Consider the following 222505-nt stretch of genomic DNA (forward strand, 5'->3'; position numbering starts at 1 on the left):
GATGGCTTCGTACACGCGGTCGCGAGCCATCTTGACTGAATCGCCCAGGGCCGTGACGCACAGCACGCGGCCGCCGGTGGTCTTGGTGTCTTCACCATCCAGTTCGGTGGCGGCATGGAAGACCATGCAGTCTTCGGCGTCGGCGGGCAGGCCGCGGATGACGTCGCCCGTGCGCGGTGTGTTGGGGTAATTGTGCGAAGCCAGCACCACGCCCAGGGCGGTGCGGCGGTCCCAGACGATGTCGGCCTGGTTCAGCGTGCCGTCCACCGCGTGCTCAAGCGCATCCAAAAGGTCGCTCTTGACGCGCATCATGATGGGCTGCGTTTCCGGGTCGCCCATGCGGCAGTTGAATTCCAGCGTCTTGATTTCGCGGTCGGGGTCGTCGCCCGGGGCGATCATCAGGCCAGCGTACAGAAAGCCGGTGTAGGGGATGCCGTCGCGCGTCATGCCCTGCACGGTCGGCAGGATGATTTCGCGCATGATGCGGTGGTGCAGTTCGGGCGTGACGATCGGCGCGGGCGAATACGCGCCCATGCCGCCGGTGTTCGGACCCTGGTCGCCGTCTTGCAGGCGCTTGTGGTCTTGGCTGGTGGCCAGCGCCAGCACGTTGCGGCCGTCGCACATGACGATGAAGCTGGCTTCTTCGCCCACCAGGCATTCTTCGATGACGACACGAGCGCCCGCGGCGCCCATCGAGCCGTCGCCCAGCATGGCGTCAACGGCGGCATGAGCTTCTTCCAGCGTGGCCGCAACCACGACGCCCTTGCCGGCCGCCAGGCCGTCAGCCTTGATGACGATGGGGGCGCCTTCCTGGTCAATATAGGCGTGCGCCTGTGCCGGGTCGGTGAAGGTGGCGTAGCGCGCGGTGGGGATGTTGTGCCGGACCATGAAGGCCTTGGCGTAGTCCTTCGAGCTTTCCAGTTGCGCGGCGGCCTTGGTGGGGCCAAAGATTTTCAGCCCGCGCGCGCGGAACACGTCCACCACGCCCGAGGCCAGCGGCGCTTCCGGCCCAACGACCGTCAGGGCGATTCCTTCGCGCTGGACGAAATCGGCCAGCTCCTCGGCATTGGTGAGCGCGATGTTTTCCATCTGCTCGGCCCGTTGCGTGCCGCCGTTACCCGGGGCGACAAACACCTTGTGTACGCGCGGGGAGCGGGCCAGCCGCCAGGCGAGGGCATGTTCGCGGCCGCCCGAGCCAATTACCAGGAGTTTCATGTTGCGTGATTCTGAAGGTTGCCACTCTAGCCCGTGGAGAAGGCGACGGACCCGGGACAGCCCGGGGCCGATTCATATTCCAGCGCGCTGGCGGACGGGCCGTCAACGTGCTGGAACCGTGGGATTTACTGCGCTTCGTCGAAAATGACGGTGGTATAGACTTCCTGCACGTCGTCCAGGCCTTCCAGGGCGTCGAGCAGTTTCTGCATCTTGATGGCGTCTTCGCCAGCCAGTTCGGTTTCGTTCAGTGCCTTCATGACGATGCCGTCAACTTCGGCTTTCAAACCGGCTTCGTCGAACGCCTTGCGCACGGCGGCGTAGTCGGCCGGCGCGCAAACGACTTCGATCACGCCTTCTTCGTCGGTCGTTACGTCTTCGGCGCCGGCGTCGAGCGCGGCTTCCATGACTTTGTCTTCAGCGGTGCCAGGCGCGAATACGAACTGGCCGCAATGCTTGAACATGAAGGCCACCGAACCTTCCTGGCCCAGGTTGCCGCCGTTCTTGGCGAAGGCGTGGCGGACTTCCGCCACGGTGCGGGTGCGGTTGTCGGTCATGCAGTCAACGATGACCGCCGCGCCGCCGATGCCGTAGCCTTCGTAGCGGACTTCCTCGTAGGCGTCGCCGTCGGCGCCGCCCGCGCCACGCTGGATGGCGCGCTGGATGTTGTCCTTGGGCATGTTGGCGTCGGTGGCCTTGTCCCAGGCCATGCGCAAGCGCGGATTGCTGTCCGGGTCGGGGCCGCCGGCGCGCGCCGCCACGGTGATTTCACGAATGATCTTGGTCCAAAGCTTCCCGCGCTTGGCGTCTTGACGCCCTTTGCGGTGCTGGATATTGGCCCATTTGCTGTGTCCGGCCATGGCTTCCCAGGAGAAATTGTCTGCAAAAAAAGGCATTTTACCGTGCCGGCGGCCATAGCGCCCCGGCCTGGCCCCGCCTGTGTCGATATTGCCACGCGCACAAGGCCCACGGCAGGCTCTACACTTGGGCATTCTTTTGGCTTCCTGGTCCGGAGCGTTGCCCCATGCCCAATCCCATCGTCATTGCCAAGAACGCGCAGACCGAACTGGCCCTGTTACCCGCCTTGGCCAACCGGCACGGTTGCATTACCGGGGCCACGGGCACCGGCAAGACCGTCACCCTGCAAGTGCTGGCCGAATCGTTTTCACGCATCGGCACACCGGTGTTCATGGCCGACGTGAAGGGCGACCTGACCGGGATATCGCAAGCAGGGGTGGCAAGCCCCAAGCTGGCCGAGCGGCTGAAAAGCCTGGGCCTGCCCGAGCCGGTCTGGGGCGCCAGCCCCGTTACGCTTTGGGACGTGTTCGGTGAGCAGGGTTTGCCCGTGCGGGCCACCATTACCGATATGGGGCCGCTGCTGCTGTCGCGCATTCTTGAACTGAACGACACGCAGGAAGGGGTGCTGACGCTGGTATTCAAGGTGGCCGACGATGAAGGCCAACTGTTGCTTGACCTGAAAGACCTGCGCGCCATGCTGCAAAACGTGGCGGACCGTTCGGCCGAGCTCAAGACCCGCTACGGCAATGTGTCCTCCGCCAGCGTGGGCGCCATCCAGCGCGGCTTGCTGGCGCTGGAATCGCAGGGCGCCGAACAGTTCTTTGGCGAACCCATGCTGGACGTGGCCGACCTGATGCGCACCGATGCCCAGGGGCGCGGCATGGTCAACGTGCTGGCCGCCGACAAGCTGATGCAGGCGCCCCGGCTGTACGCGATTTTCCTGCTGTGGCTCCTGGCCGACCTGTACGAAAAGCTGCCCGAGGTGGGCGACATGGACCAGCCCAAGCTGGTTTTCTTTTTCGATGAAGCGCACCTGCTGTTCAACGACGCACCGGCCGCGCTGCTGAACAAGATCGAGCAGGTGGTGCGGCTGGTGCGGTCCAAGGGCGTGGGCGTTTATTTCGTGACCCAGAATCCGCTGGACATTCCCGACACCGTGTTGGGGCAACTGGGTAACCGCGTTCAGCATGCCTTGCGCGCTTTTACCCCGCGCGACCAGAAGGCCGTCAAGACCGCCGCGCAGACGATGCGCCCGAACCCAGGCCTGGACATCGAAGCGGCCATTACCGAGCTGGGGGTGGGCGAGGCGCTGATTTCCTTGCTGGACGCCAAGGGCCGCCCCATGCCGACGGAACGTGCCTACGTGATGCCGCCGGCCAGCCGCATCGGCCCGGCGACGGACGCCGAGCGCCAGCTGTTGCGCCAGGGCAGCCCGATGGCCGCCAAGTACGAAAAGGCGATCGACCGGGAATCCGCTTACGAAAGCCTGGCTGGTCGCGCCGCCGTGCCTGCAGATTCCCCCAGCGGCAAGCAGGCGGAACCCAAAGACGAGGCGCCCGCTGAATCTTCCGACGGCGGTTTGATGGGCCGCTTGAACGACGTGCTCTTCGGATCGACCGGCCCTCGCGGGGGCAAGCGCGACGGCGTCGTTCAAACCATGGCCAAAAGCACGGCCCGTTCCATTGCGCGTGAATTGACGCGCGGCATTCTGGGATCGCTGCTGGGCTCAAAAACCCGCCGCTGACGCCACCTGTCCACTGGCAGGACGCTACCCTTCGTTTTGTAACGGGGGGTGTTGCGTCGCGCCCGTTTATGCCTATGATTCTGGGCGGTCTATCAAAGGAAACCTTAAGGACAAACGTGGTGGCTAAGAAACACAAGATTGCGGTGATTCCAGGGGACGGTATCGGCAAAGAGGTCGTGCCGGAAGGGCTGAAAGTGCTGGACGCCGTGGCGACGCGCTTCGGCATCGAATTCCAGTGGGATCATTTCGACTGGAGCTGCGACTATTACGCGCAGCACGGCAAGATGATGCCGGACGACTGGAAGGCGCAAATCGGGCAACACGAAGCGATTTTCTTCGGCTCGATCGGCTGGCCCGCCACGGTGCCAGACCACGAGGCGCTGTGGGGCTCGCTGTTCAAGTTCCGTCGCGAATTTGATCAGTACATCAATTTGCGACCGGTTCGCCTGATGCCTGGCGTGCCGTCGCCGCTGGCCGACCGCAAGCCCGGCGACATTGATTTCTTCATCGTCCGTGAAAACACCGAAGGCGAATACTCCAATAGTGGCGGCCGCCTGTTCGAAGGCACCGATCGCGAAGTGGTCATTCAGGAAAGCGTGTTCACGCGCATTGGCGCGGAGCGTGTGCTGAAGTTTGCATTCGAGCTGGCCCAAAAACGCGGCAAGCACCTGACTGCCGCCACCAAGTCCAACGGCATCTCGATTTCGATGCCCTGGTGGGACGAGCGTGTTGCTGAAATGGCCGGGAACTATCCGGACGTGCGCTGGGACAAATACCATATCGATATCTTGTGCGCGCACTTCGTGCAGCATCCGGATTGGTTCGATGTGGTGGTGGCTTCCAATCTTTTCGGCGACATTCTTTCCGATCTGGGGCCGGCGTGCACGGGCACGATTGGCATTGCGCCGTCGGCCAACCTGAACCCCGAACGCAAGTTCCCGTCGCTGTTCGAGCCGGTGCACGGTTCGGCGCCGGATATCTATGGCAAAGGCATCGCCAACCCGATCGGACAGATCTGGAGCGGCGCATTGATGCTTGATTTTCTGGGTTACCCCGAGGCCTCGGCTGCCGTGGTGAAAGCGATTGAAACCGTGTTGGCGGATGGGCCGCGCACGCGGGACATGAAGGGAAGCGCATCGACCGTTGAGGTGGGGGACGCAATTGCGTCGCTGATCGCGGCCGGCTAAGCGCATTTAGCGGGGGTCGGCCGTTCAGGCAAGTTGATGGAACATTCAATGTCTTCTACCGCCACCGCCCACGTGGGCAGTGGGCGGGCCGACCGCTTAGTGCGCAAGCTGTTCCGATTGCTGCGTGCGCGCACGCAGCGGCACAACCAGCATTTGTGGCCGTTCGTGCGGATCTGGCGAGACCGCACGGGCGCCATCAGCGGCTTTCGCGCCTTTGGCCGGTCGCTGCCCTTGACCCCGCTGGCCCAAGGCTACGACCGCGCCGATGACACGGTGCATCTGATTCTCAGCGGCCCGTCGGTTGCGCAGATTCCCTACGATCAGTTGGATATTCGCGTGGCGATGGGCGTGAATGGCGCTATCGCGCTCGCGCGCAAGTTCGATCTGCCATTCAAGTACTACTGCATCATCGACCAGAATTTTGTGCGGGAACGCATTGAACTGGTCCGTGAGATCGTTGGCCGCGACCTGACCCTCTACGTGTTTCCGGAAGTGCTGCGCTACATCATGCAAGGCATCCCGCAAGATCAGATCCGCTGCCGCATCTGCATTGTTGAACTGATTTCCGAACGCGCTTATCAGCGCAGTGTGGCGCCGGCGGTGCTCAAGCGGATTGCCGCGGCCACGCCTGAAGTGCAATTGCTGGATGCCAAGCAGGGCCTGGGTTACAGCTTTGACGCGTCGCTGGGCGTGTTTGATGCTGACACGGTGGCTTATGCGGCCTTGCAGGTGTTGATGTCCGGGGGCGCACGGCAGGTGTATGTGCACGGACTGGACCTTACCGTTGCGAACGGGCTGCGGTTTTACGACGAAGGCGACCGGCCTCAGAGCAGCCGCCTGGCGCGAAAATTCACGCATCTGATCGAACCGTCTTTCCGCTTTGCGGCCCAGCAATGGCGGGCGCGCGGCGTGTCGGTGTTCAACCTGTCTCCCGTCAGCGCGTTATCGGCCGACATCATCGAGCGGCTTGATTGGCGGGCCTTCGTGAAAAAGGACGCGCATAGCGCGTCCTGATTCACGGCATCAGTGCGCGCCTGCCGCGGCCTCGGCTGCACCACCGCCGCCCGATTTGCCAGAGCGGGGCCGCGCGAACCAGACCAGGCCCGTCAGCATCAGGAAGATGATGGCTGAGGCATAGAACACATCCACCGCCGACATCGTGAACGCTTGCGTGTTGATCAGCCCGTCGACCATGCTTAATGCTTGCTGATGCGACATGCTCAGACCGTTCTGCAGGGCGTTCATTGTGTGGTCAAACGCTTGCTGGCCGGGCTTGGCGGCCTCGGTCAGTTGCGAGTGGTGCAGGGTGGCGCGGTTTTCCCACAGCGTCGTGGCGATCGAGGTGCCGAACGCGCCCGCTGTCAGCCGCAGGAAGTTCGACAACCCGGACGCGGCGGGAATGCGCCACGGTTCGATGCTGGACAGGGTGATGGACGTCAGCGGCACGAAGAACGCCGCCATGGCAGCGCCCTGGATGATGGTCGGCAACATGAGCGTGCGCACGTCGGTCTGGGTGTTGAAGCCCGCCCGCATGAAGCACACCAGCGCGAAGATCAGGAACGCCACGGTCACGATCTGGCGCGGGTCGCGCGTGGCCAGCATCTTGCCCACGATGGGGGTCAACAAGATGGCCAGCAAGCCCACCGGTGCTGTCACCAGGCCGGCGTAGGTGGCGGTGTAGCCCATATTGCTTTGCAGCCACAACGGCAGCAGCACCACATTGCCGAAGAACACGCCGTAGGCCACGGCCAGCGTCAGCGCGCCGACGGTGAAGTTGCGTTCCTTGAACAGGCGCAGGTCCACCACGGGATGGGCATCGGTCAGTTCCCAGATCAAAAAGAACACGAAGGCCACGAAAGCGGTTGCCGCCAGCGCAATGATGGTGGGGCTGGCGAACCAGTCCAGTTCCTTGCCCTTGTCCAACATGATCTGCAAGGCGCCAACCCACACCACCAGCAGCACCAGGCCCAGCTTGTCGATGGGCAGCTTGCGGGTCATGGATTCGCGCTTGCCGTAGATGCGCCAGCTGATCCAGGCGGCCAAGAGGCCCACCGGCACATTGATGTAGAAGATCCAGGGCCAGGTGTAGTTGTCTGAAATCCAGCCGCCCAGCAAGGGCCCAGCCACGGGCGCGACCAGCGTGGTCATGGACCAGACGGCCAGCGCCATGCCCGCCTTGGACTTCGGGAAGCTGGCAAGCATCAACGTTTGCGACAGCGGGATCATCGGGCCGGCCACCGCGCCCTGCAAAACACGAAACGCGATCAGCGCTTCCAGCGATGGCGCAAAGCCGCACAGCCACGAAGCCAGTACGAACAGCAGCGTGGAAATCAGGAACAGGCGAACTTGGCCGAAGCGCTGCGTGAGCCAGCCGGTCAGCGGTACCGTGATGGCATTGGCCACCGCGAACGACGTGATGACCCAGGTGCCTTGGCTGGTGCTGACGCCCAGGTCACCCGAGATGGTGGGGATGGACACGTTCGCGATCGACGTATCCAGCACGTTCATGAACACCGCCGTGGACAGCGCGATGGACCCGATGATGCGGGCTGCGCCTTCCAGCGGCGGGTGGGTGCCCGGCGGCTGGGCGGGTTCAACGGGGGGCGCGCCAGCGCCCACGGGCTGGGCGGTCGTGCTCATGATGCGAGGTTGTCCTCGATGATCTTCTTGATCATGGCGTCGACATCATCGTGCGCCGGTTCGAAGGCACGCGTGGACCAGGCCGGCTCGCTGCGCACGGCTTGTGTCAGCGCTTCGCCGTCCTGCGGGCCCACATCCACTTCCACGTCCATCGACAGGCCGACGCGCAGGGGGTGCGACTTCAGGTCTTCGGGGTCAAGCAGGATACGCACGGGCACGCGCTGCACCACCTTGATCCAGTTGCCCGTGGCGTTCTGGGCGGGCAAGAGCGCGAAGGCGCTGCCAGTCCCGGCGTCCAGCCCGGCGACCTTACCGTGGTAAACGACCGAGCTGCCGTACAGGTCGGCCACCATCTTGACCGGTTGGCCGATGCGCATCTTGCGCAGTTGGCCTTCCTTGAAGTTGGCTTCCACCCAGACCTGGTCCAGCGGCACGACCGTCATCAGCGCGTTGCCCGGCGCCACGCGCTGGCCGACCTGCACGCTGCGCCGCGCGATCACACCGCCCACCGGCGCGGGCAGCACGGTACGTGATTGGGCCAACCAGGCGTTGCGCAGGCCAGCGGCGGCCTGAAGCACGTCGGGGTGGTTGGCAACGGTGGTGCCCTGCGTCAGCGCCTGGTTGGTCACCAGTTTGGCTTGCGACGCGGCCAAGGCGGCGCGGGCTTGGGCCAGGCCGGATCGTGCCGACTTCAGCGCGGCTTCCGCGTGCAGGATCTCTTCACCGCTGACACCACCGGACTTGGCCAGTTGTTGACGGCGGCTGACGTCGCTTTGCGCGCGGGTCAGTTCGGCCTGCGCGCGCAGAATGTCGGCACGGCGCAGATCCACATCAGCGGCCAGCGCATCGTTCTGAACGTAATAGGTGCGGACCTGGCGCACCATCTGGGCCAGCCTGGCCTGCGCTTGTTGCAGCGCCACGTCGGTGTCCGCGGGGTCCAGGCGCACCAGCGGCTGGCCAGCCGCGACGGTCTCGGTATCGTCGGCCTCGATGGCCACGACGGTGCCGGGCACCTGCGGCGTAATTTGCACCAGGTTGCCGTGAACGTAGGCGTCGTCGGTGCTTTCGAAATGGGCGCCGAATAGCGCCCACCAGATGCCGTAGGCGATGGCGATGAGAATGAAGACGCCGGTCGCGAGCAGCAAAAGGCGTTTGCGGGCGGGGTTGGCGGTGGGGGTGGCAGCGTTCATGACGTCTGAATCCGGGGATCGTTCAATGAATGGGGGTCGGTGCGGCGGCGGACTGCGCGGTTTGCGCGGTGTCCGTCTGTGGCGGCGGCGTGTAGCCGCCGCCCAGCGCGTTGGCCAGGTTGGCATCAAGCTGATAGGCGCGGATACGCAAATCGGTATCCAGGCGGGCCTGGGTCAACACGCCGGTTTGCGCGATAAGCACGGTGATGTAGTTGCCCAGACCGGCCTTGTAGCGGTTTACGGCCAGCTCGTAGGCGGCTTCGATGGCGGTGCGGGCCTGGCGCTGTTGGGCGCGCTCCTGCTCCAGCAGGCGCAGGCCGTCCAGCGCGTCGGCCACCTGATGCACGGCGTCCAGCACGGTCTGGTTGTAGTCCGACACGGCCAGATCGGCGTCGGCGCGGCGCCCGGCCAGATTGGCATTCAGTTCGCCGCCATGGAAGATGGGCAACGTGACGGCCGGCCCAAAGCCCGCCGTGCGGGCCGCGGCACCCAGCAGGTTGCCCGTGCCCAATGCCTGGAAGCCGGCAAACGCGGTCAGGTTGACGTTGGGGTAGAACTCCGCTTTGGCGGTGTCGATGGCGCTGCGCGCGGCTTCGGCGCGCCAGCGCGAGGCCACGACGTCGGGGCGATGGCCCAGCAGATCCAGCGGAATGGCCGTGGGCACAACGCCCGCGGGCGCGGTCAGGTCCACGGCCACCAGCGACTGGCCGCGTTGCGGGCCGGCGCCTGCCAGCGCCGCGACCTGATTGCGCAACTGCGCCAGCGTCGTTTCCGCCTGCGTCAATTCCACCTGGCCGGCAGCCAGCGACGATTCCGCCTGCTTCACTTCCACCTGCGTATCCAGGCCGGCGCTGTAACGGCCTTGCGTCAAGGACAAGACATCGGCGCGTTGCGCGATCACCCGCTTGAGCACATCGCGCTGCGCGAAGGCGTTCTGCAGATTCAGGTAGGCGCGTACGGTGGCGCTGGCCAGCATGTTGCGCGCGGCTTGCGCGTCGGCGGTGGCGGCCTCGCGTTCCGACACGGCCGATTTCAGGCGCGAACGGTTCTTGCCCCAGAAGTCCAGCTCATAGCTGAAGTCCAGCGCCAGCCGGTTATCGCTGACGACGCTGCCACCGAGCGGTGCCGGGTAGATGTAGTCGGACGACAAATGTTCGCGGGTCAGTGAGTAATCGGCGTCCACGCGGGGCAGAAGCGGGGCGCGGGCTGTGCTGACGGCGGCATTGGCCTTGGCCAGGCGCGCTTGCGCCGCGCTCATCGACGGGTTGTTGGCCAGCGCTTCGTCCATCAGGGCGTTGAGCTGCGGGTCGCCGTAGCGTTGCCACCACTGCGTGTTGGGCCAGGCGGTGTCGTGGCCGGTCAAGCCCAACTTGGCCGCATCCAGCGCTACAACGGGTTCGGGCCCGGGTTCCATCAGTGCGCAACCGCTCAGGGCAAGCACCAATACGGTAGAAAGAAGGCGTTTCATCCTGACTGTTTGCTGAAAGTAATTGATTGATCTGTATTTGCCTAGGCAAATATTATGCCAAATAAAACCCCAGGCGCATGGGGCGTAGCTAAAACGGGGGCAGCGTCGTCAGCGCTCGGGCGCCGTGCCCGATGCTGAGCCGTTGGCGATCATGCGGCGCAGGAAGTGCATGAGCTGGGTGACTTCGTCGGCAGAAAAACCACGCAGATGGTGATTCAGCGCCCGGGCGATGGTAGGAGGAATTTCACGGGCCTTGGCTTCGCCCAATTCGGTCAGTTCGATCTTCACGACGCGGCGGTCTTCTTGGCTGCGACTGCGGCGCAGCAGGCCTTTGGCCTCAAGACGGTCAAGCGCCCGAGTCATGGCGCCGGTGTCCATGTCATTCAGGCGGGCGAGTTCGGCGGGGGTGTCGGCGCGGCCAAGAAAGACCATGGCCAGCGGGCGCCATTGCATGGCGGTAAGGTCCAACGGCGCCATCTCCTGATCCAGCATCCGGGTCAGGGAGTGATAGACCAGTTTGACGAGATAGCCCGCGTTCTCTTCCCCCATGCAACGGTGGTCGTTGCGGTAGTGGACGGGGTTGTCGGCGGCGGGCGGGGGAGTTTCGGCATTCATGGGCCGAATTTTACTGCCTAGTCAGTTATTGTCAAGGCTGTGATTTTGCCACCGCTTCTACATCGACCGCGCCTTTGCGCAGGCCCGACCAGACAATCGCCGCGACGATCAGCGCGGCGCCGGCAATCATGCGAGGCGTCGGTTCCTGGCTGAACAGCACCCATGCGAAGGCGATGGCGTACACCGGTTCCAGGGCAATCACCAAGCCGGCGCTGCGGGCGTTCAGACGGGTCAAACTGGACACGAACAGATAGTGCGACAGGCCCGTGCAGAAGATGCCCAGCAAGGCCAGCCAGAACCAGTCCAGCGCGGGCAGGGCGGGCAATTGGCCAACGGCGAACGGCACCATTACCAGCGCCACCACCACGTTTTGCCAGCACGCCACCTGCATCGGGTCCATGCCGGAGGCCGAACGCCGGTTGCTCAAGGCCAGCAGGGCGAAGGTCAGCCCGGACAGCAGGCCCCACGCCAGGCCAATGGTGCCCTGGTCAGCCAGATCGAAAGACGGCGTCACCAGGATAAGGCCAGCGGTGACCAGACCCAGCAACATCCATTCGGCGGCGCGAATGCGCTCTCGGAAGAGCAGGCCTTCGAACAGCGTGATGAATGCGGGGAAGCTGGCGAAACCCAGCGTGGCGATGGCGATGCCGCCCACCTTGACCGATATGAAGAACGTGACCCAGTGCGCCGCCAGCAAGGCGCCGGCAAGCACCAGCACGAATAGCTGGGCGGGCGTCAGCACGCCCAACAGCGGCTTGCGGCGCATGCGGGCAAAAATGCCCAGCGAGATCACCGCGAAAACGGCCCGGCCCAGCGTGATGACGGCGGCGCTGGCTTGTATCAACTCCCCGAAAACGCCGGTCAGGCCGAACAGCACGGCCGCAATATGGATGTAGGTCAGAGCGCGATGTCGGGTCATGCCGGAGGGTGTCGATGCCAAAAAGCGATGTTTAAGCGTGCAAAGAGCGTTGCACTGAATCTAAAATCATCGCATGAATCGTATCGCCAAGCTTTTGCCATCCTCTCTTCCGTCCGGCCGCGCGGCCGGAATCCTGATGGCAATGCTGGGCGCGGTGCTGTTTTCGGCCAAGGCGATTGTGGTCAAGTTCACCTACCGATACGGCATCGACGCGGTCACGCTGATCGCCTTTCGCATGCTGTTTGCGATGCCCTTCTTCGCGGCGGTGGCCTGGCATCAGTCACGCCGCGCCGCGCGCGGCGAGATCGTGACGATGACCGCCAAAGAGCGCGTCCAGGTCATCGTGCTGGGACTGCTGGGTTACTACCTGTCCAGCTTCCTGGACTTCCTGGGCCTGCGCTACATCACCGCAAGCCTGGAACGGTTGATTCTGTTCCTGTCGCCATCCCTTGTCGTGCTGCTGTCCGCGTTCTGGTTCAAGCGCCCCATCGAACGCCGGCAATGGCTGGCCATGGTGCTGTCGTATGCCGGTGTGGTGCTGGTGTTTGCCCACGACCTGTCCTTTGGTGGCGGGAGCGAGGTGCTGTTAGGGTCTTTGTTCGTTTTTGGCTCGGCGGCAAGCTATTCTGTTTACCTGATTTGTTCCGGCGAACTGATCAAGCGGGTGGGCCCGACGCGGTTGGTAGCCTACGCCATGCTGGTTTCATGCGTGGCCTGCATCATCCAGTTTTTCTTGATCCACCCGCCGTCAATGCTGCTTCAGCCGGCGGGTGTGTACGGGTATTCGGTGATCCACGCCACGTTGAACACCGTGGTGCCGGTCTTCATGCTGATGTGGGCGGTGTCGCTGATCGGTGCGCCCACGGCATCATTGCTGGGCATGGTGGGGCCGGTGTCCGTGCTGTTTCTGGCGTCGTGGTTCCTGAACGAGCCCATTACCTTGTGGCAGTTGGCGGGAACCGCGCTGGTGTTGACCGGTGTGTTCGCCTTGATGGGCGGCGGCGCCGGCAGGCCGGTATCCGACGCAAAGCGCGCGGCCGATTCGCCGTCGCGTTAAAGCCTGGTTTTCCCGATTTATTCGCATCATTTCCATTGAAAGGAGGCCAGCATGGCCAGCAATCTCGTCAAGGCAATTCGTATCGAGCAGCACGGTGGTCCCGAAGTCCTGAAGCTGGTTGACGTGGAAGTTCCGCCGCCCGCCGCCAATGAAGTCACGATTGAGCAGCACGCCGCTGGCCTGAATTTCATCGATATCTATTTCCGCACGGGCTTGTACCCGCATCCGCTGCCGCACGGCCTGGGTTTCGAAGCCGCGGGCGTGGTCACGGCCGTGGGCGCCGACGTCAAGCACCTGAAAAAAGGCGACCGTGTCGCCTATGGCCAAAGCCCCATCGGCGCCTACGCCAAGGCGCGCAACGTGCCGGCCAATCAAGTGGTCACCGTGCCCAAGGGGATTGGTTTTGACGAGGCCGCCGCGCTGATGCTCAAGGGCCTGACGGTGCAGTACCTGTTCCGCCAGACCTATCGCCTGCAAGGCGGTGAGACCATTCTGTTCCATGCGGCCGCGGGCGGTGTGGGCCTGATCGCCTGCCAATGGGCCAAGGCGCTTGGCGTGAAGCTGATCGGCACCGTGTCCAGCCCGGAAAAGGCCGAACTGGCGCGTGCCAACGGCGCTTGGGAAACCATCGATTACTCGCGCGAAAACGTGGTTGAGCGCGTGCTGGAACTGACCAAGGGCAAGAAAGTGCCGGTGGTCTACGACGGCGTGGGCAAGGACACCTGGGAAACCTCGCTGGACTGCATCGAGCCGCGCGGCCTGATGGTCAGCTTTGGCAATGCGTCCGGCCCCGTGGCCGGCGTCAACCTGGCCGTGCTGAACCAGAAGGGCAGCCTGTACGTCACGCGCCCGTCGCTGGGCGTGCATGTGAACACCCTGGAAAAGCTGCAAGCCGCCTCCAAGGAAGTCTTTGACCTGGTCCTGAAGAAGAAGATCAAGGTCCGCATCGACCAGCGCTACAGCCTGGAACAGGCCGGCGAAGCGCAGACCGCGCTGGCATCGCGCAAGACCACCGGCGCCACGGTGTTGATGCTGGACTGATCCACCGCATCTGGCGCGCAGCTCCAAGCGGGCGCGCGACGGGCCGGGCAGGACGCGCAATGCGTGGTCTGCCCGGCCTTTTCATTGGCGTGTCCCCGTGCGCAGAATGACAAATCCCCATGCACGGCCCGACAAGCCAGCGATAAAGCCCGTTGCTATTCTGGCTCCACACTTTTCGTGGGAGCTTTCAGATGTCTTCAGCAAGCGCAGGTGCCACGGTCGACCGTCCGGAACTGGCCGCCATCCGGGAATTCATGCTGATAGACGGCAAGCCGGTGCACGAAGGGCAGGGCCAGCCGATCCCGGTGTACGACCCGGCCACGGGCCGCGTCATTGCTCATCAACCCGATGCGGGCCCCGCCCAGGTGGACTTGGCCGTGCAGGCCGCGCGGCGCGCTTTTGAGTCCGGGCCGTGGCGCGACACGCTGCCCGCCGGCCGTGAACGCCTGCTGCTCAAGCTGGCTGACTTGCTGGAACAGCACGGCACCGAACTGGCCCGGTTGGAAACTCTGAACAACGGCAAACTGCTGGGTATTGCGCAGGGCCTGGAAGTGGGAGCGGGCGCGCAATGGCTGCGCTACATGGCCGGGTGGGCCACGAAGATCACGGGCGATACCTTGTCGCTGTCGATTCCTTTCCCGCCTGGCGTCCAATACAGCGCCTATACGCTAGCGCAACCCGTGGGCGTGGTGGGCGCCATCATCCCGTGGAACTTCCCGTTGCTGATGGCGGTGTGGAAGATCGCACCCGCGCTGGCAGCCGGCTGCACGGTGGTGCTCAAGCCCGCCGAGGAAACCCCCTTGACCGCCTTGCGGCTGGCAGAGCTCGTGCTTGAAGCAGGCTTTCCGCCCGGCGTTGTCAACGTCATCACCGGGCGTGGCGAAACGGCCGGCGCCGCGTTGGTGGCGCATCCGGGCATCGACAAGATCGCCTTCACCGGCTCTACCGAAGTGGGCAAGCTGATCGGGCGGGCCGCCATGGACGACATGAAGCGGGTGTCGCTGGAACTGGGCGGCAAGTCTCCCGTTATCGTGCTGGACGACTGCGACGTCGACCGCGCCGTGCAAGGCGCCGCCGCGGCCATTTTCTTCAACCAGGGGCAGGTGTGCACGGCGGGCTCGCGTCTGTATGTGCAACGCGGCCTTTACGACAAGGTCGTGCAGGGCTTGGCCGACGTGGCCGCCGGCATGAGCTTGGGGTCCGGTTTCGACCCGGCCACGCAGATCGGCCCGCTGATCTCGGCGCGGCATCAGCAGCGCGTCATGGACTACATCGGCATCGGCCGTGCCGAAGGGGGGCGCGTGTTGACGGGGGGCGTGGCCGGCGACGGCGAAGGCTACTTCGTGCGGCCTACGGTGTTTGCGGATGTGCCGCAACAAGCCCGCATCGCGCAGGAAGAAATTTTCGGACCCGTCGTCGTCGCGCAGCCCTTCGACGGCCTGGACGATGCCGTGCGTCTGGCCAACGACAGCGCCTTCGGCCTGGGCGCCAGCATCTGGAGCAACGACCTGACGCGCGTTCAACGCCTGATCCCGCGCATTGACGCGGGCACCGTCTGGGTCAACACCCACAACATGCTGGATCCGAACATGCCGTTTGGCGGCTTCAAGCAATCTGGCGTCGGCCGCGAACATGGTCGGGCCGTGCTTGAGATGTATCTAGAGAAGAAGTCTGTTTGCATCGCGTATTAGCACGGCGGACAGCGCAGACCAAGCCGGGGCATACCGGCGGCGGCGCGTTCGCGACAACCAAGGGGAAGTGGATGGCAGGCAAGACATACGGCCGCGCCCGGGTGGGCGCAGCGCTGGCGCTGGCAGGGGCGGGTGCATTACAGCCGGCTTGGGCGGGTGACCCCAGCGCGCGCGACTGGATCCCGGCGCCGGTGGGCACCAATATCGTGGCGGGCTATCTGGCCGGCCTGCGCTCGTCCGGCTTGTACTCGCAGGGCAAGCGGGTCGACGATGCGTCCGTGGACGTCAACGCGCTGGTCTACCGTCAGATGCACTACCGTGATTTCTACGGCAAGACGGTGCAACTGGAATTCATCGTGCCCATGTACCGCACGTCGCTGGACCTGCCGGGCGTGCCTGGCGATCATCAAACCGGCATTGGCGATGTGACGCTGGGCTCGGCAATCTGGCTCCACAACAACGAGCAGACCAAGACCTGGTTCGCCTGGGAGCCCTTCATCGTGGCGCCGGTGGGCCGCTACGACGGTTCGCGGCCCGATGTGTCGCCCGGCAAGAATCGATGGTCAACCATCCAGGACTTTTCATTCGTCAAAGGGGTGGGCGAATCCACCTATCTGGAAGCGATCGCCGAAGTTGAAATCTATGGCCGCAACACCGACTGGTACGGCCAGACCTTGAAGAAAGACCCATCGTTCCGCTTCTTCGCGCTGGCCTCGACCAACCTTACCCCGGACACCTATACGGGCATCCGCTACCGCTACGAGACGGGCGGGCGCGAAACCGCATCCGGGGAAACGGTGGCAACCCGGGCCCGCAATCACCAGGTGGCGCTTGAACTCACGCACCAGATCAACGACGCCAACCAGATTCAAATGCAGTACATCCACGACCTGAAGGTCGAGAACGGGCCGCGCATGCGTGGCGTGCAATTGCGCTACGTCTACGCGTTCTAGGGAATCGGATCACATGACACCAGGAGAATATCGATGATTGCGCGTCGAGCCAGATCACGAGCGTTGCGGGCAGGCCGCTGGGCGCTGTGCGCCGCCTTGGCCAGCGCCTCGGGCCTAGCCTGGGCGGACTTGCCCATAGAGGAACTCAAGGGTGGCACCCGCTTGCCCCCGGCCACGGCGCACCGGCTGTACGTCATGGACGCGGCCTTCAACCACCTGGTCGACAGCCGGGTCAACATCTATGACGGCGATACCGGAAAATTCCTGGGGCTGGTGCCGACTTCGTTCAACGGCCACATGACGGTGTCGTCCGACGGCCGCGACATCTATGTCATGACGACCTATTACGAGCGGCTCAATCGCGGCAAGCGCACCGACGTCATCGAAGCCTGGGACGCCGAAACCTTGACGCCCAAGTACGAGGTGCCCATTCCGCAAAAGCGCGCGCAAGCGCTGAATTACCGCAACTACCTGCGCCAAAGCACCGACGGTGAATTGTTGTTCGTGCAGAACGCCACGCCCGCTACCTCGGTCACCGTGGTGGACGTGAAGACCCGCCAGTTCGCCGACGAGATCACGGCCGCGGCCGGGTGCTGGAGCGTCATTCCGCTGCCTTCGCGCCCGCGCAGTTTCACCACGATATGCGGCGATGGCGCGCTGCTGACCATCGACCTGGACGCGGCCGGCAAGCCCGCCGCCCAGCACCGCAGCCAGCCGATGTTCGACCTGGAAAAAGACCCCATCTTCACGCACACCGAGAACCTGGGCGACACCTTCTATTTCGTGTCCTACAACGGCAACGTTTACACCGCCGACTTCAGCGGCAAGGAAGTCAGTTTCGGCAAGCCATGGTCGCTGCTGGACGCCTCCGGCAAGGACCAGGGCTGGCGGCCGGGCGGCTACAACCTGCTGGCCGTCAACCGCGCGCTGAAGCGGCTGTACGTGGGCATGCATCCGAACGGCGCGGAAGGCACGCATAAAACACCCGCCGCCGAGATCTGGGTCTATGACCTGGAATCGCGCAAGCGCGTGGCGCGCGTACCGGGCAAAGGCGCGCTGTCGATGTCGGTATCGCAGGACGACAAGCCGCGCCTGTTCACCATTGACGGCGGCAACGTCAGCGTCTTTGACGCCGCGCCGGCCGCACCGGTATTCAAGACCACCATCCAGGCAGCAGGCGAAACCGCGCTGCAGGTCGAGCCGCAGCCATTCAAGGGGGCGCCATGAACGACCCCGTTTTGTTCTATGGCGCAAGCGCCGCGCTGGCCTGCGTGCTGCTGTTGGGCGCGCTGGAAAAAATGAAGGATATGACGGCGTTCTCGGCTGCGGTGTCGGCCTACGACATCCTGCCGTCAAGCTGGGGCGGCATGTTCGCGCGCGGCTACGTGCTGGCTGAGTTGGCGGCGGGTGTGTTGCTGCTGATACCCGGGCAGCAAGCCGCGGGCGCTCTGTTGGCGTTGGGGGTGCTGGCCGTGGCGACGTCGGCGCTTGCATACAACCTGGCGCGCGGGCATCGCGATATTGATTGCGGTTGCGGCGGGCCGGCTTCGCGCGCAGCGGGCGGCGCGCAAGTGGGCTTGTCCTGGTGGCTGGTGCTGCGCAACGGCGTCCTGGCGCTATGGGCAATGCCAGCCCTTGCGTCCCTGGCGGGGCAAGCGCGCAGCCTGCAATGGGCGGATGCCGCCGCCGTGTTCGGCCTGGCAATGACCGCCGTGGGCCTGTACTTCACCGCCAATCACTTGTTGGCCTCGCATCTCAAGCTGCGGAATCTTTGAAGGAGTTTCATATGGATGCCTTGATCATTTCCAATTTCCTGCTGTGGGGCGTGGTGCTGTGCCTGGTGCTGGTCATCCTGGCGCTGTCCCGGCAGATCGGCGTGTTGTACGAGCGGGTGGCGCCGATGGGCGCGTTGACCATGGACAAGGGCCCCGCCGTGGGCGAGGCCGCGCCGCGTTTCGCCTTGCCCGACCTGCTTGGGCGCCGCATCACGATCGGTGAACGTGGCCAGCACAGTCAGTTGCTGTTTTTCCTGTCGCCAACCTGCCCGGTGTGCAAAAAGCTGCTGCCTATCTTGAAGTCGGTCGCCAATACCGAAAGCGCGTGGTTGCGCATCGTGTTGGCCAGTGACGGCGAGATGCCCGATCATCTGGCGTTCTATAAGCAGGCCGGTTTGGAGCGCTTTCCGTACTTGTTGTCCACCGAGCTGGGCATGAAGTTCCAGATCAGCAAGCTGCCCTATGCGGTGCTGCTGGACGAAACGGGCACCTTGCGCGCCAAGGGCCTGATCAATTCCCGCGAGCAGTTGGAAAGCCTGTTCACGGCCAAGGAACTGGGCGTGGCGTCGGTGCAGGACTTCCTGGCCGCAAGCACGCTGGACGAGACCCGGATTTCCCGCAAGGAGAGCGGCAATGCACTGGCTGGATAAACTTGGAGAGCGCGCCACGCGCTCGGTTGCGCACGCCACGTCGCGGCGCAGCGTGCTGAACCGCATCGGCAAACTGTTGGTCGGCACGGCCTTCCTGGTGCCGGTGCTGCCGGTGGCGCGGTCGGCGCCCGCGGCCGGCAAGAAGCCGCAAATGGACGACACGGCTTGCGACTACTGGCGCTACTGCGCGGTGGACGGCTTTTTGTGTTCGTGCTGCGGTGGCAGCATGACGTCGTGCCCGCCCGGCACTTCGCCGTCGGCCGTATCGTGGGTGGGCACATGCCACAACCCCTTGGACGGCAAGGACTATCTCATCAGCTACAACGATTGCTGCGGCAAGACGGCGTGCGGCAAGTGCATGTGCGCGGCGGCCGAACGTGAACGTCCGGGCTATCAGATGTTCCTGCACAACGACGTGAACTGGTGCATGTCCAATGAATCGTCGATCTTCCACTGCACCACATCGGTGATCGTGGGCTTGGCCAAACCCCAGGCGAAGGCGCCGGCCAAACCATGAGGCCAGGTGGCAAACGGCGAATGACGGGACGTCGGCGGCCCTGGGCCGCTGGGGTCGCGGGGGTTGCAGTCCTGCTGCTGGTTGCGGGGCAGGCGGTAGCAGCGGACGATGCGTCCACGACCGCCCGCTTGCGGCAGGCCGTGCGCGCTGACTACGTCCTGCAATGCGCAGGATGCCATCGGGTGGACGGGCGGGGCAGCAACCCGCATGGCATTCCGGATTTTCGCCAGTCCGTGGGCGCGTTCGTGCATTTGCCCGAGGGCCGCGAATACCTGATCCGCGTGCCGGGCGCCGCCCATTCGCAGCTCAGCAATGCCGAGCTGGCGGCCGTGCTGAACTGGGTGCTGACGGAGTTCAGCGCCGCGCAATTGCCGGCCGATTTTGCGCCCTATACCGAAGCCGAAGTGGCGGTGGCGCGCCCGCGGCGGTACGACGACGTGGTGCCGGTGCGCCATGATCTGGCCAACAAACTGTCGTCCATGGGCTTCAGCTTGTCTGCATATTCTTACGGCAGCGACAGAAAACCCTAGCCCGGCAAGAACTTAGGGGTTGTCACGGATATTCCCTGCCCAAGCGCGGTGCTAGAAAGAGGCAGCATTCCATTCAACGCTGTAGCTGTGCCGCAGGGCTTGCCGTTCAAGGCACAAAAGGCACGCCGTTTCGAGACGCCGGAGTCGCCATGTCATCATCGCTTTTGCACAGTCCGCCCAGGCATTTCCTGGACTGCGCCAGTTGGCAGGAAAGCATCAGCAGCACCTTTGTGCCCTTGGAAGTGTCGGCGGTGTTTCCGTCGCGCTTCCGCAATAGTGTGGCGGTGGACGCTTTGGGCTGGATGCACGTCAGCGAACTGCGCAGCAGCGCGCAGCGCGTGCGGCGCAGCAAGCTGCTGGCGGGGCGGTCCGAAGAAGCTGGCTACAAGGTCACGCTGCAACTGGCTGGCCGAAGCGAAATTCGCCAATCCAACCGCACGGCCTTGCTGATGCCGGGCGAATGGAGCATCTACGACACCACACGCCCCTATGAAGTCGATGTAGATGACGGCGCGCATTTTCTGGTGATGCAGGTGCCGGGCAAGCATGCCGAAACCTGGCAACCGCATATGCAAAACGCCGTGGCGCGCAGCTTCAGTGCGCGGCAGGGTTGTGGCCGCATGGCCATGGACCTGTTGCGCGTGGCCTTGGGCGAGCATGCCCATTTGTCGGAAAGCGCCGCGCGCGACGCGGCCAATGCCGTGCTGCAGATGATGGGGCTGGATATCAGCGAACGGGCGGGAGGCATGGCCGAGCAGGATCAGGCCGGTTTGAAGCATGCGCAGTTGCGCCGGGTGCAGCAGCATATTCTTGAAAACCTGCACGATCCGGCCCTGTCGCCGGCGTCCGCGGCGGCGGCATTCCGGATGTCGCGCCGCTACCTGTACAACCTGTTCGCGCTGGCCTCCACCACGCCCGCTGACTTCATTCTTGGCGCCCGGCTGGAACGCTGTCGCGACGTGTTGCGCGATACGACGCAGGCGGCGCGGCAAATTGGTGATATTGCCTACCGCTATGGGTTTTCAGACGCGGCGCGATTCAGTCATGCATTTCGCAAGCGCTTCGGGGCATCGCCATCCGAATACCGGCGCCAGGAGCGCTAGGGCTCCAAGCTTTGCGGTCCCGCCTGACAAGGACGCAAACGCAGCGCTGTGATCAGAGCTGCTCTTCGTTGATGAGGTCTTCCTTGCCGTAGAACTTCACACCGATGTGGATGCGGTCGCGGCCTTGCGCGCGGCGGTGGCGGTTGGTGTCGCGCAGCGAATAGACGCAGCCGCAATATTCCTGCTGGTAGAAGTTTTCGCGCTTGCTGATTTCGATCATGCGGGCCGAACCGCCGCCTTTGCGCCAGTTGTAGGTCCAGTAGATCAGGTCATCGTAGCGGGCCGCCGCGCGTTCGCCGCAGCCGTTGATCTGGTTCATGTCTTTCCAGCGCGAGATGCCGAGCGAGCTGGTGATGGTGTCAAAACCGTGCTCGTGCGCGTACAGCGCGGTGCGCTCAAAGCGCATGTCAAAGCAGGCGGTGCAGCGCTCGCCGCGTTCGGGGGCGTCTTCCATGCCCTTGATGCGGTCGAACCAGTTGTCCATGTCGTAGTCGGCGTCGATGAACTCGATGCCGTGCTGTTCGGCGAAGCGGATGTTTTCCTGCTTGCGGATCTCGTACTCTTTGACCGGATGAATGTTCGGGTTGTAGAAGTAGATCGCGTAGTCGATGCCGGAAGCCGTCATGGCTTCCATGACCTCGCCGGAACAGGGCGCGCAGCACGAGTGCATCAGCACCTTGCGGCGGCCGGCGGGAAGGTCAAGCTTGGGGCGGACGAGTTCGGACATGGCTGGCGTGCGGTAAAAAAGGCGGAAAACTCCTTATTTTACCGCGAGTTGGGGGGGGCGCCGGGCCGGGCCTTGGCGCTGCCCCTTGGTTCTTTCCTAGCTCTTTTCCGTAGCACCGCTACCGAGCACCGCTTCCCAGAGTTCACGCACGGCCGCGCGTTCGGCCCCTAGTTGTTCCGGCCCCACCCGCGCCTTTTCCACGCCCTGCATGCGCATTTCGTGCTGCACGCGGCGCAAGCTGCGGTAGGCGTCGGCGGCGCGTGCGGCCAGTTCGGGCGCAATCAAGCCGGCTTCGCCCGCCAGCCGCAGCAAGGTGATGTTGCCCAGGTTTTTCACGAACACGGGGTGCGTGGCCGCATAGCAAAGCACCAGGTACTGCGTCACGAATTCCACATCGACCATGCCGCCACGGTCATGCTTCAGATCGAACTGCTGGCTGGTGTTGGGATGGCCGGCGTTGATCTTTTCGCGCATGGCCAGCACCTCGTCCCGCAACGCGGCGGGGTCACGGGGCTGCACCAGAATCGCTTCGCGGATCTGCTCGAAGCGGGCGCCCACCTGGGCATCGCCCGCGGCGTGGCGGGCGCGTGTCAGCGCCTGGTGTTCCCAGGCCCAGGCATGCTTGTGCTGATACTGCTCGAAGGCCTCGACCGAAACGGCCAGCAGGCCGGCGTCGCCGTCCGGTCGCAGGCGCAGATCCACTTCGTACAGCCGGCCCGACGAAGTCATGGTGGACAGCCAGGACGTCATGCGGCGGCCGAGCTTGGCGTAAACCTCGGCGGCATCTTCACGCGGATCGTCAAACAGGAACACCAGATCCAGGTCGGACGCATAGCCCAGTTCCTTGCCGCCCAGCTTGCCGTAGGCGATGACGGCAAAGCGCGGCGGGGCGCCTTCCACCTTGTTCACCAGCGGCCAGGCGCGGTGAATGGTTTCGGTCAGCAGCAGGTCGGCCAGCGCCGACAACTGGTCGGCCAGCTTCTCCACCGTGAGCTCGCCTTCCAGATCCTGCGCCAGCAGTTGAAAGCTGGCTTGGCGTTGCACGTCGCGCATCAGGTTCATCTGCCGTTCGACGTCGGGGACGCCATCGGGCAGGCGGCAAGCGTCCAGGTCGGCGCTGAGTTGGCGCGCGATCTGCGCAAAGTCCAGCGGTTCGAACAGCGTGCGCCAGTCGATCAGGCTGTCCAGCAGCAGCGGATGCTGCGTCAGGTACTGGGCGGCCCAGGGGCTGGCCGCCACCATCCGCGCCACGCGCGCCAGCGTGTCGGGGTATTCGGCCAGCAGCGCCAGATAGGCGCTGCGCTGGACAATTTTCTCGATCAGGTCAAACAGGCGCACTGCCGCATTCAGCGGCGCCGAGGTCTGCCGAGCCGCGCGCAAGGCGGCCGGCAGCAGGGCTTCCATGCGGCGGCGGCTGCTCTCGGGCAGGCTGCGTACCCGATGGCTGCCCAGCAGCGTTTCGGTACGCCGAAGCAGGTCTTGGGCCTCGTCGCCGAAGGCCTGCCGGATCTGTTCGGCAAGCTCGCATTCGCTGCCCGGCTCTTCGGTGTCGTTGGTCGCTTCGGCCGACGTGCCGGTGTCTTCCGCGTCGCCCATGCCGACCATGCGGAAGACGTTGCGGAAGGTCTGCGACACGAACTTGCGGTGCGCGGCCAGCGTGCTTTCAAAGTCGTCCGGGCTCATGCCCAGCGCGGCGGCCAGTGCGGCGCGCTGCGCGGGGTCGCCCGGCAGCAGGTGGGTTTGCTCGTCTTCGCGATACTGCAAGGCATGTTCGGTGCGGCGCAGGTAGCGGTAGGCCTCTTCAAGACGCCGCGCGTCTTCCTCGGGCACCAGGCCCGCCAGGCGCTCGGCATGCAGGGCTTCCAGCAGGCCGCGCTTTTGCAGGGCGGGCATGCGGCCACCGCGGATCAATTGGGCAAGCTGCACCACGAATTCGATTTCGCGGATGCCGCCGTCGCCCAGCTTGATGTTGTTGGCGCTATCGATGCCGTTGCGCGCCATGGCGCGGCGCTGCCAGTCCTGACGGATGCGTTCACGCAGCGCGCGCAAAGCGGCCAGCGCATCGAAGTCGAAGTATTTTCGATAGACGAACGGCACGCGCAGGCTTTCCAGTTGGCGAGCCTGCGCGGCGCTGTCGCTGCCTTCAAACGCCTGCGCGGGCATCAGGCGGGCCTTCAGCCAGGCATAGCGTTCCCATTCGCGCCCCTGGCCGATCAGGTAGTGCTCAAGCGCGTCCAGGCTCCAGGCGAGCGGGCCCGCGTCGCCGTCGGGGCGCAGTCGCAGGTCGGTGCGGAATACCTGGCCATTGGCGTCCACTTCCGAAATCACCGGCATCATGCGCCGCGTCAGCCGGCCGTAGAACTCGTGATGGCTGATGCGGCGCGGGCCGTCCGTTTCGCCTTCTTCGCCATACAGCATGATGAGGTCGATGTCGGAAGACACGTTCAGCTCGCAGCCGCCCAGCTTGCCCATGCCGACAATCAGCATCTCTTGCGGCTTGCCGGTGGCGGGGTCGCGCGGCACGCCGTGCACCGCGGCCAGCTCGGCGGCCACGCTGCGGTAGGCTTGCGCCACCGCGATGTCGGCCAGCGTGGTCATTGCGCCCACCACTTCTTCAAGGTCGGCCTGGCCGGACAGGTCGCGCACGATCAGTACGCTGAACACGCGTTCGCGCAATTTGCGCAACACCATCCGGCAGGTGTCCAGCGGCAGGGTGGACGGCGCGTCGGGCCCGGCCAGTTCAGATTGCCATTGGGCCATCCTGGCGGCGGTGACGGGCTGTTGCACGGCATCCGCCAGCCACGCGGCCAGGTCGGGATGGGCGTCCAGGCGGCGGCGCAAGTGGCCGGACCAGGCAAGAGCGGGGGCAAGCAAAGAGGGCGTGGACATGGTGTTGGGACGGCAGACGGATGAGCGCGTTTCAGGTATAAGTGGGGACGATACCGCAAGACATATTCTCCTGCCCACCGATCCGTGTCTGTTTCAAAAAAAGCCCCCACGCCGCGCGCGCGACGCGTGATCCGCTGCCTATTCTGGGCCGTGTTGATCGTCTATTGCGTGGCGGCTGCGGGGTTCTTGGGCGTGCGCTACTGGGTGCTGCCTCGCGTGGGCGAATGGCGCCCTCAAATTGAAGCGTACGCCAGCGAGGCCTTGGGCGCTCGCGTCACCATCGGCGGCATCCAGGCCAACTGGCAAGGCCTGAATCCACGCTTGGATCTCACCGCTGTGCAGGTCGTCGACCACGACGACGCAACGCCCGTGCTGTCCCTGCCTTCCGTTTCCGCTGTGCTGGCCTGGCGCAGCGTGCTGACGCTATCGCCAAGACTGGTGCGTTTGCAGGTCGAAAAGCCCGAGCTGACCTTGCGGCGCGATGCCGCGAACCACCTGTGGGTGGCGGGGCAGAATATCGACTTGAACGCCAAGGACCATCAGTCCGATCTGGATCACCCGGCCTTGCAATGGTTGGTGCGGCAGCGCGAACTGCTGATCAACGATGCAACGATCGTCTGGCAAGACGACCTGCGCCGGGCTCCTCCGCTGCCACTGACCGGCGTTGATTTCTTGATGCGCAATGGCAGCTTGTCGCACCGTTTTGTGTTGCGGGCGTCGGCCGGCGAGGCCCTGGCTCGCAAGGTGGAATTGCGCGGGGAATTCAACCGCGGCCTGTTCGCCGCCAATGCCGCCAACCCGGCAAACTGGAGCGGCCAGCTCTATACGGAACTGGACGATGTCGAACCGCAGTCCTGGGCGCCTTGGGTCCAGGCGCCTGTGATTGCGGGACGGATCGCCGGTCGGGCCTGGCTGCAACTGGATCGCGGCAAGTTCACCGTGCTGACGGCTGATGTTGCCGTGCGAGGCGTGGACTGGGTGGCGTCCAAGGACGGGCCGGCCGTACAAGGCGCGTCGGCGCAATTTCGCGTGCAGGGGCTGCCGGGCGACTTTGTTCAACTTGATGGGGTGCCGCTGGCGCGCAGTGTCGGCGCTGCGGACCTGTCGATCAAGGGGGCGGTGCAACAGTTGCGGGTAACGCTGCCTGGCGTGTTCCAGGAACCGACCCTGGCCGCGCGCGAACTATCCGTGGATGCGCAGGTAAAGGGGCCGGACGCGGATCATTGGTTTGTCGACGTTGCGCAAGCGCATGTCGTGAACGATGACCTGGACGTGCGCGTGCAGGGGCAATGGAAGCCGGAAGGCAAAACCGCGGCGGGTAGTGTCGATATGCGCGGCACGATGGTGCGCGGCGCCATGCCGGCCATCCATCGATATCTGCCGCTTGAGGTGAATGCCGACGCGCGCGAATGGCTGGCGGTTGGGTTGCCGGCGGGGGAAATGCGTTCGGCTGCCATCACGCTCAGGGGAGACCTGGATGACTTTCCCTACGCCGCGCCGGATGCCAGCGGCGAATTCGTCATTGCCGGCGCATATGCGGGCGCCAAGGTCGACTACGCGCCGCCGGGTTCGCACCACAAAGGCTGGCCCGTGCTCGAGAACCTGTCGGGCAATTTCCGCATTGACAAGGTAAGTCTGACGCTGGACAGCGCGGGTGGCGCGACCACACAGACCGGGCCGGGACAGGTGGTGAATCTTGGCGCGATGACGGCCACGATCCCGAACATGGATGATGGTGCCGAACTGCTGCTGGACGGTGAGACCGCCGGCCCCGTTTCCGCGTATCTCGCCATGGCGGCCAATTCCCCCCTGGGCGGCTTGTTGGACGGCGCGCTGGATGAGGCGCGCGGCACCGGCGACTGGCGCGTGCCGATAAAGCTGAAAGTGCCGCTGTTGAACACCGACAATACCGAAGTGCAGGGCCACATCCTGTTCGAGGACAACAGCTTTACGTTCATGCCGGAAATGCCGCTGCTCACAGGCCTGCATGGCGACCTGGAGTTCTCTGAAAAAGGGGTGCGCACCAAGGAGATCCGTGGGCAGTTCCTGGGCGGGCCGGTCAAGATCTTCGGCACTTTGGCGAAAAATTCGGACGTGCTGCAATTCGAGGGGGCGCTGACGGGGGACGGCTTGTCGCAACTGAGCAATACGCCTTCCATGTCGCGATTTTCCGGCAAGACGGGCTACAAGGGCCGGCTGGGTTACCAGAAGGGCGGTTCGGTTGATATTTCCATGGAAACCGATCTGGCGGGCCTGGCGATCGACATGCCGGCGCCAGTGGGCAAGGCCGCCTCGTCGGCGCGTATGTTGAAGCTGCAGTGGGGTAAAGCGGAGGATCGCGGTGCAAAAGACCGGCGCTGGCTGACGGCCAGCCTGGGCGAAGACGTCAATGCGCTGTTTGAGCGGGACGCGGGCGGTGGCGCATCGTACTTCGCTCGTGGCGCGCTGGGCATTGGCCGACCTGCCAGTTTGCCGGATCGGGGGCTTAGCCTGAACGCCAGCCTGCCCGAGCTGGATATGGACACTTGGGAAACGGTGGTGGACGGCTTCGAGGCGCCGGCGGGCAAGGGCGGGGGCCGGAAAGCCGCGGCCAAGCCGGTCTTTCCCGAGCCGGAGCGCATCAGCCTTGCCACCGGCATCTTACGCGCAAGCGGTTACACCTTGAACGACCTGACGCTGTATGCAATGCGCCCGGGGCCGTCGCAATGGCGGGTGGACATCCAGTCGCGTCAGGCCGCGGGGTCGTTGGAATGGCGGGAAGCGTCCGGGGCGATCGCGGGCCAGATTACTGCCCGGATGAAGCACCTGTCGTTTGGGGGCGAGGGCGATACCAACGAGGCCGACAAGGCCCTGGCGTCTGGCAATGACCTGTCGGATATCCCCGCCATCGACCTGCAGGCCAAGGAATTCCTGTTGTACGGCAAGAATGTAGGCGAGCTTCAGGTGGTGGGCACGAACCTTGCGCGTGGCCGGCAATGGCGGCTGGACAAGCTGACCATCACCAACGACGCGGCCACTTTGAACGCCGTGGGAAGCTGGCGTCTGGAAGGGCCGGACCGTGGCTTGAGCGTGGACACGAACGCCAGCTTCTCGGATCTGGGCAAGTTCATGACGCGAATCGGCTTCGATGGCGTGGTGTCCGGAGGCTCGGGTACGGCCCAAGGCAAGGCAACCTGGCGCAACCTGCCATGGACCCACAATATTGCGGACATTGGCGGTGAGGTTACCGTCAGCCTGGACAAGGGCCGCTTCATGCACGTGAATTCCCGCACGGCACGCCTGCTGGAACTGCTGTCGCTGCAATCACTGCAACGGCTGGCGCGGCTGGACGTCAACCCCACCAATCTGCTGCGGGACGGCTTTCCGTTCGACACCATTCGGGGCCACGTGAAGATGGCGGACGGCAACATGTCTACCGAGGGCTACAAGATCAACGGACCCGTGGCAACCATCGTCTTGGCGGGCGGGGTCAACCTTATCCGCGAACGTTGGGACCTGAAGGCCGTGGTGATTCCAAACCTGGACGCCAGCGGCGCAGCCATGGTGACGGCGCTGGCGGTGAACCCGCTGATCGGCCTGGGCGCATTTGTCACGCAATGGTTGTTGAAACAGCCGTTGGCGCGCGCCATGACCATGGAATATTCCGTGACGGGTAACTGGGACGATCCGCAGATCGAGCCAATTGAGACCTCGGGCAAGGGCGAGGGCGCCGGCCCGGGCACCGACGCTGGCAAAGAGCCGCCCAAGCATACGCCGCGTCCCGCCAACGCCCCGGCTCGCAGCCGCATACCGGAGTTTATCGAGCACTGATGTCGTACTTGCGGCCGCCATGCTCCGGTAGCCCTCAAAAAAATAAACCGCCCGTAGGCGGTTTATTTTTGACGCGAAGCCAGGTTACTTCTTCTTCATCATGTCGAAGAATTCGGCATTGGTCTTGGTGGCGCGCATCTTGTCCAGGATGAACTCCATGGATTGCACTTCGTCCATGTCGTGGATGAACTTGCGCAGCACCCAGACCTTTTGCAGCAGGTCGGGAGCAATCAGCAGTTCTTCGCGGCGGGTGCCCGACTTGTTCAGGTTGATGGACGGGTAGACGCGCTTTTCAGCCAGGCGACGCTCAAGGTGGACTTCGGAGTTGCCCGTGCCCTTGAATTCTTCGTAGATGACTTCGTCCATGCGGCTGCCGGTTTCGATCAGCGCCGTACCCAGGATGGTCAGTGAACCGCCTTCTTCCAGGTTGCGGGCCGCGCCGAAGAAGCGCTTGGGGCGTTGCAGGGCGTTGGCGTCCACACCGCCGGTCAGCACCTTGCCGGAGGCCGGCACCACGGTGTTGTAGGCGCGGGCCAGACGGGTGATCGAGTCCAGCAGGATCACGACGTCTTTCTTCATTTCGACCAGGCGCTTGGCCTTTTCGATGACCATTTCAGCCACTTGCACGTGGCGGGTAGCGGGTTCGTCGAAGGTCGACGCCACCACTTCACCGCGCACCGTGCGCTGCATTTCGGTCACTTCTTCCGGGCGCTCGTCCACCAGCAGGACAATCATGACGGCGTCGGGGTAGTTGGTGGTGATGGCATGCGCAATGTGCTGCATCATCACCGTCTTGCCGGACTTGGGGCTGGCGACGATCAAACCGCGCTGGCCCATGCCGATGGGGGCGAACACATCCAGGATGCGGCCCGTCAGGTTCTCTTCGCTCTTGATGTCGCGTTCCAGACGCATCGTGCGGTTCGGGTGCAGCGGCGTCAGGTTTTCGAACATGATGCGATGCTTGATCGCTTCGGGCGCCACGCCGTTGACCTTGTCCACCTTGACCAATGCAAAGTAGCGTTCGCCGTCCTTCGGCGTGCGCACTTCACCTTCGATGGAATCGCCGGTGTGCAGGTTGAAACGGCGGATCTGCGAGGGCGAGATGTAGATGTCGTCCGTGCTGGCCAGATACGAGGTCTCGGGCGAGCGCAGGAAACCGAAGCCGTCAGGCAGGACTTCCAGGACACCGTCGCCAAAGATCTGCTCGCCTTGCTTGGCGCGCCGTTTCATGATGGCGAACATCAGCTCCTGCTTGCGCAGGCGGTTGGCGTTCTCGATTTCCAGGCCAGCGGCCATTTCGAGCAGCTGCGAGACATGCAGCGCCTTCAGTTCATTGAGGTGCATCGCGGTGAATGTGGGGGAAAAGTAAAGGAGGGTTCTGGCGGCGCGCCACGGACGGGCTCGCGCGGTATTGAATGAGCGCCGCCTCCGGGGCGGCGCCTTTCACAGCACGCAGTTTACAACGCGCCGTCCAGGAATGCGGTGAGTTGCGACTTCGACAGCGCGCCAACTTTGGTGGCGGCGGCTTGGCCGTCTTTAAAGAGCATAAGGGTGGGAATGCCGCGGATGCCGTACTTGGTGGCGGTACCCTGGTTTTCGTCCACGTTCAGCTTCGCGATCGTCAGGCGACCCGCGTACTCGGTGGCGACTTCTTCCAGGATGGGGGCAATCATCTTGCAGGGGCCACACCAGGCAGCCCAGTAGTCCACCAGCACCGGCTGGCCGGATTTCAACACATCGGCATCGAAGCTTGCGTCACTGACGTTCTTGATTTGGTCGCTCATGATGGTGATTCTCGGTTCGGCAGCAAAAGGCGCGTAAAGAGACGCGCCTTGCCGTTGTTCTTGTATGTGGAATGGATTAAAGCATACCACTGTCAATAACAACAGGCATACCACTGTTAATAACAACAGGGTTTGCTGGTTTTGTGTAGGATGTTGCGGCGCAGTCATTGTGATCCGGGTCATTCTGCCCTGACGCGCTGGCTGTGACTGTCATCATCCTACCGAATTCGGAACTGGTCAGGTCGTGCGCAACCCACCGGGAGCCGCGCGGAATCTAGGCTTATCCGTAAAATGTCGGTTTTTTTCCACAGATGTTGGGGATAACTTGGCCACTCCACGTTACACCGAGGCGTCCATTCGCGTCCTGAAGGGGCTGGAGCCCGTGCGGCAGCGCCCGGGCATGTACACCCGCACCGAAAACCCCCTGCACGTTGTGCAGGAGGTCATTGATAACGCCGCAGACGAGGCCTTGGCCGGCTACGGCAAACAGATCCAGGTCACGCTGCATATTGATGGCAGCGTGTCCGTTGAGGATGATGGCCGCGGCATCCCCGTCGGCCTTCATCCCGAAGAAGGCGCGCCCGTCGTCGAACTGGTCTTCACCCGCCTGCACGCGGGCGGCAAGTTCGACAAGGCGGGCGGCGGCGCCTATGCATTCTCGGGCGGCCTGCACGGGGTGGGCGTTTCCGTCACCAATGCGCTAGCGACCCGGCTTGAAGTCGTGGTCTGGCGCGACGGCGCGGTCAACCGCCTGGTGTTCAAGGGCGGCGATGTTGCCGAACCCTTGGCCCCGTACGACCAGGGCGGCCGCAAGAAGTCCGGCACCCGTGTGCGCGTCTGGCCCGACGCCAAATATTTCGATAGCCCCAACATCCCCTTGGGCGAACTGACCCATCTCTTGCGCAGCAAGGCCGTGCTGTTGCCGGGCGTGAAAGTCACGCTGGTCAATGAAAAAAGCGGCGACACCAAGACCTGGCAATACGAAGACGGCCTGCGCGGTTACCTGGCCGAGGCGCTGACCGGCGCCGAACTCATGGTGCCGTTCTTCGAAGGCCAGCAGTATGCCGGGGCTGATCACGAGAACTTCGCCGAAGGCGAGGGCGCGCAGTGGGTGGTGGCCTGGACCGAGGACGGCAATGCCGTGCGCGAGTCCTACGTGAACCTGATCCCGACGCCAGCCGGCGGCACGCATGAATCCGGCTTGCGCGAAGGCCTGTTCGGCGCGGTGAAGGGCTTTGCCGAACTGCACAGCCTGTTGCCCAAGGGCGTGAAGCTGCTGCCCGAAGACGTGTTCGCCCGCGCCAGTTTCGTCTTGTCCGCCAAAGTGCTGGACCCGCAGTTCCAGGGCCAGATCAAGGAACGCTTGAACAGCCGCGACGCCGTGCGCCTGGTGGGCGGTTTTTCCAAGAGCGCGCTGGACCTCTGGCTGCACAGTAACGTTGAATACGGCAAGAAGCTGGCTGAACTGGCCATCCGCCAGGCGCAGGCGCGCCAGCGCTCGGCCCAGAAGGTTGAAAAGCGCAAGAGTTCCGGCGTGGCGGTGTTGCCGGGCAAGCTGACCGATTGCGAATCCAGCGACGCCAGCCGCACTGAAGTGTTTTTGGTTGAGGGCGATTCCGCTGGCGGCTCCGCCAAGATGGGGCGCGACAAGGAATTCCAGGCCATCCTGCCCCTGCGCGGCAAGGTGCTGAATTCGTGGGAAGTGGACCGTGACCGGCTCTTTGCCAACAACGAAATTCACGACATCTCGGTGGCCATCGGCGTGGACCCCCACGGCCCGAACGACACGCCCGACCTGTCCGGCCTGCGCTACGGCCGCATCTGCATCCTGTCTGACGCTGACGTCGACGGCTCGCACATCCAGGTCCTGCTGCTGACCCTGTTCTACAAGCACTTTCCCAAGCTGGTTGAAGCCGGCAACGTGTACGTGGCCAAGCCGCCGCTGTTCCGCCTGGATGTGCCCGCCCAGGGCAAGCGCCCGGCCAGGAAGATCTATTGCCTGGACGAAGGCGAACTTGAAGCCGCGCAGGACAAGTTGCGCAAGGAAGGCGTGCGCGAAGGCGCCTGGGCGGTCAGCCGCTTCAAGGGCCTGGGCGAAATGAATCCGGAACAGCTCTGGGAAACCACCATGAATCCGGACACGCGCCGCCTGCTGCCCGTGGGCTACGGGGATCAGACCCCGGAAGACACCACCCGCATGTTCGACATGCTGATGGGCAAGGGCGAGTCTTCGCAGCGCCGCGCCTGGATCGAGGAAAAGGGCAACCTGGCCGAGCTGGACATCTGATGACGTCCACCGTGCCCGACCCCGCCTCCGCCCGCATGACCGTCGACATGACCGCCGACGACTACGCCGAGTTCGCTGCCTACGTGTACCGGCGGCCCGAGCTGCGCCGCCGTCGTTACCGGTCGCACCTGCGCTTTGGCATCCTGATGATCGTGGCGCTCTTCGCCTACCTGGTCTGGCAGACCTGGGACGGCAAGGGGCCCAACTGGTCCCAGATGCTGCCCGTGTACTTCCAAGGGCTGGCGGTGGGCCTGGGCATTCTGGTGCTGTTGGCGCTGGCCTATGAGTTCGCGCTGCCGCCGCTGGTCCGAATGAACACGCGCCGCATGCTGAACAAGCAGCCCGACGATCTGTTCCTGGGCCGGCATCAACTGGACTTCGGGCCCGAGGGCATTCTGGATACCACCACCCGCGCCTCCGGGCGCATGGAGTGGTCGGATATCCGGCGCGTCGAGGAGACCCCGCAGCACCTCTACGTCATTCTGGGCACCTTGCAGGGCGTGATCATTCCCAAGCGCGGCCAGGACGCCGCCACGCTGGCCGCGGTGCGCGAGCAATTGCGCACGCACGTCGCCGACACCCAGCTAGCCCCGTCCGCGTGAAGGCGCATTGACGCCGTTTCGATGAAATTGTCTACCTGAATACAACATGACCGACAGCAATCAACCCGGCCTGTTCGACCCCACCCCGCCCGATGGCGACGGCGATGCCAATGCCGCCATCACGCTGGCGCGCTACGCGGAACAGGCTTACCTGGACTACGCGGTCTCCGTCGTGCGCGGCCGTGCCTTGCCCGACGTGGGTGACGGGCAAAAGCCCGTGCAACGCCGCATCCTGTTCGCCATGCAGGCGATGGGGCTGGCCGCTGGCGCCAAGCCGGTGAAGTCCGCGCGCGTCGTGGGCGACGTGCTGGGTAAATACCACCCGCACGGCGACCAGGCTGCCTACGACGCCATGGTCCGCATGGCGCAGGACTTTTCGCTGCGCTATCCGCTGATCGATGGCCAGGGCAACTTCGGTTCGCGCGACGGCGACAACGCCGCCGCCATGCGATACACCGAAGCGCGCCTGACGCCCATTGCCAAGCTGCTGCTGGATGAGCTGGACGAAGGCACGGTCGATTTCGTGCCCAACTATGACGGCAGCCAGGAAGAGCCGCAGATGCTGCCCGCGCGCTTGCCGGTGATGCTGCTGAACGGCGCTTCCGGCATTGCGGTCGGCATGGCTACCGAGATTCCGTCGCACAACCTGCGTGAAGTGGCGCAAGCCTGCGTGGCGCTGATCAAGCAGCCGCAACTGCCGGACGCCGAACTGCACGCCATGATCCCGGGGCCGGACTTTGCCGGCGGTGGCCAGATCATCACGCCCGCAGCCGACATTGCGCAAATCTACGGCGGTGGCCGTGGCTCGCTGAAGGTGCGCGCGCGTTGGACGTTCGAAGAAATGGCGCGCGGCCAATGGCAACTGGTGATCACGGAACTGCCGCCGGGCACCTCGGGCCAGAAGGTGCTGGAAGAGATCGAGGAAATCACCAACCCCAAGATCAAGTCCGGCAAGAAGAGCCTGACGCCCGAACAAACTCAGGCCAAGGCGGTGATGCTGAACCTGCTGGACGCCGTACGCGACGAATCCGGCAAGGATGCGGCCGTGCGCCTGGTGTTTGAACCGAAGACCTCGCGCGTGGACCGTGACGAATTCGTCAACACGCTGCTGGCCCAGACCAGCATGGAAAGCAGCTCGTCGATCAACCTGGTGTGCATCGGCACCGACGGCCGTCCGCGCCAGAAGGGCCTGCGCGACATCCTGGTCGAATGGGTGGCGTTCCGCACCAATACCGTCGTGCGCCGCACGCGCTTCCGGCTGGACAAGGTCACCGACCGCATTCATGTGCTGGAAGGCCGCATGCTGGTCTACCTGAACGTCGATGAAGTCATCCAGACCATCCGCGAATCCGACGAGCCGCGCGCCGCGCTGATGGAACGCTTCAAGCTGTCCGAGCGCCAGGCGGAAGACATTCTGGAAATGCGCTTGCGCCAGTTGGCCCGTCTTGAAGGCTTCAAGATCGAGCAGGAACTGGCCGACAAGCGCAAGGATCAGATTTCGCTGCAGGAACTGCTGGACAATCCGACGACGCTCAAGCGCCTGCTGATCAAGGAAATCGAGGCCGACGCCAAGCAGTACGGCGACGACCGCCGCACCCTGATCGAAACGGCCGAACGCGCCGTGCTGGAAACCAAGGTGCTGGACGAACCGGTCACCGTGATCGTCTCGCAAAAGGGCTGGCTGCGCGCCCGCCAGGGCCATGGCCACGACGCTGCGCAATTCACCTTCAAGCAGGGCGATGACCTGTACGGCGCCTTCGAATGCCGCACCACCGACACCCTGATCGCCATGGGCGACAACGGCCGGGTGTATTCGGTGCCTGTCGCCGGGCTGCCGTCCGCGCGCGGCGATGGCCAGCCGGTTACGACCATGATCGATCTGGAATCGGGCACGCGCATCGTGCATACCATCGCGGCATCGCCAGACTCCCGCTGGCTGTTGGCTACGCGCGGCGGCTACGGCTTTGCGGCCAAGCTGTCCGACATGGTCAGCCGCCAACGCGCTGGCAAGCAGTTCATCACACTGGAAGCTGGCGACGAAATGCTGCGCCCGGTGCCGCTGTTCGTGGGCGCCACGCAACTGGCCTTGCTGTCGGCTAAGGGCAAGTTCCTGGTGTTCGGCCTGGATGAATGCAAGTCCTTGTCGGGTGGCGGCCGCGGCACCATCCTGATGGGCCTGGATGCGTCCGACAAGCTGGATCAAACGGTGCCGATCGGCGCACGCGGCCTGCGCGCCACGGGCATTTACCGCAACAAGCTCACCGAGGACATCCTGGCGGGTGACGCCTTGGCGCCCTATGTGGGCAAGCGCGCGCGCAAGGGCCGTCAACTGGATGTGCGACCCAAGCAGCCGGTGCTGTCGCCGGTATTGGGGTAGGGCAGGCGCGGGGGGGCGCGGCGAAGCCTCGCCCCTCTTGCTAAAAGGCTTCCACGTCATGGACATATCCACGCACCCAGGGCTCGCGCCGCCCTCATCGGGGCGCCTGGCGCATGTGGACGCGCTGCGCGGCTTTGCGCTCTTTGGCATCCTGATCGTGAATATCGGCGTGTTCTCGTCGCCGTTCTATGGCGCGGGCGTGGCCGACCCCGTCTATTCGCGTCCGTTGGATCTGGGCGTGCGCTGGCTTATCGCTTGGCTCTTCGAGACCAAGTTCTACCTGCTGTTCTCGTTTCTGTTCGGGTACAGCTTCACCTTGCAGATGGCGGCGGCCGAGCGCGGCCAAGTCGCCTTTGCGCCGCGATTCCTGCGTCGCCTGGCCGGGCTGGCCGTGTTGGGCTTGGCGCACGCCGTGCTGTTCTACCAGGGCGACATTCTGGTGACCTATGCGCTGCTGGGACTGGGCTTGCTGGGATGCCGGTCCATGGCGCCGCAACGCGCATTGCATGTGGCGTTGTGGCTGATCGTGCTGACGGCGTCGGTGTGGGCGCTGCTGGGTTGGCTCAGCTTCCTGGACCCCGTGCCAGCGGGCTATCTGGCGCAATACAAGGCGCAGGCGCTGGCGGCCATCGAGGCCTATCGCGGCGACATCGGCACTACGATCGCGCAGCACATCCATGAACTGACCACCTCCGTCTGGTTCATGGTCTTGTTCGTGCAAGGCCCGTTCGTCTTTGCCATGTTCCTGGTCGGCTACGCGCTGGGCCGGCGCAATGCGTTGGCGGACCCCTGGGCGCGGCCGGGCGTGTTGTGGCTGGTGTGTGCGCTGGGCCTGCTACCCGGCCTGGCCGGATCGGCGCTGTACGCTACGTCGTCCCTGCCATTTGCCGGCGCGGCCTGGGAGCTGCCCGGGCTGGCCGCTGACCTCTTGACGGCGCCGTTGCTCAGCATGTCGTATGCGGCTCTTTTCTTGCTGGCGCTGCGCACGCGGGTGCTTGGGCGCGCGTTGATGTGGATGGCGCCCGCCGGGCGGATGGCGCTAAGCAACTACCTGATGCAGTCCGTCATCTGCGCCTTTCTGTTCACCGGCTGGGGCCTGCGCCTGTTCGCATCGGTGTCGCCCCTGGCGACCGTCGGCATCGCGGTGGCGATCTTCGCGGCGCAGTTGCCATGGTCCGCATGGTGGTTGCGGCACCATGCCTACGGGCCGGTGGAATGGTTGCTGCGCGCGCTGACCATCGGGGCCTTGCCGCCCTGGCGGCGGACCCCCGCAGGCTGATAACAAGGCCAGCCGTGACCACACGCGCAGGCTGATCGCACAGGCAGCTTGATCACACCGCACGGGCGCGCAAGCGGCCCACCGCCGCGCCGCCATCGCGCCGGCGCTGCCGCATCCACAGGGCCGCCAGCAACAACACCGCCGGCAGGTAGACCCAGTAATCCGACCAGCGCCGCGGGTTCGGCGCCTTCACTTCGACGACGTCCCAGCCTTGTTCCCAGCCGGAACGTTGAGTGCGGCTGCCAAAGCGCACGCCGCCAATCTGGGTTTGGTCGCCCAGGCTCATCAGCGTCAGCCCGGCTTCCGCCAGACGGCGGCGGCCCGCGTCGGGCGCGTCGGCCCCTGTCTTCAGAGCGGGCAACGCCACCGCGACCGTCTTGGTCAGTTCATCGCCCTCCAGATTGATGCCGCGCAGTACCACGGTCAGGCGGCCGTTGTCGGGCATGGCGGCGGCAATCGCCTGCATCTCGGTGGCCGGGCGGCTTTCGTACTGCGGCGCGAAGTGGTCCATGAACCAGTCGGGGCGGAACAGCATGAAGGTGACCAGCAGCAGCACGCCCACTTCGGCCCACGTGCAGCGCGTGCGGAACCACCGCATGGTGGCCGCGGCGAACGTCAGCGACGCCAAGGTGGCGCCTGCCACCACCAGCGCCAGTTCCCAGCCGTAGTTGACGTCGATCAACAGTAGCGCGGGGTTGAACACGAACATGAACGGCAGGATGGCGGTGCGCGCGGCGTAGGTCACGCCCTGGATGCCGGTCTTGATCGGGTCTTCGCCAGAGATGGCCGCGGCGGCAAAGGTTGCCAAGCCCACGGGTGGGGTGATGTCGGCCATGATGCCGTAATAGAACACGAACATGTGCACGGCAATCAGCGGGATCACCAGGCCGCTTTGAGCGCCCAACTCCACCACGACGGGCGCCATCAGCGTTGCCATCAGGATGTAGTTGGCCGTGGTGGGCATGCCCAGCCCCAACACCAGGCAGACCAGCGCGGTGAAGACCAGCATCAACAGCACATTGCCCATCGACACCAGCTCCACGAAGGCAGTCATGCGCAGGCCCAGGCCGGTCAACGTGATGGCGCCCACGATCAGGCCGGCGGTGCCGCAGGCAATCGCGATGCCGATCATGTTGCGCGCGCCGTCCTGCAGGCCGCCGATGGCGTCGTGCCAACCTTGCCGCCAAGCAGGAGCCGCGTCCTGTTTGCGGAACCGGGCGATCAGCGGCCGTTGCGTGACCATCTGGAACAGCATGGCCATGGCGGCCCAAAAGGCCGATAGCCCGGCGGACAGCTCTTCCACGCTCAGGCACCACACAAGAATGCCGATGGGGATCAGGAAATACAGCCCCGCGCGTACCGTGGGCCAGGGCTGCGGGCGCACGGGGTGATTGATGTCGATGTCTTGCGGCAGGTCGGGATGGGCGGCAGCAATGCGCAGCAGCCACACGTACAGCGCTGCCAGCAGCGCCAGCAACACCCAGATGGCGGCCGCGCCCGTCACGGCCTGTACGCCGGTACCTATCCAGTAAGCCGCGCCCATCACCAGCAGCGTGCCGCTGATGCCCATGCCCCAGCCCGCCAGCTTTTGCAGCGGTGTGCGCGACGGGCCTGCCGCCATCATGGGCTGGATGCCCAGCTTCAGCGCTTCCAGATGGACGATGTAGAACAGCGCAATGTACGAAATCGACGCGGGCAAAAGGGCGTGGCGGATGATGTCGGTGTACGGAATTCCCACGTACTCGATCATCAGGAACGCCGCCGCGCCCATCACGGGCGGCATGATCTGGCCGTTGACCGAAGACGCCGTCTCAATCGCGCCCGCCCGCACGCCGCCGTATCCGGCCTTCTTCATGAGCGGAATGGTGAAGATGCCGCCGGTGACCACATTGGCCACCGACGATGCGGACACCAGCCCGTTCACGGCCGAGGACATCACCGCCACCTTGGCCGGCCCGCCGCGCAGGTGGCCCAGCAGCGCGAACGAGACCTGCATCATGTAGTTGCCCGCGCCGCACTTGTCCAGCAACGAACCGAGCAGCACGAAGATGAAGATGTAGGACACGGATACGCCCAGCGCCACGCCATACACGCCTTCTGTGGTCAGCCACATGTGTGACATCAGGCGTTCCAGCGACGCCCCTCGGTGCGCCAGCACGTCGGGCAGCCAGGGGCCGGCCAGCGCGTAGGCCACGAACACCAGGCCCAGCACGGTCATGGGCAGGCCAAGCGCGCGGCGCGTCACTTCCAGCAGCAGCGCCAGGCCCACGACGGCGGTGCCCACGTCCATGGGCGTGGGCTGGCCGGGGCGGCCCGCCAGTTCGTTATAGAAAACATAGAGATAGCTGCCGCAAAAGCCAGCCGCCAAGGCCAGCACCCAGTCAAACCAGGGCATGCGGTCACGCGGTGAGCGTTTGCGGGCCGGGTAGGCCAGATACCCCAGGAACATGGCCACGCCCAGATGCAGGGCGCGCGCTTCGGTGTCGTTGAAGATGCCCCAGTTGAACGAGAAAGGCAGCGGCGATGCGTACCAGAGCTGGAAGAACGACCACGCCAGCGCGCCCGCGGCCAACGTGGCGCCGGCGATCCCGCCCGCGTTGCGGCCGCCGCGGTCGACATCAGCGACAAGCTGTTCCAGGTCTGGGGCCGACGTGTGCGGCGCTTTGGTCATGAATTTCCCCTACGTGTCATGGCGCGCGTCGCCTGGGCGGCGCGCGCTGATTCCCGGCGCGCGGCCATCGCACGCCGGCAAGGCCTTGAAGTGGGCCTGTCATCAAGCAGGCTGCTTCTTAAAGCAGCCCTTTTTCCTTGAAGTACTTTTCAGCGCCCGGATGCAAGGGGGCCGACAAGCCGTTCTTCACCATGTCGGCGGGCTTCAGGTTGGCGAATGCCGGATGCAGTTTCTTGAAGTCGTCGAAGTTGTCGAACACCGCCTTGACCACGGTGTAGACGGTGGCATTCGGCACGTCGGCCGACGTCACAAACGTGGCGGTTACGCCGTACGTCTTGGTCTCGTTGGGGTTGTTCGGATACAGGCCGCCCGGAATGGTGGCGTAGGCGTAGTAGGGGTACTTCTTGACCAGCGTGTCCACCGCCGGGCCGGTCAGTGACACCAGTTTCGCGCCGCAACTGGTGGTGGGGTCCTGGATGTTTGCCGAAGGGTGGCCGACGCCGTAGAAGAAGCCGTCGATCTTGCCATCGCAAACCGCCGAGCCGTGCTCGTCCGGGCGCAATTCCGACGCCAGCGCAAAGTCCTTCATCGTCCAGCCCATCGTGGCCAGCAGTTCTTCCATCGACGCGCGCGTGCCAGAGCCCGGGTTGCCGACGTTGAAGCGCTTGCCCTTCAGGTCTTCAAAGGTCTTGATGTTCGCGTCCTTGCGCGTCACGACCGTGAACGGTTCGGGGTGGATCGAAAATACCGAGCGCAGCTTGGTGAACGGGCCCGCCTGCTTGAACTGCCCTTCGCCGTTGTAGGCATTGAAGCCGACGTCGGACTGCACGACGCCCAGATCCAGTTCGCCGGCCTTGATGGTGTTGGCGTTGAAGACCGATCCCCCGGTGGATTCAACCGAACAACGGATGCCATGCGAGGCCCGGTCCTTGTTCACCAGGCGGCAGATGGCGCCGCCCGCGGCGTAGTAGACGCCCGTGACGCCTCCCGTGCCGATACTGACGAACTTCTGTTGGGCGGCGGCGGGTGCCGGCGCCGTGGACAGCAAAGCCGTGGCAAGGCCCGCCGCGGCGAGCGTCCAGGCGTTGCGATGGCCCAATGGGTGTTTGACGGACGTGGTCATGCAAACTCCTTATGGGGTTTTTCCCCGTGAATTACCGGTCTTGGCCGGCGGTTAATGTGCCCCGCGCGCTTGTCCGATGGCGGCGTCGATGGCGCCTGCCAGGCGTTGCGTCAATTGATCAAGTTCGTCGTCGGAAATGATGAAGGGCGGCGCCAGCAGTACGTGGTCGCCCTGGCGGCCATCAATGGTGCCGCCCATCGGGTAGACCATCAGGCCCTGCGCCATGGCTTCGCGCTTGATGCGCGCATGCAGCGTCAGGGCCGGGTCGAAGGTCTGCTTGGTGGCCCGGTCCTGCACCAGCTCGATACCCATGAACAGCCCGCGTCCGCGGATGTCGCCCACATGCGGGTGCGCGCCCAGCGTTTGTTCCAGCCGCTGCCGCAAGCCCGCGCCTTGCTCGCGCACGCGCTCCAGCAGCTTGTCGCGGCGTATCACGTCCTGCACGGCAAGCGAGGCGGCGCAGGCAATGGCGTGGCCCAGGTAGGTGTGGCCGTGCTGAAAGAAGCCGCTGCCCTGCTGCATGGCGTCCACGATGCGCCGCTGCGCCATGACGGCGCCAATGGGCTGATAGCCGCCGCCCAGGCCTTTGGCGATGGTGATCAGGTCGGGCACGATGCCTTCTTGCTCTACCGCGTAGAGCGTGCCGGTGCGCCCCATGCCGCACATCACTTCGTCGGCGATCAGCAGCACCCCATGGCGGTCGCAGATTTCCCGCACGCGCCGGAAGTAACCCGGAACCGCCGTGACGGCGCCGGACGTCGCACCCACCACCGGTTCGGCCACGAAGGCCATCACGGTGTCCGGGCCGAGCCTTTCAAAGGTTTCCTCCAGTTCAAGCGCCAGGCGCTCGCCGTACTGTTCAGCGCTTTCACCGGCTTGCTGATCGCGATAGGCATAGCAGGGTGAGACGTGTTCGACGTCGATCAGCAAAGGCGCGAATTGCGCCCGACGCCAGGCGTTGCCGCCCACCGCCAGCGCGCCCAGCGTGTTGCCGTGGTAGCTCTGGCGGCGCGCCACGATATGGCGGCGCTGTGCTTGGCCGATTTCAACGAAGTACTGGCGCGCCATCTTCAAGGCGGCCTCGACCGCTTCGGATCCGCCCGACACGAAATATGCGTGCGAGATGCCTGCCGGCGCATCGGCCACCAAGCGCTCGGCCAGGCGTTCGGCGACCTCGGTCGTGAAGAAGCTGGTGTGGGCATAGGCCAGCGCGTCAATCTGGGCATGCATGGCGGCCTGGACGTCGGGATGGTTGTGTCCCAGGCAGGACACCGCCGCGCCGCCTGAGCCGTCAAGGTAGGCGCGACCGGCGCTGTCGTGGACCCACACGCCCTGGCCGCGTACGGCGACAGGCGGGGTCTGGCGTAGGGAGCGATGCAGGACGTGTGTGTGGCTCATGGGAATTCCGAGATGCGTGAAGGGACGTTAGGGCAAGGCAAGCGTGGTCAGGCGGGCCGCCGCGAGGCCGGCGCACTCCAATAGACCTTGTCGGCGTGCAGGCGCTCTTCGACTTCGGTCAGGCGGTTCAGTACGTCGGCGCCGCCACGGGCGGTCAGGCGGGCAATCAGGTGCTCGGCCAGGCCCAAGAGGCCGGCGGTGGTATGGAAGAACGAGCCGGGGCCCTGGCGCGCGGGCTGGGCTCGGACGCCGTCGCGGTCAGGAGGGGCGAACCGCAGCGTGTGGCGGGCTTCCACCGCCAAGGGCGACAGCGGGTCGTCGGTCAGCGCAATCAGCGCGACGCCGCGCTTCGCGGCCTGGCGGGCCAGTTGCACGGTGACGGTGGGGTAGGGGGCTTGGGAAATGACGATCAGCGCGTCGCCAGCGTCCAGGTTGTCGGCCTGCTCGGCGGGCGCCCCGCCCAAGCCATCAATCAGCACGCTGTTGCGGCGTACCAGTTGGTAGGCATAGCGCATCTGGAAGGCAATCCCAAACGCCGAACGGGTCCCCAGGAAACCGACCTGGCGCGCGTTCAGCAGGGTCTGGACCGCTGCATCAAATGCCGCGGCCGGATTCAGCGCGCACACCGAACTCACGGCCTGTATCTGGTAGTCCGTCAACACGTCATGGCCGGGAGCGGTGGGGTTGCTGGCGGGGACGCCCGCGGCAGCCTGTAAGGCGGCAGCTCGGTCTCGCAGACCGGGTTTGCCCTGACTCTGGCCGGCAAGGGCTTGTTGAAAAGGCTGACGAAATGCTTCATAGCTGGCATAGCCCAAGGCCCGCGCCAGCCGCAACATGGTCGCGGGCGCCACGCCCAGCGCCTGCGCCTGCCGCCGCATGGACCATAGGCCGACCTCTGCGGGATGCGCCACCACCCAATGGGCCGCGCGTTGCAATTCCGGGGGCAGATCCTCCAGCTTTTCTTGCAGAGTCGGGATCAGGTGGGAAGGCAGGGACATGGGGCGCATCGCCAAGCAAAAAACAAATGATATCTCTGAATATTTTTATAAAACATATGTTTTTTATTGGGAGTTTCCACTAGGGGTGGAGCGCGACGCCAAGCCCTTGATGCAACGGCATTAAGTCCAGTAATCCTGCTGCCATCTTCTGCAATTACGTGTTCATTTATTTACATCAGGCCTCCGATTTTTGTTTGACTCGAATAGATTGGGCGCATATGATTCGTGTAGAAATGAATTTGACCGAACCCTTTTCTTCCATGACCAACCCCGTGAACACTGATTCCACCCAGCAGTACGATCTGCGCATTTTGCGAGCCCTGCGCCGTATTACGCGATCGATCGCACTGCACTCGCGTCAGTTGTCCGCGGTCAGCCATATCACCGCGCCGCAGTTGATGTGCTTGCGCACGGTGATGGCCAACGGCCCGATGACGGCCACGGCCATCAGCCGCGAAATGCACGTGAGCCCCAGCACGGTGGTCGGCATTCTGGATCGTCTGGAAGACAAGGGTTTGATCCGCCGTGAACGCGGCCGCGAAGATCGCCGCATTGTTTTCGTCACCGCTACCGACGCGGGACGCGAACTGGCGCAAGGCGCACCATCGCCTTTGCAGAAACATTTGGCCGACGCATTGAACGCGTTGCCCGAACTTGAACAGGCCACCATCACGCTGTCGCTGGAACGCATCGTGGCGCTGATGGAGCAAGAGGGCCAGGCAGTCGCCGCGGAACCGCTCGGCGATGTTTCGTCGCCCATCCTAGAAGTGCCCACGGGCGGGGCACCCCCAGAATCAGGAATCGTTGCATGAAGAAAAACGAACTGGATACACCTACTCTCTCAAGTGCCGTGGCGCCGGCGGTTCGCGCGCAGACCCATACGATGCGTCTGCCCACCCGCAAAGACGGCGCCGCCATTCACCACCTCATTTCCGAGTGCCCGCCACTCGACCTGAATTCCCTCTACGCCTACTTGCTCCTTGGTGAGCATTTCAGCGACACCTGCGTCCTTGCCGAAAGTGCCGGCGGACGTATCGACGGTTTTATCTCCGCTTACGTGATCCCGACCCGACCCGACGTGTTGTTCGTCTGGCAGGTTGCGGTGCACGCCCGCGCACGCGGCCATCGCTTGGGCCGCGCCATGCTTCGCGAACTCCTGCAACGCAAGGGGCTCGAGCATGTTCGATATCTTGAAACCACAGTGGGGCCTGACAACCAGGCATCGCGCCGCAGCTTTACCGGCCTGGCCGGCGAACTGGGCGCTCACGTTTCCGAGCAGCCGTTCTTCGACCGGCAATTGTTTGGCGGCGCGGACCATGACGACGAGATGTTGTTGAGGATAGGCCCGTTCGCATTGCCCGCCCCTTAGGGCGAGCAACCCCAGCGGACTTATCGAAATACCGGGATGGCAGTACCTATCCGAATGCGTTTAATGCATCCGGAGGGATCGTGCCGTCTATTCAACTTATTAGATGAAAAGGGAGGATTACTCATGGACTTGAAGATCTTTGACCGGATGGAATCAGAGGTGCGGGGCTACATTCGGTCGTTCCCCGTGATATTCAGCCAGGCCAGAGGCTCGACGCTGATCGATGAGGAAGGCACCGAGTACATCGACTTCTTCAGCGGCGCCGGCACGCTGAACTATGGCCACAACAATCCTGTTCTCAAGGAAAAGCTGCTGGAGTATGTGCAGGCGGACGGCGTCGTCCACGGCCTGGACATGGCGACCAGCGCGAAGAAGCGTTTCCTGGAGACGGTGGATCGCGTGCTGCTCAAGCCGCGCAACTGGCAATACACGCTGCAATTCACCGGCCCCACCGGCACCAATGCCGTGGAAGCCGCGCTGAAGATCGCGCGCCAGGTCAAGGGCCGTTCCAACGTAATTTCGTTCACGCACGGCTTTCACGGCGTCAGCGGCGGTTCGTTGGCGGTGACCGCCAACATGAAGTTCCGCGAGGCCTCGGGCTATGCGCTGGGCAACACCACGTTCATGCCTTATGACGGCTACTTCGGCCCTGACGTGGACACCATGGCGTACCTGGAGCGCATGCTGGAAGATCCCAGCAGCGGCATGGACAAGCCGGCCGCCGTCATCGTGGAAACGGTGCAGGGCGAAGGTGGCGTCAACGTCGCGACGCTGCGCTGGCTGAAAGAGCTGGAAAAGCTGTGCAAACGCCACGACATGCTGCTGATCGTGGATGACATTCAGGTGGGCTGCGGCCGTACTGGCACGTTCTTCAGCTTCGAGGCCGCCGGCATCCGCCCGGACATCATCACGCTGTCGAAGTCGCTGTCGGGCTTTGGCCTGCCGATGTCGCTGGTACTGATGAAGCCCGAGCTGGATATCTGGAAGCCGGGCGCCCACAGCGGTACGTTCCGCGGCAACAACCTGGCGTTCGTCACGGCGACGCAGGCGCTGGAAACCTATTGGGCCAACACCGCCTTCACCGCCGACATCCAGCGCAAAGAGCGCCTGGTGCGCGACTGGCTGGAAAACCTGGTCCACAGCTATCCCAACGCCGGCCTGTCGGTGCGCGGCCGCGGCCTGATCCAGGGCTTGGTGTGCAACACCACCCCCGCGCTGGCCAACCGCATCGCGCAGCAGGCGTTCAAGAAGGGCGTCGTCATCGAGACCTCGGGCGCGCATGACGAAGTGCTCAAGCTGCTGCCGGCGCTGACGATCGAGGAAGAACTGTTGAGCAAGGGCCTGGACGTCATCGAAGCCAGCGTGGCTGAAGCGCTGAGCGAAGAAGGGCAGTCTGCCCGCATTCTGAAATTTGGAGGAAAACGTCAATGATCGTACGTAATGTCAAAGATGTCATCGGCACTGCCGACGAAGTCCGCACCGATACCTGGGTCAGCCGCCGCGTGCTGCTGAAGAAGGACGGCATGGGTTTTTCCTTCCACGAGACCACCATTTTCCCGGGCGGCCGCACTCACATTCACTACAAGAACCATCTTGAAGCGGTGTGGTGCATTGAAGGCGACGGCTCGATCGAAACCATTGCCGATGGCAAGAAGTACGACCTGGGCCCCGGCGTGGTCTACGCCCTGAACGAAAACGACGAGCACTGGCTGTGCGGTGGCAAAGAGCCGCTGCGCGTCATCTGCGTCTTCAATCCGCCGCTGACCGGCCAGGAAGTGCATGACAAAGAAGGCGTCTACGCCTTGCCTGACGCCGAAGCCAAAGCGGCTTGATAACAAGGAGGTTCGCATGATCTCACCTGCAAAGGATCCGTACGCCTCGCGTACGGACCGAGGTTCCGCCATCATCGCCCGCCAGGATCCGGTGGTTTACGAAGACGGCAAATACGCTGACGCCTTGTCCGGCGAACAAGTTGGGCAATACGAGCGCGACGGCTTCCTCTTGCTGGAAAACCTCTTCTCGGAAGAGGAAGTCCGTGCGTTGTCCACCGAGGTCGAACGCATGACGCGCGACCCGTCGATCATCCGGCGTGAGGAGTCCATCACCGAACCGGGCAGCAATGCCGTGCGTTCGATTTTCATGGTCCATGTGTTGAACCCCGTGCTGTCGCGCCTGGTGCGCGACCCGCGGCTGGTCAACGTGGCGCGCCAGATCCTCGGGTCCGAGGTGTACATCCACCAATCGCGCGCCAACATGAAGCCGGGCTTCAAGGGTAAGGAGTTCTATTGGCATTCGGACTTCGAAACGTGGCACGTCGAGGACGGCATGCCTTCCATGCGCGCGTTGAGTTGCTCGGTGCTGCTGACCGACAACAACGAGTGCAACGGCCCCTTGATGTTGGTGCCGGGTTCGCATCGCCAGTTCATCTCGTGCGTGGGTGAAACGCCCAATGAGCACTACAAGCAATCGCTGAAAAAGCAGGAATATGGGGTCCCTGACCCGGTCAGCCTGCAATTGCTGGTAGAGCAGGGCGGCATCCGCTCGATGACGGCCAAGGCGGGTTCCGTGGTGTTTTTCGACTGCAACACCATGCACGGCTCGAACAGCAACATCTCGCCGTGGCCGCGGGCCAATGTCTTCATGGTCTACAACAGCATGGAGAACACCCTGAACCCGCCCAAGTACGGCCTGACGCCGCGCCCCGAGCATATTGCGACGCGCAAGGGGTTCAAGGCGGTCACGCCGCTGGATACCTTGAAGCTGGTGGGCGGTTAAGCCCCGCCGCGTTCAGCCCAACGCCGTGCATTGACGGGCTGAACACGCCACACCGAAACCCGGGCCTTGCCCGGGTTTTTTCATGGCCGTCGGGCAGGCGAAAAATCGGCCGATGAAGGCCGGGCTCTCTGCTATTCTTGCGCGGATTCCCCTTACGCCCAACCGATGCCGCCATGTCCGCCCGTATCCTGAGCTTGCATATCTACCCGATCAAATCCTGCGCCGGCATCGACCTGGCGGAGTCGCCCATCGACCGGGCCGGCCTGGCGCATGACCGCCGCTGGATGCTGATCGGCGCCGACGGTCAGTTCATGACGCAACGTCAGTGGCCGGCGATGGCCCTGATTCGCACGGCGCTGACCTCCAGCGCGCTGCGTGTCAGCGCGCCCGGCATGTCCGATCTGGACGTGCCTTTGGATGGGTCGGGTTTGGAACCCGGCGCCCAAACCGTGGCGGTCTGGAGCGACACCATTTCTGCCCAGCAAGAAAGTGCCGAGGTCGGGAAATGGTTTTCCGAATTCCTAAAAACGCCGTGCCGGCTCCTCAAGGTGGACCGCGCCGCCGCGCGCAACGCCAAGCCCGACTGGGTCTCGCGCTGGGTAGACGCGCATCCCGACCTGGCCGACGCTTTCGTGGGCGAACACCATTTCGGCTTTGCGGACGGCTTCCCGTTGTTGATCGCCAATCAGGCGTCGCTGGATGACCTGAACGCGCGTCTGCAAGCCAAGGGCGTGGCGCCGGTGCCCATGGACCGTTTCCGCCCCAACATCGTTGTGGGGGGCGAATGGGAACCGTTCGAGGAAGACCATACGGCCATGATCACGGCGGCTGGCGTCAGGATGGCTTTCGTCAAACCATGCACCCGCTGCTCGATTCCGGATATTGACCAGCGCACCGCGCAGCAGCACGACGAGCCCGGGCGTACGTTGGCGGGCTATCGCAATCTTGAAATCGGGGTGGTGTTTGGCCAGAACGCCATTCTGGATGCGCCGGCTGGCGGGCGCCTGAAGGTGGGCGACGCGGTCGAGATCGAACTGGATTTCTGACCGGTCGCCGGGCTGGGGGTGGGTCTGAAGCCGGTTAGGCCGAAGACAGCTTCAAGCCTATCAAGCCCAGCACGATCAACGCCACGCTGACGATACGCATCCAACTGGTGGATTCGCCGAACAGCACGATACCGGCCACAAAAGCGCCCACGGTGCCTATGCCCACCCATACGGCATAGGCGGTGCCCAGCGGCAGGGTTTTCATGGCCACGGCCAGTAGCCAGACGCTGATGGCCATGCCGCCCGCGGTAATCAGGGATGGCCAGAGGCGGGTGAAGCCATGGGTGTATTTCAGGCCCACGGCCCAGACGATTTCGAACAGGCCCGCGAGCACCAGGATGATCCAGGTCATTGACGACTCCTCTTGTTGCGCTGCCGGCATTGCACCGGCAATAAGGGGTCGTCCCCGGATAAAAAACACCGGTCGTTTGACCGTGCGCGGCAACGGGCCGTCCCGCTGCGGCAAAAATTATAGAATACCGGCTTCCAACGGCAAAACCGGATGCCGGGTATCACCTTAGCTACACGTCGCGGACCGGACCGCGATCCAGGAAATTTTCATCATGCAACGCATCATGCTGCGGGCAAAGCTACACCGCGTCACGGTCACCGAAGCCGACCTTCATTACGAAGGCTCTTGCGGCATCGACGAAGACCTGCTGGACGCTGCCGGCATGCGCGAGTTCGAACGCATCGAACTCTACAACGTCACCAACGGCGAACGTTTCGACACCTACATCATCAAGGCGGCCCGCGGCAGCGGCGCCATCTCATTGAACGGCGCCGCGGCGCGCCGGGCGCAGGTGGGTGATCTGTTGATCATCTGCACCTACGGCCCGATGTCCGAAGAAGATTCCGCTACCCACAAGCCGCAAGTGGTGTTGGTGGACGACGCGAATCGCGTCAAGGAAATACGCAAGTTTCCGGCCTGACGCCGGCCCGAGCGCAGCGTCATCCTGGCCCAGCCGGCTGGCGTTCCCGTCAACTCTGAACCGTTTCATCATGAGCTTCCAGGTCATCATCCAACCCAGCAAGCATCAATTCCCGGTCGAGCCCGGCCAGACCGTGCTAGACGGCGCCTTGGCGGCGGGCATCGTGCTGCCCTATAGCTGTCGCAACGGCGCGTGCTCCACCTGCAAGGGCAAAGTGGTGTCCGGGGAGTTCGACGCGGGGCAATATCCGGCCCAGATCCTGTCGCCGGAAGAACTGGCCGACGGCTACACGCTGTTTTGCCAGGCGCGTCCGGAATCGGACATGGTGGTTGAGTCCACCGAAGTCCGCCTGGCCAGCGACATCCAGATCCGCAAGCTGCCATCGCGCGTGCAGACGCTGGAGCGCGTGGCTCCGGACGTTACGGTGATCAAGCTGCAACTGCCGGCTTCCGAACAGTTCCGTTATTACGCGGGGCAGTACATCGAGGTCATTCTCAAGGATGGCCGCCGCCGCAGCTATTCCATGGCCGGCGCGCCGCATACCGGCAGCCCGCTGGAACTGCATATCCGGCACATGCCGGGTGGCTTGTTCACCGACCACGTGTTCGGCGCCGGCGAAACGCAGATGAAAGAACGCGAGATCCTGCGGCTGGAAGGGCCGTTCGGCTCTTTCTTCCTGCGCGAAGACAGCAACAAACCTATCGTGTTGCTGGCCAGCGGCACGGGTTTCGCGCCGGTGAAGGCCATCGTCGAACACATGATCCACAAGAACATCAGTCGTCCGGTCACGCTGTATTGGGGCGGCCGTCGCCCGCAAGACCTGTACATGGACGCGCTGGCGCAGTCCTGGTCCGGCTTGTTGCCGAACTTCAGCTATGTGCCGGTCGTGTCCAACGCCGTGCCGGAAGACGGCTGGACCGGTCGCACCGGCTTTGTCCACGAAGCCGTCATGCACGACATCGCTGACTTGTCCGGCCATCAGGTCTATGCCTGCGGCACGCCGTTGATGGTGGATGCCGCCCGCCGCGAATTCAGCGTGCAGAATGGCCTGCCGCCGGAAGAGTTCTACGCGGATGCATTCACGTCCGAGGCCGACCTGGCGAAAGCCGCGTCGTAACCAGACGGCACGAGCCACGGGGGGCGAATTCACAGGCTGAAAAGCTTGGTGACTTCCGCCCCTTTTTTATACGTAGGCGTAGGCAAATCGGCAGGGTAAACTGCCTTGGCAGCGGCTTGCCAAGGGGGCGGACATCGGGTCCGTGGCCGATTTGGCACGCAAGGAGCAATGCGGGCATGAAAGTAGCGGTATTGGGTAGCGGCATCATCGGAATCTCCAGCGCCTGGTGGCTGACTCAGGCCGGCCACGACGTCGTGGTCATTGATCGCTGCACCGGTCCCGCCCAGGAAACCAGCCTGGCCAACGGCGCGCAGATTTCGGTGTCCTATGCCGAACCCTGGGCCAATCCCCAAGCCCCGTTCAAACTGCTCAAATGGATGTTCCAGGACAATGCGCCGCTGCTGTTCCGGCCGCAGCTTGACTGGCGCCAATGGATGTGGGGGCTTTCCTTCCTGCGCGAATGCCTGCCGAGCCGCCTGGCGCCGAACATCCGCGCCATGGTCCGCATGGCCGAATACAGCCGGGCCACCCTGCGCAGCATGCGCGCAGAAATGGGTATCGAATACGACCACCTTGAGCGCGGCATCCTGAATTTCTATCGCGATCCCCACGAATTCGAAACCTCGCAACGGGCCGCTGGCCTGATGCGTGATTTCGGCGTTGAACGCCGCGTGGTCACGGCTGACGAAGTCATTGCCATCGAGCCGGCGCTGGCCCCGCACAGGAAAACCATCGTCGGCGGCGACTACACGCCCGAAGACGAAAGCGGCGACGTCCATTTGTTCACGGTCGCGCTGGCCGAGCGTTGCGCCCAGGCGGGCGTTGAATTCCGCTACAGTACGCGGGTCACCCGCTTGCTGACCCAGGGCGGCGCGGTGCAAGGCATTGAAATCATTGAACCTGATGGCCGCTATGGCGCTGTCTCCGCCGACGCCTACGTCGTGGCGATGGGCAGTTTCAGCCCCAATCTGCTGCGGCCCTTGGGCATCCCCTGCAACGTCTACCCGGCCAAGGGCTATTCGGCGACGTTTCCGGTCATCAAGCCGGAAGCCGCGCCCATGGTCAGCCTGACGGACAGCAGCCACAAAATCGTGTTCTCGCGCTTGGGCGACCGCCTGCGCATGGCAGGTACCGCAGAGCTGTCGGGATATTCCCGCGGCTTGAATACCGGCCGCTGCGAGGCCCTGACCCATCTGGCGCAAGAACTCTTTCCTGACGCGCTCGATTTCGATCGCGTCAGCTATTGGTCGGGCCTGCGCCCGTCCACACCTTCAAATGTGCCCATCATCGGCCGGACCCGCATCCCCAATTTGTATATCAATACGGGACACGGTACGCTCGGCTGGACGATGGGTGTTGGCTCAGGCCGGGCTTTGGCCGATCTGCTCAGCGGACGGCGGCCAGAACCGGAATTCCCTTTTCTTGGTCTGTGAACCTATGAAGAATCTGCAATTGGCGGGCGTTGCCCGCGCGATGTTCGCCAGCCGGCGTGCATGGGTATTCGGCGCCGCCATGGCGCTGGCGGGCGTGGCGCATGCCGCTCCCGTGGAAATCCAGGTCTGGCACGCCCTGTCGGACGCCAACAAGGCCGAGTTCGAAAAGCTGGCCAAGCAATACAACAAAGAGCAGGACCAAGTCAGCGTCAAGCTTCGTGGTTTCAAATCGCAAGATGCCTTGAATCTCGAAGCCGTATCGGCCGTCAAGGCCAAGAAGGCGCCGAATCTGCTGCAACTGACCGACAACCATTCACCGGAAGTCGTGGCGCAGCACAAGGCCATTCTGCCGATGTACGAACTGCTGGCCAAATACCCCATCAAGGACTTGAATTGGTTCGTGCCGGGCACCAGCAGCTTCACGCGCGACAGCAAGGGCCGCCTGCTGGCATTCCCCTGGATGGCCGAAGTGCCGGTGATGTTCTACAACACCGCTTCCTACAAAAAGGCCGGGCTGGACCCGAACAAGCCCGCCCGCACCTGGAGCGAGCTGCAAGCCGAACTGCTGAAGCTGCGCGACGTGGCCGACATCGACTGCCCCTACGCGTCGAGCGACCAGGTCACCGTGCACCTGGAGAACCTGGCCCCCATCAACGGCCAGCAGTTCACCAGCAACAACAATGGCCTGGACGCCATCACGAAGAAAAGCGCCGCGCCCGCGATGCAGTTCGACACGCTTTACATGCGCCATATTTCGTTGATGGTCAGCTGGAAGCGTTCGCTGCTGTTCATGGCGCACACCGGCGACGCTTCGGCCGACAAACTCTTCGCCAAGGGCGAGTGCGCCGTGCTGACTGCGAATTCCGGTGCGTTCGGCACGTTCGTGAACACCAAGTCGCTGTCGTTCGGCGTGGCGCCGCTGCCTTACTACGACCAGGCCACCAAGTCCGCCGGCCAGCCGTTTGTCAGCGGTTCGGCGCTGTGGGCGCTTGAAGGCCACCCGCAAGCCCAGGAGAAGGCCACCGCCCAGTTCCTCGCGTGGTTGTCCAAGCCGGTCGTCGCCGCTGAATGGCATCAACGCACGGGCTTCCTGCCGCTGACCGAAGCCGCGTTCCGCGCGTCCGACGTGTCGTTCTACAAGAGCATCCCGGGCGCACAGTCCGTGATCGCTTCGATGAGCAACCGTCCGGCCAGCAACAGCCGCGGCTTCCGCATGGCGAACTACACGCGCATCGAGCCAGTGTTGAATCAACAACTGAACGACGCTTTCGAAGGCAAGGTTCCGCCCGTGGCGGCCTTGAACAATGCCGCCTCGCAAGCACGCAGCATCGCCGCGCAGCGCTGATCTACCGCAGTGAATGGCAGCGGATACGCTGCCGGCCGCGCCCCTCGAAACCCGCTCCGGAAGGATCGGGTTTTTTTTCGTCCGTGCCCAGGCTCGTCGAGGGGGATCAATTCATCCATGCGTACATGCCAGTCTGGCGGCGCACCCGGCCGTCGTCCACCATGCCGTTCATGCGTACCGCTTCCGGTGCGCCTTTTGCTTGCGGTGAGGCATGGTTAGAATCTTCTTCCTGGCGGCAGGCCTGTCCTGCCTGGGGGCTTGCACTAGCTGGCCCGCCAATGGTGGCGCGGGTTCCGCTTGGCAAACCAGCGGGTCCGCCACACGCGGCTTCCGTTTTGATTGGCGCTTGTCGGGCGAACCGGCGGTGGCGCCCATGCAGGTCTTTGACGATGGCAAAGAGGTCTGGCTGCAATTCGCGCCGGGCCAGGCCTTGCCCGCGATATTCGGCCTGCGTGAAGGGCTTGAGCATCCGCTGCCGTATACCCGGCGCGAGCCTTACGCGGTGGTCGCGGGTTCATGGAGCGCACTGCGGTTTCGTGGGGGCAGGTTATCGGCCCGCGCTGAACGTGATGTTGACGCGTCCGTCATTCCCCCTGCATCTGCATCTGCATCTGAGTCTGCATCTGCATCAGCCTCCGCGCTGCCCGATGCCACGCCTTCGGTGGCCATCCCGCCGTCGGGCGTAGGCGAATTGGCTACCCGTGGGCCCTTGGGCAGCGCCGGTGGCGCCCCGGCAAGAGCGGCAACCGCCGAGGTTGATACGGCCGTTGACGGGGTTCCGACGCACACCGCGCCTGCCATGGCCGCTTCCGTGCCGCCGCTTTCCGGAGACGCCAGCGCACCGGCCCGCTTCTATCGCGCCGCGCCTCCCGACACCACCTTGCGCGCCGTGTTGGCGCGCTGGGCCGGCGATTCCGGTTGGACGTTTTATCCGCAGCACTGGGCCGTGGACGTTGATATCCCCCTGTCCGCTTCGGCTGAATTTTCCGGGGACTTCAAATCCGCCGTCCGTGAATTGCTTAGTGCAACTGAACTTGGCGATAAGCCCTTGCAGCCGTGTTTCTACGGGAACCAGGTGCTACGCGTGGTGCCCCTGGCCCAATCGTGTTCTCGCGCGGTCGTCATGCAAGGAGGTGGGGCATGAGCATTTTTCGCATGATCTGCGTTGTCGCAACCGGGGCGCTGGCGGGCTGTGTGGCGTCTCAACAAGCTGCGGATCTGAACCGCGCGGCGAAGGATCGTCTTGCCGTCGTCTCGGGCCGTCATCAAGCGTTTGCCGATGCGCTGTCCGACCGTCAGGCGCGCATTGCCGCGCAGGACGTGGCCGCGCCCTGGGTGGCCGGCGCGCCGCAGCCTTTGGCTCGCGAAGTGTCGTTGCCGTCCGCCTTGCGCGAAAACGTGCCGACCACGCTGATGCTCGCCGACGAAACCGACCTGTTTGCGCTCGCACAGCGCTTGGGCGCCGCCACCGGTATTCCAGTGCGCGTGCAACCGGAAGCCTTGCTTTCCATTGAACAGTTTCTGCCGCGCCTGGCCGTCACCGGAGGTCTGTCCCTGCCCGCACCCAACCGTATGGAGGTCCAAGACGGCCCTCTGCCGCTTGCCGACTTGCTCGACGCGCTTGCCGCGCGCTTCTCGGTGCATTGGCGGTATGTGCGCAACGCGCTGGAATTCTATCGAACCGAAACCCGGGTGTTCGATGTGCGTGCGCTGTCGCTTGCCAGCGCGGTCAATGTGAGGTTGGGCCGATCGGGCAGCGAAGACGGCGAGGGCTTTGAAAGCACTTCCAGCACCACCTTGTCGGCCAAGGAGCACAACGCCCTGGCGGTCCTGCGCGCAAGCATCGTGCCGTTTCTGACCCGTTCGGGCTTGGTCGCCGACGCCGTGGACGGGGCATCTTCAATTGTTGTCACCGATACGCCCGAAGCGCTGGAGCGCGTGGCGCACTTCCTGGAGCGCGAGAACAAGGCCATGACTCGCCGCGTGCGTCTCGTCTTCGAGGAAATCACCGTCATCGTCAAACAATCAGCGTCGGGCGGCCTGGACTGGAATGCGCTTTACGCCGCGGCGGGTTCGTCGGCGCGCTATGTCGTACCTGCCGCGGCCGCCTTGGGCGCGGGCACGCTGGAAGCCTCGGTAGGCAGGGGCCCGCTGCAAGGGTCGCAAGCCATTGTTTCCGCGCTCAGCACCATGGGCGCGATCGTTCGGCACAGCAAGGTCCCTGTGCTGACGTTGAACCGGCGGCCGGTCACCCACGCGGTCCGCACCACGTTCTCGTACATCGATCGTGTGCAAAGCACCGCCGTGCCAGGCACAACGTCGGGCGGCGCCAACGGATCGCTGCCCGCCGTGTCCATTACCCAGAAAGAAGAGACCGTGGGCTCGTTCCTGACGCTTGTGCCGGACATCCAGCAAGACGGCCAGATCTTGCTGTCTGTCGCTTACGACAACGCGGTCGCGCAACCCTTGAAAACCATCACCTTCGGCGAGCGCGGCAACCAGGTCCAGGTGCAGCAGATCACGATTGATGGCAATGGCACGGTGCAGCAGATTGAACTGCGTCCAGGGCAGCCCGTCATCCTGTCCGGCTTCGACCGCAGCACTGATCAACACAACCGTCAGCGTCTGGCGCCCGGCATGCCCCTGCTCGCGGGAGGGCAGGACAGCGCGGCGCAAGAGCGCGAGACCACATTGATGCTGGTGACGGCCCAGGTTGAAGAAGGGTTTTGAGGCGCCATGAAACGAGCTCCGGTTCCCTTCCTGTTTGAATGTCCCGGCACCAGCCACCAATTGGCGTTCGGCCTGCGGTGGTTGGCGCTGATCGGTTCCGACGTCCCAGCGTTGGCGCGCGCCCGCGGTCGCCGGCTTCGGGCCACGCATTTCATCGTGGGTGGATCACCCGCCACCATGGCGGGCTTTGGCCGCTTGCGTTCAACGTGGCGCAAGGGGCGGGGCAAAGGGGCGCGGCATCAGGGCAGTGCGCATATCCAGGCGGCGGCGCAACTTTATGCATTGTTGTATCCGTTGGGTGGGCATTGCCTGATCCACCTTCCTGGCGGTCGCTATTGGTTGGCCGCGGCACAAGATGGTGTGGTGCTGTCGCAGGCGGACCGCATATTCAATTCGCTGGATGATGCGGTGCAGGCCCAGGCGCGGCTACGTGAGCAGCGCCCAAACCTGGCTGAACACGATGCTGATGCGATATGGGCCGCATTATTGCGTGCCGTGAATCCAGGTGCTCGCATGGTGCCCCTGGCGTCACGCTGGGCGGGGGTGCCGTTTGCCCTGCGTCTGTTCCTGGTGTGCGTGGCGGTGTCGGCCCTTGCGCCACCGCTATGGCGCGCTGTGTCGTCCTACGCGCTTTCTGAGCAACGGGCCTCGCGGGCCGAAAAGAGCGTGCCGGCGGGTCAGCAAAACCCTTATCAATCGATGCTCGGCACCATGGCTGCACACGAGCCTCTTGAAGTTTCGCGGCTGCTGCGCAGTGTGGGCGAACTCCCGGTTCAGGTGGAGGGCTGGGCGCTGCGCCGGGCGCAATGTGATGCCCAAGCCAATGGGTGGCACTGCGCGGCGGTCTACGTGCGCGCACATCCCCAAGCCACGAACCGTCGGTTGCATGCCCGCCTTCCGGCAGGGTGGCGGGTGTCCTTCAAGCCATTGGACGAAGCCACCTTGACCTGGCGCGTTGAGTCACCGCCTGTCCCCTTGACCCGCTTGATGTTGCCCAGTGCATTGCATGTCGACACCGAGCTTGTCGCCCTATTGCAGCGCTTGCGGCCCGCCTTTTCGTCCGTGACCTTGGCGCCCGCCATTGCCTTGCCAACCCCCGCGTCTGCCAATGCGGACACCACTCATGATGCGCTGACGGGTCCACTGCCCGTCTTGAGGCGGCGTGCATTGCGCCTGCAAGGCCCTTTGCGATCGCTCGCGCTGTTGCCCGCAGCCATCGCGCCGGCGCGTTGGTCGCGCCTGGTGGTTGATGTGCAGTCCCAACACCGGCCCACCTTGGCTGCCAGCACGCTGGTCGCCGAGCTTCAAGGAGATTTGTATGAACAGGATTAGGCGCGCCGTTGTCCGTGGCCCGCGCACTGCGGTCTGCCTGGCCGTGACCTTGTCCGTGTGCGCGGTGACGCACGCGCGGGCTTCACCACCTGTTGAAGACGCACAGGCGTGGCCAGAAGTGGAAACGGTGCGCACCTTGCTGCGGGCCGACGCCGCCGCCGCGCTGGCGGATTGCAATGTGCCGGGGATATGTCGGCCCGGCGCGGAACCTGCGGACCCGGAAGAGCGCGCGTCACCGCAGCAGGACGACATCCGCGTGGCGGCCATTTTTGGGTCTACACGGCGGCTCAACGTTGACGTCCTCGTCAATGGCGCGTTGCTGCGCTATCGGGCGGGCCATGGCGCGCCCGTGGCAGGCGCGGTGTCGGCTGGCGCGTACCGATTGCTTGCCGTGGAGGGCGCTTGCGTGCATCTGCGTCGCGACAAACTCCACCGTACCGCGTGCCTTGATGCGGGCAGGGCCTACCCATGACCCCGCCGACCACGGCGCCGGTGCCGCCTGCCTTGCACACCGCCGACGATATTGCCGGTTTGAATCCGCCTTTTGCGCGGGCGCTGGCACGTGAATTCGACCTGGCCTCCTTGGCGGGCAGGCTCTGTCCGGTCATGCTGGACAACGGCGATGCGGCCATTTTTGCCGTCAAGGAATATGTACAGGGCGACGCTGTCGACGAACTGCAGCGCATGGTGATTGCGGCGGGATACCGCTTGGCTGATCCCGCGCGCTATGCGCTGCCCGCGCCCTTGTTGCTGATGATCGCACGCGGGCAATTGACGGCGGCTGGACTGGACCGGCGTGGCGCCGCCGCGCAGGCCGAACGTAGTTCCGGCTTGGCGGCCTTGTTTCTGGATATCGTCCGCTGGGGTGTCCAGCAAGGCGCCAGCGACGTGCATATCAATGTGAATCGACGGCAAGAGGTCTGCGACATCCGCTACACGATCAATGGCGATTACGTCGGCACGCAGCGGTTTGCGGGGCTGTCCAACGAGACCTTGCTGGAGGTGCTTGCGGTGGCATGGATGGACGTGCGCGGCGGCAACGGCGCCGTATTTGATCCCACGATCGAACAGCAAGGCCGCATCGCCTTTACCGTTGATGGCGTTCCTGTGGTTCTGCGGTGGGCGTCGTTGGCAACCGACGCCGGGCCGGCGGTCTGCCTGCGCATCCTGCGTCTGGACGCCACCGCCGACGGCAACCTGCAAGCGTTGGGATATACGTCCCAGCAATTCTCAACCCTGCTGCGTGCCCGCGACCGCGATGGAGGCGCCATTGTGCTGGCCGGGGTGGTGGGGTCAGGCAAATCCACCACCATCGCAAGCCTGATGCGCGGCATTGATCCGACGCGCAAGGTCATCACGCTGGAAGATCCGGTGGAATACATCATTGCCAATGCGTTGCAGAACACCTTGGGCAGCGCGCTGGCTGAATCCGCCTGGCCCGCGTTCGATGCCAAGCTCAAGACGATCAAGCGATCCGCAATGAACGATCTGCTGATCGGCGAAATCCGCGATGTCAACACCGGCCGCGCATTCATGGACCTTGCCAGTTCGGGCGTCAGCCTGTACGCCACCACGCACGCGGGGGCGGCGGCCATGATTCCCGAACGTCTTGCCTCCGACGCCATCGGCGTGTCTCGGGACTTTCTGGCAACGCCTGGCATTCTCAAGCTGCTGGTCTATCAAACCCTGTTGCCGCGCTTATGCACCAGCTGCGCCTTGCCGATAGACAGCCTGTGGCGGGGGCGCGAAGCGGCGACCTTGTCCGAAGGCGCACCGGATTGGCGGGCATGGACAGAAGGCATCTTGAACGCGTATCAGCTGGATGGCTCAGCGCTACGGGTCAGAAATGCGGCGGGGTGCCCGCAATGCCGGCGTGCGCAGCTACCGGAATTGAACGGTACGGCAGGCCGTTGCGTGGCCGCCGAAATGATCGAACCCGAACGCACGGAAGGCTTTCTGGATCGTGTGCGCGCACGCGATAACCACGGCTTGAGCCAAGCGGCGAAGCAGTCTGGATCGGACGGCGGGGCCTGGCGTGAATCGGCCCAACAGGGCTCGCGGGCGCTGCACCACGCATTGCACAAGGTCAGCATTGGTGATGTGGACCCGCGTGCGCTGTTGCGCCGCTTCGATCTACCGTTGACGCCAAGTGAGGTCCAGGCGCCTGACGCGCGTCAGGGTATCGCCAGGGGGCGCTCATGAGCAAGCCGATGCCACCGACACGCTTGGGGTCGAGAACGGCGTTTGAGGCCATTTCGACACGGCTCGACGCCTTGCGCTTTCGTCCGCTGCGTGCAGACTATTTCGGGTATCTGGCTGACCTTATTGAAGGGACGCAAGGACGAAAGAGCCTGCGCGACATCTTCGAGGACGACGCGCGACGCTACGGGCCAGGAACGGTTCGGGGCCGCCTGTCGCGCCATTGGGCGGCCGCGTACCAGGAAGAGGGCGGGGACCTGGGCGTGGCGTGGTGGGGCACGGTGCCGCCGGCTGAATGCCAACTGCTCAGTTGCGTGCAGGAGGAAGGCGGTGATCTTGCCGTCGCGCTGCGAGATTTGGCAGGCGCCGTCCGGCTGGCGGGGCAGGCGTGGCTGGCGGTCATGTCCGCCGCAGCGGCGGGCCTGGTGGCGGCAGCGGTTGCGTTCGCCTTGCTTTGCGCCATCCCGTACTTCAGTGCGCCCCGGTTGCGGGCGGTCTTTCAGATGGTGCCGCCCGAAGACTATGGGCGCCTGACGCGCAATCTCTTCCGACTGGCCCAGGCCCTGGATCAATGGTTATTGCTCTGGCTTGTGCTTAGCCTGGGCGTTGCCGTTCTAAGCCTGTGGTCGCTACCGAACCTCACGGGGGGCTTGCGCTCCGTGCTGGATCGTTGGCTTCTGTGGCGCTTGTATCGCGATTTTCAGGCGATCCGCTTCTTGTGCCTGTTGTCGGTGCTGGTCAGGCAACGAGGCGCGGCGGACACCCGGCTTCGTCGCGCGCTGTCTGTGCAGGCCCGGGGGGCGCCGCCTTGGATGCATGCCCATCTGCAAGCCATGTTGGAGCACGTCGATGCGGGCGAAAGCGGCCCGGAAATATTCGCCACCGGCCTGCTGGATCAAGAAACGTGGTGGTACATGGCCGACATGATGGACGCGCTGGGGCTGGAAGCCGGCTTGGCGCGCGTGCGCCAGCGTGTCGAACTGCGTCTGCTCGCGCGCGTGCGCCAACACGCGTCCGCGTTGCGCTGGTCGCTTCTGATCGTGTCGCTGGCGACGGTCTTGGGCATCACCCTTTGGCACTACGGCGTCATCGACGAATTGCGTCACGCCCTGACCAATTTCTATGCAAGTCAGTAGTACTTCATGCGCGCGCTTTCGGGTTCCGCCCGTACGCGATTGCGCTATCAACCCACGGAGGCAGTGATGCAGCATGTAAGGAATATTCAACCGGGCGCCAGACGCCAGCAGGGATTCTCCTTGATGGAGGTGTCTATCGTGACCGCCATCGTCTTGTTGATTGCGATCGTCGGTATTCCGGCAATCGGTTCATATGTCATTGAAAACAAGGTGCCGAAGGTCGGCGAGGAGATCCAGCGGTTCATTGCCAGCATGAAGATCAATGCCCAGGGAGGTGGCGTCACCCCCTATTTGGGGCTGGACACAGGCGCAATGGCGAATGCGTTGCGAGATTCAAGCGTACTGGCTATTCAGGGCAGTGGCGCATCGGCGCGGGTCGTGCACGGCCTGGGGGGCAGCGGCACGGGGCGCAACGGCGTCGTGGAAGTGGCCGCGGCCGCAGCAGGTGGAGGAGGGCTTGGATCCGCGTTCGTTGTCACCTTGACGAACGTCAGCCACGCCGCCTGTCCGGCGTTGGCCTCCGTGTTGCAGCGGGTCTCGGACGTCATTTCCATCGGCGGCGGTGCCGGTGAGACGGTCGTGAAGGATGCGCTGGCGACGCCCGGGATCCCGTACCGCGCCGCGTCGGCGCAGGTGCAATGCAGCCAGGGCGAGGTCAACACTTTCGCGTTCACGGCAAGATGACGCCGGCCATCGTTGTTGGAAAAATGGCACCGCGCGGGCCCGCGCGTCCGCGCCAACGCGGCTTTTCGTTGATGGGGCTGGCGTTGACGCTGGCGCTGACATCCATGATTGCCATCTGGGCGTCAAGCCGGCTGGTCCAACGTATTGAGGACGCGGCGGCCCGTTCAACGGGGGTTTGGCTGACGCAGGTCAGGCAGGCGGCGGCGAGCGTGCTTGGGCAACACTTCGCCGCACTGGCCAAGGGAGAGCCCCCGCAGGGCGAAGCCGGCGTGTCACTGTTTGTGGATCCCTATGCACCCACGGTTGCCGAATTGCGCGCATCGGCCCACCTGCCGGCCGATTTTCCGGAGCGCGCGGCGATGGGGTTCACGGCGCAGATCAACATCGCCAAGAGCGAAGCCTGCCCGGGCGAGCGATGCCGGATCGACGCGTTGGTCTATAGCGTCAAACCTGTGCTGAAGGCCGGGACGCATGCCCCCGACTTGATCGGCATTGCCGCCGTCATTGACGCAGCCCAGGGGTATGGCGGAGCTGTGTGGCCGGAAGCGCCGGGCCGCGTTCGAGGCGCCGCCTTCAGCTTTCCGAATCCCTTGGCGGCGGGCGCTCCCACGCTTGCGCCGGGCACCGTGGCGCTTTGGGCTGGTGCCGGGGCGCAGACCGAGACCGATCGCCCGCCAGCCATGCCGGACCTGAGCGCCTACGTCAAGATCGGCGACGTGCGCGATCCCAGGTTGGGTGGCGCGCTGACGGTCGCTTCGTCCATCAGCGCGGGCGCTTACCTTGCCGTGGGCGCGCGAGCCGTGGCGCGCCAGCCTTGCTCTGTGGCGACCGGCACGATCGCGTCTTCGCACGATGGCGAGTTGCTGACCTGCCAATTTGGCCTCTGGCAACGCGCCAGTAGTGGGTTTGGCGGCGCCTATAGCTCCAACTATCCCCATGGGTGCAGGCATTACTCCGGCATTTCCACCGCAAACCCTGTGACTGGTCAGTGCTCTTGCCCCCCCGGCTTTGCGGCCGTGATTGTCTCCGCGGGCGGAAAATGGACCGAAACCGAGGGGTGGACCACGGGGTACGTCTGCGTCAGGTAAGGCGTCATCAGGCACCTTTTCCGCGCTTTCGCGCTAAGCCTCTATAATCAAAGATTCGCCTAAATCTGCGTCATCCACGATGAAATCCTCCGAGATTCGCCGCCAGTTTCTGCAATTCTTCAAGTCGAAGGGGCACACCATTGTTCCGTCGTCCTCGCTCGTTCCCGGCAACGACCCGACCCTGCTTTTCACGAATTCGGGCATGGTCCAGTTCAAGGACGTGTTCACGGGCAAGGAATCGCGGTCGTACACGCGCGCCACGTCATCGCAGCGCAGCGTGCGCGCGGGTGGCAAGCACAACGACCTGGAGAACGTGGGCTATACCGCCCGCCACCATACGTTCTTCGAAATGCTGGGCAACTTCAGCTTTGGCGACTACTTCAAGCGTGACGCCATCCAGTACGCCTGGGAACTGCTGACGCAGGTCTACAAGCTGCCGGCCGAGAAGCTCTGGGTCACCGTGTACCAGGAAGACGACGAAGCCTACGACATCTGGGCCAAGGAAGTGGGCGTGCCCACCGAGCGCATCATCCGTATCGGCGACAACAAAGGCGCGCGCTACGCTTCCGACAACTTCTGGCAAATGGCCGACACCGGCCCCTGCGGCCCGTGCTCGGAAATCTTCTTCGATCACGGCCCCGAGATCTGGGGCGGCCCACCGGGATCGCCCGAAGAAGATGGCGACCGCTTCATCGAGATCTGGAACCTGGTCTTCATGCAGTTCGAGCGCGACGCCGAAGGCAACATGCCGCGTCTGCCGCGCCCCTGTGTCGATACCGGCATGGGGCTGGAACGCATCGCCGCGGTCTTGCAGGGCGTGCATTCCAATTACGAAATCGATCTGTTCCAGAAGCTGATCCATGCCGCCGCCCGTGAAACTGGCGTCAAGGACCTGGAAAACAATTCGCTCAAGGTCATTGCGGACCACATCCGCGCCTGCTCGTTCCTGATTGTCGACGGCGTCATCCCCAGCAATGAAGGCCGCGGCTACGTGCTGCGTCGCATCGTGCGCCGCGCCTTGCGCCATGGCTACAAGCTGGGCCAGACCAAGCCGTTCTTCCATCGCCTGGTGCCGGATCTGGTTGCCGAAATGGGCGAGGCCTACCCGGAACTGGCATCCATGGCCGACCGTGTTGCTCAGGTGCTCAAGCAGGAAGAAGAGCGTTTCGGTGAAACGCTTGAACACGGCATGCGCATCCTGGACACGGCCTTGGCCAATGTGCCCAAGGGCGGCGTGCTGGACGGCACGACGCTGTTCACGCTGTATGACACCTACGGTTTCCCCGTGGACCTCACCGCCGACATCTGCCGCGAACGCGAAGTGGAAGTCGATATGGCGGGCTTCGAGGTGTCGATGGAGCGGCAGCGCGATCAAGCCCGCGCCGCCGGCAAGTTCAAGATGGCCGAAGGCTTGAGCTACGAAGGCGCCGATACGCGCTTCGAAGGCTACGAAAAGCTGGAGCTCGACAACGTCAAGGTCACGGCCTTGTACGTGGACGGCACGCAGGTTCAGGAAGTGAAAGCCGGCCAGAACGCCGTCGTCGTGCTGGACGCCACCCCGTTCTACGCAGAGTCGGGCGGTCAGGTCGGCGACACCGGTCTGCTGGAAGCGGATGGCGTGCGATTCGCCGTCGCCGACACCCTCAAGATCCAGGGCGGTGTTTTTGGTCACCATGGCGTGCTGGAATCGGGCTCGCTGTCGGTCGGCACCACGCTGCTGGCGCGTGTGGATGCGGTGCGCCGCGCGCGTACGGTTCGCAACCACTCGGCTACCCACCTGATGCACAAGGCATTGCGCCAAGTCTTGGGCGCGCATGTGCAGCAGCGCGGTTCGCTGGTCGATGCCGACAAGACCCGTTTCGACTTCGCTCAGGATTCACCGCTGACCGCCGAGCAGATTGCGCGCGTCGAGGCGATCGTCAACGCTGAAGTGCTGGCCAATCAGCCCACCGTGGCCCAGGTCATGGCTTACGACGACGCCGTCAAGGGCGGCGCCATGGCGCTGTTTGGCGAAAAATACGGCGACACGGTGCGGGTGCTGGACATCGGCTTTTCGCGCGAACTCTGCGGCGGTACGCACGTCAGCCGCACGGGTGACATTGGCCTGTTCAAGATCGTGTCCGAAGGCGGCGTTGCCGCGGGCGTGCGCCGTATTGAAGCCATCACCGGCGACAACGCGCTGGCCTGGGTGCAGAACCAGAACGCCTTGCTGACCCAGATTGCCGGCATGCTGCGCAGCACGCCGGCCGATGTGCCGGCGCGTATCGCGCAGGCGCAAGACCAGATCAAGGCGCTTGAAAAAGAGCTGGAACAGTCCCGCAACAAGCTGGCCGCCAGCGCCGGCAACGACCTGGCCACCAGCGCCGCGGTGGACGTCAAGGGCATCAAGGTCCTGGCCGCCAGCATTGGCGACGTGGATCCCAAGGCGCTGCGCGGTATGGTCGACAACCTGAAAGACCGCCTGAAACCGGCCGTCGTGTTGCTGGCCACCGGTTCGGCGGACGGCAAGATCAGCGTGGTGGGCGGCGTTACCGCCGACCTGACCGATCGCATCAAGGCGGGTGATCTGGTGGGTTTTGTCGCCAGCCAGGTGGGCGGCAAGGGCGGTGGCCGCCCCGACATGGCCATGGGCGGCGGTACGGACCTGGCTGCCTTGCCGGCAGCCATCGCGGGCGTGCAGAAGTGGGTTGACGAGCGTCTCTGATGAGCGAGGTGCAAACCGGGGGCGATGCTGGCACACAGGCGCCGGCCTTCCAACAGGAAGTCGATGCCAGTGGCCTGACGTGCCCGCTGCCGATCTTGCGCGCCAAGAAGGCCCTGGCGCAGATGGCAAGCGGCGAGGTGTTGCGCGTCGTCACCACCGACCGCAACGCCATTCGCGACTTTCAAGCCTTTGCCCGCCAGACCGGCAATGCACTCGTCGCGCAGGAAGAGGCTGAAGGCCGCGGCGTGCATTATCTGCGCCGACGCTGATGTCTTTTGCCGGGTAGCGCCCGCCGTCAGTGGGCGCGTTATCCGGTACGCATCCGCAAAAGGCCCGCTTATATCAAGCGGGCCTTTTTTTGCCCAAGCAGCGGGCTTACTTGTGAATGGCGGCGACCACTGCCTGGGTGATCGTGAAATCCACCAGATCCCCTTCCTTGAGCTGTTGCAAGCGTGCTTGCAAGGCGGGGTCCTTGACCTGGATCGTGCGCATACCGCCCTGCGGCCCCTTCAAGGTGACCAGGTTGGCGCTCTTGTTGATGTGCCAGATTTCGGCGGTGATGGTGGTTTGGCGGCCCATTGCGCCGCCCGGCTTGGCGCCCGGGGCGCTGCGCGTCGCCGCCGTTTCGGTCTTGACCTCTGGGGCGCCCGAGCCCGCGGGGCGTACATCCACGCCGACGGATTCGTAGTAATCCAAGGTCAGCATGTCGCCGGGCTTGATCTGCTGGAAATTGCGGACGTCGGGGCCAGCGACGACCTCGACCGTATTGCCGTTGGCGCCTTGCAAGGTGATGGCGCGCGTGGTCGGGTCCACGGCGGTGACCTTGCCTGTGGCGGTGGTCATTGCCGCGCCGACGATGCGGGCGGAGGCCGCAGTGGGCAGCGCCAGCGCACCCAGTAACAGGCCCGTCAAGGCCAGGCGTGCAACGGGTTTGAAGACGGATGTCGGGTTCTTCATGGTGTGGCACCCTCCAAGAGAGGAAGTGTTGGGGAAAAAACACGAACGAACAGGCGTAGCAATGCCGGGGGATGAAATCCGTCGTCAGGGTGAAGGCTGAAAAACAGGGGGGATGCCGTGCCGAAGAGGCACAGCGAAAGGGCGACAAGCGTGGGGTCTGGCGTAGGACGACATAAATCCGATCTCTCCAACCGGGCTATTTCTTCAAACGCACTAAAGACGAATCGCAGGAAAATGCGGGTGAAAGCGTCGGCAGGCGGCTACACTTTGGCCTGCGGCGGGCTTCGGCCCGTTTTGTAGAATACCCGCATGCGGTGTTTTACGATACAAATTGCGCCGCCCCGAACTGATTCAGCACCTGCATTTGCCAGCCGGCTTGTTTAAGTGCTAGAATTTCCCGTTTTTCACAACTAATTCAAGGGATTACCTATGGTGGTGATTCGCCTGGCCCGCGGTGGGTCCAAGAAGCGTCCGTTTTACAACCTGGTGGCCACCGATTCGCGTAACCGTCGCGACGGCCGCTTCATCGAGCGCGTGGGTTTCTACAACCCCGTCGCTAGCGAAGGCACGGAAAACCTGCGCATTGCGCTGGATCGTGTGCAGTACTGGACTGGCAATGGCGCCCAACTGTCGCCCGCCGTCGAACGTCTGGTCAAGGACTACTCGGCCAAGGTTTCCGCCGCGGCTTAATTGCCTGCGTCGTAGCCAAGCCGTTAGTTCAGCTGTAAAAAGCTACCATTCTTAGCTGTTTCATAACTATCAAGAGCGCGATACATGTCTGATGCCGCAACCTCTAACGCGGCGCCTACGGATTTGATCGAGCTGGGCCGCATCACTGCAGCCTACGGTGTGAAAGGCTGGGTTAAGGTGCAGCCTCATTCGGCCAATGCCGAAGTGCTGCTCTCAGCATCTCAATGGTGGTTGACTCGCCCTGTGCCTGAATTGGCGCGGGGCGCTGTCGCGTCTGCGCCTGTCGCAATCAAGGTGTTGCAAGCTCGCTCCCAAGGCGCCACGGTGGTGGCTCAATTGGCGGGTATTGCCGACCGCGATCAGGCTGAAGCCTTGCGGGGCTACTCCGTACAGGCCCCGCGCGGTTCTTTTCCCGCGCCGGAAGAAGACGAATACTACTGGGTCGACCTCATCGGCTGCGCGCTGTATACCAGCGCCAACGGTGATCCCGCGCTGATTGGCGTGGTGGACGAAGTCCTTGATAACGGCGCTCATGCCGTCTTGAAGGTCTTGTGCCAGAAAGTTGGAGCCGAAGGGCCCGAACCCATTCTGAACGCCAAGGGCCGACCCGCCGAAATGCTTGTTCCGTTCGTACGCGCGCACATCCACGCCGTCGATCTGGCTGCTCGCCGCATTGACAGCGACTGGCCGGCGGATCTTTGATGCGATTCGACGTCATTACGCTCTTTCCCGAAATGTTCGGGGTGGTGCGCGATCTGGGTGTCACCGGCCGGGCTCATACCCAGGGCCGGTGGTCTCTGCATGCGTGGAATCCCCGCGATTTCACGCAGGACGTCCATCGCACGGTAGACGATCGCCCTTATGGCGGTGGTCCGGGAATGGTGATGATGGCCGCACCGCTCGAGGCGGCCGTCAATGCCGCCCAGCAAGCGCGTGCCGCGCAAGGCCTGGGGCCTGCCCCCGTGGCATTGCTGGCGCCGGTGGGTCAGCGTTATGACCAGGCTGGCGCTGAATCCCTGGCAGCGGGCGACGGAATCATTCTGATCTGTGGCCGCTACGAAGGCGTGGACCAACGGTTCATTGAACGTTGCGTCACGCATGAAATTTCGCTGGGCGACTTTGTGTTGTCCGGCGGGGAAATCGCCGCGCTTGCGGTGATAGACGCCGCGGTGCGCCTCCTGCCCGGCGTGCTGAACGACGGCGACTCAGCCTTGCAGGACTCGTTCAACGACACCTTGTCCGGTTTGCTGGACAGCCCACACTACACGCGCCCCGAAGTCTATGAAGGCGAGTCCGTGCCTGCGCCGCTCTTGAGCGGCCACCATGCCAATATCGCCCGCTGGCGGCGTGAACGTTCGCTGGCCCTGACGGCGGCGCGCCGCCCCGAGCTGATTGAATCCGCTCGGGTCAAGGGGTGGCTGAACAAGGCGGATGAGCGCTATCTGGCTGAATTGGCCGGCACTTACGACCCCGCTTCCGACGCGCCCAAGCGCCGTCGCAAGCCTGCGTCAAAATCCCCCGCGCAATCCCCCGCGCAATCCCCCAAGACGCCCGACGCGTCCTGATCCTTTCCGTTCTTCAAACTTTTCATGACCGCTAGGGATGTTCCTAGGTTGTGAGTGTTTCGCATGCTCCTTAGTATTGAAAATTACATATAAATGAAATTTTCATATGAGCAGATCCGACTCGGCCACCCCACGGTCAGCCCATTCCGTCCTTGAGCATCGCGCCTCGCTGTCGCCGGCAAGGGCGGCTTCGGTGGCGGGCCGGCCGGAATCCGCCGTGGACATGTGGCTGGGCCAGCAACTGCGGCAGTTGCGCAAGCAGCAAGGTCGATCGCTTGCCGACGTGGCGCGGGCCTGCGGAATGTCCCTTGGACTGCTCAGCCAGATCGAGCGCGGGCTGAGTTCCGCTTCGGTCAAGGTGCTGCACCTGCTGGCGCGCGAATTCCAGGTATCGGTGAATTCGCTGCTGCGCAATGCCGAACATACTCAGGGCGAAGACGGTGGCCGCGTCGCGCGCGCAGGCACCCATCGCTTCATTGATCTCAGCGAAAAAGGCATCAGCAAAGAGATGTACACGCCGCCCGCCTGCAGCAGCATGGATCTGTGCCGCGCCACCATTGAACCAGGCGGTTCCACTGGCAACGAGCTTTTTGTGACGGGGCAGGGCGAGCAGATCGGTGTGGTGCTCAAGGGTTCGCTTGAATTATGGGTGGGCGACCGCGTGATGCTGCTGAATGAAGGCGACAGTTTTTGCTATGCCAGCAGCACTCCGCGGCGCTGGCGCAATCCCGGGTCGCAGACGACCGAGGTCATCTGGGCCATTTCCAACATCACTCAACCCGCGGGGGACGACACGCAACAAGCGCCGTAAGCGCGCAGCATCCACATCGGCGCGATGACTCTGGGGATTGTCGCGCCACCGGACACGCCACGCGTTGCCCGGACTTCTTTGCCACGATGAGGAAATGTCATGAAATTCAAGACTTTGGTTGTCTCTGTATTTGCAGCATTGTCCATGGCCGCGGGCGCGCAAGCCCAAACGGTGTTGAAAGTGGGGTCCACACCCACCGGTAGTCCCTTCACTTTTCTGAACACCAAGACCAATAGCATCGAAGGCGTGATGGTCGACATCGTCAAGGCCGTTGGTAAAGAGGCGGGCTTTGAGGTGCAGATCGAGCCCATGGCGTTTTCCGCATTGATCGGATCGCTGACCTCAAAGCGTATCGACATCGTGTCAGCTGCGATGTTCATCACCCCTCAACGCCAGCAGATTGTGAGCTTTTCCGAGCCCGTCTACCGCTACGGAGAGGGCTTGATGGTGTTGAAGAGCGACAACAAGGAATACAAGTCGTTCGCCGACATGAAAGGCATGACGGTCGGTGTGCAGGTGGGCACGGCTTTTGTCGAACCCGTTCAGAAGAGCGGCGTGTTCAAGGAAGTGAAGCTGTATGACAACCCGCCCGACATGATGCGCGACGCCAATGCCGGCCGCATCCAGGGTGGTTTCATGGACTACCCGATTGCCGCGTACATCCTGACGCAGGGTAACCATCCCAACCTGAAGATGGCGCAGTCTTACCAGCCGACCGTGATGGGTAGCCTGGGGCTGGCCACGCGCAAGGAAGACACGGCGCTGCTGGACCGCATCAATAAAGCGCTGGCCAAGCTCAAGGCGGACGGCACCATCGATGCCATCCTGAAGAAGTGGGGCCTGTCCGGCTCGTGATGCTGGGCTGATCACAAGCAAGCGTTTTTGCAACGGCCAGGCCGGCGCGTCTCCGCGCGTCGGCGGGCGGGACGCCTCCTGCGTGCCCGCGGGCGGTCTAGTCGGGGTGGGGTAGTTCATGACGGAATTCTTCAACGACGCGGCAGAGTACATGCCGATATTGCTGGAAGGCGCCAAGCTGACGATCCTGGTCACGCTGGGCTCGCTTGTGCTGTCAACGTTGCTGGGCTTGGTGTGGGCGCTGATGCGCGTCTCGGGAAATAAATTCCTGTCCAAGTTCAGTGCCGGTGTGATCAATCTGCTGCGCGGTATCCCTATCATCGTGCTGCTGTTCTATATCTATTTTGTGATGCCCGACATGGGGGTGTCTCTGACCGCGGTGCAGGCCGCCATCATCGGCCTGGGCGTGGCGTACTCCGCCTATCAGGCCGAGAATTTCCGCGCCGGCATCCAGGCGATTGACCGTGGCCAGATCGAAGCCGCGATGGCCATGGGCATGAGCTGGAGCATGACGATGCGGCGCGTGGTCTTGCCGCAGGCCGTCAAGATCGTGTTGCCGCCTTACGGCAACATCATGATCATGATGCTCAAGGACTCGTCGCAGGCGTCCACAATCACAGTGGCCGAGCTGGCCCTGCAAGGCAAGCTGATTGCGGTGTCTACCTTCAAGAACGCCACCGTGTTCTCTTTGGTGGCGCTGATGTACCTGGTGATGTGCGTGCCCTTGATCTTGCTGGTGCGCCACCTGGAAAAACGGAGCACCACCAAATGATCGAACTTCGCGGAGTCCGCAAGAGCTTCGGCTCGCTGGAGGTGTTGAAAGGGATTGATGCCGACGTCAGCAAAGGCGAGGTGGTCTGCGTGATCGGTCCTTCCGGTTCGGGAAAATCCACGATCCTGCGCTGCATCAATGGGCTTGAACGCTACAACGCCGGGCACATCACCGTGGACGGAGAGTTGGTCGATGCCGACGCGCCGTCCATCGTGTCCATCCGCACGCAAGTGGCCATGGTGTTTCAGCGCTTCAATTTGTTCCCGCATCGCACGGCGCTGGAAAACGTCATTGAAGGGCCGATCTTCGTGAAGAAAGAGCCGCGTGCGCAAGTGCTTGAGCGTGGCCGCGAACTGCTGGCCAGTGTGGGTTTGGCGGACAAGGCCGATGCGCATCCGAACCAGTTGTCCGGCGGTCAGCAGCAGCGTGTGGCCATCGCGCGGGCGCTGGCCATGCAGCCCAAGGCCATCTTGTTCGACGAACCCACTTCCGCGCTGGATCCCGAGTTGGTTGGCGATGTGCTGGGCGTCATGCGCAAGCTGGCCGAAGCGGGCATGACGATGGTTGTCGTGACGCATGAAATGAGTTTCGCGCGCGAGGTTGCCGACCGCGTCATGTTCTTTGACGGCGGGGTCATGGTCGAGCAGGGCGCCGCCCGCGAATTGCTGAATCATCCGCAGCATCCCCGGACGCAGGACTTCCTGCACCGCGTGCTGCATCCCATGTAAGGAACCGTCATGCAGCAAGCGCCGTTTCCCCTTTCCCCGTCCCTGTGGGCAGCGACCGCGGCGCCACCGCCGGCGACCGAGCCGCTGGGCGCGTCAAAGCAGGCCGACGTGTTGGTCATCGGTGGCGGTTATGCCGGTTTGAGCACCGCCCTGCACCTGGCCGAACGGGGCGTGAAGACCGTCGTGCTGGAGGCGCGCGAGATCGGTTTTGGTGGCTCGGGCCGCAATGGCGGTCAGGTGATTCCCGGGCTGAAATACGATCCGGACGACTTGGTCGCCATGTTCGGCCCTGATAAGGGCGAACGGCTATTGCGCTTTGCCGGCAGCACGGCAGATTCGGTGTTCAACCTGATCGACCGCCACGCCATGGACGTGCCGCACATGCGCAAAGGCTGGATCCAGGGCGCGCATACCGCCGAAGCCTTGCGCATTGCGCACGGGCGCGCGGCGCAATGGGCGCGCCACGGTGTGGACGCGCAGCCACTGGATGGCGATCAGGTTGCGCGCTTACTGGGCACGGACCGCTATCTGGGGGGCTGGGTCGACAATCGCGCGGGGGCTGTGCAGCCACTGAGCTACGTGCGCGGCCTGGCGCGCGCCGCCTTGAACGCGGGTGCCCTGATCCACACGGAAACGCCGGTCACTGGCCTGAAGCGTGATGGCGGCAAGTGGATGGCGTCCACCGCACGCGGCGCAAGCGTGACGGCGGATCGCGTTGTGATGTGCACGAACGCTTATGGCGGCGACCTGTTGCCAGGGCTCAAGACGTCCATCATTGACGCCAACACCTTTCAGGTTGCCACGGCGCCGCTACCGGAATCGGTGCGCGCGGGCATCTTTCCCGAAGGCCACGTCACATCGGACACGCGCAATCTGCTGCTGTACTTCCGGCTGGACCATCAGGGCCGCCTGTTGATGGGCGGACGCGGGCCGTTTCGCGAACCCAAGGGGCCGCAAGATTGGGCGCACCTGGAACGCGTGATGCTCAAGATGTTCCCGCAGGTGGCCGGCACGCCGTTCGAATATCGCTGGTGCGGCCGCGTCGCCATTACGCGCGACTACCTGCCACATTTGCACGAGCCGCAGCCGGGCTTGCTGGTGGACATTGGTTGCCAGGGGCGCGGCGTGGGGCTGCAGACGAGCATGGGGCGCGCCATGGCGGAATATGTGGCCACGGGTGATGCCGCCGCGTTACCGGTGCCCTTGTCGCCGGTGGTGCCGTTTCCGCTTTACGGCTTGCGCCGGCTGTATGTGAATGCGGTTGTCACGTGGTATCGCATGACGGACGGCGGCGTGTAGGCGTCAGGCCGTTAACGTCGGTCAGATAAAAAAACACCCCGGAGCATGAGCGTTCCGGGGTGTTTGGCTTCTGCACGTTCCGCAGCGGCTTATTCGCCCAGCTTGGCGCGCTGTTCGCGCACTTTTTGCAGGGTTTCGCCAAACTGCGCCATGCGCGCCTTCTCCTGTTCAACAACCGCCGCCGGGGCGCGCTCGACAAAGCTGGCGTTCGACAGCTTGCCGTTGGCCTTGGCGATTTCGCCCTCCAGGCGCGCGATTTCCTTGTCCAGGCGGATGCGTTCGGCGGCCACGTCGATCTCAACGTGCAGCATCAGGCGGCTGGCGCCCACCACTTGAACCGGCGCGCCGGCATCCGGCAAGACGTCCAGCACATCGACCTGGCTCAGCTTGGCCAGCGCGGCCAGGTAGGGCGCGTTGCGCTTGAGCGTGGGGGCGTCGCCCTGGGCGCACAACGGCACCTTCTGGGCGGGCGACAGATTCATTTCGCCGCGTAGTGCGCGCACGGCTTCAACCTGCGCCTTCAGTTCGGCTACGTCCGCTTCGGCGGCGGCATCCACAGCGGCCGGATTGGCCTGCGGATACGGCTGCACGCTGACGCTGTCGGCCACGCCTTCCTTGCGCTTGCCCGCCACCACCGACACCTTCTGCCACAGCTCTTCGGTGATGAACGGAATGATGGGGTGGGCCAGGCGCAGCACGCATTCCAGCACGCGGATCAGCGTGCGGCGCGTACCCAGTTGCTGGGCCGGCGTGCCGGTCTGGATCTGCACCTTGGCCAGTTCCAGATACCAATCGCAGTATTCGTCCCAGACGTAGCGGTACAGGGCGTTGGCGATGTTGTCGAAGCGGTAGTCGGCAAAGCCGCGCGCCACGTCGGCTTCCAGCGTTTGCATCTGGCTGATGATCCAGCGGTCTACGAACGAGGTTTCGCCCGCGTCCGAACCGGTCAGGTCATGGCCTTCGGTGTTCATCAGCACGAAGCGCGTGGCGTTCCACAGCTTGTTGCAGAAGTTGCGGTAGCCCTCGCAGCGCTTCAGGTCGAAGTTGATGTTGCGGCCCAGGGTGGCGTAGGCCGCCATCGTGAAGCGCAGTGCATCGGTGCCGAACGCCGGGATGCCATCGGGGTACTGGCGGCGCGTGACCTTTTCGATGTTGCCGGCTTGCTTGGGGTTCATCAGGCCGTAGGTGCGCTTGGCGACCAGGCCGTCCAGGTCGATACCGTCGATCAGGTCGACCGGGTCCAGCGTGTTGCCCTTGGACTTGCTCATCTTCTGGCCGTCGGCATCGCGGATCAGGCCGTGCACGTAGACGTGCTTGAACGGGATCTGGCCGGTCATGTGCGTGGTCAGCATGACCATGCGCGCGACCCAGAAGAAGATGATGTCAAAGCCCGTCACCAGCACGCTGGAGGGCAGATAGCGTTGCAGGTCCGGCGTGTTGTCAGGCCAGCCCAGCGTGGTGAAGGGCACGAGACCCGACGAGAACCAGGTGTCCAGCACGTCCGGATCCCGCGTGAGATCGCCCGTGACGCCGGCTGCGCGGGCTTGCTCGATGGCGCCCGCTTCGTCATGTGCCACGAAAACCTGGCCGTCTTCCGAATACCAGGCCGGGATTTGATGGCCCCACCACAGTTGGCGCGAAATGCACCAGTCCTGGATGTTGTTCAGCCACTGGTTGTAGATGGTGGTCCAGTTGTCGGGGTAGAACTTGATACGGCCATCGGCCACCACTTCCAGCGCCACTTCGGTGATGCTCTTGCCCGGGTTCAGTGTGCCTTCCGGCGCGGGCTTGCTCATGGCCACGAACCATTGGTCGGTCAGCATGGGTTCCAGGACGACGCCGGTGCGGTCGCCCTTGGGCTGCATCATCTTGTGCGATTCGACCTTGACCAGATAGCCTTCGGCGTCCAGTTGGGCAACGACCGCCTTGCGGGCTTCGTAGCGTTCCAGACCCTGGAACTGCTTGGGGCCGTTCTCGTTGATGTGCGCGTCCAGCGTGAAGATCACGATCAGGGGCAGATCGTGGCGCATCGCGCAGGCGTAGTCGTTGAAATCGTGCGCACCGGTGATCTTGACGCAGCCCGTGCCGAATTCAGGGTCGACGAAGTCGTCGGCGATGATCGGGATGTTGCGGTCGCACAGCGGCAGTTCGACTTCCTTGCCAACCAGATGCTGATAGCGCGGGTCTTCGGGGTGCACGCACAGTGCACCGTCGGCCAGCATTGTTTCCGGGCGGGTCGTGGCGATGGTCATGCCACGCAAGGTGACGGTCTGGCCGTCTTTGTCGACGATGGTCTGCGGGCCGTCCACGAAGGGATAGAGGATGTGCCACATATGGCCCTCGGTCTCTTCGGACTGCACTTCCAGGTCGGACACGGCGGTCAGCAGCTTCGGGTCCCAGTTGACCAGGCGCTTGCCGCGGTAGATCAGGCCCTGTTTATGCAGGCGCACGAAAGTCTCGACCACGCCGCGCGACATGCGCTCGTCCATGGTGAAGTATTCGCGCGGCCAGTCGGCCGACGCGCCCAGGCGACGCACCTGCTCGGTGATGGCGTTGCCCGACTTTTCCTTCCATTCCCAGACCTTTTCCACGAATTTTTCGCGGCCGAGGTCATGACGGGAAACCTTCTGGGCGTCCAGCTGTCTTTCAACAACGATCTGGGTCGCGATGCCGGCGTGGTCGGTGCCCGGGATGAATACGGTGTCGTCGCCCGACATGCGGCGGTAGCGAACCAGGCCGTCCATGATGGTCTGGTTGAAGGCGTGGCCCATGTGCAGGGTGCCCGTCACGTTGGGCGGCGGGAATTGAATAACGTAGGGCTGGTTTTCTGTCCCTGTTTTTACGTGCTGGCCCGCCGTGAAGTATCCGCGCTTGTCCCATTCGGCATACCAGCGCGATTCCAATTCGGAGGGTTCGAAGCTCTTGGAGAGTTCCGGGGTGTCGCTCGCGGGATTCGCGGCGTTCGGGGGAGCAGCTTGAGTCATTACAGGGTTCCGGCAGACAGGGCGCCCGGCGTAGGGATACGGGCAGCAAACCGCTCATTTTAAGATGTAATGCGGTCTTCTCAGCGTGTTAGAATACCGGGTTACTGTAAACCTTTTAGAAGTCCCTGAATTCATTGAGGATTCCTTCAGAAATGTGCGCTTGAAAGCCCACGTTTCGGTATCCTCGACAAGAATCATGGGCACGTCCGATCGGTGGCCAGTGTCGAATCCCTGCCTTGGCAAGCGGTTCAGGCCGGCCCGGAATGTTCAACGGAATCGTTCAAACACGCCGGACCGCCTGCGCGCCCATCGCGCGATGACACTTCAAGGGTGACACCGACAAGTGCAGAGCCACGCCAGGCAATTCATCAGAAACCAGTCAGAAATCAGCTTTCGGAGTTCCTAATGTCCATCCAACGCACCCTCTCGATCATCAAGCCCGACGCCGTCGCCAAGAACGTCATCGGCCAGATCGTCGGCCGCTTCGAGCAAGCCGGCCTGAAGGTCATCGCTGCCCGCCTGGCGCAACTGTCGCGCGCCGATGCCGAGCGTTTCTACGCCGTGCACAAGGAACGCCCCTTCTTCAAGGACCTGGTCGACTTCATGATCTCGGGCCCGGTGTTCGTGCAAGTGCTGGAAGGTGAAGACGCCATCCAGAAGAACCGCGACCTGATGGGCGCCACGGACCCGAAGAAGGCCGAAGCCGGCACCATCCGCGCCGACTTCGCCGACAGCATCGACGCCAACGCCGTGCACGGCTCGGACGCTCCGGAAACGGCTGCCGTTGAAGTTGCTTTCTTCTTCCCCGAAATCAACATCCACAGCCGTTGATTTTCGCGTAAGCACTGAATTAGTTTTTTAGCGTTACCCAGGTCATGGAATCCGTCGAACGAATCAATCTGCTGGGGCTGGATGGCTCCGCCCTGTCCGAACTTGTCGGGCAGTGGGGCGGCAAGCCGTTTCGCGCCCGTCAGTTGCAGCGCTGGATGCACCAGCGCGGCGCCGATTCGTTCGACGCCATGACCGATCTGGCTCGCGAATTCCGCAGCCAGCTCGCGTCCAACTGCCGCATCGAGGCCTTGCCCGTCAATATCGAGCAGCGCTCGACCGACGGCACCCGCAAGTGGCTGTTCGACGTGGGGCAGGGCAATGCCATCGAAACCGTCTTCATTCCCGAAGATGATCGCGGCACCCTTTGTATTTCCAGCCAAGCCGGCTGCGTGGTCAATTGCCGCTTTTGCTCAACCGGGCATCAGGGCTTTAACCGCAACCTGAAAACCAGCGAAATCATCGGCCAGTTGTGGTGGGCCAAGCGCGTGCTGGAAGCCGATATCGGCACCGCCCGCCTGGCGAACGCCAAGGCTACCGAAGACACGCGCGTCGTCAGCAACGTGGTGATGATGGGCATGGGCGAGCCCCTGCTCAATTACGATCAGGTGCTGCCGGCCCTGCGCCTGATGCTGGACGACAACGCCTACGGCCTGTCGCGCCGCCGTGTCACGGTGTCCACGTCGGGCGTGGTGCCCATGATGGACCGCCTGTCGCAAGACTGTCCGGTGGCGCTGGCAGTGTCGCTGCACGCGCCCAACGATGCGCTGCGCGACGAACTCGTGCCGCTGAACAAGAAGTACCCGCTGAAAGAGTTGCTGGCGGCCTGCGAGCGCTATCTGGCGTTTGCCCCGCGCGACTTCATCACTTTTGAATACTGCATGCTGGACGGCATCAACGATACCGACCAGCACGCCAAGGAACTGATCCAAATTGCACGCCAGTTGCGTTGCAAGCTCAATCTGATTCCGTTCAACCCCTTCCCAGAGTCGGGCCTGAAGCGTTCCAACTCCGCCCGCGTGAAGGTGTTTGCGCAGCGGCTGATGGACGCCGGCATCATCACGACCGTGCGCAAGACCCGGGGCGACGACATCGATGCGGCTTGTGGTCAACTGGCCGGAGAAGTGCGCGACCGCACTCGGATTACCGAGCGCAACGCCGCACAGCGCCAGACCATACCAATTAAACAGGTGCATGCATGACGCAGGATGTTGCTTCTGCAGTTTCTGAAACGCCCGCCGGCGATGCTGGCAATATTGGCTCGGCATTGCGCTCGCTGCGCCAGGCCAAGGGCTGGTCGCTGGACGAGGTTTCCAGCCGCATCAAGTTTTCCCCGAAGCAGATCGAAGCTCTAGAAAACGAAGCGTGGGCTGACTTGCCCACGGGCGTTTCCCTGCGTGGCCTGGTCCGTAACTATGCGCGCCTGCTGGGTGCTGATTCCCAAGCCATCGTCGATTCGCTTGACCCCAAGGCCCGCGTTACCGGCCCTGTCAAGCTGAGTCCGGGCGCGCTGCATTCGGCGCACTCCATTCCCCAGTCCAGCGCTGATGACGACCGTTCGTCGTCCACCTCTTGGGGCTGGTTGATCGCCATTGTCCTGGTGCTGGCCGCCGGCGTGGCATATGCCTTCTGGCAAGGCTGGTTGCCGCAGCATTGGCTGCCGTTCGACTGGCTGCCCAAGCCCACCAAGTAAACCGGTTCCACCGATGCAAGATTCCTCTCTGCCTTGCCACGATGCGCCGCCTCCCTCTGTCGGGGCCGCCATGCGCCGCGCCACCCGCTCCGTAGCGGTGAAGTGGGGCGATCGCGTTGTCATGGTTGGGGGCGACGCCCCGGTCGTGGTGCAGTCCATGACCAACACCGATACCGCCGACCCCATCGCCACGGCGATCCAGGTCAAGGAGCTGGCGCTGGCCGGCTCCGAGCTGGTCCGTATCACCGTCAACACGCCCGAGGCGGCCCGCGAAGTGGTCGCCATCCGCGAACAGCTTGATCGCATGGGCGTGAACGTGCCGTTGGTGGGCGATTTCCACTACAACGGCCACAAACTGCTGACGCAGTTTCCGGAGTGCGCACAGGCGCTGTCCAAGTACCGGATCAACCCCGGCAACATGGGCGGCGGCAAGCGGCGCGACGACAACTTTGCACAGATGATCGAAGTGGCTTGCCGTTACGACAAGCCCGTGCGCATCGGCGTGAACTGGGGCAGCCTGGACCACGAACTGATGGCGCGCAAGATGGACGAAAACAGCCGCCGTGCGCAACCCTGGGAGGCCCAGGCCGTGATGCGCGACGCGCTGGTCGTGTCGGCCATCAGCAATGCGCAGCGCGCCGAGGAATTGGGCTTGCGCCGTGACGCTATCATTCTGTCGTGCAAGGTCAGTCACGTGCAGGATTTGATTGCGGTTTACCGCGACCTGTCGGCCCGCTGCGACTATCCGCTGCACCTGGGCCTGACCGAAGCCGGCATGGGAAGCAAGGGCATCGTGGCGTCCACCGCCGCGCTCGCCGTGCTGTTGCAGCAGGGCATCGGCGACACCATTCGTATTTCGTTGACGCCGGAACCCGGCGGCGACCGAAGCCGCGAAGCCATCGTGGCGCAAGAAATCCTGCAGACCATGGGCCTGCGCGCGTTCACTCCCATGGTGGTCGCCTGCCCCGGTTGCGGCCGCACCAGCAGCACGTTCTTCCAGGAACTTGCCGACAGCATTCAGTCCTACCTGCGTCGCCAGATGCCGGTCTGGAAGGCGCAGTACCCCGGCGTCGAAAGCATGAACGTTGCGGTCATGGGCTGTGTGGTCAATGGGCCGGGCGAAAGCCGCCATGCCGATATCGGTATCAGTCTGCCGGGAACGGGTGAAGTGCCCGCTGCGCCGGTATTCGTGGATGGCGAACGCACGGTCACGCTCAAGGGCGACCATATCGCCGAAGAGTTCCAGGCCATCGTCGAAGACTACGTGGCGCGCCGGTACGGCGTGCTCGCCTCTCATTAAAAGAAAGGGTGTAGCCGCAAGCGCGCCGACAGGTGCGCGATGCGGCATGATCAAGATGACTCAAGCTTTCCAGAAAGTCGCCGCCATACGCGGCATGAATGACGTGTTGCCCGGGCCGAGCGCCCGCTGGGAACAATTCGAGGAAATCGTGCGCGGCTGGCTGCGCGGCTACGGCTATCGCAACGTGCGTACGCCCGTGCTTGAGCATACGCGCCTGTTCACGCGCGGCATCGGCGAAGTGACCGACATCGTCGAAAAAGAAATGTACACGTTCACCGACGCCTTGAACGGTGAGTCGTTGACGATGCGTCCTGAAATGACGGCCGGCATCGTGCGCGCTTCCATTGAGCACAACTTGCTCTATGACCGCCCGCAGCGCGTTTATTCGATCGGCCCGGTTTTTCGCCACGAACGCCCGCAGCGCGGTCGCTACCGCCAGTTCCATCAGATCGACGTCGAAGCGCTGGGCTTTGTCGGCCCTGACGTGGATGCCGAGCTCATCGTCATGCTGGCCCGTTTGTGGAAGCTGCTGGGTTTGAAGGACGTGCGCCTTGAGCTTAATTCGCTGGGCCAGCCCGCTGAGCGCGCCGCGCATCGCGCCGCGCTGATCGAACACCTGGAAAAGCACCGCGACATTCTCGACGAAGACGGCCAGCGCCGCCTGTACACCAATCCGCTGCGCGTGCTGGACACCAAGAATCCGGCCATGCAGGAAATGGCGAACAGCGCGCCGCGCCTGTTTGATTTCCTGGGCGATGAATCCCGTGCGCACTTCGAAGGCGTGTGCCAGCGTCTGACCGAAGCCGGCATCGAATACAGCTTGAACCCGCGACTGGTGCGCGGCCTGGACTACTACAACCTGACCGTGTTCGAGTGGGTCACCGACCGTCTCGGTTCCCAAGGCACCGTGTGCGGCGGCGGCCGCTACGACGGCCTGATCGAACTGCTGGGCGGCAAGCCTGCCCCGGCGGTTGGCTTCGCGATCGGCATGGAACGCCTGCTTGATCTCTGGGAGCAAAGCGTCCAGTTGGACGCGCCCGCGGAATGCGATGTCTATGTCGTGCACCAAGGCGACGCGGCACAGCGCCTGGCTGCCAGCGTCGGCGAAACCTTGCGCGACGCCGGTCTGTCCGTGATCGTGCACGCCGGTTCGGCAGGCTTCAAGTCTCAATTCAAGCGTGCGGATGCCAGCGGCGCTCGCGTTGCGGTTATTCTTGGCGCCGATGAAGTCGCGTCGCAGACGGCCAGCGTCAAATATTTGCGTGCGGACGCGCAGGGCGACAACGCGCAGCAGCAGGTGCCGCTTGCGGACCTGGCCGCGGTACTGAACAACAAGGGTTAAGGCATGGCATACGATCTCGAAGAACAGGAAAAGCTGGACGCCATCAAGGCTTGGTGGGCGCGATACGGCACGCTGGTCGTGACGCTGTTTGCCGTGGTGGCGCTGGCGTGGGGCGGATGGTGGGGCTGGAAGGCTTACGAATCGCATCGCACCAACCAGGCCATGGGCTATTTTGAAGCACTGGAAGATGCTGCCCGCCTGGGCGGCGCGGACTCGTCGGTGCGCATCAAGGCCGCCGCCGCCACGCTGCGCGAACAGTATCCTGCAACGGGCTATGCCGCGCGCGGCGCCCTGGTTGCGGCGCAGGCGCTGCAAGCCCAGAAGGACGATGCCGGTGCGCGTGAACAGTTGGAATGGCTGGCTGCGCAAGGCAAGAACCCTGCCATGCAAGCCGTCGCGCGTCTGCGCCTGGCCGGCATGCTGCTGGATCAAAAGCAGTTCGACGCCGCGTTGGCGCAGTTGAACAACCCGCCAGCGGCCTTTGCCGCCTTGTTTGCGGATCGCCGTGGCGATGTCCTTGCCGCTCAAGGTAAGCGCGATGAGGCGCGTGCGGCATGGCAAAGCGCCATTGATGGCCTGGGTACGGCGAATCCGTTGACCCAAGCCGTGCAACTGAAATTGGATGCCCTGAGCGGAGCGTGACTGTAATGCGTAAATTTGCACCTGGTCGTACATGGCGTGGCGTCGTTTGCCTGGCGAGCTTGCTTGCCTTGAGCGGCTGCGGCCTGTTTTCCCATGATGACGGCCGTTACGATCCCGCGCCGTTGACCGAGTACAAGGCCGGCATGTCGGTGCGTCAGATCTGGTCCACGTCGATCGGCAGCGGATCCGGCCTGGGCTTCGCGCCCACCGTGCTGGGGTCCGCCGTTTACGCCGCCACGCCGGATGGTTCGGTCGGCAAATTCGACCTGCAAAGCGGCCGCGCTTTGTGGAAGGCCAAGACCGAATCCAAGCTGTCGGCCGGTGCCGGCAGCGACGGCACCACTACCGCTGTTGCCTCGCCTGACGGCGAAGTCATCGCCTTCGACGACAACGGCAAGGTCAAGTGGAAGGTCCGCGCCACCAGCGACGTCACCGTACCGCCCGTGGTGGGCTACGGCATCGTCGTCGTCCGTAGCGGTGACTACCGCATCCAGGCGTTTGATGCCAATAGCGGCGAACGTGTCTGGAGCGTGCAGCGTCCTGGCCCCTCGTTGGCCTTGCGCAGTGTGTCGCAGATGGTTCTGGCCGAAGGCCTGGTCATCTCGGGCCTGCCCGGCGGCAAGTTGATGGCGATTGCGTCGAATAGCGGCAACGTGCAATGGGAAGGCACCGTGGCCACGCCGCGCGGCGCCAGCGACCTTGAACGCCTGACCGACGTCGTCGGCACACCGCGTATCGCGGGCAATCTGCTTTGCGCAGTGGCCTATCAAGGGCGTATCGTCTGCTTTGACGTTACGGCTGGTGGCCGTCCGCTGTGGGCCAAGGACTTTTCCAGCGTCAGCGGTATGACGCTGGATGACCGCTTTGCCTATTCGGCGGATCAAAATAGCGTCATCAGTGCGTTTGCGCTGGATAATGGCGGCAACGTGTGGAAGCAGGCGGCCCTGAAGAACCGCCAACTGACGGCGCCCGCGCTGTTGGGTGGCGCGCTTGCAGTGGGCGACCTGGACGGCTATCTGCACTTCCTGTCGCGTAGTGATGGCAGCCTGATGGCTCGGCTGTCCGTGGGTGGAGGCGCCGTCGTTTCGCCGCCGCAAACCACCCCCCAAGGTGTGCTGGTCCAGACGGGCAATGGCAATCTCGTCCTGATCGGCGCCAACTAAAACTTATAGAACAAAGCCTTACACCGTGTCTTTCAAGCCTGTCGTTGCCCTGGTCGGTCGCCCCAATGTGGGGAAGTCGACCCTTTTCAATCGCCTGACGCGATCTCGCGCCGCGTTGGTGGCCGATTTTTCCGGCCTGACCCGCGATCGCCATTATGGCGAGGGCAGGGTAGGCGAGATCCCGTTCATCGCGATCGATACCGGCGGTTTCGAACCGGTCGCCAAGGACGGTATCTTGCTGGAGATGGCGCGCCAGACCCGGCAGGCCATTGCCGAAGCTGACGTCGTGGTATTTCTCGTCGACGCGCGCGCCGGCTTGAATGCTCACGACCACGAGATCGCCCAACTGCTGCGCAAGTCTGGTCAGCAGCGCGTTCTGCTGGCGGTGAATAAGGCGGAAGGCATGGGCTTGGGCCCCGCCATTTCCGAATTCCACGAACTTGGCCTGGGCCAGCCCTATCCGATTTCGGCGGCGCACGGCGACGGCATCGTCGACCTGATCGAGCTCGCGCTGAAGGATCTGGCCGAGCCGCCAGCGGAAGACGAGCCGTTCGAAGACGGCGAGCATGATCATCGCATCAAGCTTGCCATCGTTGGCCGTCCCAACGTGGGCAAGTCGACGCTCATCAATACGCTGATGGGCGAAGAGCGCGTGATTGCGTTCGACCTGCCCGGCACGACGCGCGACGCCATCGAGATTGATTTCGACCGCGATGGCCGCCGCTACACGCTGATCGACACCGCCGGCCTGCGCAAGCGTGGCAAGGTGTTCGAAGCGGTCGAGAAGTTCTCCGTCATCAAGACGCTGCAGGCCATCGAGGCCAGCAACGTCGTGCTGCTGATGCTGGACGCGCACACCGAGATTTCCGAGCAGGATGCGCACATTGCGGGCTTTGTGCTGGAAACAGGCCGTGCCGTAGTGGTTGCCATCAATAAGTGGGACGGCCTGGACGGCGAGGAAAAGGAACGCATCGAACGCGAGTTCCAGCGCAAGCTGCGCTTCCTGTCGTTCGCGCGCATGCACACGATTTCGGCGTTGCGCGGGCAGGGCATCAAGCCGCTGCTGAAGTCCATCAACGCTGCGCATGCCGCAGCGTTCGCCAAGCTGTCCACCCCGAAGCTGACGCGCGAATTGCAGGCCGCCATCGAGCAGCAGCAGCCTCCGCGCAAGGGAATCTTCCGCCCCAAGATGCGTTACGCGCACCAAGGTGGTCAGAACCCGCCGTTGGTCGTCATTCACGGCAACGCGCTGGATGCCATTCCCGATTCGTATCGCCGCTATCTGGAAACGCGTTTCCGCAACGCGTTCGATCTGGCTGGCACGCCGCTGCGCATCGAATTCAAGTCGTCGCACAACCCTTACGCGCAGGAAAGCTGATCCATGAGCCGTTTCTGGAGTCCCGTGGTCGGGACGCTCAGTCCGTATGTTCCGGGCGAGCAGCCCAAGCTTCAGAATCTGGTCAAGCTGAACACCAACGAGCATCCTTACGGGCCTTCGCCCAAGGTGCTCGAGGCCATCCGCGCGGCTACTGACGACACGCTAAAGCTTTATCCGGACCCTTCATCCGACCAGCTACGCCAAACCATTGCGGCCACCGTTGGCGTGCAGGCGAGCCAGGTCTTTGTCGGCAACGGTTCCGACGAGGTGCTTGCGCACGCTTTTCTTGCGCTGCTCAAGCACGACAAGCCGCTGCGTTTTCCGGATATCACCTACAGCTTTTATCCCGTCTATTGCGGGCTGTACGGCATCCAGTACGAAACGGTGCCATTGGCGGCGGACTTTTCCATCAATGTTGATGACTACCTGCCGGGGGCGAACGGGCAGTCAGGCGCCATCATCTTCCCGAATCCCAATGCGCCCACCGGCCGAGCCCTGAGCCTGGCTGACATCGAGCGCATTGTGGCAGCCAACCCCGATGCTGTCGTCGTGGTGGACGAAGCCTATGTGGACTTTGGCGGCGAATCCGCGGTGCCGCTGGTGGCTCGTTACGACAACCTGCTGGTGGTGCAGACGCTGTCCAAGTCGCGTTCGCTGGCTGGCCTGCGTGTGGGCTTCGCGGTGGGTAGCGCCGAGCTTATCGATGGGCTTGAGCGCGTAAAGAACAGTTTCAACTCCTACCCCATTGATCGCCTGGCGTCGGCCGGAGCAGTGGCGGCATTGGAGGATACAGAGTACTTTGAACGGACTCGCCAAGCCGTGATCGAAACCCGGTCGCGGATGACGGCGGGCCTGAACGCGTTGGGCTTTGAAGTGTTGCCGTCGGCTGCGAATTTCGTCTTCGCGCGGCATCCCTCGCAAGACGCTGCGGGCCTGGCCGCCGCCCTGCGCGAGCGCAGCATCATCGTGCGCCATTTCCGCCATGCGCGCATCGATCAGTTTCTTCGCATTACCGTCGGCACCAACGAGCAGGTAAACCTGCTTCTGAAAGCGCTTGCGGAGGTGCTGCATGCGTGATTTTCAGAGCCTTCTCAGCTTGAAATCTCTGGTGTCACTTTGCTTCCTGGCCAAGTAGCACGGGCCGGGAAAACCCTGTAGAGTACATGCTTCGATGTGCTCCACCAGTACAAGAAAGCACGTCATCATTCAATAACAAACAAATGGAGCCTGGCCAATGAGCAATAAAGGGCAAACTCTGCAAGATCCGTTCCTGAACACGTTGCGCAAGGATCATGTGCCCGTGTCGATCTACTTGGTGAACGGTATCAAGCTTCAAGGGCAAATCGAATCTTTTGATCAGTACGTGGTGTTGCTGCGCAATACGGTCACGCAAATGGTTTACAAGCATGCCATTTCCACCGTTGTTCCCGCGCGCGCCGTAAATTTCCAGGTGGAAGTCCCTGCTGAATAGTCTCGCTCCAGCTTTACCTTTTTTTGCCCGCCAGACGGTTGACGTCGGCGGGCATTTTCGCTTTGGCTCCAATATGGTGCATGTATGCGCGCTTTGATTATCAGCGTTGACCTGGGTGACCCGGACTTCGCTGCCCACGCCGAGGAATTCGCCATGCTGGCCAAGGGTGCTGGCGCGGAAGTCGTCGGCACGCTGACCGCTCGGCGCGACCGGCCCGACGCCAAGTTCTTCATCGGTTCCGGCAAGGCCGATGAAGCGGTCGGCATGGCGCAAGCCCTGTTGGCCGACATCGTTCTGTTTGACCAACCGTTGTCGCCCGCCCAGCAACGCAACCTTGAACGCGCTTTCAATCTGCGCGTGGTGGACCGCGTTGCCCTCATTCTGGATATTTTCGCGCTACGTGCCAAAAGCCATGAGGGCAAATTGCAGGTCGAGCTGGCACAGTTGCAGCATTTGGCCACGCGCCTGACGCGCATGTGGAGTCACTTGGAGCGTCAGCGCGGCGGTATCGGGATGCGCGGCCCGGGTGAGTCGCAGCTTGAGATGGACCGCCGCATGATCGGTGCCAAGGTCAAGACGCTGCGCGAGCGCCTGGACCGGGTTGAACGCCAGCGTGTGACCCAGCGACGAGCGCGGGCGCGCGGCGGTGCTTTGTCGGTGTCTCTGGTGGGTTACACCAACGCCGGGAAGTCCACGCTGTTCAATGCGCTGACGCGTGCGGACAGCTACGCTGCCGACCAGCTTTTTGCGACACTCGATACGACCACCCGCCGTATCTGGATCGAAGGCGCCGGCTCCGTCGTGGTGTCGGACACCGTAGGGTTCATACGCGATCTGCCGCACGGCCTGATCGCGGCGTTTCGCGCAACACTGGAAGAAACGGTGCACGCCGATCTACTGCTGCATGTGGTGGATGCCGCCAGTCCACAGCGCGATGAGCAGATTTTTGAAGTGAACAAGGTACTTGCTGAAATCGGCGCCTCCGCCATCCCGACCATTCTGGTATACAACAAGATTGACCGGGCTGGACTCGAACCCCGGGTGGAGCGCGATGCACATGGTACGATTGCGCGAGTATTTGTAAGCGCTACCGAGCGCGCCGGTTTGGATGCGTTGCGCGGGGCAATTGCGGAGACCGGACAGATTGTGGGAAACAATGCCGCGAATTATCAAACTCTTCAATCTGAATGACCCCGGTTGGGGTCGTGGGAACAACAATGGCTCCGAGCCGCCGCCGAAGCGGCCTCAAGGCAGTGGAGACGGCCCACCTGACCTGGACGAAGTCTGGCGCGATTTCAACAATCGCATCGGCTCGCTGTTCGGTCGCAAGGGCGGTGGCGGTGGTAATAACCGCCCCAACAATCGAGGCGGCATGACGCCGCCTTCGCCGCGTGGCGCGCGCATCGGCCTGGGCGTTATCGCCTTGGTTGCGGCGGGCATCTGGCTGGCCAGTGGCTTCTACATCGTGCAAGAAGGCCAGGTCGCGGTTGTGACCCAGTTCGGCAAATACAAGAGCACGTCGCAAGCCGGTTTCCAGTGGCGTCTGCCGTATCCCATTCAAAGCCACGAAATCGTCAACGTGTCGCAATTGCGCACGTTCGAAGTCGGTTTCCGTGGCGGTTCGCGCAACAAGGTCCTGCCTGAAGCGCTGATGCTGACGACGGACGAGAACATCGTCGACATGCAGTTCGTCGTGCAATACCGTCTGCGTGCCGATGGCGCGCCTGACTATCTGTTCGAAACGCGCGACCCGGACGAATCCGTCCGCCAAGCCTCTGAAACGGCTATGCGCGAAGTCGTGGGCAAACAGACGATGGACTTCGTTCTGTACGAAGGCCGTACCCAGGTGGCCACGCAAGTACAGGAATTGATGCAACAGATCCTGGATCGCTACCAAAGTGGCGTGCAGGTCAGCACCGTGGCCATCCAGAACGTGCAGCCGCCCGAGCAGGTTCAAGCCGCCTTCGACGACGCCGTCAAGGCCGGTCAAGACCGCGAGCGTCAAATCAACGAAGGTCAGGCCTATGCCAACCAGGTTGTGCCGCTGGCCAGTGGCCAGGCGTCGCGCATGACTGAACAGGCTGAAGGCTACAAGGCCAAGGTTGTTGGCGATGCGCAGGGTAATACGTCCCGCTTCACCAGCATTCTGGGTGAATACGAAAAGGCCCCGCTGGTCATGCGCCAGCGCATGTACCTGGAAAGCATGCAGGACATCTTCACACGCGCCACCAAGGTCATGGTCGACACTAAGAGCAACAACAACATGTTGTATTTGCCCTTGGACAAGATCATGAATCTGGCCGCTCAAGACGGTGGCAAGTCCGCCGTCGGCAACCCGGGTTCGCCCGCGTTGATCAGTCCGCCGGTTCAACCGCCGTTGCGTAGCAACGTGGTCCCGGTGCCCCAATCTTCCGGCAGCAGCAATAGCAACACGCTGCCTCGCGACCGCATGTCGCGCTAACCCGGAGGAATTCTGATCATGCAACGTCTCATGCCCATCCTGGTCGGCCTGCTTATCGTGCTGGCTGCCCTGTCGTCCTCAGTCTTCGTCGTGCGCGAGCGCGACTACGCCCTGGTGTTCTCGCTGGGTGAAGTGCGCAAGACCATCAATGAACCTGGCCTGTATTTCAAGGCTCCGCCCCCGTTTCAGAATGTCGTGACGCTGGACAAGCGCATTCTGACTATCGAAACCAACGAAGCCGAACGCATCCAGACTTCTGAAAAGAAGAACCTGCTGATCGATTCCTACGTCAAATGGCGTATTGCGGACCCCCGCCAATACTACGTTTCGACGGGCGGCAACGAGCGCGTCGCGCAAGAGCGCCTGCAAGCGCTGATCCGCGATGCCTTGAATGCTTCGGTGAACGTGCGCACGGTGCGCGATGTGGTCTCGACCGAACGCGACAAGATCATGGCCGAGATCCTTGCCAACGTGGCCAAGCGCGCCGAGCCCTTGGGCGTGCAGATCGTCGACGTGCGCTTGCGCCGCATTGAGTTCGCGCCGGAAATTTCGGAATCGGTCTACCGCCGCATGGAAGCGGAGCGTACGCGCGTCGCCAACGAGCTGCGTTCCATCGGTGCCGCCGAAGGCGAAAAGATCCGCGCCGAAGCGGATCGTACGCGCGAAGAGGTCGTGGCCGAGGCTTATGCCAAGGCGCAGGGCATCATGGGTGAAGGCGACGCCGCCGCCGCCGCGATCTATGCGCAGGCCTATGGCAAGAACCCGCAGTTCTACACGTACTACAAGAGCCTGGAAGCCTACCGCGCATCGTTCTCGAAGCCGGGCGACGTGCTGGTGGTTGACCCCAGCTCCAGTTTCTTCCAGTTCATGAAAGACCCCGCCGGCGAAGCATTGGCGCCGGTGACCGTGCCCCCAGCCAAGTAAGTTGGCGACGCGCCTCGGTGCTGAAAGCCCCTTGGGTATCCAAGGGGCTTTTTCTTGATTCCTGGCTATGGCGAAGGGCACCTAGAGGTATTAGAGGGACGGTTTGTGGGCCCCTGATCCCGGCTGGCGCTGTTCGCTGACTCATGTACAATACCGCGTAAGCTAGAAAACATTCCGCAGCGGCTGAGCGGGCTTACGCCCCCTCAGCCGCTTTTTCGTTTGGGCGACGCCCACGCATCACTTGGCGTTATTCAGGTAAACATTCATGGGTAACTGGTTGCTGCCCGAGAGCCTTGCCGACGTACTTCCGGCAGAGGCCCGGCGCATCGAGGAATTGCGCCGCGAACTTCTCGATCTGTATCGTACATACGGCTTCGAGCTCGTCGCGCCGCCCCTGGTCGAATACATCGATTCATTGCTGTCGGGCACCGGTAGCGATCTGAATCTGCGCACTTGCAAGCTGGTTGATCAGCTGACGGGGCGCACTCTGGGTGTACGGGCCGACATGACTCCTCAGGTCACGCGCATTGACGCGCACTTGTTGAATCGCGCTGGCGTGACCCGCCTGTGCTATTGCGGCAACGTGCTGCACGCGCGTCCGGCTGATCTGCTGTCCAGCCGCGAGCTGTTGCAGATCGGCGCCGAGATCTACGGTCATGCGGGTTTTGAAGCCGATCTGGAAATCATCCAGCTTGTGCTGGAAACCGTGGCGATTGCCGGGGTGCGCAACCCCCGTCTGGACTTGTGCCATCCGGGTGTGGTTCGCGCCATTGTCGAGTCGGACCCGGCGGCGGTAGAGTTGGCGGAAGACGTAATCCGCCTGCTGCGCGAGAAAGACGTGCCTGGTTTGAGTGAGTTGGCTGCGCGTGCGCCGGGCATGCGGGAAGAGACGCTAAAAGCGTTGACCCTGCTGCCGAATTTGTACGGCGGCCCGGAAGTGCTGAAGAACGCGCGCCGGGAATTGCCGTTGCTGCCCGGTGTGGCAAGCGCACTGGACGCGCTGCAAGCACTGGTGGACGCGATGCCGAATGTCGCTTTTGGCGTCGATCTGGCCGACGTGGGTGGTTATGGTTACCACTCCGGCGTGAAGTTCGCGCTGTACGCGGAAGGCTGGCACGACGCACTGGTCAGCGGCGGCCGCTACGATGACGTCAGCCGTGCATTCGGCCGGGCTCGTCCGGCTACCGGTTTTAGTCTTGATTTACGCAAACTGGCGGCGGGTTTGCCGCCAGCGGAACGGGCGCGTGCGGTTCGTGCGCCCTGGGGGCAGGCCCCCGCCTTGACCGAGGCGGTGCGCCGTCTGCGCCGGTCAGGGGAAATTGTCGTTCAGGTATTGCCCGGTCACGAGCAGGATCAGGACGAATTCGTTTGCGATCGCGAGCTGGCGCTGCAAGATGGCGCCTGGACGGTCAGAACGCTGTGACTAACTCCCTCTTGGAAACGAGAGGGCCGCGGGGAGATTTCCGGATTTCCCGAGAAACTCGATATTGATTCGTAACATGAGCAAGAACGTAGTCGTAATCGGCACCCAATGGGGTGACGAGGGCAAAGGCAAGATCGTCGATTGGTTGGCGGAATCCGTCCAGGGCGTGGTCCGCTTTCAGGGTGGTCACAATGCCGGCCATACGCTGTGGATCAACGGCAAGAAGACGATTTTGCGCCTGATCCCGTCGGGCATCATGCATCCTGGTGTCACCTGCTTCATCGGCAATGGTGTCGTGCTATCCCCGGAAGCCCTGCTCAAGGAAATCGAAGAGCTGGAAGCCGCCGGTCTGGATGTGCGCTCGCGCCTGCAGATCTCTGAAATCTGCCCGCTGATCCTGCCCTATCACGTGGCCATCGACAAGGCGCGCGAGGCGCGCAAGGGCGAAGGCAAGATTGGCACGACCGGTCGCGGCATCGGCCCGGCTTACGAAGACAAGGTTGCTCGCCGCGCTTTGCGCGTGCAGGATTTGTTCAACCCATCTCTGTTTGACGAGAAGCTGGCCGAAGTGCTGGATTACCACAACTTCGTGCTGACCAAGTACCTGGGTGCCGAAGCGGTTTCCGCCAACGAGGTGCGCGATCAGGCCATGGCGCTGGCTCCGGCCATCGCCCCGATGGTCAAGGATGTGTCCAGCAATCTGTACGCAATGCAGCAGGAAGGCAAGCGCATCCTGTTTGAAGGCGCGCAGGGCGCGTTGCTTGACGTCGACCACGGTACGTACCCGTTCGTCACCAGCAGCAATTGCGTGGCTGGCGCCGCGTCCGCAGGTGCTGGCGTCGGCCCGCAGCAGTTGGATTACGTCTTGGGTATCACCAAGGCGTACACCACCCGCGTGGGTTCTGGCCCGTTCCCCACGGAATTGGTCGATGAGATCGGCACCCGCCTGGCCACCATCGGCAAGGAATTTGGTTCGGTCACGGGGCGTCCGCGTCGTTGTGGCTGGTTTGATGGCGCCGCGCTGAAGCGTTCGGTTCGTCTGAATGGAATTTCCGGCCTGTGTATCACCAAGCTGGACGTGCTTGATGGTCTGGAAACGATTCAACTTGGCGTGGGCTATCGGGTGAACGGCGAATTCCGCGACGTGCTGCCTTATGGCGCGCACGCTGTTGCGCAAGCGCAACCGGTTCTGGAAGAACTGCCGGGTTGGTCGGAATCGACTGTCGGCATCACCGAGTACGACAAGCTGCCCGCGGCGGCCCGTCGTTACCTGGAACGTGTTGCGGAAGTCTGCGGTGTGCCGATCGACCTGGTGTCGACGGGACCTGACCGCAATGAAACCATTGTCCTGCGTCATCCCCTGAAGGGCTGATCGGGTTATTATTCCAAAGGCCGCCGCCGGTCTCATACCGGCGGCGGCCTTTTCGTATCTTTAAGCAGGAGATGCTTACCTATGAGCACGCCGACCAATGATGAAAGCCATCTGTGGGTGACGTGGGACGATTACAACCGGTTGATCGAGCGCCTGACCTTGCAGGTGCATCAGTCGGGATGGAAGTTCGACAAGATTTTGTGTCTGGCGCGCGGCGGCATGCGCGTCGGCGATGTTATGTCCCGTATTTTTGACGTGCCGCTTGGCATTCTTGCTACCAGCAGCTATCGCGAAGCCGCCGGCACGAAGCAGGGCGATATGGATATCGCCCAGTTCATCACCATTACGCGCGGCACGCTGTCCGGCCGGGTGTTGCTGGTGGACGACATGGTTGATACGGGGAAAACCTTCAGCAAGGTCTATGACCATCTGAAAAGCCAATTCGCGGATATTACGGAGCTGCGCAGTGCCGTGCTGTGGTGGAAGGGGCATTCCCAAGCCACGCCTGACTATTACGTAGAAAAGCTGCCGACGAACCCCTGGATTCACCAGCCGTTCGAAGATTACGACAGCCTGCGTCCGCATCAGCTGGAAGCCTGGATCCGCAAGGGTCACACGAGCTGATCTGTAGTAAGGATCGGAATGTGGGGGGAGGTGTATGCGCCTGGTGTCCCCCTAGTAGTCAAAGCTGCGCTGACCATGCTAGAATCGCTGGTTATCGCTAAACCGAACTTGGCTTGTTACTCTTTGGGTAGTCTTTGGGTAACGGAAACAGCCAGCGGAAATCCGAGAAAAACGTAAAAACGGCAAGAAGTGGGTCGTGCATCTGGTACTGCTGAAGCAGCGCTGCATGTTTTCCTGCTACGTCATTTTTCAAGAGCTCGGGTTGCGCTTTCAAAGGTTCCACGTTCCGCGGTTATCGCGGACCTGGACCCGCGCAGCGTTGCTGGTAAGCAAGCCAGGTTTGTCATCAACTTTTGTTACCCTACAAGCAGGCCAATCACTTTATGCCTATCGTTCGACTGAAGGAAAACGAACCGTTTGAAGCCGCTCTGCGCCGCTTCAAGCGCACCATCGAAAAGACCGGTTTGCTCACCGAGCTGCGTTCGCGCGAGTTCTATGAGAAGCCCACGGCTGAGCGCAAGCGCAAGCATGCCGCCGCCGTGAAGCGCCACTACAAGCGCATCCGTAGCCAACAACTGCCCCCGCGCCTGTATTGATTTTTGATTCCCGAATCTATTGATTCCAGAATCATTCATCCAGGATCTACTCGCCCGAGTCGACGTCGTCGACGTAGTCGGGCGATATGTGCAGTTGCGAAAGGGTGGGGCCAACTTGCTTGGCCTGTGTCCCTTTCATAACGAAAAAAGTCCGTCATTCACTGTCAGCCCCACCAAGCAGTTTTATCACTGCTTCGGCTGTGGAGCACACGGCAGCGCCATCACTTTCCTGATGGAACATACGGGTACCAGTTTCCCCGAAGCCGTGCGCACGCTCGCGGCTTCGGCGGGAATGACGGTTCCCGAAGAAAATCGCAGTCCACGCCAACAGCAGGAATCCGCGCGCCGCAAGGCCGAGGAATCCCGCCATACACAGGTGCTGGATGCCGCCCAGGCGCATTATCTGAAACAGTTGCGAGCATCGCCCGCTGCGATCCGCTACCTGAAACAGCGCGGCCTGACCGGCGAAATCGCGGCGCATTTCGGCTTGGGGTGGTCAGGCACGGATCGCCACGGCTTGTCGCAGGTTTTTCCCAATTACGAAGATCCCACGCTGGTGGAGTCAGGACTTGTCATCGAATCCGAAGACGGCCGTCGCTATGACCGCTTTCGCGAGCGCGTCATGTTTCCGATCCGCAATGCGCGGGGTAGTCTCATCGGATTTGGCGGGCGCATCATCGGTAAGGGCGAGCCCAAATACCTGAATTCCCCCGAGACGCCGCTGTTCTCCAAGGGACACGAGCTTTATGGTCTGTGGGAAGCGCGCCAAGCCATTCGGCAGGAAGGTCTGGTGATCGTGGTTGAAGGGTACATGGACGTGGTGGGCTTGGCGCAGCAGGGCATCGCCAACGCGGTCGCCACGCTGGGTACGGCGACCACACCGGACCACGTAAAAAAGCTGTTGCGCGCAAGCGATAAGGTCATTTTCAGTTTCGACGGGGATGGAGCGGGTCGCCGGGCTGCCTGGCGGGCATTGCAGGCTTGTCTGCCTGTGCTACGCGACGATATCGCGATACGCTTTTTGTTTTTGCCGTCGGAACACGATCCCGATTCTTACGTCCGCGAATTGGGCGCCGAAGCGTTTCGAGCCTGCTTGGGCGATGCGGTGGCGCTTTCGCGTTTCCTGTTGGATGAGTTGGCCTCGCGCCATAACATGTCCGAAGCGGAAGGGCGCGCCAGTTGCCTGCACGAAGCCAAGCCTTTGCTGGCGACGATTCCCGAGTGCGCGTTGCGCGTTCAAATCGAACGCGAAATGGCCAAGCTGGTGCAACTGACGCCCGAGGAAATGGCACAGATTCTGGCCCAGCAGCCCGCCAAGCCTTTTGCGCCGGCCGGGTCCAAGCATCCTTCTGGCGAAGAGGGCGGCGCAGCAGGAGTTTCTGGCTCGGATCATGATGGCGGGCACTCGGATATGGGTTACGACTTTGCCGGGCATGATTTTCAGGACATTCCCGCCGACGAGCCTGACTATGCCGAATACGGACATATTCCGTTGCAAGGCGCTGAAATGCTTGGCGCTAGCGGCCAAAGGGCGGCTGGAAAACCCGAATGGAAGAGCAAAGGCGACTGGAAGGGCAAGAGCGACTGGAAGGGCGGGAAGGGCAACTGGAAGGGGCGCCGGGACAATGATGTCGGTGGTTTCGAAGGGCGCCGCACGATGCCGTCGCTGGCCAAGCGTTTGCTGGGTCTTTTGCTGGCCCACCCCGAATTAGTGGACTCCATGGGCGATCAGCAGCTTGAAGTCATCGACCATGGCCCCCATCTAGGTTTGGTAAGAGACCTGATCATGCTGGCCCAATCCAGCGGTGCGCGCCATGTGGGTGCCCTGCTGGAGGCCGCCGAGCCAGATTCGGACTTGGCGACCGTCTTGAAGGGGCTGCGCGCGGACATCTTGTCGCAGGAAGATCTGCCCGACCCGCAAACCGAATGGGATGACGCATTGCGGCGTATTGAATTCGATTCAGCCAAGCTCGAAATGGCCAAGCTGGCATCCACCGGGCTGGCCACGGAAGAAGCGCGCAAGCGCTACCTGGAGCTCTCGGGCAGAATGGCCGTGCTGAAAAATGCCGGGATACGTTAAATGCGCTAAAATCAAAGGTTGTCCGTTGGCAGTTGCCGTCGGCTCGTTTGCAATTGAACTCAGTTGAACTGAAGCTGAATTGTTGGACTGCGTTGAAAGTCCCGACGAGCACGAACTCGGCAAATCCGACGGAATCAAATCAGGATGGCGCGATCTAATTCTGAAGTGATGTAGATGGCAGCATTGGTAGAGCGTAGCGGTAGAGCTGTAGCAGCAATAGAGTATCGGTGCTGGGAAAAGAGCACTAGAGAAAAAGCACTAAGAAATTGGAATCGGCATTGAAAATTGGCCGCAGTGTTTAACCGCAGCGGTCGAAATTGTTACATCATTAAATTATTATGGCCAATGGCTGATAGCCAAAGGCTGAGCGGTGAATCAGGCAGTTCAACGGCGAGCATTTTTGCGTAGCGTTAGTGGTCTGGGTGCTGTGTCTACATAGCTGCTAGGGGCAATGACCCCATAAGCAAGCAAAGCCTATTTATAGGCAGGCAGCCCCCCCAACGCCCGGAATCCGTCGCGGAATGAGGTTATGCACGTGAAGCGCCCGAACGGTATTGCACCGCCACGTCGCCAAACGGGTTCGAAAGAACTGGCGCTGCGAACAACGCAGCCGCGTGATCTTCGCCGATTTATCTGTTTTACCCGTAGCTGCGTCGCGCTAGGCCACTGTCTGGCGTGGTGCTTGCGCGGTGCAACATGCCCAAACGGGTTGCGACGACCACGGAAGCGACTATGACCAAATCCACCGGCAAATCCTCCTCTGCAATTGATGCGGCTGAAATCAAGGCCCCCGCGGCCAAGCGCGCCGTAAGCATGGCGGCGGAAAAAGCGCCCGCCAAGACGGCGGTGAAGGTCGCCAAGCCTGCTGCTGTCAAAACGGCTGCCAAGAAGGCAACCAAGACGGCTGCGGCTGACAAGCCCGAAAAAGTGACGAAGGCTCGCGCCAAGAAGGCTGAGGACAAGCTCGCCGACCTGGTGGGCGGCAGCGCCCCTCGCTCGGGCCCGGTCCCGAGCGGTCGCCGCCCGGGACGTCCCGCCAAGAACGCCAACAACGATTCCGACGGTTTCGACGACACGATGGACGGCGAAGGCGAAGTCCTGCCCGATCTGAAGCCGCCCAAGCGTGGTGGCAAGCGTGGCAAGGCCGATCCCAAGGATCTGATCGCCCGCGGCCCGGTCACGCCGGAAGAATACGAAGCGCGCCGCAACCGCCTGAAGCAGTTGATCAAGCTGGGCAAAGATCGCGGCTACCTGACGTACGGCGAAATCAACGACCATCTGCCTGATGACTTGGTGGATGCCGAAGCCATTGACGGCATCATCAGCACGTTCAGCGATATGGGTATCGCGGTCTATGATCAGGCACCCGACGCCGAAACTCTGCTGATGAGCGAGAACGCGCCGGTCGCGTCCAACGACGACGACGTCGAAGACGAAGCCGAAGCCGCGCTCACCACCGTGGATTCCGATTTCGGCCGCACCACCGACCCCGTCCGTATGTACATGCGCGAAATGGGTTCGGTCGAGCTGCTGACTCGCGAAGGCGAAATCGAAATCGCCAAACGCATCGAAGACGGCTTGAAGCACATGGTCATGGCCATTTCGGCCTGCCCGACCACGATCAACGAGATTCTTGCCCACATCCTGCGCGTGCGTGAAGGCCAGGCGCAGATCGACGAAGTCGTTGATGGCCTGGTTGATCCGGAAGACGGCGAAGAATACGCTGGCGCCGGTGTTACCGCGGACGAAGACGAAGGCGATGACGGCCCCGCCGGCGGCATGTCCAGCAAGCAGCTGGAAGACCTGCGCGTGAAGGCGCTGGCCAAGTTCGACGAAGTGAGCAAGCAGTTCGACAAGATGCGCCTGTCGTACGAGAAGGACGGCTACAAGTCGGACATCTACGTGCGCGCCCAGGAATCCATCCAGAACGAACTGATGGGTATCCGCTTCACCGCCAAGATGGTCGAGAAGCTGGCTGACACGCTGCGCAGCCAGGTGGAAGAAGTGCGCCAGCTTGAACGCGCCGTCCTGCATACGTGTGTGGACCGTGCCGGCATGCCGCGCTTGCACTTCATCAAGGTCTTCCCTGGCAACGAAACCAATCTGCAATGGGTGGTCGACGAAGTCGCCGCTGGGCACCCCTACGCCGAGACGCTGGAACGCCAGATTCCCGCTGTTCAGGAATTGCAGCAGAAGTTGATCGACCTGCAAACGCGCGTCGTGCTGCCGCTTAAGGACTTGAAGGACGTCAACAAGCGCATGGCCACTGGCGAAGCCAAGGCTCGCAAGGCCAAGCGCGAAATGACCGAGGCCAACCTGCGTCTGGTGATCTCGATTGCGAAGAAGTACACGAACCGTGGCCTGCAGTTCCTGGATTTGATCCAGGAAGGCAACATTGGTTTGATGAAGGCCGTGGACAAGTTCGAATACCGTCGCGGCTACAAGTTCTCGACGTACGCCACGTGGTGGATTCGTCAGGCCATCACGCGTTCCATCGCCGACCAGGCGCGCACCATCCGTATCCCGGTTCACATGATCGAAACGATCAACAAGATGAACCGGATCAGCCGTCAGATTTTGCAGGAAACCGGCGCCGAGCCGGATCCCGCGACCCTGGCGCAGAAGATGGACATGCCCGAGGACAAGATCCGCAAGATCTTGAAGATCGCCAAGGAACCGATCTCGATGGAGACGCCGATTGGTGACGACGATGACTCGCACCTGGGTGATTTCATTGAAGACACCTCGACCCTGGCGCCGTCGGATGCGGCCTTGCATGGTTCCATGCGTGATGTGGTCAAGGAAGTGCTAGACTCTCTCACCCCGCGTGAAGCCAAGGTTCTGCGTATGCGTTTCGGTATCGAAATGAGCACCGACCAGACCCTGGAAGAAGTGGGCAAGCAGTTCGACGTCACTCGCGAGCGCATTCGCCAAATAGAGGCTAAAGCGCTGCGCAAGCTGCGTCACCCCAGCCGGGCCGATAAGCTGAAGAGCTTCCTGGAAGGGCAGTAATCGTTTCCTGGGCCTCTAGCTCATGCCTGGTTAGAGCAGCGGACTCATAATCCGTTGGTGCCGAGTTCGACTCTCGGGGGCCTACCAAGTATTGACGCGGGTTTGCGTGGAGTTTCACGCAACCCGCGTTTTCTTTTGGTGGGGGATTTTTCGACCGATCTTGCCAATTGCCCCACGCAGCGAGTTTGTGGCGAGATGGGCATAGCGCTTTGTGCTTTGCGCTGATCGATGCCCCAGGACCGCGCCCACGGTATACAGGTCCACGTCCGCATTGATCATGGCGCTGGCGGCGCTATGGCCTAGGTCGTGGAACCGCAGATGCCCAAGGCCCACCGCGCGCGCTGCCGCCTTGAATTCTTTGGACATGGAAAAGCCGTTGCGCAGGGCGACCCGGGCGGCAGCCGCAATCTTTGGGTGGATCGGGATGTGCCGCGGGGAATCGTTCTTCGTGTCCGTCAGCTTGAAAAGCCCAACCTCGCGCGTGGCCCGGATGATCTCTGCCATTCTCATGCCGCTGTAGAACGCGATGCGGATTGCCGCCCTGGACGGTCGACACCGGCAGGCGCGCGCGATAGCCAGCATCTGGACGCGGCTGGCGAATTCCTGGCGCTCGTTGCGTACCGTCGGGACGATTACGCGCTCTGCGGGGTCGTGTTCGCACATCCGGTGGTGCTTCCAGCCATATCTGCATGCGCTGGTCAGGTAGCGAATGCGGTTGCGCACGGTGGCCGGCGCCAAGGGATCGCCGTTCGCCTTCTTCGCCTTGGCGGCGTAGAACTTGCAGGCTTTGACGTCACCCCCGTTTCGCAGCAGTTGAAAACTAGAATTCGGTCGGCTCAGGCAGGCTGACCTGCTGTGTTTTGGCGTATTCACTCGGGGTCAGCATGCCGAGCGAGCCATGGGGTCGGTGGTCATTGTAATCAGCACGCCATGCTTCAATGACCGTCTTCGCATGCTCAAGCGATAGGAATTCATGCGCGTTCAGGCACTCATCCCGTAGCCGGCCGTTAAACGACTCGCAAAGGCCGTTATCTGTGGGTTTGCCCGGCCGAGTGAAGTCCAACAACACTTTGTTCTCCCAAGCCCATAAATCCAGTGCTTTGGACGTGAATTCTGTTCCATGGTCGACGGTGATACTGGCCGGCAAAGCAACCCTCTTGGCGACTCGATCAAGCGCCTGAACCACGCTGTCACCGGTTAGCCGAAAACCCACCTCCAACACGGGACTCTCACGACTCCAGTTATCCACGACGGTCAGCACCCGAAACGCTCGCCCGTCAGCTAATTGATCATGCACGAAATCCATGCTCCAGCGCTGCCCAGCACCTGTTGGTTGCGGTGCGGGCCCCCGATGCAGACTCAACCGCTTATTGCGGCGGACGCGCATCCGAACCTGCAGCCCTTCCAAGCGGTACAGGCGATGGACTCGCTTGAGATTGACCTGCCAACCTTCTCGGCGCAAAAGGATATGAATCCGCTCATAACCAAATCTCGGTCTGCTCATCGCGATGTCTCGAATGCGCATTCGCAATGCCGACTGATCTCGCGCGCTGCTTTTGCGATACCAACTGCCGCTGGAAAATTGACCCGGCCGACACGCCCTCTGGACACTTACCTGATGCACGTCCAGAATCCATTGAACCACCTCCCGGCGGCGTGTCGGCGTCAGACCTTTTTTCGGATCACGTCCTGCAGAATATGCTTGTCCAAAGTCAGGTCGGCCACAACCCGCTTGAGCCTCGCGTTTTCCTCTTCAAGCTGGCGCAGCCGACGAATCTCGCTAGCCGCAAGATCGCCGTACTTCTTCCTCCAGTTGTAGAACGTCGCCTCTGATATCCCCAATCCGCGGCAGACATCCGATACAGGCGTACCGGCTTCTGCTTGGCGCAGTGCGTATGTCACTTGCGCCTCGGTATAGCGTGACTTCTTCATCGCGTCCTGCTCCTTCTTCAAAAAGAGCCTGAAGCGACCTTACTCTAGTTTTGAGATACCCACGTTTTTTGGGAGAACGTCACACGCGGGTGCAATTCCGGCCGGAGGTGTTGAGATCTCGGACGTAGATTTCAAGAGATCGGTCGTGGAGTCGGATGGGGTGTGGGCGCTGGGGGAAAAGGGTGGGCTGGAGAAAAAACCTCAAGCCCCGCGGTCCCTTCAGGAGGCCAAGGTACAGAAAATTTATGATATTGACCTGGCCTTTGAACAAGAAGCCGCGATCCTCATTTCCGGATACCCATCTTCCGAGCGGCTCACGTGGCCCGCCCAGCAAGCCGAAGCGCTCGCGTGGAAGGCGGACCCCGCCGCCTCTACTCCGTACCTGGATAGCTTGGCCGCGGCGCGTGGGATAGATGCTGCGGATATGCGGAAAAGGACGCTGGATCAAATAGAGTTGTTTATGACTGCCAGCGGTCCGATGCTGGGCAAACGGCAGCGTCTCAGGGACGAAGTCAACCAAGCTAAGAGCGTTGAGGAATTGAACGCGATTACTTGGTAGAGCAGGCAGGTCATACGCCGGCAAATCCTGTCGGGAACTGATATTTCATATTCCCCTCGAAAGCTGCCTCGTCCTCCTCCTCGGCTAGAGTGGAAGTTGGGCGCAGACGCCCACGGAAATAAATCCTCGCCAAATCGGGAGCCACGGTCAGGTCATGGTCGCCCGATAGGAAGGGAAACGGTCCAGGAGATGGATTCGACGATGGAGAGAAAAATGTCAGGCCGTCAGGGAACTGAGTCAAGAAGCGGCGCTGCTTCCACCAGTCCGCCAATCCACAAGACCGGCGTTCATAGTAGGCATCGTCTACAAGGACGTGAATGGCACCGGGAGATGCATCGCGGTGGCTGAAAATCTGGAACACTGATTTCCCGGTCTTGTCGCTGCGCACCACATATTCCACTGCGATATCTGGGTACAGGATGCTGAGCATCCGCCATGTCTGGTAGCTCAGGATGCCGCTCCCCCAGAGCGAAGCCTTTGTGGCGCCTTTGAGATAGCAGTTCAGAGCTATTTCAGAAGCGAAGTCCGCGATCGCCAGGGCTTGATCATGGCGAGCATTCGCGCTTTCGGAGTAACGGACGAAAGCGCCCATTCGCGCATTCTGGGCGTGGCGTCGTACTGATGAGACGAGATTCTCGCCTTTCGCCAGCCAGAACCCGAGCATGGTTCCCAGACGCATCATCTTCAGAATTGTGGCCCCCTGGTCGTTTATCCAGTGGACTATTTCGGCGATGGATTTGTTTGCGAAGCCGTCAGCGCCAGGCACACCAGATCCGTTTGTCAGGAACGTCAAGTACAGAGCCCCGTCGTCCCGCAGTGAGGCTAGACAGTTTTGAAGGAAGGATTCAAAGGGGGCATCAAAATGGGAGGCGAAGGCGAACGCACTGTTGTTACGCACGGCTATTACGCTGAAGCCGTCTTGCGGGTAACACCAATGGAACATATTAGCCAAGCCTGGCGTCAGGGCGTTTGATAGCCACTGATGATCTGAAAATGATGACGGGCGAAGGTCTGTTCCTATAGCTTCGGTGGCGCCCGCACGAAGCAGGGCACGAGTCAGAAAGCCGGTGTCGCACCCAATGTCGAGGACTGGATACTTGTCTATAGGCAATCCGAAGCCGCGGGTGATGGCTGAGAAATACTCGGCATTCAGCAGTTCGAGGCGATCGTGATGCTCTGATTCTGTATCGGCGTTGCCTGCTAGTTTCGGCTCCTCCTGTCGAGTTCCCAACACGATCTCGGCGCCATGCCCTATGAGTTCGTAGTAGGTAGGGAAGACAGGGGTCGGGAATGGCTTGTCAAGCAGCAGATATGGTGCGGCGCACGCGAGCTTTGCCTTGATATCGCCCCAAGTTGTTTCTGGGGGCCGCGTGTGGAGGCTCAACTCATGGACCATGTGTGCGCCGTCTGCAAGAATGACGGCTGGTTGTCCCTCCACGTCGAACAGCGTTCCGACCGGATGAGTTGAATCGACCTTGTTGCCCAGCGCACTAATGGTGATTCGAAACCCAAGCACATATGCAGTAAATGGCGCCTCCTGGGCTCCATCGATCACACAGCCTGTTTCCTTTGAGATCCGATAGTGGTCTTCAAAGAGTTGTTCAAGGTTCGGGATGAGTATCGGCACACCCTTGAATATAGGGAAGCTGTTCCCGGACTGATCGACCAGCGCATTGCCGTCTTGGCGCAATTGGGAGCCGTCAATGGGTGAGCGGAAATGCCGGATGAATTTGTCGCCTTGAACCACTTTTGCCTCTTTTCTTAAATTGGGGCTATCTCGTTGCGGGATCATACCCGATTGCTTACTAACCGCTGAAGCGGCTTTTTTTTCGTCTATAGGGGACGCGATTGAACATCCAAGACTTCGACGCCCTAGCGGCAAAGTTTGCCGGCGTGCTTGGCGCGGCGGTGTCCATGCGATACCTGCAAGGGTCCTGGCCCGCGCGTCTCAGCATGGCCGTCAGCGGGTCGCCGGTGGCCTATTACGCATCGCCCTACCTCTCGTCGCTACTGGGCATCCCGGAAGGGCTGGCGGGCTTTCTGACGGGCATGTTCGGCATGGCCATCGTCTCGCGCGGTTGGGAGGCGGTACAGGCGGCGCCCATCGGCGCGCTGTGGCAGGCCGTAATTGACCGTGTGCGCGGAAAAGGAGCCTGACATGGACACCAAGATCTATATCACTTTGTGGGCGGTCATGGCGTTTGTGTGCTGGCTGGTGGTCGCCGGCGGCGCGGTGCTGGCGGTGTTCTCCAAATCGATCAACGACACGACGCTGGAGCGCGTGGGCCTGGCCGCCGTCTGCCTGACGGCCACCGGCGCGGCCTGCCGCATCTTTGTGGCCAGCTGGGCCAGCGCAGGCGATGCGGCGCTCGCGGCTTCGGCCGCTTTCTATGTGGCCGCCGTGACGGTCAAGCACATCAGGGCGCCCAAGCCATGACCCTATCCGAGATCATCAAGACGGGTATCGACCCGGCGCTGGCGTTGCTGCCCGCCAAGATGGACACGCCGGCCGCGCGCGTGATGCTGCTGGCGATCGGGTTGCAGGAAAGCCGGTTCGAACATCGCCGCCAACTTGTGGGCAACCCGCCACGCCCAACCGGCCCGGCCAAGAGTTTCTGGCAGGCAGAGCAGGGCGGGGGCATGGTGCATGGCGTCCGCCTGCTCACCGCCACCAGCGCGGCCGCCGCGGCTCTGTATCAAGCGCGCGGCGTTCCGGTTCGTGATGCGGCTATCTGGGATGCAATCGAGAACGACGATGTTCTGGCCGCTGGCCTGGCGCGTCTGCTTCTATGGAGCGATCCCGGCCGCCTGCCGGCGCTGGGTGACGCGGATGCCGCCTGGGCGCTGTACCTGCGCACCTGGCACCCTGGCAAGCCGCACCCGCAGACTTGGCCGGATCTTTACCGCCAAGCCGTGGCCGAGGTGGTGCCATGAGCGCGCTATCCAGGGTGGTCAGCCTCGCCGGATGGAAGGGGTACGCGGCTGCGGCTCTGGCTGGGGTGATTGTGCTGGCCGGTGCGGCTGCGTCGGTCCTTTGGTATGGCGCATCTGAGCGGCGCGCTGGCCGTGCCGAATGCCAGGAAGCCCACCGCGTCGCCGGCCTGGAGGAATTCAAGACCGAAGCCGAGCGTCTGACCGGCCTGTCGCAGAGCCTGGCCGACACCGCCAACAAGCTGGCCACCGCCGAGCCCAAGGTAATCGAGAGGTACACCCGTGAAATCGTTCAGCGCCCTTTGCCTGCTGACTGCGTGCGCGACCCTGGCCGGGTGCGCGCAACCAATGACACCACCGACGCGGCCAACGCTGCCCGTCAATCTCAGCGCGCCGTGCCCGCCAGTCCCGCGCGTTGATTCGTCGTCGTGGGATGACCTGGCGCTGGCACACGGTGCGCTGGCGTTCCAGTACGCCGAGTGCGCCGCCCGGCACCAGGTGGTGGTAGATGCCTGGGCCAAGCCCTAGACCTTCTCCGCGCGCTTGGCCGCCCAAAACCAATGACTGTGCTTGGCGCGTTTCAGCTTCTGCTTGCGGAAGGTGATGCGCACTGCGCCGAGGTGGCCGGCCTCTATCTCCGCGTGGTAATCGCGGTCCTCGGCGGTGCCGGCCGGCGGCAGCGTTTGGGATGCCTGGGCGATGAATTGCCCGGGGACCTGGGCTAGGATTCCGTTGTCGGTCATGGTCGGAAAAATACTGGATGGTTCCACAGTATATGGGGCCAAAACAGATGGGGGATTTTTTGCCACACAGAGGGCATTCAGCGGGATCGGCGCATCTGGCGCGCATCCATAAGTCGTTGATCTATATAGGTTCGCGCTTTGTGCGCAATGCGCGCCATCGACTCATAATCCGTTGGTGCCGAGTTCGACTCTCGGGGGCCTACCAAGAAAATCCTGAGAAATCAGGTACGAAACAGCCGCCATTACTGGCGGCTGTTTCGTTTCCGGCGTTTGCGGTGTCCAAAATGCGCCCACTCTTGGCAACGCGTCTTCAGTAGGCGGTGCTTGATCTCTGATCGCGCAGCGGGGCCAGCCCATGAACTTGCGTCAATGGAGAGGGCACGTTCGCTGGCCTGACATCTTGGGCGCATGTACGCCGGGAAGCGCCAGGTAGCCCACGTTTGGAGCGGGCTGCGCGATGCCGGCCTGGGCTAATAGTAAGGCTGCTCATCCTCGGGGAACCGCATGCCGATTTGTTCTTGCAGCGCAGCCTCAGCACAGTATGCGCGGATCATCGCCAGACAAAGTTCTTTGTCTGCGAGCGAGAGCGCTCTGAATTGCTCGAGCGGAAAATTGGGGATAGGCCAGTCGTTCATGCATCGCACTCTACCAAGCGAATCGACCTTTGCGTTGGATATCGGCCCAATCTAAGACCAATTGACTCTCCTATCGGCGGCGCGCCGGGGTATGCCCTTGCGGCTATCGGGGCGCCATTCCTTTTCTAAGCCTCCCAGAGCGGCGAGATCACGTCGGAGTTCCAGGGCTGGCGCTCGCGGATGGTGCGAAGGTCGTCAAGGGTGAGGGGAGCTTTGAACGTCATATTGGAAAATACTGTTTGTATATCCAGTATATTTCATCAAAAACGGGGGCATTCCTCGCTATCCAAACAAGTCTCGCGGCGATGCGGAGACGAGAGGGTATGGCTGTCTTGATATGCCGAGTGCCCGGCAATTCGGCGCGCCAATGGAAGAGCGCCCCAGCTCAAGATGAGTCTGAGGCGCTCCTGCCCGGCTTCGCACGCGATGGGTGTCAGACAGCCCGGCAACTCAAATCTACTGCTGTGAAAATCTATCGGCAATAGGGAAAACCCCAAAAAATTAAAGGGTTACAAGCGTCTTGAATGGGGCGCGACGACGCATCTCCCCGACCCTTTGTCGCCGATGGCGCGAAGGGTTTTTTTGTCGGGCGGCGACGTTCCTCGGCGCGTCAAGGCCGTGGGATCTTTTTGCCCACCTCGGCTTGCGCGAATTGTGGCGGCCAGGTGCCAAGCCGACACTGACGCCTACTTTCAACGCAGCGGAGAGCAGAGATGTGGAGCAGTCGAAAACGGCAGGTGGGCCAAGGGATGACGGAATACATCGCATGGCCTGAGAGCCGCGTAAACAAAGGCTGTAATGATTGATGGCTATTAGATGTCTAAAACTACTTGGCTTTGCGGGTCGGACCCTTCACCAATTTCGGACGCTTGTCACGCAGGTAGATCCTAGTCGTTCTGGTGTCAGAGTGGCCTAGGAGTGCGGTCGGGTCTATGCCTTGAGACTCGGCATCCGTTCCAGACATTGCGCGCAAGTCGTGCAGTGTGACGTCATTAGCGCCAGCGGACACCGCCGCCTCTTTGAACACTCTCCAGACGTTGGACCCTAGGCGGATATTCCCCGCCCGTCCCGCGATCAGATAGCGATTCCGGACACTTTCGGCGATAAGTGAGGCCGCCCGATCTGTGACGGCTCGCAGGTCAGGCGTCCACTCTACGACAAGTCGCTTCCCCGTTTTTTGCTGCTCGAAGTAGATGCCGTCTTCCTGTAGGTGCTTGTGCTCTATTTTGAGGATATCGCCGATGCGCTGTCCCGTCAGGTAGCAAAGTTCCATAACGCACTGGAGCCACGGCGGGCATTTCTCGTAAATCGCGGCGTATTCGGCCGGCGTGATAAGGCGGTCCCTGGACTTCTGAGCGAAGCGCTTTACGCTGACACAGGGGTTAGATTCTATTCGCCCTCGGTCAAGCGCCCACTGAAAGACAAGCTTTAGGACTGTCAACAGGCGGTTGGCCAGTGCCTTGCGGTCTGCGTACCCGTCCATCATTTCGACGACATCCCCGTGACGGACTTGGGCGGGGTAGAAGTCAGCGAAGGATTTCCGAAGTATGGCCGCGCAGTACTCGTACTGCTTGCGAGTCGAGTCCGAGACGTTCTTGGTCAATATCGGCATCGCCTCGTCTATAAGGGCTGGCATCCCGTCGGTGGGCGCAGCTACTATCCTGGCGTATTCGGTCAACGCGCTATGTAGGTCAACCCCAATCTTGCGCCACTTGCCACCCTTAACGTACCAGTACGCGCCGTGCTTCTGGTACACGCACGCGGGGAGGTGTCGGTCCTTGGTTCTTGGTCGCATGGCCTAGTGCTGCCTCCATGGCGGCCCGAAGAACCACGGGGGTTCCATCAGGGCGGATTTTAAAAGGGATAGCCAGGAATTTAAGAGCTTCGATTTGCTTTGCTTTCCTGGCCTTCCCGGTGAGTTCGATCAGTTCCTTTTGGGAAAGCGTGAGCATATGGCCTCCAAAACGAAGCCCGCGCTAGGCGGGCTGTTTCATCCAATTCTTGCGGGTGGTTCTGAGCATCTTCTCAATAACGTCAGCCACTGCGGGTCTTTCCTATTTCTGCTGCTGCTTCCACGATGGCGCGGCGGGTCGCCTCATACGAGTGGTCCGGGTGCACGGAGACATGTTCGGATGAAAAACATTCGCCTTCCCATGTGAACACTTCCGTTTCGTGGTGCTTGATGTTGATGGTCAGCGCTAGCCTCACCGCCAGCCGCAGCGCGTCGCCGTCGTTTACCAAAGGATTCCATGATTCCTCGCTGCGGCTGCCTGGCTCAGATGCTTGCATCAGCCATCCGCTATCCAGCCGGATCCAATGGAATTCCAGGCCGGCAGCCTTCGCCGCCAGTTCCAGCAATTCACGATCTGTCATCTTCCTTCTCCGGATTAGCCTTCACCCACTGTCTCGCCCAGCGCTCCATCAGTACGCCGGTATGCGCCCAGTTATCAGCGTGGCGGTCGATCAGGTGGAAGGCCACGGCGGGGTCGATCTTCGCCCAGTCTTGCGGGTCGCCGAAGTCGATGGCGGGTAGGTCGTTCATGCTTGCTCCGTTGCCATGGCTTCATGCTCAGCGCAGGCCGGGCATCCGTCATGATGGAAATGAAGAGGGTGGTGATGCGGGCAGATGGCTTCACCGCAAGTCCCGCATTCAGCATCGGGGCTGTGGGATAGGAGTTGATCAACGACAGCAGATAGACGCAGCCCATCCCGCGCCATCGCCACCAGCGCATCCCGCTCGGCTCGCGACAGGGTGACCGCTTCGCCATCCGTCTTGCAGTACGTAGGCCGCTGCGCGATGGCTTCGATTTCGTCTCGGGTCATGTTGGCTCCATTTATGAGACATTGCGGCGCCAGATGCGCCATATTTGCGCTGCCAACCTGCCGGACATCGTTGCTACCCGTGCAGGCATAGATGTGATTGCTCGCCCGAGGACAGCGCTTATTCCCGCACACCGGGCACAGCACCATCCGCATATCCCCGAACGACACGGGGCGGCAGGTGGCGCACCAGCACGGCTCAGCCACGTCCGCCTCCGTCCGTGCGGGGTGCTGGGCTGTCAGGGCGGCGCCAGAGTTGATGAGAAGCCCGAACGGATCAGAGCCAACATCCTGGGCGTTACGGCGCTCGCCGGTCCACGGGTTGAACAGCCATGCCGTCTTGCCGTTATGCTCGCGCCATTGGGCCGCATGGCTCGGGTAGGGCTTGCTCCAGCCGCTGGCCGGGTCGAATTTCATCAGATCATTCATCGCTATCTCCTTTCTCGCCCGTCTGTGTAGCTGTCAAGGATTGCTTGACGACTGACGGGGACACGGCGGCGCGGGCATAAGCTTGCATCTGCCCAGCGCCATAAATCGGGCATTCCTCACCCTCCAAGTACAACGTGTCGAACGGCTTAGGTAGCGGCGGCAGCACCACGGTACCGCAAGCACTGGCGCGGCTCTCCGGGGAGGTCGCCCCGACTTCAGCACCACCCTTCGCGCAATCCCCGCCGTCCTTGTCAGCCTGGGCAGTCGCCATCACGATGGGCTGCAAGGTGTAGCTGCCGTCAGCGTGGCGAAGAAAGGTAAAGCCGGCGTACCGTGCTGCGTTGATGATTCCTACCGGCACCGCCTCGCTGGCCTGGGGCGCAGACAAGGCAGCGTTCCAGGCATCCCACGCCAACTCGCGTTCGTAGGCCGTCAAATCGTCGCTGTCGCAATGTTTGGCGAGCCAGTCATCAAAGGTCATAGCCCGCGCCGAAGCGTATTTTCCCAACAACGCATGAGCGAATCGTATGAGGCCGTTCTTGTGTTGGATGGCAAACCCTGCGGCGAGCATTTCAATTTCGTTGTCGCTCGGTTTCATAGCTTGGCCTCGCTATCCGCAATCGCCTTTGACCTTCTGGCGCACTCACATTCGCTGGCCTGGGGCGCGGCATAGACCTGGGTTCCGTGGGGGAGGCCAGCCGCAGCGGGAAGCATGCGGATGCCAACGCGCGGGCCGTTCTCGTCGCGGCCTTCCCCGTGCCGGAATACCTCGCCCACCGGCTCCCGCGCCTCCCCGGCCACACGGTCGGCCTGGGTCGCGGCATGCGCGCGTTCAATGTGGCCACCAACCCAGGCGGATTTCATATCCGGTCCTGGGTCGCCGTCGATCCATTCAGTCTGCGGCAACCCGTGTCCGTCCAGCGCGCGCCAAGCGACCGCCTCCCCGGCTATAGGGGCGCGGTCCACGGGGTTGCGCCAAAGTTGCGCGGCAAGGAACGGATCCTTCGCCAGCCGTTCCACCGAAACGCCTTGAGCCTCTCCGGCTGCAGGGGCGCTATGCGGCCGGGGCTTCGAACTGTTCGGGTACATGGCCCGGTCGAACTGCGCGGCGTGCCATACGGCTTGCCACACGTTGTAGGTCAACCCATCGGCGGCGAACGGACGCAAATCGCTGTCGTAGTAGGCCCGGCAACGTTGTTCGCTGTCGTATGGCTCGGCTACAGGGGCGCTTGCCAGGGCGTCAGGGGCCGCATCGATCAATGCCCGGTAGGCCAAGGTGGATCGCGCCGCGCTTTTTATGTTCGCGTTGAAGGCGTCGTACCACGCTTCCATCATTTTTGGCGTCGGCTTAATCGGCACCAACTTCCAATTTTCCGGCACGGCGCTAGGTGTATTCGCCAGGGCAGCGATTGCTGCGTCGATCCTTCTCAAATGGTACGAGTCACCCCGCCCGATTTCGATGCAGAGCTTCTTGTACTTGCCTAGGAGCGCGGCAGCATCTATCGCCCGCTCATCGCCCGCCTGCACGCCCTCCGCGCGCAGCTTGGACAGCAGGGCGTGAACAGCTTCGTACACGTAGGGTTTCAGGTCGGTCTGTCCGTGCTTGATCGTGAAGCCATGCTCCAGGAATACAGCGCGGATGGTGTCGTTCAGCCCAGGCTGGGCGGCGTTGTTCTCAGTCATGGCTTTCCTTGGTGGTGGGCTGGGCGGCTAGTGCGGCCTTCGTTTCGTGCAGTTCATCAACGGCCCGCTGCAACATACGACCGTAGAAATCGGCCTTGAATTCGGAAACCGCCAGGCGGTCAGCCATGTGCTTTCGTCCAGCGGCATAGCCAGAGGCATAACCGTTCCCATAGACCCGCTCATGGCGGAGTTTCGGTGTCGATTCCATCACGCCTCTCCCTTCTGCTGGGCAATGGCGGCGTCTGCCTTTTCCAACGCCATCCGCGCAAAAGGAGACTTGTCCCCCACGGCGATAACGAAGGCGTGGCGCAAGTCTTGCAGCGCCTGCGTCAGGAGCAGAACATCCAGCGCATCGCCAGCAGCGGGAGCTTGGAAGTCGGCATAGTCGCTGCTGGCCTCCCACTGGCGCTGCACGGATTCCACGTCACCCGACGGACACGTGCGTTCAAGCCAGCGTTCAAATGCAGACTGCTCATCCTCCCCCGTCGCTCCGGTGGGTATAGGGTGCGAGGTAGGGGCGGAAACCGGCTCAAGCGGCCCGGGAGCATCCTGGGAAAGGCCATGGGTGATTTCGTATTCGGTCATTTCAGGCTCCGGGGAAGAAGTATTCGATCGCGCGGCGGCAGATGAAGAAAATGACGATGTAGACAACGCCAAGGCCAGCGATAAAGCCAAGCAGACCCGCACGGATTAGCAGGCGCTCAACGAAGTCATATTCAGGTTCGGGTACGTCGCTGCTATCCATTTCGGATCTCCAGGCAATAGAAGGGCAGCCCCGGACAGACGGCGGGGTACGGGGCTGCAGGGGGAGTTACTTGATGCCCAGACGAACGCCGGGGACAACTTCACACCCGGGGACCTTGTGGCCCTCGGTGATCGCCTTGTAGATGAGGTTCTTGTCCGGCTGGGGTTCTGGCGGCAGAGGGCTGGTCAGGTATTCGCGCGGCAGCAATTCGGGGTGCTTGATTACGACTGAGCCCTTCGCGCCCAGAACGGACACCGTGAAGGTGCCAGCCTGAACCCGCTTCTCGCCAGCAGCCTGCAAACCGTCCAGCAGCATCGACTTCATGCGTTTAACGGCGCTGTCTGCGGACTTGATCAGGTCTTCAAAGCGTTCCTTCTCGCGCTTGTAGGCCTCAATTTCAGCCTCCTTTTCGCGTAGCACGATGCAGTAGGTTTCCACCTTACCGGGGAGATCGCTCTCCGCTTCCAGGGTGTCAGATACTGCATCTTCGTCCAGACCCATTTCGCGCAGCCGGTCAGCTAGGGCGCGGTGCTGCGGGGCGATTTCGTAGAGAGTGGCCATACGTCACCTCAAAAAGGGATGTCCGAGGATTCCGCTCCGGCTTCGGCAAAGGCGCGGTTGCCATCGGCAGTCGAGTTGCCGCCACCAGTGCGCATGGGCTTGTCGCGCAGCGCTTGAACCATTTTGGCCAGCTGGAGAGGCTGGGTCTTGCGGTCCAGGATCTCAGACGCCACCAGTTCCGTGCCTGCTTGAAAGACGCCAGCTAGATTGGGACGCCACTTGCCCGCGTCGTACTCCTCCATCGTGAACAGAAGCCCGATAGGCTTTTCCAGCAGTTCTCCAAACTGCGGAACCTCGATTTCCACTTCGCGTTTCAGGTCGTAGTCGTAGACCTTGCATTTCTTCATCTGCGGGTCGTTCAGTCCACGCAGGCTGAGGCAGGCCATGATTGCATTCAACTGTTTGAAGCCGTAAATGGTCGTGCCGTCTTCCTTCCGGGTGTAGATCGAGAAACGGGCCTTCTGACCGCTGTCAGACACAAAATCGAAGTCGATCCCGAGAGTGCCCGTGTTCTTGGCGACGATGTGCTGGGCGCGGGTGAACTTCCCCTTGTATTTGCCCATCTCGGTGATCCGAGCGCCCGTGTTCTCTGCGCCCTTGGCGGCGTTGGTGTCGAGTGCGTACATGTGTGCTATTTCCTTTGTCGAGTTGGAGTCGTAAGCGCTTTATCCACCGTCCACCCGTACAGGTAGATTCGGCTTTTTGCGGTTGGGTAATGCATGCCTAGTGCCTCGCAGTGTTCCTGCAAGGTGGCGCTCTTTCCTTCGAAGTCGAAGCTCGCCGTATTGCGTTTATTGCGTGCTTGAGTCTTCGAGTCTTGCCACTCACAATTGCCGGGTTTGTAGTCGCCGTCGTTATCGATGCGCCCTAGCGTCGTTCCTTCGGGTCGTTCACCCATGTCGGCCAAGAATGATTCGAAGTTCTTCCACGAGTCATGGACCTTTATCCCTCTGCCGCCATAGTCGGGGTACTTGTGATTTCCCTTGTTCTGGCAGCGGGTGAGCATCGAGGACCAGGACTTGTAGGTGGGCGTTCCGAACTGGCCGTGGCGGGTTTTGTCGGCTGCTGTTGTGGTCACTCGCTTGCAACCGCAACTGGTGGTGTGACCGTTCCGAAGGTTTCCGAGCCGAACTAACGATTCGGATCCGCAGTCGCAGATGCAAACCCAGCGGCTTTGGCTACCAACCGATTCGCCTTTCCTCAACGCAACTAGCATCCCAAACCGGCACCCGCTCAAATCAAGCGATTGCATGGCCCACCTCGTAGAACTCGCAGACCATGCGGTCAATCTCTGCCAGGTCGTTATCAATGAGGGTGTCGGGAAACATCCCAATGGGGCTCTTGCAGCAGTCCTGGCCGTTGGTCTGAGTTGAGAATTGGTAAACGCCGTTGGTGACCTGGGTGCGTAGGACAATGGTGAAATAGCCTTCCGGAACCAGAGTGCTATCAACCATCTTCCCCACCGTTTTCATCCGAACATTGCCGAACTCATCGGTTTGTGTGTGGGCCAGGATGTACACCCGGCGATGCTCGGCCAACTGGCCAGCGGCATTGAATATGTCCCACGCAGCCTTGCCGATGTCTTCGAACTTTTTGTACCCAGTCTCACCGGTGCGGGAAAGTAGCTGATTGACCATGACGGCCTGATAGTCGTCAATCACGACAATTTCGTGTTCCGACAGGCGCATTGCCTTCTCGATGCTTGCCGGGTCATCAGACTGAAAAATGTTGCCGCCGGTTTTGTCCTTTCGGGCTTTCCAGCCCTCAGCCCTGAACGGCAGGGGCTTGCGTAGGCACTGGATCAGTAGGGTCTTCGCTGGGTCCAGATTGCGAAGGGATGTGGACTTTCCGGAACCGGAGTTGCCCAATATTAGGGTTGCTATGCTCATTGATTGCTCCTGATTGCTCGGTTTGGATGATTGCTACTTCTCGTCCGCGCTGGGCGCGTAGGTATTGATCGGGGATGCCTGGGGCGTAGAAGTCTTCGGCTTTCATTGCCGACTCGCGTATTTGGTGCCGCCATCCTTCGCCCAGCGTTCGTTAGAAGCTTGGTCTGCCTGCTGCTGACTTCCCAGCACGCCGACGATGGCGCAGATGAGCGAAAAGATGCCGACGACGGCGTAGGCGTCAACGGCGCGTACAAATTTTGTAAGCGTGGTCATATCACGCATCCCGGGTGAAGTTTTCGTTTTGCTTCGATGTACGCTGCGTGAGCTGCTTCTGGGCTGTCGAACATGCCGAGGTATCGGACTTTACCGACGATCTTGATCTGCGCCTTCCAACGCCCCTTGTATGGGGACGCGCCAAGAAATCCTGACGTATTATCGGAGTTGGCCATGCGCCGATTTTGCATGTTGGTTAGGTGGCTAACATCACGCAGATTACTGATTCGATTATTCGCGCGGTCGCCATCCAGATGATCGATTTCCGAGTTAGGCCACGCCCCCGTTGCCAGCAACCAAGCCAGTCGGTGAGCTAGGAAACGTCGACCTAGAACCGAAACCATCACGTAGCCATTACTGTATTGGCATCCAGCGACGTTTCCGGCCCGCACTGTCCCCCTGCAGTTCACGCGCCACCGCAGCACGCCTGTTGCCGGGTCATAGGCCAGCAGCGCGCTTATTTCGTCGAAACTCGGCAGAGTCTTCATAGGAAGGTTTCTCCTTAAGGAACCCATTCCGGCCAGAAGCCGCGAACGTAGTTCTTCGTTAGATAGTCGGCAACGTGGCCTATAGCCAGCGTCATCTGGTCGCGGCATTCAGGTCCGAGGATTCCGGACGCTGCCAATTCAAGGATCTTCTCCGGCTGGTCAGCTTTTCCAGCGATGAATGCCAGCATCCGCGCATCCTCGTCCGGGAATTCCTGCTCGAAGGCTTCGATCACCGCCTGACGATGGGCAAACAGATCCGCCTCGATACCCCGGGCGACCTCTGCGTACTTCATCGCGTAAATCTCGGCGGGCGGATCGAAGGTGAATCTAGGTCGATTCCCCATTGCTGTTCTCCGGGATGAGGGCGACTTGCTTAAGCGCCTCGTAGATGACGAAGTGCGCTCCGAACGCCTCGTTCATCTTCTGGTGACAGGCGTATTCGTCTGTACCGAAGCGTCCGCCCTTGGCTTTCGACTCCCAGCCCAGGGCCTCATTGCGGCGGCCATATTCAATGGCCTGGCAGTATTTGCGATCAGCAAAATCTCGGAGTGACTTTGCTTGCGCCGCCAGAGCCTGGCGTACAGCTTCCTCGGCGTAGATGGGCAAGGCATGACACAACGCTGCGTAGACTGCGGGCTTCAGATCGTTAAGGACGGAGCCTGGAAGGCCTCGGGGTAAGGCGTCGATGAGCCTCCAGCAGGCATCGTTTACAACGACGCTTTGTAGGCTGGGAAGCGGCGGCAGATTGGGCTTGCTCATGGGCGTTCCTTGGTGGAGTCCTTCGGAAACCCGTCGGCGTAGTAAGAGACCAGCGTCCGCCAGTCCTGCTTGGCCTGATGACGGGTGCTGTAGTAGGTGTTCCGCAGGGCGATCTTCAGCGAGCCGCCCAAGTCCGCCAGGAAGCACCACAGCAGCCAAAGCGGGAGAAAGACCGGCATAACCAACGCGCCAAGCAGGTACAGCGCTTTGCTCTTCATGGTGGTTCCTATGTAGGGGTGCAGTCTTCCGGCCAGATCCTCACGGCCAACCACACACCACGCTTTGTGCGCACGCTGCGGTATGGTGTGGAGGGCTTGAAGGGTGGGGGAAGACTGCGGTAAGTCGTAGACGCTCAGGGCGGCGAACCCCCAGCCTTGGGTAAGGCTGACGTATGGCGTTAGGTGGGATTGGGATTCGCCGGCCTGAGCGACCGAGGGGGGGCGCCGCGTTTCGTGCGGCTACGGCTGCTATGCAGCACCAGGGGGGGAATCAGGGGCTACTCGGCTCGGCGGCCAACTACCGCGCCAATAGCCATCGCTTCGAACTTGCTGGCGTGTTCTGGGGACACTTGGCCGAAGAACTTGTCTCGCTTGTCGTGCCCCGAGTCGCTATCTTTGAAGGTCATGCCAACCCTTACCGTGATCCCTTCAACAGAAGTGACCGCGATGACCTGCGGTTCGCCTTCTTCGTTGCTGTCGGCGTAGTACAGAACCTGCCGCCCGGTGTCCGTGCGGACAATTTTCGCGAAATCGTCTTCGTGGCTTTGATGGACAGTGAGTCCCATCTCTTCTCCTTTGCCCCTCGGGCTTATCAACGGGATGGGGGGTTAGCCGATCAGGGCTTCGAATATCTTCTTGCGCTCCCAAGACGATTCCAGTTTCTTGGTGATCGTTTCTTGTAGGGAAGCATTCAGGGCCTGGACCATCGTCTGTGCCATCACAGGCGCGGCGGTGATCAGACCATCCTTGGATTCGGTCAGCGCCATCAAGACTTCTGGGATCAAGTTCTCCTTGACCCACTCGGTGACTTGAGTGTTAACCGCAACGGATGCTGTATGGATCGCTTCACGCACTAGGCGATCTTCGATTTCACGACGTAGCCCGCGCAGCACATCCGGCATTGCATCGTTGACGGCCTGCTGAATTTGTTCTTGACTGAGCATTGCTCGTTCTCCTTGTTAATCGGTATGAATCCTGAAAGAAGCGGGCCGATCAATCAGCTTCAGAAAGGCTCGTCAGCTTCCGAAGGTTCACGCTCTTTGAGTTGCGCGTGCGCCGCTTCGAGTTGGTACTTGACGCTTTGCAGCTCCGAACGCAGGCGGTCGATTTCTTCTTGCTTCTTGGCGATCGCCTTCTTGTTGCTGACGAAAACTTCCGGAGCAGCAATCACGAAATCATCGCTCACCACTGCGGAGCTTGCCTTGATCAGCAGTTCGCCTGCGTCGTCGGATTCGGCGTCGAACTTGTCGCCAAGGATGATGCTCATTTCAGGCTTGACGACACCGATCTCGCGCCATCCTTTGTTGATGAAGGTGGCGTTGTTTTCCAGCATTGCTGCCAACGCAGGAAGCGACTTGTCAGACCCTTCGTGCGGGATGTGGATGGCGATATGAGTTGCGTTTTTGGTCTCGATAACTGCGAACATTTGCTTCTCCCTGTTTGCTCACGGCTTGTGAGATTTCATTCGTAAGCCCGCTCTAGGAACGGGCTGGCGGATGAATTCCGGAGCAGCGCGCTACCTGGCTGTTCCCTAGCAACTGTTCGATAAATTCAAACAGTTGCGTCGGCTCCAAGCTGCGCGCTGCTTCTTCAATCTCAGCCGACCTTGGCGACGCTGAAATCAGCTTCTTCCAAGTAGTAGTACGTCTTGTCGTGGCGGTTGTATTCGCACTTCAACGTGCCGACGTACTTCACGCCATCCACCATGAATTCTTGGTCGTACACTTCGGCGCCGCAGTTGTAGGAGCCTTCGCAATCCTCATGGGCACGACCGCGCAGCATCTCTTCGACTTCGCCTTCGGCGTCTTCCAGCGTGGCGAAGACGTTGTTTTCTGCTTTCTGCGTCCAGAGCAGTAGAGCTGCCTCTGCGTCCTGCAATGCGCGCTTGGCGCCAGCAATGTCCTGCTCGAGCTTTTCTTTCATCGGTATCTCCAGGTTCATGAAAATGCCTGAGCCGGGAGGGCTGGCATTCAGATAAATCTGGTCTGCATCGCCCCTGACGGTTCCAGTTCGCAATACAGACTCGCGGCTCTGTCGGCTCAGGGGTTCTCCGCTAACTACCCCTTCATCGCGTCCACCCAATTCCAGCTTGGGCTAGGCATTCCTCTTTCGACTTCACCCTCGGATCTGGCTAACCAGGTACGTCAGGTCACGCATGGGCTTGCGGTACTTCTCTGCATCCGACCCGTTACTTGCTGGCCTGCGGCCTAAGCGGTGTGAGTGCATGGGAGAACAATAGCATCCGCTATCGCATTGGGTCAATAGCATTTGCTAAGATTTTTCCGTTGGACGTAAAAAAGCCGCCCGGAGGCGGCAATTCAGCGGCTTAAAGCTTATCTACTGATGCACTGCACGTTGTTCCCGTAGCGGTTGCAAGTGGTCTGGATGGTCTGCTGAGTCGGCAAAAGGTACGGCTGTATTTGGACCGGCTGAACTCGCATAAGAGGCGCCATGATCGCCATGTTCTGAGACTGCTGTGCGGCGATTGCCGCATTTGCAGCTTGTTGGCGCTGGTCGATAGCGGCGTAGCTTGCCTCGGCTTCGGCGCCGAGCCTGGAGGCCGCCGTATTGAATTGACCAATGGTGATCTGATCCTGATAAAGCCCGGCGCGAAGGATTTTCATATCAGCCCGCATCTTCCCGTAGACAGATGAAGCCCCATTGGCAGCATACCTTGCGAGATGGGCCTGTTGCTGGTCATAGCAAGAATCAAACACCTCATACCAGACAGCAAGCGCCGCTTTTTGCTGTGCATCAAGGTGGTTCGCGTCCGACAGCTGCGGAAGGCTGGCGCTCATAGGCCGTGGAGGCATCACGGCATGAAGAGGGGCTAGCCGAACATCTTGCTGGGCTGCGCTACAGGTCTGCTCGACAGACGCGGCATCGCGCTCCGCTTGCATTTGCTGATGGTTAGCGCATCCCGCAAGAAGAGCCAGCGTTATGGCCTGACAAGATAATCGCACAATCATCTCGGGTCCTTTTCACTTGGGGTGAACAATTCAAGCGTAATGACGTTTCCGTCTGCGGTCCAATTATGCGGCCTCTTCGTCAGAGGCGCTTCGCTTGCTGGAAGATGTCCCTAAATATGCCGCAACTTGTGCGGCAACCCACTCCTCGATGCCCTTACGTTGTGCATCCGTAAGCTTGGCCCATTCCGCTGGGGGAATTGAGGAAAATGGCCATCCGGTCGGTAGAGGCGACGAATCAGGAGGTAGGTCCAGGGTCCCGCTTGAGAGGCCTATCTTACTTTCCATGTTGCGCGCGGCACGCTCACCAAAGCTACGGTGCCCATTTATTAATTGGGATACGTAGGTCGGGTCGATCTTCTCGTGTTGACGTGCGAAAGCGGCGATGCTGCCCGCTTTTGTCACGAGCGCTCGTAGGTTCGCAACGCGGTGGGTTCTCTCTTCCATAGCACCGGCATTCTGCGCAGCCCCATAGCAATCGGGAATTGACATCTGCTATTGTCCTTTCCGATAGCACATGCTATCGTCGCGCTCATGAACCTTACCGATTACCTCACCAGCGGGAAGAAAAGCGCGGCCGAATTGGCGCGCGACCTCGGCGTAGCCCCGGCGCTGATCTATCAGTGGCGTACTGGGCTGCGGTCTGTGCCGCCCGAACGCTGCGTGGAAATTGACCGGGCAACTGGTGGCGCCGTTACTCGCCGCGACCTGCGCCCCGATGACTGGCAGCGCATCTGGCCCGAGCTGGCCGACCCCGCGCCGCGGCAGGAGGCCAGCCATGCGTGAGATCAATGACCGCCAGAAGGCCCAGTTTGAGGCGATGCAAGCGGAAGTGGCCCGCATCCAGACAACTATTGCTCCGCGATTCTCGAGACGTTTTCGGCGAGTCGGTCTAAGTGCCGTTCTATTGCTAGCCGCATTTCTTCTCGCATCGTTGACGGGAGCATGGCTGCTTTCGCGATATTGGCCCGAGACGCGAACTCTTGCGCAAGTCTGTTTCGATGCTCTTCGGGGAGCGTCCCTATGAGAGTTTCCAACAAGATTTCCACAGCATGCAGTCGCGCTGAATCTTCCATGGCCGGTTCCTTTCCATCTGTTGCGTGTGAGAGCCAACAGTGTAAGGGGGAGGGACTGGCCGCCCATTCAGTGGAAAACCCCAACAGCCATATCCCGGTTCATACGGGCCTCGTCCTGCTCGCAGCAGAGCCTACGAAAGATGTCCATCACGGCGCTTTCGGTCGGTTCTTCGAAGGCGCGCAGGGCGATGTCTTGAGCTTGGGTCAGCAGGGTTTCGGTTTCAGTCATTTCTCGTTCTTTGTGGAGTTGCGGAGTGATTCCAGTGTGGCCGGTCCGGCCCGCAACCGCACTCAAGCGTTATTGCAGAAGGTTGTATCCCAATGAACTCACCCATTCCCATCCGCATTGACATGCAAAAGCCCTCAATGGAACGCGAATTCCGCCAAGCCTTGACCGACCCCCGCACTAAGGCGGTGGTCCGCGATGCCCTTGGTTGGGATGAAAGCCAGGTAAGCCGCTTTCTGTCTGGTGGCATGGGTATCACGATCGACAAGATCGACGCGGCTATCGGCGCCCTGGGCGCTGTGGTGACCAGTCCCGCATACATGGACTTCCTGGCTTACGGCGCCAAGATCGGCGCGAACTGCCACTGTGCACGCGCCGGAATGGGCGAGTGCGGAAGACACTGACATGAACAAGCCGCGCATCCGTGTCACCCCCGCCACGCGTCAGATGCTGATCCAAGCAATCCTGAACGCGCCTGATGGTCACTACGTGGCTATCCAGGAGCCGAACCGCAGCCTGAACCAGAACGCCAAGCTGCATGCCATGTGTGCGGATATCGCGGCGCAGATGACCTGGATGAACCGCAAGCTTGGCGTTGAAGACTGGAAACGCCTGCTGGTTGATTCCTGGATGCGCGAGACAGACCGTATGCAGCTGGTGCCGTCTTTGGATGGCAAGGGCGTTGTATCCCTTGGCCAACAGACCCGCACCATCGGCGTCAAGGACATGGCCGAACTGATTGAAAGCATCCTGGCCTTCGGCGCCATGAATAACGTTCAGTGGACCGACGAGCCACATATTCCGGGGTGGGTGAAATGAACTTCTTCAAGATCAAGCGCCTGCGCTCCGAGAAACACCGCCGCAATGTGGCGTCCCTGGATTGCGTCGTGTGCGGTGCTGGTGCCCCTTCCCAATGTGCCCACGCCAATTTCGGTAAGGGCCTGGCGTTGAAGGCATGCGACTCCCAGACGTTTGCAGCTTGCCCACGTTGCCACCGCATGCATGACAGCAGCGGCATCAACAAGGAAGCGCGCCGCAAGCTGGAAGTGCAGTACGTCGACCGTACGCGCGCTGAATTGATTTCTCGCGGCCTGTGGCCTGCCTCTGTCGAGGAAGCCTACAAGGTCGCCTATGAGCCGATGAAGAGAGCCGCAGCATGAACTTCTACAAGCACTACATCGGCGACTTCCAGCGCGATACGGGGCACCTGTCGCTGACGGAGCGCGGGGCTTATTTGGCCTTAATACACCACTATTACGCGACCGAATTGCCGTTGCCGAATGACCATGGCGCGCTGTGCCGCATTGCTGGCGCGTTCACCAAGGCAGAGCAGGACGCAGTGAAGTCCGTTACCAGGTTCTTCATCGTCGTTGAATCTGGCCTGATGCACAGCCGGATCGAGGCGGAGCTTGAAAAGGCAGGCAAGCAGGCAGACACGAATCGTCGTATCGCTCAAGAACGAGAAGCCAAACGCAAAGAGGCTAGAACGTTCAACGAACAGAGCACGAATCGTGCTACGGGTCGTGAAACGGTTGGTTCAACGAACGATCAACCTAACCAGACACCAGACACCAATAAAGAAAAACATATGTCGGCTGACGCCGACCTGCCGACCCGATTTTCGGAGTTTTGGGAAAACTGGCCTGGGTCACAACGCAAGGTGGCAAAGGCTGAATGCCAGAAGCGCTGGAAGGCCAGGAGACTGGATTCCGTTGCAGACCAGATTTTAGGGCACGTCGCCGCCATGCGACAGACGAAGCAATGGCAAGACGGCTTCGAACCTGCCCCCCTGACGTACCTGAACCAGAAGCGCTGGGAAGACGGCATTCAAGCCGACCTTGGCCCTGGTGAACAACCCTGGGAGGGCGCGCTGTGATCGGCCACGAAACCCTGATAGCCCTGCGGATGAAGGGCTACAAGCCGAGTTCGGTGTTCGTCAGCATCCTTCGTGGAAACCCTGACTACACCGTGTTCACCCACCCCGACATGGTCATGTCCCTGGGTGGGCAACCGGAGATTGACCTAGGGCCTGACGACTCGCCCAGGACTGCCGACTTTCGGTGCGTGGTGGGCCTGGCAGTGCACCTGGTCGGTGAAGACGAAACCCGTGTCTTGTCGGTTGCAGACAGGGTTATCCAGTTCCGCCCGCTTTGGCTTCTGGCGTCGGGGTTCAGCGATGAATACCTGTACCGCTGGACGCCCGCTGACGGTATGAAACGCGTGGAGGCGCAATGAACAACGTGATCCAGATGATCACCCCGGAGACGTTCGATTTCCGGGCGTACATGGTGGAGTCCGAACCGAAGGCGAAGGTCATCTCTGCCGACGTGTGGACTGAAGACCTGGTCGAGTCCATCCGGGGCGGCCATGCTGTGACCGGCGCCAGACTCCCCTGGGCGAAGACACATGACCATCTCCGGTTTCGTCCGGGTGAGGTCACAGTCTGGCAGGGGGTGAACGGGCACGGCAAAAGCCAGTTGCTCGGCATGGCATGCATAGCATTTGCTGCGCAGGGGGAACGCATCTGCATAGCGAGTTTTGAAATGAAGCCGCTGTCGACCCTGAAACGCATGCTGCGCCAGGTGTCGATGAACGAGAAGCCCAGCGAGGCGATGGCGCGGACCTTTGGGGAATGGACCAAGGGCAAGGTGTGGCTCTACGACCAGCAGGGCACGGTCAAGCCGGAGATGATCTACGCGGTCATCCGGTATTGCTCTGCCGAACTGGGCATTAAGCACATCGTCATCGACAGCCTGATGAAGTGCGTTCGCGGCGAGGACGACTACAACGCGCAGAAGGATTTCGTGGACATGCTCACATCCCTAGCCCGGGATCATCAAGTCCACATCCACCTGGTGCACCACGTCCGCAAGGGCGAGAACGAGGAAAAGCCCCCCGGCAAGTTGGACTCCAAGGGCAGCGGATCCATCTCCGACCAGGTTGACCAGTTCCTGACGGTCTGGCGCAACAAGGCCAAGGAGAAGGCCCGGGATCAATGTGCCCGTATGGATACGCCTTTGCCTGAAAAGTTCGCCAACGCTCCGGACGCCATGCTCATTTGCGACAAGAACCGCCACGGAGAGTGGGAAGGCGGGATTGCGCTGTGGTTCCACGCTGGATCTTTGCAGTACGTCGCTGACAGCCGCTGCCAGCCGATCAATCTCATCGGATGTTAATCATGACCCAACTTATCCAAAAGATCGCCGACGCGCTGGCCAATGGCCGGTCGATGACCTCCAAGCAGATGGCAGACGAATTTGGGTGTGCGTTGCCGCATGCCCGGCTCCTGTCGCATCGGCTGCATAACGCCCGCCAAATCCACATCCGCGAATGGGTGCGGGTCGCAAAGGTAGGCAGATACGCCCCTGTCTACATGTGGGGCGATGCGGTCGACGCGCCGGCACCACTGTTAGAGCAGGAGAAGATCGTCAAGCAGGCCGAGACGGAATCCTACGTCACCATCGCCAAATTGCGCACCACCGTAGACCCGTCGGTATTCGACCCTTTCCGCGTGCTGCGGGCGCAGGTGGGGGGGATGGCATGAAGCAAATGGACGTGGTCCTTGATCCGATGGCGGCCACTCAGTTTGGACGAACCCGTATGCAATGCCAGGCCAGGGGATGTGATGGGTGTTTGGTCTGCGAGCCGGAGAAGTTTCCAGTTTCGGCGAGTACCAGAGCAGTAAGCCGGCCGGTGTACTCGATATACGGTATTGACCCTGGCCCGGAGGAATCTGGCTGGTGCGTCTATCTCCCTGATCACCATCGAGTGCTTAGTAGTGGAGTCAAGAAAAATGCGGACCTTCTGCACTATTTGCAACTTGTTGACCATACGCGCATCGCCATCGAAATGATCGCTAGCTATGGCATGCCAGTAGGGAGGGAGGTATTCGAGACGTGCGTATGGATCGGTCGCTTTATCCAGGCGCTCTCCAGCTGGAAAACCGCTGAACTCGTCTACCGCAAGGACGTAAAGATGCACTTGTGTGGGACGACTAAGGCGAAGGACAGCAACGTGCGGCAAGCCATCCTAGATCGATTCCCAAGAACAGGTGGCGGCGCGACCCCGCAAATCGGCACCAAAGCCAAGCCAGGCCCCTTGTACGGGGTCTCCAGCCACGCATGGCCCGCTCTCGGTGTGGCCCTGACCGTTCAAGCGCAAGGGGCGCAAGCATGAATTTCTTTGAAATTGTCGGGATGATCACTACCACTGTCGGCCTCTTTGGCGCCGTCATGTGGGCCACTGGCATCTTGACGCTCGACATTGAGATCCAGGTTGACCGAGGGGATAAGTCATGAAAACCGCCACCAAGTCCAGCGAGGTCAAGCCCATGCAAGCGCGGGCATACGTCCCCAACATGCAGATGCGCCAGGTAGCCGAGAAGCTAAAAGGCATGCCACGGCTCGTATCGCTTTCGAGCAACGTCAGCCACTACCGGCAGTTGGGGGAGTGATGCGAACGAACCTTGAGTTGCTTCTATCCGACTGGGGCCGACGCCAGGATATCCGGCGCGACAAGGCATTGGGCTACCCAACCGCCGCTGCGTTCTCCAAGGAGCGCGTAGACCACGATGGATGGGGATACAGCGGGCCGGAAGCCTGCGCTGCTGATGGTGACATGCTGCGCGTAGATGTGGCAATCAACAGCCTGCACCCGGACATGCGCGTCATCATCACCGCGCACTATGTGTGGGCTGGGCCTGTGAAGAAGAAGGCCGACATGCTCCATATGTCCAACCGCGACTACTACTACGCCCTGGAAGCGGCCCATAAGCACCTTGCGCACAACATGGGTGGCGTTTATGCCAAGGGATATGAGCCTAAATTGTGCGCACACGTTGCAGCACTGTGCGCATGAAAGTAGAGTAAAGGGTAGAGGCTGTATAGGTGACTGTGCAGCCAGCAAGCCAATGCGGAGTCACGCGCGATCAGCCGCTTATACCGGTAGCCGAAAGGCTGTGACAACCCCAGCCCCTGACGAGAAATCGCCGGGGGCTTTTTCATTTGGAGCGTGACATGGACAGACGACCGAAAGACGTTCGGCCCTGGGACATTCGTCCTTCTGCTTAACCATCAACCAACGCGAGTATCAGACTGCCGCCTCGGGAACGCGCTTCAAGCCCGCTCCTCCACTGTCCCAAGGCGCTTACCTTGCAGGCGGCAGCCTAATACTCGCTAAGGCACCGGAGAACACAGTGCAAGAGATCCTGGTCTTCGCGGCACAGGTCGCAGCAATCGCCGTGTGCCTCTCAATCACAGTCGTGGCCATCGCATATCCGTTCGTAAAGGCGTATCGGATTATTCGGGGTCACTGAAAGACTATCAAGGAATATCAACATGGCACGAGGCGGAGCGCGCCCCGGGGCCGGTCGAAAACCCGGCGTACCGAATCGGGTGACGGCAGACATTAAGGCGCTGGCCCAGTCTTATGGCGCCGAGGCGGTCGAAGAACTCGTCAGGATTTTGCGCAAGTCCGAGAACGACAACGCGAGGATCGCTGCGATCAAAGAGTTGTTCGACCGTGGCTACGGGAAGGCCGCTCAAGCGGTAATCGTCAGTGGCGACGAAGAGGGTGGCCCCGTGCAATTCAGCGTTATCAAGCGGGTCATAGTCGATCCGAAATGACGACGCTAGAGATCGCAACGCCTCGCGTCTACGAGCCGCTGTTGCACCCTGCGCGGTACAAGGGCGCACACGGCGGGCGCGGATCGGGCAAGTCTCATTTTTTCGCGGAAGCCCTGATCGAAGAGTGCATCCGGTCCAAGACCGACGCGGTGTGCCTTCGCGAGATCCAGAAGTCTTTGCAGTTCTCGGTCAAGAAGCTCTTAGAGACGAAGATCGCCAGCATGAACGCGGGTGACTACTTCGACGTGCAGGACAAGGTGATCAAGTCCAGAAATGGCGGGATCATCATCTTCCAGGGGATGCAGGACCATACGTCCGATTCGATCAAGTCACTGGAAGGCTTCAAGATCGCTTGGTTTGAAGAGGCGCAGTCAGCCAGCCAGCGAAGCCTTGATTTGCTCCGTCCGACGCTTCGGGCGCCCGGCTCGGAACTCTGGTTCAGCTGGAACCCGCGCTTTGCCATAGACCCGATTGACGTGTTGCTGCGCGGAGAGAACCCGCCTCCGAATTCGGTCGTCGTAGAGGCGAACTACTCTGACAACCCCTGGTTGCCACAGGAACTTGTCGACGAGATGGAGTACGACAAGCGGCGCGACCCGGACAAGTACGCGCATATCTGGCTGGGCAAGTACCAGCAGAACAGCGAAGCCCGGGTGTTCAAGAACTGGACGGTCGAGGAATTTGAAAGACCGGCCGGGACGATCTTCCGACTTGGCGCTGATTGGGGATTCAGCGTAGACCCCTCAGTCCTGATCCGCTGCGATATCGAGGGCCATAGGCTGTATGTGGACCACGAGGCCTACATGGTGGGCTGCGAGATTGTGAACCTGCCTGAGTTGTTCATGCAGGTCCCAGAGGCTGAGAAGTGGCCAATCACCGCAGATTCAGCCAGGCCCGAGACGATCAGCCATATGAAGAAGAACGGATTCCCGCAGATCCGCCCCGCTGTCAAGGGCGCGAAGTCGCTGGAGGAGGGCGTCGAATTTCTCAAGAGCTTTGACATTGTGGTTCACCCGCGATGCAAGCACCTGATCGATGAATTGACGCTGTACAGCTACAAGGAAGACCCGCTGACAGGCGCAATCCTGCCGATCCTGAGCGACAAAGACAACCACGTTATCGATGCCCTGCGCTATGCCTGCGAAGGCGCGCGGCGTGCCGGTAAGAAGCCGCAACGCCAGATAGAACGAAAACCCGTGAGGAACGTCGGCTGGATGGCCGCATAAATATGCCCCAAGACTTGCTCCAAAAAGCGAAGGAATGCTTCAAGGAAGACCAGGAGGCGTTTCGCGACAACCGCGAGCGCATGCTGGAAGACCTGAGGTTTTCCAATCCGGCATGCCCGGAACAGTGGGACGATGCCGTGCGTCGCGCCCGCGAGCAGTCTGAGGGCGGCGCTCGCCCGTGCCTGACGTTCGACCAGACGAATCAGTACATCGCCCAGGTTGTGAACGACAGCCGGCAGAACAAGCCAGGCATCAAGGTTATCCCGGTCGATTCTGGCGCCGATGTCGAGGTGGCCGAGAAGCTCGAAGGGATGATTCGGCACATCGAGTATTCGAGCCGCGCCAGCATCGCTTACGACACTGCGCAGGAGTACGCGGCCCGCATTGGGCTGGGCTGGCTGCGCGTGGTGCCTGAGATCGTTCAGGCCGAGCGCAATGAGCAGGAAATCCGCATCAAGCGCGTGCATGACCCACTGTCGGTGATCATTGACGCCAATTCTCAGGAACCTGACGGCAGCGACGCGAGCCGCGGCTTCGTTGAAACCGTGCTGACTAAGAAGGCGTACAAGGAGCTTTACCCGAAGGCGTCGGTTGTTTCATGGGAGTCCACCGACCGCATGGACGGCTGGATCGCGGACGATTCGGTGCGTGTCTGCGAGTATTTCTACAAGGTTGAGACGAAGGTCAACAACCTGGTCATCGCAGGCCCTGGTGGCGAGCGCATGACGGTGACCGAGGACGAATACTGGCGCTTGGCCGAAGAGACTGGCCTGCGCCCGATGGTTGAGGCCACGTTCCCGTCAACGCAGGTCGAGGTCAAGTGGGTCAAGATGAGCGGCATGGAGATCCTGGAAGAGACGGATTTCCCCAGCCGCTTCATACCGCTGATCCCGGTGCTGGGCTACGAGGTATATGTGGAAGGCCGGCGCTACATCTGCGGCATGACGCGGCGCATGATGGACTCGCAGAGGGCCTACAACTACGAGCGCACCTCGTACATCGAGCAGGTGGCGTTGCAGCCCAAGGCGCCGTTTGTGCTGCCGTGGGAGTCGGTTGAGAACTTCCAGGACGAGTGGGCGACCGCGAACACGTCGAACCGGGCATACCTGCCGTACAACGCCCTGGATGGCGAGGGCCGGCAGTTGCCACCGCCCGCCCGCCAGGGACCGCCCCCTGTGGGCGCGTCGTTCATTCAGGGTGGTGCGCTGGCGCTGTCTGACATCCAAGCCAGCATCGGCATGTACCGGGCGAACTTGGGCGCGCCGAGCAATGAAACAAGCGGGCGCGCGATCAATGCCCGCCAGCGTGAAGGCGACACCGCCAACTATCACTACATCGACAACCTGTCGCGCTCGATCGAGCATCTGGGCCGCATCATCGTCGACATGATCCCCAGAATCTACGACACGGCGCGGGTCGCGCGCATCACGGGTGACGACGGCAGCGTTGAGGCGGTCGAGATCAACCCGGAGATGGAGCAGGCCAAGCAGAAGACGGCCGATGCCATGGTCATCAATCCTGCTGTGGGGCAATATGACGTTCGCGTGAAGGTCGGCCCGTCATATTCGACGCTTCGGCAGGAGTCAGCAGAGGCTATTGGCCAGATCCTGCAAGGCAACCCGCAAGCCTTCGCGGTGCTGGGGCCTGAGTGGGCAAAGATGCAGGATTGGCCGAACGCCGACAAGGTGAGCAAGATGCTGCTGGCCATGGCGCCGCCTCCTGTGCAGGCGCTGGCCCAAGGGGATCAGGAGATCCCTGCTGCTATCCAAGCCCAGATGCAGAACATGAAGCAGCAGATGGAGCAGATGCAGCAGATGTTGCAAGAAGCGCAGCAGAAGCTGGAATCGGACTCTGTCGAGGCGATGCGCAAAATGGCCGAGGCCGACAAGGACCGCGCGATTGATGCCTATAAGGCCGAAACCGAGCGCATGGCGATCATGCAGCCCGCGATGGGGCCGCAAGAGATCCAAGCACTGGTGCTTCAGACCGTTCAACAGTTGCTGACCAGCCCGCCTATTCCGCCTGAGCCGCAAGCCCCGCCCATGCAGCCCCCGATGGCACCACAGATGCCGCCTGGTGGGCTGCCGATGGCCCCGCCTGGCTTGCCTCCCACCAACATGAACCAACCGCCTCCGGGCGGTTTTTTTACGTCCTGAGTTTTACCCCACTTCGCGGGGACGCGCGATGACCCACTTAGCCGAGAGCTATGACTATTGAAAGCCAAGCCGCGCCTGTCGAAGCGGCTCAAATCCCTTCGACTGATCCCGCCACGATTACCCCGGCCCAGGCGGAACCGGAAAACCCTGAAGGCACTGCAGACCAGCAGAAGCCCGAGCTTACGCAAGCCGAGCGTGAAGCCCGTGCGCTAAAGCGTCGCGTGGACCGTTTGACCCGGGAGAAGTACCAGACCCAGGCCGAACTCCAACAGCTTCGCCAGCGGCCCGCAGAACCCCAGGCTGACGCCTCTCAGTTGACCGAGCAGGAAATCAACCGTCGAGCAGTTCAGGTTGCCGAAGCGAAGGCAGTCAACGACCGCTGTAACGAAATTGCCCGTGTCGGGGCCAAGGAATTCCCCGACTTCATGGACAAGTTCGCGGAGTTGTCGGCGGACATCCCGACCTTCACCAAGGATGGCCCCACGCCGTTCATGGAGGCAATTCTGGATTCGGATAGCCCTGCGGCGTTGCTTCATCACATCGCCAGCAATCCGGATCTCGCGGACGAACTCGCGGACCTTTCCCCGCGGCAGCAAGTGCGGCGTCTTGCCCTCATCGAACGCGATATGGGCGCCAAAGAAGCCCCCCCCAAAACCAGCAGCGCGCCAAAGCCCATCCAGCCGGTGAAACCGACTGCGACGGCGGGCGGCCCCGACCCCGGCAAAGACCCCGAGGGTTGGATCGCGTGGCGCAACGCCCAAGTGCGAACCAAATAAGGAACAGTCATGGCTGACAATTTCATCACCTCGGACATCATCACCGCAGAAACCCTGCGGATCATCCACAACGAGAGCGCATTCCTCGGCTCCATCAACCGCGAATACGACAGTCAATTCGCCCAAGAAGGCGCCAAAGCCGGCGCTACGGTCAACGTCCGCCGCCCGGTGCAATACACCATCCGCGACGGCGCGACCGCATCGTTTCAGGACATCAACGAAACGAAGGTGCCGATCACCATCAACCCGGAATTTGGCATCGACTTCGATTTCAGCGATTTCGATCTGACGCTGAAGATCGACAAGTTCAGCGAGCGCTATTTGCAGCCGGCCGGCAAGCGCCTGGCGACCGAGTTGGATGTGCGGATCGGCGCGCTGTACAAGCAGGTGTTCAACTACTCCGGCACGCCCGGTACGCCTCCGGCCACCGCTCAGGCGGCGTTGGATGCGGCGGTCTTCCTGGACAACAACGCGGCTCCGCGTGATGGCGATCGCCAGTTGGCGCTGACCCCGCTGGCGAACTCCAAGCTTGTCGGTGGCATGGCCGGGTTGTTCAACGACCAGGCCACGCAAGGCAAGCAGATGCGTCGCGGCCTGATGGAAACCAACCTGGGCATGGACTTCCAGATGTCCCAGAACCTGCCCACGCACACGGTCGGCCCGCTGGGTGGCACTCCGCTGGTCAACGGCGCAGGCCAAGGCACCATCGCGGTCGGCGCCACGGACAACCCGTATGCGTCCACCACGGCGCTGGTTACGGACGGCTGGACGGCGGCGGCGGCCCTGCGCCTGAACGAAGGCGACGTGTTCACCATCGCTGGCGTGTTCGCGCTGAACCCCGAAAACAAGGTGTCCACGGGCGCCTTGCAGCAGTTCGTGGTGCGCGCAAACGCCAGTTCGGACGCTTTGGGCAACGCGACGGTGACGATCTCGCCGGCCATCATTGTTGGCGGTTCGTATGCCACGGTGTCGAACTCGCCTGCCGACAACGCCGCGATCACGGTCATCGGCACGGCTGGCACCAGCGCCGCGCAGAACATCCTGCATCACAAGGATGCGTTCACACTGGTGACGGTTGACATGCCTCTGCCGCGCGGCATGGACATGGCCTCCCGCATGGCTGTCGATGGCGTCTCGATGCGCTTCGTTCGTGGCTTTGACATCACGAACAACAAGCGCCTGTGCCGCTTCGACATCCTGGCCGGGTTCGCTGCGCTGCGCCCTGAGTGGGCTGTCCGCGTCCCCAACTAAGCCGCATCAATCCCTTGTGCCGCGCCTGGGTTCGCCTGGGCGCGGCGGGAGTCCCATATGGATACCTGGCTCTATCACCGCACCGAATCGCCGAGGATTTTCCGCTCTGCGGATGATGTCAAGGCGGCCCTGGCTGACGGCTGGGCTGATACGCCCGCAGCATTCGAAGCCGAAGAAGTGCCCAGCGAACTGGACGAGTTGCGCGCCAAAGCTGCCGGTTTGGGCATCAAATTTGACAAGCGTTGGGGCGCCGACAAGTTGGCCAAGGCGATCAAAGACCATGACGACAGCGCTTGAGATCGTCAACCGGGCCTACACGCTCTTGGGCGTGAAAGACCCCGGGCAGGCGTTGCCCGGCACGATGGAGGTGGACGCACTCGAAGTGCTGAACACCATGATCGATTCCTGGCGGACCGAAGAGTTTTTCGTCTACCAGATTGACGAACTGGTATACGCCATGGCGCCGAACCAGCAGACGGTGAAGATTGGCCCGGGGCAGCAGATTGACGTGCCGGTGCCGCTCAAGATCGAGCGCGGGGTATTCGTGCGCTCTGGCGGGATCGATTACCAGGTTGCTGGCATCGACCGCGTTCAGTACGCCCAGATCATGCTCAAGACCACCGGGTCAAGTTTTCCCAGCGCGGTCTACTACGAGCGCGCCTACCCGTTCGGCACGCTGTTCTTTTGGCCGCTGCCGGCTGGCGCATACGAGTTGCACTTGCCGCTCTGGCAGCAGTTGGCAGAATTTGGCGACTTGGGTACCGACATCCAGTTGGCTCCAGGATGTCGCCGAGCATTGGAATATTCGCTTGCCGAAGAGTTGTCCCCGGGACTGGTCGATCTGCCGACCGCCGTTATCAAGACTGGCATTCGTGCGCGCGCGAACATCAAGCGCGTGAACCGCGAGACGCCTGTGCTTGATGTGCCCCTTGATCTGCAAGTCGGGCGCCGGTTCAACATCTTCGCGGGCCAATGATGGCAGAGCTTGCTATCCCCTTCGTCGGGCAGGCCTACGAAGCGCGCAGCCTGAATTTCAGCGCTCAGCGATGCGTGAATCTGTTCCTTGAGCTTGGCATGGCTGGTGCCAAGTCCCCAGCGGCATTGTTTTGCACGCCCGGATTGACCCAGAAGCTGCAAATGCCAAACGGCCAGACCGAGATCCGTGGGGTGCTTCAGTTCGAAGGGCTTTTATGGGTGGTATCGGGGAACACGCTGTTTTCAGTGTCTGACAGCTTCGTGGCCACCATTATCGGTGTCCTCGCGACTAGCACCGGGCCGGTGTCTATGGCGAAGAACGAAACACAACTGGCGATTGTGGATGGCGTCGGCGGTTACTACTACGACTTTCCATCGCTGACGTTCGGGCAGATTACGGATTCCGAGTTTCCGACCGGGTGCCGACGTATCTCGTACCTGCTTAACCGTTTCTTGGTTGAAGCACCGCAGTCGCAAACCATGTCATGGTCCAAGATTGGCGACGTACGCGTCTGGGATGGCCTGGACTTCGCCAGCGCGGATGCGTCGCCTGACAACATCGTCTCGCACATGGCCGACCATCAAGAGCTGTATGTGTTTGGCGAGACGACCACGCAGATCTTTGTCGCTGACGCCCAGGGGTTTGCCAACAGCCCTAACAGCTCGATGCAACAGGGGTGCGCCGCGGTGTTCAGCCCGGCCAGCATCGATAACAGCGTGGTATGGCTTGGGCGTGATGACCTTGGGCATGGGATCGTTTGGCAGACGCGGGGCGGTGCCACGCCAGTACGGATATCGAATCATGGTGTCGAGTACGCCATTTCTCAGTACGAGCGAATCGATGACGCGGTTGCCTACGTCTATCAGCAGGAAGGGCACCTTTTCTATGTGCTGACGTTCCCCACCGGGAATGCGACGTGGGTGTACGACGTTGCCAGCCAAACGTGGCATGAGCGGGCCTACATGGTCCCGTCAACTGGCGAACTGACGCGACACCGGTCCAACTGCCACGCAATGTTCAACGGTCACCACATTGTGGGCGACTGGCAGAACGGGCGCCTGTATGAGTTGGATTTGAGCAGCTATACCGACGATGGCGATGCCATCCTGCGCCTGCGTTCGTCTCCGGCCATCACGCAGAATCAAAAGCGGATGGTATTCAAAGCATTGCAGGTAGACGTTCAAGTTGGAGTGTCTCCGTCGACCGGGCAAGGCAGTGACCCGGTTGGAATGCTCAGGTATTCCGACGACTCCGGCCACACTTGGAGCAACCGGAGTACAGCCACGCTTGGCAAGATAGGCCAGTATTCGGCGCGGTGCCGCTTCCATCGCCTTGGGTCTGGCCGAAACCGCGTGTTTGAGTTCAGTGTGTCGGACCCGGTGCCTGTGGTGATCTTGGGTGCGTATGTGGATGCCGTGGCGGGGCAGTGGTAATGGAAGAACTGCAACTGCTCGGCAACACTGCCGCGTTCGCTGAGGACCGCCAGGGTTCTCAGCAATCCCAGACCTTCCAGTCGCGCCAAACGCTGGCGTTTTTCCGCAATCTCAAGCGCATCTTGCGGCAGGCGTATTCGGTTGACGATGCGCCCGCAGTAGTCCCCGCCACCGCCTCCCCCATGACCTATACCGCCGCCGACCGCATGTCCCTGCATGTGGCGGGCGGCACCGTTTCATCGATTGCCTTCAAGCGTGGCGCTAGCACGCTGGCGGTGGGCGCGAACCAGCTTATCCCCCTGAATCCCGGCGACCAGGTCGTCATTACCTACACCGTTGCGCCCACGATTACCGCCGTGTCGCGCTGAACCGAGACCAAAAATGCAGAATTTCCACTTCCTGGCGCATGGCGTCGACGTGAACCCGTTGATGCTGGCTATCCGCCGTCAGCCGCACCTGTGGCATGAAGACACGTTCTTGCGAAAGTATCCGCAGGGGCCGTTTGGGCAGACGGAAACCATCATGATCCGCTTCCCTGAGAAGGAGGAAGGCCTCACGGAAGAGCAGATCGAGGCCTACAAGGCGAATCAGCTTGCGGGGTATGACCAGTACGAGGCGGTGAATTATCCCGCCTTGGCGGCCCTGCCAGAGGCTCGCAAGCTGGTGTTTGACCTGATGGCCCGGGTTCAGGGTGAGCGCCTGGGCCGCGTGATGATCAACAAGGTTTGTGCGGGCGGTCGCATCTTCCCGCACGCCGACACCCCGGAACAGACGCGGTATTACACGCGGTTCCACATTGTGCTGCACGGCCTGCCGGGTGCCATCCTGCGCTGCGGTGAAGGTGACGCCGCCGAACAGATCAACATGAATACGGGCGACTGCTTCTGGTTCAACAACGCGCTGACCCATGAAGTGGTGAACAACAGCGCCGACGACCGCGTTTCTATGGTTGTCGACATTCGTCTGCCGCGCACGAAGGAATAGCGATGCTGACCGCCCAAGTAGAAAGCCTGACCGCGCGCCTGGAAGAACTCAAGCCGCTGTTCCCCCTGCATTGGGAAGAACTGGCGTTGAACAAGGACAAGGTGCCGCTGGGCCCGCAGTACGACATTTACCTGCAACGTGATGCGCGCGGCGAAGTCACGTTTGTGACGCTGCGCGATGCGGGAGAATTGGTCGGCTACTTCGTGGGCTTCGTGGCACCCGGCCTGCATTACCGCTCCTGCCTGACCTGCCACATGGACATCATGTATCTGCGCAAGGACAAGCGCGGCGGGCGCGGCGGGCTGATCTTGCTGAACGCGGTCAAGGCGGAATTGAAGCGGCGCGGCGTGCAGCGCTGGTTTGTGGGCACCAAAGCCCACATGGATATTGGCTCCCTGTTCAAACGGATGGGGTTCGAACACGTAGAAACCACGTACAGCGCGTGGATCGGGGACTGATATGGTAGCCGCCGCAGTAGGGGTATCCGCAGCCGCAGGCCTGGCTGGTAGCGCTATGGCAGCAGACGCCGCGGGCGATGCTGCTGCCGGCCAGCAGCAGGCCGCACAGGACGCGAACGCGCTTCAGCAGCAGATTTACGACCGCAACACCGAGAACTTTCAGCCGTATCTGAATGCCGGCGGCGCGGGCCTGAACGCGCTGCTGTTCCGCCTTGGCCTGGGTTCTGGGACTGGCGGTCGAGATCTGACCGAGCAGGAAATCCGCAACGAGCTGATGGGCCAGTACACGACTGCCGGCCAATCGGGCAGCCCGCCTCCGCTGGCATCGTTGCTCACCAACGCGCGCGACCGGGGATATTCCAACGCGCAATGGGGGTTTGATCCCCAGGCGAACCGCTGGGGCTATCAACTCGAATACATCATGGGCGGGGACGCTGGGGGCACGAGTTCCAAATGGGTGTATGCCGACCCGCAGGGCGCCACGTCTGACACGGTTGATGAAGCCGGTTTGAACGCCGCAGTGCAACAGCGTCTTGCCCAGCAGAATGCGGCCAAGAGCGACCCGAACTATGGCTGGTTGCTCAAGCGCTTCAGCGAAACGGACTGGCAGACCGATCCCGGGTACCAGTTCCGCTTGGATCAGGGGAACAACGCGCTGAGCAACATGGCGGCGGCGACGGGCAACCTCAACTCTGGCCGCGCGCTGAAGGACGCCATCGCCTACAGCTCGGGCCAGGCTTCGCAGGAATACGGGAACGCCTACAGCCGGTTCAACACCGACCAGACGAACCAGTACAACCGCTTGGCTGCGCTGGCTGGCATGGGGCAGTCGTCGGCGTCTGCGCTGGCGGGCGTGGGCCAGAACTATGCGAACCAGGTCGGAAACAACTTGGCGCAGGGTGCGAATGCCGCCGCTGCTGGCGCCGTGGGGCAGTCCAACGCGCTGAATCAGGGATTGGGTGGCTTGGCAAACGCCGGCCTGAACTACGCAGCCATGACGCGGCAGAGCGGCTACACGCCGAGTGGTCCGGCGTTCGGCAACCTCAATGGGTTGTACGGCGCCAGCTGGGCCAACTAGTAGGAGACATCATGCAACTTGACACCCGAATCCCATTGCAAGCGCAAGGCCCGCAGATCGAAAACCCGATCAATGCGCTGTTCAACGCCACGCGCCTGCGGTCCGCGCAGTCTCAGGTCGGCGAGCAGGAACGCCAGATTGGCGAGCGCAATGCCCTGGCGGATGTGCTGCGCCAGCCTGGAACGTTTGGCGCAGACGGCAGTTTCAACCGTGCGGCGTTGCCGGCCATCGCGCAAGCTGCGCCTGGATCCGTGGCCCAATACGCTGGTTTGGCGAACCAGCAGGACGCCAGCCAGGGCCAAGCGGATGCGCGCCGCATGCAGGCGGCCAAGCAGAGCATGGAAATCCAGGGCCGGCTGTTGCAGGGCGTGCGCGACGAGCAGAGCTACCAGGCTGCCAAGCAGCAGGCACAGCAGTACGGTATCGACGTGTCGCAATTTCCGGCCAACTACGACCCGGCCTTCGTGCAGCAGGCGCTGGCCCGCACCATGAGTCAGATGGACCAGTTCGACATGCTGTACAAGCAGGAATCGCTGAACTTGCAGCGTCAGAGGCTGGAAGCTGGGAAGACTGGCCCGGTGGGCCAGCCGTTTGAGGCTACCGGTCCGAACGGCGCTCCCATCCTTGCGCAGCGCTACGGCGACGGCTCCATTAAGCCTGTCGAGGGCTTCGGCCCGAAGGCGCGCAGCGACGGCATGACCATCATGACGAACCCGGATGGCACCGCCACTATCACTCAGGGTGGCCAAACTCCTAAGCTGACCGAAGGCCAGAGCAAGGATTTGCTATTCGGCACCCGAGCGCAGGAAGCGGACAAGATCATCAACAACCTTGTCTCCCCCCCGGACGGGAAAGAGGGAGTGAACTTCCTGCAAGCGCAGACGCTTGGCGGAGACGGCATCGGCCGGACGATTAAAAACTGGATGGCGCCAGCCAATGTCCAGAAGTTCAACCAGGCCAAGCGTGACTTCATCAACGCGGTTCTGCGCAAGGAGTCTGGCGCAGTGATTTCGCCGGATGAATTTGCCAACGCAGAGCAGCAATACTTCCCGCAGTCCGGAGATACTGATGAAGTCATTGAGCAGAAAGCGCGCAACCGGGATCTTGCTGCGCGAGGGATCCTGGCCGGTGTCCCGGGTGTCGCGCGGGACAACTTGACCTCTGGCGGCAGGCAGAATCCGACGACTGGCCCACAGCCTACCGGCGCGGGAGGCGTGCTGTCGCCGGCTCCCACGGCCGCGCGAGCGGTGGCCCGCACTGGCACCCTGGATGGCCGAAAGGTAGTCGAATATTCCGATGGCTCTGTTGAATACGCGGACTGACCATGGCAACCGTTGAAGAACTCGCGGGGTACCTGTCTAACCCAAATGTGCAGAAGGTCCTGCGCACGATTGGCCAGGCGGAAGGCACGGTAGGGGAGAAGATCGCCGACCCGTACCGCATCGCCTTTGGCGGGGGCACGTTTGATTCATTGGATGCCCACCCCAATACGATGGCCTCGTTCACGCAGACCGATGGCAAGAGGAACAAGACGAGCGCGGCCGGCGCGTACCAGTTCCTCAAGCCGACTTGGGACGATGTGTCCAGCAAGCTAGGGTTGAAGGATTTCAGCCCACGCAGCCAGGATATCGCCGCGCTGGAATTGATCAATCGCGCGGGTGCGTTGCAGGATGTCTTGAACGGAGACACAGCGTCCGCTTTCGGAAAGCTTGGGTCCACTTGGGCCAGTTTGCCGTCGTCCCCCTACGCCCAACCGAAGCGCTCGCAAGGCTTCATTGAGCAAGCCCTGAATGCTGTGATTCCCACTGCGGAGGCCGCGCCAGTGCCCAAGATTGACCCGAGCAAAGTGCAATGGGATGAGCCTGCTACGAAATCAGCCGATCCGGCGATTGACGTTTCGAAAGTCCAGTGGGATGAGCCGGCCGCTACCGCAGCCGAGGGTGGCTCTCCACGCGCTCCAGAGCCGGGGCGCACCGGTGTACTGGGCGCTATTGAGGATCTCGGGGCCGGCGTCCGCAAGATGGGCCAGGGCATCGCGCAGGGGTTCGGCGACGTACCGGCTGGCCTCGGGCAATCCTCTATGCACCAGGGGCAGCAGATTCTGGGAGCTATCGACCAGTTGGCTGGTACGAACCTGTCTGCGAGCGCACAACCGAATGTGGCCGCGCGTGACGCAGAAGTCGCGCAGCGTGAGGCAGACTACCAAGCAGCTACACCAGGGTCTGCGGCGGCTGGCGTGGGGCGCCTGGCGGGGAATCTGGCCTTTGCCATGGCGGGCGGACCTTCTGCCTTGGCCGCTCCTATGACGACCGGCGCTCAACTCGGTGCGCGTGCATTGCCGATGGCACCCCGCCTGGGCGCGGCGCTAGGCACTGGCGCTGGTAGTGGGCTGGTCGGGGCCGGGTATGGTGCGACGGCCCCGGTGCCGGTTGGCGACTACGACGAGCAGTCGGCCCGGAACGCTGTGGCCGGAGGGGTTCTTGGCGCGGTGACCCCGGCGCTTGGTCAAGCAGTTGGGTCGGCAGGGCGCTACATCGGGCGCAATGTAAAAGCCGCCGTAGCACCGTTTTCTGAGTCAGGCCGGCAACGCATCGCCGAAAATATCTTGGCGCGGATGGCGCAGGGCGGCCCTCAGAAAGGGAGGGTAGGCCAGTTCGTGGAAGGTGTGGAGCCTACCATGGCGGAAATCACCGGCAACCCGAAGATTGCGAACCTACAACGCACTATCCGCGACTTGGAGCCGACGCCATTTGTCGCACGGGAGGAAGCCAATCAGCTTGCTCGCCAGGACGCTATGAGCGCGATCCGTGGCAGCGCCGATGATCTGGCATCGGCCAAGATCGCCCGCTCAGCGGCTGCGGCAGACGACTATCTGAACACGCACGTCGGTATCCCGGTCGCGAATACGGAATACGCCGCGCTCAAGCGCACGCCGGCCTTCCAGAGCGCTTTCGCAGAAGCTGAGCGGATGGCCAAGAACTCTGGCGGCTCGGTGGAAACCAAGGTGATCAACCGCACGAATGCAAATCGCGGCGGCCAAATTGGCACCCCGGATACCTATGTTTCCGGCGTCGGTTTGCAGCGCATCAAGATGGCTCTTGATGACCAGATCAACACCGCGATGCGGGCTGGGAAAAACGGCGAGGCCGCCAACGTCCTGCAAGTGAAGGGACGGCTGGTCGACATGATGGACCGCGAAATCCCTGGCTATGCCGAGGCGCGGCAAGCCTATTCGGCTGCGTCCCGAGATATTGACCAGATGTCGTATCTACAAGGGCTTAACCTGACGGATGCCCAAGGGGATATCACGCTGGCTCGCGTTCAGAACGCGCTGCGTAATCTGGAGAAGGCCCAACAGAAGCCTGGCATGAACGAGGCGAAATCGGTCACGGCAGAGAAGATTGCTGCGCTGACCGATATCCGCGACGACCTGCTGCGGCAGGCGCAGGCGCAAAAAGGGCGATCCTTGGGGACCAACACCGCTCAGAACTTGGCGATGCAGAACCTGCTATCAACCATGCTTCCTGGGAAAACGGGGGACGTGGTTGGCGCGATTGGCCCGGGTGCTATTGCTGGCGGTGGGCTGGGGCTTGCGCTTGGCGGCCCGGCAGGCGGTGCGGCTGGGGCCGTGGTTGGAAACAGGCTTGAGGCCGCTGCGAATGCCTTGATGCGCTCCGGCAATGAGGATATCCAGAACCGACTGGCTCGCTTGTTGCTGAATGAGGGTGGCTCAGGGCTTTCTGCTCTCGAGCGTGCAGCCAGTCCGGCGCGACCACTCCCTGGTATGAGCGGACTGAATCGGCTCCTCTACCCATCCATCAGTGTCGGTGGGTCTTTGGGGATGAGCGTCAAAACTCCGACCAACTCCCGGTGATTCTTTAAAGCCATCCCATATCCCTTTCACGAAAGCGAAAGCGAGATAAGCCAGTAACGGGATCGGCAGGTAGTTTTCCATTTCGCAAATATAGCAGCCCCGCCAAGAGCGGGGCTTTCCTTTCTGGGGCTTGCAATGCCGCAATCTTATATCTCCCCCCGATTCAGCGCCATCGACTCGAATGGTCGGCCTCTTGTCGGCGGGAAGCTGTACACGTACATCAATGGCACCACGACGCCCCAGGTGACGTACCAGGACGCAGGCGGGCTTGCGGCCAATACGAATCCCGTCATCCTGGATGCGCGTGGCGAGGCGGTCATTTTCCTGACTGATGGCGTGGTCTATACCTTCGTCTTGAAGGACGCCGACGACGCATTGATCTGGAGCCAGGATTCTATTTCTGGAGCGCAGACGAGTAGCGGCGGCATCACACCCGTTACGGTGCTGCCGGGCTCCGATATCGGCCCTGTGTACATGCCTGGGCAGGGGATCTTTTATTGGAACGGCACTCAATACGTGTCGGACTTCCAAGGCGGGTTCTCGGGCGGTGGGTTCTCTTTCAAGAACAAAATTATCAACGGCGACTTCCGAGTTTGGCAGCGGGGTACGTCGATTGGGCCAATTACATCAGCCTCATCTAACCCTTATGTATCTGATCGCTGGCGCGCAACGATCTCGGGGTCGTCCTCAATTACCGTAACGCAGCAAATGGCGTCTAGCGACTATGGACAGGCTCGCACTGGTGCATTCACCGCGAGGGTCACATCGAACGCGGCGGAATCTCCAGCCGCTGGGGACAAAAACCGCCTGTCCCAAGCCGTTGAAGGGCAAAACCTCCTGAGCTTTGCTATGGGAACCCTGTGGGGCGGATCCTTCACTCTGTCGTTCTGGGTTAAGGCTTCAATTGTCGGGACCTATTGTGTGGCTTTCCTCAACAGTGGAAGTCCTTCCTATAGGGCATATGTCGCCAATTTTTCCATTGGTGCAGCGAACGTTTGGGAACTGAAAAGAATCACTGTCCCGATAGATTCGTCGGGGTTGGCCAATTGGGTCCGCGATACCGGGCTGGGCATGCAGGTGATTTTTGACCTGGGAAGCGGGTCAAACTACGAAGGAGCGGTAAACACCTGGCTATCGACCGAAACCACGCGGACCACTGGCGCGGTGCGTTTGGTCGGCACAAATGCCGCCACGTTTGAAGTGGGGCAAGTTCAGCTTGAGATGGGTACCCAGCAGACGCCCTTTGACGATCGGCCTTACGAGGTTGAATTTGACCTGTGCCGTCGGTACTTCTGGCGCGCGCCGAATAGCAGCTATATGTGGTCTGGCAATACCACTTCTGGAATCACCTATTACGCAAGCTGCTTGCTCCCGGTAACGATGCGTGCCACACCTACTGTCAGCGGCACGACCTCCAATGGAGAAAGCGGTTTCCCAACGTCTTTTGCCGGCGCTTCTCCACAGACGGCAAATACTGTGGTCGTATCCAAAGTAGCTAACGCCACGGCCAGCGGTTCCTTCTATTACGCAGGGTTTGATGTGACGGCGGAATATTGAATATGTACGAACTCCTACCAGGCGGATTTATCAAGCGCTTATCCGATGGCGCCGTGATCCCAAGAGATCCGCAAAATTTCGATTATGCTGCATTCCTTGAATGGGAAGCCAGTGGCAATACCGCGCTGCTAGGCCGACCAAAACCCTAATCAACTGGCGTCCAAATGCGAACACTCTTACTGTTTCTTCTGGCCCTCTTTGCCATCCCGGCTGGGGCCGCGTCCCTGTTGTGCTTCGGAGACAGCCAGACACAGGCACGGCCGCCGCTGGTGGTGTCTGACACGTACTGCCACAAGATGGCCCAAGCCACCGGACGCACTGCGATTAATGCCGGCGTGGGGGGCAACACTTCCACGATGGGCTTGGCGCGTTTGCAAACCGACGTGCTTTCCACATCGGCCGAATGCGTGGCAGTGATGTTCGGGGCGAATGACGCATTCATTGAATCTGCGCCGACCTACAACTATTCCAGCTACTGGACTGAGCCCAAGCCCGGCCGGGTTTCGCTGGCGACCTACCGCGATAACATCACCAGCATGGTGACCCAGATCCAAGCGGAGGGAAAGGCGGTAACGCTGATCACGCCCTGGGCGTTCTGGTCCACCGAATACTTGCAGCAGTTTCCGTTCTACGTGAACGTGGTGAAACAGGTGGGTAAGGAGATGGGCGTCCCGGTTTTGGATGCCTATGCGATTCAGCTGAATCTTTGGTGGGCCAGCCAGCCGTGGCTAACCCCGGCCAGCGGCGCGCCGTCGTTTTGGGCGCTGGAACAGGATTACCAACACCCTAGCGCTCTCGGGCACACAAAGATCGCAGAGCTATGTACGAAGCCAGAAAATTCCGCGTCCTGTGCCTGCACCGCTCAATAAGCCGCTCAGCGGCTTTTTTTACGTCCGAAGGAACGTTATGAACGACATACCAACCCGCGTAGCGGTCCTTGAGAAAGACATGGGCCAAGTCAAGACGAGTCTTGCGAAGCTCTTCATATGGTTTTCGGTGGCGGTGGCCGTAGGCTCGCCGCTTTTCGGTGGCCTTCTTGGGGTCATCGCGTGGAATGCCGCCCGCAGCGTGAACCAGCTCGATAGTTTGAGCGTGGGAGTGGGAGACATCAAGACGGATATGGCCGTGGTCAAGAGCAAACAGGAGACGCAGGACAAATCCTGGAAGCTGATCACCCAGCTATCAAAAGGGGGGGCAACCAATGTGTCAAAAACTCTCAACGATGAGTAGGTGTGTGCGATGAAGCTGATTCCCCAATGGCGCCAGTTCTGGCGCATGACATCGATCCAACTCCAGGCGGTTGCCCTGGCTTTCTTCTCTTACATTACGGCGGTGCCAGATGCAGCGATTCAACTTTGGGGCCTTCTTCCGGTCGATATTCGGGATTCCTTCCCGCCTGGATACGTCAAGTGGTTCGGCATCGCAATCATCGCCCTCGGCATCGTCGCCCGGCTCATCCGCCAGCCCAAGATCGATCAGCGACGAGGGCCTGACGGTCCTTAAGCACTACGAGGGCTGCGAGCTACAGGCGTACCAGGACTCGGTGGGGGTGTGGACCATCGGCTACGGAGATACCGAGAACGTATTGCCCGGAATGGTCATCACGCGGCAGGAGGCGGAAGACCGCCTAGAGCGCCGACTTGCTCGGGACTTCGAGCCAGGGGTGCGGGCAGCGGTCGCCGTGGGCATGCGTCAGGAGCAGTTCGACGCGATGGTGTGCCTCGCCTACAACATCGGGGTAGGGGCGTTCACCGGATCCACGCTGGTCAAATTGTTCAACGCCGGGGATATCGCCCTGGCCGCTGACCAGTTCCCACGCTGGGATAAGGCGGGCGGAAAGTCGCTCAAGGGCCTGCGCCGCCGACGTGCTGCCGAACGTGCGTTGTTCCTGGGGGCCAATGCTGCCTATGCCATCGCGGCGGGAGACAAGACGCCATGACCCTCCTACTCGAATTCTGGCCCTACATCGCTGGAGGGGTGGCCGTCATCCTGGCGTACTTCGGCGTCCGCCTCAAGGGCAAGTCAGACGGCCGCCAGGAAGTCCGCGACCAGATCAACAAACAGGCGGTCGAATCCGCCAAGGAAGTGCGCGATGTTCACGCTAAGATCAATCGGATGGACGACGGCGGCGCTGCTGCTGAGCTTAATCGCAAGTGGGTGCGCGACAAGGGAACCGGTGGTCGCTGAATTCTGCATGGTGTCGCTGCCGATCTTCATCAGCCAGCATGACGTGCTGACGGACGGGACGGCGCGGCAGATCCTGACGCACAACGAGCTAGGCGTCAGGCTTTGCGACTGGCCGGGGGCAGACGATTAGGCTGTCTAAAACTGTTCATCGGTCCTATTCAAATCAATGACTTACGAACGCCAAAACGCCGTATCGTTTTAGACTGGACTGCACCGAAAACGCATACGAATCAACATCTTATAGATTCTTTCAGATAGTCTGACGGAATACATAGTCGTCGTGGCGCTGGTGGCGGTGGCGGCTATTGCCGTCTATCAGTACTTCGGTCAGGTGGTTCGTTCCCAAACCGCCGCCATGGCGCGCGAGCTTGCAGGGGAAGACGGCGGCACACAGACGCGCGCGGCACAGCAGGCGGCTCAGAAGGCCGCGGCTCAGGCCAAGGCACGGTCTCTCAAGTCCTTTACCGGCAATGCCTCGGATGCGAAGTGATGACGCGGATGCGGGTGTCTTCCGGCGTTCAGCAGGGCCAGGCGTTGGTGCTGGGCATGATGATCGTGTCGGTCGCGGCGGCATCCCTGGTTGTGCTCTACAACCTGGGTCAAACTGCTGAAGGCCGCATGCGCTTGACCCATGCGGCGGACGCGGCGGCCTATAGCGGCGCGCTTGAGCAAGCGCGCACGCTCAATGCCCTTGCTTATTTGAACCGTACGCAGATTGCGCACCAGGTCGCCATGGCGCACTTGGTCACCTTGGCCGCCGCCGCCCAGTACGGCCGTACCATGCACGCTCAACGTACCCGCGGCAACCCGCCTGCCGGCCTGATCGCCATGCTGTTTGGCCCGGATATGGGGCTTGCTTATCGGGCAGGGCAGGTAGTGCCCGATGCTGAGTCCCGCTTGGCCAATGCGTTCGCACAACATGACTACGTTGTGCATCGGGTGTTGGAAGCCGCGGCGGCTTCGGCCATGACCGGGCTGTCGGCTTCGCGCGAGCGCATCATGCGCAAGGTCCTGGAAGCCAACATGACTGACTCGGATCAGGATTCGGGCAAGTTGCCCCGTGCGCCGGGGCTTACGTTGCATTTGCTGTCGGATGCGTGGCCCGGGTTCGCCCAGCGTAACGTCGGTACGCGCAAAGCGGGGCTGCGGCCAGCTGTGGAGCAGGCTGTCGACCGCTATGCCTACCTGCAAAAGCGCAATGCCACGCGCCGCAATTCCTGGCCCGTCAGCAAACGTTGCCCCTTGAAGCGGCATGAATTGCGCCGCCGTGGTTCGACATGGTTGGGGCCCGATGGGCGTTGGGGCGCCTTGGACACTCAGTCGTTTCATGCGCTGCGATCCAATCGATGGATCGGCTGCTATTTCCGCGAATATTCGCCGGAAATGGAAAAGCCGCTACTGGAGCGGCTTTCCGGGTGGTCAGGTGGTTTGTTTGTCCTCTTGGGGTACATCTGAGGGTACAAACTGTTTTTCGGCCCATCGCCGGACATCGTCAGGGTTCCAGACCACGATCTGTCGGCTGATGGGTGTGCCCTTTGGGAAGGTGCCGGCCCTGATTCGCTTGTAAATCTCCCCCTTGGACAGGCCGACCGCGTGCGACACGTCGGCGATGCGATATAGCAGCTTCGGCGCCGCGGCCGTCGCCTGTTGTTGGGCTGCGTGTGCCATTTACCGCTCCTTTGCCGAGGTGTCGGCCAACGCTGCAACCACGGCGGCATAGGCGGGTTCTTGGCCGGCGTTGTCAGACTGCGGCTCAAACCAGCCCGCATAGCGCATTTCGTTTTCTGCAAGCCGCAGCGCAGCAACAAGTGTTGGGGCGTTCGCCCCATCCCGCGCCATCGCCACCAGCGCATCCCGCTCGGCTCGCGACAGGGTGACCGCTTCGCCCCACGCCTTGCAGCACGTAGGCCGCTGCGCGATGGCTTCGATTTCGTCTTTATTCACGTCCGCCTCCGTCCGTGCGGGGGTGCTGGGCGGCAATCTCGGCGGCAGCGCGGACAATTGCGCGGCGTAATGCCCCTATGCGGTCTTTGCCATGCTCCTCAGTCACAACGATGTTCCGTGTGTCCCGCCGGTGTCGTATTTGTTTCACAATCCATACGCCATCCCATTCCGGGGTTCTCGGTATACATCGATGGTCGCCGGCCTCTTCGAACTGGAGACGCAAATCGGCGGCCAGAAGCAGCGCGTCGCCATCGTTTACCAAGGGGTTCCATGATTCCTCGCTGCGGCTGCCTGGCTCAGATGCTTGCATCAGCCATCCGCTATCCAGCCGGATCCAGTGGAATTCCAGGCCGGCAGCCGTCGCCGCCAGCTCCAACAGTTCGCGATCACTGCGCATCTTTCTCTCCTTTCTCGCCCGTCTGTGTAGCTGTCAAGGATTGCTTGACGACTGACGGGGTGGGGGACAAGGCGGCGTCAACCGATACCGGGTCGAACAGGGCGTGCGCGGAGTCAAAGACAATCCAACTGCCTGATCTATCCTTGACCCGTCGCACGGCGCCGTACCCGTCGCTCAAAAAGCTGTAGCGCGGCAGCTTGCACAATTGATTGCGCACCGCTTCGAAAGCCGCATCGCGCATCGCCACATCCCCCGCACCCTTCGCGCAATCCCCGCCGTCCTTGTCAGCGTGGGGCGGGATGTCGATCACGTCGCCCGCTGCGAACCGGTTCACTTTCTCCGACCAGTCGCCGATGGCTTCAGCGGTGGCGAACATGGGCAGCAGCGCGCGCGCCTCGCGGAGCAAATACAGCGCTTCCGTTCGCACCGCCTCGCTGGCCTGGGGCGCGGGTTCGCCCATGTTGGTCGGCCCGTTCGCCGCGTTCAGTTCCGCGACCAACCGCCGCGCCGTGTCACGTTCGATCCGCAGCAGGTTTTCTGCTTCCAGCGCCCGGCGCTTCCAGATCGCCATATCCTCGCGCGCTCCTTCGTATGCATTGGTGAAGTCCAGCTGGCTGGCCTGGGGCGCGGCAAGGTCATCACCACGCTCAAAGCCGTGCCGATGCTTGGAGCAAAAGCCACACGGGCAGGTAGCGCGGGGCAAGCCGCTTCCGATGTGCACCCCATCGCGGTACTGGCGTTCGACGTCTTCCGCAGTAAGCGCCTCCCCGGCTACAGGGGCGCTTGCCAAGTAACGGGCGCAATCGTCGTTATGGGTGAATTTGTCACGGGCCACAAGGGCGCTTGCCAGGGCGGAGAAAGCCGCCACCACTTGAGCGCGGGCGTGGGTGGATAGGTCTTGTCCGAAGCGTTCGCAACGGAACCCGTACACGTCCAGCAGTCTTTCAAATTCTGCTTTACTCGTCATTTCGATCCCCTTGCCAGGACGGCGCGGCCTAAGCTGTCACCAAGCGGGTGCGTTTCGGTGTAGACAACGGTGATGGTGCCGTCCGTGTGTGGTTGCATGATGCAGATGGTCGCGCCTTGATCCGTGGCGCTGACGCCGATGCGCAATTCGGCATCGAATAGCTCGGATGTAGGGGCGCGGTCCACGGGGTTGCGCCAAAGTTGCGCGGCGAGGAACGGATCCTTCGCCAGCCGTTCCACCGAAACGCCTTGAGCCTCTCCGGCTGCAGGGGCGCTATGCGGCCGGGGCTTCGAACTGTTCGGGTACATGGCCCGGTCGAACTGCGCGGCGTGCCATACGGCTTGCCACACGTTGTAGGTCAACCCATCGGCGGCGAACGGACGCAAATCGCTGTCGTAGTAGGCCCGGCAACGTTGTTCGCTGTCGTATGGCTCGGCTACAGGGGCGCTTGCCAGGGCGTCAGGGGCCGCATCGATCAATGCCCGGTAGGCCAAGGTGGATCGCGCCGCGCTTTTTATGTTCGCGTTGAAGGCGTCGTACCACGCTTCCATCATTTTTGGCGTCGGCTTAATCGGCACCAACTTCCAATTTTCCGGCACGGCGCTAGGTGTATTCGCCAGGGCGGCGATTGCTGCGTCGATCCTTCTCAAATGGTACGAGTCACCCCGCCCGATTTCGATGCAGAGCTTCTTGTACTTGCCTAGGAGCGCGGCAGCATCTATCGCCCGCTCATCGCCCGCCGGCACGCCCTCCGCGCGCAGCTTGGACAGCAGGGCGGATTCGATGGCGCGGGCGAAGTCAATCTTGTCGGCGTCGGTTAGCGGATAGGCCGCGCAGGGGTCGCTGACATAGATATCCCAGCGGTGCAATATTTCTTCATCCGTCAGCCCAGGCTGGGCGGCGTTGTTCTCAGTCATGTCCTTTCCTTGGTGGTGGGCTGGGCGTCGTCAGGCGGGAAATCGCCGTAATCGTCCAGCGTGGTTTCGCCGCACGGGTCCAGCGCGCTTAGGTCATCAACCATCACTTCCTCTGAGTGGATGCCGTCAGAGTCGCCTTTGCGGGCGCGGGCGTCCGCTTCTTCCTGGCTAGCGGCGTCGATGTAAAAGACCTGGTGGCCACTCGCGGCGGTGACGCTTGCGGTGTAGAGATACCGTTTCATCACGCCTCTCCCTTCTGCTGGGCAATGGCGGCGGTGTTTGTGTAGGTCATGAGAAAAGATCCTTGTCGATGGGTTGCCCAGCGCTGCGGGCGATGGCCAGCAGCACGTCGCGGAACTCGGGCGGCGTGGCGTTACGGATGCGAGTTTTGTCCTTGCCGCCCACCATGGCCATCATTCCGATGCGTCTGGCCTTCTCGTAGCCGTGCAGCTCAATGGCGCGAGGGTGGATGCGCTGCGGGGAGCGGCCCCACTTCAGCTCTGGTAGATCGGTTCCGCAGGCATAAAGCCATGTCCCTTTGCGTGCCAAGTGCCCGTAGTGGCCTTGCTCGACGTGGCAGGTCCAACCCCCCAGGGCGTCGGCGCGAACCCATCGGCCGGCTTTGGGCGGCTTGCGCAGGCCAAACCACGCCCAGGCGTGCGAATCGGCTGGGTGCTCGATTACGCCGCCGTAATTGCGCACCGCCGTGAGCGCCGCGGCGAAGCAACCGCCGTCTTCACCTAGCCTGAACTGGTGGGGCTTGTTCGGGGCCCCGTGCCAGTACCTACCCCAGCGCTGGCAGGGGGGATGCGCGACGACGGGGAGGGGGCCGGCGTAGGTTCGTGCATCCCGATGCTCGTCCCAGGGCTGCACGCCAGGCACGCCGAAATAGGTCCCGTCCGTCTCGACGAACAAGGCAGCTACCTCCATCACCCATTCCTCTTCTTATGGGACTGGGCCGCCTCGATGGCCTCTCGAACCTGCATATCGAGCGCAGAATTGCCGCCGCTATCCTCATTCAGAAGCGACGGACATTCTCCCCAGACGAGGGCATGCAGGTCCTGCAATGCGACCAGAATCACGTCCTGCGCATCGCCAGCAGCGGGAGCCGGCCGGCACGACTTCACGTAGGCCGCAATGCCCGGAATGTCCTCGAACGCGATGTTGAAGCCGCGACCCTCGCAGGCCTCGCATTCCTCCTTGAACTCCTGCACGTCGGTCTTGCGCTCGGCGACCTGGTGCTTGACGAACACATGGCCGGAGCCGTTGCACTCGTCGCACGCCAGTTCCCAGTCGCGATCCCCCGTCGCTCCGGTGGGTATAGGGTGCGAGGTAGGGGCGGCGCTCTCTTCGTCAGGAAGATCAGATTGCGGCTTCCAGTGTGTCGGCTGAACTTCAACCTCGCGAAGCTCGTAGCGCTTTTCCTGGCCCAAGCAGTAGAACAAGCCAGCCGCATACCATTTCTCGTTGTGGCGGAATCCAGTGCCTACAGACTGATCGCCTTCCGGTCCCCAGCACAGTTCGCAGAAGAGCGGGCGCCCTTCGTTTTCGGGCGCGCTGGCGATAGGCTTCCATTCTGTGTTCATGCTCTCAGGCACCTTTGCCACCTCCACCGGCTCAAGCGGCCCGGGAGCATCCTGGGAAAGGCCATGGGTGATTTCGTATTCGGTCATTTCAGGCTCCTTTGGTCTGCCCCGCCCGGACCAGGGCGACAGCGATGTGTTCGTTGATGAAGAGCCGCGCGACGTCTATGCGCGGCAGGATGTCGTCTATGGCACTGACGGCGACCGTCAGCGATGCAATTTCGTGGTCACGCAACGCAAGCCCGGCCTCACACTTGGCGCCGATCTGGTTCATGGTTCGCGCCGCGCCGTTGATCAACAGGTACTGCTGGAGGAATGCCGGATCGTTCTGCACGGTCAGGCCGATCATGTTCACGATGTTGGCCAGGGCGTCGAAGGCTTCGGCGCTGGGCGCCAGGCGCAGCGCAGCGAAAGCGCCGTGCATGTGCGTGGCGATGCGGTCCCGCATAGCACCCGTCATCGGCAGGCGAGCTATGCTGGGCACGTAGCGCTTGTTGCGGCGGGGCTTGCGGGCGTGGGTCATTGCGCACCCAGCTTGGTCATGGCGGCCTTGACGGACCCCAGGCTACGGCGCAGCGCCTTCCGCTTTTGGATGGCCAGGTGTGCGCCGTAGCAGTGCGGGCATTCCTCGCGCTGCGCTTCGCCGATATCGAGGTAATCAAGCTGTTCCTCGCCCCAGTGGTCCACGATCGTTTCCGGCGTGTACCAGCCATCCAGGTGATTGGTGGCAGGGTCGTTCACGCCCTGTGACTTCATGCGCGGCGGGTTCGGGCCAGGGCAGGCGCTCAACGTCTCCGCGATTTCCTTCTTGCAATCCCTGATCGCGCGCGTCAGGGCGGAATAGTCGCTCACCAGCTTGAGCGCGGTTTCGGGTTTCATGTCGTTCTCTGTGTAGGTGGCCGGCACCGGCAGCGGTTGGGGGTGGCTTGAGGTAGCCCCGCCGCCGCGCCGGCCGAAGGGTTTATTCCAGGGTCAGACCCAAGGTGGCCTGCTTCTCGATGGCGGGCGTGATGCTGATGTCGATTTCGCCGCCCATGACTTCGTACAGGCGCTTCATCTGCTCGCCGCTGGGCGTGGCCTTGATTCGGAAGGTCAGGATCACGCTGCCACCTTCCATTAATTCCGCTGAAAACCCATCGACGTCTACCGTCTCCAGCTCAATGTCCGAGCCAGTGCCGCCCAGGCCGAAGCCGATCACGACACTGGCGCCCACCAGCTTGACTCCCAGGCGCAGGCGTTCGATCAGATCGCCGAAGCGGCGCACGGTCGGGACGTTCTCGCCGTCGATTTGGCCCTGGTGTTCGTCGGCCTTGTAGAGCATGGCGCGCAGCGTCGGGTGGATCATCGACAGGATTTCACTGCCTGCCTGCACCTGGACCTTGAGGTCGCAGGCCGGCACGTTTTCCTCCCCGTGCTTCTCGGGGCGCGGGTTCAGGTGGATCAGCTTGGCGCGGGTCTTTTCGAGTTCGAATGCCATGTCGGCTCCGTAGGTTGTGCTGCTGGGGAAGGGTTAGGCGGCCTTTCGGCGCAGGTGCTGTTCGTAGCCGTCGACGAGGCCCTTGAACTCCATCAGGTCGTCCACGAGCTTTTCGATGTAGTCGTCGTCGCGCTTGAATTCCTGCCACCAAAGCTGACGGCCAACGGGCGCCAGCGCGGGGCAGTACAGGCCGATGTGCCACCACTTGCGGCCGGTGATCCACATGCAGCCCTGCACCTGGTCCATGACCTCGCTGGGGTCGTTGTCGATGTGGAAGGCGCGCAGCTTGGCCGGATCGAGGAAGCACTTGTATTCGCTGCCGCCGTCTTCTTCGATGAGGCCGTCAGCGCTGGCGCCGAAGATGCGGTCATCGGTCAGCACGAAACCAGCGCGCTCCACAAACAGGCCTGTTTGAGCTTCGTGCTCCATCCGGGCTTCGGGCTCCAGTTCGTTGCCGCGGCGCATGGCCCAGTTCTGAAAGCCTTCGTCCAGCGCCTGGCCGGAAATCCGCTCAACCGCCAGACGGAAGGCGTAGTTCTTGGCCTCGTCGGAAAAGTCGCCCACCGGCTTGCCGGCCAGTGCCAGGGCGATGGCTTCTGCGCGCGGCGCGGTCTTGTACCCCGCCTTGGCCATCGCTTCCCTTTCGTCCATGCCGGCCTTGCGGTAGGCCACATACAGGCTCTGCCGCTCGTCCAGCACGTTGACCTTCTTGCGGGCCGTGGAAAACATGCTGGCGGTGATAGCGCCGGCCCGAGCGGCGTGCCAGTCGTCGCTGCCCTGTTCGCAATTAACGATCAGCATCTGCGGCTCCTTGGTCATCACGGCCGAAGCCGTCGTCAGCGTCAGACGTGCGGTGCGGCTGCTCGTCGATGGTGTTGCCGTCGTCCGGCGGGGTTTCGGTGGGCACCGCTTCGCCGCGCAGCACAGAACCGCGCGCCGCCACGGCAGTCTTGAAGGCGTTGTAGGTGTTCATGTCCTTGGTGGCGCGAACCTCGCCCAGGCCGTCTTTCCAGACCTTGGCAAGTTCGTCGGCATCTCGCGCGGCTTCGACCTTCTTGCGCAGGCGCGGCAGCAGGTCGGGGTCAACGGTGGGGGTATTGCTGTCGCTGAAGTTGATCCCCTCTCCGCCGTCGGTGTTCAGGTGGTGGATGGCTTGGTCCAGGCGCTCAGTCTTGGGCCAATATTTGTAGGCCTGCTTCACAACCGTCTTCTTCACCATTTCGCCTTCATCGGTCTTCCACGGACCCTTATTTCCAGCCTTCCAGGCCTCGGAGCGGTCGCGTATGGCGTACACGTCGGCGATGCTCATGGTGTGCGTCAGGTAGTCGCCGTCGGCAGTCTTGACCACCACATAAACGCCGATGAGCGCGCCGCGCTGCGTCGAAAACGGATTGAATGTGTGCGTCGGCGGTGCGTCGTACCCGTTCAGGGCAAAGCCGTCGTTCTCGTGTACCAGCGCGGCCTGTGCCCACTTGATGGACCCAGTGGATACAGCGAGGTCGATCAGGCCCATGTAGCTGATTTCGAGGTAGATCTTGTTCTTGCGCGGCACCAGGTAGGCCTGCTTCTTTGCAGGGTTCAGGCTGATGCCAATGGCCGCCACGTTGTTCACGGCGTTGACCACCGCCTGGCGGTCGTTCATTGCCGCCTTCAGCGTGTATTCGTTGTTCTGCAAGACCTGGATGGCGAACCCGGCTTCCTTTTCGAAGCTGATGTTCTGGTCGGTCAGCACAGCCGCAAACGACTCGCGCGTGCTGTAGATGTCTTGGGTGATGACTGCGAGGTTGTTCATGCTTCCACCGTCGACGGCGCGGTCAGCTTCGAAACGATGACGTCGCCAATCAGGCCATCCAGGCGCCCGCGCAGGTCGTCGCCGTCGAGATCCGCGATGATCGACAGCACGCGCTCAGCCATGACCGGCTTGGCCGCTTCAATGGCTTCTTGCAGGTAGGTCCAGCCCTTGCTGGCCTCGCGGTCCCAGGCGTCAGGGCGGCGAAATACGGTGTAGTCGGACAGCTTGTTGATGACCTCGACCGCCTTCGTGCGCACGACTTCGGCCATGTTGCCGTCGAAAGCCGCATCGACTTCCTTCTGGACCAGCTCATATGCGGCATTGCTCAGGATGCGCTCGAAGTCGGCGGCAGAGCGGCGCGCGCAAGCCGCGCGGAACTCGTCGCGGGCGATCTGGCGCTTTTCTTCGTCCGACAGGTAGTCGTCGATGTTGATGGTGATGTCGGTCATGATTCAGTCCTTTGCGGCGTATGCGGTCTTGCTGCCGCCGTCCTGGGTGGTGAGGGTGGGGGATTGGGCTTGCTCGTCGCGCTGCTGGCGGTCGCCGTAGCCAAAGATCACGGCGGTCAGCACGGCGGCGACGATGAATGCGGACAAGCGGGCGTCTCGGTCGCGCAGGAGGCGGCGGATCATTGGGCACCTCGCTCGTCGCGCAGCATGTCGGCGTGGTCGCATTCGGCGCGCTCTCGCTCGTACCGCAGTTGGAGCCAGCAGGCATCCACTATGTCGGCGGCGTGGTAATCGCCATCGAATTCGTAGCTGTCGGTACCGATCACGATGACGATGTGTTCGACGGTGATGCTATGGGCCACACCGACCGATGGATCAGCCTTGTGGTACTCGAACTCGATCGAGATCAAACCTTCCACCGTGCAGCCACCGGGGCCGGTGAACTCGGCTACTTGATTGAAACGGTGTCCGCTCATGCTTCACCTCGCGCGGCCAGCAGGCGGGCGCGGATTTTGTCCGCGTCTTCCTTGTCCGTGATGACGAACTGGTGCTTGGCGGCCTCGGCCTTCCAGTACTGTTCAACCTTCAGGCCGGGCTGCACCATGCGGTCGTACGCGTAGTTGCCGGTGATCCGGGCGATTTCCGGGCGCTGGATGAAGATGTCCCACTTCGCCACCAAGAACGGGCCTTTGCCGTTGGCAATCGCATCGCTGACCAGCGAGGGCTGCGGGGCGAGCGTCCATTCGGTGCGCGGCGACGGCTCAAACGTCTGCTTGCCGGCCTCTTCCCAGCCTTCCAGCACCGTGCCATCCGAATTGCCGTCGCGGACGATGAAGGCGAATTCACGATCGCCAAAAGTCAGGACGCCTTCGGCGCGCACATTGATGGCGTCGATGCGGTCCCGGCTCAGGATGCTGACGTGCTGCGGGTGGTAGTCGTCACCGCATTGCGCGGTTTCGCAGATCATTTGCATCACGTCGTCGCGATCCTCGGCGGGAATGTCTCGTTCGAACGCCGCGTCTACGGTCAGAACTTCGCTCATGCTTCGCTCCACGGATCAAAGCGGACGTACAGGCGCGAGAAGAAGTCGCCCACACGGCCCAAGGGGTAAGCGGCGATCAGGCCGCACAGGATGAAGAGAGGCAGGCTCACCACGCCTCCCGCTGGAACGTCACGCGCAGGCGCATTTCGGGGTCTTCGATACCCGAAGCCAGCGTTTCCACGTAGTGGGTGCTGGCCCCGCGCAGAAACTTGGCGAACAGTTCGCCGATCCGGCCGTGCGTCTCACCACTGGCAAAGGCCTGCACCGCATCCTTGTAGGCCGCGACCAATTCGATATTGCCGATGCTGTCCTGATAGATGGCGTTCGGAAGGTCTTCGGAACTTGGGCCGCTGGCGTACTGGAAGACCACATCCTTGCCATCGCGCAGCGCCAGGCGCATGTCCCATTCCAGATCCGAGCGCAGTTCCTGCTCGGGCGTCATCTTGCGTTGAGGGTTGGCCATGGCATCAGTTCCGCGCGTCGCCAGCAGCAACCTGGTGCGCAACCTGCGCCGCCAGATTCCCGTAGTGCGTGGCCGGATCGTCGGCAGTCTTGATCGTCGCGATGTCGACGACGGCCGTGCGGACCTCTTCCTGCCACAGGTACGAAGGCGTGTCTTCGTACTTGGCCAGCACGCGGGCGTCAGCTTCCGATTCCGCGTGGACCGTGACGGTCTGCTCACTGATGCGGGTCTCGGTCCGGCGCATCACGACTTGGTAAGGCTTGCGGTTCATGGTGGTCTCCTAGCCCCTACCGGGGCGGGTGGGGGTTAGGCGGGGAAGGCGGGGCGCAGGTCACGCGGGCGATACGCCTTGGACTGGCCGCAGTAGGCACGGCGAGCGTAGAGCAGTGCGCCTTCGGCATTCCAGCCATCAGCGCGCAACGACAGATACACGTTTGCGCTGAAGGCGTGGCCGCGAGATTCCGCCAGACGGTAGACGCGGCGGCAGAGTTTCAGGCTTGCGGACATCTGGTTCTCCCTGGTTGCTCACGGGTTGTGAGTGCATGGGAGAAAGATTACCCGTAGGTAATTATTACTTCAATACCTATGGGTAATCTTTTTTGTAACAGACGAAAAAAATCCGCCCGGAGGCGGAAGGGTGAGGCGAGTGTCCTATTTTTTTCTTATCGACTCACGAATGGTTGTCTGAATCGAGTCCGCCACGCGCTTATCGGTGAACGTCTTTATGCACTTAAGTGCCGAGAACCGTTCTTGGGCGAATGTAGCCATCGCTTGGATCTGTTCAGGCCCGACTTTTTCGACCTGTTTTCCCTGCCGAGCTCTTAAGCTGGCAAGAAATTCCCCATGTCCAAACGCAATCAGGCTCCGCACGTCGGCGGTCTGCATTCCAGCGTCTGTCATTACATCAATCTGCCCCAAAAGAAACGTATGCGCTTCTTCGTCATTTTGCGTCGCGCCGAGTGAGGATGCATACAGGCAGGCGGGGTACTGAATAGGCAAAAGCAAATGCAGGCGCGTGTCGACCGGTAACCCTGAAAGTACCGGGGCGCGTGCTTTCGCTCGCTCAATGATCGGTTGAAGGCTTTGCGAAACAGGCTGATCCGCGTGGGCAGTGCCCAGGACTGTTGCAGCCATCAAAAATGCAAGCAGATTTCTCATTACGGAAAGATCACCTAATAAATTTGCCACAGGACCATACAAGGGTAACTTGCCGCGGGTCAGGCGGCCTTTTCGTCTCCGGGGCTTTTTACACTCGGGATGTCCTCATACGCGGCTACTTGGCGCGCTACCCACTGCTCTATGCCTCGGCGTTGTTCCGGGGTAAGTGCTTCGAAAGAAGCGCGATCAACTGAACTGAACGGCCAAGCGCCAAGAGCATCGAGGCCATCAAACCAGTATGGCGGCAGTTCGAGTGAGACCTCGAATTCGCGCGCCATTTCTTCGCCGAGTTTCTTTGATCCATTGAGGACGCGCGAAACGTAGTTCGCGGGCTTGCCAACGGCCGCCGCGATAGCAGCTTGCTTTCCCCCGAAACGGCTTTCCATGAGGCTGCGAAAGCGCTCAAGCCGCTGGGCATAAATGTCATCCATCTTCATGGGCACGAGTGTTGCCTGCTGCGCTCCCGTGGGTAAACCACCCGCAGGTAAAGATTTCTCTTGCGTTTCATGATTACCTACAGGTAAAGTTTTACGCATGAGCACAGATCCCCATACCCACACCCGCGTCCCCGTCGAGCCGCTTCTCCAGTGGCTGCGGGAAACCCCAAAAGCTGAAGCGCAAGCGCGCTGCGCCCAGCGCGGCACGTCGATCGGCTACCTGCGACAGATCGCCTACGGCTACAAGCTGGCCGGTCTGAACGGTGCCGATATCGAGCTGATTACCGATGGCCGTTGCCGTCGCCAAGACTTGCGGCCCGACGATTTCGCCCGAATCTGGCCGGAATTGGCGCCAGCGCAGGAAGCAGCATGAAGGCGCCGCGAGAAAGTAGAGGGGGTGGGTGATGTCCATTCCTGAATCTTCCGCCGCCGTATCCGCACGCGCACGCAGGATCGAACAGATCATCCTGCAACGCCTTGCGAGCGTGGGACACGCGCATGCAGCCGCATGCGTAGGGCTCGATGAGTCTGCGATCAGCCGGTGGAAGGACAAGAAGACAGACGGCCGGCCGGGCGAGATTGAGCGCATGGCGCTGTTCCTCGCGTCGCTGAGCCTGAAGGCGACCCCCCAGGAATACAAGTGCTACGACGAGGCGACATTGGCCGCGATGCTGACCTTTGCAAAGCAGCGCATGGACCAAATCCAGGGCGTCGGGCACCTCGCTTTTGAGGACGACGAGTGATGGGAAGCGCAACCCGACGCAGGACCGGCCCTGTCTGCTTGCTTGCCGTGCAGCTCTGCAAGAACCCCGATTTCCTGGCCTTTTGCAGCGCCCGCAGCGCTGACGAAGCCGCCGACTACATCCGCCGCGTGTGCCGTGTTGGGTCGCGCGCCGAGCTTGATCACAACCCAGATGCGGCCAACGCGTTCCATGAACTGGTGCGCAAGCCTTTCGCTTACAGGAGGGCGTGATCGTGGCCCGAATCCGTACCGTAAAACCCGAGTTCTGGACCAGCGAACAGGTCATGAACTGCTCGCCGACTGCTCGCCTCCTGTTCATTGGGCTGTGGAACTTCTGCGACGACGCCGGCAATCACGTTGCAAGCCCGAAGACCATCAAGGCCAATGTGTTCCCCGGAGACGATATTTCGTCGGCAGATGTTCAGCGACTACTCGACGAGCTATCGTCGAATGAGCTAATCGCCTATTACTCCCATGAAAACAAGGACTTCCTGCACGTAACTGGCTGGCATCACCAGAAGATCGACAAGCCGACGTACAAGCATCCGGCCTTTTCCACAGAGAAATTGACACCCCCTCGTCGAACGCTCGCCGACTCCTCACCCCGGAAGGGAATGGAATGGAAGGGAATGGAATAGGAAGGGAAGATATCTCTCCAACACTGTCTCAAGAGCAAACAGCGCACGAGAGCGATTTTCCGGCTGAAGCTGGATACCTGCCCAACCCAACGCCCTACGGCCTGCTGGCCAAGCTGCTGCGCAGCAAGGGCATCGACGTCGCACCAGGCCGCCCGGACTTCCGGGAATGGGTCGAAAAAGGCCTGACCGAGGACGAAGCGCTGGCCGCCGTCGAAGCCGCCCGTCAGTCCAAGCCCGCCCCGGAGCCGATCCCCTGGCCGTACCTGGTCAAGGTCCTGACGACCATGCGCACCGCCGCCGACAACGTGCCGGACAAGCCGAAGCCGGGCGCCGCCCCGAAGCAGGACCAGGACCGCTGGTGGATGTCGAACGGCGGCATCGATCGCAAAGGCCGTGAAATCGGACTCTTCGCCCGTGGTGGCGAGGACTATCCGGCGTTCAAAGACCGCATCTTCGAAGCCCTGCGCCAACGCGGCGCACAGGAGCAAGCCGCATGAGCTACGCCAACGATGCCGCCCTCGTCTCGGGTCAAGCGCCAGGACATAACCCCCGCTTGTGCTGCGTCCGAGGCTGCATGCTGCCCGGATCCATCGCGGATAGCACCACGGGGTCATGCGACTGGTTTTGCCACCTGCACCACGGCGTGCCATACGCCGAGCAGGCGGGAATCACCACCCGGATGCACAACCGGCGCAACCTGTTCATCCTCGCCGGACGGCTGAAAAACGCCTACCCCGGCCAGCCCGTGCCGCAGGACGTGCTTGCGTGGCTGCGCCGGCACGACCGCAACGACTTCGCCGACGCCTACGTCAATTCAAAACGCAAGACTGCCCAATCCCTGGGCGACGCCATGCTGCGCACGCTGGTCGCCGAATGCGCCACGTCGCAGAACCGCCTTACCGACCCTGACCAAAAATCCAAGGCCGCCCGCGAAAGCTGGCACAAGGCCGTTGACCTCGTGGGTGACCTCGCATGAACGACACCATCCTTTCCATGCCCGAGCTGGAGGCGTATGAGCCCTTTGCGGGCACTGCGCACTCGCCGTCTGTCGCGCGCGCGCACGTTTCGCGCCGCACCGTGACGCCGTGCATAACCTGCGCCATGCGTGGGCTGCGCGAGGATTGCCTCTCGTGTGCATTCTTCGAAGCTGACGCCCAGGTGCGCCGGGAAGCTCCACCCCTGGGCCTGGATTCTGGCCAAGCCGGCCTGTTCGCCCCTGAGACGCCCGCGCCGGCGATCAACATCGGCATCCTGGCGCTGGACCTGGGCACGAAGACGGGCTACGCGGTGCGCAAGCGTGACGGCAAGGTGGTGCACGGCACGCAGAGCTTTGCGCCGCGCAAGTCTTGGACGGATGGCCAGCGCTGGCTGCGGTTTCAGTCCTGGCTTGGCCAGCTGCTGGACCTTCACCAGGTGGGCCGTATCGCCTACGAACACGTCAGCTTTCACGCCGGCGTCCGCGATGCGCACTGCTACGGCGCTTTCCGCGCCCTCGTGGAAATGGCCGCCGACCGCCGCAACATCGAGCTGGTGGGCACGAACGTCCAGACCGTGAAAAAGCACTGGACGGGGAAGGGCGGGGCGGACAAGGCCACGATGATCGCGCAGGCGCGCGCCAGGGGGTTCCGTCCGGAGACGGACAACGATGCGGATGCATTGGCCGTGCTGGATTGGGCGGTCGCACAGGAGCGTGCAGCATGATTCAACGACTGAAACTGGCCTTGAAGGCCGCCGCCTACATCCTGCGCCATGGCGCCGCTGGTGCTGATGCGCCGGCAATGACCGTCTTTCGAGTCCGCGCAGAGGGCGGGGCGTGGTCGTCCTGGTCCAGCGATCCGCGTACCGTCCATGCGGCAATTGATGCCGGGGCACAGCACGAGTACCGCGAGTTGTTCGTGCTGCCGCCGCGTGGGGTGATTCCTGTTGTCGGCCGCGTGATTGATGGCGGTGTGCGGCTGAACCAGCATGGCAAGAAACTGCCGTCAGGAACCGCGCTATTCGGCACGCCTTACCCCGCGACCCGCGAGGAGAAGGAGACGCACGATTTCATGGAATCCAAAGTTCGGGGGAAGTCAGCATGAACGGCTGGTGGATCGTCCTTGGCGGCCTGGGCTTTCTGGCGGCATGCGTGTGCCTCGCCATGTGGGGGCTGAAATCGGCATACCGGCGCGAAGCCGAAGAACACGGAGATAAAGATGGCCCGAACCCCTGACGAAAACATCATCGCCCGCAAGGCGCGCAACGAATGTGCCCGAAAGCTGCGCCGCCTGGGCTACCGCTTCGCCAAGGAAGCCGCAACCGAAGCCGAAATCGTCGCGGCCATCCACCGGAACACGGCCTGGCCACGGCCTGATCGCGGCGACGCCATCAGCTACCTGCAACGGTTCGCCAGCATGCCCGACGGTGTGCCCGCACCCAGCCGCCAGCACGACGCCCTGCACGCGCCGGTCTACACGCCGGACCGCTGGATCCGCGCTGCTGCCGCCCGTGCAGCCCAGGCCCAGCGGCCCCTGGTCCACGCCGTCAGCCGCGTCGAGAACCGGGGAGGGACCGAACCATGACGCCCATCACGCCCGCGCCGCCCATCGATTGGAACCGCGTGTTTCTCACCCTACGCGGGGAGGGGTACACCATGCACGACGTGGCGGCCTACACCGGGATACCCAGGGTGACCATGATCGGATGGGCGCAGGGCTCGGAGCCTCGGCACCAGGACGGGGAAACCGTAATCCGGTTCTGGAGCGAGACCACGCAGTTGCCGCGTGAATCGCTTCCCACACGTCGGAATGACGTTTTCTCCAGCAGGTTGGCTCAGTCCAGAGGCTAAAAAGTCGGGATTCCGACCACAGCCGAGAACCACAATCGGCTCCGATCTTCTGCCAACAGACGGAGCCAACCATGACCCGCCGCAACCTGAATGTCCAGACCCCGGGCGAATCCGCCCCGGCCAGCCCCGCCAGCCAAGACGACAGCACCCAGACCCCGGGCGAATCCGTAGCGGACACGAGCGCCGGCACTGACCAAGCTGCGGCGGATGCCTTGGCGGCGCAGGACGAACTGAAGCTTGCTCAGCAGCGTATCCAGGAACAGGATGCGGAAATCGCGCTGTTGCGCGCCAGCCAGACCGCCGCGTCCGGCACTACCACCACCAAGCCTGGCGCGCCGCGCGACTACCGCCGCATGCGCGCCGAAGACATCGACGCCACCAAACTCACCGCGCCCGTGCTATCCGCCGATGGCTGGGTCGTGCCCAATCCGCCCGAGAAAAAGGCGTAGCCATGGGCAGCATCGGCAAGACGATCAAGAAGGTGGCGGGTGTCGTCAACAAGATCGATCCGATCGGCAAGGCCGTGGACAAGCAGCTCAACAAGGCCGGCTTGCCCACCGCCAGCGATTTCGGCGACATGCTCGGCGGTGCAGAGAAGCCGGATGCGCCGGATGCATCTACCGCTCAGGCCGATGCCACCAAGACCGTCGCGGATGAACAGCAGGCGTCTGAGAACGAGGCTGCTGCCCTGGCCAACGCCAAAGCGGCCGAGCGGGCGAAACAACGCCGCGCAGGCAGCCTGCTGGCCGGTGGTGCTCCCGCCAGCACCGCGCAAACATCATCGGTTCTCGCCTATGGCAAGGGCCGACTCGGGGAGTAAGCCGCCGTGTCAAACGACAGCGTGGCAGTTGAAGTTATCCGCCGGCTTGGCGTCCTGAAGGGGCTGCGTTCCAAGCATGAACAGACGTGGCGGGACTGCTACGACTATTCCTTTCCCATCAGATCCCAAGGCTTTAACGGCGACACGGAAGATATTTCCGGCGTCCAGTCCAAGCGAGCCGAGTTGTGCGACACCACCAGCACGGATTCGGGACGCCAGTTGGCTTCCGGCATCCAGACGGGTGTCACCCCAGCGAATTCGCGCTGGTTCGGCATGACGGTCTGGAAAGAAGTGGACGACGAAAAGACATGGCTGGATGAGTCGGCGGACAGCCTCTGGAAAGCTATCCACGCCAGCAACTTCGATGCGGACTCGTTCGAATGCATGCTGGATATTGTCGCCGTCGGCTGGTTCGTGCTCTTCATCGGCGAGAGCGTCGATGAAGATGGATCGATCAACGGATTTCACTTTGAGCAGTGGCCAACGTCTCAGTGCTACTGCGCCGCCTCTAAGCCTGGCGGCCCGATCGATACGGTGTATCGCCCTTACACGCTGACAGTCGAGCAATGCGTTTCCGAGTTCGGCATCGGCAACGTCTCGGAGAAAGTGCGGGATCTGTACGAAAACGAGAAGTTCGACGAGCCGGTAAACCTGACCCATGCAATCTACCCGCGCCGCGAAGGCCGCGCGGGTGCGGTGCGGGCCAAGAACATGCCGTTTGCGTCCGTGCATGTCGACTGCGACAGCAAGGCCACCATGCGGGAATCCGGCTACCACGAGCGGCCCTTCACCGCACCGCGCTGGACGCTGATCCCGCAGTCCAGCTATGCCATCGGCCCCATGTTCGATGCGCTGCCCGACGTCAAGTCGCTCAACAAGCTTTCCAAGATGGAACTTGCCGCCGTCGACCTGGCCGTGTCCGGCATGTGGATCGCCAAGGATGACGGCGTGCTAAACCCCCAGACCGTCAAAGTGGGCCCGCGCAAGATCATCGTGGCCAACGACACCGACAGCATGAAGGCGCTGCAAACCGGTGCCGACTTCAACGTGTCGTTCACGAAAAAGGAGCAGTTGCAGGCTCAGATCCGCAAAACGCTGATGGCCGACCAATTGCCACCGATGGAAGGACAGCCGCGCACGGCCACTGAGTTCCATGTGCGGGTCAACCTTATCCGTCAGCTACTCGGCCCGGTCTATGGTCGCCTGCAAGCTGAATACCTGCAGCCGCTGATCGCGCGCTGTTTCGGCCTCGCATTCCGGGGCGGTCTCTTCGACCCTCCGCCGCAGTCGCTAGCCGGGCGGCCCTACACAGTGGTCTACCTGTCTCCCATGGCCAAGAGCCAGAAAATGGAGGAAGTCAGCGCCATCGAGGGCAGTTTTGCTTCGGTGGCAGCGCTGGCGCAGGAAAAGGGCGACCCCACAGTCTGGGACAGCTTTGACGTGGACGAAGGTGTGCGCCTGGCTGCGGATGGTCGCGGCATCCCGGCGAAGCTTATCCGGAGCCCGGAACAAGTGGCGGCGATCCGAAAGCAACGCGCAGAAATGCAACAGGAGGCACAGCAGCAGGCCATGCAGGACCAGATCGGCATGGAGGCCGCTAGCGCGTCTGTCCAGCAAGCGGCGACCAACCAATGAGCGTAGATCCGTCGGTTTACAAGGCGATCTTCGAAGACGACCGGCGCGGCGCGGCGGTGTTGGAAGACCTGGTGCGCCGATTCTCCCGGCCCGCCGCGACCGAGGGCGGCATCGACGCCGTGCTCAAAACCTACCAACGCGACGGCATGCGCCAGGTGTGCGAATTCATCGTTACGCAGATAAACCGGGCGAACGGCGTCCCGGACCCTAACGCCGACCAAGGAGAGTAAACAATGTGGAAACGTCATTTCCCGGTCATGAACGAAGCCGGCGCGGAGGGTGGTGGCGGCGGTGGTGGCGATGCCGCGGCCGCTGGCTCCGACGCCAGTAGCACGGTTGCACAAGACCCTGCAGCCGCTGCCGCCACCGCCAAAGTTGCTGAAGCCGGGGCGGATCAATCGCTGCTGTCCAAGGGCGCAGGCACCGACACATCCACGCCAGGCGACTGGATCCCCGAAAAGTTCCAGATCAAGAACGAAGCCGGCGACCTGGATATCGAGGCGTCCGCGCGAAAGCTGGCCGAGAGCTATGGCCACCTGGAAAAGCGCAACGGCTCCGCGGATGCGCCTCCCAAAACCCATACCGACTACGCGATCACCCCGCCGGACGCTTTCAAGGACATTGACGTCCGGTCCGATCCCGACATGGGCGAGTTTCTGGAAAGCGCGCATAAAGCGGGCATGTCGCAAAAGCAGATCGACGTCGTAATGGATGCCTACTTCAAGATGGCGCCGAAGCTGGCCCAGGGTGCTGCGGAGTTCGACCAAGAACAGGCTACCGAGCACCTGCAGGCAAAGTGGGGAACCGGCCGCGAGTTTGAGCGGCACGCAGGCCTGGCCCACGCGGCGACCAGCGCCGCTATCCAGAAATCCGGCGTCAGCATGGAAGAAGTGGAGCAGTCCGGCCTGGGCAATCACCCCGTGTTCCTGCGTCTCATGGCGGGCCTGGGTTCCGAGTTCCAGGAAGACCGGCCCGTCGGCGGCCATGCCCAGCGCGTCACGGAAGACTCCGTGCGCGAAATGGAACTGTCCGAGGCATACCGCAACCCGCGCCACCCCCAGCACGATGCAGTCAGCAAGCAGGTTCGCGCCTACTACGAACGCAGGCACGGCACCGAAGCCGTGATGTAGCACCTCAAAAAGTCGGGATTCCGACACCCCTCAAGCGTGACCATTGCGGGCATTCAACCGGCCCGCATGGCACGCGGACAACCGGAAAGAGCCCTCCCAGTGGTGCGGTAGCCGGCAGCAGTGGGCGACTCCCGGGCCCGGAAATCCGGACAACCCGAAAGGCGAATTGAACAGACCAATTTCCCTTTGGAGTTTTCCATGTCCAATACGATCACCCAAGCATTCGTCGTCCAGTGGGACAACCAAATCCGTCTGCAAGCCCAGCAGATGGAATCCCGCCTTGCCGGTTCGGTCCATGACCGCGGCAACATCACTGGTGAATCGTTCACGGCCAACCGCCTGGCGCCGCTGGACGACATGCCCGAGAACACGGTGCGCCACGGCGACACCGTTTTTTCCGAAGCCACCCACAGCACGCGCGTTGCGCTGATGCGCGATTTCTTCCAAGCGCTGCCGGTCGACCGCAACGACGAACCGAAGCTGCTGGCCAACCCGCTGTCTGGCTCCTACAACCAGTCATTGGTTTCGTCGCACAACCGCCGTAAGGACGACATCATCTTCAAGGCACTGATCGGCAATGCTCAGACCAAGGAAGGCGCACAGATTGCGCTGCCGTCGTCGCAGATCATCGCTGCCGGCGGCACGGGATTCACCAAGGCCAAGCTGATCCTGGCCCGCAAGATGTTCCGCAAGAACGAAGCCGATCAGCACGCGGGCGAGCAACTGAACATCGTCTACACGTCCGACATGCTGGAAGACATCCTCGCGGACACGACGCTCACCAGCGCTGACTTCCTGGCCGTGAAGATGCTCCAAGACGGCGACGTCGCTGGCCGCTGGATGGGCTTCAAGTGGATCCCGTACGAGGCCGTGCAGGTCACCGGCGGCACCACGGCGCGCATCGCGGCCTGGACCAATAGCGCCCTGCACTTCGGCTCTGGCTACGTGGAAGGCACGGCAGGCCGCCGCAAGGACAAAAAGAACCTGATGCAGGTGGATATGGCCGCTTCCCACGGCGCGGTGCGCGTCGAGGAAGAGAAAGTCGTCGCCATCGACTTCGTCATCTAACGCATCGCATCGATCAAGGAGAACACCATGGCTGAAGTCAATAGCGTTCAGGCGCAGAAAGTGGCGGACCGCAAGAAGTTGATGCCCGCTGAATCCCACGGCCGCCAGCGCGTGCTGGTTGCTACCCTCCCGGCGGTCCATGCCGCCTATGCCGTGAATGACACCATCCTGCTCGGCACGGTGCCGGTCAATTCGCGGTTTCTGACGGGCGCCGTGGCGTCGGTTGGCGGAGCCGGCACTGCCAGTTCGGTTGTGGGCATCGGTATCCGCAACGCCAAGACGCAGGTTGTTATCGATGCCGACGGCGTGGCCGATGGCGTGGACATTTCGGCGGCCGGGAAGATCGCGGCCGACACCGGCGTACTGGTGGCCGCCGCTGCCGACTACATCACGCCGGCTGATGTCGAGGTTTACGCGACGGTCCTGGGGGCTGTGCTGGCTGCCAACCAGCAGATCCGCTTCGAAATTCCGTACGTCACGGACTGATCGTAACGGTGGTCATCCTCCCTGGTTTCCAGGTGGAAGTTGCCGGGGGCTAGTCCCCCGGTTTTTTATTTCAGGTGTCGAAATGCCAACAGCCAGTGCCGTCTCCATTTGCTCCAACGCCCTGCAGCGGCTGGGCTCAGACCCTATCAGCAGCTTTGAGGACGGCACAAAATTCGCCGGCCTGTGCGGCAATGTCTGGCCCACGGTGCGCGATGAACTTCTTGGTGCGCACAGTTGGAATTGCTGTGTCAAGCGCGTGCAGCTTTCGCCGCTATCTCAGCCGCCCGAGTTCGACTATCCCTATCAGTTCCAGCTTCCCAGCGACTGGATGAAGACCCTCCAGGTGGGCAAGCGGGGCTACGTGATGGACTACACCATGGAGGGGCGCCGGATCCTGGCTCACGTCAACCTGCTGCCTCTGAAATACGTCTGGCGCAATGACGTGCCCGCCAGTTGGGACGATTCGATGGTGCTGGCTGCTGAATTGAAGATGACGGCGGCGATAGCCTACGCCGTGACGGCATCTACCACGTTGCGCGACAGCTATGCGGGCGAGGCTGAAATGGCACTCAAGAAAGCCAAGACCAAAGACGGGCAGGACGTGCCCCCCGATGAGATGGGCGGCTACCCCACGTACGAAGCACGATTTGGCGGGGGGCTGTAATGCCGAAGCTCGACAGCATCCAAACCAATTTCACGGCCGGTGAGCTATCTCCGAAGGTGCGCGGCCGAGTTGATATATCCCGCTACCAGAACGGCGCAGAGATTCTGGAAAACGTGGTGGTAGACATTTACGGCGGCGTGTCGCGAGCGCCAGGCACCGCATATGTGGCGCCCACGGCGCACGCTGACAGGCAGAGCCGCCTTATCCCATTCACCTTCAACCGATCGTCCGCCTACGCTCTGGAGTTCGGTCACCAACTGATGCGCGTCTTCAAGGCTGGCGCGGGTCAGGTGTTGGTGGGCGGGACTCCCTATCAGATCACCACCCCCTACACAGACGTGCAAGTCCAGGAACTGCGGTTTGCACAGGTGGCCGACACAATCTTTATCGCGCATCCAGCACACCCGATCCACATCGTGCGTCGGCTTGCGGACGATAGCTGGGTCATCACGCCAGCGCCGTTCTCGGTCCTGCCTTTTGCCGAAACCGGCCACGTATTCCCTGGCGTTGGCCTGGTGCTGAGCCTGACCACGGTTGGCACGGGGCGAACGGCAACTGCGTCTACGACCGGCGCTTTCATGCCGGCTGACGTAGGACGCCGCATCACCTACCTGACCGGCGTGGCCATCGTCACGCAGTACCTAACGTCGCAACAGGTCGAAATCGAGATCACGAGCCCGTTCTCTGCGCTCGGAGTCCCCGCTGGGCAATGGGTTTTGGAAGACTCGCCACAGGCAATTCTGACTCCCTCCGCAAAGGGAACGGTGGGCCAGTCGATCACCATGACCCTGGACATCCAAGGATGGCGCGCTACGGCGGACGTTGGTCGATTCGTGAAGGTAAATCGCGGGCTGGTGCAGATCACCGGAGTAACGAGTCCGACCGTAGCCACGGGTGTTGTCAAGGCTGACATGGATTCCAATGTGGCGGCTCAACCAGGATCATGGATCATCCAAGCGGCCGCCTGGGGTGGAGTCAATGGATACCCGACAGCGGTCACGTTCAACGAGCAGCGTTTGGTAGCCGGCGGCACCACCAAGTACCCGAATGGGATTTGGGGCAGCCGAACAGGCCTTTATTTGGACTTTACCAGCGGCGACCAGGACACCGATTCCTACTTCTATGCTCTGGACGGAGAGGGAAATTCGATCGAGCATCTGGCCTCAGTGCGTGCGTTGATGGTACTGACGCTTGGTGGGGAATGGACGATGCTGGGTGGCGTCGAAAAGCCCTTGACCCCGACCAACGTGCGAGCAAAGGACGGGTCGGTGTACGGCACCGCGGCTGCACGTCCCCTTAGAGTGGGCGACGAACTTCTGTTCGTGCAGCGCTCCGCCCGAAAAGTGCGCGCAATGGGCTACAGCCTGGAGCGTGATTCGTACTCTGCACCCAACCTGACAACGCTGGCCGAGCACATTACCGAATCGGGTGTGAAGGAAATGACATTCCAGCAGGAACCTGCGTCGCTAGTCTGGGGTGTGCTGAACAGCGGTCGAATGGTGTCGTTGACCATTGACCGGGACGAGGGTGTTACGGCCTGGTGCCAGCATGGCACGGACGGTTTCTATGAATCGGTGTGCAGCGTTCCTGCCGGCGAGGCCGATGAGGTCTGGGCAGTCGTGCGCCGGCTGGTAAATGGGCAGACGGTTCGCTACGTGGAGAAGCTGCGGACGGACTATTTCGTCCATTCGGGAATTGAAGGACACGACCCGGCCGGCTCGCAGGTGTGGGCCGGTCTGAATCACTTGGAAGGCAAGACGGTCCAGATTCGGGCGGATGGCACCAAGCAGCCCGACATGGTGGTGACGGGCGGCCAGGTCACCTTGCCGCGCGCTGCGATAGATGTGCAGATAGGCCTGAAGGTCATACCCAGAATAAAGCTGTTGCGCCCTGAGGTGCAGACTCAAACCGGCACGGCCCAAGCCAGCCAGATGCGCACACACAAGATCTCCATCCTTTTCCTCGACACAGTGGGCGTGAAGATCAACGGCCAGCAGCGAGCCACACGCAGATTTGGCCCAGGAATCCTGGACAAGCCGCCAGCGCCGCTTTCCGGTTGGGATGCTGTGGGTGAACTGGGCTGGGACACCGGCGAGTCGCCTATCGAGATTACCCAGGATTCCCCGATGCCTTTTCACATTCTGGCGGTAGTCCGCCACTGGACGACAAACTCATGATTCGCGTCGCAACCCTTCAAGACGTGCCCGCGGTAGTTGCGCTTGCCCAAGCATTTCACCGCGAAAGCGCTTACCGGAACACGGAGTTCCTACCCAGCAAAGTCACCGACTTATTCAGCGGGCTTTTGGATGAGCCGCGGGGAACGCTGCTCGTCGCGGAAGAGGGCGGGGTGCTGATTGGCTTCTTGTCTGGCGGCATCGGCCAAGACTATTTCGGCGATGGCCTATTCGCATTTGAGCACGGCGTCTATGTGGTGCCAGAGCGGCGTGGCGGCATGGCCGGCCCGCGCTTGGTGCAGGCATTTCTAAGCTGGGCAGAAGGCCTGGGAGTTCCGCGCAAGCACATGGCTATCAGCACTGGCATTGCGACTGAGCGGACTGGCGCGCTTTATCAGCATCTGGGCGGCGAGAACACCGGCGCCCTCTATTCTTGGGGCTGTGATATGGCTTGGGCACCACTTGTTGCGATGGGCGTGTCTGCGGTGGGCGGAATCATGTCCGCGAAGGGTCAGCAGGACGCCGGACAAGCCTCTCAAGAGGCCGACTATGAGCAGGCACAGCAGATGAACGTCGAGGCCGCCCAGGTGCGGCAGGCGGCCAAGGAGCAGGCGGAGAAGATCCGCAAGGCTGGTCGCACGGTTCAATCTCAGGCACGCGCCGCCTATGGCGCATCTGGCGTATCGGTGGACGTTGGAACACCGGTTGAAGTTGGCGAACAAATCGAGCAGGACGCCGAAAGCGATGCCTATGCGGCAATCCTGTCTGGACGCCGGCAGGCTAAGAATCTTGATTATCAGGCCGACATGACCCGGCGCCACGGGTCGTCAGCAGCAGCTGCGGGCAACACGGCGGCCACTGCCTCCTTGCTATCTACCGCGGGGAACGTTTATGGGCAGTGGCGAAAGGGGAGTGCGTAATGAGGATTCCAACTGGAGATTTCGGTAATGCGGTAGCGCGCCCGGCGTCAGCGCCGCAGGTGGGCCCGGGCTCGTTCGGCGGGCAGGAAGCCGCTGCACAGGTGCAGATGGGCCAGGCTGTGCAGCAGGTCGGTAACGAGTTGGCGGCGCGGCAGCAAGACCTGAACCGCATTAAGTCCATCCGCACCATGGCCGAGGCCAAAAACAGCCTCTATACCCTGGAAGACGAGATCACCCAGGGAATCAGCAAGGGTGATATCGATCCCGCCGAAGCACAGAAGATCTGGGGCGAACGATCCCCCAAGCTGGTTAGCGACCGCCTGGCAAGTATCGGCGCCGAACATCGCGAGCTGATCAATGCGCAACTGACGGACACGTCTAACGCGCTGGCCGGCCGAGTGCGCGACGCGGCGACCAAGCGCACGCAGCAGAATATTGGCGGGGAGTTGACCGCTTTGGGAGGGGAACTTGAGCGCGAGGCCGTGCGCGACCGTGCTGGTGCCAATGCCAAGTACGAGGCGAGCGTGCGAGGCATGGGCCCGCAGGCAGGAATGACACCGGCGCAGATCGAAACGGCGGTTCTGCGGTTTAAGGAAAGCAGCGCCAACACGGTGGCGTACACGGCGCTGAACGCCGCTCGCAACAGCGGTCAGGCATTGGGTGAATTTGAGAAGCGTCTAACGTCGGACGAGTTCGCCGACCTGGACCCCCAGCGGCGCGCGGTGCTGCTGAACACCACGGCAGGCTACAAGACGGCGCTGGAGCAGCGCGCGTTGGCGCAGGCGCAGCGCGCTGAAATCCAGGCGGCAAAGCGCGACCGGCAGGCGGCTGGGGTCTATACCCAGGCCGTTACCTTGGCGACTGAAGGCAAGAAGCTGGATCCCAATTGGATTGCCGGAGCAGCCCAGCAAGTCGCGGGCACTCCGTATGAGGCGGGATTCAAGGCCGCGGTTGAGCAAGCGCCAGCCGGCACGGCGTTCGCCATGCAGCCGCTGCGCGACCAGCGCGAAATGCTGGATGGGCTGCTGGCCGAAGGTAACAAAATCGGGTGGACTCCCACCCGTCAGGACCAGTACGACAAAGCGCAAAAGTCCTATGAGACGTCCCAACGCGAATACAAGGAAGATCCCCTGCGCGCCGCTGTCGATCGGAACGTGCTGCCCGAGCTGGCGCCGCTGGATGTGTCTGGCGGCATTGCCGGGATCACGCAGGGGGTGCAAGCCCGGCTTGAGCAGGCCAAGCAGGTCGAGGTCGTGGCGGGGCGCCCGGTGTCGCCGTTCACGTCGGACGAAGCTGTGCAGGTCGCTACGTTGTTCAACGGGATGCCCACTGACCAGCGTGCCACCACTCTCGCAAATCTATCGAAGACTGTAGGACCGCGCACCATGTCGGCCATCGCCGCCCAGTTGGACAACAAGGATCGCAGCTTGGCCCTGGCTGCGGCATTGGGCGACCAGCAGCGCCCGAATGGCGGCCTGGTTTCCGAGCAGATCCTTCGCGGCGAACAGGCCATGAAGGACAAGCGCGTGCCCGATGCTGATGTGACTCGCTGGCGCACCGAGATTGCCGCCGAGGTGCGCGGCGTCTTCGCCACCCCGGAAATGGAAGACGCGGTAATCGACGCCGCCGTGCGCGTGCGCGCGGATGCCGACGTCCGGCGCGCGGGCCGCAGCATTCGCAATGCCATCGATACCGTCTCGGGGAGCATTGTGGATTTCAACGGCGGCAAGATTCCCCTTCCGCTGGGCATGACCGAGAGCCAATTCGAGCGCGGTCTGGTGGCGCTAACCCCGGACAGCTTCACCGACCAGGCGCCGGATGGAAACGTCTTCGTCGCGGGCAAGGCGGTACCCGTTGCGGATTTCGTCAAGGATCTGCCTAACGCGGTCCTGCGTCACGCAGGCCAGGGAATCTACACGGTGTCGTCCGGCACGGGATTTGTATTGAATCAAGCCGGTCAACCGGTGATCGTGAGGATCAACAATGGCACTCGATGACGCGTTTCAAGGCCAGATCAACGAAGCGATCCGCAATCGGGCGCAGGTACCTCCTATAGCCCCTGGCCCCGAACGGGGCTTCAGTCTTTGGGGATTGGCGAAAGCTGCGCCTATGGGTGTAGCAGCGGGCGTTACGGACTCTGGCGCGTTCCTGTCCGACACCGTTGGGGCCTTCGGGTCGGCCATGGCATCCACCGGCAGCACCGGCGTACTGCCATTCGCCGAGACGGAAGAGCAGCGAGTATGGCGTGAGCAGGGCACCGGCGCGGCTAAGAAGGCGCTGGACGACGGCACGGCATTCAGTAGCGACACCGGTGACACCTTGCGCGACGCCAGCCGCTGGCTGGGGCCGAATCCGCAGACCGCCAGCACGGCGGAACAGATGGTGTTCGGGTTCACCAAGACCATCACCAAGGCCGTCGGCTACACGGTCGCCACCGGCAACCCGCTGACGGGCGCAGCGCTGACTGGTGCGGATGAGGGCGTCACGGCGGCTGATGAGCTGCGTCGACAGGGTGTCGACCTTGCCACCCGCACGGGCGTGGGCGCGGTCACCGGCCTGGCAACGGGCGTGGGCGTGGCTCTGCCGGTCGCGGGCCAGACGATTGGCGGCACGATTGGCTATGCGGCGGCCGGCGGCCCGGGCCTTTTCATCGCACAGCAGCAGATGACGCGCGACATTCTGAACAACGCCGACTACAGCAACCTGGCCGACCAGTACAACCCGTTCGATCCCGTTGGCCTGGCCGTTTCCGCCCTGGTGCCAGCAGCTTTCGGTGCCTGGGCGCTGCGAGGGCGCACGCGGGCAGCGGCAAGGGAAGGGCAGGCGGCACCGGCGCAAGCCGCCGAAGCAGCAGAAGCGCCGCGCGGCCCGGTGGCGCAGGAGCTGGTCGACGCGGCGCGCGTGCAGCGCGTGCGCGAGGTGGTCGATTCCTGGAACTTGGCCGACCCGTCCGACGTGCGCGCCGCCAATGACGCCATGATGTCGGTCATGCGCGCGTCGTCGCAGATGGCCGACGGCCTGCCGGTTTATGTGGCGGACCAGTTCCCCATGAAGGAAGCCTACGCGGCCCGAGCCCTGGAAACGATGGTGGCCCGGTCGGAAGCCGCCCGTGCCGAGCTGCTGCCCCAGGCGGAAGCGCTGGCGGAGCCTGGCGCCATCCGTGCGCTGCGCGCCGAGGTGCAGACCTTGGCACAGGCGCGCCGCGCGTCTGGCGACGACGCCGAACTGCGCGCACTGGCCGACCAGATCCGCGCCAACGAGCCGCGCACCGGCGCTCGCGCTGCGCTGAACCGCGCGCGCAAGGAGCTGGACGCGCGCGCAGAAGAGACGGACGCGCGCATTGCCGCCCTGGAAGCGCAGATCGACGCCAACGCGGATGCCATGACCGCGCGCCAGGCGCTGGCAGTGCTGGATGAGCGCATCGAGCAGATGCGTGCCGAGCGTGCCAGCATTGATGCGCCAGCCACGGCGATGAGGCCCGTTGCTGCTGGCGTGCGCGAGGCGGCCCGAGCTGCTGAATCACCGTTCCAGATCCCGGAGCGTGGGCGGCAAGCTGCGGCCGAGCGGGCGGACAACGGCGGCGCACTGCCCGGCGCGCCGGCTTTCGCCTCCGGTACCGACCTGGTCACGCCCACCGTCGCGCGCGCCGACGTAGACCCCATCGCGCCGCCCGCCAAGCTGCCCGCCACCACGGCAGAGGTCACGAACGAGGCCTATGTGTCGGGCCGCCTGGCTGAGATTGAGGCCACCAATCCCGACATGCTGGTGCGCATGGATGGGGACGCCGAAGACGTGCCCATCACCGAAGCCATCCGCCGCCTGAACGAACAACTTGCGCAGGATGACGCGGACGCCGGCTTGCTGGCCGTGGCCGCCAACTGCTTCCTAAGCGCCGCATAAGGAAACGACATGCTCAAGAAATGTATTGACCAGGTGAACGCGGCTGCCGGCCGCACGCTCAGCCAGGCGAAAATCGCCGCCATCGATGACCGGCTAACTGGCACCGCCCAGACGATGGCCCGGCAAGACCGCGCGGCGTGGCTGGCCTTGACGCCCGCCCAGCGCACCCTGGCCGCCGCCGAGCGTGCCATGCAGGACGCCAAGGCAGAGGCCCGGCTAAAGCTTCAGCGCCAGCAGATGCAACTGGTCAAGCGGGCCGACGTGGATGGCGAGATCGCCGGCATCCAAGACCTATTCAACGACAGCCGGTCGCGCGCGTTGGTTCGCCACATGGAACAGACCGATTCCTACATCAAGGGCGTCAAGGATCAGTATTGGTCCCAGCTTCGCAGCCTGTTCGACGCGGCGACGTCCACCAACGGGGTTTCGGCCGGGCGCCGTGCGCTGCAATTCCTGTTCGACGTCGAAAACCCGCAGATGACGCGCGACCTTGCTGCCGAAGTGTTTGCGCGCGGCGAAGGACGGACGGGCAACAAGCTGGCGGTCGAAGCGGCCAAGGCCTGGGATACGACCATCGAGACGATGCGCCAGCGCTTCAACAACGCAGGCGGCGACATCGGTCGGCTGGAATACGGCTATGTGCCGCAGGCGAGCGACCAGGGGCGCGTGCTGGCCGCGGGACAGGATGCTTGGGTGCAGAAGACCATGCCGAAGCTGGACCGCAACCGGTACGTGCGCCCGGACGGACGCCAGATGGACGACGCGGAAATGACTGCTTTCCTCCGCGCCACTTGGGAAACGCTGTCTTCTGGCGGGCTGAACAAGCTGGAGCCGGGCGGCTTTCGCGGCACCGGGTCACGCGCCAACCGCGGCAGCCAGGCCCGGCAGCTTCATTGGCGCGACGGGCAGGCCTACGTCGAATACATGGGCGAGTTCGGCCAAGGCAGTATGTACGACGCCATGAACAGCCATATCTCCGGTCTGGCCCGCGACATCGCACTGGTCGAGCGTTACGGGCCGAACCCTGCCCACCAGTTCCGCGTCCAGGCCGACATTGCCGAGAAGGAGGACGGCGGCATCAAGCGGTCATTCATCAATCAGCCCGAAGCCTATTTCGACGTTCTGACGGGGAACGCCGGCGCAGTACAGAACGCAAGCCTTGCGCGCGTCGCGGCGGACATGCGGAACCTGAACGTCGCTTCCAAGCTGGGCCGGGCCGTCTGGGCGGCCATCTCGGATATCCCGACCTACATGGTGACGTCGGGCTACAACAAGCTGCCTTACTGGCAGGCGCTGAAGAACATCGGTGGCCAGTTCAGCGGTGAAACGCGCGAGTTTCTGACCGCGCACGGCCTGATTGCTGAATCCCTGGTGTCGGACCTGAACCGGTTTTCCGGCGACCATATCCGCAACAACTGGTCGGGCAAGGTCGCCAACAGCGTGATGAAGCTGTCCTTGATGAACGCCTGGACGGACAGCATGCGCCGCGCCTTCCAGATGACCATGATGGGCGGCCTGGGCAAGATGGCCGGCAAAGAGTGGGGCGCACTGACCGAATGGGACCGCTCGCACCTGGCGCGCAAAGGCATCACCGAGGACGATTGGACGGTCATCAGCCAGGTGCAGCCGACCGAGTACCGCGGACAGAAGTACCTGACGCCGGAATCCATCATGGCCACGGGCGCCGACAATGCACCGCAGCTGGTATCAAAGGTGTTGGGCCTGATCCGCGACGAATCAGAATATGCGGTGATCAACCCCGACCTGGCCACGCGCGCGGCGCAGACCTGGGGTGGCCAGCAGGCGGGCACCATTGGCGGCGAGCTGGCGCGCTCCGTCATGCAGTTCAAGAGCTTTCCGATGGCTATGATTTCCCGGCACTACCGCCGCATGATCGACGCGCCGCGAGGTCTGGACGGCGCGCCGGCGGCGGCCAACCGGCTGGCCTACGGCACCGCCATCATGCTGGGCACCACCATCGCGGGCGGCATCGCCTTCCAGATCAAGGAAATGCTCTCTGGCCGCGACCCTGTGGCATTGAACAGCGGACGGTTCTGGTCTGAAGCGCTGTTGCAGGGAGGTGGGCTGTCCATCGTGGGCGATATGCTCTTTCAGGATCCCCGCGAGACGCCTGGAGGCTTTGCCGCATCCGTGGGCGGCACGGTGCTGGGCCCGTCTGCCGGCACGATGTTTGATGTCGTGGGCCTGGGCGTCGAGAACGCATGGCGCGCGGCCAGCGGCGATGATCTGAACCTGGGCGCCGGCGCGGCGCGCACGGTACGCGGCACGCTGCCGTATCAAAACCTTTGGTGGCTGTCAGGCGCGATCGACCACACCTTCTTTCACGCCTTGCAAGAAAACCTCAGTCCGGGATACTTGAGCCGAGTGGAGCGCCGCGCGTCGCGCCAACACGATCAGGATTACTGGTGGCAGCTTGGGCCAGGCCTGCCGGAGCGCGGCCCCGACCTTTCCCGTGCCTGGAGTCGCTGATGCGCCAAGATCAATTCGAACGCCTGACCGAATACGCCGAGAAGCTGATTGACGTGCTGGTGCAGGAGATGGACCCGGAAAACTGGCCTGGCCACGGCGTCGACCCGAACAAGATGGACGCCCAAACCCGTGGTGATCGGTTCTGGGCAAAGAAAAACCCCATCGCCACCGTCACCCTGGCCATGAAGCTTAATAGCCTTATCGACCTGACGCGGCGCCAGACGGCCGATCCCCTGGGCGGGGCGATTGCGGTGGGCGACCATGCCGATCCTGATGACGGCATGGACGGCGAGGTCAAACGTGCCGAGAAGGAAGCCGCCAAGTTTCTGGCGAAGGTCCAGAAGGCGGCCGGCGCTGCGCAATGAAGCGAAAGATATCCTTCCTGGCCTTCTTCCTGATGTGGGCGAAGGTCCAGGGCTGGACCGTGCCGGACCTGCACGTCCGCATCTGCCACTGGCTGGGGACCTGCGATTCCCCGGTGCGTGTGCTTCAGGTGTTCCGGGGTGCGGCTAAGTCAACCATCTACGCCGTATACAAGGCGTGGCAGCTTTACTGCGATGGCACGTGGGTGTCACTCATCTGGGCAGCCGACGGGCCTCTGGCCAAGAAGCTGACGCGCGACACTATCAACGTGCTGCGCCGGCATCCGCTGTGCGGCGGCATGCTGCCCACCAAACCCGGCTCGCAGATGTTCTGGGTGTCCGGAGCCAACGACCCGCGCAACGCCAGCATGACCGCCGTGGGCGTAAATCAGAACGTCACCAGTGCCCGGGCGCGCGATATCGATTACGACGACGTCGAGGTGCCGAAGAACATCAAGACGGCCGACGCCCGGGAGAATCTGCGCGCCAAGATCCAGGAGGCCACCTTCATCCTGGTACCTGGCGGACAGGAAACATACATCGGCACGCCGCACACGCACGATTCCATCTATCCGGAAATGATCGCCGCCGGCGCGGCTTCGCTGACAATCCCGCTTCTGGAAGACCAGATCCGGTACGAAGACACCACGAAGCGCACCCGCTACCCGGTTCCGTTCAAGCCTGGCGCAGACGGGCTGTATGTGATGCTGGGCATCTACAAGCATGCCCGGCTGCTGGTGGAAGGGCGCGACTATCGATACGAGCGCGGCGAGGTGGTATTCGCCAAACCGCCAGGCGGCGCTGTGCTGGACATCTACGCGCGGTGCTCTTGGCCGGAACGCTTCACGCGCGCGGAAATCGAGATCCGCCGCCAGAAAACCAGAACCCTGAACTATTGGGACTCGCAGTATCAGCTACAGGCCAAGCCAATCAAAGAATCGCGCTTGGATCCCGACCGAATCAAGGCATACGCAGTACACCCGACGGTGGAGCACGCCAACAAGTCGGTGCGCATGATGCTGGGCCGCGCGCAGATCGTAAGTGCCCGGGCTTACTGGGATTGTGCCTTGGGCAAGATCCACGGCGACGTATCGGCCTTCTCTTTGATGCTGGACGACGCGGCAGGGAACACCTATTGGCATGTCTGCCAGGCACTGATCGGCGAGTTTGCCGTGTTCTCCGACCAGCGCAATACCAAAATCGTTGATGGGCAGGTCCTTCAGGCTTGCCGCCTTATTGAGCGGTTCAACATCCCCAATGTGTATGTGGAGACAAACGGCAATGGTGCCTTCGTCCCGCAACTGCTGCGCCAGGCCCTGAAGCAGGAGAGGCTGCGATGCGGCGTCACTGACATCCAGGTCGGCACGAACAAGAACGAACGCATCCTGGACGGGCTAGAAGGCCCCATAAAGTCTGGTGTCCTATGGGCCCATGAGGATGTGCTAAATGGCCCCATGTACGACCAAATGAAGGACTGGAATCCGGCCATCAAGCAGCAGCCTGACGACTATCTGGACAGCGGCGCCGGCGCAATCCTGCAAGCGCCAGTGAGGGTCGGCCTATTGGTTCGGGAAAAAGTCGGGATTCCGACCCGCCCGGAGGGCGAAGATTGGCGCCCAAGCGGGGGTGTTCACGAGGTAACCCTCGAAATGTAGCCGGCACCTCTGTCGGCGCGTGCCGCCGGAGTGAATGCCGTGACCGTCCCCAGCCAAATCCCAGTTACCGAATACATCGCCAACGGCGTTACGGTGCTGTTCCCCTTCAATTTCCTTTGTTTTTCTGCTGCCGACCTGGAGGTGATGGCCGATCTGGTGCCCGTGGATCCAGTTAATTACACAGTTGCGGGCCTGAACGTACCGACAGGGGGTAGCGTCAACTTCCTGGTGCCACCCGCCAATGGCGTAAAAATCACGATCCGCCTGAGCGTAATTCTGAGTCGCACCACTGACTATCAGACAGACGGCGATCTACTTGCCGGGGTTGTGAATCGGGACTTTGATCGACTATGGCTGGCGCAGCAGGGCAGCGCCGTCGATCTGGATAGCGCGGTCAAATTCCCGCCGGGCGAACAGGCGGGCTATCTTCCGGCGGTGGATGACCGCAAGGGCAAGGCCCTTGTGTTCAACCCCACGACAGGGGATCCCGAGCCATCGGCTGATGACTATGTCAACCAGGCGGCCAATGCGGCGGCGAGCGCCGCGGCCGCGCAGCAATCCAATCTTGATGCGCAATCCGCCGCCGCTGCGGCCACCTCAGCAGCCAGTGCGGCGCAAAACTCCGCATCCAGCGCAGCCGATTCTGCCCAGGAAGCGGCGGAAGCCCTGACCGACATTGCATCCTTCGTGACTGTCGTTCCTTCCGGAAACATCGCCAGCACCAACGTGCAGGCGGCGCTGCAGGAATTGGACGCGGAAAAGCCCCAGAAGACCGAAGCACAGTGGTTCGGAAAGGCGATCGGCGAACCGTTCTTTCTGCAGGACGACATTGTTGGTATCTCGCCGCCTCCCACGAACAGCACGGAATATCGATTCATCCGACTGACTGCGTCGGATTCATATAACACCGGCGTTCTTACAAGCGAGTCGGTTTCCGGATCCTCACCTGAAATCACCGCGACCGCAGTAATCAGCCTGTCAGGAAGTCCTATCAACGGCGCTACGGTCCAGTTGATCAATACCGAGCGCCGATTTCTCCGCGCTGGCGGCGCCGGCACCCTGCAGAACAGCGATAACAAGGCTCACACGCACGGCGGCGCCGGTGGCGCAAGCTTCATCTTTGGCAGCAATGCCGGAATCACTGCTGCGGCCAGCGGCTCAGGCGGCACGACCTGGGGCGTGGCTGCCAATACGGCCAGCTCGGGCGGCACCGAGGCGCGCTCTCGCAACATCGGCGCCACCGCCTACATGAGGATCAAATAATGCCCTACGCAGCCAATGGCCAGATCAGCCACGACCCCATTCCCGGCGGCATCGCGATCACCCCCACGCAGTACGCCGAAGCGCTCGACGGCATGCTCGACGGCAAGGTCGTCACCGTGGACGGCGGCTTCAAGGTCGCCTTCCCGCCAGCGCCCGAGCCCGAGGTGCCCACCGAACCGCCGCCGGTCACCGTGGTGTCGCGCTTCCAGGCCCTGGCCGCGCTCATGCAGGCCGGCCTGCTGGATGACGTGACCGCCTGGGCCAACGCGCCCGCCACGGATCCGCTCTACAAACTGGCGTTCGACACGGCCACAGAATTCTCCATTTCCAGCCCGACGATGACCGCCGGCGCGGCCGCGCTCGGCTGGTCCAGCGCGCAGCTGCAGGCGCTGTTTGATGCAGCGGCGGAGATCGTGGCGTGATCCCCGAACCGCCGGGCCTGGGCGAAGACGCCAAGGTGATTCTGACGGCGCTGCGCGACATGCAGGCAGAGGCCCAGCGCGACAGCGACGCCAAGCATGAGGCCAATCGCAAGGAAATGCTGGCGCTGTCCGCCGCCGTGAAGACCGCGTTTCCCGACGGTGACTTCGACGGGCACCGTCGCTACCACGAGTTGCTGATCGCACGCGAAGAGCAGCGCCAGCAGATTCGGCGCGAAGTGTTGACCCATCTACTCAAGGGCAGCACCTGGGCCATGTTGGTGGGGCTGCTATGGATGGTGTTGCGGCACGCGAAGGACTATCTCAAATGAAAATGATCCAAGACTGGCGCCGCAAGTTCCCGCGCCTATGGAGCGTGCGCCTAGCGCTGCTGGCTGCGCTGCTGTCTGCCGTGGAGGTTTGCATGAATCTGTGGCTCACCGGCAAGCCGCCGCTGATCGTGATCGGCGCCGGCCTTTTCTCCCTCTGCGCGGCCATCTCGCGCGTCATATCCCAGCCGAGGCTGAATGATGAAGACCGGAGCTAAGCGTACCTTGCAGGGAACGGTAGGGGCTGGCGCCGCGGCCATCCTGCTTTCCATCGTGCCCAAGTTCGAAGGCATGATCTTGCGCGGGTACAAAGACCCAATCGGGATCGTGAGTGCCTGCGCAGGGCACACCAAGACGGCGGTGCTGGGCAAGCCGTACACGCCAGAGGAATGCGCCGCGCTGCTAGATCAGGATCTGGTGGAGCATGCCCAAGGCGTCCTGGCCTGCACGCCGGCGCTGGCCGGCCATACCAACCAGACCGCCGCCGCCGTGAGCTTTGCCTATAACGTCGGGGTGGGTGCGTACTGCCGATCGATGACGGCGCGGCGATTCAACGCTGGAGAGTGGGCGGGCGCGTGCCGGGCCATGAACCAGGCCGACAACGGCAAGCCGCAATGGGTCTGGGCCGACGGCAAGATTCTTCCTGGACTAGTGACGCGCCGTGCTGCTGAGCGCGCGCTGTGCGAAACGGGCCTGCCGAAATGATTCCTCGTGCCGCGCTGCCTTACCTGATCGGCGCTGCTCTGGTGGTGGCGGCCGTGCTGGGCGTGGGCTGGTACGGCGCGCATAGGGAGGCTGCTGGTGTTGCCCGCACGCAATTGGAGGCTGCGGCTAATGCCCGCCAGATCGAGGCGCAGTATCGGCGCCAGGAACAGGAAATGGTGGCCGACTACACGAGCCGCCTGGAGAAAGCCCATGAAGCAACCCGCCTATCGAACGCTGAGCGCGACCTTGCTGCTGGTGCTGCTGACGGCCTGCGGGACGCCATCGCCGCCCAGCGTGCCCGAGCCGCCAAAGCTGCCGCCCGCGCCGGCCTCTCTGAGCAAGCCGCTACCCGAGCCTGGGACGTTCTCAAAGCGTGCACGGACGAATATGCAGCGCTGGCAAGAGACGCTGACGCAGCAATTGACGGATTGAGAGAAGGGGATGCCTGGGCGAAGGCGGCGGCCAAGCGCTAGGCCCAGGCGGTCAGGATGCGGCGCGCAGATGCACCACCTTGCCGCGACCTGGCTGCAAACGCACTGGCCCCCATTTGTTTGGGTCGCCCAGCAGCTTGGTCAGGTGCGCGCCCAGCGCATCGAACGCCTCTCGACGCTGGGGCAGCATCTTCTGGCGCTGGTAGACCTTCACCAGCTGGGTTTGCTCCGCGTGGTTCAGGCACTTCTCCACGACGTTTTCGGCAATGCCCAGCTCGCCCATGATGGTGGCGCCCGTGCGGCGCAAGTCGTGCGTGGTCCAGGCGCCACCCGGCAACGACAGTTCGCCGCGCACCGTCAACCCCTGTTGCCCGTTGGACCTATCTTGGCGCACGGTGGCCTGGTGACTAAACGAGCGGTAGGATACGTGCCCGATGCCGCCCTTGCCGGGGATCAGGTAATCGCCGGGCCGCTGCTGCTGGCGCAAGGCGGTTAGCCAATACATGGCGAAGTCCGATAGCTGGATGACATGCTCACGGTTGGACTTGTTCTTGGCTGCCGGGATAGTCCATTCCCGCGCATCCCAATCCACCTCGCTTTCGCGGATAGCTGCGATTTCCCCGGCGCGCGCCATGGTAGATAGCGCGATCCAGTATGCGGCCTGCGCGTAGAGCGTCATGCCGGTGGCCGCCAGCAACTTGTCACGCAAGGTCTTGATCTCGTCGCCGTCCAGCACGCGATCGCGAACCACATCCTTGCCGCCCACCGTGGCCTTTCTTATCAGCGCCGCCGGGTTGACCTCAATCCAGTCCCGTTCAGTCGCATAGCCCAGCATCTGCTTTAAGTCGACCAGGACAGCGTTTGCCTGGGGGCCATGGCCGGCACGCACGATGGGCGCAAGCAGATCCAAGATGCGCGCCTTGGTCAGCGCGCCGATGCGGTCGTTGCCCGCCTTCGATAGGATGTGCTTGCGAACGCGTGACCGGCAGGCATAGACCCCTTTCGCGTTCCGCCGATGGGTAAGCGAGTCGGTTACCCATGTATCGAACAGCTTTTGGACGGTGTCAGGCTTACCCTCCACTTTGGATCCTGGATCGATCCCCTTTTGCAACTGCTGGCGCATCTGGGTGGCTTTCAGCCGGGCCTCTTGTAGCGAAACATCGGGGTAGGGCCCGAGCGATTTCTTGGCGGGCTTGCCGGCAGCCGATGTGTACCGAAAGATCCACAGCCGGGAATCATCTGGGCGAATCCGCAGAGACAGGCCAGCGCCATCGGTGAGCAGGTATTCCTTGTCGCGAGGTTTCGCGGTGGCCACCTTGCGGTCGCTCAAGACGTTTGTTGCCATGCAAGACCTCCGGGGTACATGCCAGGGTACAAGTTGGCACTTGCTTGGTGTGCACCGGCTTGTACTGGTTTTGACGAAAGCCGTTTTATATCATGGGCTTGAAAATTAGGTTTGAGCCGGTTGATACCCGTATGCACTCCGGGAATGCTATTTCCGCGAATATTCAATGGCCTGGGGTACGGCGCAAGGCCAGAAGTCCAAGACGCCAGTGGGTCTGGACTACGTGGATGAGCCGCCCGCGGACTTTTCCCAAGACGATTTTTGGCGTTGGGTGGAGCAGTCCACGGCATGGGACATTTTCAGCGGCGTGACCAATCCCATGGCGAACTCCTATGCGATGGCGTCCGCACAGCGCTGGCCAGGCAAAGGCTTGCCTCCTTACCGCGAAGTCAAGGCGTCGCGCACGGGCGAGCCGCTACGTTTTGCCGTGCGCGTGCGTTGGTCTGGTTCGGTACTGAAGACGACTGACGCGGACAGCGCGTTGGCGTCGCCGACCGGAATTTTTCGTTATGCCGCGCTGGGGCAGTCCGGCGGGATCACCGTGACCAGCGCGGCTGAAACGTATTTCTCGCGGCCCGAGCAACGGGCGGATCGCCGTGAAGAATTGGCCACCTTGTTTCGACCTTATTGGCAGGCACGTCTATCGGCGGTTACGCGCACGGAGACCCTGCTTGCCCGGAGGACGCCATGATGCAGAGATATGGGTATCCCCGTCCCGCACGGCAACGAGGGCAGGCGATCGTCGAGGCCCTGCTGATGCTGCCGCTGATGGCGGCGCTGGTTTGGGCGGTGTCTTGGGTCGGCGGGCTGCAGTTCTCGGCGCAACAGTTGCTGCAGGCCAGCCGCAAGACGGTGATGTCAGGCGCGATGGGGCAGGCCGTGGAGCCGCCGCACTCAATGGCGGCCGTTGGGCTGCGCCAGCGGGTCCTTGAGTTGCCCGGCATCGCGCCGCCGAACCTCTCTGTACTACAGCGCGAATGGTTCGGCGCAGGTTTGAGCTTGCTGTCGGTGTATGTGCGCTCGCGGCCCTTGAAAGAGGGGCGAACGCCTTTCATCGCACGCCATGCGCATGTGGCAATCGGCGCCGGCCATGCACATGGAGACGTCGACACGCATCGTCGTATTGGCAATGCACCGACGGCATGGCGTCGGGTTGAACGGGCATCGCTTGCGCAGGCCCGACGAGTAGGGGCTGCCACACGGCGCATGGAAAGCCCCTGGGGGCGGGCGGCGCTACAGACCGATTGGCTGTCGGCATGGGCAGATGTGGTGCCGCCTGAGCGGTTGGGAACACGTAAAGGACGAAAGCCATGAATGCGCGCTCAATGATTCCGATTCGCTGGACAAGGCCTGCCGTCGTCAACCTGATTCGTCCCTTGATGGCGATGATGTGGTTCGCGAGTTTGGCCGGGTCCTGCATTGCGCAGCCGTCCCTGTCCGCAACGACTGCCGCGGCATCCTTGATCCAGTTGCGCTTGCCGGAAGGGTCCACTCGCGCGATGTTGGCCGACCGCATGTGGCTTCATGGCCATCCAGCCCACGTGCTGGTGTTTGACGCACCCGTGGATGCCCGTGCAGTGGTCCGTGTGTTGGTGGATCAGCAGCCCGGTTTGTCCGATTTGAATGTGTTGCCAGGCCATCTCATCCTGTCTGGTTGGATCGATGACCGGCAATGGGTGGCGCAAATGCAAAGTGCGGGTCCGAGCCGGACGGTCGGCATGGTTTCTTCGCTGCGGGTGACGGCTCCCTCAAACCCCGTCGTGCCCGCCTGGCTGCCAGAGGGCGCAAGGTTGCGTCTTGATTTTGCCGTGATGGAGGCGGGGGTCAAAGTGTGGGAGCGCGTTTGGCAGCATTCTTTGCCGCCTTCTCGGATAGCACCATTGTTGGAAGCGGCCTTGTTGCGTGACGGGTGGCACCTTGAAGCGGACGACGGTGCTTTGCAATCATGGACACGCGCAGACCAGCGCATGCAGGTGTCGTTGGTGCCGTTGGATGCCGGCAGCGGCCTGCGGATTAGAAGGTGGGCGCCATGAAGGCCGCATTGATACGTGGCGTTTCCCGGTTGCGCCGCGCAGGCGTGTACGGGCTGGCGTTGATGGCCGGGCTGTTATCGGCCTGGGCCGTGCGTGAGCATGTGCAGCAACGGGTAGCGGCACTGGAAGCCGAAGCCCGCACACCCGTGGTCGAGCGTCTGGTTGCCGCCTATGACCTGGTGGCGGGAACGCGGCTGGAAGAGGCTGACGTGGCTATTCGCGAAATTCCGGTGCAGTGGGCCTCTTCCGCCAGCCTGGAACCCCTGGCATTGAGCAATTTGCTTGGCGGTACCCTGATGGCAGATGTCGCCCACGGCGAACCCCTGCTGAAGTCTCATCTGACATTCGCCATGCCGGCCCCCGCCCTGGCATCCCGATTGCGTTCGGGCCAGCGGGCGCTGACTGTCGCCGCGGCTGACCTTGGCGGCTTGGCCGAGATGCTGCATGCCGGCGATTCGATCGACATTTACGTGACCTTTCCCCATCGTCAAAAGGAGCTCACCGTGCCTTTGCTGCAAGGCATGCGCGTACTGACGGTGGGGGGCGGGGCCGACGATGAGGGTGGTGCAAGCGGCGTCGGCAGCATTACGCTTGCCGCCGATCCGGACCAAGCCATGAAGTTCGTTGCCGCCAGGCAGGCTGGATCGCTGACGGCCATGCTGCGTCATCGTGACGATGAGGCGGCTGTCGCTGGGTCTGCCCAGACAGATTTGGCTTCGCTCATTGGATTGGTGCCCGAGCCCGAGCCCGAGCCTGCGCCGGGTGTTGCGATCTTGTACGGGGACCGCATGCAGGCTCAATCGCCTGTTCCTTCTGACTCGGCCGCAATGGCGGGTATCGCATCGGAGCGGCCATGAGACACATCGTATTCATCCTGGGCGCAATCACTCTTTTCTTGACGTCCGTGACCGCCAGCGTCGCGCAAGAGCCGCAGGCGCTGGAGTTGCAGGTGGGTGAAACCCGGGTGCTGCCGCATCCCGGCGTGAAAAGAGTAGCTATCGGAAACGGGCAGGTGTTGAGCGCTGTTGCGGCCGAGGGTCGGGATGTCGTGATCTTTGCGCGCGCTGAAGGGGTGTCGTCCGTGCACGTCTGGGCGTCCGCAGGCAAACCGAAAGCCTATGAGCTGCGCGTTGTTCCCGCCGGCACGCCGCGTTTGCGGGTAGAGGTCGAGTCGCTGCTTGCCCGAATCCCCGGCGCGCGCAGCACCATTGTCGGAGGGCGGATCGTGATCGAAGGAGACGATTTGTCCGATGACGATCGGGCACGCATCGCGGCCTTGGCCGAACGTTATCCCGCCATCCTGGATTTCACGGGGCAAGTGGGATGGGACCGCATGGTGCTGCTCGATGTACAGGTTGTCGAGATTCCCACGTCGCGAATGCGCGAATTTGGCCTGCGCTGGGATGGGGTGAGCCAAGGCGGCGCGAACGTTGGCGTGGCTTGGGACGCCGGCTCACGCGGGCGCATGAGCCGGCCCGGCGAATCCATCATCGAGACCGCCGGACCGGTCTCGGCTGTCGCGGGCTATTTCGGGGTCAACGCCTTGCTGTCCGCGCGCATCGCCGCGTTGGCTCAAAGTGGCGAAGCCGTCATGCTGGCTCAACCGCAGCTACTGGCGCGAAGCGGCGCCAGCGCGACGTTTCTGGCGGGCGGCGAAGTGCCCTACACATCGACCGATTCCCGTGGCAATCCCACCACCTTGTTCAAACCATATGGAGTGTCACTCAACATCACGCCGCGCATAGACCGAAACGGCGTGATCCGTTCCCTGATCGAAGTCGAGGCAAGCTCTGTCGATACGTCGCTAAGCGTAGCGGGTGGGCCGGCTTTGCGCACGCGGCGGGCTTCCACCGAGTTCAACGTCAGATCGGGCAATACGCTGGTCATTGGGGGCTTCTTGTCGCGAGAGCAAAGCCAAGAGGTCAATGGCCTGCCCTGGTTGCAGAACATTCCCATCCTTGGGGCCTTGTTCTCGTCGCGTCGGTTTCAGCAGCGCGAGACCGAGCTGGCCATCTTTGTGACACCCAAGATCGTGTCGCAAAGTGAGCCCGGCATGCAGGATCGGGTGCGACGCGGCCGTGATGTGTTGAGCACGACGTTTCCAGAGCCGCCGCGCCTGGGCACCGCAACTCCCGCCACCGTCGACGCTTGGGATCCCTATGTGGGCGCGGGCTCGCAGTGGGTTACGCGCGATGAACTCCCTCAGACACCACGCCAAGAGTGATGCCATGCTCGACATCGAAATGACCTTTGAAGATTCGGGCGTTCGCCGACAGTTTGCGCCGACGCCGGTGCTGATCGGACGGGGCGCCCAGTGCGGCCTGCGTATCGTCAATTGGCGAGTGGGTCGGCAGCATGCCCGCTTGCTGCGTCAAGACAACGATATCGTTCTGGAGGATCTGGGCACCTTGGCGGGCACCATCGTGAACGGAGCAAGAGTGGTTCGTCATGCGCCGGTCCTGCCCGACGACGATATTCTGATAGGTCCTTGCCGCTTGCGAGTGAAATGGGTAGAGCCGGACGAAGCCGCGCCGGCCCAGGCCTTCGACGCTGTGCCCGTACCCTCCGATGCGGTGGTGGTGACCTCGTCCGAGACGGCTTCGCCCTCGATGGCCTCGACGCCGCCGTCGTCCATTGCACCACAGCGCGTGCAAGCACGGCGCCGCCTGCACGCGGCCTTGCTGGAAGCGCTGGACCTGCGTCGGCGCGACGTCGCGGGCATGAGCGACGGCATATTGCGTGCCGAAGCCGAGCGCTTGCTGACGCATATCGTCGCATCCGACGTCGATTTTCCCGACGATCTGGCCAAGCAGGCCTTGTGCAGAGAGGTGCTGGACGAAGCCGTGGGCTTGGGGCCTTTGGAGCCCCTGTTGGCGGCGCCCGACATCACCGAAATCATGGTCAACCGCTACGACGAGATCTATGTTGAACGCGCGGGGCGGCTTTGGCGGCATCCCGCCGCATTTACCAGCGAACAATCGGTGCGATGGGTGATCGAACGCATCGTCACGCCGCTTGGCCGTCGTATCGACGAAAGCTCGCCCATGGTTGACGCACGCTTGCCCGATGGATCCCGCGTACACGCCATCATCCCCCCTGTTGCGATGAAGGGGGCCAGTCTGACCATCCGCAAGTTTCCGCAGCGACGGCCCCAGATGTCTGATCTGATCGCGGCGGCATCCTTGAGCGAGGCCATGGCGCAGTTCCTGGCGCTATGCGTCAGGATGCGCAAGAACCTGGTTGTGTCCGGTGGCACGGGTTCCGGAAAAACGACTTTGCTGAACATCTTGTCCAACGAAATACCCGATGGCGAGCGGGTCGTCACCATTGAGGACGCCGCAGAGTTGCGGCTGAATCACGATCATCTGGTGGCGCTGGAAGCGCGCCCCGCCAATCAGGAGGGCAGGGGGCATATCGCCATACGCGAACTTGTGCGCAATGCGCTGCGCATGCGGCCAGACCGAATTGTTGTAGGAGAGTGCCGGGGCGCCGAAGCGTTTGACATGTTGACGGCCATGAATACGGGCCACGAGGGCTCGTTGACGACCTTGCATGCGAACTCACCTCGTGATGCCTTGGGCAGGCTGGAATCGATGGTCCTGATGGCGGGCCTGGACCTGCCCTTGTCCGTCGTGCGGGAGCAGATCGCCGCCAGCGTGGAACTTGTGGTGCAACAGGCCCGTTTGGCGGATGGCCGCCGAGTCGTGACGTCGATTGTCGAAGTCACCGGTATGGAAAGCGGGCGCATACAACTACTGGAGCTATTCCGATTTGATCGGACTGCGGGGTTCAAGGGGTGCGGAGCGTTGCCGGGCTTCTCGCAAGGCTGGGCCGACGATGGTGTGTCGATCGATCCAGCGTGGTTCACTGAAGCCTGGGCACCGAAGGGTTCGCCCTTGTCCAAGTTCGCACTGGGGCTGCCATGATCTGGTTGGCGGCGGCGGGTGCAATGTGCTGCGCTGCAGTGTTGGTGCTGCGTGCCCAGGCATGGCTTGCGCCGGCGTTGCGCCGCTACCGGGAGCTCTACACGCAGGACGCAGGCGTCCGGCTTAGCGAGGTGTTCCTGTTCATTGACCCTGCGCAGTTGTGGCTGGCGGCAGTCGCGTGCGCGGCCCTGTCGGCGACACTGGCTTTCTCGCTGACCGGCAGTGGCATCCTGGCGGCGTTGCTTTCCGGGCTGGCCTCGCGTGTACCTCGCATGACGGTTGAGATGCTGCGGCGCAAACGGGCACGCCGTTTTGAAGGCCAATTACCGATGGCATTGCTGATGCTGGCCTCGGCATTGCGCGCGGGCGTTGCGTTGCCCACGGGTTTGCGCCATGTCGTTGAGCAGAGCGCTGCGCCGCTGGCCCAGGAATTTGGCTTGATGCTGCGGGAACAGCGTTTGGGAGTGCCCTGGGATGCGGCGCTAGGGAATTTGCAGTCACGGATGCCTGCCGACTCCACCGCTTTGGTGGTGGCCGCCATGCGCATTGCGGCGCAGACCGGAGGCAATCTGGCCGAGGCACTGGAGAGCATCGCGCAAACCTTGCGTGCGCGTTTGCAGTTGCAGGCGAAGTTGCAGGCGCTGACTTCCCAAGGGCGTTTGCAAGCTTGGATAGTCGGGGCATTGCCCTTGGTTTTGCTTGCGGTATTGAATGAGCTTGAACCTGAAATCATGGGATTGCTGTGGCATACGCCCATGGGATGGGGCGTGCTCGCGATTGTGGCCGTACTGGAGACAGCGGGTGTGTTGCTGATCCGGCGGATTATCCGTATCGAGCTCTGACAGCAAAAAAAAGACAATGAGGGGGAAGCCATGTTGCTGACATTGGGCATGTTGATGGCGGCGTTGGTCGTCAGCGGATTGACCTGGTTTGCGCTGCGCCCGTTACTGGCCGGCAAGCCAATGGTATCGGCGGGGTTGCCGTGGTGGTGGCGTGTGGCCTGGCCGTGGGTTTCTGTCGTGGCGCCGCTGGTAGGGCCACTATGCTCGTGGCGTTTGCGCTCGCGACTGGCGCGCGCAATCGAATTGGCGGGGCTACCGGCCAGCGTCGGTTATGCGCACGTGGCCGCGCTGAGCGCCAGCGCGGCGCTGCTTGCTGGCGGGTTGGCCGCGGGCGCCATGACGGCCTACGGCATGGCGCCCGTGGGCGGGATGCCTTGGGTGCTGGCTTTGGGCGTCGCGGCCGGCCTGGCGCCTCGAGCATGGCTGCGAAGCCTGGGCGAAACCCGCCGCCGCCGCATCGAACGCGATCTGCCCTTTGTGTTCGACATGATGACGCTATGCGTGGAAGCGGGTCTAAGCGTGCAGGGGGCGCTGCAGTTGGCGGCGCAAAGCGGGCCGCAAGGCATCCTGCGCAATGCGTTGGCCGAGGCCTTGGCGGAGATGCGGACGGGCGTGACGCGGACGGCCGCCATCAAGGCGCTGGCCGAGCGCAGCAACAGCCCGATTGCGCGGACCTGGGCCGCTGCGTTGGCACAAGCCGAAGCGCTGGGTATCAGTCTGGGGCCAGTCCTGCGGGCGCAAGCGGCGCAGTGCCGCAGCGACCGGCACCTGCAAGCCGAACAACTGGCCACGCAGGCGCCGGTGAAAATGCTGCTGCCCTTGATCGCTTGCATTTTTCCGTGCACGTTCATTGTGCTGGCGTTTCCGATCGCCGTTCAAATGCTGCAAAGCGTGCAATGACGGGCCGTATCCCCTTGCCGCCCGACCGGCTGCGATTCTTGCGCGTGGATGGTTGGGCGAGCCGGATGCGTGGCCTGCTGGGACGCCGGCCGCCCGGCAAGAGGTCCGGCCTGTTGCTCATGCCCTGTGCTGGCGTGCATACGTTTGGCATGCACTATGCCATCGACGTGGCGTTCGTATCGCGGGATCTGCGGGTGGTGGCGGTGCGCAGGGCGTTGCCCCCCTGGCGCATCGCCTTATGCCTGGGCGCTGTTGCCGTTGTCGAGATGCGTGCTGGTGTTATTGATGCCGAACACGGAGGTATAGGCAGGGTAGAAGCTGCAATACAGCGCGCCGCCCGCGGCGATGTTGAACGGGACTTGTAGCGTGCCCGCGAATTCCACGGACAGGCCCATGTAAACCAGCAAGCCGGCGCACAGGTCAATGAAGAGAAAAACAAGTACCCACGTCGCACCGTAAACGAGGAAGGCCCACTTATTGCGCCAGCACGCGATGCCCGAGAAAAACAGGGCCTGCACCAGGCGCAGGCCATGCCAGGCGACCAACGCCGGGGCATGCCAGAACAGCGCCGCGATCACGACATAGATAATGGCAAAGATGGTCAGTGGAACCCGCATGGCCATCAAGACGGGGTCCAAGGACTGCTCGACGGACGCAATGCGAAAAGCCTCCACCATCGAGTCAATGAAAGGCATCAAAGTCAACAGGCCGGCCGCCATGCTCAAGCCCGCATACAACAGGCCCATCAGGAACAGTTTTCTGAACACGCCAGGTTGCTTCAGGGGTTTGCCCCACATCGACGGCAGCATGACGCGGTCGGCCTCGACGTGTTTGCACGCTGACAAGGTCATCAAGGTGATGATGGGCATAAGCGCCACGACCAGGATCGGGCCCACGGGAGGGGTCGCGCTGGCGAAGACGGCCAGAAGGCTGATGAACATTGCCCAGGTAAACATGGCCAGCGGTTGTTTGCGGAACAGACGGGATCCGTCTAGAACCCATTGCCAGCCGGACGTCGCGGGTAAGAATGCTGCTTGCATGGTTCTTTACAGGAGGGATGGCTCTCAAAAGGGACGCGCTAGCCCCATTATGCTGGGCGTTGCGGTTACGGCAATATTGGCAAGCGCGACCGGTGGCGTGCCTGCAACACTCTTTCGAAGTGCCGTGGGTCGTGCGGTTTCAGCGTTTGCGCGGGTCGGGGCAGGAAAAAGTCATACAAGCGGGAGATCCAGAAGCGCAGGGCGGCCGCTCGCAGCATCAGGGGCCAGACTTCCCGTTCGGCGTCGGTGAAGGGGCGCACGCCAGCGTAGGCCGCCAGCCACGATTGCACCAGTTCGGGGACGAATTCGCCGGTATCGCGTTCGATGCACCAGTCGTTGACGCTGACCGCTACGTCGAATAGCCAGGTGTCGCAGCCGGCGAAGTAGAAGTCGATGATGCCGCCCATGAGCGGATTTTCGAACGTGCCGGCAAACAGTACGTTGTCGCGGAAGAGGTCGCAGTGGGCCGGGCCGGTTTGCAGTGCCTGCCAGGCGGGTGTGGCCGCCGCGGCTTGTTGGGCAGCCAGCTCCGTGCTTAACAGTTCGGCCTGAGCGGGGCCAAGGAACGGCATGACCTTGGGCGCCGTTTCCAGCCACCAGTTCAGGCCACGTAAGTTGGGCTGGTGAATCGGGAAGTCCCGGGCGGCCAGATGAGCGCGGGCCAGCGTCGCGCCCGCCAGGGCGCAATGCGTTGCGCCGGGGGCGGGTTCGTAGCCGCCAGGCAAGCGGGACACGATGGCGCAGGGTTTGTCGTGCAGCGTGGTGAGTCGTGTACCGTCGCGCAGGTTTTGCGGCTGCGGCACTGGCACACCGCGTTCGGCCAGGTGGTACATCAGTTCAATATAGAAAGGCAGTTGCGCCTGCGTCAGCACTTCGAACAGCGTCAGCACGTATTCGCCGCGGGTCGTATACAAGAAGTAATTAGTGTTCTCGATACCCGCCGTGATCCCTCGAAGCGAGACGAACTCGCCCAGGTCGAATCGCGCCAGGAGGGCGCGCGCGTCGTCGTCGGATACGGGAGTGAATACGGCCATTGATGTACAGGGTAAGAAGTTAACGGACGCGCGGACTTGCCTGGAGCGGCGGCGGCGGCGCAATTTTAGACCACATAGCGCCTGGGCCGTTCGGGATAAGGGCAGACCGGCCGGGGACAGGCTGCCGGACATATTGTCGCGAAGCCCGTAAAATACCGCATCCCCTTGTTTTGTAGAGTGATTCTTGGACTCCCCCGACTGGCGGCTGTGCGTCGCCCCGATGATTGACGTGACCGATCGCCATTGCCGCTATTTCCATCGGCTGCTGGCTCCCCGCGCTCGCCTGTATACGGAAATGATCACGACGGGCGCGCTGCTGCATGGCAACGTGGCGCGCCACCTGGACTTCGACGAGGCCGAGCACCCCGTTGCGCTGCAACTAGGCGGCAGCGAGCCTGACGCATTGGCGCAATCCGCCAAGCTGGGCCGCCAATGGGGTTACGACGAGATCAACCTCAACTGCGGCTGTCCCTCTGAACGCGTGCAAAAAGGCGCATTCGGCGCCTGCCTGATGGCCGAGCCTGCCCTGGTTGCGGATTGCATGAAAGCCATGCAGGACGCCGTCGACATCCCCGTTACCGTCAAGCATCGCTTGGGCCTGGATTACGAGAATTCCTACGAGTTCGTCCGAGATTTCGTCGGCAAGATTTATGACACGGGATGTCGGGTTTTCATTGCGCATGCCCGCAACGCGGTGTTGAAGGGCTTGTCGCCGAAGGACAACCGCGAAATTCCGCCGCTGCGCTACGACGTGGTCAAGCAGCTCAAGCGCGACTTCCCCGACTGCACGTTCGTGTTGAACGGTGGCTTGGCGGATGCGGATCAGTCGGTTGGGGCCGCCAACGAGTTCGACGGGGTGATGCTGGGCCGTGCAGCCTGGCACACGCCGCGCGTGCTGTCCGAGGTATCACTGCGATTGTGGCCGTCGGTTCGACTGCCCACGGATGCTCAGGTGGTGGATGCGATGACCGAATACGTCGCCAGGCAGGTAGCAAAGGGCGTGCCCTTGCGCGTGATGACGCGGCCGATGCTGGGGCTGGTGAATGGGCAGTCCGGGGCGCGGCGCTGGCGCCGGATGCTGTCGGATCCGGCCCTGCTTGCGGCCAACAACCCTGACTTGATCTACGACGCCTGGCGCAGCCAGCGGCAGGCGCCGGATGTGCGCGGCGCCACGTTGGAAGCGGCGCCGGCGGGGGTCTGACGGCAGGCTGGCGGCTGCGAATGCGGCCGCGCAAACCTGGCAATGCTCAGGACTTGGCGGGTTCCGCGCTTTCGGTCGGCCAGTCGCGGATATAGGCTTTCAGCATGTTGTTTTCAAACTGCTGAGCCGCCACGATCGCCTGCGCCATGTCATAGAACGAAATCACGCCCATCAGGGTGGGGCCGTCCATAACCGGAATGTAGCGGGCATGCTTTTCCAGCATCAGGCGCTGCACTTCGTCGGCGCTGGTGTTGGGCGACACGCTGACCGGCGCGTCATCCATGATCGAGCGGATGGTGGTTTCGCCGGCGCCGCCGTGCGCATGCATATGGCGGATGATCTCGCGGAACGTGAGCATGCCGGTCAGGGTGCCGAACTCCATGATGACAAGCGAGCCTATGTCCTGCTCGCTCATGGTTTGCACGGCCTGGGACACAGGCATATCCGGCGACGCCGTATAGAGCGTATCGCCCTTGACGCGCAAAATCTCGCTGACCTTCAACATCGGTTCCTCCTGGGCGGACTGCGCCCTGATACTTTGCTATTTCTTGTTCGCTTCCAATTGTAATAAGGGAGCGATTCCATTTTCGGTATTCTGCGCCTCTCCGCACAGTTCTTCCAGCGTTGGCGCATTTTCCTGGGAAATCACGGACGAGGCGACTCGCAGGACGTCCGGATCGTTCCGCACCCTGGGCTGGTCGCGGTCCAGCAGAAAATGGTCCACAACCGGCGCCATCGATGTCTCGCGGGCATCGCAGGTCAGCACCCAGAGGTCTTCCGGGCTGCGGGTGGCCAGCCCCATCGCGCTCAGTTTTTCCAGCACGTCGTTCAGTTCGTCTTGATGCAAGCGCAATTGGGACGCCAGCACATTGGCGGGCAAGCCGGGCGGATTGCCCGATTGCACCCGGCGCAGGGCGCGCAAGGCGTCCAGGGCGTCCACGAATTGCGCGCCGGCGTAGCGGTTGATCTTCCGGCGGCCCAGCCGGATCAACGGCGCGCTGGAAGCCAGAATGGCGCCCAGCAGCACAGCCAGCCACGACAGGTAGATCCACAATAGAAAGATCGGCAGCGTGGCGAAAGCGCCGTAAATGATGGTGTAGGTGGGAAAACGGGTCAGGTAGTACGCAAAGCCCGACTTCATGATTTCCAGGACGATGGCCGTCACGGCCCCGCCTATCAGCGCATCCCGCCACAGCACGTCGCGATTGGGGACGACGACGAACAGGGCTGCGAAGCCCAAGCCCGTCAGGATCAGCGGCATAAAGGAAACGGCGATGCTGACGATTTCCGGGACGTCGCGCACCAGCCCCAGCGATTCGCGCGCCACGAAAGAGGTGGCCCACAAGCTGGCGCCCGCCAGAACCGGCCCCAGGGTGATGACGGCCCAATACACCAGCGCGCGCTGCCGTAGCGGACGCTGGCGCGACACATGCCAGATGTCATTGAAGGCCTGGTCGATCGTCATGATCAGCAGCAAGGATGTCACCAGCAGGAACGCGCCGCCAATGGCCGTCAGGCGGGAAGCCTGGCGCGCGAACTGGTTCAGGTAGTCCATGATGTTGTCCGAGACGGACGGCGGCATCAGGCTGTTGGTCAGGAAGTCTTCGAGGGCGACACGGAACTCCTGGAACACCGGAAAGGCGGTGAACAGGGAAAGCACCACTGCCAGCATGGGCACGATAGCCAGCACCGTGGTGAAGGTGAGGCTGGACGCGACTTGCAGAAGTTTTTCTTCGCCGGCGCGTTGCAGGGTGAAGCGGAGGACACGTCCGGCCCTGACAACCCATGAAGAGCGCGGGGTCGAGGGTTTGGTAGCCGCCGGCGTGGCGGCGACGGACTCGGCGGGGCGATTCATCAGGCGATAATAGCAGCATGAATCTTGAACTCAACCCCCGTTTACGCCTGCTGGCGTCGGTTTCGCTGTTCGCCCTGATCGTCCTGTGCGTAACCTGGGAAACCGTGGTGGCGCCGTTGCGGCCGGGCGGATCCTGGATGCTGTTGAAGGCCTTGCCGCTGGCGTTTCCGCTGCGCGGCATCCTGCGCGGGAACCTCTACACCTATCAGTGGGCCTCCATGCTGTCGCTGCTGTATCTGATGGAAGGGGTGGTGCGAGCCATGTCCGATCCGATGCCGCTTTCCGTGCTGATGGCCTGGGGCGAAATCGTTCTTTCGTCCACCTTTTTCCTTAGCGCCATTTTCTATGTGCGGCCCGCCAAGCGCGCCGCCAGGAGCCAACGCGCATGAATGCACACTCCCTATCCGAGCTGCGCGCGGTCAATACGTTTGCCGCGCTGCCCACCGCCTTCTATACCCGCCTGACGCCGCAAGGCCTGAACAACCCCCGACTGTTGCACGCCAACGCCGACGCAGCCGCGCTGCTTGGCCTGGCCCCGTCCGTGTTGACCACGCCCGAGTTTCTGCGGGTGTTTTCCGGCGCACAACCGCTGCCGGGCGGAGACACCTTGGCCGCGGTCTATAGCGGGCATCAGTTCGGCGTGTGGGCAGGCCAATTGGGAGACGGGCGCGCCCATCTGTTGGGCGAAGTTGTGGGGCCGGACGGAGGCTGGGAGCTGCAGTTGAAAGGCGCCGGCATGACGCCGTACTCGCGCATGGGGGATGGCCGCGCGGTGTTGCGTTCGTCCGTGCGTGAATACCTGGCCAGTGAAGCCATGCACGGTTTGGGTATACCCACGACGCGCGCACTGGCGCTGGTGGTATCGGATGACCCCGTCATGCGCGAAACCGTGGAAACCGCCGCCATCGTGACGCGAATGTCACCCAGTTTCGTTCGATTCGGTTCGTTTGAACACTGGTCGTCGCGCCGGCAGCCGGAATTGTTGAAGACGCTGGCCGACTATGTGATCGACCATTTTTACCCGCAATGCCGCGAGGCGTCGGTGGGGCAGGCCCAAGGCTCGCAGGATGCGCAGAGTGATGGCGCGCCCTATATCAACTTGCTGCGTGAGGTCACGCATCGTACGGCGCGGCTGATGGCCGACTGGCAGGCTGTAGGTTTTTGCCATGGCGTCATGAACACCGACAACATGTCCATCCTGGGGCTCACGCTGGATTACGGGCCCTACGGTTTCATGGACGGCTTCCGTCTGGGGCACGTGTGCAACCATTCGGATTCGGAAGGGCGCTATTCCTGGAACCGCCAGCCGTCGGTGGCGCTCTGGAATCTGTACCGCCTGGGCGGCAGCTTGCATGCCTTGGTGCAGGACGTGGACGGCCTGCGTGCCGTGCTGGACGAATTTGAGGCGGTTTTCACCCGCGCCTTCCACGACCGCATGGGCGCCAAGCTGGGCTTGGCGGCATGGCGGCCGGCCGACGAGCCATTGCTGGACGACCTGCTCAAGCTGATGGACGCCAATCAGGCGGATTTCACCCTGTCATGGCGGCGGCTGTCGGACGCGGTTTTGGGGCAGCGCAATGGCTTCGAAGACCTGTTCATCGACCGTCCGGCCGCTGCCGCCTGGCTCGACAGGCTGCTGGCGCGCCACGCAGAGGATGGGCGGCCCACGCAGGAAATCGCTGCCGGCATGAACCGCGTCAATCCCCTGTATGTGTTGCGCAATCATTTGGCTGAAGAAGCCATCCGTGCGGCCAAGCAAGGCGATGCAAGCGAAATCGATACCTTGATGATGCTGTTGCGCAATCCGTATGAAGCCCGGGACGGCTACGAACGCTATGCGAGTCTGCCCCCGGATTGGGCGGGAAGCCTGGAAGTCAGTTGCTCGTCTTGAGGGCGAGTGTCGTCAAACGCACAAAAACGCATACCGAATTCTTGTGATTTACGCGAAAAAGCGCTGATAGAGAGCGAAATATCACGCTTTTTTTCACTGCAATCATTCGTTTCCATTGTAAATCTCGTAAGATTGTCGCCTGCTGGACACTCAGGATTGCATACCGCATCCATGGGGCATTTGTCGACAATTTTCAACATAAAGCACTCTGAATATGCCTGGCGCAGATGGTTTGCTATGTATCGGTCTGCTTGAGGATGACGCCGACTTCCGAGAGGAACTGGCGTTAGGCTTGGGCGGCTATGGTTTTCGAGTAGCGTTTGCTTGTGACAATGCGGCGGCGTTTTATCGCCGGTTGCAGGAGCAGCCGTGCGACATCGTCATCCTGGACGCGCATCTTCCTGGCGAAGATGGCTTTTCCGTCGCCACGCGGTTACGAGCCTTGAGTCCGGTGGGCATTGTCATGCTGACAGGTCGTAGCGCCCTTGAAGATCGGGTGCGCGGCCTGGAGGGCGGCGCCGACGTCTACATGACCAAGCCCGTGGACCTGCTGGAACTCAGCTCCGTGATCCGCAGCCTGGCTCGTCGGATGCGGCTGGCCAAGGCGCCGCGTCCCGCCGACGCAGAAACGCGGGCATCGGCTGACAGCACCTGGTCCTTGCAGGATGGGGGCTGGATACTGGTGGCGCCGGACGGTGCGTCGCTGCACTTGAGCGCGCAGGAACGGACGTTCCTGATGGCCTTGATGGATGCGGCCGGCAACGCGGTCAGCCGTCAGGTGCTGGCGGAGTTGTTCTTGCCTGAAAGTCCGGGCGGGTTCGAATTGCGCCGCATCGATGTGCTGGTGAGCCGACTGCGCGCCAAGGCGCAAACCGCCGGCCTCAAGCTTCCGGTCTTGTCCGTGCGCGGCCAAGGCTACGTGTTCGCCGCCTGATCCGTACCGGTTTGGCCCGGCGGCTTGGCGGGCAGCGTGATCACAAACCGGGTGCCTACGCCGACCTTGCTCTGCAGGGTCAGTGTGCCCCCCTGGTTCTGGCAAATGCGGCGTGCCAGATATAGCCCGATACCCATACCCTGCGTTTCCCGATGCGCGGAACGCCGAAAATGCGGTTCAAACACGCGAGCCTGGTCTGATTCTTCAATGCCCGGGCCGCGATCCACTACGGCCAGCCATGCCATTTGCGTGTCGCTCACAAGGACCTGCCCGGTCTCTATCCTGACGGGCTCGTTGGCCGGCGAATACTTGATGGCATTGTGGATCAGGTTGCGCACCACCACGCTGGTCAGCGGACGGTCGCAAAACACGGGTAGGGGGGCGTCGGCCTGAATCACCAGCGCGTGCGCGGTGTCCGGCTGCATCGCGGTCGCCACGTCGCGGGCCAGTTCGGCCAGGTCGGTATGTTCGCCTCGAGGCGTCCAGGCCTGGTCGCCCAAACGGTCCTGGTTCAGCAACTGATCCATCAATTCCGTCATGCGCGCAACCGAGCGGTGGATGCGGGCCAGCCGCGTGTCGACGGCTTCACCGCTGTCGGACAAGATCATGTCCAGCGATTGCGCCGCGGCACTGATGGTGGCCAAGGGCGCCCGCAGTTCATGCGAGATCAAGGCGTTCATCTGGCGTTGCGTGTCCAGCGCGCCCGCCAGTTCCGCCACGCGCAGTTCGCCTTGTGCAACCTGCTCGGCATCGGTGTGGTCGTGAGCCCCGCGGCGCGTGGCAATGGCCCCATGGCTCTGCCACCTTAGCGCCACACCCAGCAGCGCGCCGGCCACCAGCCACAGCCGGGCAAGCTCAATTGGCGTAGCCGTGGTGTCGGCGCCGTTGGATAGCCAGGCGTCTTGGCCCAGCATCCACGCCGATGCTGCATATATACAGGCCAAGCCCATTGCCAGGGGGCGGCCGGCTTTGCGTTGCACGGCCTGCACCACGAACCAGGCGGTCAGCGCCACGCTCAGGCAGGCGCACGTGCCGGCAATGACGGCCGGGATCAGCCCGTTTTCGGTTTCATAGACGAAGATCAGCGCCAGCGCGGCCACGCATGCCAGCGCCATGCTGACGCCGCGACAGGCAGTCGCCAACCTGGCGGCCTGGGGCGAAGGGGTCAGCAGGGGGGCAGTCAAGGCCAGCAGGGCGGCGTAAGAGCCGGCTTGCAGCGCGCCTGGCGGCAGCAACGTGGGTAATGAGCGCAAGACGCCTTCCAGCAACATGAAGGCCAGGCCGGCGCCGAAAAGCGATGATCGGGTGCAGATCCAGGCGATCACACACGCCAGGCCGCAGGTCAGTGCTACGCCAGCGGTCAAGCCTAGCTGGATGTCTTCGTAGGGGGATAAGAGGCCATGGGCCAGCACCACGTCAGGCCAGAAGAACGCGCAAGCGAGCATGCCGAGCCGCAACAAGAACGCCTGCGGTCCGGCTGTGGCGCGTCGTGCACCGCGTTGGCGAAGAAAACAGCGGGTGCGAAGAAACAGTCCTTCCGTCAACTAGGAACCCATTGATCATCCGGCGCGAGTTCGCGCGTAAGGGCGAAGTTTACGACAGCCCCGCGTATCGCGCGGACGCCCAGGTCTTCCAGGATGTCCTGGGTGGCCAGGTCGGGAACGTCTTCGGCGTAGACCGCCATGCCCAGCGTCGCCGCAGTGGTCATGACGGTGGCGGCCAGGTGCTGGCTGCCGGGGCTATGTAGCAAGCCGGTAATAAAGCTGCCGCAAAGTTTCAAATACGAGACGGGGAATTCATGCAGCCGCTCCATTGCGCCGAACTGCTGCGACAGCCGCGACAGGCCCACCCGGCCGCCCGCCGCGATGACGATGTCGCAAAGCTGGCGCAAGTCGGCGGCTTGCTCGATCAGCCCGTCGGCGTCGACCTCGATGATCAGGCGCAGCGTCAACGCCGGGCGGTCTGCCAGCATGCGCTCCAGCCGCGACAGGAACGAGCTTTGTGCAAGCGATGCCAAGGACACCGGCACCGTCAGCGCCGCAGTGTGCGTGAACAACCAGTCCAGCCCCAAGCGGATGGCCTGTATGTCGCATTCGGCCGATAGCCCGAGGCGAACCGCGGGCGGCATGAAAATCGAAGCCGGAACGGGGTCGCCATCAGTGGTGTCGTGCAGCGTCAGGCTGGCTTCGTGGTGCAGCAGTTCGCCATGCACCGCGTACAGCGGCTGCACCGATAGCGAAAAACGATGCTGTTCCAGCGCGGTGACCAAGGCGTCGTGCCAACTGTATTCGCCGATGCGGGTGCTGTCGGCGGCCTGGCTGGCGGGGGTGATCTGATCGTCTTCGGCGCTTTCGGCGCACATCAGGGCGTGGTCCAGCCGCGCCAGCGTATCGCTCATGTTGTCGCCGGGGGCATAAGCGGCCATCGCCAGCGCCCAGCGGCACCATCCGTATTTGTCCATGGGCACCCGCAACGAGCGCAGTTCGCGTCGCACCCGTTCTGCCAGCACGCTGGCCTGCGGTGCGGATGTGCGAGGCATCAGCAGGGCGAAGTCCGAACCGCTGATCCGGGCAAGTTGCGCCGTAGGTCCGCCAAATTCGGCAACCAGCTTGCGCAGGCGGTCAGAGGATGAGCGCAGCCACTGATCCGTAAACGCTCGCGACAGATGACGATTGATCTGCGCCAGGTCGCGTTGGCGGAACATCAGGACGTGGCCGCCCGAATCCGCCGACTTGTCGGCCAGCGCCGCCCGGAACTGGTCGATGAAATGCTTGCGGTTCGACAGGCGGGTGATTGGATCCCGGTAAATTTCGCTTTGCAGCGATTCGATCTTTGCGTTCTGTTCCTCGACGGTTGCCGCAACCCGGCGCTGTGCGTCGACCAGGGCCTGGTCCACACCCGCCAGCTCGCATGATCCGCTTGGCGGGGCATTGTTGCCGGGCGCCAGGGCGCGGACGCGTTCGCAGATGTCGCGCGAGGTCCGCGCCTCTATCCATCGCACCAGATTCATGGCGAAGAGCGACCAGAAGACCCCTGCGGCCAATACCAGCCCCAGGACCCGGACGCCGCCTTGCCACAACGTGTCGCGCGCCAGTCGCGTGTCGGCCTGTACCGTCACGGTGCCGCGTGCGCCGCCGTCCAATGACACATACGGGCGTGATATCGGGGGGCTTGAACGTTCAGCCAGGCGGTGCGCCAATCGCCGGTCGGGTGGGCGCCGGAAGGTTGCTTGCTTCGCTCGATGATGGTGGCGTCATTGTCGTTAGTGATACGCACCAGCGCATACAGCCCTTGTTCGAACAACTCATCGGCTAGCGCCGCCCTTTCTTCAGGGCTGGACGAGGCATGCGCCAGTGCCCACGTCAACGCGCTGGCCCCGCCTTCGCTCTGCTGGGCCAGTTGGGCGTTCAGATAGCGGTGCGCGGCCAGCATTCCCAGCGCCTGGGCGCCGAGCAGAATGAAGCCGACCAGAAGGGCGGTGCAAAGAAGTAATCGGCGTAATGTCGACATGTGGTTGAGTTCCCTTTGTGGGCAGCAAGCGCGCGTGTCGAAGATTGGATGGCTGCCGGTTAAAGGGGGCGTCGCGGCGACGAAGGCGCCCGACGTAACGAAGCCTGGATAAGAAACGTGACACACGTTACTAATACCTCAGCGGCACCGCTTACACTGTAATTCGGCATGTCACAGAACGTACAGAATATTACGAAATTCGGCGCAACGTCAGACGAGCTATGCAATTATTTCGATTGTGACGATCTTTAAGTTGAGAACTATTGAGACAGGGCGTATTAATTTTTGGCGCTTCGCTGTCGTAGTAAGGGCAGGGCATGGGTCCTAGGACCGGCCGGCATTCTGCTACCAAGGACCGACATGACCACCCACAAGCGAGTAAAGAGCCTTCAGATTTCAAGGAAAAGAGGCGCGTTGCCTCCGAAGTGTGGCGTTTTTTTGCGAAAATAATGCATAATTTAAAAAATGTTACAGCCTTTGGGTTCTTTCCTGGACCGCAACGCCAAAGGTATCTAGATAGGGGGCTCCGTGCGTGAGAGTTACCTGCTCGCACTGTGCCTGACGCTCGCGGGCGCACTGGCAGCGATTAGTTGGTTTTTCGTCCGTCGGGACCGTGCGCTGCGTCAGCGTCTGACGCGCGACGAACTGACTGGCGTCCTGAGTCAGCAAGAACTGCATCGGCGCGTTCGCGTCTGGCTGGCGCAAAAAGACGGGCCGGCGCGCCGAGGCGCGTTTTTTCTTGTTAGCTTCGAGCAATATGCCGAAATCAGCGCCATGCTGCGCGCGGGTGAAGATCAGGCGCTTTTGGTGCTTGTCGCCAACCGCCTGAGCTTGATCTCCCGCACGCTGGGCGGCCTGGTTGCACGCAGCGGCACCGATACCTTTACCGTCTGCGTGCCGGAAGTGGACGAGGTGGGAGCAGCGCAGGTATCCACCAAACTGCTGGAAGACTTGAGCGAACCCTACGAATTGGGGGGGCGTCCCCTGATTGCCGTGTTCAGGGTGGGCGCGGCCTTATACCCGGAACATGGGCGAACGGTCGAAGAACTGCAACGCTGCGTGCAGGTGGCGTTGGTGCCTCTGAAGGAACGTGGCGGACCTGGATGGAATTTATTTGATTTCCGGCTTCTGGCGCGGCATCGGGACGAACAGGGGCTGGAGAACGATCTGCGGCTGGCCCTGACCACGCCTGCCATGGAGCAATTCGAGCTTTTCTATCAGCCGGTCTGCGATAGCGGCTCTGGCATGGTGCAAGGGTGTGAAGCCCTGTTGCGGTGGCATCACCCGACACTGGGCAGTGTGTCGCCCGCCGTTACCATCGAACTGGCCGAGCGCAGCGGCTTGATTGTCCCGCTGGGCGCCTGGATTCTGGAACGCGCTTGTTCGCAGGCCGTGTCATGGCCGCCGGCCTGGCGCGTGCATGTGAACCTGTCCGTCAAACAGATGAATGAAGATGGGCTGGTGCAGTTGGTGTCCGACGTATTGGCTTCCACACAACTGTCGCCTCGCAAACTGGTGCTGGAGATCACGGAATCCATTTTCATCCTGCATTACGAAAGGCAGGTGAAGATGCTGAACACCCTGCGCGCCCAAGGCATTGGCATTGCGCTTGACGATTTCGGTTGCGGCTATTCCAGCCTGAACCATTTGCGCCATCTGCCCATTGATTGGGTGAAGATCGACCGCAGCTTCATTTCCGCGCTGGAATCCGACGCCGGTAGCCGCGAGGTCGTCTCGGCGCTGTTTGGGCTGTGCCAGGCGATGCGCCTGCCCGTCGTGGCCGAGGGCGTTGAAACCGAGGGCCAGCGTGAAATCCTGAAATCACTGGGTTGCCGCGTCATGCAGGGTTTTCTGCTTGGCCGACCCGCGCCAGCCTCTGAAATCCAGGCTTTGGCTTTGGCGGTGTCATAATCGGGGTTGCTCGCAAACCCGACCTGTTGACTCCCTATGCCCGGCAATACCTTAGGTACTATTTTCACCGTCACGAATTTCGGCGAATCCCACGGGCCGGCCATCGGCTGCGTGGTGGATGGCTGCCCCCCGGGGTTGAGCCTGGACGCGTCCGATATCCAGTTGGAACTGGATCGCCGCCGCCCAGGCACTTCGCGCCACGTCACACAGCGCCAGGAAGCCGATCAGGTCGAAATCCTCTCGGGCGTATATGAAGGTGTCACTACCGGCACGCCGATTGGCCTGCTGATCCGCAACACCGATGCCCGCAGCAAAGACTATTCGAACATTGCCGACACGTTTCGGCCCGGCCATGCCGACTACGCCTACTGGCGCAAGTTCGGCGTGCGCGACCCGCGCGGCGGCGGCCGTTCATCGGCCCGCCTGACCGCGCCCACGGTCGCCGCGGGCGCCATCGCCAAGAAGTGGCTGGCCGAGCAATACGGCGTCAAGGTGCGTGGCTACATGAGTCAGTTGGGCCCGGTCGCGATCCCGTTCCTGTCCTGGGACGAGGTGCCAAACAATCCCTTCTACGCACCTAATGCCGACGTCGTGCCGGAACTGGAAGCCTATATGGACCAGTTGCGCCGCGATGGCGATTCCGTGGGCGCGCGCATCGAAGTCGTCGCCGAAAACCTGCCCGCGGGCTGGGGCGAACCCATCTACGACCGCCTGGACGCCGACATCGCACATGTGATGATGGGGCTGAACGCCGTCAAGGGCGTGTCCATCGGCGCGGGCTTTGACTGCATTGCGCAGCGCGGCTCCGAGCACGGCGATGAAATCACGCCCGATGGATTTTTGACCAACCACGCCGGCGGCGTGCTGGGCGGCATTTCAACTGGCCAGCCCATTACCGTGTCGCTGGCCATCAAGCCCACGTCCAGCATCCGCGTCGAACGCCGCTCGGTCAACCGCGCGAACGAACCGGTCATGGTGCAGACGCTGGGCCGGCATGACCCGTGCGTAGGTATTCGCGCCACCCCCATCGCGGAAGCCATGCTGGCGCTGGTGTTGATCGACCACGCGTTGCGCCATCGCGGCCAATGTGGCGATCCCCTCTAATCCCCCGGTATTTTCGCTATCGCTTCCAGGAGGCCGTCATGAATCGTAAACGTCATTTGTTGCGCGGCGCGGGCGCAGCGCTTGCTCTGGCCGTGTTGGGCGGCTGTACCGGCATGAATACCACGCAGTCCGGCGCCATTGGCGTCAACCGCACGCAATACATGTCCAGCCTGGTGCCGTCTCAGGCGCTGGAGCAGGAAGCCAGCCAGCAATACGCCGATATTCTCAAGCAAGCTCAAGCCAAGGGCCTGTTGGACCGCGACGCACAGCAACTGGCGCGTGTGCGTACCATTTCCCAGCGGCTGATTGCCCAGGCGGACATTTTTCGGCCGGATGCGGCGGGCTGGAAGTGGGAAGTTCATGTGCTGTCCAGCAACGAGGTCAACGCCTGGTGCATGCCCGGAGGCAAGATTGCCGTCTATACGGGCCTGATCTCCAAGATCAAACCGACCGACGATGAGCTTGCCGCGGTGCTGGGTCATGAGATTGCCCACGCGCTGCGGGAACATGCGCGTGAGCGCGTGTCACAGCAGATGGCAACGAACCTGGGCTTGTCGGTGCTGTCCATCGCTACGGGTTCGACCGCGGCTTCCGACCTGGGCGGCCAGCTTACCGACGTGATGTTCTCGTTGCCCAACAGCCGCACGCATGAAACGGAAGCGGATCGCATGGGCGTCGAACTGGCGGCCCGGGCGGGTTATGACCCGCGCGCCGCCGTGACGCTGTGGCAAAAGATGGGGGCGGCCGAGAGCGGCAATGCGCCGCCGGAAATCTTGTCGACGCACCCGTCGGCCGAGTCTCGCATCAGCGATCTGCAAGCGGCTGCCCAGCAGGTGCTGCCGTTGTATCAACAGGCAAAGAAGTAGCGGCGTCATCCGCGAGTCCGCAAAAAAAATAAGCCGCCCGGTCTTCCTGGCGGCTTATTCGTTGATGCGCGGTGCGACTAGACTGGCGTTACCGCCCGCTTCACACCGGGACCGCGCATGACCTCGATTCCCAGACCGGCCAGGATGCGCTGCGTTTCAGCGTCCGGCACGTCTTCGGCGTAGACGTCGATGTTCAAGTCGCGCGCCGTTTCCAATACGGATGCCGTCAACTGCTGGCTGCCCGGGCTTTGCGACATACCGCCCACAAAGCCGCCACCCAGTTTTACGTAGGACAAAGGCAGCGTGTGCAATTGGGCCACCGCGCCGAACTGCTGCGCCAGGCGGCGCACGCCGATATGCGCGCCGAAATCCGAGACCACGCGGGCCAGCGTGGCGATTTGCTCGTGGCATTCCACCAAGCCATGCGCATCAATCTCCAAGAACAGGCGCGGGGCCAAGGGCCGCCGTTCGGTCAGCAGCAGCGCCAGCTGGCGGAAAAACTTTTGACCGCGCAAGGACGGCAGGGCAACCCGCACCGCCAGTTCGCCGTCATGAGTGGCCAGCCAATCCAGCCCCAGACGCACCGACTCCAGGTCGCAATCAGCCACCAGATCCAGCCGCACCGCGGGCGGGATGAACAGCGTGGCGGGAATGGCGACCTGGTCGGCAGCCGTGCGCAGCATCAGCATGGCCTCGGTGCGCAGGGCCGAGCCATCGGCCGCCAGCAGCTGTTCCGTGGCCAGTTCAAAGTGCTTCTCTTCCAGCGCGGACAGGATGGCATCCTTCCAGGCTCGCTCTCCGGACTCCGACGGCGACTGCATATCCGTGGCACCCGCGATGACGACTTGATCGTTGTTGGCGCTTTCCGCACGCATCAGGCCAAAGTCCAGGCGCGCCAGCACCGGGCCGGCCTGGTTGCCCCGGCTGTAGTCCGTCATGGCCAAGGCCCATCGGCAAAGATGGCCTTCACCCACGGGAATGCGCGTGGCATGCAGGTCGGCCCGTAGTTGCTCGGCCACCATCATGGCCTGGGGCGCCGCGCAGCCGGGCAGCAGCAACGCGAAGTCCGATCCGTTCAGGCGCGCCAGTAACGGCGCTGCCGCGTTCAGCGTCTTCAACGTGCCCTGAATCCGTTCGCACGCGGCGCGCAGCCATTGGTCGATGAATTCGCGCGGCATGTGGCGGTTCAAGTCAGCCAAGTCGCGTTGGCGAAACACCAGCACGTGTCCGCCCGTCACGGTCGGCGCTTCAAGCGCGCGCCGGAACTCGTTCACGAAATATTTGCGATTCGGCAAGCGGGTGACTGGGTCCTGATTCAGTTCCAGTTCCAGCGACTCGATCTTGGCGTTCTGTTCTTCCACGCTGGCGTACACACGCTCGCGGGTCTGGTTCAAGGCCTGCACCACGCCGGACAGCTCGGGCACGCGCGCTTCGACCTGCTCGGGCGGCGCGTCTCGGCCGATGCTGCGGACATGGTCACTGATCTCGCGCAGCAGACGGTTCTTGATCCACCCCACCAGCACAAAGGCAAACACGGCCCACAATACGCCGGCGCCCACCACCAGCGCGATCATCTTCACGCTGCTGCGCCACAGAGCTTCCCACGCATAGGAATCATTGGCGATCAAGGTCACTTCACCCACTTGGCGCCAGCCGTCACTGACCGCGTGGCTGGCCGGTTGCGTGTCCAGCGGCGCCAGCTTCTGGAACCAGGCGGGAACCGCGTTCGGCGTAGCGGTGGACTTGCGTTCGATCAGCACCTTGCCTTCAGGGTCGGCCAGGCGCACCAGCGAGAAATGCCCGCCGTCGTATAGCGCGGATATCAGCAATTCCTGCAGCACCGGATCGTTATTGGCAGGCTGTGACAGCGACAGCGCCAGCGACACCGCCGCATCGGTGCTTTGCACCTGCAACTGGCCAGACAGGTATTCCCGCGCCGAATTGATGCTGAGCGCCAAAGTGCCCAGCAGGATGACGCCGATCGCAAGCGTGACGCTGAGCAGTAGTTGTCGAAGTATGGACATAGTCTTGTTTCCGGACATCAGGGGCGTATGCCGTCCCGTTCCATGCGTTGAAGTAGATCACGCCAGCGGCTGAGTCGGTCAACCGGCGCGGCGGCCTTGCCATCAACGTAGACACCGTCGGCGTTGAAACTGAACACCGGCGTCAGGTCGCGACGCTGCGTGGCAGGCAGGATGGTTGAAATCAGGCTGTCCAGCACCAGCGGGACGGCGTTTGGGGTGTCGTAGTAGCCCAGCACCATGTGGGCGACCTGGCTGCTGCTGGCCGGCCCGCCCACGCGCGCGCGGACGTAGATGAAACGCAGCTTGTTGGCGGGCACACCCATGGCCAACAGGGTGAAGTACTTGCCGATGACGTAGTCTTCGCAATCGCCGGCGCCTCGGCCCAGCGATTCCAGCGGCGTGGCCCAGTAGTCGGCCTGCTTCCAGAGCGTGCTGTCTTCGCTGGACAGCAGGGTTTGGTTCCAGAAATCGTTGGCGGTTGTCAGCTTGTCCCGCTCTTGCGGGGGCGGCGGATCGCGCAGCAGTTGCAGCCAGTTGGAGACAGATCTGGCGCTTTTGGCGCCGTAGCGACTTGCCGCCAGGTTCTGCAGTTTGACGGCATCGATCTCGATTGCGAAAGTGCCGCCCCACCAGCATGTGAGGCCAAGCAAGCCAAGGCCGATAACCCGTTTCAACCGAAGCGGGCGGCGGCGGAGCATGATTCCAGGGGCAAGTAATCTGGTCGCATGTGGGTGCAGTTCTTTCGGGATCTCAGGCCGCTGCCTAATTCTGCCTGGCCTGCCGGGCGGCCTTCATGCGAGCGCGGTCCGACGCCTCCTGGGTGAGGTTCTTGATATAGCCGTCATAGGTTTCCCCATGTGTGGCCTTGCGGACTTCCTCGCCTACTTGGCATGCCCATTTTTCACCGCCCACGATCAGCGCGGATTGCGTGATCAGGTCGGCGTAGGATGAGCGCAGAACAAACGCAATGCTCTTCTCGTAATTCCCACCATCGCGTTCCAGTTTGGTGGCAATCTGCCAATTCGAGACGGCATTGATGAGCACCGCATTGAGGTGATCGAAATGCGTGCGGTAAAACGCATTCCGAGGCAAGCGTACAAGCGCCTCGAAGAAGCCCTGATTGATTTCCTCGTCAGGGACGTCCTTGTCGCGGTCGATCAGGTCGTCCCATAGATGCGCGATACGGCACACCATGTCCACGTAATCGGCCGCGGTGGCGTTTCCTTTGAACCAGGTCAGGAGCTGGTCGCGTTCAAAAAAATGCTTGGGCATGGGATACGAGAATAAACCCGCGATCCGGCCCGCCGGGCCGGATCGCGTGGCGGGTGGGTCAATGATGGTCGACGATGAGTTTACCCTTGTTCAACAGGTCATTGATCACCTGAGCGCTCGTCAGCGAACCGTTGTTGGTAAGGTCCACATTCTCCAGAACGATCTTCTGGTCGACGTTGTGCTGCAGGTCGCCGTTGGTGCTGACGTTGATCACCGTGTTGTTGCCGACCTTGGTGACTTGCAGATAGTCGGTCAGCGGGTTGTTCTCTTCGTGTTGCAGCAAGTCCTTCAGGTCGAGCACGTCGCCGTTATTGGCGGGCGTGCCCAACGAGAAGTCCTTGATGTGGTCCACGGCGGGCGCGGCTGCCGTGCCCTGGTCATTGAGCTCCCAGCGGAACGTGTCGCTGCCCGCGCCGCCTATAAGGGTGTCGTCACCCTTGCCGCCAACCAGGATGTCCTTGCCCGTGCCGCCGTAGAGGGTGTCTTTGCCCTCGCCGCCGTGCAGGTAGTCATCGCCGCCCTGGCCGAACAGGGTGTCGTCGCCCTTGCCGCCGTACAGGAAGTCGTTTCCGCCACGGGTGTCGTCCGGCTTGTCGAATTCTGCGCTGTGCTGCTGCAGATAGTCGAAGAGTTCCGCGGTGGTCGGGGCAACGCCGTTCTTCTGCGCCGTCATGAAGTCCACCAGTGCCTGCCAACCCTGACCGTCGTGCGTGCCTTGAGCGTGGCCAGCCCACGACAGGTGGTCGGTATTGATGGTGTCGCCGAAGATGATGTCGTTGCCTTCGCCGCCGTTGATCGTGTCGCTGGAGACGGGAGCCAGCTCGGTCGACGAATGGCCGCCTTGCAGCGCGGCGTCCAAGTCGTTGGCGTTGTGGACGATCTGGGGTTGACCGACCGTGCCGGTGACGGTGTACTCGTTGCTGCTGCAACCGCTGGTTTCCTTAACCACTTGCGAGCCGGTGCCCGTGGCGTCGGTGTTGTCGAAGAAGCGCAGATAGTTGCTGTTAACCCCCTCACCGATGCCAATGCCGTACATGACGACTTTGTTGTCGCCAACCAGCACGCCGGATCCGTCCACCAGCGGCTTGGCCGCATCGACGGCTTCTTGCATCGCCCCCTTGCTTTGGTTGCCGTTGGACCCGTAGACGTTGGGATTGCCGTCCGTCAGGAAGAAAGTCAGGTTCTGGTAGTCGTGAGCCGCGTCCTTGCCGCCCGACACCTGCGAGTTGAACCAGGCCACGGCCTTATTGAAGGCATCTTGATAATTGGTTTGGCCGTCGGCCTGCAAACCATCAATGGCAGTGAGCAACAGGTGGACGTTCTGCGACGTCAGGTTGTTCAGCGTCACCCCTTTTTGCGCATTGTCGGCAAACGGAATCAGGCGTACGTTCACCACGCCATCGTGATTGGCCAGTTGATTGGCCAGCGACACCAGCGAGCTCTTGAGCAGGTCGATCCGCGACACATTGGTGTCGCCGATCTCCTGGGTCATGCTGCCGGATACGTCGACGATGAGCGAGATGTTGTAGTTCTTGCCCGGTTCCACAGCCGTGACGGAACCGCCGCGGTCGCCCACCAGGATGTCGTTGCCACCGCCGCCGTTCAAATCCGTATTGCTGGCGTTGTTGCCCACGACGAGCTTGTCGGTGCTCAGCGTGAAACTGTGGTCGGCCGATGTATCCTGGCCGCCATTGGCGGTGCCGCCCGAATCCCGCACCGAGAAGTCGAACGTGGCGTCCCCGCCCGCGCTTGACGGCGTGAACACCAGCTTGCCGGCTTGGATATCCGCCACGGTAATGACCTGGCCAGCGGTCACAGGCTGATTGTTGAACATCAGACTGCCTTCACCGGCGCCAGGGGCGCGGGTAATGACCACGCTCTGGAAGCTGTCGTTCTCCACGCCATCATTGAACGGGAAGTCGGACGTCTTGAGCACGTAAGACGTGCCGATAGCCAGGTGGGCGGACGTGTCGCCAGAGACCGGCGCGTCGTTTGTGCCCACGATGGTCACATCGACCGGGCTGGACGCAGTGCCATCTTGCGAAACGACGGTGAAGTTCTCGGTCAAAGTCTGGCCGGCCTTCAGGTTTTGCACCTCGGCCAGCGCGTTGTTCAACTGGTAGCTCCAGTTGCCGTTGGCGTCGACCGTGAACGTGCCGTACTTACCCGGCACGCCTGCCTGGGCCTGCACATGGTTCTGATTGGCGTCCGGATCGGAGACCGTGAGCTTGCCGGTGGCGAATGCCGACGAATCCTCGTAGACCTGGCCCGAGCTTGAGCCGCTGATACTGGCCGCGTCGTTCTTGCCCATCACCGTGACGGTCAGCAAGGCTTGGCTGGTGCCGCCTTCGCCGTCCGAAACCGTGTACCAGACCGAGGTCTGGCCAGGCTGGCCTTCAGCCAGGTTCTGGAAGTCATTGCCCGGGTTGAACGAGTAGGTACCGTCCGCGTAGATGATGAAGCTGCCGCCATTCAGGCCCGCGACCGCCTGGCCTACGCCGCTGGCGTTTCCGCCCACCGCGGAGACGTGCAGCGGGTCGCCATCCGGATCCACGTCGTTGGCAAGCACGCCCTTCGTGACGTCGGTGACCTGGATGGAGGTGTCTTCGTCAGTATTGGCCTGGTCATGATCAGCCTGCGGCAGCGGATTGGTGATATTCCACTTGAACGTCTGCGTCGTCGACACGCCAGCCATATCGGTCGCCGTGACGGTGATCGTATGTACGCCGGTGCCGCCGAACTGCGAGGCGGAATGATCAATCTTGCCGCTGATGATACCGGTGTCCGGATCAATCGTCAGGCCGGCCGGCAAGCCGGTGGCGCTGAAGGCGAGCTTGTCGCCGTTACCTACGTCTGCGTCCGCGAAGTGGCTCGATACATCCAGGCTCACAACCGTCTGAGAATCCTCGCCGCTCTGGTTGGCGATCGCGGTGGAGGTCGGGCCCGAGTTGGTGCCCGTCACCGTCACGGTCAGGGTCGCGGTCGACGTTCCGCCTTCGCCGTCGGAAACGGTGTAGGCAATCGACGTCGTGGCGCTGACGCCGTTCGCCAGGTGCTGGAACGCGGTGCCGGGGTTGAAGCTGTAGGAACCGTCAGCGTTCAAGGTGAAGGTGCCGCCGTTGGAACCCGTGACAGCCGCGCCCACGCTGGCGGCTTGGCCGTTGACCTGCGAGACGGTCAGCGTGTCGCTATCCGGATCGGTGTCGTTTGCCAGCACGCCGTCTTGGGCGTTGACGTTCAGGCTCGCGCCTTGGTTGGTCGCACCGTCGTCGTCAACGGCGGTCGGGGCGGGGTTCTTGACGTCCCACGAGAAGTCTTGCGACACCGAGGCGCCGCTCTCGTCGGTGGCAGTGATGGTGATGGCGTAGACGCCTTGAGCACCACCTTGGGACGCCGAATTGTCCAGCGTGCCGGAGATGATGCCGGTGGTCGGGTCAATGCTCAGGCCCGGGGGCAAGCCGGTGGCCGAGTAGGTCAGCGTATCGCCGGTGTCGACATCAGAGAACTGTTTGGAGACGTCGACCGGGGTGATGGCCTGGCCGTCATCGTTGGCCTGGTCGCCCAGCGTCACGCCCGGGGTCAGGATCGGGGTGTCGTTGGTGCCAGTGATGGTGACCGTCAGCGTTGCCGTCGACGTGCCGCCTTCGCCGTCGGAAACGGTGTAGGTGATCGAGCTGGTCGCGGTCTGGTTGGCGGGCAGGTTGTTGAAGGTCGAGCCCGGGTTGAAGCTGTAGGAACCGTCGGCGTTCAGGGTGAAGGTGCCGCCGTTGGAACCCGTGACAGCCGCGCCCACGCTGGCCGCCTGGCCGTTGACCTGCGAGACGGTCAGCGTGTCGCTATCCGGATCGGTGTCGTTTGCCAGCACGCCGTCTTGGGCGTTGACGTTCAGGCTCGCGCCCTGGTTGGTCGCACCGTCGTCGTCAACGGCAGTCGGGGCGGGGTTCTTGACGTCCCACGAGAAGTCTTGCGACACCGAGGCGCCGCTCTCGTCGGTGGCGGTGATGGTGATGGCGTAGACGCCTTGAGCACCACCTTGGGACGCCGAATTGTCCAGCGTGCCGGAGATGATGCCGGTGGTCGGGTCAATGCTCAGGCCCGGGGGCAGGCCGGTGGCCGAGTAGGTCAGCGTATCGCCGGTGTCGACATCAGAGAACTGCTTGGAGACATCGACCGGGGTGATGGCCTGGCCGTCATCGTTGGCCTGGTCGCCCAGCGTCACGCCCGGGGTCAGGATGGGGGTGTCGTTGGTGCCAGTGATGGTGACCGTCAGCGTTGCCGTCGACGTGCCGCCTTCGCCGTCAGAAACGGTGTAGGTGATCGAGCTGGTCGCGGTCTGGTTGGCGGGCAGGTTGTTGAAGGTCGAGCCCGGGTTGAAGCTGTAGGAACCGTCGGCGTTCAGGGTGAAGGTGCCGCCGTTGGAGCCGGCTACGGCCGCGCCCACGCTGGCCGCTTGGCCGTTGACCTGCGAGACGGTCAGCGTGTCGCTATCCGGATCGGTGTCGTTTGCCAGCACGCCGTCTTGGGCGTTGACGTTCAGGCTCGCGCCTTGATTCGTCGCACCGTCGTCGTCAACGGCGGTCGGGGCGGGGTTCTTGACGTCCCACGAGAAGTCTTGCGACACCGAGGCGCCGCTCTCGTCGGTGGCAGTGATGGTGATGGCGTAGACGCCTTGAGCACCACCTTGGGACGCCGAATTGTCCAGCGTGCCGGAGATGATGCCGGTGGTCGGATCAATGCTCAGGCCCGGGGGCAGGCCGGTGGCCGAGTAGGTCAGCGTATCGCCGGTGTCGACATCAGAGAACTGCTTGGAGACATCGACCGGGGTGATGGCCTGGCCGTCATCGTTGGCCTGGTCGCCCAGCGTCACGCCCGGGGTCAGGATGGGGGTGTCGTTGGTGCCGGTGATGGTGACCGTCAGCGTTGCCGTCGACGTGCCGCCTTCGCCGTCAGAGACGGTGTAGGTGATCGAGCTGGTCGCGGTCTGGTTGGCGGGCAGGTTGTTGAAGGTCGAACCCGGGTTGAAGCTGTAGGAACCGTCGGCGTTCAAGGTGAAGGTGCCGCCGTTGGAGCCGGCTACGGCCGCGCCCACGCTGGCCGCCTGGCCGTTGACCTGCGAGACGGTCAGCGTGTCGCTATCCGGATCGGTGTCGTTTGCCAGCACGCCGTCTTGGGCGTTGACGTTCAGGTTCGCGCCTTGATTCGTCGCACCGTCGTCGTCAACGGCAGTCGGGGCGGGGTTCTTGACGTCCCACGAGAAGTCTTGCGACACCGAGGCGCCGCTCTCGTCGGTGGCGGTGATGGTGATGGCGTAGACGCCTTGAGCGCCACCTTGGGACGCCGAATTGTCCAGCGTGCCGGAGATGATGCCGGTGGTCGGATCAATGCTCAGGCCCGGGGGCAAGCCGGTGGCCGAGTAGGTCAGCGTATCGCCGGTGTCGACATCAGAGAACTGCTTGGAGACGTCGACCGGGGTGATGGCCTGGCCGTCATCGTTGGTCTGGTCGCCCAGCGTCACGCCCGGGGTCAGGATGGGGGTGTCGTTGGTGCCGGTGATGGTGACCGTCAGCGTTGCCGTCGACGTGCCGCCTTCGCCGTCAGAGACGGTGTAGGTGATCGAGCTGGTCGCGGTCTGGTTGGCGGACAGGTTGTTGAAGGTCGAGCCCGGGTTGAAGCTGTAGGAACCGTCAGCGTTCAGGGTGAAGGTGCCGCCGTTGGACCCAGCGATAGCCGCGCCCACGCTGGCCGCTTGGCCGTTGACCTGCGAGACGGTCAGCGTGTCGCTATCCGGATCGGTGTCGTTTGCCAGCACGCCGTCTTGGGCGTTGACGTTCAGGCTCGCGCCCTGGTTGGTCGCACCGTCGTCGTCAACGGCGGTCGGGGCGGGGTTCTTCACGTCCCACGAGAAGTCTTGCGACACCGAGGCGCCGCTCTCGTCGGTGGCGGTGATGGTGATGGCGTAGACGCCTTGAGCGCCACCTTGGGACGCCGAATTGTCCAGCGTGCCGGAGATGATGCCGGTGGTCGGATCAATGCTCAGGCCCGGGGGCAGGCCGGTGGCCGAGTAGGTCAGCGTATCGCCGGTGTCGACATCAGAGAACTGCTTGGAGACATCGACGGGGGTGATGGCCTGGCCATCATCGTTGGTCTGGTCGCCCAGCGTCACGCCCGGGGTCAGGATGGGGGTGTCGTTGGTGCCGGTGATGGTGACCGTCAGCGTTGCCGTCGACGTGCCGCCTTCGCCGTCCGAGACGGTGTAGGTGATCGAGCTGGTCGCGGTCTGGTTGGCGGGCAGGTTGTTGAAGGTCGAACCCGGGTTGAAGCTGTAGGAACCGTCAGCGTTCAAGGTGAAGGTGCCGCCGTTGGAACCCGTGACAGCCGCGCCCACGCTGGCGGCTTGGCCGTTGACCTGCGAGACGGTCAGCGTGTCGCTATCCGGATCGGTGTCGTTTGCCAGCACGCCGTCTTGGGCGTTGACGTTCAGGCTCGCGCCCTGGTTGGTCGCACCGTCGTCGTCAACGGCAGTCGGGGCGGGGTTCTTGACGTCCCACGAGAAGTCTTGCGACACCGAGGCGCCGCTCTCGTCGGTGGCGGTGATGGTGATGGCGTAGACGCCTTGAGCACCACCTTGGGACGCCGAATTGTCCAGCGTGCCGGAGATGATGCCGGTGGTCGGATCAATGCTCAGGCCCGGGGGCAGGCCGGTGGCCGAGTAGGTCAGCGTATCGCCGGTGTCGACATCAGAGAACTGCTTGGAGACGTCGACCGGGGTGATGGCCTGTCCGTCATCGTTGGCCTGGTCGCCCAGCGTCACGCCCGGGGTCAGGATGGGGGTGTCGTTGGTGCCAGTGATGGTGACCGTCAGCGTTGCCGTCGACGTGCCGCCTTCGCCGTCCGAGACGGTGTAGGTGATCGAGCTGGTCGCGGTCTGGTTGGCGGGCAGGTTGTTGAAGGTCGAACCCGGGTTGAAGCTGTAGGAACCGTCAGCGTTCAGGGTGAAGGTGCCGCCGTTGGAACCCGTGACAGCCGCGCCCACGCTGGCCGCCTGGCCGTTGACCTGCGAGACGGTCAGCGTGTCGCTATCCGGATCGGTGTCGTTTGCCAGCACGCCGTCTTGGGCGTTGACGTTCAGGCTCGCGCCCTGGTTGGTCGCACCGTCGTCGTCAACGGCAGTCGGGGCGGGGTTCTTGACGTCCCACGAGAAGTCTTGCGACACCGAGGCGCCGCTCTCGTCGGTGGCGGTGATGGTGATGGCGTAGACGCCTTGAGCACCACCTTGGGACGCCGAATTGTCCAGCGTGCCGGAGATGATGCCGGTGGCCGGATCAATGCTCAGGCCCGGGGGCAAGCCGGTGGCCGAGTAGGTCAGCGTATCGCCGGTGTCGACATCAGAGAACTGCTTGGAGACGTCGACGGGGGTGATGGCCTGGCCATCATCGTTGGCCTGGTCGCCCAGCGTCACGCCCGGGGTCAGGATGGGGGTGTCGTTGGTGCCGGTGATGGTGACCGTCAGCGTTGCAGTCCCCGTCGCGCCCTGGAAATCGGAAACCGTATAGGTAATCGAGGTGGTCGCAGTCTGGTTCGCGCCCAGGTTCTGGAAGGCGGTGCCCGGATTGAACGTATAGGTGCCGTCAACGTTCAGCGTAAAGGTGCCGCCGTTGGAACCCGCCACGGCCGTCCCCACGCCGGCGGTATTGCCGTTGACGTGCGAGACATGCAGGGCGTCGCCGTCCGGGTCCGAGTCGTTACCCAGCACGCCTTCGGTGCGGTGGTCTACGACCAGCGTGTTGTCCTGTCCGGTGGAACCCGTGTCGTCGGTGGCGATGGGTGCCGGGTTGCCGACGTTCCACACGAAGGTCTGCGTCACCGAGACGCCTGACTCGTCGGTGGCCGTCACGGTAATGAGGTACTCGCCCTTCACGCCCGTGTTGGTGTGATCGGATGCCCAGTTGGCAAACTGCCCGGTGAACGTGCCGGTAGCCGTGTCAAACGTCAGCCCGCCGGGTACGTAGTCGACCGAATAGGTCAACACGTCGCCGCTGTCCACGTCCTTGAAGAAGCCGGCCAGGTTGTAGTCGACGGTATCGCCGTCCATGTTGCTCTGGTTGTCCAGGGCAACTGCGGTGGGTGCGTCGTTCGTGCCGGTGATTTCTACCGTGAGGGTAGCGGTGCTGGTGCCGCCTTCGCCGTCCGAGACGGTGTAGGTGATCGTGCTGGTCGTTTTCTCGCCAACGGGCAGGCTCTGGAAGGCCGAACCGGGGTTGAAGCTGTAGGAACCGTCGGCGTTCAGGGTGAACGTGCCGCCGTTGGAGCCGGCTACGGCCGCACCCACGTTGGTTGCCTGGCCGTTGACCTGCGAGACGGTCAGCGTGTCGCCGTCGGGATCGGTGTCATTCGCCAGCACACCGTTCTGGGCATCCACGCTGAGGGTGGAGTCTTCGTCGGTCGCGCCGCTGTCGTTAGCGGCCGTCGGCGCGGGGTTCTTGACGTCCCACGAGAAGTCTTGCGAGACGGACGTGCCGCTCTTGTCGGTGGCGGTGATGGTGATGGCGTAGACGCCTTGAGCACCACCTTGGGACGCCGAATTGTCCAGCGTGCCGGAGATGATGCCGGTGGTCGGATCAATGCTCAGGCCCGGGGGCAGGCCGGTGGCCGAATAGGTCAGCGTATCGCCGGTGTCGACATCAGAGAATTGCTTGGAGACATCGACCGGCGTGATGGCCTGGCCGTCGTCGCTGGCCTGGTCACCCAGCGTCACGCCCGGAGTCAGGATGGGAGTGTCGTTCGTGCCGGTGATTTCCACCGTGAGGGTAGCGGTGCTGGTGCCGCCTTCGCCGTCCGAGACGGTGTAGGTGATCGTGCTGGTCGTTTTCTCGCCAACGGGCAGGCTCTGGAAGGCCGAACCGGGGTTGAAACTGTAGGAACCGTCAGCGTTCAGGGTGAAGGTGCCGCCGTTGGAGCCGGCTACGGCCGCGCCCACGTTGGTAGCCTGGCCGTTGACCTGCGAGACGGTCAGCGTGTCGCCGTCGGGATCGGTGTCATTCGCCAGCACGCCATTCTGGGCGTCAACGCTCAGGCTGGTGTCTTCGTCCGTGGCGCTGCTGTCGTCAGCGGCGGTTGGGGCGGGATTGGTGACGTCCCATGCGAACGCTTGCGAGGTCGAGGCGCCGGACGGATCCGTCGCGGTAACGGTTACCGTGTAGACGCCGTTGGCGCCACCCTGCGAGGCGGAATGATCGATCGTGCCGGTGATGATGCCGGTGTCCGGATCGATGGACAGACCCGGCGGCAGGCCGGTGGCGCTGAACGTCAGTTTGTCGCTGGTGTCGGCATCCGAGAAGCGGTCCGAAACGTCGTAGCGGATGTCCGTCTGGGCATCGATGCCGGATTGGTCGGACAGTGCGGATGACACGGGACCATCGTTGGTGCCGGTTACCGTGACGATGACGGTCGCCGTGGAGGTCGCCCCGCTGGGGTCCGTGATGGTGTACGAGATGGTGCTGGTGGCCGTTTCGCCGACGGCCAGGTAGTCGTATTGGCCGCCCGGCGTGAACACATAGCTGCCGTCGGGTTGGACGACGAAGGTGCCGCCTGTGGAGCCCAGCACGCTGATGCCGCCCGGAATCATCGGTCGGCCATTGATTGACGTGATCGCGAGCGGGTCGCCGTCGGGATCGGAGTCATTGCTGAGCAGGTTGCCACGGACTTGGGCGTTCTGGTCGCCGCTGCTGGCGTCATTCAACGCATTCGGTGCGTTGTTGGCGACGGTGGGCGGGACTACGGCCGCATCGCCATCATCGCCAGTCGCGCCCGCGCCCGCCGCGCGGGACACGGTATCGTCGCCCTGGGCCGGGTTCGGGTAGGCCAGATCCAGCGGCGAGGTCGTTTCCAGAATCCGGGCCAGGCGAACAAAACTGCTGCCGCCGGCATCACCACCGCCCGCCACGATGGCGGCGGTGGGGTCCAGTTCGTCAAACGGGTCGCGGCCGGCTTGCAGGGCGGCCAACAGGCGATCGGAGTCGGTGCCGGTGGGCGGGGCCACCGCGGCTTCGCTCGCATCGGCCAACGGGCCAGCCAGGTCGTCCGTCATGGCAACTTCACGGGCTTCGCCGATGACGATCGGCATGCCGTTTTCAACCTGAAGGGAAACCGTGGCGCCCGAGGCCGTGACGATGTCGCTGCCGGCGGGGACTTTGCTGCCTTGATGCAATTCGGTCAGGGAACCGTCGCTATTGCGTATCCACGCGCGACCGGAGATTTCGTTGACGACTGCGGGAGAAGAGTTGGCCATGTGGGTTCCGTTTCAGGGAGTTATCCAAGATGGCCAGATACTAAACAGCGCTGGGCGGGCGCGATATTGTCCTCAAGGACAGGTTCAGGAAGGTATTTTGCTGCGCGCGTCGGCCGGCGCCGAAATGCCGTGGACCAGCAGGGCCAGCTGAAGGCGGTCGGACACATTCAGCTTCTCGAAAACGGCGGACAGATGGGCCTTGACCGTGCGTTCGGTAATGCCCAGCGCATCGGCGATCTGCGCATTGGCCTGGCCGCTGGCGGCGTACCGGGCAACGGTGGTCTCGCGTTCGGTCAAGACCCCATCGTCCCAGGCATGCGAGTCCTGGGCGCGTTCGGTCACCAGCTTGAGCAGGCGCGCCACCAATGAGCGGCCCATCCAGATGCCGCCTGACAAAACCACTTCAAGGGCTTGCGACAGGGCAGCGGCGGGCGCATAGCTGTGACAGTAGCCGTGGGCGCCGGCCCCCAGCGCCTGTGTGCCTTGTTCGTCGTTGGGGCTGGGGCTTGCCACCACCAGGTGCAGGCCGGCCAGGGCTGGCGCCCAGGAAGGATCCTGCCAGGACGGCAGGCGCGGCACGCCGGTATCCAGCACGGCCAGCGTGCGGCCTTGCTCGCGCCAGCGTTGCAGGTCGGCCAGGCCACGACCGCGGGCAGCCAGCCAGCGCGAGGAATCCAGCGCGCGCCAGTGCTGCCAGAGCAGGTCGTCGTGCGTAATCAACAGGACGGGAACGGGTTTCATAAAGCCTTCCAGCTCTCCTTTAACGTTCGGTGAAGGCGTTTGCCTTGGCACGCAGAATCGGCTTGAGCAGGTACTGCAGCACGGTGCGCTTACCCGTCAGGATATGAACCTCGGCCACCATCCCGGGGATGATGGGCAATAGCTTGTCGCCCACGGTGCTGCGATCGGTGCGGACCCGCACCACGTAATAGGAATTGCCTTTCTCGTCCGTCACGGTATCCGCGCCGATCTGTTCGATCTTGCCTTCCAGACCGCCGTAGATCGAGAAGTCGTAGGCGGTGAACTTCACTTCCGCCTTCTGGTCAGCGTGCAGGAAACCGATGTCGCGCGGCTGGATGCGGACCTCCAGCAGCAAGGTGTCGTCCTTGGGTACGATCTCGATGATGTCCTTGCCGGGCTGCACCACGCCGCCCACCGTGTTGTTGAACAGCGTCTTGATCGTGCCGGCCAGGGGCGCGCGCACTTCCGCCAGCTTCACGCGGTCGGCCAGCGCAAGCTTGCCCTGGCGCAGGGTGGCCAGCTTGGTGTTGGTTTCCGACAGCTCGCTGCGTGCCTGGTTGCGGATATTGAGTTCGGATTCCTGAATCTTGCTTTGCGCTTCCTTGATGGATGCCTGGAAGCGGTCGATCTGCGCTTCGGCGCCTTTCTGTTCGCCGCAATACCGCGCCACATCGCGCTGCAAACGCAGCAGGTCCACTTCAGACACGGCGCCGCTCTTGAGCAGCGGCCGCGTCACCTGCAGTTCCCGCGACGTCAGGCTGCAACTGGCGGATGCCTGGTCGCGTTTGGCGATCGTTTCGCGCAAGTCTTCTTCGCGCTGGTTGAGCTGTTCGCGGGCCACATTGACGGTGGCGTTCAGCTCGGTGTTGCGCGCCAGGTAGGCGTTGCGTTCCATTTCGGCCAGGCCGGGGGCTTGCTTGAGCACTTCTTCCGGGGCAACGAAGGGTTCCCCGGTAGCCAGCGCTTTCAGGCGGGCGGACTTGGCCAGCAACGAAAGATATTCGGCGTTGTTTTCGCCGAGCGAGGACGCAAAGCGCGTGGAATCTATCTTCAGCAGCGTCTGGCCTGCTTGCACTTCCTGGCCGGGACGGACCAGGATTTCCTCGACGATGCCGCCGTCCAGGCTTTGAATGATCTGCACCTGGCGCGATGGCACTACCTTGCCTTCGCCCCGGACCACTTCGTCGATACTGCCGGTGGCCGCCCAGACGATCAACAGAAAGGTCGCCAGCAGCGCCACCCACAGCAACACGCGTGACCCGCGCGCCTGGGATTCGTGGATCACCCATTCGGCGTTGCCCACGTAGTCGGAACGCTTTTCCCGCTTGCCGTTGTCGGCGCCGTCCAGCAGCCGATCGAAGAAGAATACGAATATGTTGCGCAACTTGCGCCCCAAGCCGCCTAACAGGCCGGGCTTGGTTGCTCCTGGGTTGTTCTGCATGGCGCCCTTAACTCCCGCGTCCAACGCGTCCTTGACGCAAGGCCTCGACAACTTGCTCCTTGGGACCATCCGCCACAATATGGCCGTTGTCGATCACGATCAGGCGATCAACCAAGTCCAGCAGCGCGGTGCGGTGTGTGACCAACAGGATGGTCTTGGTGGCGCTGGCCTCGCCCAGTCGCTTGCGCAATTGGGCTTCGCTCTGGTGGTCCATGTTGCTGCTGGGCTCGTCCAGCAGCAGGATCGGCGGGTCGTTGATCAAGGCGCGGGCTACCGCGACGGACTGGCGCTGGCCGCCCGACAGCGATTCGCCGCGTTCGCCAATCACCATGTCAAAACCGTTGGGGTGCAGGTTGGCAAAGTCGGAAACGCCGGCCAGGTTCGCGGCCGCCAGGATGCTGGCGTCGTCGGCATAGGGCGCGCCCATGGCCAGGTTGTGCTTCAGGCTGCCGTAGAACAGCGTGGGATCTTGCGGCACATGGCCGATGGCGCGGCGCACGTCGGCCGGATCAATCTGGCGCACGTCCACGCCGTCCAGCAGCACGGCGCCTTCGGTGGGCTGATACAGCGCCAACGCCAACTTTTCCAACGTGGTCTTGCCTGAACCGATACGGCCGATGATGCCGACCTTTTCGCCAGGCTTGAGCTTGAACGACACCTTTTTCAGTACCGGCTGGGTGCTGCCGGGGTAGGTGAACGTGACGTCACGGAATTCCAGGCCGCCGTGGAAGACGGGGCGATGCAGGAACTCGGCTTCGGCCGGGCGCTCGATCGGCAGCTTCATGTAGTTGTCGATCGAACCCAGTGACGTGCGGGCGTTCTGGTACTGCATCAACAGGCCGGCCACCTGGCCCAGTGGCGCCAGGCAGCGGCTGGCGATCATGGATGCGGCGATGATGCCGCCCATGGACATGGCGGATTCCTGTGCTTGGTAAACGCCGATGATCACAACGGCGATCGACACCATTTGCTGGACAGCCTGCACAAAGCCCACGGTGGACGACGAGATCAGCTTGAGCTTGCCGCTGGTTTGTGCGATGAACTCCGTGGCGCGTTCCCAGTTGCGCTGGACGGCGCCTTGCGCGTTCAGCGTTTTGACGGCTTCCAGTCCGGTCAGCGCTTCCACCAGCGTTGCGTTGCGCTGCGAACTGGCCTGGAAGCTGGCCATGGTCAGGGCCTCCATGCGGGCTTGCGCGGCAAAAGACACCAGCAGAATCAAGACGATGGCAACCAGCGGCGGCAGGATCATCCAGGGTGAGATCCAGACCAGCGCGGCCAGGAACAGCAGGATGAAGGGCAGGTCGACAAGCGTGGTGATGGTGGCGGATGCGATGAAGTCGCGGATGGATTCGAATGAACGCAGGTTGGCCGCGAAAGACCCCACCGACACCGGGCGGCCCTCCAGGCGCAGGTCCAGCACGCGCTCCATGATTTGCGCGGACAGGCGCACGTCGACCCGCTTGCTGGCGCTGTCCACTACGTGCGAGCGCGCCGTGGACAGGATCATGTTGAAGATGACCACCAGCGTGATGCCGATGGCCAGTACCCAGAGCGTTTCAACGGCGTTGTTGGGCACCACGCGGTCGTACACGTTCATCGTGAACAAGGGCATGGCCATGGCGAAGATGTTGATCAGCAGCGCGGCGACCAAGGCGTCGCGGTACAGGCGCCGGTTTTCCATGATGGCGGCCCAGAACCAATGGCGCTCGCGCACTTTGGCGACTTCTGGCGCGCGGGCGTCGAAGCGGAACTGCGGACGCACGAAGCACACCAGGCCGGTGTATTGCGCGGCCAGGTCCTCGGGCGTCATTTCGACCGAACTGCCGCCAAGTTCAGGGTGGCTGACCAGATACTTGCCGTCGTCTTTCTTCAGCAGCAGGCAGGCGCGCTCGCCGTGCAGCAACAGGATGGCGGGCAACAGGTCTTGGGAAATGCCGTCCAGCGTGCGTTTGACGACGCGCGCGGAAAGTTGGGCGCGCGCCGCGGCGCGCGGAAGCAGGGCAGGGGTGAGGCGGTGCTCTTCCAGCGGCAGGCCGGAAGACAAGGCCTGGGCCGTGGCGGTCACGCCATGCAGGCGCGTGATTTCAACCAGGCAGTCCAGCAAGGGGTCGTCGTGCGCCGCGCGAGCGTCGGTGCGCCATTCCCGAGCCGCCGCTTCAGATAACTTGTCCATCATCGTCATCCAGGAGGTCCAGGTGTTCCGAGAGGCGCGCGCGTTGCTGCTTGCGCTGTGAAAGCTTTTGCTGTGCCTGTATAGGCAGGTCTGTCATGCGCAAGGTGCCATTGGCGATCAAGGCGTCGATCAGGTCTTCCAGAACGCGGACAAAGTCCGCGTCCAACTGCGAAAATTCGTTGCCCTGGGGCGTCATATGGCCTCCTTGCGTCCACCGCCATTAAGGCTTGGCGTTGGGTGCGTTCAGCGGCACGAGCGTGGGCGGCAGCGTGCCTTCGTTGTATTGAACGCGCACGGGAGCCAGGCGGGCAGAGTCCGGAACCGTCGAATTGCAAAGCTTGATCACTTCGTCGGTTACCTCCAGCTTGCCATTTTCCTCGGGCATCTCGTTGCGCGCGGGTTGCAGCGCCAGGGCGGGCAGCAACGTGTGCGACAGCGCCAGCCAGCGATACTGCGCAAGCTTGAGGTCATACAAGCCGTTG

At 62.5% G+C, this 222505-nt stretch carries 239 protein-coding genes, 1 tRNA gene and 1 pseudogene (2 of these 241 only partly in view); 154 read left to right on the forward strand and 87 right to left on the reverse strand.

The features are described from left to right. Together purD and ELS24_RS09600 are read right to left on the reverse strand one after the other, a co-directional pair. Window positions 1-1215: the 5' portion of a phosphoribosylamine--glycine ligase gene (gene purD, locus ELS24_RS09595; RefSeq protein ID WP_050449063.1), read on the reverse strand. The gene continues 93 nt to the left of window position 1, outside the view; the window shows 1215 of its 1308 coding nt (coding positions 1-1215); the start codon lies at window positions 1213-1215; the stop codon falls past the left edge of the window. Between the two features lie 125 nt (window positions 1216-1340). Further along, window positions 1341-2072: a YebC/PmpR family DNA-binding transcriptional regulator gene (locus tag ELS24_RS09600; RefSeq protein WP_050449096.1), complete on the reverse strand. Its 732-nt coding sequence runs from the start codon at window positions 2070-2072 to the stop codon at window positions 1341-1343. A gap of 164 nt (window positions 2073-2236) precedes the next feature. Between ELS24_RS09600 and ELS24_RS09605 the strand changes: the two genes are divergently transcribed. The 3 genes from ELS24_RS09605 (at window position 2237) to ELS24_RS09615 (ending at window position 5955) form a co-directional block, all read left to right on the forward strand. After that, the gene (locus tag ELS24_RS09605) at window positions 2237-3754 is read left to right on the forward strand and encodes a helicase HerA-like C-terminal domain-containing protein (protein ID WP_050449064.1); all 1518 of its coding nucleotides are present in this window, start codon (window positions 2237-2239) and stop codon (window positions 3752-3754) included. A gap of 119 nt (window positions 3755-3873) precedes the next feature. Then, window positions 3874-4941 (forward strand): tartrate dehydrogenase, encoded by a 1068-nt coding sequence (locus ELS24_RS09610; RefSeq protein ID WP_050449097.1) that lies wholly within the window; start codon window positions 3874-3876, stop codon window positions 4939-4941. Between the two features lie 48 nt (window positions 4942-4989). Beyond that, window positions 4990-5955, forward strand: a complete 966-nt coding sequence (locus ELS24_RS09615; protein WP_230695997.1) for a hypothetical protein — start codon at window positions 4990-4992, stop codon at window positions 5953-5955. Between the two features lie 9 nt (window positions 5956-5964). On the opposite strand, the gene ELS24_RS09620 is transcribed toward ELS24_RS09615, so the two are convergent. The 5 genes from ELS24_RS09620 to ELS24_RS09640 all read right to left on the reverse strand — a co-directional run bounded on the left by ELS24_RS09620 (window position 5965) and on the right by ELS24_RS09640 (window position 11773). After that, window positions 5965-7581, reverse strand: coding sequence for a DHA2 family efflux MFS transporter permease subunit (locus ELS24_RS09620; protein WP_240669474.1), 1617 nt, complete (start codon window positions 7579-7581; stop codon window positions 5965-5967). Then, window positions 7578-8771, reverse strand: a complete 1194-nt coding sequence (locus tag ELS24_RS09625; RefSeq protein ID WP_127183954.1) for an efflux RND transporter periplasmic adaptor subunit — start codon at window positions 8769-8771, stop codon at window positions 7578-7580. The genes ELS24_RS09620 and ELS24_RS09625 overlap by 4 nt, the downstream gene beginning before the upstream one ends. A gap of 22 nt (window positions 8772-8793) precedes the next feature. Next, window positions 8794-10239, reverse strand: coding sequence for an efflux transporter outer membrane subunit (locus ELS24_RS09630; protein ID WP_127183955.1), 1446 nt, complete (start codon window positions 10237-10239; stop codon window positions 8794-8796). A gap of 108 nt (window positions 10240-10347) precedes the next feature. Beyond that, window positions 10348-10854, reverse strand: a complete 507-nt coding sequence (locus ELS24_RS09635; RefSeq protein WP_050449068.1) for a MarR family winged helix-turn-helix transcriptional regulator — start codon at window positions 10852-10854, stop codon at window positions 10348-10350. Window positions 10855-10885: 31 nt separating this feature from the next. Next, window positions 10886-11773 (reverse strand): DMT family transporter, encoded by an 888-nt coding sequence (locus ELS24_RS09640; protein ID WP_050449069.1) that lies wholly within the window; start codon window positions 11771-11773, stop codon window positions 10886-10888. A gap of 73 nt (window positions 11774-11846) precedes the next feature. Between ELS24_RS09640 and ELS24_RS09645 the strand changes: the two genes are divergently transcribed. The 10 genes from ELS24_RS09645 to ELS24_RS09690 all read left to right on the forward strand — a co-directional run bounded on the left by ELS24_RS09645 (window position 11847) and on the right by ELS24_RS09690 (window position 21090). Next, entirely contained in the window at window positions 11847-12830 is a 984-nt protein-coding gene (locus tag ELS24_RS09645; protein WP_050449070.1) for a DMT family transporter, read from the forward strand. A gap of 51 nt (window positions 12831-12881) precedes the next feature. Continuing rightward, window positions 12882-13871: a quinone oxidoreductase family protein gene (locus tag ELS24_RS09650; protein ID WP_050449071.1), complete on the forward strand. Its 990-nt coding sequence runs from the start codon at window positions 12882-12884 to the stop codon at window positions 13869-13871. Between the two features lie 191 nt (window positions 13872-14062). Then, window positions 14063-15562, forward strand: a complete 1500-nt coding sequence (gene styD, locus ELS24_RS09655) for a phenylacetaldehyde dehydrogenase StyD (protein WP_127183956.1) — start codon at window positions 14063-14065, stop codon at window positions 15560-15562. A 71-nt stretch (window positions 15563-15633) separates the two neighbouring features. Further along, on the forward strand, window positions 15634-16515 hold the full coding sequence (locus ELS24_RS09660; protein WP_127183957.1) for a transporter: 882 nt from the start codon (window positions 15634-15636) through the stop codon (window positions 16513-16515). Between the two features lie 33 nt (window positions 16516-16548). Beyond that, the gene (locus ELS24_RS09665; RefSeq protein ID WP_050449073.1) at window positions 16549-17742 is read left to right on the forward strand and encodes an amine dehydrogenase large subunit; all 1194 of its coding nucleotides are present in this window, start codon (window positions 16549-16551) and stop codon (window positions 17740-17742) included. Next, the gene (locus ELS24_RS09670; RefSeq protein ID WP_050449074.1) at window positions 17739-18290 is read left to right on the forward strand and encodes a MauE/DoxX family redox-associated membrane protein; all 552 of its coding nucleotides are present in this window, start codon (window positions 17739-17741) and stop codon (window positions 18288-18290) included. Before ELS24_RS09665 ends, ELS24_RS09670 begins: the two co-directional genes overlap by 4 nt. 11 nt (window positions 18291-18301) lie before the next feature. Continuing rightward, the gene (mauD, locus tag ELS24_RS09675) at window positions 18302-18940 is read left to right on the forward strand and encodes a methylamine dehydrogenase accessory protein MauD (RefSeq protein WP_050449075.1); all 639 of its coding nucleotides are present in this window, start codon (window positions 18302-18304) and stop codon (window positions 18938-18940) included. After that, window positions 18924-19457, forward strand: a complete 534-nt coding sequence (locus ELS24_RS09680; protein ID WP_127183958.1) for a methylamine dehydrogenase light chain — start codon at window positions 18924-18926, stop codon at window positions 19455-19457. Before mauD ends, ELS24_RS09680 begins: the two co-directional genes overlap by 17 nt. Window positions 19458-19477: 20 nt before the next feature. Beyond that, the gene (locus ELS24_RS09685) at window positions 19478-19987 is read left to right on the forward strand and encodes a c-type cytochrome (protein ID WP_230696006.1); all 510 of its coding nucleotides are present in this window, start codon (window positions 19478-19480) and stop codon (window positions 19985-19987) included. A gap of 149 nt (window positions 19988-20136) precedes the next feature. After that, window positions 20137-21090, forward strand: coding sequence for a helix-turn-helix domain-containing protein (locus tag ELS24_RS09690; RefSeq protein WP_050449078.1), 954 nt, complete (start codon window positions 20137-20139; stop codon window positions 21088-21090). 52 nt (window positions 21091-21142) lie between these two features. Here the strand turns inward: ELS24_RS09690 and ELS24_RS09695 are convergent, their stop codons facing one another. Beyond that, window positions 21143-21817, reverse strand: a complete 675-nt coding sequence (locus ELS24_RS09695) for an epoxyqueuosine reductase QueH (RefSeq protein WP_127183959.1) — start codon at window positions 21815-21817, stop codon at window positions 21143-21145. Between the two features lie 96 nt (window positions 21818-21913). After that, window positions 21914-24706 carry a bifunctional [glutamate--ammonia ligase]-adenylyl-L-tyrosine phosphorylase/[glutamate--ammonia-ligase] adenylyltransferase gene (glnE, locus tag ELS24_RS09700; protein ID WP_127183960.1) on the reverse strand — a complete coding sequence of 931 codons (2793 nt, stop codon included), beginning with the start codon at window positions 24704-24706 and terminating at the stop codon, window positions 21914-21916. Between the two features lie 126 nt (window positions 24707-24832). Between glnE and ELS24_RS09705 the strand changes: the two genes are divergently transcribed. Continuing rightward, window positions 24833-28516 carry a YhdP family protein gene (locus ELS24_RS09705; RefSeq protein WP_127183961.1) on the forward strand — a complete coding sequence of 1228 codons (3684 nt, stop codon included), beginning with the start codon at window positions 24833-24835 and terminating at the stop codon, window positions 28514-28516. An 84-nt stretch (window positions 28517-28600) separates the two neighbouring features. Here the strand turns inward: ELS24_RS09705 and rho are convergent, their stop codons facing one another. Both rho and trxA read right to left on the reverse strand, forming a co-directional pair. After that, on the reverse strand, window positions 28601-29860 hold the full coding sequence (gene rho, locus ELS24_RS09710) for a transcription termination factor Rho (protein WP_006218533.1): 1260 nt from the start codon (window positions 29858-29860) through the stop codon (window positions 28601-28603). A 113-nt stretch (window positions 29861-29973) separates the two neighbouring features. Next, window positions 29974-30300: a thioredoxin TrxA gene (gene trxA / locus ELS24_RS09715; RefSeq protein WP_006218534.1), complete on the reverse strand. Its 327-nt coding sequence runs from the start codon at window positions 30298-30300 to the stop codon at window positions 29974-29976. A 325-nt stretch (window positions 30301-30625) separates the two neighbouring features. Between trxA and parE the strand changes: the two genes are divergently transcribed. Genes parE through ELS24_RS09735 form a run of 4 tightly spaced genes read left to right on the forward strand, consistent with a single transcriptional unit; the run spans window position 30626 to window position 36845 of the window. Beyond that, complete coding sequence (parE, locus tag ELS24_RS09720) at window positions 30626-32587, forward strand: DNA topoisomerase IV subunit B (protein ID WP_127183962.1); 1962 nt, start codon at window positions 30626-30628, stop codon at window positions 32585-32587. Beyond that, window positions 32587-33189 carry a YcxB family protein gene (locus tag ELS24_RS09725; RefSeq protein ID WP_127183963.1) on the forward strand — a complete coding sequence of 201 codons (603 nt, stop codon included), beginning with the start codon at window positions 32587-32589 and terminating at the stop codon, window positions 33187-33189. The genes parE and ELS24_RS09725 overlap by 1 nt, the downstream gene beginning before the upstream one ends. A 46-nt stretch (window positions 33190-33235) precedes the next feature. Beyond that, entirely contained in the window at window positions 33236-35566 is a 2331-nt protein-coding gene (gene parC, locus ELS24_RS09730) for a DNA topoisomerase IV subunit A (protein ID WP_050449084.1), read from the forward strand. A gap of 58 nt (window positions 35567-35624) precedes the next feature. Then, on the forward strand, window positions 35625-36845 hold the full coding sequence (locus ELS24_RS09735) for a DUF418 domain-containing protein (RefSeq protein ID WP_127183964.1): 1221 nt from the start codon (window positions 35625-35627) through the stop codon (window positions 36843-36845). Window positions 36846-36897: 52 nt separating this feature from the next. Here the strand turns inward: ELS24_RS09735 and ELS24_RS09740 are convergent, their stop codons facing one another. From ELS24_RS09740 to ELS24_RS09755, 4 genes are all read right to left on the reverse strand, one after another. Then, window positions 36898-39516: a TRAP transporter permease gene (locus ELS24_RS09740; protein ID WP_127183965.1), complete on the reverse strand. Its 2619-nt coding sequence runs from the start codon at window positions 39514-39516 to the stop codon at window positions 36898-36900. A 118-nt stretch (window positions 39517-39634) separates the two neighbouring features. After that, on the reverse strand, window positions 39635-40639 hold the full coding sequence (locus ELS24_RS09745; RefSeq protein WP_127183966.1) for a TAXI family TRAP transporter solute-binding subunit: 1005 nt from the start codon (window positions 40637-40639) through the stop codon (window positions 39635-39637). Window positions 40640-40690: 51 nt separating this feature from the next. Next, the gene (locus ELS24_RS09750; protein ID WP_127183967.1) at window positions 40691-42037 is read right to left on the reverse strand and encodes an aspartate aminotransferase family protein; all 1347 of its coding nucleotides are present in this window, start codon (window positions 42035-42037) and stop codon (window positions 40691-40693) included. Between the two features lie 47 nt (window positions 42038-42084). After that, window positions 42085-43035 (reverse strand): MurR/RpiR family transcriptional regulator, encoded by a 951-nt coding sequence (locus ELS24_RS09755; protein WP_050449089.1) that lies wholly within the window; start codon window positions 43033-43035, stop codon window positions 42085-42087. A 260-nt stretch (window positions 43036-43295) separates the two neighbouring features. Here ELS24_RS09755 and ELS24_RS09760 point away from each other — a divergent pair, with 260 nt between their 5' ends. From ELS24_RS09760 to ELS24_RS09785, 6 genes are all read left to right on the forward strand, one after another. Continuing rightward, a complete protein-coding gene (locus ELS24_RS09760) occupies window positions 43296-43847 on the forward strand; it encodes a MarR family winged helix-turn-helix transcriptional regulator (protein WP_050449099.1) in 552 nt (183 codons plus the stop codon). After that, entirely contained in the window at window positions 43844-44404 is a 561-nt protein-coding gene (gene ectA, locus ELS24_RS09765; RefSeq protein WP_050449090.1) for a diaminobutyrate acetyltransferase, read from the forward strand. The genes ELS24_RS09760 and ectA overlap by 4 nt, the downstream gene beginning before the upstream one ends. Before the next feature lie 123 nt (window positions 44405-44527). After that, complete coding sequence (ectB, locus tag ELS24_RS09770) at window positions 44528-45835, forward strand: diaminobutyrate--2-oxoglutarate transaminase (protein WP_050449091.1); 1308 nt, start codon at window positions 44528-44530, stop codon at window positions 45833-45835. Further along, window positions 45832-46236, forward strand: a complete 405-nt coding sequence (locus tag ELS24_RS09775) for an ectoine synthase (RefSeq protein ID WP_050449092.1) — start codon at window positions 45832-45834, stop codon at window positions 46234-46236. The genes ectB and ELS24_RS09775 overlap by 4 nt, the downstream gene beginning before the upstream one ends. A 16-nt stretch (window positions 46237-46252) precedes the next feature. Beyond that, the gene (thpD, locus tag ELS24_RS09780; RefSeq protein WP_050449093.1) at window positions 46253-47179 is read left to right on the forward strand and encodes an ectoine hydroxylase; all 927 of its coding nucleotides are present in this window, start codon (window positions 46253-46255) and stop codon (window positions 47177-47179) included. 173 nt (window positions 47180-47352) lie between these two features. Then, entirely contained in the window at window positions 47353-48225 is an 873-nt protein-coding gene (locus tag ELS24_RS09785) for an MOSC domain-containing protein (RefSeq protein ID WP_127183968.1), read from the forward strand. 34 nt (window positions 48226-48259) lie between these two features. On the opposite strand, the gene sugE is transcribed toward ELS24_RS09785, so the two are convergent. Next, entirely contained in the window at window positions 48260-48577 is a 318-nt protein-coding gene (gene sugE, locus ELS24_RS09790; protein WP_046803706.1) for a quaternary ammonium compound efflux SMR transporter SugE, read from the reverse strand. Window positions 48578-48788: 211 nt separating this feature from the next. Here sugE and panD point away from each other — a divergent pair, with 211 nt between their 5' ends. The 14 genes from panD to ELS24_RS09860 all read left to right on the forward strand — a co-directional run bounded on the left by panD (window position 48789) and on the right by ELS24_RS09860 (window position 65194). Continuing rightward, entirely contained in the window at window positions 48789-49157 is a 369-nt protein-coding gene (gene panD / locus ELS24_RS09795; RefSeq protein ID WP_050446262.1) for an aspartate 1-decarboxylase, read from the forward strand. Between the two features lie 70 nt (window positions 49158-49227). Next, window positions 49228-50274 (forward strand): CDP-6-deoxy-delta-3,4-glucoseen reductase, encoded by a 1047-nt coding sequence (locus ELS24_RS09800; RefSeq protein WP_127183969.1) that lies wholly within the window; start codon window positions 49228-49230, stop codon window positions 50272-50274. Between the two features lie 176 nt (window positions 50275-50450). Then, window positions 50451-51707 (forward strand): D-amino acid dehydrogenase, encoded by a 1257-nt coding sequence (locus ELS24_RS09805; RefSeq protein WP_050446264.1) that lies wholly within the window; start codon window positions 50451-50453, stop codon window positions 51705-51707. Between the two features lie 4 nt (window positions 51708-51711). Beyond that, window positions 51712-53052 carry an extracellular solute-binding protein gene (locus ELS24_RS09810; RefSeq protein WP_050446265.1) on the forward strand — a complete coding sequence of 447 codons (1341 nt, stop codon included), beginning with the start codon at window positions 51712-51714 and terminating at the stop codon, window positions 53050-53052. Between the two features lie 211 nt (window positions 53053-53263). After that, entirely contained in the window at window positions 53264-54196 is a 933-nt protein-coding gene (locus ELS24_RS09815; RefSeq protein ID WP_127183970.1) for a TcpQ domain-containing protein, read from the forward strand. Further along, window positions 54193-55782, forward strand: coding sequence for a type II secretion system protein GspD (locus ELS24_RS09820; protein WP_050446267.1), 1590 nt, complete (start codon window positions 54193-54195; stop codon window positions 55780-55782). Before ELS24_RS09815 ends, ELS24_RS09820 begins: the two co-directional genes overlap by 4 nt. A gap of 6 nt (window positions 55783-55788) precedes the next feature. Further along, window positions 55789-57114 carry a type 4b pilus protein PilO2 gene (locus ELS24_RS09825; RefSeq protein WP_127183971.1) on the forward strand — a complete coding sequence of 442 codons (1326 nt, stop codon included), beginning with the start codon at window positions 55789-55791 and terminating at the stop codon, window positions 57112-57114. Next, complete coding sequence (locus tag ELS24_RS09830) at window positions 57101-57586, forward strand: hypothetical protein (protein WP_198158146.1); 486 nt, start codon at window positions 57101-57103, stop codon at window positions 57584-57586. Before ELS24_RS09825 ends, ELS24_RS09830 begins: the two co-directional genes overlap by 14 nt. Beyond that, window positions 57583-59316, forward strand: coding sequence for an ATPase, T2SS/T4P/T4SS family (locus ELS24_RS09835; protein WP_127183972.1), 1734 nt, complete (start codon window positions 57583-57585; stop codon window positions 59314-59316). The genes ELS24_RS09830 and ELS24_RS09835 overlap by 4 nt, the downstream gene beginning before the upstream one ends. Then, on the forward strand, window positions 59313-60449 hold the full coding sequence (locus ELS24_RS09840; RefSeq protein ID WP_050446269.1) for a hypothetical protein: 1137 nt from the start codon (window positions 59313-59315) through the stop codon (window positions 60447-60449). The genes ELS24_RS09835 and ELS24_RS09840 overlap by 4 nt, the downstream gene beginning before the upstream one ends. A 66-nt stretch (window positions 60450-60515) precedes the next feature. Continuing rightward, the gene (locus ELS24_RS09845; protein WP_127186291.1) at window positions 60516-61133 is read left to right on the forward strand and encodes a type 4 pilus major pilin; all 618 of its coding nucleotides are present in this window, start codon (window positions 60516-60518) and stop codon (window positions 61131-61133) included. A 23-nt stretch (window positions 61134-61156) separates the two neighbouring features. Next, window positions 61157-62221, forward strand: a complete 1065-nt coding sequence (locus ELS24_RS09850) for a type II secretion system protein (RefSeq protein WP_127183973.1) — start codon at window positions 61157-61159, stop codon at window positions 62219-62221. A gap of 79 nt (window positions 62222-62300) precedes the next feature. Next, window positions 62301-64925 carry an alanine--tRNA ligase gene (gene alaS, locus ELS24_RS09855; protein ID WP_127183974.1) on the forward strand — a complete coding sequence of 875 codons (2625 nt, stop codon included), beginning with the start codon at window positions 62301-62303 and terminating at the stop codon, window positions 64923-64925. Next, window positions 64925-65194 carry a sulfurtransferase TusA family protein gene (locus tag ELS24_RS09860; protein ID WP_050446273.1) on the forward strand — a complete coding sequence of 90 codons (270 nt, stop codon included), beginning with the start codon at window positions 64925-64927 and terminating at the stop codon, window positions 65192-65194. Before alaS ends, ELS24_RS09860 begins: the two co-directional genes overlap by 1 nt. 106 nt (window positions 65195-65300) lie before the next feature. Here the strand turns inward: ELS24_RS09860 and ELS24_RS09865 are convergent, their stop codons facing one another. Beyond that, window positions 65301-65882: a hypothetical protein gene (locus tag ELS24_RS09865; RefSeq protein ID WP_050446274.1), complete on the reverse strand. Its 582-nt coding sequence runs from the start codon at window positions 65880-65882 to the stop codon at window positions 65301-65303. 429 nt (window positions 65883-66311) lie between these two features. Here ELS24_RS09865 and rpsP point away from each other — a divergent pair, with 429 nt between their 5' ends. The 8 genes from rpsP (at window position 66312) to ELS24_RS09905 (ending at window position 72602) form a co-directional block, all read left to right on the forward strand. After that, entirely contained in the window at window positions 66312-66572 is a 261-nt protein-coding gene (gene rpsP, locus ELS24_RS09870; RefSeq protein ID WP_006218566.1) for a 30S ribosomal protein S16, read from the forward strand. Between the two features lie 84 nt (window positions 66573-66656). Continuing rightward, the gene (gene rimM / locus ELS24_RS09875) at window positions 66657-67274 is read left to right on the forward strand and encodes a ribosome maturation factor RimM (RefSeq protein WP_050446275.1); all 618 of its coding nucleotides are present in this window, start codon (window positions 66657-66659) and stop codon (window positions 67272-67274) included. Continuing rightward, window positions 67274-68137 carry a tRNA (guanosine(37)-N1)-methyltransferase TrmD gene (trmD, locus tag ELS24_RS09880; protein ID WP_050446276.1) on the forward strand — a complete coding sequence of 288 codons (864 nt, stop codon included), beginning with the start codon at window positions 67274-67276 and terminating at the stop codon, window positions 68135-68137. Before rimM ends, trmD begins: the two co-directional genes overlap by 1 nt. 106 nt (window positions 68138-68243) lie before the next feature. After that, the gene (locus tag ELS24_RS09885) at window positions 68244-68948 is read left to right on the forward strand and encodes a helix-turn-helix domain-containing protein (protein ID WP_050446277.1); all 705 of its coding nucleotides are present in this window, start codon (window positions 68244-68246) and stop codon (window positions 68946-68948) included. Window positions 68949-69047: 99 nt separating this feature from the next. Next, complete coding sequence (locus ELS24_RS09890) at window positions 69048-69803, forward strand: ABC transporter substrate-binding protein (protein ID WP_050446278.1); 756 nt, start codon at window positions 69048-69050, stop codon at window positions 69801-69803. A gap of 118 nt (window positions 69804-69921) precedes the next feature. Next, the gene (locus ELS24_RS09895; protein ID WP_050446279.1) at window positions 69922-70575 is read left to right on the forward strand and encodes an amino acid ABC transporter permease; all 654 of its coding nucleotides are present in this window, start codon (window positions 69922-69924) and stop codon (window positions 70573-70575) included. Beyond that, window positions 70572-71303 (forward strand): amino acid ABC transporter ATP-binding protein, encoded by a 732-nt coding sequence (locus tag ELS24_RS09900; RefSeq protein WP_050446280.1) that lies wholly within the window; start codon window positions 70572-70574, stop codon window positions 71301-71303. The genes ELS24_RS09895 and ELS24_RS09900 overlap by 4 nt, the downstream gene beginning before the upstream one ends. A 9-nt stretch (window positions 71304-71312) precedes the next feature. Next, window positions 71313-72602 (forward strand): NAD(P)/FAD-dependent oxidoreductase, encoded by a 1290-nt coding sequence (locus tag ELS24_RS09905; protein ID WP_127183975.1) that lies wholly within the window; start codon window positions 71313-71315, stop codon window positions 72600-72602. A gap of 89 nt (window positions 72603-72691) precedes the next feature. Here the strand turns inward: ELS24_RS09905 and ELS24_RS09910 are convergent, their stop codons facing one another. Next, on the reverse strand, window positions 72692-75586 hold the full coding sequence (locus tag ELS24_RS09910) for a valine--tRNA ligase (RefSeq protein ID WP_127183976.1): 2895 nt from the start codon (window positions 75584-75586) through the stop codon (window positions 72692-72694). Window positions 75587-75991: 405 nt separating this feature from the next. Here ELS24_RS09910 and ndk point away from each other — a divergent pair, with 405 nt between their 5' ends. The 20 genes from ndk (at window position 75992) to ELS24_RS10010 (ending at window position 97982) form a co-directional block, all read left to right on the forward strand. Continuing rightward, window positions 75992-76417, forward strand: coding sequence for a nucleoside-diphosphate kinase (gene ndk, locus ELS24_RS09915; protein WP_006218576.1), 426 nt, complete (start codon window positions 75992-75994; stop codon window positions 76415-76417). A gap of 44 nt (window positions 76418-76461) precedes the next feature. Beyond that, window positions 76462-77616, forward strand: coding sequence for a 23S rRNA (adenine(2503)-C(2))-methyltransferase RlmN (gene rlmN / locus ELS24_RS09920; protein WP_050446283.1), 1155 nt, complete (start codon window positions 76462-76464; stop codon window positions 77614-77616). Next, on the forward strand, window positions 77613-78107 hold the full coding sequence (locus tag ELS24_RS09925; protein WP_050446284.1) for a helix-turn-helix domain-containing protein: 495 nt from the start codon (window positions 77613-77615) through the stop codon (window positions 78105-78107). The genes rlmN and ELS24_RS09925 overlap by 4 nt, the downstream gene beginning before the upstream one ends. Window positions 78108-78120: 13 nt before the next feature. Then, window positions 78121-79407, forward strand: coding sequence for a flavodoxin-dependent (E)-4-hydroxy-3-methylbut-2-enyl-diphosphate synthase (gene ispG / locus ELS24_RS09930; protein ID WP_050446285.1), 1287 nt, complete (start codon window positions 78121-78123; stop codon window positions 79405-79407). A gap of 55 nt (window positions 79408-79462) precedes the next feature. Continuing rightward, on the forward strand, window positions 79463-80749 hold the full coding sequence (hisS, locus tag ELS24_RS09935; RefSeq protein ID WP_127183977.1) for a histidine--tRNA ligase: 1287 nt from the start codon (window positions 79463-79465) through the stop codon (window positions 80747-80749). 3 nt (window positions 80750-80752) lie between these two features. Beyond that, a complete protein-coding gene (locus tag ELS24_RS09940) occupies window positions 80753-81391 on the forward strand; it encodes a YfgM family protein (RefSeq protein WP_050446287.1) in 639 nt (212 codons plus the stop codon). A 5-nt stretch (window positions 81392-81396) separates the two neighbouring features. After that, window positions 81397-82554 carry an outer membrane protein assembly factor BamB gene (gene bamB, locus ELS24_RS09945; protein ID WP_127183978.1) on the forward strand — a complete coding sequence of 386 codons (1158 nt, stop codon included), beginning with the start codon at window positions 81397-81399 and terminating at the stop codon, window positions 82552-82554. 25 nt (window positions 82555-82579) lie between these two features. Next, complete coding sequence (gene der, locus ELS24_RS09950) at window positions 82580-83932, forward strand: ribosome biogenesis GTPase Der (RefSeq protein WP_050446289.1); 1353 nt, start codon at window positions 82580-82582, stop codon at window positions 83930-83932. A 3-nt stretch (window positions 83933-83935) separates the two neighbouring features. Then, the gene (gene hisC, locus ELS24_RS09955) at window positions 83936-85009 is read left to right on the forward strand and encodes a histidinol-phosphate transaminase (RefSeq protein WP_127183979.1); all 1074 of its coding nucleotides are present in this window, start codon (window positions 83936-83938) and stop codon (window positions 85007-85009) included. Window positions 85010-85166: 157 nt separating this feature from the next. Next, window positions 85167-85403, forward strand: a complete 237-nt coding sequence (gene hfq / locus ELS24_RS09960) for an RNA chaperone Hfq (RefSeq protein ID WP_006218585.1) — start codon at window positions 85167-85169, stop codon at window positions 85401-85403. Between the two features lie 84 nt (window positions 85404-85487). Next, window positions 85488-86594, forward strand: a complete 1107-nt coding sequence (gene hflX, locus ELS24_RS09965; RefSeq protein WP_050446291.1) for a GTPase HflX — start codon at window positions 85488-85490, stop codon at window positions 86592-86594. Next, window positions 86560-87864 (forward strand): FtsH protease activity modulator HflK, encoded by a 1305-nt coding sequence (gene hflK / locus ELS24_RS09970; protein ID WP_050446292.1) that lies wholly within the window; start codon window positions 86560-86562, stop codon window positions 87862-87864. Before hflX ends, hflK begins: the two co-directional genes overlap by 35 nt. Before the next feature lie 18 nt (window positions 87865-87882). Beyond that, window positions 87883-88788, forward strand: a complete 906-nt coding sequence (hflC, locus tag ELS24_RS09975; RefSeq protein WP_050446293.1) for a protease modulator HflC — start codon at window positions 87883-87885, stop codon at window positions 88786-88788. Window positions 88789-89053: 265 nt separating this feature from the next. Continuing rightward, window positions 89054-90211: an ATP phosphoribosyltransferase regulatory subunit gene (locus tag ELS24_RS09980; protein WP_050446294.1), complete on the forward strand. Its 1158-nt coding sequence runs from the start codon at window positions 89054-89056 to the stop codon at window positions 90209-90211. Window positions 90212-90287: 76 nt separating this feature from the next. Then, window positions 90288-91583, forward strand: a complete 1296-nt coding sequence (locus tag ELS24_RS09985; protein ID WP_050446295.1) for an adenylosuccinate synthase — start codon at window positions 90288-90290, stop codon at window positions 91581-91583. A gap of 81 nt (window positions 91584-91664) precedes the next feature. After that, window positions 91665-92207 (forward strand): phosphoribosyltransferase, encoded by a 543-nt coding sequence (locus tag ELS24_RS09990; RefSeq protein ID WP_050446296.1) that lies wholly within the window; start codon window positions 91665-91667, stop codon window positions 92205-92207. Between the two features lie 383 nt (window positions 92208-92590). Then, window positions 92591-92803, forward strand: a complete 213-nt coding sequence (gene rpsU / locus ELS24_RS09995; protein ID WP_006218592.1) for a 30S ribosomal protein S21 — start codon at window positions 92591-92593, stop codon at window positions 92801-92803. Window positions 92804-92822: 19 nt separating this feature from the next. Next, the gene (gene dnaG / locus ELS24_RS10000) at window positions 92823-94883 is read left to right on the forward strand and encodes a DNA primase (protein ID WP_127183981.1); all 2061 of its coding nucleotides are present in this window, start codon (window positions 92823-92825) and stop codon (window positions 94881-94883) included. A 732-nt stretch (window positions 94884-95615) separates the two neighbouring features. Continuing rightward, a complete protein-coding gene (rpoD, locus tag ELS24_RS10005; protein WP_050446298.1) occupies window positions 95616-97895 on the forward strand; it encodes an RNA polymerase sigma factor RpoD in 2280 nt (759 codons plus the stop codon). A gap of 9 nt (window positions 97896-97904) precedes the next feature. Beyond that, window positions 97905-97982, forward strand: a tRNA-Ile gene (locus ELS24_RS10010). A gap of 27 nt (window positions 97983-98009) precedes the next feature. Here ELS24_RS10010 and ELS24_RS10015 read toward each other — a convergent pair. Both ELS24_RS10015 and ELS24_RS10020 read right to left on the reverse strand, forming a co-directional pair. Continuing rightward, window positions 98010-98768 carry a tyrosine-type recombinase/integrase gene (locus tag ELS24_RS10015; protein WP_164741234.1) on the reverse strand — a complete coding sequence of 253 codons (759 nt, stop codon included), beginning with the start codon at window positions 98766-98768 and terminating at the stop codon, window positions 98010-98012. After that, window positions 98716-99827, reverse strand: a protein-coding gene (locus ELS24_RS10020; RefSeq protein ID WP_428839686.1) for an IS3 family transposase whose coding sequence is annotated in 2 segments (ribosomal slippage) — window positions 98716-99575 and window positions 99575-99827 — 1113 coding nt in all. Because the reading frame shifts where the segments join, the coding sequence is not laid out codon by codon here. Before ELS24_RS10020 ends, ELS24_RS10015 begins: the two co-directional genes overlap by 53 nt. A 145-nt stretch (window positions 99828-99972) precedes the next feature. Here ELS24_RS10020 and ELS24_RS10025 point away from each other — a divergent pair. Continuing rightward, window positions 99973-100386 (forward strand): hypothetical protein, encoded by a 414-nt coding sequence (locus ELS24_RS10025; protein ID WP_127183983.1) that lies wholly within the window; start codon window positions 99973-99975, stop codon window positions 100384-100386. Window positions 100387-100396: 10 nt separating this feature from the next. Here the strand turns inward: ELS24_RS10025 and ELS24_RS10030 are convergent, their stop codons facing one another. Continuing rightward, window positions 100397-102178 (reverse strand): class I SAM-dependent methyltransferase, encoded by a 1782-nt coding sequence (locus ELS24_RS10030; protein ID WP_127183984.1) that lies wholly within the window; start codon window positions 102176-102178, stop codon window positions 100397-100399. 56 nt (window positions 102179-102234) lie between these two features. On the opposite strand from ELS24_RS10030, the gene ELS24_RS10035 reads away from it, so the two are divergent. From ELS24_RS10035 to ELS24_RS31695, 5 genes are read left to right on the forward strand one after another with little or no spacing between them, the layout of a single operon-like run. After that, a complete protein-coding gene (locus tag ELS24_RS10035; protein WP_127183985.1) occupies window positions 102235-102543 on the forward strand; it encodes a hypothetical protein in 309 nt (102 codons plus the stop codon). A gap of 1 nt (window position 102544) precedes the next feature. Then, the gene (locus ELS24_RS10040) at window positions 102545-102823 is read left to right on the forward strand and encodes a hypothetical protein (protein WP_127183986.1); all 279 of its coding nucleotides are present in this window, start codon (window positions 102545-102547) and stop codon (window positions 102821-102823) included. Further along, window positions 102820-103320 carry a hypothetical protein gene (locus tag ELS24_RS10045; protein WP_127183987.1) on the forward strand — a complete coding sequence of 167 codons (501 nt, stop codon included), beginning with the start codon at window positions 102820-102822 and terminating at the stop codon, window positions 103318-103320. The genes ELS24_RS10040 and ELS24_RS10045 overlap by 4 nt, the downstream gene beginning before the upstream one ends. Continuing rightward, window positions 103317-103736 (forward strand): hypothetical protein, encoded by a 420-nt coding sequence (locus ELS24_RS10050; RefSeq protein WP_127183988.1) that lies wholly within the window; start codon window positions 103317-103319, stop codon window positions 103734-103736. Before ELS24_RS10045 ends, ELS24_RS10050 begins: the two co-directional genes overlap by 4 nt. Beyond that, entirely contained in the window at window positions 103666-103845 is a 180-nt protein-coding gene (locus ELS24_RS31695; RefSeq protein ID WP_428839687.1) for a hypothetical protein, read from the forward strand. Before ELS24_RS10050 ends, ELS24_RS31695 begins: the two co-directional genes overlap by 71 nt. Here the strand turns inward: ELS24_RS31695 and ELS24_RS10055 are convergent. The 26 genes from ELS24_RS10055 to ELS24_RS10165 all read right to left on the reverse strand — a co-directional run bounded on the left by ELS24_RS10055 (window position 103842) and on the right by ELS24_RS10165 (window position 117358). Next, window positions 103842-104060 (reverse strand): hypothetical protein, encoded by a 219-nt coding sequence (locus ELS24_RS10055; protein WP_127183989.1) that lies wholly within the window; start codon window positions 104058-104060, stop codon window positions 103842-103844. The genes ELS24_RS31695 and ELS24_RS10055 overlap by 4 nt on opposite strands. A gap of 470 nt (window positions 104061-104530) precedes the next feature. Then, entirely contained in the window at window positions 104531-104695 is a 165-nt protein-coding gene (locus ELS24_RS10060; RefSeq protein ID WP_050446397.1) for a hypothetical protein, read from the reverse strand. Window positions 104696-105521: 826 nt separating this feature from the next. After that, entirely contained in the window at window positions 105522-106451 is a 930-nt protein-coding gene (locus ELS24_RS10065) for a tyrosine-type recombinase/integrase (protein WP_240669475.1), read from the reverse strand. After that, the gene (locus ELS24_RS10070; RefSeq protein ID WP_127183991.1) at window positions 106417-106647 is read right to left on the reverse strand and encodes a DUF4224 domain-containing protein; all 231 of its coding nucleotides are present in this window, start codon (window positions 106645-106647) and stop codon (window positions 106417-106419) included. Before ELS24_RS10070 ends, ELS24_RS10065 begins: the two co-directional genes overlap by 35 nt. An 82-nt stretch (window positions 106648-106729) precedes the next feature. Further along, the gene (locus tag ELS24_RS10075; protein WP_127183992.1) at window positions 106730-107068 is read right to left on the reverse strand and encodes a hypothetical protein; all 339 of its coding nucleotides are present in this window, start codon (window positions 107066-107068) and stop codon (window positions 106730-106732) included. Further along, on the reverse strand, window positions 107055-107237 hold the full coding sequence (locus ELS24_RS10080; protein WP_127183993.1) for a hypothetical protein: 183 nt from the start codon (window positions 107235-107237) through the stop codon (window positions 107055-107057). The genes ELS24_RS10075 and ELS24_RS10080 overlap by 14 nt, the downstream gene beginning before the upstream one ends. After that, on the reverse strand, window positions 107234-107944 hold the full coding sequence (locus ELS24_RS10085; protein WP_127183994.1) for a hypothetical protein: 711 nt from the start codon (window positions 107942-107944) through the stop codon (window positions 107234-107236). The genes ELS24_RS10080 and ELS24_RS10085 overlap by 4 nt, the downstream gene beginning before the upstream one ends. After that, a complete protein-coding gene (locus ELS24_RS10090; RefSeq protein ID WP_127183995.1) occupies window positions 107937-108542 on the reverse strand; it encodes a hypothetical protein in 606 nt (201 codons plus the stop codon). The genes ELS24_RS10085 and ELS24_RS10090 overlap by 8 nt, the downstream gene beginning before the upstream one ends. Then, entirely contained in the window at window positions 108539-109627 is a 1089-nt protein-coding gene (locus ELS24_RS10095; RefSeq protein WP_127183996.1) for a hypothetical protein, read from the reverse strand. Before ELS24_RS10095 ends, ELS24_RS10090 begins: the two co-directional genes overlap by 4 nt. After that, the gene (locus ELS24_RS31505; protein WP_275066569.1) at window positions 109620-109754 is read right to left on the reverse strand and encodes a hypothetical protein; all 135 of its coding nucleotides are present in this window, start codon (window positions 109752-109754) and stop codon (window positions 109620-109622) included. Before ELS24_RS31505 ends, ELS24_RS10095 begins: the two co-directional genes overlap by 8 nt. 80 nt (window positions 109755-109834) lie before the next feature. Continuing rightward, a complete protein-coding gene (locus ELS24_RS10100; RefSeq protein WP_127183997.1) occupies window positions 109835-110212 on the reverse strand; it encodes a hypothetical protein in 378 nt (125 codons plus the stop codon). 1 nt (window position 110213) lies between these two features. Beyond that, a complete protein-coding gene (locus ELS24_RS30830) occupies window positions 110214-110372 on the reverse strand; it encodes a hypothetical protein (protein ID WP_164741235.1) in 159 nt (52 codons plus the stop codon). Window positions 110373-110438: 66 nt separating this feature from the next. Beyond that, entirely contained in the window at window positions 110439-110933 is a 495-nt protein-coding gene (locus tag ELS24_RS10105) for a siphovirus Gp157 family protein (RefSeq protein ID WP_127183998.1), read from the reverse strand. Window positions 110934-110941: 8 nt separating this feature from the next. Next, window positions 110942-111559 (reverse strand): hypothetical protein, encoded by a 618-nt coding sequence (locus tag ELS24_RS10110; protein WP_127183999.1) that lies wholly within the window; start codon window positions 111557-111559, stop codon window positions 110942-110944. Between the two features lie 5 nt (window positions 111560-111564). Beyond that, window positions 111565-112011 carry a hypothetical protein gene (locus ELS24_RS10115; RefSeq protein ID WP_127184000.1) on the reverse strand — a complete coding sequence of 149 codons (447 nt, stop codon included), beginning with the start codon at window positions 112009-112011 and terminating at the stop codon, window positions 111565-111567. A gap of 160 nt (window positions 112012-112171) precedes the next feature. Beyond that, window positions 112172-112822 carry an AAA family ATPase gene (locus ELS24_RS10120; RefSeq protein WP_127184001.1) on the reverse strand — a complete coding sequence of 217 codons (651 nt, stop codon included), beginning with the start codon at window positions 112820-112822 and terminating at the stop codon, window positions 112172-112174. A 102-nt stretch (window positions 112823-112924) separates the two neighbouring features. Further along, window positions 112925-113095, reverse strand: coding sequence for a hypothetical protein (locus ELS24_RS30835; RefSeq protein WP_164741236.1), 171 nt, complete (start codon window positions 113093-113095; stop codon window positions 112925-112927). Next, entirely contained in the window at window positions 113092-113583 is a 492-nt protein-coding gene (locus tag ELS24_RS10125) for an HNH endonuclease (RefSeq protein WP_127184002.1), read from the reverse strand. The genes ELS24_RS30835 and ELS24_RS10125 overlap by 4 nt, the downstream gene beginning before the upstream one ends. Window positions 113584-113597: 14 nt before the next feature. Continuing rightward, window positions 113598-113927 (reverse strand): hypothetical protein, encoded by a 330-nt coding sequence (locus ELS24_RS10130; RefSeq protein WP_127184003.1) that lies wholly within the window; start codon window positions 113925-113927, stop codon window positions 113598-113600. Continuing rightward, window positions 113911-114342, reverse strand: a complete 432-nt coding sequence (locus ELS24_RS10135) for a hypothetical protein (RefSeq protein ID WP_127184004.1) — start codon at window positions 114340-114342, stop codon at window positions 113911-113913. Before ELS24_RS10135 ends, ELS24_RS10130 begins: the two co-directional genes overlap by 17 nt. Beyond that, a complete protein-coding gene (locus ELS24_RS10140; RefSeq protein ID WP_127184005.1) occupies window positions 114339-114560 on the reverse strand; it encodes a hypothetical protein in 222 nt (73 codons plus the stop codon). Before ELS24_RS10140 ends, ELS24_RS10135 begins: the two co-directional genes overlap by 4 nt. Window positions 114561-114838: 278 nt before the next feature. Next, entirely contained in the window at window positions 114839-115126 is a 288-nt protein-coding gene (locus tag ELS24_RS10145) for a hypothetical protein (protein WP_127184006.1), read from the reverse strand. A 42-nt stretch (window positions 115127-115168) separates the two neighbouring features. Continuing rightward, window positions 115169-115504, reverse strand: a complete 336-nt coding sequence (locus ELS24_RS10150) for a hypothetical protein (RefSeq protein WP_127184007.1) — start codon at window positions 115502-115504, stop codon at window positions 115169-115171. A 59-nt stretch (window positions 115505-115563) separates the two neighbouring features. Then, window positions 115564-115986, reverse strand: a complete 423-nt coding sequence (locus ELS24_RS10155; RefSeq protein WP_127184008.1) for a hypothetical protein — start codon at window positions 115984-115986, stop codon at window positions 115564-115566. A 170-nt stretch (window positions 115987-116156) separates the two neighbouring features. After that, on the reverse strand, window positions 116157-116483 hold the full coding sequence (locus tag ELS24_RS10160) for a hypothetical protein (RefSeq protein WP_127184009.1): 327 nt from the start codon (window positions 116481-116483) through the stop codon (window positions 116157-116159). Between the two features lie 410 nt (window positions 116484-116893). After that, window positions 116894-117358 (reverse strand): hypothetical protein, encoded by a 465-nt coding sequence (locus ELS24_RS10165; RefSeq protein ID WP_127184010.1) that lies wholly within the window; start codon window positions 117356-117358, stop codon window positions 116894-116896. Window positions 117359-118060: 702 nt separating this feature from the next. On the opposite strand from ELS24_RS10165, the gene ELS24_RS10170 reads away from it, so the two are divergent. Next, window positions 118061-118312 carry a transcriptional regulator gene (locus ELS24_RS10170; RefSeq protein WP_127184011.1) on the forward strand — a complete coding sequence of 84 codons (252 nt, stop codon included), beginning with the start codon at window positions 118061-118063 and terminating at the stop codon, window positions 118310-118312. Between the two features lie 357 nt (window positions 118313-118669). Here the strand turns inward: ELS24_RS10170 and ELS24_RS30840 are convergent, their stop codons facing one another. Next, a complete protein-coding gene (locus ELS24_RS30840) occupies window positions 118670-118831 on the reverse strand; it encodes a hypothetical protein (RefSeq protein WP_164741237.1) in 162 nt (53 codons plus the stop codon). Between the two features lie 122 nt (window positions 118832-118953). On the opposite strand from ELS24_RS30840, the gene ELS24_RS10175 reads away from it, so the two are divergent. From ELS24_RS10175 to ELS24_RS10325, 34 genes are all read left to right on the forward strand, one after another. Continuing rightward, window positions 118954-119232 (forward strand): DNA-binding protein, encoded by a 279-nt coding sequence (locus ELS24_RS10175; RefSeq protein WP_164741340.1) that lies wholly within the window; start codon window positions 118954-118956, stop codon window positions 119230-119232. A gap of 1 nt (window position 119233) precedes the next feature. After that, a complete protein-coding gene (locus ELS24_RS10180) occupies window positions 119234-119647 on the forward strand; it encodes a recombination protein NinB (RefSeq protein ID WP_127184013.1) in 414 nt (137 codons plus the stop codon). Further along, the gene (locus ELS24_RS10185; protein ID WP_127184014.1) at window positions 119644-119988 is read left to right on the forward strand and encodes a hypothetical protein; all 345 of its coding nucleotides are present in this window, start codon (window positions 119644-119646) and stop codon (window positions 119986-119988) included. Before ELS24_RS10180 ends, ELS24_RS10185 begins: the two co-directional genes overlap by 4 nt. Then, a complete protein-coding gene (locus ELS24_RS10190; protein WP_127184015.1) occupies window positions 119985-120704 on the forward strand; it encodes a YdaU family protein in 720 nt (239 codons plus the stop codon). The genes ELS24_RS10185 and ELS24_RS10190 overlap by 4 nt, the downstream gene beginning before the upstream one ends. After that, window positions 120701-121063 carry a hypothetical protein gene (locus ELS24_RS10195; protein ID WP_127184016.1) on the forward strand — a complete coding sequence of 121 codons (363 nt, stop codon included), beginning with the start codon at window positions 120701-120703 and terminating at the stop codon, window positions 121061-121063. Before ELS24_RS10190 ends, ELS24_RS10195 begins: the two co-directional genes overlap by 4 nt. Beyond that, window positions 121060-122004: a DnaB-like helicase C-terminal domain-containing protein gene (locus ELS24_RS10200; protein WP_240669476.1), complete on the forward strand. Its 945-nt coding sequence runs from the start codon at window positions 121060-121062 to the stop codon at window positions 122002-122004. The genes ELS24_RS10195 and ELS24_RS10200 overlap by 4 nt, the downstream gene beginning before the upstream one ends. A 2-nt stretch (window positions 122005-122006) precedes the next feature. Further along, window positions 122007-122372, forward strand: coding sequence for a hypothetical protein (locus tag ELS24_RS10205; RefSeq protein WP_127184017.1), 366 nt, complete (start codon window positions 122007-122009; stop codon window positions 122370-122372). Next, complete coding sequence (locus tag ELS24_RS31225; protein WP_240669477.1) at window positions 122369-123004, forward strand: hypothetical protein; 636 nt, start codon at window positions 122369-122371, stop codon at window positions 123002-123004. The genes ELS24_RS10205 and ELS24_RS31225 overlap by 4 nt, the downstream gene beginning before the upstream one ends. Then, window positions 123001-123126, forward strand: coding sequence for a hypothetical protein (locus ELS24_RS31510; RefSeq protein ID WP_275066570.1), 126 nt, complete (start codon window positions 123001-123003; stop codon window positions 123124-123126). Before ELS24_RS31225 ends, ELS24_RS31510 begins: the two co-directional genes overlap by 4 nt. Next, a complete protein-coding gene (locus ELS24_RS30845; protein WP_164741238.1) occupies window positions 123123-123281 on the forward strand; it encodes a hypothetical protein in 159 nt (52 codons plus the stop codon). The genes ELS24_RS31510 and ELS24_RS30845 overlap by 4 nt, the downstream gene beginning before the upstream one ends. 17 nt (window positions 123282-123298) lie before the next feature. Beyond that, window positions 123299-123685 (forward strand): hypothetical protein, encoded by a 387-nt coding sequence (locus tag ELS24_RS10215; protein ID WP_127184018.1) that lies wholly within the window; start codon window positions 123299-123301, stop codon window positions 123683-123685. Window positions 123686-124164: 479 nt separating this feature from the next. Beyond that, on the forward strand, window positions 124165-124452 hold the full coding sequence (locus tag ELS24_RS10220) for a hypothetical protein (protein ID WP_127184019.1): 288 nt from the start codon (window positions 124165-124167) through the stop codon (window positions 124450-124452). Then, entirely contained in the window at window positions 124449-125678 is a 1230-nt protein-coding gene (locus ELS24_RS10225) for a PBSX family phage terminase large subunit (RefSeq protein WP_127184020.1), read from the forward strand. The genes ELS24_RS10220 and ELS24_RS10225 overlap by 4 nt, the downstream gene beginning before the upstream one ends. Before the next feature lie 2 nt (window positions 125679-125680). Then, the gene (locus tag ELS24_RS10230; protein ID WP_127184021.1) at window positions 125681-127834 is read left to right on the forward strand and encodes a portal protein; all 2154 of its coding nucleotides are present in this window, start codon (window positions 125681-125683) and stop codon (window positions 127832-127834) included. 50 nt (window positions 127835-127884) lie between these two features. Further along, window positions 127885-128610 (forward strand): hypothetical protein, encoded by a 726-nt coding sequence (locus ELS24_RS10235; RefSeq protein WP_127184022.1) that lies wholly within the window; start codon window positions 127885-127887, stop codon window positions 128608-128610. Between the two features lie 9 nt (window positions 128611-128619). Further along, window positions 128620-129861 carry a P22 phage major capsid protein family protein gene (locus ELS24_RS10240; RefSeq protein WP_127184023.1) on the forward strand — a complete coding sequence of 414 codons (1242 nt, stop codon included), beginning with the start codon at window positions 128620-128622 and terminating at the stop codon, window positions 129859-129861. A gap of 57 nt (window positions 129862-129918) precedes the next feature. Continuing rightward, complete coding sequence (locus ELS24_RS10245) at window positions 129919-130158, forward strand: hypothetical protein (RefSeq protein ID WP_127184024.1); 240 nt, start codon at window positions 129919-129921, stop codon at window positions 130156-130158. Beyond that, complete coding sequence (locus ELS24_RS10250) at window positions 130142-130837, forward strand: hypothetical protein (RefSeq protein WP_127184025.1); 696 nt, start codon at window positions 130142-130144, stop codon at window positions 130835-130837. Before ELS24_RS10245 ends, ELS24_RS10250 begins: the two co-directional genes overlap by 17 nt. Then, a complete protein-coding gene (locus tag ELS24_RS10255) occupies window positions 130834-132270 on the forward strand; it encodes a hypothetical protein (RefSeq protein ID WP_127184026.1) in 1437 nt (478 codons plus the stop codon). The genes ELS24_RS10250 and ELS24_RS10255 overlap by 4 nt, the downstream gene beginning before the upstream one ends. Then, complete coding sequence (locus ELS24_RS10260; protein ID WP_127184027.1) at window positions 132270-132638, forward strand: hypothetical protein; 369 nt, start codon at window positions 132270-132272, stop codon at window positions 132636-132638. The genes ELS24_RS10255 and ELS24_RS10260 overlap by 1 nt, the downstream gene beginning before the upstream one ends. Window positions 132639-132687: 49 nt before the next feature. Continuing rightward, window positions 132688-133254: an aspartyl/asparaginyl beta-hydroxylase domain-containing protein gene (locus tag ELS24_RS10265; protein WP_240669478.1), complete on the forward strand. Its 567-nt coding sequence runs from the start codon at window positions 132688-132690 to the stop codon at window positions 133252-133254. A gap of 2 nt (window positions 133255-133256) precedes the next feature. Next, entirely contained in the window at window positions 133257-133712 is a 456-nt protein-coding gene (locus ELS24_RS10270) for a GNAT family N-acetyltransferase (RefSeq protein ID WP_127184029.1), read from the forward strand. A 55-nt stretch (window positions 133713-133767) separates the two neighbouring features. Beyond that, window positions 133768-134790, forward strand: a complete 1023-nt coding sequence (locus ELS24_RS10275; protein WP_127184030.1) for a hypothetical protein — start codon at window positions 133768-133770, stop codon at window positions 134788-134790. Between the two features lie 11 nt (window positions 134791-134801). Beyond that, window positions 134802-136112 carry a hypothetical protein gene (locus tag ELS24_RS10280; protein ID WP_127184031.1) on the forward strand — a complete coding sequence of 437 codons (1311 nt, stop codon included), beginning with the start codon at window positions 134802-134804 and terminating at the stop codon, window positions 136110-136112. A gap of 2 nt (window positions 136113-136114) precedes the next feature. Further along, window positions 136115-138664, forward strand: coding sequence for a glycoside hydrolase family 24 protein (locus ELS24_RS10285; protein WP_127184032.1), 2550 nt, complete (start codon window positions 136115-136117; stop codon window positions 138662-138664). A gap of 135 nt (window positions 138665-138799) precedes the next feature. Beyond that, window positions 138800-140221: a hypothetical protein gene (locus ELS24_RS10290; RefSeq protein ID WP_127184033.1), complete on the forward strand. Its 1422-nt coding sequence runs from the start codon at window positions 138800-138802 to the stop codon at window positions 140219-140221. Window positions 140222-140385: 164 nt separating this feature from the next. Continuing rightward, window positions 140386-141090 (forward strand): SGNH/GDSL hydrolase family protein, encoded by a 705-nt coding sequence (locus ELS24_RS10295; protein ID WP_127184034.1) that lies wholly within the window; start codon window positions 140386-140388, stop codon window positions 141088-141090. Window positions 141091-141169: 79 nt separating this feature from the next. Next, complete coding sequence (locus ELS24_RS10300; protein ID WP_127184035.1) at window positions 141170-141451, forward strand: hypothetical protein; 282 nt, start codon at window positions 141170-141172, stop codon at window positions 141449-141451. A 9-nt stretch (window positions 141452-141460) separates the two neighbouring features. Next, window positions 141461-141724 (forward strand): hypothetical protein, encoded by a 264-nt coding sequence (locus tag ELS24_RS10305; RefSeq protein ID WP_127184036.1) that lies wholly within the window; start codon window positions 141461-141463, stop codon window positions 141722-141724. Between the two features lie 46 nt (window positions 141725-141770). Further along, window positions 141771-142160, forward strand: coding sequence for a lysozyme (locus tag ELS24_RS10310; protein WP_240669480.1), 390 nt, complete (start codon window positions 141771-141773; stop codon window positions 142158-142160). Beyond that, entirely contained in the window at window positions 142157-142408 is a 252-nt protein-coding gene (locus ELS24_RS10315; RefSeq protein WP_127184037.1) for a hypothetical protein, read from the forward strand. Before ELS24_RS10310 ends, ELS24_RS10315 begins: the two co-directional genes overlap by 4 nt. Then, window positions 142398-142538: a hypothetical protein gene (locus ELS24_RS30850; RefSeq protein ID WP_164741239.1), complete on the forward strand. Its 141-nt coding sequence runs from the start codon at window positions 142398-142400 to the stop codon at window positions 142536-142538. Before ELS24_RS10315 ends, ELS24_RS30850 begins: the two co-directional genes overlap by 11 nt. Before the next feature lie 129 nt (window positions 142539-142667). Next, window positions 142668-142898 carry a hypothetical protein gene (locus ELS24_RS10320; protein ID WP_205736984.1) on the forward strand — a complete coding sequence of 77 codons (231 nt, stop codon included), beginning with the start codon at window positions 142668-142670 and terminating at the stop codon, window positions 142896-142898. Next, a complete protein-coding gene (locus ELS24_RS10325) occupies window positions 142898-143863 on the forward strand; it encodes a hypothetical protein (protein WP_240669481.1) in 966 nt (321 codons plus the stop codon). The genes ELS24_RS10320 and ELS24_RS10325 overlap by 1 nt, the downstream gene beginning before the upstream one ends. Here the strand turns inward: ELS24_RS10325 and ELS24_RS10330 are convergent. The 22 genes from ELS24_RS10330 to ELS24_RS10435 form a co-directional block, all read right to left on the reverse strand. Continuing rightward, entirely contained in the window at window positions 143828-144076 is a 249-nt protein-coding gene (locus ELS24_RS10330) for a helix-turn-helix transcriptional regulator (protein WP_127184039.1), read from the reverse strand. The two genes, ELS24_RS10325 and ELS24_RS10330, sit on opposite strands and share 36 nt — an antisense overlap. Continuing rightward, on the reverse strand, window positions 144077-144352 hold the full coding sequence (locus tag ELS24_RS10335) for a hypothetical protein (RefSeq protein ID WP_127184040.1): 276 nt from the start codon (window positions 144350-144352) through the stop codon (window positions 144077-144079). Beyond that, window positions 144345-144749 (reverse strand): hypothetical protein, encoded by a 405-nt coding sequence (locus tag ELS24_RS10340; protein ID WP_127184041.1) that lies wholly within the window; start codon window positions 144747-144749, stop codon window positions 144345-144347. Before ELS24_RS10340 ends, ELS24_RS10335 begins: the two co-directional genes overlap by 8 nt. Continuing rightward, entirely contained in the window at window positions 144739-145680 is a 942-nt protein-coding gene (locus ELS24_RS31055; RefSeq protein WP_205736960.1) for a hypothetical protein, read from the reverse strand. Before ELS24_RS31055 ends, ELS24_RS10340 begins: the two co-directional genes overlap by 11 nt. Window positions 145681-145712: 32 nt before the next feature. Further along, window positions 145713-146633: a hypothetical protein gene (locus ELS24_RS10350; RefSeq protein WP_127184042.1), complete on the reverse strand. Its 921-nt coding sequence runs from the start codon at window positions 146631-146633 to the stop codon at window positions 145713-145715. Further along, window positions 146630-146875, reverse strand: a complete 246-nt coding sequence (locus ELS24_RS10355; protein WP_127184043.1) for a hypothetical protein — start codon at window positions 146873-146875, stop codon at window positions 146630-146632. Before ELS24_RS10355 ends, ELS24_RS10350 begins: the two co-directional genes overlap by 4 nt. 46 nt (window positions 146876-146921) lie before the next feature. Next, the gene (locus ELS24_RS10360; RefSeq protein ID WP_127184044.1) at window positions 146922-147563 is read right to left on the reverse strand and encodes a hypothetical protein; all 642 of its coding nucleotides are present in this window, start codon (window positions 147561-147563) and stop codon (window positions 146922-146924) included. Then, a complete protein-coding gene (locus ELS24_RS10365; protein WP_127184045.1) occupies window positions 147563-148306 on the reverse strand; it encodes a hypothetical protein in 744 nt (247 codons plus the stop codon). Before ELS24_RS10365 ends, ELS24_RS10360 begins: the two co-directional genes overlap by 1 nt. A gap of 1 nt (window position 148307) precedes the next feature. Next, on the reverse strand, window positions 148308-148739 hold the full coding sequence (locus tag ELS24_RS10370) for a hypothetical protein (protein WP_127184046.1): 432 nt from the start codon (window positions 148737-148739) through the stop codon (window positions 148308-148310). Beyond that, window positions 148736-149095 (reverse strand): hypothetical protein, encoded by a 360-nt coding sequence (locus ELS24_RS10375; protein ID WP_127184047.1) that lies wholly within the window; start codon window positions 149093-149095, stop codon window positions 148736-148738. The genes ELS24_RS10370 and ELS24_RS10375 overlap by 4 nt, the downstream gene beginning before the upstream one ends. Before the next feature lie 82 nt (window positions 149096-149177). Further along, entirely contained in the window at window positions 149178-149693 is a 516-nt protein-coding gene (locus ELS24_RS10380) for a hypothetical protein (protein WP_127184048.1), read from the reverse strand. Window positions 149694-149726: 33 nt separating this feature from the next. After that, entirely contained in the window at window positions 149727-150494 is a 768-nt protein-coding gene (locus ELS24_RS10385) for a lambda exonuclease family protein (protein WP_127184049.1), read from the reverse strand. Next, window positions 150481-151485 carry a recombinase RecT gene (locus tag ELS24_RS10390; RefSeq protein WP_127184050.1) on the reverse strand — a complete coding sequence of 335 codons (1005 nt, stop codon included), beginning with the start codon at window positions 151483-151485 and terminating at the stop codon, window positions 150481-150483. Before ELS24_RS10390 ends, ELS24_RS10385 begins: the two co-directional genes overlap by 14 nt. Next, window positions 151482-151934: a hypothetical protein gene (locus tag ELS24_RS10395; protein WP_127184051.1), complete on the reverse strand. Its 453-nt coding sequence runs from the start codon at window positions 151932-151934 to the stop codon at window positions 151482-151484. Before ELS24_RS10395 ends, ELS24_RS10390 begins: the two co-directional genes overlap by 4 nt. A 3-nt stretch (window positions 151935-151937) precedes the next feature. After that, entirely contained in the window at window positions 151938-152117 is a 180-nt protein-coding gene (locus ELS24_RS10400) for a hypothetical protein (RefSeq protein WP_127184052.1), read from the reverse strand. Beyond that, window positions 152114-152410, reverse strand: coding sequence for a hypothetical protein (locus ELS24_RS10405; RefSeq protein WP_127184053.1), 297 nt, complete (start codon window positions 152408-152410; stop codon window positions 152114-152116). Before ELS24_RS10405 ends, ELS24_RS10400 begins: the two co-directional genes overlap by 4 nt. Further along, a complete protein-coding gene (locus ELS24_RS10410) occupies window positions 152407-152976 on the reverse strand; it encodes a hypothetical protein (protein WP_127184054.1) in 570 nt (189 codons plus the stop codon). Before ELS24_RS10410 ends, ELS24_RS10405 begins: the two co-directional genes overlap by 4 nt. A 106-nt stretch (window positions 152977-153082) precedes the next feature. After that, complete coding sequence (locus ELS24_RS10415; protein WP_127184055.1) at window positions 153083-153439, reverse strand: hypothetical protein; 357 nt, start codon at window positions 153437-153439, stop codon at window positions 153083-153085. A 4-nt stretch (window positions 153440-153443) separates the two neighbouring features. Further along, entirely contained in the window at window positions 153444-153710 is a 267-nt protein-coding gene (locus tag ELS24_RS10420; RefSeq protein ID WP_127184056.1) for a hypothetical protein, read from the reverse strand. 35 nt (window positions 153711-153745) lie between these two features. Beyond that, window positions 153746-153946: a hypothetical protein gene (locus ELS24_RS10425; protein WP_127184057.1), complete on the reverse strand. Its 201-nt coding sequence runs from the start codon at window positions 153944-153946 to the stop codon at window positions 153746-153748. Between the two features lie 144 nt (window positions 153947-154090). Then, window positions 154091-154597, reverse strand: a complete 507-nt coding sequence (locus ELS24_RS10430; RefSeq protein WP_127184058.1) for a hypothetical protein — start codon at window positions 154595-154597, stop codon at window positions 154091-154093. 59 nt (window positions 154598-154656) lie between these two features. Then, window positions 154657-155133, reverse strand: coding sequence for a helix-turn-helix transcriptional regulator (locus ELS24_RS10435; RefSeq protein ID WP_127184059.1), 477 nt, complete (start codon window positions 155131-155133; stop codon window positions 154657-154659). Here ELS24_RS10435 and ELS24_RS10440 point away from each other — a divergent pair. The 31 genes from ELS24_RS10440 (at window position 155132) to ELS24_RS10585 (ending at window position 179734) form a co-directional block, all read left to right on the forward strand. Further along, window positions 155132-155407, forward strand: a complete 276-nt coding sequence (locus tag ELS24_RS10440) for a hypothetical protein (protein WP_127184060.1) — start codon at window positions 155132-155134, stop codon at window positions 155405-155407. The two genes, ELS24_RS10435 and ELS24_RS10440, sit on opposite strands and share 2 nt — an antisense overlap. 31 nt (window positions 155408-155438) lie before the next feature. Continuing rightward, window positions 155439-155777, forward strand: a complete 339-nt coding sequence (locus ELS24_RS10445; protein ID WP_127184061.1) for a CII family transcriptional regulator — start codon at window positions 155439-155441, stop codon at window positions 155775-155777. Between the two features lie 38 nt (window positions 155778-155815). After that, window positions 155816-156007, forward strand: a complete 192-nt coding sequence (locus tag ELS24_RS10450; RefSeq protein ID WP_127184062.1) for a hypothetical protein — start codon at window positions 155816-155818, stop codon at window positions 156005-156007. Between the two features lie 2 nt (window positions 156008-156009). After that, entirely contained in the window at window positions 156010-156414 is a 405-nt protein-coding gene (locus tag ELS24_RS10455; RefSeq protein ID WP_127184063.1) for a hypothetical protein, read from the forward strand. Next, window positions 156396-156911, forward strand: coding sequence for a hypothetical protein (locus ELS24_RS10460; RefSeq protein ID WP_127184064.1), 516 nt, complete (start codon window positions 156396-156398; stop codon window positions 156909-156911). Before ELS24_RS10455 ends, ELS24_RS10460 begins: the two co-directional genes overlap by 19 nt. Beyond that, entirely contained in the window at window positions 156908-157390 is a 483-nt protein-coding gene (locus ELS24_RS10465) for a hypothetical protein (protein WP_127184065.1), read from the forward strand. Before ELS24_RS10460 ends, ELS24_RS10465 begins: the two co-directional genes overlap by 4 nt. Next, window positions 157387-158115 (forward strand): crossover junction endodeoxyribonuclease RuvC, encoded by a 729-nt coding sequence (locus tag ELS24_RS10470; RefSeq protein WP_240669483.1) that lies wholly within the window; start codon window positions 157387-157389, stop codon window positions 158113-158115. Before ELS24_RS10465 ends, ELS24_RS10470 begins: the two co-directional genes overlap by 4 nt. After that, window positions 158112-158495: a hypothetical protein gene (locus tag ELS24_RS10475; RefSeq protein WP_127184066.1), complete on the forward strand. Its 384-nt coding sequence runs from the start codon at window positions 158112-158114 to the stop codon at window positions 158493-158495. Before ELS24_RS10470 ends, ELS24_RS10475 begins: the two co-directional genes overlap by 4 nt. Beyond that, window positions 158492-158626 (forward strand): hypothetical protein, encoded by a 135-nt coding sequence (locus tag ELS24_RS31515; protein ID WP_275066571.1) that lies wholly within the window; start codon window positions 158492-158494, stop codon window positions 158624-158626. The genes ELS24_RS10475 and ELS24_RS31515 overlap by 4 nt, the downstream gene beginning before the upstream one ends. Then, a complete protein-coding gene (locus ELS24_RS10480) occupies window positions 158610-158975 on the forward strand; it encodes a hypothetical protein (protein ID WP_127184067.1) in 366 nt (121 codons plus the stop codon). Before ELS24_RS31515 ends, ELS24_RS10480 begins: the two co-directional genes overlap by 17 nt. Before the next feature lie 337 nt (window positions 158976-159312). Beyond that, window positions 159313-159690, forward strand: coding sequence for a hypothetical protein (locus ELS24_RS10485; protein ID WP_127184068.1), 378 nt, complete (start codon window positions 159313-159315; stop codon window positions 159688-159690). Between the two features lie 2 nt (window positions 159691-159692). Continuing rightward, a complete protein-coding gene (locus tag ELS24_RS10490; RefSeq protein WP_127184069.1) occupies window positions 159693-160061 on the forward strand; it encodes a hypothetical protein in 369 nt (122 codons plus the stop codon). 6 nt (window positions 160062-160067) lie between these two features. Continuing rightward, a complete protein-coding gene (locus ELS24_RS10495; RefSeq protein ID WP_127184070.1) occupies window positions 160068-161696 on the forward strand; it encodes a portal protein in 1629 nt (542 codons plus the stop codon). Next, window positions 161693-161926, forward strand: coding sequence for a hypothetical protein (locus ELS24_RS10500; RefSeq protein WP_127184071.1), 234 nt, complete (start codon window positions 161693-161695; stop codon window positions 161924-161926). Before ELS24_RS10495 ends, ELS24_RS10500 begins: the two co-directional genes overlap by 4 nt. Before the next feature lie 3 nt (window positions 161927-161929). After that, window positions 161930-162826 carry a hypothetical protein gene (locus ELS24_RS10505; protein ID WP_127184072.1) on the forward strand — a complete coding sequence of 299 codons (897 nt, stop codon included), beginning with the start codon at window positions 161930-161932 and terminating at the stop codon, window positions 162824-162826. Window positions 162827-163024: 198 nt separating this feature from the next. Further along, window positions 163025-163894, forward strand: coding sequence for a phage capsid protein (locus ELS24_RS10510; protein ID WP_205736961.1), 870 nt, complete (start codon window positions 163025-163027; stop codon window positions 163892-163894). A 27-nt stretch (window positions 163895-163921) separates the two neighbouring features. After that, window positions 163922-164380: a hypothetical protein gene (locus ELS24_RS10515; RefSeq protein ID WP_127184074.1), complete on the forward strand. Its 459-nt coding sequence runs from the start codon at window positions 163922-163924 to the stop codon at window positions 164378-164380. 82 nt (window positions 164381-164462) lie between these two features. Then, a complete protein-coding gene (locus tag ELS24_RS10520; protein ID WP_127184075.1) occupies window positions 164463-165044 on the forward strand; it encodes a hypothetical protein in 582 nt (193 codons plus the stop codon). Continuing rightward, complete coding sequence (locus ELS24_RS10525; RefSeq protein WP_127184076.1) at window positions 165044-167221, forward strand: hypothetical protein; 2178 nt, start codon at window positions 165044-165046, stop codon at window positions 167219-167221. The genes ELS24_RS10520 and ELS24_RS10525 overlap by 1 nt, the downstream gene beginning before the upstream one ends. After that, window positions 167218-168138 (forward strand): virion core protein, T7 gp14 family, encoded by a 921-nt coding sequence (locus tag ELS24_RS10530; RefSeq protein WP_127184077.1) that lies wholly within the window; start codon window positions 167218-167220, stop codon window positions 168136-168138. The genes ELS24_RS10525 and ELS24_RS10530 overlap by 4 nt, the downstream gene beginning before the upstream one ends. Further along, window positions 168138-170135, forward strand: coding sequence for a hypothetical protein (locus ELS24_RS10535; protein ID WP_127184078.1), 1998 nt, complete (start codon window positions 168138-168140; stop codon window positions 170133-170135). The genes ELS24_RS10530 and ELS24_RS10535 overlap by 1 nt, the downstream gene beginning before the upstream one ends. Window positions 170136-170247: 112 nt before the next feature. After that, on the forward strand, window positions 170248-172038 hold the full coding sequence (locus tag ELS24_RS10540) for a hypothetical protein (protein ID WP_127184079.1): 1791 nt from the start codon (window positions 170248-170250) through the stop codon (window positions 172036-172038). Between the two features lie 9 nt (window positions 172039-172047). Further along, window positions 172048-174528, forward strand: coding sequence for a hypothetical protein (locus ELS24_RS10545; RefSeq protein WP_127184080.1), 2481 nt, complete (start codon window positions 172048-172050; stop codon window positions 174526-174528). Continuing rightward, window positions 174528-174893 carry a hypothetical protein gene (locus tag ELS24_RS10550; RefSeq protein ID WP_127184081.1) on the forward strand — a complete coding sequence of 122 codons (366 nt, stop codon included), beginning with the start codon at window positions 174528-174530 and terminating at the stop codon, window positions 174891-174893. Before ELS24_RS10545 ends, ELS24_RS10550 begins: the two co-directional genes overlap by 1 nt. After that, window positions 174890-176545, forward strand: a complete 1656-nt coding sequence (gene terL, locus ELS24_RS10555) for a phage terminase large subunit (RefSeq protein ID WP_127184082.1) — start codon at window positions 174890-174892, stop codon at window positions 176543-176545. The genes ELS24_RS10550 and terL overlap by 4 nt, the downstream gene beginning before the upstream one ends. 39 nt (window positions 176546-176584) lie before the next feature. After that, window positions 176585-177808 carry a hypothetical protein gene (locus ELS24_RS10560; protein ID WP_127184083.1) on the forward strand — a complete coding sequence of 408 codons (1224 nt, stop codon included), beginning with the start codon at window positions 176585-176587 and terminating at the stop codon, window positions 177806-177808. After that, a complete protein-coding gene (locus ELS24_RS10565; protein ID WP_127184084.1) occupies window positions 177808-178230 on the forward strand; it encodes a hypothetical protein in 423 nt (140 codons plus the stop codon). The genes ELS24_RS10560 and ELS24_RS10565 overlap by 1 nt, the downstream gene beginning before the upstream one ends. Further along, window positions 178227-178559: a hypothetical protein gene (locus ELS24_RS10570; RefSeq protein ID WP_127184085.1), complete on the forward strand. Its 333-nt coding sequence runs from the start codon at window positions 178227-178229 to the stop codon at window positions 178557-178559. Before ELS24_RS10565 ends, ELS24_RS10570 begins: the two co-directional genes overlap by 4 nt. Further along, complete coding sequence (locus ELS24_RS10575) at window positions 178556-178774, forward strand: hypothetical protein (RefSeq protein ID WP_127184086.1); 219 nt, start codon at window positions 178556-178558, stop codon at window positions 178772-178774. The genes ELS24_RS10570 and ELS24_RS10575 overlap by 4 nt, the downstream gene beginning before the upstream one ends. Further along, window positions 178758-179261, forward strand: coding sequence for a lysozyme (locus ELS24_RS10580; RefSeq protein ID WP_127186298.1), 504 nt, complete (start codon window positions 178758-178760; stop codon window positions 179259-179261). Before ELS24_RS10575 ends, ELS24_RS10580 begins: the two co-directional genes overlap by 17 nt. Beyond that, window positions 179258-179734 carry a hypothetical protein gene (locus tag ELS24_RS10585; protein ID WP_127184087.1) on the forward strand — a complete coding sequence of 159 codons (477 nt, stop codon included), beginning with the start codon at window positions 179258-179260 and terminating at the stop codon, window positions 179732-179734. Before ELS24_RS10580 ends, ELS24_RS10585 begins: the two co-directional genes overlap by 4 nt. Before the next feature lie 10 nt (window positions 179735-179744). Here the strand turns inward: ELS24_RS10585 and ELS24_RS10590 are convergent, their stop codons facing one another. Further along, window positions 179745-181037 (reverse strand): tyrosine-type recombinase/integrase, encoded by a 1293-nt coding sequence (locus tag ELS24_RS10590; protein ID WP_127184088.1) that lies wholly within the window; start codon window positions 181035-181037, stop codon window positions 179745-179747. Between the two features lie 166 nt (window positions 181038-181203). Between ELS24_RS10590 and ELS24_RS10595 the strand changes: the two genes are divergently transcribed. From ELS24_RS10595 to ELS24_RS31230, 9 genes and pseudogenes are all read left to right on the forward strand, one after another. Further along, window positions 181204-181728 (forward strand): hypothetical protein, encoded by a 525-nt coding sequence (locus ELS24_RS10595; protein WP_240669484.1) that lies wholly within the window; start codon window positions 181204-181206, stop codon window positions 181726-181728. After that, on the forward strand, window positions 181725-182351 hold the full coding sequence (locus ELS24_RS10600) for a pilus assembly protein (RefSeq protein ID WP_127184089.1): 627 nt from the start codon (window positions 181725-181727) through the stop codon (window positions 182349-182351). The genes ELS24_RS10595 and ELS24_RS10600 overlap by 4 nt, the downstream gene beginning before the upstream one ends. Next, window positions 182348-183070: a hypothetical protein gene (locus ELS24_RS10605; RefSeq protein ID WP_240669485.1), complete on the forward strand. Its 723-nt coding sequence runs from the start codon at window positions 182348-182350 to the stop codon at window positions 183068-183070. Before ELS24_RS10600 ends, ELS24_RS10605 begins: the two co-directional genes overlap by 4 nt. After that, window positions 183067-183927 (forward strand): Flp pilus assembly protein CpaB, encoded by an 861-nt coding sequence (gene cpaB, locus ELS24_RS10610; RefSeq protein ID WP_127184090.1) that lies wholly within the window; start codon window positions 183067-183069, stop codon window positions 183925-183927. The genes ELS24_RS10605 and cpaB overlap by 4 nt, the downstream gene beginning before the upstream one ends. Further along, window positions 183924-185294, forward strand: a complete 1371-nt coding sequence (locus ELS24_RS10615) for a type II and III secretion system protein family protein (protein ID WP_127184091.1) — start codon at window positions 183924-183926, stop codon at window positions 185292-185294. The genes cpaB and ELS24_RS10615 overlap by 4 nt, the downstream gene beginning before the upstream one ends. 4 nt (window positions 185295-185298) lie before the next feature. Beyond that, the gene (locus tag ELS24_RS10620; protein ID WP_127184092.1) at window positions 185299-186996 is read left to right on the forward strand and encodes an ATPase, T2SS/T4P/T4SS family; all 1698 of its coding nucleotides are present in this window, start codon (window positions 185299-185301) and stop codon (window positions 186994-186996) included. Further along, window positions 186993-187838 carry a type II secretion system F family protein gene (locus tag ELS24_RS10625; RefSeq protein WP_127184093.1) on the forward strand — a complete coding sequence of 282 codons (846 nt, stop codon included), beginning with the start codon at window positions 186993-186995 and terminating at the stop codon, window positions 187836-187838. Before ELS24_RS10620 ends, ELS24_RS10625 begins: the two co-directional genes overlap by 4 nt. A gap of 30 nt (window positions 187839-187868) precedes the next feature. Beyond that, entirely contained in the window at window positions 187869-188738 is an 870-nt protein-coding gene (locus tag ELS24_RS10630) for a type II secretion system F family protein (RefSeq protein WP_127184094.1), read from the forward strand. Window positions 188739-188803: 65 nt separating this feature from the next. After that, a pseudogene (locus ELS24_RS31230) lies at window positions 188804-188968 on the forward strand (DUF192 domain-containing protein); the annotation flags it as partial. Between the two features lie 6 nt (window positions 188969-188974). Here the strand turns inward: ELS24_RS31230 and ELS24_RS31235 are convergent. Then, the gene (locus ELS24_RS31235; RefSeq protein WP_050446404.1) at window positions 188975-189778 is read right to left on the reverse strand and encodes a BPSS1780 family membrane protein; all 804 of its coding nucleotides are present in this window, start codon (window positions 189776-189778) and stop codon (window positions 188975-188977) included. A 65-nt stretch (window positions 189779-189843) separates the two neighbouring features. Next, complete coding sequence (locus tag ELS24_RS10640) at window positions 189844-190812, reverse strand: homoserine kinase (protein ID WP_127184095.1); 969 nt, start codon at window positions 190810-190812, stop codon at window positions 189844-189846. A 220-nt stretch (window positions 190813-191032) separates the two neighbouring features. On the opposite strand from ELS24_RS10640, the gene dusA reads away from it, so the two are divergent. After that, window positions 191033-192013 (forward strand): tRNA dihydrouridine(20/20a) synthase DusA, encoded by a 981-nt coding sequence (gene dusA, locus ELS24_RS10645; RefSeq protein WP_050446406.1) that lies wholly within the window; start codon window positions 191033-191035, stop codon window positions 192011-192013. A 46-nt stretch (window positions 192014-192059) separates the two neighbouring features. On the opposite strand, the gene ELS24_RS10650 is transcribed toward dusA, so the two are convergent. Both ELS24_RS10650 and ELS24_RS10655 read right to left on the reverse strand, forming a co-directional pair. Continuing rightward, on the reverse strand, window positions 192060-192518 hold the full coding sequence (locus ELS24_RS10650) for a CBS domain-containing protein (RefSeq protein ID WP_042792875.1): 459 nt from the start codon (window positions 192516-192518) through the stop codon (window positions 192060-192062). Window positions 192519-192554: 36 nt separating this feature from the next. After that, window positions 192555-193868 (reverse strand): YihY family inner membrane protein, encoded by a 1314-nt coding sequence (locus ELS24_RS10655; RefSeq protein WP_127184096.1) that lies wholly within the window; start codon window positions 193866-193868, stop codon window positions 192555-192557. Window positions 193869-193885: 17 nt separating this feature from the next. On the opposite strand from ELS24_RS10655, the gene ELS24_RS10660 reads away from it, so the two are divergent. The 3 genes from ELS24_RS10660 to ELS24_RS10670 all read left to right on the forward strand — a co-directional run bounded on the left by ELS24_RS10660 (window position 193886) and on the right by ELS24_RS10670 (window position 196693). Further along, window positions 193886-194257 (forward strand): DUF2069 domain-containing protein, encoded by a 372-nt coding sequence (locus tag ELS24_RS10660; RefSeq protein WP_050446408.1) that lies wholly within the window; start codon window positions 193886-193888, stop codon window positions 194255-194257. Next, entirely contained in the window at window positions 194254-195759 is a 1506-nt protein-coding gene (locus tag ELS24_RS10665; protein ID WP_050446409.1) for a protein adenylyltransferase SelO, read from the forward strand. Before ELS24_RS10660 ends, ELS24_RS10665 begins: the two co-directional genes overlap by 4 nt. A 214-nt stretch (window positions 195760-195973) precedes the next feature. Beyond that, a complete protein-coding gene (locus ELS24_RS10670) occupies window positions 195974-196693 on the forward strand; it encodes a response regulator transcription factor (protein ID WP_050446410.1) in 720 nt (239 codons plus the stop codon). On the opposite strand, the gene ELS24_RS10675 is transcribed toward ELS24_RS10670, so the two are convergent. From ELS24_RS10675 to ELS24_RS31240, 3 genes are all read right to left on the reverse strand, one after another. Further along, a complete protein-coding gene (locus ELS24_RS10675; RefSeq protein ID WP_127184097.1) occupies window positions 196675-198138 on the reverse strand; it encodes a sensor histidine kinase in 1464 nt (487 codons plus the stop codon). The genes ELS24_RS10670 and ELS24_RS10675 overlap by 19 nt on opposite strands. Window positions 198139-198233: 95 nt before the next feature. Next, window positions 198234-199841, reverse strand: coding sequence for an EAL domain-containing protein (locus tag ELS24_RS10680; protein ID WP_240669486.1), 1608 nt, complete (start codon window positions 199839-199841; stop codon window positions 198234-198236). Further along, a complete protein-coding gene (locus ELS24_RS31240) occupies window positions 199808-200203 on the reverse strand; it encodes a LapD/MoxY N-terminal periplasmic domain-containing protein (RefSeq protein WP_240669487.1) in 396 nt (131 codons plus the stop codon). The genes ELS24_RS10680 and ELS24_RS31240 overlap by 34 nt, the downstream gene beginning before the upstream one ends. A gap of 528 nt (window positions 200204-200731) precedes the next feature. Here ELS24_RS31240 and ELS24_RS10685 point away from each other — a divergent pair. The 3 genes from ELS24_RS10685 to ELS24_RS10695 are packed head-to-tail and all read left to right on the forward strand — an operon-like array spanning window position 200732 to window position 204084. After that, window positions 200732-202114: a putative bifunctional diguanylate cyclase/phosphodiesterase gene (locus ELS24_RS10685; protein ID WP_050446412.1), complete on the forward strand. Its 1383-nt coding sequence runs from the start codon at window positions 200732-200734 to the stop codon at window positions 202112-202114. A gap of 36 nt (window positions 202115-202150) precedes the next feature. Then, window positions 202151-203218: a chorismate synthase gene (aroC, locus tag ELS24_RS10690; protein WP_050446413.1), complete on the forward strand. Its 1068-nt coding sequence runs from the start codon at window positions 202151-202153 to the stop codon at window positions 203216-203218. Window positions 203219-203256: 38 nt separating this feature from the next. Next, entirely contained in the window at window positions 203257-204084 is an 828-nt protein-coding gene (locus tag ELS24_RS10695) for a M48 family metallopeptidase (RefSeq protein WP_127184098.1), read from the forward strand. Between the two features lie 77 nt (window positions 204085-204161). On the opposite strand, the gene ELS24_RS10700 is transcribed toward ELS24_RS10695, so the two are convergent. The 9 genes from ELS24_RS10700 to ELS24_RS10740 all read right to left on the reverse strand — a co-directional run. Continuing rightward, a complete protein-coding gene (locus ELS24_RS10700) occupies window positions 204162-206108 on the reverse strand; it encodes a bifunctional diguanylate cyclase/phosphodiesterase (RefSeq protein ID WP_050446415.1) in 1947 nt (648 codons plus the stop codon). Between the two features lie 17 nt (window positions 206109-206125). Continuing rightward, entirely contained in the window at window positions 206126-206809 is a 684-nt protein-coding gene (locus ELS24_RS10705; protein ID WP_428839699.1) for a transglutaminase-like cysteine peptidase, read from the reverse strand. A 61-nt stretch (window positions 206810-206870) separates the two neighbouring features. After that, the gene (locus tag ELS24_RS10710; protein WP_127184100.1) at window positions 206871-207380 is read right to left on the reverse strand and encodes a hypothetical protein; all 510 of its coding nucleotides are present in this window, start codon (window positions 207378-207380) and stop codon (window positions 206871-206873) included. Window positions 207381-207438: 58 nt separating this feature from the next. Then, on the reverse strand, window positions 207439-217668 hold the full coding sequence (locus ELS24_RS31060) for a retention module-containing protein (protein WP_127184101.1): 10230 nt from the start codon (window positions 217666-217668) through the stop codon (window positions 207439-207441). A gap of 84 nt (window positions 217669-217752) precedes the next feature. After that, window positions 217753-218409, reverse strand: a complete 657-nt coding sequence (locus ELS24_RS10720; protein WP_127184102.1) for a helix-turn-helix transcriptional regulator — start codon at window positions 218407-218409, stop codon at window positions 217753-217755. 19 nt (window positions 218410-218428) lie between these two features. Next, entirely contained in the window at window positions 218429-219850 is a 1422-nt protein-coding gene (locus tag ELS24_RS10725) for an HlyD family type I secretion periplasmic adaptor subunit (protein WP_127184103.1), read from the reverse strand. Between the two features lie 7 nt (window positions 219851-219857). Further along, a complete protein-coding gene (locus ELS24_RS10730; RefSeq protein WP_050448631.1) occupies window positions 219858-222023 on the reverse strand; it encodes a type I secretion system permease/ATPase in 2166 nt (721 codons plus the stop codon). Further along, window positions 222007-222219, reverse strand: a complete 213-nt coding sequence (locus ELS24_RS10735) for a hypothetical protein (protein WP_050448630.1) — start codon at window positions 222217-222219, stop codon at window positions 222007-222009. The genes ELS24_RS10730 and ELS24_RS10735 overlap by 17 nt, the downstream gene beginning before the upstream one ends. A 24-nt stretch (window positions 222220-222243) precedes the next feature. Further along, window positions 222244-222505, reverse strand: partial view of a TolC family outer membrane protein gene (locus tag ELS24_RS10740; protein ID WP_050448629.1) — the 3' portion only. 1256 nt of this gene lie beyond the right edge of the window; 262 of the gene's 1518 nt are visible here — the last part of the coding sequence; its start codon lies off the right edge, out of view; its stop codon occupies window positions 222244-222246.

The sequence above is a fragment of the Achromobacter spanius genome (assembly GCF_003994415.1).
GTDB lineage: Bacteria > Pseudomonadota > Gammaproteobacteria > Burkholderiales > Burkholderiaceae_B > Achromobacter > Achromobacter spanius_C.

Bases quoted from the DNA above. Each gene is read 5' to 3' on its own strand.
- ELS24_RS30845 (WP_164741238.1), top strand. From the start codon at position 123,123: ATGAAAACCGCCACCAAGTCCAGCGAGGTCAAGCCCATGCAAGCGCGG.
- bamB (WP_127183978.1), top strand. From the start codon at position 81,397: ATGCGTAAATTTGCACCTGGTCGTACATGGCGTGGCGTCGTTTGCCTG.
- ELS24_RS10535 (WP_127184078.1), top strand. From the start codon at position 168,138: ATGAGGATTCCAACTGGAGATTTCGGTAATGCGGTAGCGCGCCCGGCG.
- ELS24_RS10140 (WP_127184005.1), bottom strand. From the start codon at position 114,560: ATGAAGAGCAAAGCGCTGTACCTGCTTGGCGCGTTGGTTATGCCGGTC.
- ELS24_RS10340 (WP_127184041.1), bottom strand. From the start codon at position 144,749: ATGCGCAGTGATCGCGAACTGTTGGAGCTGGCGGCGACGGCTGCCGGC.
- ELS24_RS09740 (WP_127183965.1), bottom strand. From the start codon at position 39,516: ATGACCAAAGCGCCGCACACGTCGGCCCCAGACCTGGAACAGCTTGTC.
- ELS24_RS10330 (WP_127184039.1), bottom strand. From the start codon at position 144,076: ATGGCACACGCAGCCCAACAACAGGCGACGGCCGCGGCGCCGAAGCTG.
- ectB (WP_050449091.1), top strand. From the start codon at position 44,528: ATGGACTTGAAGATCTTTGACCGGATGGAATCAGAGGTGCGGGGCTAC.
- ELS24_RS10300 (WP_127184035.1), top strand. From the start codon at position 141,170: ATGGGCCAAGTCAAGACGAGTCTTGCGAAGCTCTTCATATGGTTTTCG.
- ELS24_RS10650 (WP_042792875.1), bottom strand. From the start codon at position 192,518: ATGTTGAAGGTCAGCGAGATTTTGCGCGTCAAGGGCGATACGCTCTAT.
- cpaB (WP_127184090.1), top strand. From the start codon at position 183,067: ATGAAGGCCGCATTGATACGTGGCGTTTCCCGGTTGCGCCGCGCAGGC.
- ELS24_RS10350 (WP_127184042.1), bottom strand. From the start codon at position 146,633: ATGACTGAGAACAACGCCGCCCAGCCTGGGCTGACGGATGAAGAAATA.
- ELS24_RS10200 (WP_240669476.1), top strand. From the start codon at position 121,060: ATGAACAACGTGATCCAGATGATCACCCCGGAGACGTTCGATTTCCGG.
- ELS24_RS10070 (WP_127183991.1), bottom strand. From the start codon at position 106,647: ATGCTCACGCTTTCCCAAAAGGAACTGATCGAACTCACCGGGAAGGCC.
- ELS24_RS10575 (WP_127184086.1), top strand. From the start codon at position 178,556: ATGAAAATGATCCAAGACTGGCGCCGCAAGTTCCCGCGCCTATGGAGC.
- ELS24_RS09905 (WP_127183975.1), top strand. From the start codon at position 71,313: ATGCAGCAAGCGCCGTTTCCCCTTTCCCCGTCCCTGTGGGCAGCGACC.
- ELS24_RS09850 (WP_127183973.1), top strand. From the start codon at position 61,157: ATGGCACCGCGCGGGCCCGCGCGTCCGCGCCAACGCGGCTTTTCGTTG.
- ispG (WP_050446285.1), top strand. From the start codon at position 78,121: ATGCAAGATTCCTCTCTGCCTTGCCACGATGCGCCGCCTCCCTCTGTC.
- ELS24_RS10110 (WP_127183999.1), bottom strand. From the start codon at position 111,559: ATGTACGCACTCGACACCAACGCCGCCAAGGGCGCAGAGAACACGGGC.
- ELS24_RS09680 (WP_127183958.1), top strand. From the start codon at position 18,924: ATGCACTGGCTGGATAAACTTGGAGAGCGCGCCACGCGCTCGGTTGCG.
- ELS24_RS10660 (WP_050446408.1), top strand. From the start codon at position 193,886: ATGAATCTTGAACTCAACCCCCGTTTACGCCTGCTGGCGTCGGTTTCG.
- ELS24_RS10435 (WP_127184059.1), bottom strand. From the start codon at position 155,133: ATGCGTAAAACTTTACCTGTAGGTAATCATGAAACGCAAGAGAAATCT.
- ELS24_RS10060 (WP_050446397.1), bottom strand. From the start codon at position 104,695: ATGAACGACTGGCCTATCCCCAATTTTCCGCTCGAGCAATTCAGAGCG.
- ELS24_RS10205 (WP_127184017.1), top strand. From the start codon at position 122,007: ATGACCCAACTTATCCAAAAGATCGCCGACGCGCTGGCCAATGGCCGG.
- ELS24_RS09820 (WP_050446267.1), top strand. From the start codon at position 54,193: ATGAGCATTTTTCGCATGATCTGCGTTGTCGCAACCGGGGCGCTGGCG.
- ELS24_RS10665 (WP_050446409.1), top strand. From the start codon at position 194,254: ATGAATGCACACTCCCTATCCGAGCTGCGCGCGGTCAATACGTTTGCC.
- thpD (WP_050449093.1), top strand. From the start codon at position 46,253: ATGATCTCACCTGCAAAGGATCCGTACGCCTCGCGTACGGACCGAGGT.
- ELS24_RS09895 (WP_050446279.1), top strand. From the start codon at position 69,922: ATGACGGAATTCTTCAACGACGCGGCAGAGTACATGCCGATATTGCTG.
- ELS24_RS10230 (WP_127184021.1), top strand. From the start codon at position 125,681: ATGCCCCAAGACTTGCTCCAAAAAGCGAAGGAATGCTTCAAGGAAGAC.
- ELS24_RS10725 (WP_127184103.1), bottom strand. From the start codon at position 219,850: ATGCAGAACAACCCAGGAGCAACCAAGCCCGGCCTGTTAGGCGGCTTG.
- ELS24_RS31505 (WP_275066569.1), bottom strand. From the start codon at position 109,754: ATGGCTGACCGCCTGGCGGTTTCCGAATTCAAGGCCGATTTCTACGGT.
- ELS24_RS09835 (WP_127183972.1), top strand. From the start codon at position 57,583: ATGACCCCGCCGACCACGGCGCCGGTGCCGCCTGCCTTGCACACCGCC.
- ELS24_RS10525 (WP_127184076.1), top strand. From the start codon at position 165,044: ATGCCGAAGCTCGACAGCATCCAAACCAATTTCACGGCCGGTGAGCTA.
- ELS24_RS10260 (WP_127184027.1), top strand. From the start codon at position 132,270: ATGGAAGAACTGCAACTGCTCGGCAACACTGCCGCGTTCGCTGAGGAC.
- ELS24_RS10400 (WP_127184052.1), bottom strand. From the start codon at position 152,117: ATGATCCGCCGCCTCCTGCGCGACCGAGACGCCCGCTTGTCCGCATTC.
- ELS24_RS10585 (WP_127184087.1), top strand. From the start codon at position 179,258: ATGATTCCTCGTGCCGCGCTGCCTTACCTGATCGGCGCTGCTCTGGTG.
- ELS24_RS10630 (WP_127184094.1), top strand. From the start codon at position 187,869: ATGTTGCTGACATTGGGCATGTTGATGGCGGCGTTGGTCGTCAGCGGA.
- aroC (WP_050446413.1), top strand. From the start codon at position 202,151: ATGCCCGGCAATACCTTAGGTACTATTTTCACCGTCACGAATTTCGGC.
- ELS24_RS09805 (WP_050446264.1), top strand. From the start codon at position 50,451: ATGAAAGTAGCGGTATTGGGTAGCGGCATCATCGGAATCTCCAGCGCC.
- ELS24_RS10235 (WP_127184022.1), top strand. From the start codon at position 127,885: ATGACTATTGAAAGCCAAGCCGCGCCTGTCGAAGCGGCTCAAATCCCT.
- ELS24_RS10595 (WP_240669484.1), top strand. From the start codon at position 181,204: ATGGCCTGGGGTACGGCGCAAGGCCAGAAGTCCAAGACGCCAGTGGGT.
- ELS24_RS09890 (WP_050446278.1), top strand. From the start codon at position 69,048: ATGAAATTCAAGACTTTGGTTGTCTCTGTATTTGCAGCATTGTCCATG.
- ELS24_RS10735 (WP_050448630.1), bottom strand. From the start codon at position 222,219: ATGACGCCCCAGGGCAACGAATTTTCGCAGTTGGACGCGGACTTTGTC.
- ELS24_RS10380 (WP_127184048.1), bottom strand. From the start codon at position 149,693: ATGGCATTCGAACTCGAAAAGACCCGCGCCAAGCTGATCCACCTGAAC.
- ELS24_RS09665 (WP_050449073.1), top strand. From the start codon at position 16,549: ATGATTGCGCGTCGAGCCAGATCACGAGCGTTGCGGGCAGGCCGCTGG.
- rpsP (WP_006218566.1), top strand. From the start codon at position 66,312: ATGGTGGTGATTCGCCTGGCCCGCGGTGGGTCCAAGAAGCGTCCGTTT.
- ELS24_RS09645 (WP_050449070.1), top strand. From the start codon at position 11,847: ATGAATCGTATCGCCAAGCTTTTGCCATCCTCTCTTCCGTCCGGCCGC.
- ELS24_RS10295 (WP_127184034.1), top strand. From the start codon at position 140,386: ATGCGAACACTCTTACTGTTTCTTCTGGCCCTCTTTGCCATCCCGGCT.
- ELS24_RS09800 (WP_127183969.1), top strand. From the start codon at position 49,228: ATGAGCTTCCAGGTCATCATCCAACCCAGCAAGCATCAATTCCCGGTC.
- ELS24_RS09660 (WP_127183957.1), top strand. From the start codon at position 15,634: ATGGCAGGCAAGACATACGGCCGCGCCCGGGTGGGCGCAGCGCTGGCG.
- ELS24_RS10640 (WP_127184095.1), bottom strand. From the start codon at position 190,812: ATGGCCGTATTCACTCCCGTATCCGACGACGACGCGCGCGCCCTCCTG.
- ELS24_RS10175 (WP_164741340.1), top strand. From the start codon at position 118,954: ATGCAAAAGCCCTCAATGGAACGCGAATTCCGCCAAGCCTTGACCGAC.
- ELS24_RS30835 (WP_164741236.1), bottom strand. From the start codon at position 113,095: ATGACCACGCTTACAAAATTTGTACGCGCCGTTGACGCCTACGCCGTC.
- ELS24_RS09690 (WP_050449078.1), top strand. From the start codon at position 20,137: ATGTCATCATCGCTTTTGCACAGTCCGCCCAGGCATTTCCTGGACTGC.
- ELS24_RS10515 (WP_127184074.1), top strand. From the start codon at position 163,922: ATGGCTGAAGTCAATAGCGTTCAGGCGCAGAAAGTGGCGGACCGCAAG.
- ELS24_RS09630 (WP_127183955.1), bottom strand. From the start codon at position 10,239: ATGAAACGCCTTCTTTCTACCGTATTGGTGCTTGCCCTGAGCGGTTGC.
- ELS24_RS10220 (WP_127184019.1), top strand. From the start codon at position 124,165: ATGGCACGAGGCGGAGCGCGCCCCGGGGCCGGTCGAAAACCCGGCGTA.
- ELS24_RS09845 (WP_127186291.1), top strand. From the start codon at position 60,516: ATGCAGCATGTAAGGAATATTCAACCGGGCGCCAGACGCCAGCAGGGA.
- ELS24_RS10425 (WP_127184057.1), bottom strand. From the start codon at position 153,946: ATGTCCGCAAGCCTGAAACTCTGCCGCCGCGTCTACCGTCTGGCGGAA.
- ELS24_RS09860 (WP_050446273.1), top strand. From the start codon at position 64,925: ATGAGCGAGGTGCAAACCGGGGGCGATGCTGGCACACAGGCGCCGGCC.
- ELS24_RS31240 (WP_240669487.1), bottom strand. From the start codon at position 200,203: ATGTCGACATTACGCCGATTACTTCTTTGCACCGCCCTTCTGGTCGGC.
- ELS24_RS10240 (WP_127184023.1), top strand. From the start codon at position 128,620: ATGGCTGACAATTTCATCACCTCGGACATCATCACCGCAGAAACCCTG.
- ELS24_RS10150 (WP_127184007.1), bottom strand. From the start codon at position 115,504: ATGCTCAGTCAAGAACAAATTCAGCAGGCCGTCAACGATGCAATGCCG.
- ELS24_RS10385 (WP_127184049.1), bottom strand. From the start codon at position 150,494: ATGCTGATCGTTAATTGCGAACAGGGCAGCGACGACTGGCACGCCGCT.
- rlmN (WP_050446283.1), top strand. From the start codon at position 76,462: ATGGAATCCGTCGAACGAATCAATCTGCTGGGGCTGGATGGCTCCGCC.
- ELS24_RS10465 (WP_127184065.1), top strand. From the start codon at position 156,908: ATGAGCTACGCCAACGATGCCGCCCTCGTCTCGGGTCAAGCGCCAGGA.
- ELS24_RS10130 (WP_127184003.1), bottom strand. From the start codon at position 113,927: ATGGGGAATCGACCTAGATTCACCTTCGATCCGCCCGCCGAGATTTAC.
- ELS24_RS10675 (WP_127184097.1), bottom strand. From the start codon at position 198,138: ATGCTCGCTTGCGCGTTCTTCTGGCCTGACGTGGTGCTGGCCCATGGC.
- ELS24_RS10160 (WP_127184009.1), bottom strand. From the start codon at position 116,483: ATGAAAGAAAAGCTCGAGCAGGACATTGCTGGCGCCAAGCGCGCATTG.
- ELS24_RS10135 (WP_127184004.1), bottom strand. From the start codon at position 114,342: ATGAGCAAGCCCAATCTGCCGCCGCTTCCCAGCCTACAAAGCGTCGTT.
- ELS24_RS10440 (WP_127184060.1), top strand. From the start codon at position 155,132: ATGAGCACAGATCCCCATACCCACACCCGCGTCCCCGTCGAGCCGCTT.
- ELS24_RS09990 (WP_050446296.1), top strand. From the start codon at position 91,665: ATGAGCACGCCGACCAATGATGAAAGCCATCTGTGGGTGACGTGGGAC.
- ELS24_RS09910 (WP_127183976.1), bottom strand. From the start codon at position 75,586: ATGACTCAAGCTGCTCCCCCGAACGCCGCGAATCCCGCGAGCGACACC.
- ectA (WP_050449090.1), top strand. From the start codon at position 43,844: ATGAAGAAAAACGAACTGGATACACCTACTCTCTCAAGTGCCGTGGCG.
- styD (WP_127183956.1), top strand. From the start codon at position 14,063: ATGTCTTCAGCAAGCGCAGGTGCCACGGTCGACCGTCCGGAACTGGCC.
- ELS24_RS31515 (WP_275066571.1), top strand. From the start codon at position 158,492: ATGAACGGCTGGTGGATCGTCCTTGGCGGCCTGGGCTTTCTGGCGGCA.
- ELS24_RS10480 (WP_127184067.1), top strand. From the start codon at position 158,610: ATGGCCCGAACCCCTGACGAAAACATCATCGCCCGCAAGGCGCGCAAC.
- ELS24_RS10095 (WP_127183996.1), bottom strand. From the start codon at position 109,627: ATGACTGAGAACAACGCCGCCCAGCCTGGGCTGAACGACACCATCCGC.
- hflC (WP_050446293.1), top strand. From the start codon at position 87,883: ATGCAACGTCTCATGCCCATCCTGGTCGGCCTGCTTATCGTGCTGGCT.
- ELS24_RS09695 (WP_127183959.1), bottom strand. From the start codon at position 21,817: ATGTCCGAACTCGTCCGCCCCAAGCTTGACCTTCCCGCCGGCCGCCGC.
- ELS24_RS10170 (WP_127184011.1), top strand. From the start codon at position 118,061: ATGAACCTTACCGATTACCTCACCAGCGGGAAGAAAAGCGCGGCCGAA.
- ELS24_RS09985 (WP_050446295.1), top strand. From the start codon at position 90,288: ATGAGCAAGAACGTAGTCGTAATCGGCACCCAATGGGGTGACGAGGGC.
- rpsU (WP_006218592.1), top strand. From the start codon at position 92,591: ATGCCTATCGTTCGACTGAAGGAAAACGAACCGTTTGAAGCCGCTCTG.
- ELS24_RS10415 (WP_127184055.1), bottom strand. From the start codon at position 153,439: ATGGCCAACCCTCAACGCAAGATGACGCCCGAGCAGGAACTGCGCTCG.
- ELS24_RS10050 (WP_127183988.1), top strand. From the start codon at position 103,317: ATGAGCGCGCTATCCAGGGTGGTCAGCCTCGCCGGATGGAAGGGGTAC.
- ELS24_RS09600 (WP_050449096.1), bottom strand. From the start codon at position 2,072: ATGGCCGGACACAGCAAATGGGCCAATATCCAGCACCGCAAAGGGCGT.
- ELS24_RS10695 (WP_127184098.1), top strand. From the start codon at position 203,257: ATGAATCGTAAACGTCATTTGTTGCGCGGCGCGGGCGCAGCGCTTGCT.
- ELS24_RS10285 (WP_127184032.1), top strand. From the start codon at position 136,115: ATGGCAACCGTTGAAGAACTCGCGGGGTACCTGTCTAACCCAAATGTG.
- ELS24_RS09640 (WP_050449069.1), bottom strand. From the start codon at position 11,773: ATGACCCGACATCGCGCTCTGACCTACATCCATATTGCGGCCGTGCTG.
- ELS24_RS09620 (WP_240669474.1), bottom strand. From the start codon at position 7,581: ATGAGCACGACCGCCCAGCCCGTGGGCGCTGGCGCGCCCCCCGTTGAA.
- ELS24_RS09810 (WP_050446265.1), top strand. From the start codon at position 51,712: ATGAAGAATCTGCAATTGGCGGGCGTTGCCCGCGCGATGTTCGCCAGC.
- ELS24_RS31060 (WP_127184101.1), bottom strand. From the start codon at position 217,668: ATGGCCAACTCTTCTCCCGCAGTCGTCAACGAAATCTCCGGTCGCGCG.
- ELS24_RS10315 (WP_127184037.1), top strand. From the start codon at position 142,157: ATGACCCTCCTACTCGAATTCTGGCCCTACATCGCTGGAGGGGTGGCC.
- ELS24_RS31510 (WP_275066570.1), top strand. From the start codon at position 123,001: ATGAATTTCTTTGAAATTGTCGGGATGATCACTACCACTGTCGGCCTC.
- ELS24_RS09750 (WP_127183967.1), bottom strand. From the start codon at position 42,037: ATGAGCCACACACACGTCCTGCATCGCTCCCTACGCCAGACCCCGCCT.
- ELS24_RS10355 (WP_127184043.1), bottom strand. From the start codon at position 146,875: ATGAAACGGTATCTCTACACCGCAAGCGTCACCGCCGCGAGTGGCCAC.
- ELS24_RS09650 (WP_050449071.1), top strand. From the start codon at position 12,882: ATGGCCAGCAATCTCGTCAAGGCAATTCGTATCGAGCAGCACGGTGGT.
- ELS24_RS10670 (WP_050446410.1), top strand. From the start codon at position 195,974: ATGCCTGGCGCAGATGGTTTGCTATGTATCGGTCTGCTTGAGGATGAC.
- ELS24_RS10155 (WP_127184008.1), bottom strand. From the start codon at position 115,986: ATGTTCGCAGTTATCGAGACCAAAAACGCAACTCATATCGCCATCCAC.
- ELS24_RS10045 (WP_127183987.1), top strand. From the start codon at position 102,820: ATGACCCTATCCGAGATCATCAAGACGGGTATCGACCCGGCGCTGGCG.
- ELS24_RS10250 (WP_127184025.1), top strand. From the start codon at position 130,142: ATGACGACAGCGCTTGAGATCGTCAACCGGGCCTACACGCTCTTGGGC.
- sugE (WP_046803706.1), bottom strand. From the start codon at position 48,577: ATGACCTGGATCATCCTGGTGCTCGCGGGCCTGTTCGAAATCGTCTGG.
- ELS24_RS10120 (WP_127184001.1), bottom strand. From the start codon at position 112,822: ATGAGCATAGCAACCCTAATATTGGGCAACTCCGGTTCCGGAAAGTCC.
- ELS24_RS09900 (WP_050446280.1), top strand. From the start codon at position 70,572: ATGATCGAACTTCGCGGAGTCCGCAAGAGCTTCGGCTCGCTGGAGGTG.
- ELS24_RS10580 (WP_127186298.1), top strand. From the start codon at position 178,758: ATGAAGACCGGAGCTAAGCGTACCTTGCAGGGAACGGTAGGGGCTGGC.
- hisC (WP_127183979.1), top strand. From the start codon at position 83,936: ATGAGCCGTTTCTGGAGTCCCGTGGTCGGGACGCTCAGTCCGTATGTT.
- ELS24_RS09755 (WP_050449089.1), bottom strand. From the start codon at position 43,035: ATGTCCCTGCCTTCCCACCTGATCCCGACTCTGCAAGAAAAGCTGGAG.
- ELS24_RS10475 (WP_127184066.1), top strand. From the start codon at position 158,112: ATGATTCAACGACTGAAACTGGCCTTGAAGGCCGCCGCCTACATCCTG.
- parC (WP_050449084.1), top strand. From the start codon at position 33,236: ATGACCGACAGCAATCAACCCGGCCTGTTCGACCCCACCCCGCCCGAT.
- ELS24_RS10290 (WP_127184033.1), top strand. From the start codon at position 138,800: ATGCCGCAATCTTATATCTCCCCCCGATTCAGCGCCATCGACTCGAAT.
- ELS24_RS10325 (WP_240669481.1), top strand. From the start codon at position 142,898: ATGACGCGGATGCGGGTGTCTTCCGGCGTTCAGCAGGGCCAGGCGTTG.
- ELS24_RS09760 (WP_050449099.1), top strand. From the start codon at position 43,296: ATGACCAACCCCGTGAACACTGATTCCACCCAGCAGTACGATCTGCGC.
- ELS24_RS09830 (WP_198158146.1), top strand. From the start codon at position 57,101: ATGAACAGGATTAGGCGCGCCGTTGTCCGTGGCCCGCGCACTGCGGTC.
- ELS24_RS10445 (WP_127184061.1), top strand. From the start codon at position 155,439: ATGTCCATTCCTGAATCTTCCGCCGCCGTATCCGCACGCGCACGCAGG.
- ELS24_RS09825 (WP_127183971.1), top strand. From the start codon at position 55,789: ATGAAACGAGCTCCGGTTCCCTTCCTGTTTGAATGTCCCGGCACCAGC.
- ELS24_RS31695 (WP_428839687.1), top strand. From the start codon at position 103,666: ATGACACCACCGACGCGGCCAACGCTGCCCGTCAATCTCAGCGCGCCG.
- ELS24_RS10700 (WP_050446415.1), bottom strand. From the start codon at position 206,108: ATGTCCATACTTCGACAACTACTGCTCAGCGTCACGCTTGCGATCGGC.
- ELS24_RS10275 (WP_127184030.1), top strand. From the start codon at position 133,768: ATGGCAGCAGACGCCGCGGGCGATGCTGCTGCCGGCCAGCAGCAGGCC.
- ELS24_RS10590 (WP_127184088.1), bottom strand. From the start codon at position 181,037: ATGGCAACAAACGTCTTGAGCGACCGCAAGGTGGCCACCGCGAAACCT.
- ELS24_RS10305 (WP_127184036.1), top strand. From the start codon at position 141,461: ATGAAGCTGATTCCCCAATGGCGCCAGTTCTGGCGCATGACATCGATC.
- ELS24_RS10085 (WP_127183994.1), bottom strand. From the start codon at position 107,944: ATGAATGATCTGATGAAATTCGACCCGGCCAGCGGCTGGAGCAAGCCC.
- ELS24_RS10225 (WP_127184020.1), top strand. From the start codon at position 124,449: ATGACGACGCTAGAGATCGCAACGCCTCGCGTCTACGAGCCGCTGTTG.
- ELS24_RS10505 (WP_127184072.1), top strand. From the start codon at position 161,930: ATGTGGAAACGTCATTTCCCGGTCATGAACGAAGCCGGCGCGGAGGGT.
- panD (WP_050446262.1), top strand. From the start codon at position 48,789: ATGCAACGCATCATGCTGCGGGCAAAGCTACACCGCGTCACGGTCACC.
- ELS24_RS10545 (WP_127184080.1), top strand. From the start codon at position 172,048: ATGCTCAAGAAATGTATTGACCAGGTGAACGCGGCTGCCGGCCGCACG.
- ELS24_RS09925 (WP_050446284.1), top strand. From the start codon at position 77,613: ATGACGCAGGATGTTGCTTCTGCAGTTTCTGAAACGCCCGCCGGCGAT.
- ELS24_RS09625 (WP_127183954.1), bottom strand. From the start codon at position 8,771: ATGAACGCTGCCACCCCCACCGCCAACCCCGCCCGCAAACGCCTTTTG.
- ELS24_RS09615 (WP_230695997.1), top strand. From the start codon at position 4,990: ATGTCTTCTACCGCCACCGCCCACGTGGGCAGTGGGCGGGCCGACCGC.
- ELS24_RS10165 (WP_127184010.1), bottom strand. From the start codon at position 117,358: ATGAGCGCCAGCCTTCCGCAGCTGTCGGACGCGAACCACCTTGATGCA.
- ELS24_RS10105 (WP_127183998.1), bottom strand. From the start codon at position 110,933: ATGGCCACTCTCTACGAAATCGCCCCGCAGCACCGCGCCCTAGCTGAC.
- hflX (WP_050446291.1), top strand. From the start codon at position 85,488: ATGCGCGCTTTGATTATCAGCGTTGACCTGGGTGACCCGGACTTCGCT.
- ELS24_RS10365 (WP_127184045.1), bottom strand. From the start codon at position 148,306: ATGACCGAATACGAAATCACCCATGGCCTTTCCCAGGATGCTCCCGGG.
- ELS24_RS10375 (WP_127184047.1), bottom strand. From the start codon at position 149,095: ATGAAACCCGAAACCGCGCTCAAGCTGGTGAGCGACTATTCCGCCCTG.
- ELS24_RS10510 (WP_205736961.1), top strand. From the start codon at position 163,025: ATGTCCAATACGATCACCCAAGCATTCGTCGTCCAGTGGGACAACCAA.
- ELS24_RS10100 (WP_127183997.1), bottom strand. From the start codon at position 110,212: ATGACCGAATACGAAATCACCCATGGCCTTTCCCAGGATGCTCCCGGG.
- ELS24_RS10730 (WP_050448631.1), bottom strand. From the start codon at position 222,023: ATGGACAAGTTATCTGAAGCGGCGGCTCGGGAATGGCGCACCGACGCT.
- dusA (WP_050446406.1), top strand. From the start codon at position 191,033: ATGATTGACGTGACCGATCGCCATTGCCGCTATTTCCATCGGCTGCTG.
- ELS24_RS09815 (WP_127183970.1), top strand. From the start codon at position 53,264: ATGGTTAGAATCTTCTTCCTGGCGGCAGGCCTGTCCTGCCTGGGGGCT.
- ELS24_RS10410 (WP_127184054.1), bottom strand. From the start codon at position 152,976: ATGAGCGAAGTTCTGACCGTAGACGCGGCGTTCGAACGAGACATTCCC.
- alaS (WP_127183974.1), top strand. From the start codon at position 62,301: ATGAAATCCTCCGAGATTCGCCGCCAGTTTCTGCAATTCTTCAAGTCG.
- ELS24_RS10615 (WP_127184091.1), top strand. From the start codon at position 183,924: ATGAGACACATCGTATTCATCCTGGGCGCAATCACTCTTTTCTTGACG.
- ELS24_RS10405 (WP_127184053.1), bottom strand. From the start codon at position 152,410: ATGAGCGGACACCGTTTCAATCAAGTAGCCGAGTTCACCGGCCCCGGT.
- hisS (WP_127183977.1), top strand. From the start codon at position 79,463: ATGACTCAAGCTTTCCAGAAAGTCGCCGCCATACGCGGCATGAATGAC.
- ELS24_RS10145 (WP_127184006.1), bottom strand. From the start codon at position 115,126: ATGGGACTCACTGTCCATCAAAGCCACGAAGACGATTTCGCGAAAATT.
- ELS24_RS09745 (WP_127183966.1), bottom strand. From the start codon at position 40,639: ATGACCACGTCCGTCAAACACCCATTGGGCCATCGCAACGCCTGGACG.
- ELS24_RS09940 (WP_050446287.1), top strand. From the start codon at position 80,753: ATGGCATACGATCTCGAAGAACAGGAAAAGCTGGACGCCATCAAGGCT.
- hflK (WP_050446292.1), top strand. From the start codon at position 86,560: ATGCCGCGAATTATCAAACTCTTCAATCTGAATGACCCCGGTTGGGGT.
- ELS24_RS10530 (WP_127184077.1), top strand. From the start codon at position 167,218: ATGATTCGCGTCGCAACCCTTCAAGACGTGCCCGCGGTAGTTGCGCTT.
- ELS24_RS30840 (WP_164741237.1), bottom strand. From the start codon at position 118,831: ATGACTGAAACCGAAACCCTGCTGACCCAAGCTCAAGACATCGCCCTG.
- ELS24_RS10485 (WP_127184068.1), top strand. From the start codon at position 159,313: ATGACCCGCCGCAACCTGAATGTCCAGACCCCGGGCGAATCCGCCCCG.
- ELS24_RS10245 (WP_127184024.1), top strand. From the start codon at position 129,919: ATGGATACCTGGCTCTATCACCGCACCGAATCGCCGAGGATTTTCCGC.
- ELS24_RS10500 (WP_127184071.1), top strand. From the start codon at position 161,693: ATGAGCGTAGATCCGTCGGTTTACAAGGCGATCTTCGAAGACGACCGG.
- ELS24_RS09885 (WP_050446277.1), top strand. From the start codon at position 68,244: ATGAGCAGATCCGACTCGGCCACCCCACGGTCAGCCCATTCCGTCCTT.
- ELS24_RS10710 (WP_127184100.1), bottom strand. From the start codon at position 207,380: ATGCCCAAGCATTTTTTTGAACGCGACCAGCTCCTGACCTGGTTCAAA.
- rpoD (WP_050446298.1), top strand. From the start codon at position 95,616: ATGACCAAATCCACCGGCAAATCCTCCTCTGCAATTGATGCGGCTGAA.
- ELS24_RS09840 (WP_050446269.1), top strand. From the start codon at position 59,313: ATGAGCAAGCCGATGCCACCGACACGCTTGGGGTCGAGAACGGCGTTT.
- ELS24_RS09685 (WP_230696006.1), top strand. From the start codon at position 19,478: ATGACGGGACGTCGGCGGCCCTGGGCCGCTGGGGTCGCGGGGGTTGCA.
- ELS24_RS10520 (WP_127184075.1), top strand. From the start codon at position 164,463: ATGCCAACAGCCAGTGCCGTCTCCATTTGCTCCAACGCCCTGCAGCGG.
- hfq (WP_006218585.1), top strand. From the start codon at position 85,167: ATGAGCAATAAAGGGCAAACTCTGCAAGATCCGTTCCTGAACACGTTG.
- ELS24_RS09670 (WP_050449074.1), top strand. From the start codon at position 17,739: ATGAACGACCCCGTTTTGTTCTATGGCGCAAGCGCCGCGCTGGCCTGC.
- ELS24_RS10360 (WP_127184044.1), bottom strand. From the start codon at position 147,563: ATGGAGGTAGCTGCCTTGTTCGTCGAGACGGACGGGACCTATTTCGGC.
- rimM (WP_050446275.1), top strand. From the start codon at position 66,657: ATGTCTGATGCCGCAACCTCTAACGCGGCGCCTACGGATTTGATCGAG.
- ELS24_RS31235 (WP_050446404.1), bottom strand. From the start codon at position 189,778: ATGCAAGCAGCATTCTTACCCGCGACGTCCGGCTGGCAATGGGTTCTA.
- ELS24_RS09785 (WP_127183968.1), top strand. From the start codon at position 47,353: ATGTCCGCCCGTATCCTGAGCTTGCATATCTACCCGATCAAATCCTGC.
- trxA (WP_006218534.1), bottom strand. From the start codon at position 30,300: ATGAGCGACCAAATCAAGAACGTCAGTGACGCAAGCTTCGATGCCGAT.
- ELS24_RS10720 (WP_127184102.1), bottom strand. From the start codon at position 218,409: ATGAAACCCGTTCCCGTCCTGTTGATTACGCACGACGACCTGCTCTGG.
- ELS24_RS10460 (WP_127184064.1), top strand. From the start codon at position 156,396: ATGGAAGGGAATGGAATAGGAAGGGAAGATATCTCTCCAACACTGTCT.
- ELS24_RS10540 (WP_127184079.1), top strand. From the start codon at position 170,248: ATGGGTGTAGCAGCGGGCGTTACGGACTCTGGCGCGTTCCTGTCCGAC.
- ELS24_RS10420 (WP_127184056.1), bottom strand. From the start codon at position 153,710: ATGAACCGCAAGCCTTACCAAGTCGTGATGCGCCGGACCGAGACCCGC.
- ELS24_RS09725 (WP_127183963.1), top strand. From the start codon at position 32,587: ATGACGTCCACCGTGCCCGACCCCGCCTCCGCCCGCATGACCGTCGAC.
- ELS24_RS10550 (WP_127184081.1), top strand. From the start codon at position 174,528: ATGCGCCAAGATCAATTCGAACGCCTGACCGAATACGCCGAGAAGCTG.
- rho (WP_006218533.1), bottom strand. From the start codon at position 29,860: ATGCACCTCAATGAACTGAAGGCGCTGCATGTCTCGCAGCTGCTCGAA.
- ELS24_RS10055 (WP_127183989.1), bottom strand. From the start codon at position 104,060: ATGACCGACAACGGAATCCTAGCCCAGGTCCCCGGGCAATTCATCGCC.
- ELS24_RS10270 (WP_127184029.1), top strand. From the start codon at position 133,257: ATGCTGACCGCCCAAGTAGAAAGCCTGACCGCGCGCCTGGAAGAACTC.
- ELS24_RS31225 (WP_240669477.1), top strand. From the start codon at position 122,369: ATGAAGCAAATGGACGTGGTCCTTGATCCGATGGCGGCCACTCAGTTT.
- ELS24_RS10180 (WP_127184013.1), top strand. From the start codon at position 119,234: ATGAACAAGCCGCGCATCCGTGTCACCCCCGCCACGCGTCAGATGCTG.
- trmD (WP_050446276.1), top strand. From the start codon at position 67,274: ATGCGATTCGACGTCATTACGCTCTTTCCCGAAATGTTCGGGGTGGTG.
- ndk (WP_006218576.1), top strand. From the start codon at position 75,992: ATGTCCATCCAACGCACCCTCTCGATCATCAAGCCCGACGCCGTCGCC.
- mauD (WP_050449075.1), top strand. From the start codon at position 18,302: ATGGATGCCTTGATCATTTCCAATTTCCTGCTGTGGGGCGTGGTGCTG.
- ELS24_RS09980 (WP_050446294.1), top strand. From the start codon at position 89,054: ATGGGTAACTGGTTGCTGCCCGAGAGCCTTGCCGACGTACTTCCGGCA.
- ELS24_RS10625 (WP_127184093.1), top strand. From the start codon at position 186,993: ATGATCTGGTTGGCGGCGGCGGGTGCAATGTGCTGCGCTGCAGTGTTG.
- ELS24_RS10040 (WP_127183986.1), top strand. From the start codon at position 102,545: ATGGACACCAAGATCTATATCACTTTGTGGGCGGTCATGGCGTTTGTG.
- ELS24_RS10470 (WP_240669483.1), top strand. From the start codon at position 157,387: ATGAACGACACCATCCTTTCCATGCCCGAGCTGGAGGCGTATGAGCCC.
- ELS24_RS10030 (WP_127183984.1), bottom strand. From the start codon at position 102,178: ATGATCCCGCAACGAGATAGCCCCAATTTAAGAAAAGAGGCAAAAGTG.
- ELS24_RS10370 (WP_127184046.1), bottom strand. From the start codon at position 148,739: ATGACCCACGCCCGCAAGCCCCGCCGCAACAAGCGCTACGTGCCCAGC.
- ELS24_RS10600 (WP_127184089.1), top strand. From the start codon at position 181,725: ATGATGCAGAGATATGGGTATCCCCGTCCCGCACGGCAACGAGGGCAG.
- ELS24_RS10190 (WP_127184015.1), top strand. From the start codon at position 119,985: ATGAACTTCTACAAGCACTACATCGGCGACTTCCAGCGCGATACGGGG.
- ELS24_RS10080 (WP_127183993.1), bottom strand. From the start codon at position 107,237: ATGAACGACCTACCCGCCATCGACTTCGGCGACCCGCAAGACTGGGCG.
- ELS24_RS10395 (WP_127184051.1), bottom strand. From the start codon at position 151,934: ATGACCGACATCACCATCAACATCGACGACTACCTGTCGGACGAAGAA.
- ELS24_RS10490 (WP_127184069.1), top strand. From the start codon at position 159,693: ATGGGCAGCATCGGCAAGACGATCAAGAAGGTGGCGGGTGTCGTCAAC.
- ELS24_RS10565 (WP_127184084.1), top strand. From the start codon at position 177,808: ATGCCCTACGCAGCCAATGGCCAGATCAGCCACGACCCCATTCCCGGC.
- ELS24_RS30830 (WP_164741235.1), bottom strand. From the start codon at position 110,372: ATGGATAGCAGCGACGTACCCGAACCTGAATATGACTTCGTTGAGCGC.
- ELS24_RS10185 (WP_127184014.1), top strand. From the start codon at position 119,644: ATGAACTTCTTCAAGATCAAGCGCCTGCGCTCCGAGAAACACCGCCGC.
- ELS24_RS10075 (WP_127183992.1), bottom strand. From the start codon at position 107,068: ATGACAGATCGTGAATTGCTGGAACTGGCGGCGAAGGCTGCCGGCCTG.
- ELS24_RS10430 (WP_127184058.1), bottom strand. From the start codon at position 154,597: ATGAGAAATCTGCTTGCATTTTTGATGGCTGCAACAGTCCTGGGCACT.
- ELS24_RS10255 (WP_127184026.1), top strand. From the start codon at position 130,834: ATGATGGCAGAGCTTGCTATCCCCTTCGTCGGGCAGGCCTACGAAGCG.
- ELS24_RS10125 (WP_127184002.1), bottom strand. From the start codon at position 113,583: ATGAAGACTCTGCCGAGTTTCGACGAAATAAGCGCGCTGCTGGCCTAT.
- ELS24_RS10390 (WP_127184050.1), bottom strand. From the start codon at position 151,485: ATGAACAACCTCGCAGTCATCACCCAAGACATCTACAGCACGCGCGAG.
- ELS24_RS10620 (WP_127184092.1), top strand. From the start codon at position 185,299: ATGCTCGACATCGAAATGACCTTTGAAGATTCGGGCGTTCGCCGACAG.
- ELS24_RS09735 (WP_127183964.1), top strand. From the start codon at position 35,625: ATGGACATATCCACGCACCCAGGGCTCGCGCCGCCCTCATCGGGGCGC.
- ELS24_RS10090 (WP_127183995.1), bottom strand. From the start codon at position 108,542: ATGAAACCGAGCGACAACGAAATTGAAATGCTCGCCGCAGGGTTTGCC.
- glnE (WP_127183960.1), bottom strand. From the start codon at position 24,706: ATGTCCACGCCCTCTTTGCTTGCCCCCGCTCTTGCCTGGTCCGGCCAC.
- ELS24_RS10280 (WP_127184031.1), top strand. From the start codon at position 134,802: ATGCAACTTGACACCCGAATCCCATTGCAAGCGCAAGGCCCGCAGATC.
- ELS24_RS09605 (WP_050449064.1), top strand. From the start codon at position 2,237: ATGCCCAATCCCATCGTCATTGCCAAGAACGCGCAGACCGAACTGGCC.
- ELS24_RS09775 (WP_050449092.1), top strand. From the start codon at position 45,832: ATGATCGTACGTAATGTCAAAGATGTCATCGGCACTGCCGACGAAGTC.
- ELS24_RS09635 (WP_050449068.1), bottom strand. From the start codon at position 10,854: ATGAATGCCGAAACTCCCCCGCCCGCCGCCGACAACCCCGTCCACTAC.
- ELS24_RS10605 (WP_240669485.1), top strand. From the start codon at position 182,348: ATGAATGCGCGCTCAATGATTCCGATTCGCTGGACAAGGCCTGCCGTC.
- ELS24_RS10655 (WP_127184096.1), bottom strand. From the start codon at position 193,868: ATGAATCGCCCCGCCGAGTCCGTCGCCGCCACGCCGGCGGCTACCAAA.
- ELS24_RS09865 (WP_050446274.1), bottom strand. From the start codon at position 65,882: ATGAAGAACCCGACATCCGTCTTCAAACCCGTTGCACGCCTGGCCTTG.
- terL (WP_127184082.1), top strand. From the start codon at position 174,890: ATGAAGCGAAAGATATCCTTCCTGGCCTTCTTCCTGATGTGGGCGAAG.